The organism is Curtobacterium sp. TC1 (assembly GCF_019844075.1).
Classification (GTDB): domain Bacteria; phylum Actinomycetota; class Actinomycetes; order Actinomycetales; family Microbacteriaceae; genus Curtobacterium.
The window spans coordinates 1-224,553 of sequence record NZ_CP081964.1 but is presented as its reverse complement, the minus strand read 5'-3'; the positions used below and the strand labels follow the sequence as shown (position 1 = coordinate 224,553).

The window sequence follows — 224,553 nt, the reverse complement described above, 5'->3', positions numbered from 1 at the left end:
GGGTCGTTGCTCGCCAGCGGGACAGAACCGATCATCGGCGAGTACCTCACGCTGTGGGTATCCCTCGTCCTCGTCGCCCTTGGCGCAGTCGTGTCCCTCATCGGACTCAAAGGCGCGAAAGGCGGGAACCGGCTTGCCCGCCCCGAAGTCACCACCGGCAAGAGCATCGTCAACTCGGTGGCGATCGCCTTCACCCGACCCCGCGTCGGCCTTGGCTGCCTCGTCCGCATCGTGAACACCGCACCGCAGTTCGGCTTGTTCGTCTTCTTCCCGACGATCTTCGCCAAGGACCTCGGATTCGGCACCGCCGGATGGCTGCAACTGGTGTTCATCCTCGGCGCATCGAACATCTTCGCGAACCTGTTCTTCGGCGTCCTGTCCGACCGACTCGGCTGGCACCGCACCCTCCGGTGGTTCGGATGCATCGGATCCGCGATTGCAGTCCTGGCGTTCTATTTCATCCCCCAGGCGACCGACCAGTACTGGGTGTCCGCCCTGTGCGCTGCGTTCTTCGGCGTGACCCTCGCCGGCTTCACCCCGATCTCGGTGCTCATGTCCCTAATGGCCCCCGGCCAGAAGGGGAACTCCATCGCCGTACTCAACCTCGGCGCCGGAGCAGCGACCTTCGTCGGCCCGCTGATCGTCGCGATCTTCCTCGCCCCGCTCGGCGCTGGCGGCGTGACGATCATCTTCGCGGCACTGTACGTCCTCGCTGGCATCTCCGTCCGGTGGCTGCGTGTGCCGGAGGAGTCCGCGAAGGTCGTTGCCGCCGGCGGCACGCTCCAGGACCTCACCGAGCACCCGGAGGCCGTTTCGGATACCGCTACCGCCGGCACCCCGGAGCAGCTGAAGTAGAAGATTCTCGAACGCCCCGCTCGGCGTCCGAGAACGACGAGGGTGAACGCAGCAGCGTTCACCCTCGTTCTACTTCCAGTGCAGCAATCTAGGCAGCAGGCCGACAGTGAGAAGTCCAACGCCGCCATGCCGTCGACCGACTCTTTCCCACACACTGACGGCGCGCGTGCTCGGACCGCACGGCATCATGGTCGCCTGTCGGCGACAACCGGTCCTGGGCGGCGCGGTTGATCCGCAGCCGACACCCACCTCGTACCCTTGAGCTATGGCACGGACCGCGCGCTCAACACCCGCTGAACTCGCCCCCGCGCCTTGGCCAGATCGGCACTCCACCGACCCATCCGCCGAGGTAGCGCGACAGTTCGTGCTCAACCTCCACGACGCGATGGAGGGCCGTTCCTTGCGTTCGGTCGCCGAAGACGCTGGAATCCACCACGTCACGCTGCTCAAGATTCTTCATGGCCGCGCCTGGCCCGACCTCGCAACGATCTCCCGGCTCGAAATCGGACTGAACGCCGACCTGTATCCGACTCGCGCCCCGTTGCGGAAGCCGGGCGGTTCACGGTCGAAGCCCTCGAGGGCAGCGGAATAGCAGACGAAGCGCGGAGAACTGAGCCGGCTGGGAGCGCGGGAGACACGGTCACGACGTCTCGAAGACGCGCGAATGTCCGATCTGCACCGTTCACCCCGCGTCCAACGATGAGCAGGTCCAACAACACCATCGCTACGCGAACGACCGAAGAGCCGGTGGGAGCAGTCGTCTCAACCTGACGCTCGCCTGTCGTGAGGTCCACGGTGGCACCGACGACCTCGTTTCCCCGGACGACGGATACCTCGGCCCGGGTTCCGAGGTCGGCGACGTCGGTCTGATAACCCGGCGGGACGATCATCCCGCGCACCCATCGCAAGTCGATGGACGATCCGCCGATGCGGACGATTCGGATAGCCGCCGGACCAAGCTCGCTCATGCTGATTACAGTAACCACGAGCGACGACGAGCGGAAGTTGAGGACCCGAGCGTGCCCGACCACTACGACTACACGCCGGTGATGCCGCCGGAACTCTGGGCGCGGATCGGCGACTTCGTGCGCGACGTGGTTCGAACGGCGTCGCCGCACACGGCCTACACCGAGAAGCAGCTGTACCCCGTCACTGCGAAGCTCGCCCGATGGGCGGTTGAGCAGGTCGGTTACCCCCTGAAGTCGAGCGTGCTGTTTCAATCGTCAGCCATCGACCGGTTTTCCGCGGAGGCGCTCTTGACCTACACAAACTCAGGTCGGGCGACGATGCGGTCGAAGCTCCGAAGCTCCGAAGCATGGCGCCCTCGCTCTTGGCTGACAAGCAGCGGGCGCCCGACTTCGTCATGCCGATCCAACCGACTTCACCGCTCCGCCCGTATTCCGACCGCGAGCTCGGGGCGCTCCTCACCTGGGCGGGCGCGCAGCTATCGCCCGAGCGACGAACGTCCGCGCGGGGCTTGCTCTCACTGGGGATCGGAGCCGGGCTGACGGGTCGTGAGATTTGCGACGTCGTTGCGGGTGACGTAACGATCAGCGGCGACGCTGTTTCCGTTCGCGTGCGGCGCGGTATCGCGCGAGTCGTGATCGTCGACGAGGCTTGGGAGGACGGGGTGCGGGATCGTTTCGACTTCATCGACGGTGACGGCTGGATGTTCCGTGCGGGCCAGGTGGGTGGGAATCCCAACCTCATCTCCGACTTCGTCACACGTAGCAGCCAACGCGTACACATGCAGGCCCGCCGGATGCGTTCGACCTGGCTTGTCAACCACTTGGCGAAGGGAACGCCGCTCGACGTCCTCCTGGAGGCGGCGGGCTTGCAGTCGGGCGAAGCGCTCGACAGGCTGATTCCGTTCGTTCCCATACGAGATGTCGACGATCGACGGCGCTGGCTGCGTGGTGCTTGACGGGACGACCAGACAGTAGTCCCGTCAAGCGTCCTGCACTACTGCGCGTCGGCAGCTTTCCTGCCGCGGGCCCGTCCGAGGGGCTTCGACGCGGCGGCTGCCTTTTCGGCCTCCTGCTTCTTCACTTCCGCGGTGATGGCGCGTTGCTCCTTGAGCGTCAGGCCCTTCCGGCGACGGGGCGCCTTGTAGAAGCGGCGGTAGTTCGAGTCACCGTTGACGTCGCGGGCCCGTGGGGCTTCGGGCTTCTCGATGCCGGCGGCGCGGTCGGCGAGGAACTTGTTCAGTCGCGAGAAGTTCGCAACGGTGAGCACCATCGTGAAGATGAAGCTCTGTGCGGCGAGCCCGCGCATTTGCCTGCGGTCCGGGTCGCCGAGTCCGTGCACGTCCTTGAGGTACACGTTGAAGCTCTCCTGTGACCGACGGTCGTGGCTGTACGTCTTCAGCCACTCGGGGGTCGCGAACGGGAACACCTGGCGCGTGTCCAGCGCGTCGTCCCACTCGAGCCGGAACGTGTCGTCAAGGCAGATGGTGTCCTTGATGACCGGCAGGAGGTCCGGGTCGATGTGAGGACGCTTCAGCGCGACCGATGGGTTGCGGCTCGCTTTGGCGTGCATGTGGACGAGGTCACAGGTCACCATCGGGCTCTCGCGACGAGCCGGGCAGAACATGTAGACACCGCCGTTCGCGTCCGGAGTGCCCTTGGGTCGGGCGCGGTACTTCTGCCGCTCGAGAATCTTCGTGAAGTACTCCTTCGGAGTGATTTTGTGTGTTCGCGCGTCCTCGCTGAGCGTTCGGAGGTCGAGGGGCGTTGCGGGGCAGAGCACGTCGCCTTCAACTTGGAGGCCCCCAGCTACCGTCTCCTTTCTCTCGGTGAGCTGCCACTTCGCGTAGTCGATGACGAGACCGACTCCACGTTGCGCGAGGGGCTTGTGGAACTCGTCCAGAGAGATACCCGCGCTGTAGCCGCGGTCCACCGTGAGTCGCTTGACCGGCCGTCCCTTCTCGAGAACCCAGTCGACACCTGCAATGGTGTGCTCGGCGATGCTTCGTCCAAACTTGTGGAGGCTCGCTGCGACGACCATCTGCGGGTGTGCGTAGGGGTCGTCGGGTTCCGTCATCATCATCATGATGTTCGCCGCGTACGCGTGGTCGAACTCGCTCGGGCGTCCGTTGTAGTCCTTGTCCTGCTTGCCCTTGTCGCGGGGGTAGGGAGTCGCATCAATCTCGAGCACCTTCTTGGGAGCCTCGACCCATTCGGCGTTGCCGTCCTCGTCGAAGACCTCAATCTCATCCGGGACTTCGGGGCTGCCGTCGAGTTCGTGGTCGCGCTTCCACGGCATCCGCTGGCTCGGAGCGGGAATCGCGCTCTGGTCGGCTGACAACGCACCCTTCCATGCCGACGCGTAGGGCTCTGGGATGGCTTGGATGCTCACGTCGAGCATCGTGTTGGTGAACTCCCGCGCCCTCGGTTCTTTGAGTGCCCGCATAGCGGGGTCTCTGTCGGCGATTACCTGCTCGCGTTCCTGACGCGTGTGCAGGAAACGCTTGGCCGGCCATGCGTCGAACGTGTCGATGATGGCGTGGAGCGCACGCTCAAGCCGCATGTACCAGTTCCAGTAGTCGTTCTGCGGGTCTCCCGTCTCCTTCACACCATCGACGCCGAGAAAGACGCGCGCCTCCTTCGTCATCCGGTGCTGGAGCGCCACGGCGAACTCGTGGATGTTGAGCTTGGTTCTGTCGTCTGCGAGGACGAGCGCAAGGATGATGCACTTCCTCGTGTCCAGGACAGGCGGGCGGCCTCCGGGGCGCTTACCTGCGCTGTCTTCGCGCTTGTACCGCTCGACGAGCGGGACGATGTCGCTGGCATCAACGCGAGCACCCCAGAGTTCGAAGACCTTGGCCTCCAGCGGCGTGATCTTGTTCCCTGCAGCAGCCACTTCGTCGACGTCGAGCAGTGCGCTCTCCCGAGCGGCCTCGTAGATGGCGAGCGCCGCTTCGTCGAACACCCCGTCGAGGATGTCGTCTCGGAGGTTCACGTCGCGGCGGTTCACTTTGCACCCTCGATGGTTCGCGGGTCACGGAGGATGGTCGCGAGCTCAGCGTGGTCTGGGACGGTGAAGTACGCCTCGTACTGGTCGAGCGACGACAGATGCTTGAAGCCCGCGGCGTAGACCAATTCGCCGGCGGTGAGCACCGAGCACACCTCGGCCAGCCACGTCGCGCGGAGGCGTGACGCGTCCGGAAGTCGGCCGCCTTCCGGGTTGTGGAACTTCCGCAGCTTCTCCTCCCGGCTCGCCTGATTGGTCAACCACGGGAAGATGGCGTACTCGTCCGCCTCCGCGTCCCTGAGAGCGCGGGCGAGGTACGGCTCGAACTCTCGACGGACTACCACGGTGCGGTCCGGCTCGCCGGCGACGCGAACGAAGTAGCCGTCCTCGCTGCTGTTGATGTCAGTCGTGCGGAGGTAGATGACCTCCTTTCGACGCAGACCGGCCCCTCCGCTCAGGCCCATCAGTGCGAGACCAGCGCGTCGCCAGTCCTCGGAACGCGAGTTCTGGACGTAGGTGGACATCTCACGCAGCTCGAGCGGGCTGAGCGGCGTGACGGCGAGGGACCGTTCCGCACCGAACACCCGACCCGCCCGTTCGCCTCCGTGTGCCTCGCGAATCTGAAGGAGGCGGCTCTCGAACGTCCCCCGCTGGACCGCCGTCGTCTGCATGCTGGCGAATCGGCGGATGACCGACGGCTGAAGCAGGCTGTGTTGGGTCAGCGGGAGTCCCAGTTCTCGGACGCCGAACAGACCGAGTGCAGCGAGTGGTCGCATGTACTCGCGGACGTACTTCGTGTTCGAGAAGTCGGCGTCAAGCACGCAGGCGATGACGAAGTCACGGACGATGGCCCAGTCGGCTTCGGGCATCCGAGGCTTGTAGCTCATGATGACATCTCGCACATCCGATGCGTGTCGCTGCTGATTGTTATCAGCAAATTGTGCTACGCGAAGGTCGTTAGAGGAAGGGGTGGCGCGTTGGGGTCTTGTATGATGGGTCATGCCGGAGCTATGCCGGCACCCTGGGGCCAGCGGTGGCATGCGCCGCGCCCGCCGTCGATCGGCGCAGACATGCGGATCGATGTACTTTTATGAGCCTTCATCCGCTCTAGTCGGTTGCTCACCATCAACAGGGGTTCTACGGCAGAGTCGAGACGCCCTTGAGTCGGCGGTGTATGTGAGGATGAGTCGTGCCCGAAGTACACGTGTCAGCCGGTCAGCCGCTCCTTGAGTCCTACACACGGACGCCGGCCACCGGAATCTGCGAGCTCGTCTGGAACGCGTTCGACGAAGACGCTCACAACGTCTACGTCACAGTGACTCGGAGCGAGCTCGGCGCAGTCGAGACAGTCTCCGTCGCCGACGATGGACGGGGCATGACTGTCGAGCGCGCCGAGCTCGCGTTCTCGCGAGTCGGTGACAGCTGGAAACGAATGCCCGGCACAACTTCAGGGGCCGGCCGCTACGTTCACGGACGGCTCGGTCGGGGGCGCTACTCCGCTTTCGCGCTCGGCGATTCCGTCGAGTGGGAATCGACGAGCGAGGCGCTCGAGGGCGGTCTCGCCGGCATCCGCATCGTCGGATCCCGAAGCGCGCTCGACAAGTTCAACATCGAGCCGAGCGATCCGGACGCAGCCACGGGCACAACCGTGAGGATCGTCGGCATCGGAAAGACGGCTGCGCATGATTTCGAGGCACCGGATGGGCTTCGAGGGCGTCTCCTGACGGAGTTCGCTCTCCACCTCGCGCGACACGACGACTTTCACATCCACTTCCTCGGCGAAGAGATCCGCCCAGGTGAGGTCATCGAGAACCGTCGGGAGTTCTCGCTCCCGCCTCAAGACGGAGTCGCGGGCGAGGCGAAGCTCACCATCATTGATTGGAAGCTGACCGGAGTCGAGCGACGTCTGTACCTGTGCTCCGAGGACGGCGCCATCATCGACGAGATGGCGCCCGGCATCCGAGCCGTCGGTGCGGAGTTCACTGCGTACATCAGCTGGCAGGGATTCCGTGACGCATCAGGTGTGATGATCGAACTCGATGGCGAGTCGCCCGCCGCGAAGGTCATCGAAGCGACCAAGGATGCGCTCCGGGATCATCTCGCGAATGCGGGCCGCCGCCGCGAAGCCGAGACGATCCAGCGTTGGAAGTCGGAAGGCGTCTACCCGTACAAGGCAGCGCCGCGAAACGACCAGGAACGAGCGACGCAGGACACATTCAAGGTAGTGGCCATGGCGGCAGCGCGAACCGTGGACGAAGCCAAGGCCACGAAGTCGAAGGCGCTCGCGTTGAGCCTTCTCCGAGAGACCTTCGAAACGGACCCAGAGGCGTTGCTCCCCATCCTTCGCAATTTCTCGCAGCTCCCGCAAGCGAGAATCGACGAGCTGAAGGAGGTCTTGGAGCACACGACGCTGTCGCAGCTGATCTCACTCGGGCGCGAAGTCGGAAACAGGGTCGAGTTCCTCTCCGGACTCAACGCCGTGCTCTTTGAGCGCGCCATCAAGAAGCGGATGCTCGAGCGGCGGCAACTACACCGCATCCTCGCGCACGAGACATGGCTCTTCGGCGAGGAATGGGGCATCACCGGCGATGACGAACGACTCATCGAGGTGTTGAAGAAGCACCTCAAGCTCCTCGGACTCGACGTCGAACTCGCCGGCAGCGCCCCGCTGCTCCGAGAAGACGGCTCGGACGCAATCCCAGACCTCGTACTCGGACGACGCCTCGAAACCCGCGAGAACGAGTTCGCTCACCTCGTCATCGAACTGAAGCGTCCGAGCCACAAGCTGACAGATGAAGACGTCAGCCAGATCAGGAGCTACGCGAGCGCGATCACGAACGACGAACGTTTCGACCAGCCGAACTCCCACTGGGACTTCTGGCTGATCGGCAACGACGTCACCGACTCGGTCGAAGATCAGCGGACGCAGACAACGCTCCCACATGGCGTCGTGCAGAGCAGCAAAAAGTACCGCATCGTCGTCCGGACGTGGGCGGAAGTCATCGGCGATGCGGAGCACCGACTGAAGTTCGTTCAGGCGTCGCTGAAGTACGAGTCCAACCGAGACCAGGGCCTCGTGTCGATGCGCGACAAGTACAGCGAGTACCTGCCGCAGGAGGCGCTCGACGCGGCGGCCGAAGCAGGCGACGCCGGATCGGCTGCGTAGCCACGCGAGAGTACGAAGAAGGCCCCCGGACGGATCCGGGGGCCTTCTTGCTAGGGCTTAACGAGTTTCGTAAACAGTTTCACGGAGTTTCGTTAGGAGCCCTCGTGGCGGTACCGGTGGGATTTGAACCCACGGTGGAGTTGCCCCCACACATGTTTTCGAGACATGATCCTTCGGCCGCTCGGACACGGTACCGGGAAAGATCTTACACGATCCGGGAGGCCCGTCACGCCACCCGACGTCGGCCTGCCCTCCACAGGCGGTCACCCCCAGGGCTCTTCCCCCACCCACAGGCCGCCCACGTCATCGACTCGGCCTGCGGGCGTACCGTCCACGGCATGAAGACCCGCACGCTCATCGCACTCCTGACGTCCGTCCTCGGTGGGGCCGGTGTCCTCGGCGCTGCTGCCGTCGGGGCCCGGGCCGGCGTCAAGGGCCAACGGGCGGCTGCGCAACGGGTGGTCGACATGCTGCCGATCCACGCGGACTGGTGGCACGAGCGACAGCAGCACGACGGACGGCTGCTCTACGTGGCGATCGGCGACTCGGCGGCGCAGGGCGTCGGTGCGACGGTCCCGTCCCGCGGGTACGTGGGTCTGCTGGCGCGTCGGATCCGGCACCGCTCGCACGAGTCGGTGCGGGTCGTGAACCTCAGCGTCTCGGGTTCGACGACGTGGGGTGCCAAGCGCGACCAGTTGCCGAAGCTCCGGCAGTACACGCCCGACATCTGCACGGTGTCGATCGGGGCGAACGACATCGCGGACTTCGACCCGGACAAGTTCGAGCGGAACATCCGGGCGATCTACGGCGCGGTGCCGTCGCACGCCGTGGTCGCCGAGCTGCCGTGTATGTTCGTGGCGGACCGTGAGCGCAAGGTGGCGGTGGCGAACGAGATCGTGCACCGTGTGGCCGCGGAGTTCGGGCTGACCGTGGCGCCGCTGCACACCATCACGAAGCGGGTCGGTGTCCGCCGCACGTTCTTCAACAGCTACGGCGACCTGTTCCACCCGAACGACCGGGGGTACGAGGTCTGGGCGAGCGCATTCGAGCCCGCGGTCGACGCCCGGGTCGACACGGTCGCGGCGATCCGGCACTACCTGTCGGCGCGGGAAGCGGAGACCCTCGGGCGAGAGGCCGGCGCCGTCGCGAACGCCCGAGCCGAGCAGGACACCGACGGCGCCGAGGCGCTCGACCACGCCAACCGGCCGAGTCCGGTCGAGCGGATCCGCAACCGGATGACGGGGTCGATGGCCCTGCCCGACGAGCCGGCGCACCGCGCCGACGATGTCGGCGGCACGGCCTAGCCTCGACGACATGGCACGCCCGCAGTCCCTCTACCGATGCACCGAGTGCGGCTGGACCAGTGTCAAGTGGGTCGGTCGCTGTGGCGAGTGCCAGACCTGGGGCACGGTCGAGGACTCCTCGGCGGTCTCGGCGAGCACCAGGGGCACGGCGGCCGTCGCCGTCACCGGGGCTCGAGCGGCGCGCCCCATCACCGAGGCCCGCGGCACGACGGTGCAGCGGTGGCAGACCGGCATCGGCGAGTTCGACCGGGTGCTCGGCGGCGGGGTGGTGCCCGGTGCCGCGGTCCTGCTGTCCGGCGAGCCGGGCGTCGGCAAGTCCACGCTCCTGCTCGAGGTCGCTTCACGGGCTGCCGCTTCCGGCAAGCGTGTTCTCTACGTCAGTGCGGAAGAGTCCGTCGACCAGGTCAGGCTGCGTGCCGAGCGTACCGGCGCGATGCACGACGACCTCTACTTGGCGAGCGAGGTCGACCTCGGCGTCATCATCGGCCAGATCGACCAGGTCAAACCGGATCTGCTCATCGCCGACTCCGTGCAGACCATCTCGTCCAGCTCGATCGACGGCATCGCAGGTGGGACGTCGCAGGTGCGCGAGGTCGCCTCGACCCTGATCCGGATCGCGAAGGACCGCGCCCTCCCGGTCCTGATCGTCGGCCACGTCACGAAGGACGGCACCATCGCCGGGCCGCGTCTCCTCGAGCACCTGGTCGACGTCGTCTGCCACTTCGAGGGCGACCGGCAGACCGCGCTCCGGTTCGTCCGGGCGTTGAAGAACCGGTTCGGTCCCACGGACGAAGTCGGGTGCTTCGACATGGGCGGGGACGGCATCCACGAGGTCCCAGACCCGAGCGGCCTCTTCATGTCGAAGAACGCGACTCCGGTCTCCGGCACGTGCGTGACCGTCGCGCTCGAGGGGCGCCGGGCGCTCCCGGTCGAGGTCCAGGCGCTCATCGTCCCGAGCTCGGCTCCGCAGCCCCGCCGGGTCGTGAACGGCGTCGATGCGTCACGCGTGGCGATGCTGCTCGCGGTGCTCGAACGCCGAGCCGGTCTCAAGCTCTCCGATGCCGACGTCTACGTCTCGACGGTGGGTGGCATGAAGCTGACAGAGCCCGGCGCCGACCTGGCGATCGCCCTGGCCCTGGCGAGCGCGGCACGAGACCGCCCTTACCCGCACACGCTCGCGGCCGTGGGCGAGATCAGTCTGGCGGGCGAGATCCGTCCGGCCACGGGGACCAAGCAACGGGTGAACGAAGCGAGCCGACTCGGCTTCACCACCGTTCTCGGCGCCGACTCCGGGCATCTGCGCGAAGCACTGCGTGTGGCGTTCTCCATGACGCAGTCCACCCGCGAGCGCGAGCTCGACCGCGCGTTCTGATCGACTAAGCGCGCAATGCGGCCAGCAGGTCCTCCGGGGTCGCCTGCATGGTGTTCGGCCCGGCGATGTCGAAGAACACGCCCTCGAGCATGTCGAGGTGGGCGGCCAGGAACTCCTCGAGCCGAGGCCCGTCGTAGACCATGACCTGTCGGATCTTCTCGTCCGGCACCATCGCCGTGTAGGCGTCAGCCGACGAGAACAGCAGCAGGATGCGCTTCTCGGAGCCTTCGCGCCCGAACACCCGCACCTGCATGTCCTTCTTGCCGGTCACGAGCCGGGGGACGATCACGATGTCGTTGCGCAGCGCGAACGCCACCGCAGCGACGTCCTGCTTCGCGAGGGCCTCCTCGAGCTGTTCGCTCCGGAAGCGCTGTTCCTTGTCTGCCATCTGATCAATTCCACCAGATTTTCGTCGTTCAGTGACGCACGGGTAGCCAGTCGGCCCTGAGCACGCTAGCCTGATGGAACCGCTTCGGCGGCGCTCAACGTTCGAGCGAGGTGGTTTGCCCCTCAACTCGGACTACCAGGGTCACTGGCCATCAGGCCTGACCCCGAACCCGTCCCGCCGGCACCTGCCCGCGTGGCGCATCACCCCCGTCGACGTACGTCGGGGCTCCGCAGGTGCGATCGCACCATGGCGGAACGCAAGAAAGCTAAGGAAACGCCATCATGGCATCTACCGGTACCGTCAAGTGGTTCAACAACGAAAAGGGCTTCGGCTTCATCGCCCCGGACGACGGAAGCGCTGACGTCTTCGCGCACTTCTCCGCGATCGCCGGCAACGGCTACAAGTCGCTGGAGGAGAACCAGAAGGTGGAGTTCGACATCACCGAGGGCCGCAAGGGCCCGCAGGCGGAGAACATCACCGTCCTCGGCTGATCACATCAGCTTCGAACGGCCCCGTCGTCCTCTGGACGGCGGGGCCGTTTGCTGTCCCCGGGGTCGCCGAGCGCTCTTCACCGTCGCACAACCAAAGGCACCTCGAACCACCACAACGCGCGGCGCGGTCACACTTTGGTTGTGCGAACGGCCACGGAGCCGCGCGCCCCGGGACCGCCAGCCCACGCGGCGCCAGAGCTACTGCAGGATGAACTGCACCGAGGCCCTCGACTTCAGGTTCCCGACCGCGACCTGCAGGTGGTAGCTCGCCCCGTCGCCCGAGACCGCCGGACGGGACGCGTCGCACGTCGTGGTGGACGACCGGGTGCGGTCCCACGCGATCGCGGGCGTGGTCAGGGTCTGGCCGGCCTTGATCGTGACGTCCTGGTTCGTGCCGCCGGTCTGGCAGTCCTTCGACGACCAGTACTGCTCCTCGCCCGAGCTGATCGTCAGTACCTGCTGCGCTGACCCGAGGTCGAGGTGGCACGAGTTCGTGCCGGTGTTCTTGATCGACATGGCGATCTTCGGGTCCTCGGTAGGGCCGTACGCCTCCTTGTCGAGCACCGGCGTGAGGACGACCTGGTCCTTGCTGCACGTCGACCCGTCGGCAGCGCCGGAACCAGACGCCGCCGCAGATGCTGACGCCGAGCGGGACGGGGCAGCGGACGACGCACCACCGGCCGAGGCGGACGGCGAGGACGTGGGCGCTGCCGTCGGGGTCGACGCGCTCCCCCGTCCGACGACGATGAGCACGACCACCACGACGATGATCACGAGCGCTCCGAGCACGGCTGCACGACGGCGCCAGTACACGACCGGCTTCTCGGGCCCGACGGGGTGACGCAACGACGACATGCGCACAGGGTAGACAACCCCGGATGCCGGGTGCGGGACCCCCGCCGGGTGCCGCGCGAAAGCGTCAGAGGATCTTCAGCATGCGGGTGTTGCCGAGGGTGTTCGGCTTGACCCGGGCGAGGTCGAGGAACTCCGCGACCCCTTCGTCCGACGACCGCACCAGCTCGGCGTAGACCGCGGGTTCGACGACCTGCTCACCGATCTCGAGGTACCCGTGCTTCGCGAAGAAGTCGACCTCGAACGTCAGGCAGAAGATCCGTGCGACGCCGAGTTCCCGGGCGTCGTGCTCGAGCGCTTCGAGCATCCGGTGTCCGACGCGCTTGTGGATCCAGTCGGCGTCGAGGGCGAGCGTGCGCACCTCGGCGATGTCGTCCCAGAAGACGGCGAGGGCGCCGCAGCCGATCGGTATCCCGTCTGGCCCTTCGGCGATCCGGAACTGCTGGATCGAGCCGTAGAGCGCGACGTTCTCCTTGCCGAGCAGGATGCGTCGGTCGACGTAGGGGGCGATGAGCCGCTGGATGTGCGGGACGTCGGAGGCGAGCGCCGGTCGCACGAGGATCCCGTGCTCGTCACGGACGTCGAACGCGTGCTTCCCGTGCTCTGTCATCCCCACAACCATAGCCGCGCCGGGTCGAGCGGCAGCGGACCTTCCCGGGGGACACCCCGCTGGACGGTGCACAGGCGCAGCCGCCTACCGTCCACACCATGCCTCAGATCATCGAAACCGTCGACGTCAACGTCCCCGTCTCCGCAGCGTACGGTCAGTGGACCCGCTTCGAGGAGTTCCCGCACTTCCTCGACGAGGTCGAGAAGATCGTCCAGGTCGACGACAAGACCACCGATTGGACCGTGAAGGTCGCCGGCCAGGAGCGCGAGTTCCGTGCCGTCATCACCGAGCAGCACCCCGACGAGCGGGTGGCCTGGACCGTCAAGGACGGCGAGACCGACCACGCCGGTGTCGTCACCTTCCACAAGCTGTCCGACAACGAGACGCGCGTCACTGCGCAGATCGACTGGGAGCCGTCCGGCTTCCTCGAGAAGCTCGGCGCTGCGGTCGGCGTCGGTGGTCACGCCATCAAGAAGGACCTGCAGAACTACAAGGAGCGCGTCGAGTCCGCTCCGACCGACACGGGCTGGCGCGGCGACGTGCAGGCGTGATCACGGCCTGAGACGTCCGCGCGGACGAGACGGGAGGCCCGGTGCCAGCTGGCACCGGGCCTCCCGTTTCGTCCGTGCACCGGTTTCGTTCGGCATCCCCCCACGACATGCCGACCTGCCGGTCCGGCGCGAGCCTGGCAGAGTGGTCACACTGGCCGTCGCGCTGGTCCAGTTTTATCATGTCTGAGACAGATGTACAGGGCGGGGAGACATGATCGAGTACAACGACGACGATGCACACCGGCGAGAACTCTCCCGGAAGCTGCAGTTGCTGATGGACGTCGTCGAGGCGAATGCCGGGCAGCGACCGTCCTACAAGGAGATCGCAGCTGAGATCGAGGCACAGGGTGCGTCGATGAGCCGGCCGCGGTGGGGCTACATGCTCGGGGGCAACGGCCCGGCCGTCCGCGACCAGCGTCTGCTCGCAGCACTCGCCGGCTACTTCGGTGTCCCGGCGGAGTACCTGACCGACGCGGCGGGCAACACCGACGTGCCCGAGCGGGTGCAGGCGCAGCTCGAACTCGTCCTCGAGCTGCGCAAGCGCGAGGTCGTCGCCTTCGCGACCCGACGCCTCGGCGAGTTCGCCTCCGCCGACGAGATCCGGGACTTCACCGAGCACCTCCGGCGGCTCGACGAGTCGGGATCCGCGCCGTGACCGGCGTGCGCGAGCGGTTCGGCGCGCGGCGTCGGCAAGCCGTCGCCCGGCGGAGCGTGCGGCGACTCGGGCTCCCACGGCGGCTGACGCTGCCCGCCCTCCTCGCCCGCGCCGAGTCGACCCTCGGCAAGCCGATCCGGCTGCGGACGGCCGACCTGCCCGGTGACCTCTCCGCACGGTTCATCCAGCGCGCCGACCACGCACTCCTCGAGACCCGTCCAGACCTGTCCGAGCGTTCCCGCGTGGCGTGCGTGCTCCACGAACTCGCCCACGTGTTCCTCGCGGACCCCGGCTGCGACCACCAGGCCTACACCGGGCTGCTCACCGGCCGGACGGCGTTCACGCGGTCGCTGGACACCCCGCACGAGCAGGCGGTCGAACTCGTCGCCGACGAGCTCGCGCTCCGGATCGGTCTGCTCGACCCGGACGACCGCGAGCCCGGGATCTTCCGGTGACGCTGCACGTCTGGGGATCGATCCCGGTGTGGGTCATCCTGACGGTGCTCGTCGTCCGGCTGCTGCTGGTGCGGACCCAGTCGGCGAGCGTCACCTGGCTCATGGCCTGCTGCGGCTTCGTCGCCGTCGGCCTGACGATCAACCAACCGGACGTCACCACGTTCCTCGCGGGCGTCACGCACGTGCCCAACATCGCAGACCTGGTCGGACGGTGCCTCATGGTGTGCGGCATGTTCGCGCTCGCGCAGTCGGTGGAGGCCGCCGCGCGTTCCGCGAAGCTGCTGCGCGTGAGCCGGATCGTCGTCTGCGTGGTCGTGCTCCTCACGCTCGTCGTGCTCTTCACGCTGGTCGACGCACCGACGCCGACGGCACAGTTCATGACCGTCTACGGCAACCAGCTGCCGACCGCGCTGTACTCCGCGGTCGAGATGACGTACATCGCGGTCGTCATCGCCCGCTCCGCCGCCGCCGTCCTGCGCGGGTTCCGGAGCGGCGACGGCCTCGGCCGGATGTACTGGCTGTTCGTCGTCGGGGCCGTCGGGCTGGTCCTGCTCGCCGTCATCGCGATCGCGCTCGACGCCGTCCACGTCGCCGGTGTCGACGGAGCGGTCCGGGTGCTGTCCACCGTGTACGCCCCGGTGTTCCTGCTGTCCATGGTGCTGCTCGCCGTCGGCGCCGCCGGGGGCGTGCTTCCGGACGCGGCACGGGAGTTCCGCGACTGGCGGGACACCCGGCACCGGTTCCGCAGCCTGGAGCCGGAGCTCCGGCGGCTCGAGGCGGCCTCGGGCAACACCGGGCTCTACTTCACGATCGCCTGGCAGCGTCGCCAGTGGCGCAGTCGGTTGCACCGACTGGCCGTCGAGATCGAGGACCGCGCACGCGAGGCCGGGCAGGACGTCCCGGCTGCGGCGACCCTCACCACCGCACGACTCAGGGAGCTCTCATGACAGCCGGACGCACGACCGCACTCGGAACCGCACTCGGAACGGCAGTCGGCGCCGTTGGGACGCTCGGATTGGGCGCCTTCGTCGCCCGACGACTGCTCTTCCCCGCCCCCTACACGGCGACCGCCACCGTGCGGAGCAGCACCGGGACCGAGGTCGAACTCGTCGCCACACGCGACACCCGCCTGCCGGGGACGTACGACCTGCAGCGCGACGACGCCCGCGTCCCGGTCGGCGCGATCGTCGCCGCGAGCACGGAGACCGGGCCCAGCGGCGACACCATCCGCCGCCGCGTCACCGGAACCGTGGCGACCGGTGACTGGGCCTGGGACGCCCTGCGGTACGACGGGCCGGCCGACGTGCCCGGCGCCGAGCCCGAGGCCGCCACGACCCACGTCGTCCACGTGCACGGCCAGTCCCTCGGGCCGCGGCAGGTCCTCCGCGGCGTCGGTGTCTGGCGCGGCCTCGGCGCGACGTCCGAGGTCCTCGACACCACGGACCTGCCGCTCCGGTCGCTCGACCCGGGGGCAGCAGACCGCATCGTCGCCGCGGTCCGCGCCGCCCGTGCCCGCGGCGCCCGCCGGGTGGTGCTGCAGGGGTGGTCCGCCGGCGCCCTCGCCTGCTCGGTCGCGGCCGGCCGGGTCGACGTCGATGGGATCGTGGCGGTCTCGCCGCTGCTCGACGTCGCGTCAGCACTCCGCGGAGCGGTCCGTGGGGCACGCCTGCCCGCCTTCGTCGGCACCGTCGCTGCGCGCATCGCGACGACCCCGGTGCTGTCCCGCCTGGCGGGAGCATCGGCACCGGTCACGACCACGGCATGGCAGGACGCGACGACGCCGACGCTCGTGGTCCACTCCGAGGCCGATGCGCTGGTCGCAGCGGACGACGTGGCCGCGATCACCGCTCGCCCGCACGCCACCGCCGTCGCCTTCCGCACGGCACCGCACACGCTCGAGTGGAACGAGGACCCGGAGCGCTGGGAGGACGCGGTCCGCCGCTTCGTCGGGTCCTTGCCCGCCATCGCCTAGCGGACGTGCAACGGCCCCGGTCTGCGAACAGACCGGGGCCGGCAGCGACTCGATCCGTTGGGGGGAACCGATCGAGTGCGACGCGCGAGGAGTTGGGGGGAACGTCTCGCGCGCTGGTTCCACCGTACCCCCGGACGGGGGTCCGTGGACGCGGGACGCGCGCATCGGCGATCCGGGATCTGGACCGACACAATGACAGACGGGAGGCCCGGTGCCAGCTGGCACCGGGCCTCCCGTCGTGCAGACCGTCAGGTCCTAGGACTCGATCTCGCCCTGGGGTGCGTCCGCTGCGGTCTCGACCGCGGCTGCGCCGGCGAGGACCTCTTCGCGGCCCGGCTGACGCCCGGTCTCGAAGTGGAACGCACCGTCGACGAAGTCGACCTTCACGTGGTCACCGGCGTTGAGCTCACCCTGCAGGATGTGCTCGGACAGCTGGTCCTCGACCTCGTGCTGCATCGCGCGACGCAGCGGGCGAGCTCCGAGGGACGGGTCGAACCCGACCTTGATGAGCTGCTCCTTGGCGGGGAGCGTGAGCTCCACCGTCATGTCGCGGTCGAGCAGACGGTCGGCCAGGCGCTTCACGAACAGGTCCACGATCTGCAGCAGTTCGGACTGCGACAGCTGCGGGAACACGATCGTGTCGTCGACACGGTTCAGGAACTCGGGCTTGAAGTGCTTCTTGAGCTCCTCGTTGACCTTGCCGCGCATGCGGTCGTAGCCCACGGCCGAGTCACCCTCGACCTGGAAGCCCACCGGGCCACCGGCGATGCCCTGCGAACCGAGGTTCGTGGTCATGATGATGACGGTGTTCTTGAAGTCGACCACGCGGCCCTGACCGTCGGTGAGACGGCCTTCCTCGAGCACCTGCAGCAGCGAGTTGAAGATGTCCGGGTGGGCCTTCTCGATCTCGTCGAACAGGACCACGGAGAACGGCTTGCGGCGCACCTTCTCGGTGAGCTGGCCGCCCTCCTCGAACCCGACGAACCCGGGAGGGGCACCGAACAGACGCGAGACGGTGTGCTTCTCACCGAACTCCGACATGTCGAGGGAGATCAGTGCGCCCTCGTCGTCGAACAGGAACTCGGCGAGCGCCTTGGCGAGCTCGGTCTTGCCGACACCCGTGGGCCCGGCGAAGATGAACGAGCCCGACGGGCGGTTCGGGTCCTTGAGGCCGGCGCGGGTGCGGCGGATCGTCTTGGACAGGGCCGAGATGGCCTCTTCCTGACCGATGACCCGCTGGTGCAGCGCCTTCTCCATGAAGACGAGACGCGAGGTCTCCTCTTCGGTGAGCTTGAACACCGGGATGCCCGTGGCCTGCGCCAAGACCTCGGCGATGATGCCCTCGTCGACGGTGCCGGACGCGGCGACGTCACCGGCACGCCACTGCTTCTCGAGGCGGAGACGCTCACCCAGGAGCTTCTTCTCCTCGTCACGCAGCGAGGCGGCCTTCTCGAAGTCCTGCTCCTCGATGGCGGCTTCCTTCTGCCCGCGGACCGTCGAGATCTTCTCGTCGAACTCGCGGAGCTCCGGCGGCGCCGACAGGATAGACAGCCGCAGGCGTGCGCCGGCCTCGTCGATCAGGTCGATGGCCTTGTCCGGCAGGAAGCGGTCCTGCACGTAGCGGTCCGCCAGGTTGGCGGCCGAGACGATCGCACCGTCGGTGATGGACACCTTGTGGAACGCCTCGTACTTGTCGCGCAGGCCCTTGAGGATGTTGATCGTGTGCGGCAGCGACGGCTCGTTGACCTGCACCGACTGGAAGCGACGCTCGAGTGCGGCGTCCTTCTCGAAGTGCTTGCGGTACTCGTCGAGCGTGGTGGCACCGATCGTCTGGAGCTCACCGCGGGCAAGGAGGGGCTTGAGGATCGAGGCGGCGTCGATCGCGCCCTCGGCAGCACCGGCACCGACGAGCGTGTGGATCTCGTCGATGAAGACGATGATGTCGCCGCGGGTGCGGATCTCCTTCGTGACCTTCTTGAGGCGCTCCTCGAAGTCACCGCGGTAGCGGGACCCGGCGATGAGCGACCCGAGGTCGAGCGAGTAGAGCTGCTTGTCCTTGAGCGTCTCGGGCACGTCGCCCTTGACGATCGCCTGGGCGAGGCCCTCGACGACGGCGGTCTTGCCGACGCCGGGCTCACCGATCAGGACGGGGTTGTTCTTCGAGCGTCGGGAGAGGATCTGCATGACCCGCTCCATCTCCTTCTCGCGCCCGATGACCGGGTCGAGCTTGCCGTCACGAGCGGCCTGGGTGAGGTTGCGACCGAACTGGTCGAGGACCTGCGAACCCTGCTGCTGGCCGTTCTGCTGCTGCTCGCCGCCGACGGCGACCGCTTCCTTGCCCTGGTAGCCGGACAGGAGCTGGATGACCTGCTGGCGGACCCGGTTCAGGTCCGCGCCGAGCTTCACGAGGACCTGGGCTGCGACGCCCTCGCCCTCGCGGATCAGGCCGAGCAGGATGTGCTCGGTGCCGATGTAGTTGTGGCCGAGCTGCAGCGCCTCGCGCAGGGACAGCTCGAGCACCTTCTTGGCACGCGGCGTGAACGGGATGTGCCCGGTCGGCTGCTGCTGGCCCTGGCCGATGATGTCCTGGACCTGCTCGCGGACGGCGTCGAGCGAGATGCCGAGCGACTCCAGCGCCTTGGCAGCAACGCCCTCGCCCTCGTGGATCAGGCCGAGGAGGATGTGCTCGGTGCCGATGTAGTTGTGGTTGAGCATCTTCGCTTCTTCTTGAGCGAGGACGACAACCCGACGGGCTCGGTCGGTGAATCTCTCGAACATGTGCTCTCCCTTGGCCCTTTCTGACGGAGCCGACAGCTGGTCCGGTCTCGTCTGAGTCCGGTCACGTACTCCGAGAGTAACCAGCGCTCCCCGTGGGGGCTGCCCCTGTTCGCCGTGGGCGTGACCTCACTGCGCGATGTGCGCAGTGAGCGAACTCAGGCGCGACGCGCTGCTCGACGCAGGGCACGCCGGAAGCGGCGCGGCTCGACGCCCAGGGCGCCGAGGACGTCGTGCGCCGACCCCATGAAGGGGTCGTCGACCCCGTCGAGGACGGCGAGCAGGACGTGCACCGGGCGGACGCGCTCGGCGGGGCCGGCGAGGACGGCGGCCCGGGCGAGGACCCGTGCCGCCGCCGGCGTGCAGGCGACCCGGTCGTGCTCGTCGGGGCACGACGCCCGCGCACCGACGAAGACGCTGATCTCGGCGCGGACCGCCTCGGGGCTCACTCCGTGTGCGTCGAGGGCCGGACGGAAGCGGGGCATCCCACTGCAGAGCGTGACGGCGGCGAGCAGGAGGTGCTCCGCGTCGACGGAGCCGAAGCCCGTCTCGTGGGACTCGAGGTCGGCGAGCAGCACGATCTCGCGGCCCTGGCGGACAGTGGGCAAGGCGACGGACAGCTGAGCGATCTGCATGTATTCAGAATATCGCATGCAATGACAATTGGACACCCCTCGGTTCAGCACAGCTCGGTACCATCCGGTCATGGATCAGCCCGTCGTCGGCCTCGTCGTCCACCCGACCAAGAACGTGCAGGAGTCCGTCACGACCCTGCAGCGCTGGAACGCGTCCGGGCTCGGCGAACTCGTCGCCCGCCGCGCCGACGCACAACGGATCGGTGGGGGCATCACCGCGGTGGAGGACGACGACTTCACCGAACGGGTCGACCTCGTCGTCGCCCTCGGCGGTGACGGCACCATGCTCGGCGCGATGCGACTCGTGGCGAAGCGTCCGGTGCCGGTGCTCGGCGTGAACTACGGCAACGTCGGGTTCCTGGTGGAGATCGAGCCGCCGGAGCTCGAAGCCGCGCTCGACCGACTGTCCGCCGGCGAGTACCAGCTCGAGCCGCACCATGCGCTCGAGGCCCGCCTGTCCTGGAGCGGCGCGCGCACCGACTACCTGGCCTTCAACGACCTCACCATCGTGCGGCGCCCCGGCTCCGGCCAGGTGTCGGCCGACCTCAGCGTCGGCGGCCTCGGCTACGGGTACTACCGCGCCGACGCCATCGTCGCCGCGACCCCGGCGGGCTCCACCGCGTACAACTACGCCGCCGGTGGCCCGGTGCTCTCCCCCGCGCTGTCCGGGTCCGTCGTGACGCCCGTCGCACCGATGGCGGGGATCGACCGCGCCGTGGTGCTCGCCGCCCGCGAGCGCTACCGGTTCGACATCGCCGAGGGCACCAGGAGCGCTGCACTCGAGGTCGACGGGCTCGTCGTCGGCGAGGTCGCCACCGGGGCGCAGATCGACGTCCGGCTCCGCAAGGACGCCGGCAGCGTCGTCCGGCTCGACGCCGAGCGGCACGGACGCACCGGCCGGGTGAAGCTCAGCCTGCTCGACCTGCCGGTGCGGCCCGACCAGCTCATCGAACTGATCCCCAGCGACCTGCGGCAGAAGCTCGGTCGCGAACTCGACCAGTAGCGGTCCCGGCGCCGTTCCGCCCCCGGAACGGCGAATGGCCCGCTCGAGCAGTGCTCGAGCGGGCCTTCCCATCACCCCACCGGATCGCCTTCCCACAGAACGACCCGGGTTCCCCTGCCGACGCGGACGCCGGCCGAAGCCTGCTGACCTCAGTCGGTCAGGTACAGCTGCATGTCCTGCGAGACCGCCTTGGCGAACAGGCGCAGCTTCGCGCGCGACTCCACCCGGCTGACGGCCTGACGGGTCGTGTGCACGATCTTCGAGATCTCGTCGAGCGTCATCGGCTTGTCGTCGTCGAGGCCGTAGCGCATGCGGATCACGTTGGCCTCTTCGCTCGGCAGCTCGGCGACGATCGAACGGATGTCGCGGTGCAGGAGCGTGGTCTCGGTGAGCTCGTTCGGGGACGCAGCGTCCTCGTCCTCGATGAAGTCGCCGAGCTCGCTGTCGTCCGAGTCTCCGACGACCGTGTGGATCGACACCGGCTCGTGCGAGCGGCCCTTGAGGTCGACGAGTTCCTCGACGGTCATGCTCAGCTCGGCGGCGACCTCGTCGGGCATCGGCGCACGGCCGAGGTCCACCGTCAGGTCGCGCTCGGTGCGGGAGATCTTGTTGATCAGCTCCACGGTGTGCACCGGGATGCGGATCGTGCGGGCCTTGTCGGCGAGACCACGCGAGATCGCCTGGCGGATCCACCAGGTGGCGTAGGTCGAGAACTTGTAGCCCTGCGTGAAGTCGAACTTCTCGACCGCGCGGACGAGACCGAGGTTGCCCTCCTGGATGACGTCCATGAACGGCAGGCCACGCTGCGAGTAGCGCTTCGCGATGCTCACGACCAGGCGGAGGTTCGAGGTGATCATGCGCTCCTTGGCACGCTCACCGTCGCGGACGAGCCAGCGCAGTTCGCGCTGCAGGGTCTTCGCGAGGCCCTTCTCGGTCGCGAGCTTCCCCTCGGCGAAGAGGCCGACCTCGATGCGGCGGGCGATCTGCGCTTCTTCCTCGGCGGTGAGGAGCGAGAGACGGCCGATGTGGCGCAGGTAGTCGCCGACCTGGTCGACCGAAGCACCGCGGACGCCGGCGAGCTGCTCGTCGGCCTCGACCTCGGTGTCGAGGGAGGTGGTCGTGGACTCGGCGCCCTGGGTCTTGGATGCCGCTGCCTTCTTCGTGGTGGCGCGGCGGGTGGTGCTCGGTGCAGCCGTTGCGATCGTCATGGTGTTGCTCCCTGCGTTCGGCGGTGATGGCTTCGTGCGGTGGTGCTGGGGGTGGTGCTTCTGGGTGCTGCTTGGGGTGTTCACGAGTAAAGCGGTCCGGAGGTGTACCCCACAAACCGATCGGAATGATTCTCAGGCTTCTCCGTGATTCGCGGTCGAAACCGTCCCCCGTGGGGTACAGCACTTCCGTCAGTGTGGTCCCCCGAACTGCGCCAGATCAAGGGTGTGACGTGATGTTTCCGGCGTTGCAGGCGTGTTTCTCACGCGTTTCCGAACCTGTACCCCGCCGTACCGCGCCTTCCGGACATGCAAAAGGGGTACGTCCGCCCGGATCAGTGCGATCCGGTGGTCGTACCCCGAAAACCGAAGGGGTGGGGGTCACCAGGAGGGTTCGAGCCACCCGTCCCGGCGCTTGGACGCCTCGAGGTCGGCGTCTCGGTCGAACTCGTCGTACTCGCTCTCGATGTCGCCGACGAGACTGCGACCCGCGAAGGGGTGTGTGGTTGCCATGCGGACGATGCTCACCCCGGCGCGCGACGGCGAGGTGAACGGGGCGTGACTGATCGAGGGCGCACAGGAGTCCAGGCTGGTGACCGCGGTGGGGTCAGCAGCCTGCGGGGTGCGGCGGTGTGGCGGCGCGGCTACTCGGCGGATGCCGGTGCCGGCGCGGGGACGCCGTGCTCGCGCTCGAAACGGGCGCGCTCCTCGGCCTCGACCTTGGCGTACGCGGCACGCTCGGTGCGGTCGGCCCGCATGATGGCGCGCATCACGAACCAGAAGATGAGGCCGACGACGATGGTCGGCGTCAGGGCGAAGATGATCCCGGTCACGACTCCATGCGGCACCGGAGCATCGTACCCCGCCCCGGCGCCGACGAACTGTGTGCGGGCTACTTCACCAACGGGAACAGGATCGTCTCGCGGATGCCGAGGCCGGTGATCGCCATCAGCAGGCGGTCGACACCCATGCCCATGCCACCGGACGGCGGCATCGCGTGCTCGAGGGCACGCAGGAACTCCTCGTCGACGCGCATCGCCTCGGGGTCGCCGCCGGCCGCGAGCTTCGCCTGCTCGACGAAGCGCTCCCGCTGGACGACGGGGTCGACGAGCTCGGAGTAGGCGGTCGCGAGCTCGAAGCCGCGCACGTACAGGTCCCACTTCTCGACGATGCCGGGACGGGTGCGGTGCTCGCGGGTGAGCGGCGAGGTGTCGACCGGGAAGTTCATCACGAACGTCGGGCGGTCGAGCGAGTCGATGACGAAGTGCTCCCAGAGCTCCTCGACGTACTTGCCGTGCGTGGCGTGCGCGACCTCGACACCCTCGGCCGCCGCGAGCTCCTGCAGTTCGGACAGCGGGGTCTCGGGGGTGATCTCGCGTCCGGCGGCCTCGGACAGCGAGCCGTACATGTCGATGCGCGGCCACTCGCCGCCGAGGTCGTAGGTGCTGCCGTCGGGCAGGGTGACCTCGAGCGAGCCGCCGGTGACCGCCCGAGCAGCGCTCTGCACGAGCTCCTGGGTCAGGTCGGCCATCTGCTCGTAGTTGCCGTAGGCCTGGTACGCCTCGACCATGGCGAACTCGGGCGAGTGCGACGAGTCGGCGCCCTCGTTGCGGAAGTTCCGGTTGATCTCGAACACCCGGTCGATGCCGCCGACGACGGCACGCTTCAGGAAGAGCTCCGGCGCGATGCGCAGGAAGAGCTCGGTGTCGAACGCGTTCGAGTGCGTCACGAACGGTCGGGCCGAGGCACCGCCGTGCTGGGTCTGCAGCATCGGCGTCTCGACCTCGAGGTACTCGTGCGAGGTGAACGTCTGGCGGAGCGACGACATCACGGCGGCGCGGGCGCGGACGGTGGCGCGCGCTTCGTCGCGGACGATGAGGTCCAGGTAGCGCTGACGGACCCGCGTCTCCTCGTTGAGTTCGTTGTGCAGGTTCGGCAGCGGCAGGATCGCCTTCGCCGCGATCGCCCACTCGTCGACCATGATCGACAGCTCACCGCGGCGCGAGGAGATCACGCGGCCGTGCACGAACACGTGGTCGCCGAGGTCGACGAACTCCTTCCAGCGCGCCAGGGACTCGTCACCGACCTCGGCCAGGGACACCATCGCCTGGATGCGGGACCCGTCACCGGACTGCAGCGACGCGAAGCAGAGCTTGCCGGTGTTGCGCGAGAACACGATGCGGCCGGCGATGCCGACGACGTCCTGGGTCTCCTCACCCGTCTCGAGGTGGGCGTACTGCTCGCGGACCGCCGGGATCGTCGTCGTGATCGGGAGCTCGGCGGGGTACGCCTCGATGCCGGACTCGAGCAGCTTCGCGCGCTTGTCGAGCCGGACCTGTCGCTGCTCGCTGGTCTCCTGCTCGGCCAGTGCGGCGGCGTCGGCGATCGCGGTGTCGGTGGTGGCGGTCTCGTCGGTCATGCGGGTGCGGCTCCGATGGTCGTGGGGGTCGGGGGAAATGCTACCCGCGCCGCGCTCCCGCCCCGGACTCGCTACAGCGTCGACTGCCCGTCGGCCGCCGTCAGCGCGTTGTCCACGGCGGAGCGGACGAGCGCACCGAGCACCCGGCCGGGGTGGTCCACGCCGATGCCGGACAGCGTTCCCGCCGACTGGTCCACGATCGCGGTCGAGAAGCTCACGGCGGCGCGGACGGCGTCGGCGTACGCGGGTCGGTCCCCCTCGGCGACGACGAACGGCTCGGCGCCCATCTCGACCACCAGGGCCTGCGCGATGGGCAGCACCGGCGAAGGTGCGGTCACCGCGCAGTAGGCGTCACGCAGCCGCGACAGGTCGACACTCGTGCCGGTGAACGCCATCGCCGGGTGGATGGCGAGCGGGATCGCACCCGCCGCCATCGCGGGGGCGAGGATGCCGACACCGTGGTCCGGGCTGGTGTGCACGACGAGCTGGCCGGGCTGCCAGATGCCGGCGTCCGCCAGGCCCTGCACCAGCGAGGCCAGCTGGTCGTCCGGCACGGCGAGGAGCACGAGTTCGCTCCGCTCGACCAGGTCCGGCGTCGCGAGCACGGGAGCGCCGGGCAGCATGGCCTCGGCACGGTCGCGCCCCTCGGCGGACACCGCGGTGACGCCGACGACCGCGTGCTCCGCGTTCGCCAGTGCGGCACCGAGCACGGGTCCGACCCGTCCGGCACCGACGACGCCGACGCCGAGGCGCCCGGCCCTCATCGGACTGCTCCGGTGGGCGGGACGTCGCTCCACCCCGGGCCGGGAGGCACGGTGCCGGGCCGGTGGTCGGCGTCGGGCCCGGCAGGGGCACTGGTCTCAGGCCACGGCACGTCCGCAGCGTGCGTGACGGACGCGGGACGGGCCTCCCGTTCGCGCCACCGGTGGGACGTGTCGACCGCAGCCGCCTCGACGGCGCGGTGGGTGGTCTCCGACCACAGGCGCTGCGCGTCCCGCGCGTCGAGCGCACCGACGCGGGCCGAGACCGGCCCGGCGACGGTGTGCACGTGGACGGCGGCGAGCCGCAGGGCACGTTCGAGCGGACCCTGTTCGACCTTGACGCTCTGCACCCGGGGCAGCGGCACGATGACGAGCGACCGCCAGACGGCCCCGAGCCGCAGCAGCACGGCGCCCTGCACGAACCGGTACCCGTTGCGTCGGAACGCGAAGGGTCGGAGCCACGCGCCGCGGCGCGGGGAGTGCACGAAGCCGCCCTGGTCCCCACTCGTGGTCAGGCTGTCGTCGACGACGCTGACGGCCTCGGCGGAGCCTTCGCGCAGCGCCTCCTGCGAGGCTTCGGGGCCGGCGACGACCGTGCCGACCAGGCCGGGCAGGATGATGTCGAGGACCTCGCGGACGTCGGCCGCGGTGCCCACGGGCAGCACGATCGCGGACGCCTGCTGGTTGCTCGACGCACCGTTGCCGGCGTTCGTCGCCCGGTTGATCCGGACGTCCCACCAGCCGAACGGGCGCCAGAGCAGCGGCTGCGCGACACTGACGGCGTGGATGCGGCCGGGGGGCAGCGTCTCGTTCGAGGTCGAGACGAGCCCGAACCCGATCCGGATGCCGTCGCGGGTCTCGGCGATCGTGTACTGCAACGACCTCGAGAACTTGCGGACGTAGTAGCTCCCCGCACCGATCACCGCGGGGAACAGCCCGAACAGGATCCCGTACTCGCCGGTGAGCGCGACGCTGACGATCATCGCCGCCACGGCCAGCAGGATGAAGACGGTGGTGCCGGAGAGCAGCATCGACGCGATCAGTCGTCCGGGCTTGACCTTGACGATCCGGGTCGCGTGCACGGCGGCGGGGTCGAGTTCCGGCGAGAACATCTCGTCGACGCGGTCCTGCAGCACGCCGTTCGACGCACGCGCCGGACCGCTGCCGCGGTCGTCGTCCTTCGCGCCGGACGCGAGCACGAGGATGCGCGACCGCAGGTCGTCGGCGGCCCGCACCCCCAGGTACGCGAGCTGCACGTTGGCGTCGTTGCCGGCCTGCGCGATCTCGAGCTTCGCGGTGCCGAACACCCGCGGGATGAGCGGCCGCGAGATGTTGATGCCCTGGATCCGGTCGAGTCGGGCCTTGCGGTGGTTCCGGAACAGCACGCCGGAACGGACCTCGACGATCTCGCCGGTCACCCGGAACTCGTGCATCCGCCAGGACAGGTAGAACAGCCCGATCAGCACGAGCAGGAACACCGCGACGCCGAGCAGCACCCAGCCGACGACGCCGTGCTCGTACACGTAGCGGACCGGGTCGCCGTCCGGCTGCTCGCCGCCGGGGATGAAGAACTCGACGAGCTGGTCACGCAGGCTGTTCAGCACGTAGCCGAGGATGACGATCAGGAAGATCCCGCCCTTCAGCAGCGGGGTCAGCGGGTGCAGGCGGTGCCACTCGCCGTCGGTCAGGGGCGCTGCTGCAGCGGCGTTCCCGCGTGTGGGCGGGGCGGGCGGCGGCGGGGCGGGTCGGAAGGTCACCGCGACCCCCTACAGCCCGGCGCGGCGGGACTCGGCGAGTTCGACGAGCCGGTCGCGCAGCTCGTCGGCGTCGGTGGCCGGGATGCCGGGGATGCGGACGTTCGTGGCGGCCGCGGCGGTGACGAACTTCAGCTCGCTCATGCCGAGTGCACGGTCGAGCGGACCCCTGGCCACGTCGACGAGCTGCATCCGGCCGTACGGCACGGCCGTGAACCGCTGCCACATCAGGCCGCGGCGGACCACCAGGTCGTCGTCGCGCAGGGCGTAGCCGATCGCGCGGACACGGCGGGGCGTGAGGGCCGCGGTGACCAGCGTGGTGACGAGCACCACGATGCCGATGAGCAACCAGACCGTGCCGGCGCCCGAGCCGAAGCCGTCGTTCACGATCCCGATCAGGACCAGGCCGGCGGTCACCACGAGCCCGATCACCAGCGTCGTGACGAGTTCGGTCCACACGAGCTTGGCGGACACCCTGGTCCAGTCGATGCCGGTCAGGCCGAGCCCCGGCTCGTCGAGTCGTTCACGCGCCATCGCGGGCCTCCAGGGGGTGTGCTCGGGTCAGTTCGCCGTCGTGCCGGTGCGGGGGTCGCCCGGCTCGTCGTCGTCACCAGGGGGTGCGATGCACATGCGCTCTGCCACGAGTGCGCAGACCGTCAGCACGACCCCGCCCCCGACGGCGACCACGTTCGGCAGGGTCGAGCCTAGCGAAGGCGTCACCGAGCGGGTCAGGAGGTACACGACCAGCCCGATCGCGAAGCCACCGAACAGGGCGCCGCAGATGCTCGAGGCCTTCGCGAGGACCACGACGCGGGTGGCGTAGAGCGGATCGACCGGGCGCTGCCGCCCGGCGCCGTCGCGGGCGTGCCGGCGGACGGGACGCGCCATGAGCACGACGGCGACCCCGATGAACGCGAGCGTGATGCCGAGCGGCACGGCGAGCAGCAGCGTCGGCGACTGGCGCGACGCCAGCACCGCGTCGAACGCGAAGCCCGCCACCGCGGTGACGACGGCGATGCTGAACAGGGTGGAGAGACGGGTCGGCTTCACGCGCTGGTCACGTTCCCTTCCGTGGAGGTCGCGGGGACCGCGGTCGTCCAGGAGGCCCGGCGCACGTCCGCGAACAGGCGCGGCTCGTCGACGCGCTCGGTGTCGTCCCCCACGGCGGCGAGCAGGTCGGCCACCGGGCCGACGCCGGGCAGGACGGCCGCGGGGTCGGCGTCGAGCCACGGTGCGAGCACGAAGGCCCGCTCGGCGGCGCGGGGGTGCGGCACGGTGAGCGTGGCGGTGTCGATGCGCAGGTCGTCGACGGCGACGACGTCGAGGTCGAGGGTCCGGTCGCCCCAGCGGACGTCGCGGGTGCGGCCGTGCTCGTCCTCGATGCCGTGCAGGGCGTCGAGGAACGCCTGCGGCTCGAGGTCGGTGTCGACGACCACGACGGCGTTGCGGTACCGCGGCTTGGTGTCGTCGCGGCCGTCCAGCGTGACGGCGACCGACTCGACCTCGTGGCTCGAGGCCACCGGGTGCACGCCGGGCAGCGCGGCGACCGCCCGGGCAGCGGCGCGGAGGGTGCTCCCCCGGTCGCCGAGGTTGGCGCCGAGCGCGACGACGACGCGGCTCACGCTGCTCCCTCGTCCGGCACGGTCGCCCCACGGGCACGCCGGATGGTGATCGAGACGTCGGTGAACGGCACGGTGATGGGTGCCTGCGGCTTGTGCACCGTGACCTCGGTCGCCAGGGCCGCGCGGTGGGTGAGCACGGCGGCCGCGATGCGTTCGGCGAGGGTCTCGATGAGGTCGACCGGGTCGCGCTCGATCTCGGCGACGACCTGCTCGGCGAGCACGCCGTAGTGCACGGTGGCGTCGAGGTCGTCGCTGCCCGAAGCGGCGCGGGCGTCGAGTTCCACGGCGACGTCGACGACGAAGTCCTGACCGTCGGCGCGTTCGTGGTCGAAGACCCCGTGGTGGCCGCGCGCGCGGACCCCGACGAGGCGGATGGTGTCGTTCACGAGCGAGCTGCCCTCCAGGCGTCCCAGACGTCGAGCACGGCACGGGTCGGTGCCGGGTCGTGCACGCGCACCCCCCACGCGCCGCGTTCGGCGGCGAGCAGGCTGATGGCGGCGGTGGCGAGGTCGCGGTCCTTCGGCGGGGCGCCCTCGGGGCTCCCGACGCCGTCCAGGAACCGCTTGCGTGATGCGGCGACGAGCACGGGCAGGCCGATCGAGGCGAACCGTTCGTACCCGGCCAGGATCTCCCAGTTCTGCACGCCCTGCTTGGCGAAGCCGAGGCCCGGGTCGATGACGACCTGTTCCTGTCGTACGCCGAGGACGATGAGCTCGGCGACCCGCATCTCGACCTCGCGCCGGACCTCGTCGACGGCGTGCACGTACTCGGCGTTCCGGTACATCCGGTCGCTGTGACCACGCCAGTGCATGACCACGAACCCGGCCCCGGTCGACGCGACCACACGGGCCATGTCCGGGTCGGCCAGGCCGCCGGACACGTCGTTGACGATCGCGGCGCCGAGTTCGACGGCCCGTTCGGCGGTCGAGGCGTTCATCGTGTCGACGCTCACGGGGATGCCCTCGGCGACGAGCTGCTGCACGACCGGCAGGACGCGCTCCTGCTCGACCGGCACCGGCACGCGCTCGGAGCCGGGCCGCGTGGACTCCCCGCCGACGTCGATGATGTCGGCACCCGCGGCGACGAGGTCACGCGCGTGCTGCACAGCGGCGTCGTAGGCCTGGTGCAGCCCGCCGTCGCTGAACGAGTCCGGCGTCACGTTGAGGATGCCCAACACCCGCGTGCGGTCCGGTGTCGGACCGCCGCGGGTGTCGAGCCGACGAGCACGTCTCGTCGGCAGGTCGGTCATGCCGGCCCCCTACGCCGGGGCGATACCCGGGTTGCCGAAGGGGCGACGACGGGGCTTCGAGGTCGACTCGCTGTCCGACTGGTCCGCTGCGGTGGCGGCGGCCTGCCCGGGCACGTCGATCGCGGGCAGGTTGCTCACCGGACGCTTGTCGCTGGAGAGCCACTGCGGGCGTTCCGGCAGCTTGCGGACGTCCTTGAAGATCTCCACGAGCTCCGGGGCGTCGAGCGTCTCCTTCTCGAGGAGCTCGCCAGCCAGGCGGTCGAGGATGTCGCGGTTGTCGTTGAGCACCTGGTAGGCCTCGTTGTGCGCGGCCTCGAGCAGCGCACGGGTCTCGGCGTCGACGGTCTGGGCGATGTTCTCCGAGTAGTCGCGACCGGTCCCGCCGCTCATGTCGCGGCCGACGAACGGCTCGCTCGACCCGGACCCGAGCTTGACGGACCCGACGGCCTGGCTCATGCCGTACTCGGTGACCATCTTGCGCGCGGTGCCGGTGGCCTTCTCGATGTCGTTCGAGGCGCCGGTGGTGGGGTCGTGGAACACGATCTCCTCGGCGACGCGACCACCCATGGCGTAGGTGAGCTGGTCGAGCAGCTCGTTGCGGGTGACCGAGTACTTGTCCTCGAGCGGGAGCACCATCGTGTAGCCGAGGGCACGGCCGCGCGGCAGGATCGTGATCTTCGTGACCGGGTCGGTGTGCCGCATCGCCGCAGCCGCCAGGGCGTGGCCGCCCTCGTGGTACGCGGTGATCAGGCGCTCCTGGTCGGACATGATCCGGGTCCGGCGCTGCGGGCCCGCCATCACGCGGTCGACGGCCTCGTCCAGCGCGCGGTTGTCGATGAGCTGCGCGTTCGAGCGGGCGGTCAGCAGAGCGGCCTCGTTCAGGACGTTCGCCAGGTCGGCACCGGTGAAGCCCGGCGTCTTGCGGGCGAGCAGCTCGAGGTCGACGCTCGCGGCGAGCGGCTTGCCCTTTGCGTGCACCTCGAGGATCTGCTGGCGGCCGGCCATGCCCGGGGCGTCGACACCGATCTGACGGTCGAAGCGGCCCGGACGCAGGAGCGCGGGGTCGAGCACGTCGGGACGGTTCGTCGCGGCGATGAGGATGACGTTCGTCTTGCCGTCGAAGCCGTCCATCTCGACGAGCAGCTGGTTGAGCGTCTGCTCGCGCTCGTCGTTGCCGCCGCCGATGCCGGCACCGCGGTGACGACCGACGGCGTCGATCTCGTCGATGAAGACGATGGCCGGCGAGTTCGCCTTGGCCTGCTCGAAGAGGTCACGGACACGGCTCGCACCGACACCGACGAACATCTCGACGAAGTCCGAACCGGAGATCGAGTAGAACGGCACGCCCGCCTCGCCGGCGACGGCGCGGGCGAGCAGGGTCTTGCCGGTCCCGGGAGGGCCGTACAGCAGCACGCCCTTCGGGATCTTGGCGCCGACGGCCTGGAACTTCGCCGGCTCCTTCAGGAACTCCTTGATCTCGTGGAGTTCCTCGATCGCCTCGTCGGAGCCCGCGACGTCGGCGAACGACACCTGCGGGTTCTCCTTGTTGTTGATCTTGGCCTTCGACTTGCCGAACTGCATGACCTTCGAGCCGCCGCCCTGGGCGCTCGAGAGCAGGAACCAGAACAGGGCACCGATGATCAGGAAGGGGAGCAGGACACCGAGGAGCGACAAGAACCAGTTGCCCTGTTGCACGCGGTCGTCGTAGCCCTTCGGCAGGTTGGCGTCGTTGACGGCCTGGATGACCTCTTCACCGCGGGGCGTGGAGTAGTAGAACTGCTCCTGCTTGTCGCCGTCACGGAGCGTCAGGTCGACCCGCTGCTCGGTGGAGTTGACGATCGCGGACGAGACCTTGCTGTCGGCGAGCTGCTCGAGGCCCTTCTGGGTGCTGACCTCGGTCGTGCTGCCCTGGCTGATGACGCTCCAGCCGATGAAGATGCCCGCCAGCGCGATCAGCACGTAGAGGTACGGGCCGCGGAAGATGCGCTTGAAGTTCATGTGATCCGGGCGCGAGTGCCCGACACCTTTCTCTGCCGAAGTTGCGTGCAGGTCAGCATACGGCCGCGATTCTGTGGCGAGAATGGGTGTCCTCTGCGGGCGAACTCGACCCGAGGGACGTGCCCCCTGGACGGGTTACGAGTACACGTGGGGCGCCAGGACGCCCACGCCGCGCAGGTTGCGGTAGCGCTCGTCGTAGTCCAGGCCGTAGCCGACCACGAACGCGTCCGGGATGTCGAAGCCCACGTACTTCACGTCGACCTCGACCTTGGCGGCCTCGGGCTTGCGCAGCAGGGCGACGATCTCGACGCTCGCGGCACCGCGGGACTGCAGGTTCTGCTTGAGCCACGACAGCGTCAGACCGGAGTCGATGATGTCCTCGACGATGAGGACGTCGCGGCCGTGCAGGTCGGTGTCGAGGTCCTTGAGGATCCGCACCACACCGGACGACTTCGTGCCGGAGCCGTACGACGACACCGCCATCCAGTCCATGCGCGCCTGCATCTTCAGGTGGCGCGAGAAGTCCGCCATCACCATGACGGCACCCTTCAGGACACCGACGAGCAGGGGGTCGCGACCCGCGTAGTCGGCGTCGACGACCGCCGCGAGTTCGGCGAGCTTGTCGTCGATCTGCTCGGGGGTGAAGAGGACTTCGGACAGGTCTGCCTGGACGTCGGAGAGTTCCACCGGTCCAGCCTAACCGGCACTGAACGACAGGCGGTCACCGGATCGCGACGCCCGGACGCCCGGCAGGTCGATCGGTCCCTGCCCGCTCCAGGCGGTGACGAGCCGGCAGACCTCGAGCGTCTGCACCCGCGACAGCGTCACCCCGAACTCGCTCTCGACCGCCAGGCGCACGAGCCGCTGCCGGAGCGCGGGCGGGTTCGCCGCGAGTGCCCGCACCGACAGCGAGATGCCGGCCTCGGTGTGCTCGGCGATGTCCTCCGCGATCTCCTCGGCGAAGTGGTCGAGTGCCGCCGAGTCCTCTCGGAGCTGGTCGGCCGTCCGCGCCAGCGCTTCGGGTACCCCGGCACCGAGTTCGCGCTCGAGCACCGGCATGAGCGCGTTCCGCACGCGCACCCGGGCGAAGGCGCCGTCGTCGTTCTGCGGGTCGTGCCACGGCGCCAGTCCGGCTGCGGCACAGGCCTGCCGCGTCGTGTGCCGGCGCACCGCGAGCAGCGGGCGGCCGTACGCCGGCCCCGGCTCCCGCCGCGCGAGCGGCAGCATGCCCGACAGGCTGTCCGGCCCGCTGCCGCGCAGCAGGCCCAGGAGCACCGTCTCCGCCTGGTCGTCCAGGGTGTGTCCCAGCAGCACGAGACGCGACCCGGTGACGGACGCGACGTCCGCGATCGACGCGTGACGGGCCTCCCGGGCGGCGCCCTCCGGACCACCGTCGGAGCCGACCGTGACCCTGCGGACCGTCACCGGGTCGAGTCCCAACTCGGATGCCTGCCGGGAGGCACGGCTCGCAACCGCCTCGGAGCCCGCCTGGAGCGCGTGGTCGACGACGACTGCCCCGGCTCGGAGCCCCTGCTTGCCCGCCTCGAATGCGGTGGCCGCGGCGAGCGCGAGCGAGTCCGGTCCGCCGCTCAGCGCGACCAGGACGAGGTCGCCCGCGGCGACGACGCCGTCGTCGAGCGCGGTGGCGAGCAGGTCGCGGACCGCCAGGCGGGTCTCGGCGACGGCAGGGTCCAGCCGGGGACGCGGAGAGTTCACCCGGTAACGTTAGCCGCGCTCTCGGGACCACCGACAGCCCCACCGACACACCAGGAGTGCAGACATGGCCGCGTACGACGTCGTCGTCGAGATCCCCAAGGGCAGCCGCAACAAGTACGAGGTGGACCACGAGACCGGTCGCGTCTACCTCGACCGCGTGCTGTTCACGTCGTTCGTCTACCCGACCGACTACGGCTTCTTCGAGAAGACCCTGGCCGACGACGGCGACCCCGTGGACGCGCTGCTGCTCCTCGAGTTCCCGACGTTCCCCGGCGTGGGCGTCAAGGTGCGCCCGGTCGGCGTCTTCAAGATGAGCGACGAGGCCGGCAAGGATGAGAAGGTCCTCGTGGTCCCCGCGAAGGACCCGCGCTGGACGCACATCCAGGACATCTCGGACGTCGACGAGCAGACGAAGGCCGAGATCGCGCACTTCTTCGAGCGGTACAAGGACCTCGAGCCGAACAAGTGGGTCAAGGCCGAGGGCTGGGGCGACGCCGCCGAGGCCGAGGCCATCGTGCAGGCCGGCCAGGCCGCCTACGTGCCCGCTGGTCACTGACGCTCCGCACGCGAACGGCGCCCGCTCTCCATCGGGAGGGCGGGCGCCGTTCTGTGTCGGGGGTTGCTTTGTCGGGCGGAGTCGGGGGGCGTACCTGGTGGGATCGGGCGTACCTGGTGCTCTGATCCGGGCAGGTACGCCCGATCTCACTTGCTACCGCAGCCGTTCTGGGAACGACCGGGCGCGGGCTACAGGGAGCCGCTCGGGCGGGCGACGTAGGGCAGGAGCTGGCTCGGCGTCCAGACCGCCCGCTCGACCACGCCGACACCCGGTCGGGCCGCTTCGACCATCATCCCGTTGCCGGTGTAGATCGAGTCGTGGTAACCGCCTGACGCGGTTCCGTTCGACGAGTAAAAGAGGATGTCGCCGGGCTGGCGCTGCGAGAGCGGCACGAGACGGCCGATCGATCCGAAGTAGTTGTACTGCCAGACGACGTTGTGTCCGCCGGTCGCGATGCCCTGCGAGCTGTACGCCATCATGACGAGGCCGGAGCAATCCCAGGTGTTCGGGCCGGCGCCGCCGAGGACGTAGGGCTTGCCAAGCTGCCCGCGGGCGTAGGAGATCGCACCGGCGGCCTTCGAGGGGCTGCTCGGGGCCGGCGCCGGGGTGGTGGGCGCGGGGGTGCTCGGCTTCGAGGGGGTGGGCGTGCTCGGCTTGGCGGGCGCGGGCGCCGGTGCCGGTGCCGGTGCGGCCGGCGTGCTCGGCTTCGACGGGGTGCTCGGACGCGACGGGGTGGTCGTGCCGCCGCCGGTGCTCGGGCTCGTACCGGAGCCGGTGCTCGGGCTCGTACCGCCGGTGCTGCCGCCGCCGGTGTTGTTGGTGGTGGTGCTGCCGCTGCTGTTGTTGGTGCTGCTGCCGTTGCTGCCGCTCGTCTGGGCCGCCAGGGCGGTCTCCGCCGCCTTGGCCTGCTGCGCACTCCAGTAGGCGCTCTCCGTCGCGACACTCGTGCCCTTGAGGTACGCGAGCTGGCGGAGGACCTCGTCCTGCTGATCCTGCTGCTTCTGCACCCGGGCCTGGGCGTCGGCCGAGACGTCGTTGGCGGTGGCGAAGGCGGTCTTCGTCGCCTCGGTCGCCTTGCTCAGCGCCGTCGTGGCGACGGCCTGCTGGTCGGCGAGCGAGTCCACCGTCTTCTGGTCGGAGCGGGCCTGCGCCAGGATCGTCGCCGATCGCTCGGACAGATGCGACATCGTGCCGACGCGGTAGAGCAGGTCCCCGGAGTCGGACGCGTCCGTGAGCATCGTCGTCGACAGGTCGCCGCCGCCCGTGCGGGACAGCTCGACCACGAGCGCGGCCACCTGGCCAGCGGAGTCGTCCGCCTTGCCCTTCGCGCGCTTCGACTGGGCGGACAGGTCGGCGAGGGTGTCCTTCGCCTCCTGCTGCTGCGATGCCGCGAGGGCGTACGCCTGCCCGGCCTGCTGCTCGACGATGCCGGCGCGGTCCGCGGCGTCCTGCAGTGCGGTCAGCCGGTCGCTCAGCTCGTCCACCGTCTGCTGCGCGTCGGCGGCATCCGACTTCGCGGCCTTGACGTCGTCCCAGGACGGCGCCGACGGCGCGGCCTGGGCGGGTCCCGCGACGACGACCGACAGCCCGATGCCGAGCACGGCGACGGTGGCGATCCCGCAGGAGAACGAGCGAGCGGACAGGATCATGGCGGGGTCAACGCATCCCGGCTGCGCTGATGCTCATACCGAGATCCCCCGCGCTGCCATGAAGGGGACCGGGTCGACGGCAGCACCGTTGACCCGGGTCTCGAAGTGGAGGTGGCACCCGGTCGACCAGCCGGTCGAACCGATCTTGGCGATCTGCTGCCCGGCGGAGACGTGCTGGCCGTTCGCGACCATGATCCCGCCGTCGACGATGTGCCCGTAGGCCGTCGAGATGCCGCCGCCGTTGTCCAGGATGACCTCGTTGCCGTACCCGCCGCCGTTGCCCGCGAAGGTCACGGTGCCGTCGTGGGCGGCGTAGATCGGGGCGTAGCAGGCGGGAGCGAGGTCGACCCCGGCGTGCAGTGCCGTGTAGTGCGTGTACGGGTCGACGCGGATGCCGTAGCCGCTCGTCTGGAAGCCGCCGGCCGGCCGGACCCACCCGGCCGAGTTGGCCGTCCCGCCGCCGGTGCCGCCCTGACTCGTCGCCGCGGCCTTCGCTGCCGCCTTGGCCGCAGCCGCGGCGATGCGCGCCTGTCGTGCCTTCTCGGCGGCGACGCCCTTGCGGTAGTCGGCCTCGACCCCGCGCTGCTTGGTGGTGAGGGCGGTCAGCTGGGCCTCGAGCCGCGACTCGTTGTCGTTCTGGGCGTCGACGGCGGTCTGCGCCGCGTCGGCAGCACCCTGGGCCTGCTGCATCTTCGACTGGGCTGCGTCGGCGAGGTCACCCAGGGCCGCCTTGGCCTTGTCCGCCTTGTCGGCCTGCGCCTGGGCGGTGCCGCGGTCCTGCGACGCCTGCGAGTAGATGCCGTCGGCCTGCTCGCTGAGCTTCGACATGGCGCCGAGCTCGTAGAGCAGGTCAGCGGAGTCCGAGGGGTGCGTGAGGATGTCGGTCGTCACGTCGTTGGCGCTGGCCCGACCGAGCTGCGCGGCGAGCTGGCCGGCCTGCTCCTCGGACTGGGCGGCGGTCTGTTCGGCGTCGTCCGCCTGGGACTGGAGCGTCTTCTGCTCGAGCGTCGCCTCGTCGTACTTGTTCTGCGCGGCCTGGTAGGCCTCGCCGGCGGCCTGCGCGGCCTTCTGCTTGGCAGCGGCCTCGGTCTTCAGCGACGAGATGAGCGACTTGATCTCGGTGACCTTCGCCTGCTGGGCACTCGTCGAGGACTTGGCCTTCTGCACCTCGGACCAGCTCGGGTAGCTCGCGGCGCTGGCCGAAGTCGCCGGGGCGAGGACCGCGAGGGTGCTGCTCGCGAGCGCGACGGCGACCGCGGCGGCGACGAGGCGGCTGCGGTTGCGGAGGGAGAGCGAAGGTGAGGTCGACATGTATCTCGATTTCGTAACAGCGCGGCAAGGCTCACGCACGTAACACTGTTAACAGACGCAACAGTAACAACAGGTGTCGCAGCCCCGCAGCCCCTCGGACGAGGGGCGCGGAGCCGACGACGATGCTCGCACCGCAACCTCGACACCCAGTGCCGGACGGGCGCGACACGCCGGGGATTCCGCGGGAACGGGGCCCGATTTGCGAACCCCCCGGGGCATCCGTATGCTTGTCCATCGGTAGCGCGAAGCACCACTTGCGGCCCTATCGTTTAGTGGCCTAGGACACCGCCCTTTCACGGCGGCAGCACGGGTTCGAATCCCGTTGGGGTCACTCTCCGAGTGAGCGAGCAAGTAGTACCGAGCAACACCACAGCAATTCAACATGGCCCTGTAGCGCAGCTGGTTAGCGTGCCGCCCTGTCACGGCGGAGGTCGCGGGTTCAAGTCCCGTCAGGGTCGCCACGGCTGGATAGCTCAGTTGGTAGAGCGTTCGACTGAAAATCGAAAGGTCCACGGATCGATGCCGTGTCCAGCCACCGGTGAAGGCCCCCTGCTTCGGCAGGGGGCCTTTTCCGTTGGCTGAGCGGCTTGGCCCGGGGCGGCGCTAGGCCTCGCGGGTCTTCGGGCTGCTGTCGTTCGTCTTCGCCGGGTCGCGTTCGACCACGGAACCGAGGGCATCGTCGATCCGACTGAGCAGCTCCGTCGGGATCGTGACGCCAGCGGCACCCGCGTTGTCGTGCACCTGCTCCGGACGCGACGCCCCGATGATCGCACTCGCGACGTTCTCGTTCTGCAGCACCCAGGCGACGGCGAGCTGCGCCATCGACAGGTCGAGCTCCTTCGCGATCGGCTCGAGCTCCTGCACGGAGGACAGCACCTCGTCGCGCATGAACCGCTTGATCATGTCCGCGCCGCCCTTGTCGTCGGTGGCACGCGAGCCCTCGGGCAGCGGCTGACCCGGCTTGTACTTGCCGGTCAGCACGCCCTGCGCGATCGGGGACCAGACGATCTGCGAGATGCCGAGCTCCTTCGAGGTCGGCACCACCTCTTCCTCGATGACGCGCCACAGCGCCGAGTACTGCGGCTGGTTCGAGATGAGCTGGAAGCCGAGGTCCTTCGCCAGCGCGGCGCCGGCACGGAGCTGCTCAGCGGTCCACTCGCTGACGCCGACGTACAGGACCTTGCCCTGGCGCACGATGTCGGCGAACGCCTGCATGGTCTCTTCGAGCGGGGTCTCGTGGTCGAAGCGGTGCGCCTGGTACAGGTCGACGTAGTCGGTCTGCAGGCGGCCGAGCGAGCCGTCGATCGACTCGAGGATGTGCTTGCGGGACAGCCCGGTGTCGTTGTGCCCCTTCGGCCCGGTCGGCCCGAACACCTTCGTGGCGATCTCGAGCGACTGGCGCCGCTCCCCCTTGAGGGCTTCGCCGAGGACGGTCTCGGCGCCGGTGTTGGCGTAGACGTCGGCGGTGTCGAACGTCGAGATGCCGACCTCGAGGGCGGCCTTGACGCAGGCGATCGCCGCGTCGTTCTCGACCTGGGATGCGTGGGTGAGCCAGTTGCCGTAGGTGATCTCGGAGACCTTGAGGCCCGAGTTGCCGAGGTAGCGGTACTCCATGTGCGTGTCACTCCTGTCGTGGCCGCGTCGGTGCGGCTCCGTCGGCGACGGTAGTCCTCGGGACCTCCGCGCGAGCCGGTGACTGTACGCTGATGTTTCAGGAGCGACAGGCGAAGACGAAACCCCGGCGATGTGGCTTGGGCCAGGGATCGTTCCGGGGTCTTCGTGGACAACGGTAGCAGACAGGGGTGTGATGCAGGAAGACGAGCTCGAGCGCTTGATCACGGCCGATCGGCTCCGTTCGTACGCCGAGCGGACGGGGTCCTCGACCGGCGCGTTGCGCCTGTACGAGTGGAACATGCGAGCCGCGGCGTCGATCATGGAACTCACCGGCGTCGTCGAGGTAGTCGCGCGCAACGCACTCGACCGAGAACTCTGCGTCTGGGCGGCGGGTCGCACCGCGGACGTCTCGACGAAGTCCACGGCCGGGTCATCGCCGAGCTCACCTTCGGGTTCTGGCGGTATCTCGTCGAATCGCGGTACCACACCTCGCTCTGGGTGCCGGATCTGCACAGGGCCTTCCCGCACGGGCCGGACAACCTCCGCGTGCGGCGGAGCGAGGTGACGCGGCGACTGCAGCAACTGCACTTCGTGCGGAACCGGGCGGCGCACCACGAACCCATCCACGCACGTGACCTGCAGCGGGACCACGACTACGCGCTCGAGCTGCTCGGCTGGATCAGCCCGCACGCGGCGGTGTGGGCGGCGGAGACCACCTCGCTCCGAGCCGTGCTCCGCGCCCGTCCCGACGGGTAGGTGCAGGATCGGTAGGAGTGCGACACGGAGAGGTGCCGCCGGAAGCGAGGGAGCATCCATGACCGGAGCGAGCGTGTTGTTCATCGGCGGGAGCGGCGTGATCAGCGCCTCCTGCGTGCGGGAGGCGACCGAACAGGGCCACGACGTCACGGTCCTGAACCGTGGGACCACCGGGGGCAGGCCGATCCCGGAGGGTGTGACGCGCCTCCAGGCCGATGTGTCGGACCGCAGCGCCCTGGCGGACGCACTCGGCGACCGCCACTTCGACGTCGTCGTGAACTGGATCGCCTTCACGCCGGACCAGGTGCAGGCCGACATCGACTTCTTCGCCGGACGGACGCGGCAGTACGTGTTCATCAGCTCGGCCTCCGCGTACCAGACCCCGGCGACGCACCTGCCGATCACGGAGTCGACGCCGCTGAAGAACCCGTACTGGCAGTACTCGCGGGACAAGATCGCGTGCGAGGAACTCCTGATGGAGGCGTACCGGGAGCAGGACTTCCCGGTGACGATCGTGCGGCCGTCGCACACCTACGACGAGACGAAGCTGCCACTGACCGGTGGGTGGACCGCCGTGGCGCGGATGCGCGCCGGCAAGCCGATCATCATCACCGGGGACGGCACCTCGCTGTGGACGCTGACGCACAGCCGTGACTTCGCGGTCGGGTTCACCGGGCTCCTCGACCGTGCCGAGGCGATCGGTGAGGCGTTCACGATCACGAGTGACGAGGCACCGACGTGGAACGCCATCGCGCACGAGATCGCGGCAGCGGCGGGCGTCGACGACCTGCGGATCGTGCACGTGCCGGCGGACGCGATCAACGCGGTGGACCCGGAGTGGGGTGCGGCGCTGCTCGGCGACAAGGCGAACAGCTCGGTGTTCGACAACAGCAAGATCCGGTCGCTCGTGCCGTGGTACCGGCCGCGCACGCCCTACCGGCAGGGGGTCCGCGAGGTCATCTCCTGGTACGAGGCGCACCCCGAGGAGCAGGTGATCGACGAGCGCCTCGACGCCCTGATGGACGAGCTGGCGACGCGCTGGGCGGTGTGAGCCGCACTCGGTGAGCAGGAATGGTCGGGTGCCGTGTGGCGACCCGACCATTGCTGCTCACGAAGCGAGCGCGTGGAGCGAACCCGTCAGGCGCGCGCGGCCAGGACGTCCGCCAGCGTCCCGATCGCAGTGCGCAACTCGTCGTCGGTCACCACCAGCGGCGGGGCGAAGCGGATCGTCGACCCGTGCGTGTCCTTCACGAGCACCCCGCGGTCGGCGAGGTCCTTCGAGATCTCCTTGCCGGTGCCGAGCGCGGGGTCGATGTCGATCCCCGCCCACAGTCCGGCGACACGGCGCGACACGACGCCGTGCCCGACGAGCTCGTCGAGCAGTCCGCGCAACAGCGGTTCGCCGTCGAGGGCGCGCTGCTGGAACGTGCCCTCGCCGAGCATCGCGACCACCTCGGCCCCGACGGCCGCAGCGAGCGGGTTGCCGCCGAAGGTCGAACCGTGCTCACCGGGGCGCAGGACGCCCAGGACATCCCGCGAGCCCACCACCGCGGAGACCGGGACGATGCCGCCACCGAGGGCCTTGCCGAGCGTGATGAGGTCGGGGCGGACCCCGACGCGCTGCACGGCGAGAGTGTGACCGGTGCGGCCGAGCCCGGACTGGATCTCGTCGGCGACGAACAGCGCACCGAACTCGTCGCAGACCGCGCGGACGTCAGGCAGGTACGACTCCGGCGGGATGACCACGCCGCCCTCGCCCTGGATCGGTTCGAGCAGCACGGCGACGACGGTCTCGTCCATCGCCGCGCGCAGGGCATCGGCATCGCCGTACGGCACGGCGCGGAAGCCGGGCGTGAACGGCCCGAAGTCGTCGTGGGCGGAGGGGTCGTCCGAGAACGAGATGATCGTCGTGGTGCGACCGTGGAAGTTGCCGGACGCCACGATGATGGTCGCGCGGTCCGCGGGGACGCCCTTCACCCGGTAACCCCAGGCGCGGGACACCTTGATCGCGGACTCGACGGCCTCGGCACCGGTGTTCATCGGCAGGACCATCTCGGTCTCCGTCAACGCCGCCAGTGCGGTCGCGAACGGCCCGAGCTGGTCGTTGACGAACGCGCGACTGGTGAGCGTGACCCGGTCGAGCTGCGCCCGTGCGGCGTCGAGCAGCCGGGGGTTGCCGTGGCCGAAGTTCACCGCGGAGTACGCGGCGAGGCCGTCCAGGTACTGCTTGCCGTCGACGTCGGTGACGGTCGCTCCGGAGCCCGACGCGATGACGACGGGCAGCGGGCTGTAGTTGTGCGCGAGGGCGCGGTCCTCGACGGCGAGCGCCGCCGCGGTGTTGACCCCGAGCGACGCTGCCGCCGACATCAGCTGACCCCGAGCGAGCGAGCGACCGAGTTGCCGGTGCCGACCGGGTGCAGGTCGAGCGTGCAGCACTTCACGCCACCGCCGCCGAGCAGGAGCTCGGACAGGTCGACGCCGATCGGGTTGTAGCCCTTCTCCTTCAGCTGCTCGGCGAACCGAACAGCCCGGGCGGCGATCACGACGTTGTACCCGTCGGAGTAGGAGTTCAGGCCGAGGATCGCGGCGTCCTCCTCCGTGGCGATGATCGCGTCCGGGAAGCGCTCGCGCAGGATCGCCAGCGACGGCTCGTCGAAGGCGCTCTCGAGGTACGCGATGTTGCTGGTGCCGTCAGCGGCGGGCTCGGGGTCGAGCACGGCGATGGCGGTGTCGAGGTGGTAGAAGCTCGGGTTGATGAGCTTGAGGGTGACGACCTCGCGGCCGTAGATCGTCGCGAGCTCGTCGTGCGAGGTGCTGTCCGACCGGAAGCCCGTGCCGGCGTAGATCGTGTTGCCGATGAGCAGGAAGTCGCCCTCGCCCTCGTTGGTCTGCTCCGGCTCGGCGACGGTCAGGCCGGCCTGGCGGAACCAGTCCATGTACGCCGGCCCCTCGGGCTGGCGCTCGGGGTACTGGAACTTCGCGCCGTAGGCGATGCCGTCGAGGACGAACCCGCCGTTGGCCGCGTACACCATGTCGGGCAGGCCGTCGATCGGGTCGATGTACGAGATGTCGAAGCCGAGCTGCTCGTACACGTCGACGAGCGTCTGCCACTGGGCGACGGCCTTCGACGTGTCGGTCGGCTCCTCCGGGTGCATCCACGGGTTGATCCGGTAGCTCACCGTGTAGAAGTCCGGCTTGCACATCAGGATCGTCCGCTTGGTGGCGGTGCGGGCCGGTGCGTGGGTGGTCGAGGGTGCGGTGTTCGACATCAGTCCTCCTGAGAAGGGACCGGGGCCCGAGCCTGCCAGGAACCGAAACGGAACGAAGGAGAGGTGCTCCGGCGAGATGCAGGCTCACTCGCCGTAGCGGACCAGGTCGACGCCAGTCGAAAGTCTGGCATGAACCGTCCGAAGAGTGCAGTCCCCCATGCGTCGGATCGTGGCACCCGTTCGGGTGACGCACGTTTCGTGCGTCCGAACCGCCGACCTCGCAAGAAGTCCGCGTACGATGGGTGCAATGGATTCGCTCGACCACCGCATCCTGGATCAACTCCGGGACAACGCCCGCGCCGGCTACGGCGACATCGGGTCGGTGGTCGGACTCTCGGCATCGGCCGTCAAGCGCCGTGTCGACCGGCTCGTCGGCGACGGTGTCATCCAGGGCTTCACGATCAAGGTGGACCCCGCCGTCGAGGACCGCGGGACCGAGGCCTGGGTCGAGCTGTACTGCCGCGGCACCGTCTCCCCCGACGAACTCCGGGCACTGCTCGACACCGTGCCCGAGGTCATCGACGCCGGCACGGTCACGGGGAGCGCCGACGCCGTCGTGCACATGCGCTCGAAGGACCTGTCGGCGCTGGAAGAAGCGCTCGACAAGGTCCGCCTCGCACCGCAGGTGGACCACACGCGGTCCGCGATCGTGCTCTCCAAGCTGGTCAGTCGCGACACCGCGTAACGTCCCGTACATGGGACGGAAGACGGCCAGGAGGCCCGGATCGCCGCCCACGGGGTCGCGCCCGGCCCGACAGCTGGTCACCGCTGCGAGCGTCGCCTACGTCGCGAACTGCCTCTGGGGCACCGCGGTCGCCGTCCGGCTGATCCGGACGAAGAAGCTCCGCGTCGTGCACCACGGCCTGTTCGTCGTGACCGCGACACTCACCGGGGCCGCCGCGACGACCCCGGTGTGGACCCGTGACCGTTCGGCGCTGTTCCTGTTGCCCGCACTCGTCCCCCTCGCACTCGCGCCACGCACGAACCCGCGCTCCGGAGCACACTGGAAGACCGCGGTGGCCGCCGCGCCGTCCTACCTGGGGGCGCTGCTGGTGCGGCGTCGACCGTGACGACGAGACACGAGGGGAAGCAGTGGAGCTCTTCGAGGCCATCCGACGCCGCCGGACCACGAACGGTGCGTTCCTGCCCGATCCGGTGTCCGAGGAACACCAACGGCTCCTCATGGAGCTCGCCGGCCGGGCCCCGTCGCAGCTGAACAGCCAACCGTGGCGCTTCGTCCTGGTCGAGGAGCGCGACACGATCGACCGCATCGCCGCGATCAGCGGCAGCTCGATGACCCGCACCATGGCCGAGGGGACGTTCTTCGAGCGGTACAAGCCGTACTTCCGGTTCTCGCAGGCCGAGATGGACGAGCGGCGCGACGGCATGCTGTTCGACAAGCTGCCCGGGCCGCTCCGGCCGTTCACGAAGCAGGTGTTCACGAAGCGCGGGCAGCTGCTCATGAACACGCTCCGGGTACCGCAGAGCCTGGGTGAGGAGAACCGGAAGCTCGTCGCCGGGTCGCCGCTGCTGCTCGGCGTGATGCTCGACCGCCACGAGTACCGGGAGCAGGAGCTGTCCGGCTTCTACTCGGTGTTCAGCATGGGTGCCGCGATGGAGAACATCTGGCTCGCGACGACCGAGCTCGGCCTGGGGATCCAGTTCGTGTCCTTCCCGATGGAGACCCCGGGCGCCTGGGCGGAGATCGAGGGGTTGCTCCGGGTGCCCGAGTCGCTCGAGCTGATGGCCGTCTACCGGATCGGGTACCTGCCACCCGAACGACGACGACCCGCGATCGACTGGACGTCGAGCGAGCGGAAGCGGCCCTCGCAGTACGTGTTCCGCGACACCTGCGACACCCCGCAGCAGGGGTGGGACGACGCACCCGTCGCAGGCCACATCGAACCGGAGGCGACCAGCTCGTGACCGACACCCGACCCACCCAGAGCACCCCGGGCTTCCCGGCAACCGCCCCCGGCCTGCCGGGCCGTCCCTGGATCTCGCAGGACTGGCTCGACGTCGTCTTCGTGCACTGGCGCGTCGACGTGTCGGCGGTGGCCCCGCTGCTGCCGGCCGGCACGCAACCCGACACGATGGCGCTCGACGGGACCGACGACGGGGTGACCACCTGGGTGGGCCTCATCGCGTTCCGGTTCGAGGACACCCGGTTCCCGCCCCTCGGGGCGCTCGGGCGGACCGGCTCCATCGGCGACTTCGTCGAGGTGAACGTCCGCGTCTACACGGTCGACGAGCAGGGCCAGCACGGCGTCGTGTTCCTGTCGCTCGACGCCGGCAAGCTGCTGCCGACGCTCGGCGCACGCGTGGCCACCGGGCTGCCCTACTGGTGGGCGGACGCCGAGTCGCGGAGCGGCGACGGCCGTGTCGGGTACGCGATGCGGCGGCACGGGACCCACCTGCGGTCCCTGGTCGACGTGCGGGTCGGCGACGAGCTCGCCGAGCCGAGTGCGCTCGAGACGTTCCTGACCGCGCGGTGGGGCATGCACGTGCACCGGACCGGGCGGACACGCTTCTGGCCGAACGAGCACGACGCGTGGCCGTTGCACCGGGCCTCGGTGGTGTCGCTGCGGGACGACCTGGTCGGCGCCGCGGGACTGCCGTTCGGGCTGACCGAGCTGGAGCCGGATTCGGTGCTGTACTCGCCGGGCGTCACGACGCGGTTCGGGCGGGGGCGCTGAGGCCCGGCTGCTGCTGCCGCTTCGGGGGACACCGGCTGAGTGGTGCACGGCCGACCGCAGGTACAAGGGAGCCATGACTCGAGTGGCAGTGGTGACCGGTGGATCCGCAGGACTGGGACGGGCGACCGTCCGGGAACTCGCCGCCCGGGGGTGGGACGTGGCCGTCCTCGCCCGCGGGCAGGAGGGCGTCGACGCCGCGGTCGCCGAGGTCGAGGCCGCCGGACGCCGTGGACTGGCGCTGGTCGCCGACGTGTCCGACCGCGAGGCCGTCGAGGCCGCGGCCGACCGCGTCGAGCAGGAACTCGGGCCGATCGACCTGTGGGTGAACGGCGTGATGGTCGGGGTGTTCGGGAAGTTCCTCGACACGGCACCCGAGGACTTCGAACGGGCGCTCAACGTCACCTACCTCGGCTTCGTCAACGGCACCCGGGCCGCGCTCTCGCGGATGGTGCCCCGCGGCCAGGGGCACGTCGTCCAGGTCGGTTCGGCGCTCGGTTTCCGCGGCATCCCGCTGCAGGCCGCGTACTGCGGTGCGAAGCACGCGATCGTCGGGTTCACCGAGTCCGTCGTCTCCGAGCTGCTCGAACAGGGCAGCAAGGTGAAGGTCTCGCGGGTGGACATGCCCGCGCTGAACACGATCCAGTTCGGGTGGGTGAAGTCGAAGCTGCCGCACCACCCGCAGCCGGTCGCCCCGATCTACCAGCCCGAGGTCGGCGCCCGCGCGATCGCTGCCGTGGCCGAGCGCCCTCGCCGTCGCACCTGGGTCGGTGAGTCGACGGTCTACACGATCCTCGGCAACCGGATCAGCGGACGCTTCGCCGACTGGTACGCCGCCAAGACGCTCGTCTCCGGGCAGCAGGCGCCGGACAAGGACGGCCTCGAGTTGCAGGACAACCTGTACGAGCCGGTGCCGGGCGACCACGGCGCGCACGGGGTGTTCGACGAGTCGGCCCACGCCTGGTCGCCGCAGACCTGGTGGGTGGAACATCGGCGGATGGGCAACGGGATCATCGGGGCGGCGATCGGTGCAGTCGGAGCCGTCGCACTCGTGGCAGGACGACGACGATGACGCGCCGTGCACGAGCGGGGGCGTCGGCGGTCGAGCTGGGCCGAGCGGTCCTCGGGGTCTGGCATCTGAGCCGCTCGTTCCGGGGACGTGACCAGGGCGTGCTGCACGGCGTGCTCGGCGTCCGGCAGCTCGCGCAGGCCGCACTCGTGGCACGCGCCGACACCGGGAACGCACACACCCTCAGCGCCCTCGTCGACGCGGCGCACGGCGCGACGATGGTCCCGCTCGCCCTCGACCCGCAGCGCCGCCGGTTCGCCCTGCAGCAGGTGTGGATCGCCGCGGCACTCACCGCCGCCGAGGTGGCCGTCGTCGGACGTGGCGGTCGCCGCTGAGGCCTGTCAGAGGTGCTCGGTAGCGTCCGGGACATGAGCACCACCTACTCCGTCGCGTCCTCGCTGGACGGCTTCGTGGCCGCGCCCGACGACGACCTCGACTGGCTGCTGCAGTTCGGCTTCGAGCCGTTCCAGGAGCACCACGACCGGTTCTTCGCGGGCATCGGCGCGATCGTCATGGGCTCGACCACGTACGAGTGGTTGCTCGAGCACGACGACACGTGGGCGTACCCGGACCTGGCGACGTGGGTGTTCACCACGCGCGACCAGCCGGTGCCGGACGGCGCCGAGGTGCACTTCGTCTCGGGCGAGGTCGCGGACCACCAGGCCGACCTCGAACGGGCAGCCGGCGAGCGCGACGTCTGGGTCGTCGGCGGTGGACTGCTCGCCGCTCAGTACCAGCAGGCCGGGCTGCTCGACGAGCTCCGCGTCACCGTGATGCCGGTGGCGCTCGGCGCCGGGGCCCCACTCCTGCCGGTCGCCGCACCGACCCCGGTGTTCGAACTGGTCGGGACGACGCCCTTCACCGGCGGTGCCGTGGAACTGCACTACCGGTCCGCAGCCACCACGGCGTAGCGTCCGCGGCATGAGCGACAACGAGCAGACCGAGCCCGTCATGGACGGCGCAACCGAGGCCACGAACCACGAGAAGCTGCACGGCCTGATCGAGCAGGTCGACCACGATCACCACGGCGAGGGTGCCGGAGCGATGGCCGACCACCTGCGCGACCGGATGGACGAGACCGGCGTCGAGGACGAAGAGGGCGGCGACGTCGAGGACTGACCCGAGCCGGGGACGTCAGACGCGCAGGTCGGCGAAGTCCGCGTCGACGTCCCCGAACCGGTGGGCGGTGATCGAGACCGACTGCTCACGGATGAACGGGAGCATCTCGATCAACCCGGCCTCGACCACCGGAGCGTCGTGGATCGCGACGTCGATGCTCGCCCCGAGGGCTTCCTCGAGTGCCAGGGCGTCGCCGCCGATCAGCCGGATGCGTGCCCCGGGACCACCGAACGCCGTGTGCACGGGTCGGTCCTGGCCCTGCGCGAGCATGTCCCCGAGCGCGTCGACGGGCTCGTCGTCCTCGCCGCTCGTCCAGTTCGCCTGGAACACGGCACCGGACGATGCCCGGGCGTGGAAGTCCTGGTCGGACTCGACCAGGTGGTCAACGACGTCCAGCGGTGACCGGCTCGAGGCGAAGAGCTGGGTGAGCGGGCCGGGCAACGGACGGGCGGTGCTGAGCAGGACGTGGGCGCGGGCGGCCGTGGCGGCGACGAGCGCTCGCACCAGGTCACCCGCCGAGGCGTCCTCCGCCTGCCGCACGATGACGGACTGCGGGCGGTGGCGCAGCACGTTGCGCTGCACCACGAGCCCCGACAGGTCGTGCGACCCGCCGTAGAGCTCTTCGCGCGCCCGGACGTCGCTCAGCGCACCGGCGCGCACCTGGTCGAACTCCTCGAACGACAGTCCACTGCGCGCGGCCTCGATGACCGCGGTCACGCGTGGTGGCAGCCCGTGCAGCTGGATGCTCTTGTGCACGGTGCGCGGGACCGGCTCCCACCGCCCGAGCGTCGCGACGTACATCGGACCGCCCGCCTTCGTGCCGGTGCCCACCGACGACCGCTTCCAGCCGCCGAACGGCTGCCGGCCGACGACCGCGCCGGTGATGCCGCGGTTCACGAACAGGTTGCCGGCGCGCACGCTGGCGAGCCAGTCCGCGACCTCGTCGGCGTCGAGCGAGTGGATGCCCGCCGTCAGGCCGTAGTCGGTGCCGTTCTGGATCGCGATGGCCTGCTCGAGCGTCTCGGCGCGCATGATGCCGAGCACCGGACCGAAGTACTCGGTCTGGTGGAAGTCACTGCCCGGGCGGACGCCGTCGCGGATACCGGGTGACCAGAGCCGCCCGGAGTCGTCGAGGGCCGTCGGCTGCACGAGCCAGGACTCCCCCGGCCCGAGCTCGGTCAGGCCCTGCCGCAGCTTGCCCTCGGGCTCCGCGATGACCGGGCCGACCTGGGCGGTGGGGTCGTCCGGCCAGGCGACCCGGAGGGTGCGCGTGGCGTCGACGAGCTGCCGACGGAAGCGCTCGCTCTCGCCGACCGTGCCGACCAGGACCACCAGGGACGCCGCCGAGCACTTCTGACCGGCGTGCCCGAAGGCGGACTGCACGATGTCCTGCACCGCGAGGTCGATGTCGGCGCTCGGCGTGACGACGATCGCGTTCTTGCCGCTCGTTTCGGCGCTGAGCGGCAGTCCGGCGCGCCACCAACGGAACGACCGCGCGGTGTCGGCCGAACCGGTCAGGATGATGCGGTCCACGGCGGGGTGCCCGACGAGGTCTCGACCGAGTTCGTCCTCGGCCAGGTCGACGAGCTGCAGCAAGGAGTGCGGCACACCGGCGTCCCAGAGCACGTCGGCCAGCAGCGCACCGCTCCGCTTCGCCTCGGGTGCCGGCTTGAGGACGACACCGCTGCCCGCGGCGAGCGCCGCCAGCACCCCGCCGGCGGGGATCGCGACAGGGAAGTTCCACGGCGGCACGACGACGGTCAGGCGCGGCGGGACGTAGCGGGCGCCCTCGATGTCGCCGAGGCGGCGGGCGCGCTCGGCGTAGTAGTGGGCGGCATCCACGGCCTCGGTGACCTCGGTGTCGGCCTCGGAGAACGTCTTGCCGGTCTCCGCCGCCATCACCTCGATGAGGTCGGCGCGGCGGGTCTCGAGCTCGTGTCCGATCAGGTCGAGGAGCTCGGCGCGGTCGGAGGGGTCCTGCCGACCCCAGTTCACGCCGGCCTGGGCGGTGCGGGCCATGATCCGTTCGAGCTTGGAGCGGTCGGCGACCTTGGCCCCGCGGATCGTCTGCGCGCCGAGCTGCGAGCGTGGCACTCGGCGCAGGACGTCGAGCGCCCACGCGCGGTTGGCGGAGACGGAGGGATCGGTGTCCGGGGCGTTCCGGAACGCGTCGCGCAGCACGGGTTCGCCGAGCGCCCGGTGGCGGTCCTGGGTGCGGTGCGTCGCTGGTACCGACTCGTCGAGGGCCGCGACCGAGGCCAGGTACCGGCCGTGTTCTCGGTCGAACACGCTGGCGTCGTGGTCGATGTCGGACGCTGCGGCGATGAAGTTCTCGGGGCTCGCGCTCTCCTGCAGCCGTCGGGCCAGGTACGCGATGGCGGAGTCGAACTCGTCCGGGTGCACGACGGGTGTGTAGAGCAGGATCTGGCCGACGTCGGCGCGGACGGCGTCGGCGTGCGTGGACGCCATGCCGAGCAGCATCTCGACGTCGATCGCGTCGGTCACCCCGCGGCGCTGGGCGAGCACCCACGCGGTCGCCAGGTCGAACAGGTTGTGCCCGGCGACACCGATCCGGACGGCGTCGGTGCGCTCCGGGGTCAGCGCGGCGTCGAGCATGCGCAGGTAGGCGCTGTCGGTCTCGCGCTTGCTGCCCCAGGTGGCGAGCGGCCAGTCGTGCACGATCGCGTCGACGTGCTCCATCGCCAGGTTCGCGCCCTTGACGAGCCGCACCTTGATCGGAGCGCCGCCCCGGGCCCGGCGCTCCTGCGCCCAGGTCGTCAGGGACTCGAGCGCTCCCGCGGCGTCGGGCAGGTAGGCCTGCAGCACGATGCCGGCCTGCAGGCCTGCGAACTCGTCGCGGTCGAGCAGGGTCCGGAACACCGCGAGGGTGACGTCGAGGTCGCGGTACTCCTCCATGTCCAGGTTGATGAACTTCGCCTGGCCGCCGGACGCCAGCGGGGCTGCCGCCGACCGGTACAGCGGTACGAGTCGGTCGACGACCCGCTCGACCGTCTGGTCGAACGCCCACATCGACATCTGGGGCACGACCGAGCTGACCTTGATCGACACGTAGTCGACGTCGTCGCGGGCGAGCAGGTCCATCGTCCCCTGCAGCCGGCGGTCGCTCTCGGCGCTGCCGAGCACGGCTTCGCCGAGCAGGTTCACGTTGAGCCGGGTGCCCGGGCCCCCGACCTTCGCGAGCGCCGGACCGAGCTTCGCCGTGCTCGCGTCGATGACCAGGTGACCCGTCATCCGGCGCAGGATCCGGCGAGCGGTCGGGATGACGGCCCACGGCGCCATCGTCGCGAACCCACCGCCGAGCGTCACCGCGCCGCGCAGGTACCAGGCGAGGAAGTCGGGGACGTCGCGGCTGACCTGCTCGAGGTTGCGGGCGGCGACCCGGGGGTCCTCGGGGCGGATGACCTTGTCGACGAAGCTGCGCGTGAAGTCGAGGCCACGCTCGTCCCGCAGGGCTTCGGCGAGGCGAGCGGCACCGGCGTCCGGCTTCGCCCCGGCGGACGCCGCCAGCCACCGGCGGACCAGCGCCACGGCATCGTCGGTGCAGTCCTGGAGGCGGGCGCTCGGCATGTTCCGATCGTATGCCGCACCTCCGACCTCACCTTGGAGCGCGCCGCACGTCGGCCAGGAGTCATCCGGACGGATGAAGTACGCGGCGTCGGGGTCGGTCGGCCCCGACGGTGGATACGCTGAAGGAATGTCGACACAGGGCAAGGACGGCCACGACTGGGCGACGTGGGACGCCTACCACGACGTCTGGCGACGCCTCGACCGAGCGCTCGACCAGGCCGTCCAGGCGGGTGCCGGCATCTCCATCCCCGAGTTCGAGATCCTGATCGGCCTGCACCGGGAGCCGGACCACCGGCTGCGCGTCCGCGACATCGCCGCCGGCATCGGCTGGGAGAAGTCGCGCGTCAGCCACCAGGTCACGCGCATGGTCTCCCGCGGCCTGGTCAGCCGCGCCGACTGCCCGACCGACGGCCGCGGCAGCTGGGTGGAGATGACCCTCGACGGCCGTCGCGCGGTCCTCGCGGGCATCCGTGCGCACACCGGTGCGTTGGAAGACCTGTTCTGGAGGCCCGTGGGGACCGACGCGGACACACTCCGGTCCGTCAGTGCGCGCGTCCAGGACGCGATCGGCCCCGACGTGTCGGACGACGCCGTCTCCGGCTGACTGCCCGCGCGCGTCCGATGAGGACTCCCCCGGGCGCTTCCGCCGAGGTTCCACGACTCGCCGCCCGTGGAGCGCCGAGGTTCCACGAACAGCCGTGAGTCGCGCCCAGATGCCGAGATTTCGGAACCTCGGGGCGGAGGGCGGAGGGCTCGGTCAGAGGTCGACGACGGCGAGGGCGCCCTGTTCGCCGCGGAGCCGCACCTGCACGCTCGCGATGTCGTCGCGCGGGATGTCCGTCGACGCCGACAATCCCTTCGCGTCCTCGCCGGCGGCCGTCCACGAGCCGACGATCTGCGTGGAGCCGTCGGACCGCACCACGACCAGGTCGTACATGACCGAGCCGTCCGCCGCCCATTCCTTGCCGCCGTACGAGCAGCCCCAGTCGAAGCGGGTGCCCCACTGTTCGCCGCTGACGGCCAGGTCGACGTCGAGTCCCCGGGCGCCGGTCATGTCGTACCGGTCCGCGGTCGCCGATGCCGAGACGTCCCGTCCGGCCTGCACCGTGCCGCGGTCCCCCGCGGTGCCGACGGCGAGCCCGCCGAGCACGGCGGCGACCACCGCGAGCCCCGCGGTGGCGGCGACCCAGACCCGGCGACGGCGGCGGCGGTGTCGAACGCGGTGCGCGACGGAGGCGAGGGTGCTCTCGGAACCGGTGTCGGGCCTCCCGTCCGGTTCCGCGATCTCGATCGCCTGGTCGGCCGGCAGCTTGGCGAGCAGACCGGGCAGGCCGACCAGCTCGGCGACGGCGGCCGTGCAGCGGTCGCACGTCTCCAGGTGCTGCTCGTACTCGAGCCGCTCGTCCGGGGACAGAGACCCGAGCACGTACGCCGCATCCCATTCTGCGTAGCGGTCGTCGCTCATCGGGTCACTCCTCGTTCCTGCAGTGCGAGCCGCAGGGCTCGCAGCCCGTAGTGCAACCGCGACTTCGCGGTGCCCTCGGGGATGTCGTGTCGTCGTGCGATCTCCGGCACCGTGTGGCCGAGCCAGTAGGCGTCCACCACCACGCGACGGTGGTCCGGCGAGAGCGACGCGAGCGCGTCGGCCACGACGATGCGGTCGAGGACGGCGTCGGTGCGGTCCGACTCCGCGCGGTCGACCGGGTGTTCCGTGCCGAACTCCCGGCGGTTCCGGGCGGACCGGGCGTCGTCGACGACCAGGTTGCGCGCCACGGTGAACAGCCAGGCGCGTGCACTGTCCGGCGCACGTTCCAGCACCGCCGGGCGCTGCCAGGCGCGGACCATGGTCTCCTGCACGACGTCCTCGACCGCCGAGCCGTCCCGCGTCAGGTGCCGGACGTACCGGGTGAGCGCGTCGCCGTGCTCGCGGTACAGCGTCGCGAGCAGCTCGTCGGCGGAACGACTCGTCACGGTCACTTCTGCAGGTCGAGGGAGAACTCGACGGAGCCCTTCCCGTCCACGGTGACGAAGCCGAGCGAGGGGGCCTCCACGCCGTAGTCGGCGAACGTGATCGGCACCGAACCGGCGACCTGCACGGTTCCGCCCTCGCCGACGGCGACCTGCGCGTCGGCGGTGACGGCCTTCGTGACACCGTGCAGGTCCATCGTGCCGGTCAGGGTGACGTCCTGCTTGCTCCCGTCGAGCGCCTTCGAGACGTCGACGGGCTTCGTGAGGGTGAAGGTCGCCGTCGGGAACTCGTCCGTCTCGAGCGCGGTGTCCCGGAAGTAGGCGTCGCGTGCGGATTCGGGGGTGGTGATCTTCGCGACCTGGACCGTGACGGTCGCCTTCGCGAGGGAGCCGCCGTCGACCTCGGCGGTGCCCTCGACGTCCTTCGTGCGTCCGACCACGTTCACATCATTCCCCTGCAGGACCTCGTGCACCCGGTAGCCGGCGTAGGAACCGCTCTGGCTGGTCCAGGTGCCGTCGGCGTCCGCTGCGTCCAGGCTGGCGGACGACGTCGCCTGCAACGAGGGGGCTGCGGCGGCCTGCCCGTTGACGGTGTTCGCGTAGATGGACGGGCCGGCGATGACGGCGGCGGCCGCGATGACCACGACGCCGGTGGAGATGCCGATGATGACCTTGGTGCGTGTGCGGAGTCCCGTACCCGGTCAACGAGGTGGCGGGGCGGATCGTTCAAACGGGTTGCAGTCCGAGGTGCGGGCGCGGTCCTGCTCTGGACGATGACCGTTCTCATCGAGACGAGACGCTCCAGGACTGCACGAGGACGCTCAGCATCCCGACGAAGGGGATGGCGCCCACGGCTACCGACAGGGCAGCGAAGCAGATCGCCGGCGTCCTGGCCTCGAGTCCGCGGAGCCGCACCGCCGCGACGAGCGCGCCGACCGCGAACGGGAACGTCACGAGGACGGCGTACAGCGGCCACGACAACGGCGCCCACGACTCCGCGCTCTCCCCCACGGCTCCGACGGAGACGATCGAGCCGGCGACGACGAGCACGATCTCGACGACCGGGGGCAGGGCGATCGCCACGTCACGCACCACCCGTCGCCGCTGCCGCCCCATGCGCCGACCCTAGCGATCCGTGATGTGCATGCCTCCCCGCCTTCCACCAACCGGCCGTGCCAAGGTCGACGGGTGCACAACAACGACACCGTCGTGATCGCCGGCTGCGGCGACCTCGGAACCGAGGCCGGCCTGCGGTTCGCCGAACAGGGACACCACGTGGTCGGCCTCCGCCGCCGCGCCGGACTGGTCCCGGCGCCGATCACCGGCCGGAGCGTCGACCTGCGGCACGAGGCCCCCGAGATCCCCGCCGACACGAGCGTCGTCGTCGTGGCCTTCGCCGCCGGCAGCCGCGACGTCGACGAGTACCGCGCCACCTACGTCGACGGCCTGCGGAACGTGCTCGACGGCATCGACGCCTCGGATGCCGACCCGCGACTGCTCGTGGTGTCGTCGACCGCGGTGTACGACGTCGACGACGGCAGCGTGGTCACCGAGGACACCCCGGCGCACGGTGGGACCCCGACCGCTCAGGTGCTGGTCGAGGCCGAGGCGCTGCTGCGCGAACGCGCTCCCGACGCCGTGCTCGTCCGCCTGTCCGGGGTCTACGGGCCGGGCCGCGAGCGTCTGATCGACCAGGTCCGCTCCGGTTCCGCCCGCCTGGCTCCCGGTGCCTCACCGCACACGAACCGGATCCACCGCGACGACGCCGCCGCCGCGCTCGTGCACCTGGCGACCGTGCCGGACCCGGCGCCGACCTACCTGGGCACCGACGACGAACCGAGCCGGCTGGACGACGTGCTGCGGTTCCTGGCCGACGAACTCGGCGTTCCCGATCCCGTCACCGGCGACGGCGGTGCCCGGCAGTCCGGTGGTGACAAGCGCTTGTCGAACGCGTTGCTGCGGTCCACCGGCTGGACTCCGCAGTACCCGACCTTCCGCGAGGGCTACCGCGCCGTGCTGGCCGGCGAGGGCACCCGCCACCCCTGACGCCCCCGCACTCAGTGGCCGCGGTGGTCCTGGATCGTGAGCCGCGGCCCGAACGCCGGCTTCCGGAACCCCGAGCCGCCGATCAGCCGGACGACCCGCTCCCGGTGCCCCCGCCACGGCTCGAGCAGCTCGAGCATCCCGTCGTCGTCGACCGGTCCCCCGGTCAGCGCCCACCCGACCAGCGCGGGGACGTGGAAGTCCCCGACGCTCGGCGAGTCCGGGTCGCCGTGGGAGCGCTGCGCGGTCTCGGCAGCCGTCCACTTCCCGATGCCCGGGATCGACTGCAGCCGTGCGGACACGACCGATCCGCCGCGGCCGAGCGTCAGCGTCCGCTCGAGCGCAGGGGCCACACGCACCGCGCGCATCACCGTCGCCGAGCGTCCGGGCTCGATGCCGGCCTTGTGCCACTCCCAGCTCGGGATCCGCGCCCACTCGTCGGCGGTCGGCGGCACGACGAGACCGTCGGGTGCCGGCCCGGGTGCCGCGGTGCCGTACCGGCGGAGCAGGTACCGCCACGCTCCCCACGCCTGCCTCGAGGTCACCTTCTGCTCCATGATCGCCGGCACGAGCATCGCGACGACGGTGTTCGTGCGGAGCAGGCGGAGCCCGGGCTGCCGTTGCCGGGCGGCAGCGAGGAAGGCGTGCCCGGAGACGTCGAACCCGTCCCAGTCGTCGCCGCGACCGAGCAGCTCCGGCGCGTGCTCGACCGCCCACGAAGCACCGTCGCCCCACGCCGAGACCGCGATGGTGCCGCCGGCCGGCCGGATCGCCACGGCAGCCGGGCCGGTGGGCGTCCGCAACGCGAGCCACACGACCGACCCGACCACCTTGTAGGCGGGGTCGCCGGAGCCGCGCTGCAGGGGCCGCAGGGTCGACGTGACGTCCACCGGGCCTCCCGGTCGGTACACGGTGTCGACGCGAGACGCATCGCCGGACGCACCGGGCGCACCAGACGCGTCGCCGGACGCACCGGCGGACGCATCGCCGGACGCATCGCCGGACGCGTCGCCGGACGACGAGGCGGAGGCGAGCAGGGTCACACCGGGATGGTAATGCGCAACCACCGTCAGTCATGATGGTCGCAGTCCCCCACGACCCCCACCCGCACCACCCGACGACGGAGATCCCATGCGCATCGGCATCCTCACCTCCGGAGGCGACTGCCCCGGTCTGAACGCGGTCATCCGCGCGATCGTCCTCAAGGGCATCGCGATCCACGGCCACGAGTTCGTCGGGTTCCGGGACGGCTGGCGCGGCGTCGTCGACGGCGACATCGTCCCGCTCGGCCGTAAGGACATCCAGGGCATCGCCAAGCAGGGCGGCACGATCCTCGGCACCAGCCGCACGAACCCCTTCGAAGGACCGAACGGTGGGGTCGAGAACATCGAGCGCATGCTCGAGCGCCACGGCATCGACGCCATCGTCGCGATCGGCGGCGAGGGCACGCTCGCCGCGGCGAAGCGCCTCACCGACGCGGGCCTGAAGATCGTCGGCGTGCCGAAGACGGTCGACAACGACCTGGGCGCCACCGACTACACCTTCGGGTTCGACACCGCCGTCGCGATCGCGACCGAGGCGATGGACCGCCTGCGCACCACGGGCGAGTCGCACTCCCGCTGCATGGTCGCCGAGGTCATGGGCCGGCACGTCGGCTGGATCGCCCTGCACTCCGGCATGGCCGCGGGCGCGCACGCGATCCTCATCCCGGAGCAGAAGACGAGCATGGAGCAGATCGCGAAGTGGGTGCGCGCCGCCTACGACCGCGGGCGTGCACCGCTCGTCGTGGTGGCCGAGGGCTTCGTCCCCGACCACGAGGACAACGCGCACACCGAGCGCGGGCTCGACGCCTTCGGCCGTCCGCGGCTCGGTGGCATCGGCGAGCGCCTCGCGCCGCTCATCGAGGAGATGACGGGCATCGAGACGCGCGCCACGACGCTCGGGCACATCCAGCGCGGCGGCACGCCGACCGCGTACGACCGGGTGCTGTCGACACGGCTCGGCCTGGCGGCCATCGACTCGGTGGTCGAGGAGCGTTGGGGCCGGATGGTCGCCCTCAAGGGCACGGACATCGTGCACGTCTCGTTCGACGAGGCGCTCGGCGAGCTCAAGACCGTGCCGCAGGCCCGGTTCGACGAGGCCGCCATCATGTTCGGGTAGCGCGGGGGCGTTTCGGGCGTACCTGGTCGTTCCGGGCGTACCTGGTCGTTTCTTTCGACTCGGTACGCCCGGTTCCGCCAGGGATCGCTCGCGTTCTGGGAAAGAACGGACCGCTGGCCGGGAGGCCCGGGGTAGCGTCCGGCGCATGACCCGCGCCGTAGTCGTGTCCAGTTCCGCCCCGCCCACCGTCGCCGACGTCGACCTGCCCGATCCGACCGAGGGCGAAGCCCTCATCGACGTCACGTACTCGAGCGTCAACTACAAGGACGGCCTCGCGCTCGCCCGGAACCCGGGTGTCGCCCGGGTCGACCCGCTCGTGCCCGGCATCGACGTCGTCGGGACCGTGTCCGCCCTCGGTCCGGGGGTACACGACGTGGCGATCGGCGACCGCATCGTGCTGAACGGCGCCGGGCTCGGCGAGACCCGACACGGTGGCTGGGCCCAGCACGCGGTGGTGCCGTCCGGTTCCCTCGTGGTGCTGCCGGAGACGATCGAGGACTCGTTCGCGGCGGCGATCGGCACGGCCGGGTTCACGGCGATGCTCAGCGTCCTCGCGCTCGAACGGTTCGTCGCGCCCGATGCCGGGCCGGTGCTCGTGACCGGTGCGTCCGGCGGGGTGGGGACGGTGGCGATCGCCCTGCTCGCCGCCCGGGGTCACCGGGTGACCGCGTCGACCGGTCGGAGCGCGAACGAGGCCTCGCTCCGACGACTCGGCGCGACGGAGGTCGTGGACAGGAGTGCGCTGTCCGAGCCCGGCAAGCCGATGCAGCGTGCGACGTGGGCCGGTGCCGTGGACAGCGTCGGCGGGGCCACCCTGGCGAACGTGCTGGCCGGCACCCGGTGGGGCGGTGCCGTCACGGCGTGCGGGCTCGCCCAGGACTCCGCGCTGCCCACGACGGTGCTGCCGTTCATCCTGCGGTCGGTGTCGCTGCTCGGCATCAACTCGGTGGACGCCCCACTGGAGCTCCGGCGTCGGGCGTGGGAGCGCTTGGCGACCGACCTCGACCCCGCGCTGCTGGCGGGTGTCACCCGGACCGTCACCCCGGAGCAGGCGATCGCGGTCGGCGCGGACGTGGTCGCCGGGCGCGTGCACGGTCGGACGGTCGTCGACCTGCGGCGCTGAAATACTCCTGTACCACAATTTTACAAGCGCTTGCAAATTGACACGTTAGGATTCCAGTACCGAGTCCGATGCACGAGGAGATGACATGCCGGTCCCGAAGTCCACGGTCGAGAACTCACCCCGCAAGCTGCTCCGCGACGTCGTGTACGAGAAGATGCTGGCAGCCCTCCGCGACGGCACACTCCAGCACGGCGAACGCCTGAACGACGACGAGCTGGTCCAGTGGCTCGGAGTCAGTCGCACCCCCATCCGCGAGGCGATCGCGAAGCTCGTCGACATCGGCCTCGTCGAGATGGAGGCGAACCGGTACACCCGCGTCGCCACCCCCACGTTCGACGACTGGGTGACCGCGACCCGTGCCACGGCCGGGTTCTTCGAGCTCAGCCTGCGCTGGGGCGTCCCCGAGTACGACGACGCGGACGTCGCGGCGATGCAGAAGCTGCTCGACCGTGCCGACGGACTCCGCAAGGTCCGCGACCTCGGGTTCAGCGGTGCCGTGACCGACATCATCGAGTTCGCCATCGCCCACTCCGGCAACCCCCTCGTGCAGGTCGCCGCCGAAGGTGCGCTCGAGCGCGTCCGCTTCACGCTCAACCCCACCCCGGCGTTCGAGCAGTACGGTTCCGAGGCGTTCTTCTCGATCCTCGGCGAGGCGCTCGACGAGCGCGACGGCGAGACGGCCGCCGAGGCCGGGCGTGCGCTGACGCGGAACTTCGAGCAGCACATCGAGTCCGTCCGCTCCGCACGCAGCTGACGGGCCAGGATGGACGGGTGACCGACGTCCTGATCAACGCCACCGGTGTCCGCGTGACCCGGTCCGGGCGCGACCTGCTGCACGACGTCGACCTCACGGTCCGGCGCGGTGAGCACTGGGCGCTCCTCGGGCCGAACGGCGCCGGCAAGTCCACGCTGCTCGCGGTCCTCGGCGCGACGGGCCACCCCACCGCCGGCACGGTCGAGGTGCTCGGCCGACGCCTGGGACGGGTCGACGTCCGTGAGCTCCGCGAGCACATCGGGCACGTCGATCCCCGGCACCGGATGCTCTCGCCGCTCACCGTGCTCGAGACCGTGCTGACCGGGCTGACCGGCACGACCGACCTCATGATGCGGTGGGAGCCCACGGCGGCCCAGGTCGAGGCGGCCGAGCAGCACGTCGCCGACGTCGGGCTCAGCGCACGGCGGGACGCCCGGTGGCCCGTGCTGTCCCAAGGCGAGCGGGGCCGCACCCTCATCGCGCGCGCACTGATGTCGGAGCCGCAGTTGCTGCTGCTCGACGAGCCGGCGACCGGCCTCGACGTCGCAGCGCGCGAGCACCTGCTCGAGACCGTCGACGCGCTGCGGCACCGGCACCCCGAGCTCGGCAGCGTCATGGTCACGCACCACCTCGAGGACCTGCCGGCGTCGACCTCGCACGCGATGCTGCTCCGCGACGGCGCCGTGGTGGCACAGGGCACGGCGGACGAGGTCATCACGTCGTCGGCGGTGTCGCACGCGTTCGACTTCCCGCTCGCGATCCTGCGCTCCGAGGGGCGCTGGGCAGCACGGCGTTCCGCCTGACGGCGCGGCACCGGCGCGGGGAACGGACCGCCGCGCTGCGCCGCTCCTGCCCGTGCTTGAATGGTCGCTCAGGTGTCCGCGGCCCGTGTCGGGGAGGGACCCGATGCCGGACGACGGTGTCAGGCCGCGCACTGCAACGAGGGGGAACACCATGACGACCACACCGCCGCCCTACCCGGGGTCCGAACCGCAGCCGAACGCCGGCCAGCAGCAGCCCGTCCAGCAACCCTGGGCGCAGCAGCAGCCCGGCCAGCAGCCGTACGCGCAGCCCGCTCCCGCCGGCGCTCCGTACGCGCCGCCGCCCAAGCAGTCCCGCGGCAAGCGCGTCCTCATCTCACTGCTCGGCGTCGTCGTCGCCGTGGTCGTCGCGATCCTGGTCCGCCAGGCGCTGACCGCCGCGTTCAGTGACTCGACGGAGGAGAAGGTCTCGAAGGCCGTCGTGCAGATCCGCGAGCAGAGCGACCTGCCGAAGCAGGTCGACTCCGTGACGACGTGGACCGGTGTCGAGGCCGAGGGCAACGCCATCCACTACGACTACACGGTGTCGTCCAGCGTCGACCCGGCCTCGATCACCGAGAGCGCCATCCGCGATTCGGTCGGCCCGACACTCTGCTCGAACAGCGACACCAAGGAACTCCTCGACGAGGACGTCGACATGCGGTACACCTACGCGTTCGACGGCTCCTCGAAGACACTCGACACGACGTTCACCAAGTCCGACTGCTCCTGAGTCGTCGAGGGTGGGGGCGGTGCTGTCCCCTGTCCCGCCCTCGACGGTCCGGTCGGTACGCGGTTGTGCGTGGTGCGGTGTGCACCGTACCTGGTGCGCCGTACTGGGCTGCGATGTGCACGGCTCTCGCCATGGCGCTGCCCACTGCGCCGACAGGGACCGGGTTGCCCGCCGGTCATCGGGTCCGTACCCGCCCCGGTCCGTCTACCGACGCACCGCCCGCTGCTCAGTCGACCAGGGTGACCTCCCAGTTGGTGCGCTGGACGACGGCGTCGAGCTCGCGGATCTCCTTCGCCAGTGCGTCGGCCCGCGACCGGAGCTCGGCGGTCGGCAGCGCGGCGAACGTCCGCAGTTCGCTGCGGAGCTGACGGTAGCCGCCGGTGGCACCGGCCGTGGCGTCCGCCGCCCCGGTGACGAGCGCGTGCCGCAGCCGCAGGGCATCGCGGCGGGCGAGCAGCGCGGTCACGGTCTGCCCGGACGCGACGGTGGTGCTGGCGTTCGTCGCGTTGATGCGGGCGAGCAGGACCTCGAGCGCGTCGATCGACCGCTCCGCCTCGGCGAGGAGCTCGCGGGCGTCCTCGTCGGGTTCCTCGCCCTCTTGGTAGCGGGCGTTCGCGGCGATGCGGCCGCGCAGCTGTTCGATGCGCTTCTGCAGGTCGGCGCGCTCGATGAGGGCCTCGGCGAGTTGCATGTGTCCAGTCAACCAGCCGCCGCGGCCTTCGCCGCTGCGGGCAGGGCGTCGAGGATCCGCCCGACCGCTCGTTCGTCGTGGGCGGCCGTGACGAACCACGCCTCGAACACGCTCGGCGGCAGGGTCACCCCGGCGTCGAGCATCGCGTGGAAGAACGGCGCGTACCGGAACACGTCCTGCGCCCGCACGTCGTCGTAGTTCCGCGGCGCAGTGTCGGTGAAGGCGAACGAGAACAGGTTGCCGGCGCGCTGCACGGTGTGGGCGACGCCCTCCGCCGACAGGGCGTCCGACGTCGCCGCGGAGATGACCGATGCCGTGTGGTTCAGCGACTCGTACACGGACGGTGTCGCGGCGCGGAGCGTGGCGATGCCGGCGGCGACCGCGAGCGGGTTGCCGGACAGGGTGCCCGCTTGGTACACGGGGCCGAGCGGGGCGAGGAAGTCCATCACCTCGCGGCGACCACCGAGCGCGGCCAGGGGCATGCCACCGCCGATGACCTTGCCGAACGTGATCAGGTCGGGCTTCCACCCGGCGCCGTCGGGGACGACCTTCGACGCCTCGAGGCCCCACCATCCGGCGGACCCGACGCGGAACCCGGTCAGGACCTCGTCGACGATGAGCAGCGCCCCGTGCGACTGCGTGATCTGCGCGAGCGCCCGGTTGAAGCCGCGTTCGGGGGCGAGCACGCCCATGTTCGCCGCGGCCGACTCGACGATCACGGCGGCGATGCGCTCGGAGTGCTCGTCGAAGGCACGGCGGACCGCGTCGAGGTCGTTGTAGGGCAGCACGAGCGTCTGCGCGGCGGTCTCGGCCGTGATGCCCGCGCTGCCCGGCATCGCCAGGGTGGCGACGCCCGAGCCGGCCTCGGCCAGCAGGGAGTCGGAGTGCCCGTGGTAGTGCCCGGCGAACTTCACGAGCAGGTCGCGGCCGGTGTAGCCACGGGCCAACCGGATCGCCGTCATCGTGGCCTCGGTGCCGGTGGACACCATGCGGAGCTTCTCGATGGGGCCGTCGCCGTCGACCGACACCCGCTGCTTCACGAGCTCGGCCAGCTCGGTCTCGCCCGGGGTCGAGGCGCCGAACGACAGCCCGCGTGCGGCGGCCTGCTGTACGGCCTCGACGGTGCCCGGGTGCGCGTGGCCCAGGATCGCCGGCCCCCACGACGCGACGAGGTCGACGTACTCGCGACCCTCGGCGTCGGTGACGTAGGCGCCCTTCGCCGACACCAGGAAGCGCGGGGTGCCACCGACCGAACCGTAAGCACGGACGGGCGAGTTCACGCCGCCGGGGATCGCGTTCTTCGCGCGGCCGAACAGCTGGTCGTTCGTGGTCATTCGGGGGCCTTCCCGGTCGAGGCGATGCCGGCGACTGCGGCGGTGGTACCCGAGGTCCGGAGGCCGGCCTCCTGGTTGAGCTTCCGTGCGATGTCGACGGCGAAGTAGGTCAGGATCGCGTCGGCGCCGGCCCGCTTGATGCCGACCAGCGACTCCATCGCTGCGGCGTCGCGGTCGATCCAGCCGTTCTGCGCGGCTGCGGTGATCATCGCGTACTCGCCGGAGATCTGGTAGGCCCACACCGGTACGGGCGAGGTGGCGGCCGTCTCGGCGAGCACGTCGAGGTAGCTCATCGCGGGCTTCACCATCACGACGTCGGCGCCCTCGTCGACGTCGAGCGCGACCTCGCGCAGGCCCTGACGACCGTTGGCGGCGTCGATCTGGTACGTCCGTCGGTCGCCGACGAGCGACGACGACACGGCCTCGCGGAAGGGGCCGTAGAAGGCGGAGGCGTACTTGGCCGCGTACGCCAGCAGTGCCGTGCCGGTGTGGCCGGCGACGTCGAGCGCGTCGCGGGCGGCGGCGATCTGGCCGTCCATCATCCCGCTCAGGCACACCAGTTCGGCACCGGCCTCGGCCTGCGCGACCGCCATGTCGCGGTAGCGCAGCAGGGTCGCGTCGTTGTCGACGGAGCCGTCCGCCGCCAGGACACCGCAGTGCCCGTGGTCGGTGAACTCGTCGAGGCACAGGTCGGACTGGACGACCAGGTCGTCACCGACCTCTTCCTTCGCCACGCGGATGGCGACGTTGAGGATGCCGTCGGGGTCCGTCGCGCCGGACCCGGTCGCGTCCTTCGTGGTGGGCACACCGAACAGGTTCACGCCGCCGATGCCCTGGCCCGCGGCCTCGACGAGTGCTCGCCGGAACGAGTCGAGCGAGTGCTGCTGGACGCCCGGCATGCTCGAGATGTCGACGGCGTCGGTCGCGCCCTCGCGGATGAACATCGGCAGCACGAGCTCGGCTGGGTGCAGCCGGGTCTCGGCGACGAGCCGTCGCATCGCGGGGGTGGCGCGGAGTCGACGGGGGCGGACCTGTGGGAAACGGCCGGTCACGGGTGGCCTTCCTGTTCGGGGACGGTGGGGTTCAGGGCTTCGACGACGGCGTCGAGCAGTGCTTCTGCGGACCGGGTGGGTCCGACGACGTGGACCGGCAGTCCGGCCGCGCGCGCGTCGGCGGCGGTTCCGGGGCCGATGCAGGCCACGAGGGTGCGGGGGTCGAGCGGGGTCACCCGGCGGGCGATCTCGCGGGCGACGCTGCCGCTCGTCACGAGCACCGCGTCGGGCACCGCGTCGAGGGTGATCGGCTCGTCGCCGGTCCCCACGGTACGGTACGCGACCACGTCGTCCACGTCGATGCCGCGGGCCCGCAGCCCGTCGACGAGCGTGGGCGCAGCGATCTCGGAGCGGGGGAAGAGCACGGTGCCGTCGGTGTCCGGCAGGGCCGCGACGAGCCCGGCGGCCGAGGCCTCGTCCGGCACGAGGTCGACGACCCAGCCCGCAGCACGCGCGGCACGGGCGGTCGGCCCCCCGACCGTCGCTACCCGCACCCCGGACGGGAGGCCCGCCACGCGTTCCGCGAGCACCGTCACGGCCGTCGCACTGGTCACCACGACCCACGTGTACCCGGCGAGCGCGGTCTGGTCACCGTCCGCGGGTGCACGCTCGCCGTCCAGGTGCGAAGACTCGCCGTCGGTGCGCCGTCGAGGTTCCGAACCGCCTCGGTTGTGCCCCTCCGGATGCCGAGATTTCGGAACCTCGGGCGAGCGGGCGGCGGGGAGATGGGCGGGGCGGGCGGCCAAGCGGGCGACCGCACGGTCGAGCGGGCCGCCGTCGAGCGGTGGCTCGGTCGTGATGAGGGGGACGACCCGCGGATCGAGCCCGCGCTGCCGGGCCGACGCCGCGACACGCTCGCCCCACGCGCCACCCCGGGGGATGACGACGACGGGAGCGGGCGTGTCCGTGGCGGGCTCTACTTCACCGAGTCGGCGAGGTCCGCCAGGTCACCGGCACCGTTCTCGAGCAGCTCGGCGGCAACGCGGCCACCGACCTCGAGCGCTTCGGCCAGACGGTCCTGCGCGGATCCCTCGAGCACGGCCGCGTGCGACGCCGTGCGGTACTCGCTGCCGTCGGGGCTGTAGACGGTGGCGGAGACGAGGAGGAGCTCGGCGTCGACGACCGCGGTCGCACCGATCGGGGCGGAGCAGCCGGCCTCGAGCTTCGCCAGGACCTCGCGCTCGGCCGTCACCGTCAGGCGGGTCGGGGCGTGCTCGATCTTCCGGAGCGCGGCGAGCAGGTTCGTGTCGGCTTCGTCGGCACGGGTCTCGATCGCCAGCGCGCCCTGACCCGGAGCACTCGGCCAGAAGCCGAGGTCGAGCAGTTCGGTGGCGGCCGACAGCCGGTCGATGCGACCGAGCCCGGCGGCGGCGAGCACGACGGCGTCGAGGTCGTCGTCCACGCGACCCAGGCGCGTGTCGATGTTGCCGCGGATGTCGATGACGTCCAGGTCGGGGCGCTTGGCCTTGAGCTGTGCGACACGACGCGGGGAGCCCGTGCCGACCTTCGCCCCCTCGGGCAGGCTCTCGACCGTGGCACCGTTGCGGGCGACGAGGACGTCACGGGCGTCCGCGCGCTTCGGCACGGCGGCGATCGTCAGGCCCGGGTACGGCGCCGTCGGCAGGTCCTTGAGCGAGTGCACGAGGACGTCGACCTCGCCGGCGACCAGGGCCTCGCGCAGGGCGCTGGCGAAGACGCCGGTGCCACCGAGCGACGCCAGGGAGGCACGGTTCGTGTCGCCCTCGCTCGTGACGGTGACGAGCTCGACCGGGCGGCCGGCCGCCGCTGCCAGGCGGTCGGCGACGTCCTGCGACTGCGCGACCGCGAGCCGACTGGCGCGCGTGCCGAGCCGGATCGGGGTCGGTCCGTCGGTCACGGCGCGACGCCGGCGGCGGCGGGCTTGAAGCCGGCGCGGACGTTCTCGCAGCAGCCCGGGCGGCAGACGTCGTACCAGGGGCCGATGTCGGTCAGGTGCGGACGCTCGCTGGTCGGGGTGCCGTTGACGCGCTCGAGGACCAGGTCGACCAGGCCGGACACGTAGGCCGGGTCGATGCCGGGGGTCTGCGTGCGGAGCGACCAGAAGCCGAGTTCCCCGGCGGTCTCGGTGGCTTCCTCGTCGAGGTCCCACATGACCTCCATGTGGTCGCTGACGAAGCCGAGCGGGACGATCAGCACGGCCCGCGTCGAGCCGCCCTTGAGGTCCTCGTTCATGTAGTCGTTGATGTCGGGCTCGAGCCACGGCTGCGTCGGGGGGCCGGAGCGCGACTGGTAGACGAGCTTCCACGCCGGCTTCGACGTGCCCTGCAGGTGCGCGTGCTCGGGCTGCTCGAGCAGCTCCGCCCATGCCTGGTCGAGGACGACCTGCGCCACGGCGAGGTGCTGCGCCTCGTAGGCACCGTGCTCGTCGAAGCCGCGGTAGTCCGGGCCGGACTTCGCGGCGTCGGTCGACGGGATCGAGTGGGTCGAGAACAGCACGTGCAGCTCGGTGGCGACGTCGAGCCCGTCGTTCTCGGCGATGGCACGGGCCATGCCGTCACGGACACCGTCGACGAAGGGCCGGACGAAGCCGGGGTGGTCGAAGAACTGCCGGATCTTGTCGATCTCGATGGTGCCGAGCAGCCCGGTCTCGTCCAGGACGCGCGCGTAGTCCTCGCGGTACTGGCGGCAGCTGGAGAACGACGAGTAGGCGCTCGTCGCGATGGCGATGAGCTTGTTGTAGCCCTTGTCGGATGCCTCGGTGAAGGCGCCTTCCAGGTAGGGCTCCCAGTTGCGGTTGCCCCAGAGCACGGGCATGTCGATGCCGCGCGACGCCAGCTCGGCCTCGAGCGCGGCCTTCAGCGCGCGGTTCTGCGCGTTGATCGGGCTCACGCCGCCGAAGTGCCGGTAGTGGTGGGCGACCTCCTCGAGCCGCTCGTCCGGGATGCCCCGGCCGCGGGTGACGTTGCGCAGGAACGGGATGACGTCGTCCTGGCCCTCGGGCCCACCGAAGCCGGCGAGCAGGATCGCGTCGTAGGCGGTCGGGACCTCGACGTGTTCCGGTCCGGACGCCGCCGCGGGGGTGGCGGCGAGGACGGGCTGGCCGTTCGTGATCATGCTGGTGTCGGTCATGACAGCACCTCCGGGAGTTCGGCGGTCGTCACGCGACGACCCGTGAAGAAGGGGACCTCTTCGCGCACGTGCAGGCGCGCCTCGGTGGCCCGCAGGTCGCGCATCAGGTCGACGAGGTCGACGAGCTCGGGGCTCTCGAGCGGCAGGATCCACTCGTAGTCGCTCAGGGCGAAGGTCGCGATGGTGTTCGTGAGGACGCGGCGGTACTTCGCACCGGCGATCCCGTGGTCGCGGAGCATCTTCGAGCGCTCGTCCTCGGGCAGCAGGTACCACTCGAAGGAGCGGACGAACGGGTACACCGTGATCCACGCCTCGGGGTCCTTGCCGCGCAGGAAGGCGGGGGTGTGCCGCTTGTTGAACTCGGCTTCGCGGTGCATCGCCATGACGTGCCAGACCGGCTCGGCGTCCTGGAAGAGCCCGGTGCGACGGATCTCGCGCAGCACCGCCTGGACGGCCTGCGCGTCGTCGCCGTGCAGCCAGATCATGACGTCGGCGTCGGCGCGGAACCCGGAGACGTCGTAGAAGCCCCGGGTCGTCACGCCACGCTCGGCGGCGGACGCGATCACGGCGTCCAGCTCGGCCACGGCGTCCTCACCGACTCGGTGCACGGGTCCGAGCGGACGGCGGAAGACGGCCCACAGCGCGTAGGCCGTCATCAGGTTGGGATCGATCCCGGTGGCGGGGTCGGTCTCGTGCGGGGAATGCGCGGGCGCGGTGTTCGTGGGCGCGTCGGAACTCATGGATCCTTGTCCTATCGGTTGCCAGGGTCGTGGCCGCCCCGCACCCGGTGGACCGCGCTCGGGCGGTCTACCGCCGTCGGAGCACCATCACGACGATACCCCCGACCACCGCTACTCCGGCTGCGAGCCCGGCCAGGTACGGGACCGGCTTCTCGTCGATCCCGCGCTTGAGCTTCGACGCCGCGATGCCGATCTGCTTCGGGACGTTGAGCTTGTCCTCGATCGCGTCGAGGGTGTCGAACAGCTGGGCGCGGGTCGCGGCGACGCGGTCTGCGAGATCGTCGTGCGGATCGGTCACGGTTCCTCCGTCGGTGGTGCGGCTGTCGGGGCTCAGAACCGGCCGCCGACGTCCGGCTTGCGGCTGCCGTACTGGCTGGGCGGGGTGGGCTTCTTGCCCATCCCCTTCACCGCGTTGATGTCGTTCTTGACGCTGTCGATCGTGCGCTTCGGCGTGATCGGCAGGCCCTTCTTGAGGCGCTTCCACCCGATCCACCCGAGGATGGCGGCGATGATCAGCATCACCACGGCGATCACGATCGCTGCGAGCCAGGCCGGCATCACGGTCGCCAGGCCCATCACGGCGGCGGTCAGGAAGACGCCGATCGCGTAGAGCACGATGACGAGCGCACCGACGAGCAGCCCCGCGGCCAGTCCGAAGATCTTGGCCTTGGTGAGCATCTCGGCCTTGAGCAGGTCGATCTCGCCCTTGACCAGGCCCTTGACGAGCTTCGGGACGTCGCCCACCAGACCGAACAGCGAACGCGACTTGCGGTCGCGGGTGTCGGTCATGAGGTGGTGGTGTCCTTCTTCTGGCCGACCTTGCGGACGGCCTTCTTCGTCGTCTCACCGATGAACTCGGCGACGTCCGGGGTCTTGTCGGCGATGAAGTCCTCAGCCACGTGCACGCCCTTCTGGACGCCGTTGCTGTTCCAGACCTTGCCGCTGACGGTCTTGATCTGCTCGTACCGCGCCCGTCCGGCTCGCGATCCCAGGACGTACCCGAGTGCGGCGCCGGCGACGAACAGGAGCTTTCCGCGCATGTGCGATTCCTCCGTTGGTTCAGTGTGCGGTGGTCATGCGCCGGACGGAATACGTCCGACGGTCTCACCAACAGTAGCCCCCGGGCGGTCTGGGGTCCGCTCAGGAACCCAGGATCTGTCCAGCGGCGGTCCGCGCGGCCCCGATGATGCCGGCCAGCCCCCGTCCGGTGGCCACCTCGCCGACGCCGACGACACCCGCCGCGAGACCGGCGGCGGTCAGGTCCGGACCGTGCCAGCGGACGCGTGCGGCGCCCGCGACGTGCGTCGCCGTCAGGGGGACGCCGAGCAGCGTGGCCGCGTCGTGCAGCGCCCGGGTCCCGACCGGTCCGTCCGGGTCGACCGGGAGGCTCGTGGCCGCGTCGTCGGGGCCCGTCGCGCCGTGCACGCTGGTCGCGTCGGCCGGCGTCGCGTAACTGAGGCGCAGCACGTGGCGCCCGGCGGCCGCCTCGGCGAGCCAGGGCCACTTCACCGTCGCGTGCGTCAGGGCCTTCGCCGCCACAGCGCGGGCATCGGGGTGCACGAGCATGCCGGTCCCGCGTGGAGCCGCGTCGAGCTCGGGTTGGTCGACGACGAGCGTGACGAGCTCGATGCCGGTGCGGTCCGGTGCCGCGGTGCGCTCGGGGTCGGGCACCGACGACAGGGTGTGCTGCGCGGGCAGGCGCTCGACCGTGCCGTCGGCGGAGACGACCTCGACCGCGTGTGCCTCGATCCGCGTCGCCCGGGTGTGCAGCCGGACGTCGACGCCGTAGGTCTCCGTGTCGGCGACGAGTTCGTCCACGAGCCGGACGATCCCGCCGCGGATCCCCTGCACCGGGGTGCCGGCGGCAGCGCGGGCCCGGAGCGCCAGGACCGCGCGGGCGAGTGAGCCCTCGCGGAGCAGCGCCGCGCGGAGACCGGGAGCCACCCGCTCCGGGTCGAGCTGGTCGGGGTGGGTGGAGTGCACTCCGCCGGCGATCGGGACGACCAGGTCGTCGAGGACCCGCTCCCCCATGCGCCGCCGGACGAGCTCGCCCAGGGACTCCGCCTTGGCGCCGACCGGTCCGGGCAGCAGCGAGTCCATCTGCGCGCGGAGCCCGCCCTTCTGCCCGACGACGGCGAGGACGTCGGCGGCCATCGGGGTGCTCGGGATGCCGAGGAGCCCGGTCGCGGGGATGGGCGACGTCCGACCGTCGCGGGTCATCAGCCAGGCGCCGCGCGGGTCCGGGGCGACGACGTCGTTGCCGAGGCCGAGCTCGATCGCCAGGCGGCCGACGGCATCGGTGCGGGTCGCGAACGAGTCCGCCGCCATGTCGAGGTCGAGCCCGCCCACCGTGTGCCGGCGGATCATGCCGCCCAGCACCCCGGACGACTCGATGAGGACGACGTCGGCGCCGCCCTTCGCCAGGTCGCGGGCGGTGACGAGTCCGGCGATCCCGCCGCCGACCACGACGACGTCGGTCACGCTGCGGCTCCGGCTGTCCCGTCGGTGCCGTCGCCCAGGGAGTGCACGAGCTCGACGACACGTGTCAGCACCGTCGGGTCGGTCTCCGGCGGCACCCCGTGGCCGAGGTTCACGACGTGGGCGCGGGCGGCGCCACCGCGGCGGACGACCTCGCGCACGTGGGCCTCGAGGACCTCCCACGGGGCCGAGAGCATCGCCGGGTCGATGTTGCCCTGCACGCTCACGCCGGTACCGACCCGGCGCACGGCCTCGTCGAGCGGGAGCCGCCAGTCGACCCCGACCGCGTCGACGCCGACCGTGTCGGTGCCCAGCGTGGTCATGTCGGCCAGGACCTCGCCGCTGCCGACGCCGAAGTGGATGCGCGGCACACCCAGGTCGGTCACGTGGGAGAGGGCCTGCGCCGAGTGCGGTGCGACGGACCGGACGTAGTCGGCGCGCGACAGGGAGCCGACCCACGAGTCGAAGAGCTGCGCCGCCGAGGCCCCGGCGAGCACCTGGGCCCGCAGGAACGCACCCGACACCTCCGCCGCCCAGGCCAGCAGCCGCGACCAGGTCTCCGGCTCGGCGTGCATGAGGGTGCGGGCGCGGATGTGGTCCTTGGAGGGACCGCCCTCGACCAGGTACGCGGCGAGCGTGAAGGGCGCACCGGCGAACCCGATCAGCGGGGTGTCCCCGAGCTGCTCGACGGTGCGGGCGACCGCCTGCCGGATGGGTTCGAGGGCGGCCGGGTCGAGCGGCTCCAGCGCGTCGACGTCGGCCGCGGTGCGGATCGGGGACCCGAGCACGGGGCCGCGTCCGGGGACGATCTCGACGTCCACGCCCGCGAGCTTGATCGGGACGACGATGTCGCTGAAGAAGATGCCGGCGTCGACTCCGTGCCGGCGGACGGGCTGCAGCGTGATCTCCGACGCCATCTCGGGGTCGAGGCACGCGTCGAGCATGGCCGTGCCCACCCGGAGCTCGCGGTACTCGGGCAACGACCGGCCGGCCTGCCGCATGAACCACACCGGCAGGGTCTCCGGACGGTCACCCCGCAGGGCCCGCACCAGGCGGGAACCACTCGTCCGCCCTGATGCCAGGGGGTGGGAGTCGGGGAGGGATGTGGTCGTCGCGTCGGTCACCGGATGATTGTCCCATCGAGCGCGTTACCATTGGCTACGTGCTCATCTGTCTCACGGCGTCGCATCGCAACGCCAGCTTCGACCTCTTGGAGCGACTGAGCATCGCCGCCCCGGCCGCAGCAGGCCACCTCGTGACGGATTCCGACGTCCTGGACGGTGCGGTGGTGCTGGCCACGTGCAACCGTTTCGAGGCGTACCTCGACATCGCCGGCGACGACCGCGACTCCGCCGTCGCCGCCACCGTGCAGGCCGTGGCGGCCGCGAGCGACCTGGACGCCACCGAACTGCGCGATTCGGTCAGTGTGCTCGGCGGCAAGGACGTCGTGCAGCACCTGTTCGCCGTGTCGAGCGGGCTCGAGTCCGTCGTCGTCGGCGAGACCGAGATCTCCGGCCAGGTCCGCCGCTCGCTCGAGGACGCCCGGAGCAACGGCACCACCACCTCGGACCTCGAGCGGCTGTTCCAGGAAGCCGCCCACACCTCGCGCGGCGTGAAGACCCGCACCCGGATCGGTGCCGCCGGTCGGTCGCTCGTCCGGCTCGGCCTGCAGCTCGCCTCGTCGCGCGTCACCGACTGGGCGCACACCCGGGTGCTGCTCATCGGCACCGGCAGCTACGCGGCCACCACCATCGCGGCCCTGCGCGACCGCGGCGCCGTGCACATCCAGGTGTTCTCGCCCTCGGGCCGCGCCGCCTGGTTCGCCGCGAAGCACGACCTCGTCGCCGCCCGTGACCTGCGACACGCGATCGGTACCAGCGACGTCGTCATCACCTGCACGTCGAGCGAGGTGCCGGTCGTCGCACCGGCTGACCTCGACGACGGCATCCGCCGCATCGTCATCGACCTCGGACTCCCCCGCAACGTCGACCCGGCCGCCGCCGGTGTGGACGGCGTCGAGCTGCTCGACCTCGAGACCATCAGCCTGCACGCCCCGATCTCCGAGCTGAACGCCGAGTCCGAGGCCCGCGCGATGGTCGACGACGCCGTGTCCCGCTTCCGGGCGCAGGCGCTCGAGCAGTCGACCACCCCGGCCCTCGTCGCCTTCCGCAAGCACGTGTTCGACATCCTCGACGACGAGATCGACCGCGCCAAGCGCCGCGGCGACGCCGACGGCGAGTCCGCCGAGCACACCGAGCGGGCGCTCCGGCACCTGGTCGGCGTCCTGCTGCACCGCCCCTCCGTCCGGGCCCGTGAGCTCGGCCGCGCCGGTCGTGGCGAGGAGTTCGTGGGGGCCATCGACGCCCTGTTCGGCGTGCGGCCCGAGCCCGAGGCGGAGCTGCCGGCGCCCGTCGTCCCGCTCGCCGACCGCACCGCCCTGGACCCGACCGTCTCGGAGCGCGACGACCGGGCGGACGCGAGCTGAGCCTCCAGACAGGCTCGCAACCACCCACGCTGCGTGTCAGTGCGCTCCTGCTGATCCGTGATCGACGGGTGCTGATGGTGCGCGCGCGAGCGCGCGACGTGCTCTACCTGCCCGGCGGCAAGGCCGAGCCGCACGAGACCGACGTCGACGCCGTCATCCGTGAAGCCCACGAGGAGACCGGGTTGCGGGTCGCCGCCGAGGACGTCGACCCGTTCGGCGTCGTCCTCGAACCCGCACACGGGCAGGCGCCCGGCACCATGGTCGCGATGACCCTGTTCCTGGTCCGACCGGGAGGCCCGTTGGACTCCGCCACGCCCGTCGCCTCGGCAGAGGTCGACGAGGTCGAGTGGGTCACCTCGGCGGACGCCGGTCGCTGCCCGCCGGCGGGCGTGGAGACGCTCCGCCGCCTGGTGGCGGCGGAGCGCATCGACTAGTCGTCAGGCCTGGTCCGTGTCGACGTAGTGGCCGGTCTCGCCGTCCTGCGTCGGTTCGGCCTCGCCGGGGATGTCCGACTCGACGTACTCACCGTCCGGGCCACTCGAATCCGGACGGGCCTCGCCCGGGATGTCGCTCGCGACGAACTCGCCGACCGGCTCCGTCGTCGTGACGTGCTCCTCGCCGGGGATGTCGCTGTCCGTGAAGGCTCCTGCGCGGGTCTCGACCCCGTCCGCGCGACCCTCGTCGCCACGTGCCTGTTCGTGCTTGCCCGTCATGTCCGACCTCCGCTGCTCGGGTTCCTGCCTCCGGAGTGTGCTCGCGGTCCCTGGATGCTGACCGAACCTGGACCTCCCGGTGGTGGTTGCCTGTGCACCATGCAACGCAGCAGCCGATCGAAGTTCCTGCTCGCCGTCACCGGGCTCGTCGCAGTCGGGGCGCTGGCGGGTTGTGCCTCCGGCGGGGAACCCTCCGCCACCGAGACGGTCACGGCGCTCGCGCCGTCGCCGTCGGCTTCCTCGTCCTCGTCGTCGTCCTCCGCGACACCGTCGTCCGGCGCCTCGGCGTCAGCCGGTACCGGGTCGGACGGCTCCGGGTCTGGCTCTGGCTCTGCGGCCAGCAGCAGGTGCGCCGCGTCGTCGCTCGCCGCCAGCATCGAGCCGGGCAGCGGAGGAGCAGCCGGCAGCGTCATCGTGCACCTCGCACTGCGGAACACCGGTTCGACGGCCTGCACGCTGCAGGGCTGGCCGGGCGTCTCGTTCGTCGGCGGCGGCAACGGCACCCAGATCGGAGCCGCGGCGACGCAGGAGAAGAGCTCACCGCACCCGACCGTGACCCTGGCCGCCGGGCAGACCGCCGTGGCGCCGCTCAAGATCGTCCAGGCCGGGAACTACTCGAAGGCGGACTGCTCGCCGAAGACCCCGGACGGGTTCCGCGTGTACCCGCCTGGGTCGAAGCAGTCGCTGTTCGTGAAGAGCGCCGACTACCAGGCGTGCGCGTCCGCCGATGCGTCGCTGCTGTCCGTGCAGGCGCTCGTGCCGGAGGGGCAGGCGACGTCGTAGCGGACGCGGCGGCGGGGCGCCGCGGCGGGACCGCGGCGGGCCGCGCAGCGGGGTGGGCGCGAACAACCAAAGTGTCTTCGAACCGCGTGATCGCACGGTTCCGGGCGGCTTTGGTTGTGCGGCCGCGTCTCGCGCCCTGACTCGGGCACGATGGAGCCGTGACGTTCACGATCAGGGACGAACGGCCCGGTACGGACGAGCTCGTGGCGCTGTACGACGCCGTCGGGTGGACGGCCTACACGCGCGATCCGGCAGCCCTCGCCGCCGCGGTCGCGGGGTCGCACGCCGTGGTGACCGCCCGTGACGACGACGGGCAGCTGCTCGGTCTGCTGCGGACGATCTCGGACGGCCAGACCATCGTGTACCTCCAGGACGTGCTCGTCGTGCCGTCGGCGCATCGTTCCGGCGTCGGCGGCGCACTGCTCGACGCGGTCCGGCGTCGGTACTCCCACGTCCGGCAGACCGTCCTGCTGACCGACGCCGAACCGGGCCAGCGTGCGTTCTACGAGTCGCGCGGGTTCGTCGAGGTGCACGACGTCGAGCCGCAGCCGCTGCGGTCGTTCGTCCTGCTCCGCTGAGCGGAACGCCACCGGACCGACGCTGGACCGCGCCCGCCGGGGTCAGCGGCGGGCGGGGGCGTGCACGGCCTCGAGCACCTCGGTACCCATGGTGCGCAGTGCCTCGATGACCGCGAGACGCCGCTGCAACGAGGCGTCGTCGAACGTCACCGTCACGGCGTAGCTGACCGACGAGCCCGGACCGCGGAGGATCCCGGCCTCGGCGCGGACGCCCGTGCTCGATCCGGTGACCGCGACGACCTGCAACCCGTGGTCGAGCGCCCGGTGCGCGAGGGGGTCGAGGCCGAACGAGCCGGCGACCAGGTTCAGGTCGCTCGCCAGTGACAGCCACCCGAGCACCCGGTTCGAGACCGCTTCGTCCACGACTTCACCGAGCGCCAGCCCGCGCATCACCCACGCGAGCTCGCCCGTCGGGGCGACGGAGGCGTCCGGGGCGTCGTCGGGGCCACGACGGTCGCGCACCCGGTCGATCAGCGCGGTCCGCTCGATGCCGAGCGACTCCGCACGCTCTCGGACGGCGTCGATGCCGACCGTCGACAGCAGCGCGTTCATCGCCCACGTGTCGCCGGTGGCGCCGACCAGGGTCGCCAGGTCGGGCACCTGCATCGTCGGCTCCTGCAGGAACTGCCACAGGCCGGCGCCGGTCGCGGTGTCCCGCGCCATGCGCTGCAGACGGTCGCCGTGCAGACGGCCGTCCTCGAGCTGCGCCGCGACCTCGATCAGCAGCAGCACGCGCCCGAGGCTCGCGACGGGCTGCACCAGGGTGTCGTCGACCGCGAGCAGGGCCTTGCCCGACGACGTGTCGATCACCGAGGCACTGACCCCGGCGCCGTCGAGGGCGAGGGCACCGAGGGCCTCGACCGTGGCGCTGAAGCGGTCGTCCGTCCGACCGCTGTGCCGACCGCGGGCCCGATCGCCACCACCTGAGCGGTCCCCCGGCCGCCGACGGCGTGACGACCGAGCCGCGTCCGGCTCCACCATCACCAGATCGCGACGCGCTCGGCGGGGTCGAGGTACATCGCGTCCTGCTCGGTCACGCCGAACGTGTCGTACCAGACGTCGATGTTGCGGACGACCTGGTTGCAGCGGAACTCGTTCGGCGAGTGCGGGTCGATCGACAGCAGGCGCGCGGCTTCCTCCGGACGGATCGCCATCTGCCACGCCTGCGCCCAGCTCAGGAAGAACCGCTCGGCACCGGTCAGGCCGTCGACGACCGGGGGCTCCTGGCCGTCGAGCGACAGGAGGTACGCCTTCCACGCGATCGACAGGCCACCGAGGTCGCCGATGTTCTCACCGATCGTCAGGGCGCCGTTGACGTGCCCGTCCGGGACCTCGGTCGGGACGAGTGCGTCGTACTGCGCGATGAGGGCCTTCGTGCGCTCCTCGAACGCCGTGCGGTCGGCCTCGGTCCACCAGTTCTCGAGCTTGCCGTCGCCGTCGTACTGCGAGCCCTGGTCGTCGAAGCCGTGGCCGATCTCGTGACCGATCACGGCCCCGATCGCGCCGTAGTTGGCGGCGGCGTCGCGGTCGGCGTCGAAGAACGGGAACTGCAGGATCGCCGCGGGGAACACGATCTCGTTGAAGCCCGGGTTGTAGTACGCGTTGATCGTCTGCGGCGTCATGAACCACTCGTCGCGGTCGATCGGCTTGCCGATCTTGCCGAGCTCGCGGTCGACCTGGAACGACGCGACGGCGCGGACGTTCGCGACGAGGTCGTCCGACACGACCGGCAGCGCCGAGTAGTCACGCCACTTGACCGGGTACCCGATCTTCGGCGTGAACTTGTCGAGCTTGTCGAGGGCACGTGCACGGGTCTCGTCGGTCATCCAGTCCAGCGCCGTGATGCTCTGCCGGTACGCCTCGACCAGGTTGGCGACGAGGTCGTCCATCTTCGCCTTCGAGGACTCGTCGAAGTGCTCCTGCACGTAGATCCGCCCGACGGCCTCACCCATCGCGCCCTCGACCAGGGAGACGCCACGCTTCCAACGCTCGCGCTGCTTCGGCGCACCGGTGAGTGCGGTGCCGTAGAACGAGAAGTTCGTGGCCGAGAACGCGCTCGTCAGGTACGCGGCCGAGCCACGGATGACCTGCCAGCGCAGCCAGTCCTTCCAGACCTCGAGCGGCTGGTCGCGCAGGAGCTCGGCCAGGCCCGTGATGAACGACGGTTCGCGCACCACGACGGTCTCGAACGCACCGGCCGGCGCGTCGATGGCCTGCCACCACGTCTGCAGGTCGATGCCCTCGGCGAGCGCCGCGACCTCGGCCCAGGGCAGCTTGTTGTAGGTCTTCTGGCTGTCGCGCGTGGTGACGTTGTCCCAGTGCTTCGACGCCAGGGCGGTCTCGAGCGCGATGACGTGCTCGGTGCGGTCGCCGCCGTCCTCGAACCCGGCGAGCGGGAACATCGCCGCGACGAACTCGCGGTACTTCGTCCGGATGTCGGCGAAGCGCTCTTCGCGGTAGTAGGACTCGTCGGGCAGGCCGAGACCGGACTGCTCGAGGAACACGACGTAGGACTCGGGGTCGCCCGGGTCGTTGTCGACGAAGAGCTGCAGGAAGCTCGGCAGGCCGAGACGCTCGAAGCGTCCGACGGTGGCGATGAGCTCGGGCACGGACTCGATGGCCGTGATCTCGGCGAGCAGCGGCTCGATCGGCGCCGTGGCGAGCTCCTCGAGTCGGGCTTCGTCGGTGAAGGAGGAGAAGAGGTCACCGACCTTGCGTTCCTCGGTACCGGGTGCGGCCTGCTGCGAGCGCTCGATGATCTCGCGGACGGCGAGTTCGGCGGCCTCGGCCAGCACCGTGAAGGAGCCGTAGCGGGCCTTGTCGTCGGGGATCGGCGTCTCGGCGATCCAGGTGCCGTTCACGTGGCGGTACAGGTCGTCCTGGGGGCGCACCGCGGGGTCGAGTTCGTCAGTGTGGATGCCGGAGGCACGTGCGACGTCGGTCATGCGGTCCACGATAGCCACCGACCCCATGGGGCAGGTCGATCCGGGTCGCCTGCTGTGGACGGCTGCCGGTACGGTCATCGCATGGGACTTCCGTGGAAGCTGCACGGCGACGGCAAGACCGTCTCCGCGACGACGATCGTGGCACCGGACGAGCGACTCACCTGGGGCCGGACGATCGGTCTCGGCGTGCAGCACGTCGTCGCGATGTTCGGTGCCACCTTCCTGGTGCCGCTGCTGACGGGCTTCCCGCCGTCGACGACCCTGCTGTTCAGCGGCATCGGCACGATCCTGTTCCTGCTCATCACGGGCAACCGCCTGCCGAGCTACCTCGGGTCGTCGTTCGCGTTCATCGCGCCGATCGGCGCCGCGACGAAGATCGGCGGCATCCCCCTCGCGCTCTCCGGCATCATCGTCGTCGGTGCGCTGCTCGCGATCGTCGGGCTCGTCGTGCACCTGGCCGGCGCCGGCTGGATCGACCGGCTGATGCCCCCGGTGGTGTCCGGTGCGATCGTGGCCCTGATCGGGTTCAACCTGGCGCCCGCGGCGAAGGACAACTTCACGGCGGCCCCGGTCGTCGCGGTCATCACCCTCGCCGCGATCATCCTGGTCACCGTCCTGTTCAAGGGGCTGATCGGCCGGCTGTCGATCGTCATCGGCGTGCTCGTCGGCTACGTGGCAGCACTCATCGGCGGCCAGGTCGACTACTCGAAGGTCGGCGACGCCGCCTGGATCGGCCTGCCGACGTTCACCGCTCCCGCGTTCGACCCGTCGCAGCTCGCGATCTACCTGGCGTTCGTGCCGGTCGTCCTGGCGCTCGTCGCCGAGAACGTCGGGCACGTGAAGGGCGTCGGGCAGCTCACCGGCCGTGACCTCACGCCGCTCACCGGGCGCGCGCTCTTCGCCGACGGCGTCTCCACCGTGCTGGCCGGAGTCGGCGGCGGCTCGGCCACCACCACCTACGGCGAGAACATCGGCGTCATGGCCGCGACCCGCGTCTTCTCCACCGCCGCGTACTGGGTCGCCGCGATCGCCGCCGTCCTGCTCGGCCTCTCCCCGAAGATCGGCGCCGTCATCTCCTCGGTGCCGGCCGGCGTGCTCGGCGGCGCCACCACCGCGCTCTACGGCCTGATAGGCGTCATCGGCATCCGCATCTGGGTCGAGAACCGTGTCGACTTCTCGAAGCCGAAGAACCAGCTGACCGCCGGCATCGCCCTGATCATCGGCATCGCGGACTTCACGTTCGCGTTCGGGCAGGCGAGCTTCGGCGGCATCATCCTCGGCACGATCGCCGCGATCGTCGTCTACCACCTGATGGACCTGATCGGACGGGCGCGCGGCACCGACGCGCCCCCGACCGAGGTCGCCGACCCCGCGCACGCCGCCACCGGCGCCGTCCCCGCGAAGCCGCGCGCCGACTGATGCGAGCGGTCGGCCGAAGCGCGCGTCCGGCGTGACGACGTGGGACCAGCGGGCTGCGCATCCGCCCGCGCGGGCTCGCGTCGAGCCGTGACCCACTTCGTCCGCTTCCAGAGCGCGGTGCCCAACCGACGCGGCCGCTTCCCCGGGATCTTCGCCCTCGCCAACGGCCTGCGGGACGCCGGTCGGCTGACCGACACCGACCGGCGCTGGCTGGCCGCCGCGAACGAGCGAGCCGAGGGCATGTACGTCGATCCCTCGACCGTCGAGCCGGGGTGCTTCGACGAGGTGCGCAACCCGGGAGCGCGGTCCTGGTTCCGGACGGACGCGACCGACCTGCTCACGATGAGCGCCGAGTACCTGGATCTGCTCGATCGGTACGGCGTCGGGTGGGTGGAGCTCCGGACAGACCGTCCGGGGAGGACCACCTACGAGGACGACGTGCAGATCGTGGCCGTGCCACTCGCCTACCCGGCAGACTGGCCCTTCGCACCCGCCGTCTCGACGGGCGTGGCGGCGCCGCGCTGCTGACGGACCCTGCTGGCTCCGCTACCCGGGACGTCGGTGGGACTTCGAGATCGCGTAGTGCCGCAGGCGGACGGTCCCGCGTCGCTCGGTCGAGACGAGGGTCGCGTCGTAGTGCTCCACCGTCGCGATCGAGCCGACGTTGTCGTCGCGGCACACGGCGAGGACCGGATCGATGCCGATCCGCGACGCATGCGCGAGCACCTGTCCCAGCGCCCACGTCGCCACACCGCGGCCACGGTCCGACGGACGGATCCCGTAGCCGACGTGGCCCATCCGCGGCACGCTCGGGTCCCCCGGCGAGCGCAGCGCGATGCCGCCGAGCACCCGACCGTCCTCGACGATCCACCAGTGCGCGCCGGGGCGGGTGTGCAGCCGATCGACCCAGGTGCGGAAGCCGTCCTCGTCGTCGACGTCGTCGTGGGGTGTGATGCCGAACCCGTCCTCGTGCAGGCCCGGGCCCCACTCACGATGCGCGTCGGACCACGCTCGGAAGGACGTCGCCTGTGGTCTCACCAGCTCGAGCATGTCCCAGTATCTCCAGGAAGCGTCGCGATGGGCGATGTGCTGAGATTGCACGATGAGCACGCACCTCGAGCGCACCCGAGACTTCCACTCGATGCACGTCCTCGGTGCACCGGTCGTCCTGCCGAACGTGTGGGATGTCGCGTCCGCACGCATCGTCCTCTCGGCCGGAGCGCGTGCGATCGCGACGACGAGCGCCGGCGTCGCCTGGTCACGCGGTCACCGGGACGGCAACGATCTGACCCGGGACGGCGCGCTGGACGCCGTGCGGCCGATCGCAGCGGCAGTCGACGTCCCGTTCACCGCCGACATCGAGCGCGGGTACGGCGAGACACCGGGCGACGTCGCCTCGACCGTGTCCGCGTTCCTCGAGCTCGGGGTCTCCGGCGTGAACATGGAGGACTCCCTCCGGCCGGTGGCGGAACAGGAGGACCGCATCCGCGCAGCCCGCCAGGCTGCGGATGACGCCGGCATCCCACTCTTCGTCAACGCTCGGATCGACACCCACCTGCTGGGCGCGCCCGGGAGCGACGTCTGGGTGGAGGAGACGCTCACCCGTGCGAACGCCTACGCCAGGGCCGGCGCCAGTGGCGTCTTCGTGCTCGGAGCGCTGTCGGCCGCCACGATCTCGATGCTCGTGGACGCGATCGAGCTGCCCCTCAACGTCGCGTTCGGGCCCGGGACCCTGTCGGTCGGTGACCTCGCACGAGCGGGGGCGAGCCGGATCAGCGCTGGATCGGCCATCGCCGAAGCCGCGTACAGCGTCGCCAGCGATTGGGCTGCACAGATGTTCGGCACGCCGGGTGCTGTGGTCTCGGCACCACCGACGCTCGGCTGGGCCGCGATCAACGAGGTCGTCCGCGACTGAACCCCGGAACCGTGCCGAGCGTGTGAAACTCGCGGGTTCCGTCTGCCGGGTCCTCCCCGAGGAGGAGGTTCGCCGACCCCACATCTCGTGTCCGGGGAGGACGCGGCGGTGTGGTCACGCTCCCTACCGTTGTCTCGTCGGGATGCGCCCGACGTGGTGGAGGGTGATGATGACGATGACGAACACGCCGGCAACTGTGGATCGCCGTGGGGTGGTGTGGTTCACGTTGGCTGGAGCGCTGACGATCGCAGTGGTCGTGTGGCCGGCAGCGATCGCCGGTTGGTCCTCGGGGACGCACCTGTCCGTCGCGGCGCTTCCCGGAGCCGTGGCCTCTGGGTTCGCGCAGTGGGTGGGGTCCGGGCGGACGTCGAGTTCGCCGCTGGCCGCCGCGGTGTCGTTCTGGACCGTGTTCCACGTCGTGAAGGCGATCGTCGCGGTCGCCCTGCTGGTCGTCTTGGTCCCGGTCGGGCAACGTGTCTGGACCGCGTTCGCACGGGCACGATCGCGGGGGCGTCGCGTCGGGCTGTTCCTGGTCGGCATCCTGGGTGCTCCGATCACCCCAGCCGTGCTGCTGGTCGTGATGGCGAACGTGCAGGGTGCGGTGGCTCCGCTGTCATCGGTGCTGAACTTCCTCCCGATGGACGGCACCTCGGTGCTCCAGGTCCGCGGTGAGCTCGCGTCCGGGACGATGACCCCGCCGTTGGCCGCGCTCATCGATGACTTCCGCCGCTACCACGCAGCACTCGTCGTGACCACGGTCGCTGCGCTCATCGTGGTCGTCGCCGGGACAGCGGCGATCTGGGTGCAGCGGGCCCGGACCCCGAAGGCCGATCGGCGTCTCCGCCGGGTGCTCGCCGGCGGCGGGATCCTGCTCCCCGGGATGCTGTTGTTCCTCGGGATCGTGCTCCTGGCGAACCTGTCGACCGTCGCGGACACGGCACCCGCCCTGGCCGCGTTCTTCGACGGCAGCGGGATGTGAGGGTCCTGGGTCACGACAGCACGGTGCGGCAGTGGTGGCGGGCGCACCCGATCGTGGCGGATGCCGTCATGGCCGGTGCTCTCGCCGTCGCGGTGACACCGCAGCTGGTCTTCCACGCCCGGGCCGGTGACCCGCTGCTCGTGGCGTACGTCACGCTGTCGCTGGCGATGATCGCGCCGCTGACTGTGCGTCGACGATGGCCCGTTGCCGTCTTCTTCGGCATCAGCGTCGTCGCTGCCGTGCAGTGGTCGATCGGGGTGCAGCTCGCTGCGGACGTGAGCGTGCTGGTGGCGCTGGCGACGGTCGCCGCCCACCGCCCGGTGCGGGACACCGCGGTCGCGGTCGGGATCGCCGAGGTGGGTGCGGTGGCAGCGTCCGTCACGTGGCCGCACGGGCTCCACGTCACGGAGATGCTGACCGTCCTCACCGTGTTCGTCCTCGCGGCGACCGCGTGCGGTGCCTCGGTCCGCAACCACCGCCGCGTGGTCGCGGTCCTGCAGGAGCAGAGCGCTCGGGCACGGCGTGAACGTGAGCAGCAGACGTTGCTCGCGGTCGCCGACGAGCGCACCCGGATCGCACGGGACATGCACGACGTCATCGCCCATGGCCTCGCCGTGATCGTCACCCTCGCGGCGGCCAGCACGGGCAGGGCGGCTCGGCAACCGGAGCGCGTGGACGAGGCCGTCGGGTTGATCGAACGCACCGCCCGCACGGCCCTTGCCGACACCCGTCACGCGGTCGGGACGATCCGAGCGAGCGATGGACTGCTGCCCACGCCGAGCATCGACGGGGTACCGGCGCTGCTCGACCTCGTCACCGCAGCCGGCCTGCGTGCCACACTGCAGACCGACGGCGCCGTCGACCGAGTTCCGGCAGCGATCGGGGTCGCCGTGTACCGGGTGACCCAGGAGGCCATCACGAACACCCTCAAGCACGCGAGCGCGACCACGTTCACCGTGAACATCACGGCCTCGCGACACGAGCTCGTCCTCAGCATCGAGGACGACGGCACCGGAGGCGCGCACGAGACCCGAGCCGGAGGCTCCGGGCTGGTCGGGATGGAAGAACGCGTCACCCAGCTCGGCGGCATCCTCGAGGCGGGACCCGATGGCACCCGTGGATGGCGGATCGCTGCTTCGATCCCCCTCGCCATCCGGCCCGGACGAGCACGAGCATGACCATCCGCGTGCTCCTCGTCGACGACCAGGCCCTCATCCGGATGGGATTCCGGCTCATCCTCGACGACACAGAGGACATCACGGTCGTCGGCGAGGCCCCGGACGGTCGGAGCGCCATCCGTCAGGCGAACGCACTTCGCCCGGACGTGGTCCTCCTCGACATCCGGATGCCCGGCATGGACGGTCTCGAAGCCACCGGACGACTCCTCGCCGACGACCCCGACGCGAAGATCCTGATCCTGACCACCTTCGACCTCGACGAGTACGCCTACCGGGCGCTCCGTGCCGGTGCCAGCGGATTCCTGTTGAAGGACGCGCCGGTCGCCGAGCTCCTCGCGGGCGTCCGCGCCGTCGCTGCCGGCCATGCCGTGACCGCGCCCCGCATCACGCGGCTCCTGCTCGACCGCTTCGCATCGCAACTCCCCACCGGGCCGCTGCAGGCACCGGACGGGCGCGCACTCCCGAACCTCACCCAGCGGGAGAACGAGGTGCTCCTCCTCGTCGCGAAGGGCCAGTCGAACGCCGAGATCGCCGCAGCGCTCGGCATCGGCGAAGTCACCGTCAAGACCCACGTCGCCGGAGTCCTCACCAAGCTCGGCCTCCGCAACCGCATCGCCGCAGCGATCTACGCCCACGAAAACCACCTCACCTGACCGACAGCGAGGCGGGCACGGTCTGACACACTCAGTCGGGTGATCGCGCTCGTCTCTGCCCCGACGAACCTCGGCCTGCGGCCACCAGAGCCAGGCGCGGTTCCCGGCACGGCGAAAGCACCCGAGGCGCTCCGCGAAGCCGGCCTCCACCGCCGGTTCGCGGAGCAGGGAGCTGCTGATGCCGGCGTGGTCGTTCCCGGCCGTTACGTCGACGATGACGCAACCCGTGCGCCCGGTGTCGTTCGCAACGAACGCGCCGTGATCGACCACGCGCGGCGGCTCGCCGACCGCATCGACACGGTGCTCGCTTCCGGAGCCGCACCGTTGGTCATCGGCGGAGACTGCAGCGTGCTGCTCGGCGCTGGCCTCGCGATGAAACGACGGGACGGCGTCGGATTGGTGCACGTCGACGGCCACACCGACTTCCGGAACCCGGGCAACAGCGACGCGTGCGCGAGCGTGGCCGGGGAGGACCTCGCCGCCGCCGTCGGGCACCACTGGCCGGCGCTGTCCGACATCGACGGTGCCGGCCCGTACTTCGATGCTGCACGAACTGCTCACGTCGGCTGTCGCGACGACGACGCCGAGCTCGCGGAGGTCCGCTCTGTGCTCGGCGCAGTCGTCCCGACCTCGGAGTGGCGCGCCCGTGGCACTGCCACAGTCGTCAAGGCCCTGCGGACGACGGCGGGTGCGGCGGGCTACTGGTTGCAGGTCGACGTCGACGTGCTCGACGCAGTGGTGATGCCCGCCGTCGACAGTCCCGACCCGGGCGGCTGCACGCCACACGAGCTGATCGAGCTGCTCCGCGCGCTCGCTCCCCGTGCCGTCGGCGCATCGATCACCGTCTACGATCCGGATCTCGACCCGGACGGCACACATGCCCGACTCCTGACAGAGGTCCTCACGGCCAGCCTCGGCGGCCTCGGCCGTGAGCTGCAGGAGCCGCGACCTGGAGCGGATCGGTGATCAGAACGCCTCTGCTCAGCCGAGGCCGAGGCAGAACGCCATGACGGCTTGCTGTACCGGGAGGAGTCCGGCCTTGAAGTCGTGTCCGACGAATGCGGCGTGTTCGACCGCGTCGACACTGACCTCACGGCCGCGCACGAACGGCGGGCACGGGTTGAAGCGGACTCCCGGCGGCGCGAGGTCGAGGAGCGCCGCCGTGATCCGATACTGCTCGAGCGCGTCAGCATGCGCACCGGGACCGTCGGTGAGGACCACGTCCGCAGACCGAACAGCTGCCTCGAGGTCGTCGGTCCACGCAGCCCCCGGGGTTGCGAGTTCGGCCGGGCAGCACTGGATGAGGTCGAGGTGCAAGACGCGAGCGGCTTCCTGCCACGCTCTGGCGATGTTGCCGTCAGCGCCCACGAAGAGGAAGCGCATCGCGGTGATGTCGCCCCGCTGCTGCAAGGCGTGAAGGTCGGACAGCACCTCGCACGGATGGTTGTCGTCCGTCATCGCGTTCACGACCGGCAACGCGTGAGCCGCAGTCAAGGCCTGGACCACGGCGAGGTCGTGGTGGCGCACCACGACGATGTCGACCCAGTTCTCGAGGTAGCGAGCGACATCTGACAGCGCCTCCGGCTTGTCGAGTGTCGTGTCCGGGAACACGATCGGTTCGAGCCCCATGAGCGATGCGCCCCGCTCGAACGTGGCCCTGGTGCGCAGACTCGTCGACGGGAAGAACATGACCGCCGCGCCCTCCGTCACGGGCCCCCGGCCCGCACGGAATGCGTCAGCCAGGTCGAAGACCGCGTCGACGTCAGATGCAGACCAGTCATCGAGCTTGACGAGAGAACGCATCCGAGCAGCGTAGGGACCTGTGCACCGAGCCATCCAGCAGGACCGGCCAAGTCGACGATGGCGACCATCACCGGGTGTGCGAACGACGCCCGTGCCGCATCCCCGCCAGAATGGCCCGGTGCCCCGAACGACGACAGCCGCAGTCACTGCCGAACGGCGCGCGGTCGATCGCGACATCGTGCGCCTGGCGGTGCCGGCGCTCGGCGCGCTCGTGGTCGAGCCGCTCTTCCTGCTGACCGACACCGCGCTCGTCGGACACCTCGGCGCGACGCCCCTCGCGGCCGTCGGGCTCGCGAGTGCCGTGCTGTCGACCGTGACCGGGCTGCTGGTGTTCCTGGCGTACTCGACGACGCCGGCCGTGGCGCGCGCGCTCGGCGGTGGCGACCGTCGCGGAGCCGTGCACGCGGGCATCGACGGGATGTGGCTCGCGCTCGTCCTGGGGGTGGTGCTGGCGCTGGTCGGGTGGCCGCTCGCCGGTCCGCTCGTCGACCTGTTCGGTGCGTCGCACGAGGTCTCGGCGGCAGCGACCGCGTACCTGACGGTCTCGCTGATCGGACTGCCCGGGATCCTGGTCGTCACCGCCTCGACCGGGCTGCTCCGTGGGCTGCAGGACACGAAGACCCCGCTCGTCGTCGCGACCGTCGGGTTCGTCGCGAACGGGCTGCTCAACGCCCTGCTGATCTACGGGGCGGGTTGGGGCGTCGAGGGGTCCGCCGCCGGTACGGTCATCGTGCAGTGGGCGATGGCCATCGTCTACGTGCGCATCGCGGTGCGGGCCGCTCGGTCGTCGGGCGCGCCGCTGCGACCCGGCGCCTCGGGCGTCGCTCGGGCGCTGCGCTCGGGCGCCTGGCTGTTCCTGCGGACCGCGTCGCTGCGGATCGCGATGCTCGCGACCGTCGGGGCTGCTGCCGGGTTGGGGACCACCGGGCTGGCGACGACGCAGGTCGGGCTGACCGTGTTCTCGACGCTGGCGTTCGCGCTCGACGCCCTGGCGATCGCCGGGCAGGCGCTCGTCGGGCACGGACTCGGCGGGCGTGACCCGGAGCGGGTGCGCCTGGTGACGCGGCGGCTCGTGCTGCTCGGGATCGCCGGTGGTGTGCTGCTCGGGGTGCTGACCCTGGCCGTGAGCGGAGTGCTCGGGCCGGTGTTCTCGGACTCGCAGGCGGTGCGGGACGCCCTGCCCGTCGTGCTGGTGCTCATCGCGGTCGGGATGCCCGTCGCCGGGTACGTCTTCGTACTCGACGGGGTACTGATCGGGGCCGGCGATGCGCGGTACCTGGCGATCGCGGGCGGCGTGAACTTGATCGTGTACCTGCCGCTGCTGTGGTGGGCCGGTGGGACGCTCGCGGGGTTGTGGGCGGCGTTCGCCCTCGGGTACATCGGGGTCCGGGCGGTGACGCTCGGGGTGCGAGCGCACCGGCGCGGCTGGGTGGAACAGGCGCTGGCGCGGTGAGCAGGTCTGGTTCTCCTGGTGGGCCCTCTGCGCCGGTGGCTCCGTCGTCGTCTGTGGCGTCGTCGGCCGTGCTCGCCACGGTCGGCATCGGGGTGCAGGGTGTCGCGAAGCTGCTCGTGACCGTCGTCGTCGGTCGGGTGTTCGGTACCGAGACCCTCGGGCAGACCACCGCCCTGCTGTCCCTGTCGGTGTTCGTCGCGCTGCTCTGGCCGAACGCCGCGGGCAACACTGCGTCGCGGTTCCTCGCGATCGCGTTGCGGGGTCGGCGGTCGGACGCCGCGGTGAACCGGCTGCTCGGGGTCTCGATGTTGGTGTCGAGCGTGGTGCTCGCCGCGGTCACCGTGCCGATCGCGCTGGCCTGGGGCAACGGCCCCGGGATGGTGCTCGGCGGTGCCGCGGTCGTCGTCGGCTACGGCCTCTACTGCTACACCCGCGGTGCGCAGCTCGGCTACGACCGGGCACCACGGGTCGCGCTGTGGGACTCCGTGACGAGCGTGCTGGCGCTCGGGTTGCTCGTGGTGGCGTGCGTCGCCCGCCTCGAGCCCGTCGTGCTGCTGCCGCTGGCGATCGGGTACACGGTGTTCGCGATCGCGTGCTGGCCGCGGGGGAACGCGCTCTCCGGCGAGTCGGAACCGACGGCCGGGGTGCTCGGCTTCGCGGCCTGGAACGTGCTGGCGGTGGTGACCTCGAACGGGTTGCTGCAGTTGACGATGATCTCGGCGCAGGTGACGTCGTCGGCGCACGACGCCGGTGTCTACGCGGCTGCCTTCACCCTGGCGACGCCGGCGTCGATGCTCGGGCAAGCGTTGGGGCAGGTGCTCGTGCCGGCGTTCGCGCACCGGACGGACGGCGGCTCGCTGCGGTCTCGCGGGGCGCTGCTGCTCGTCGTCGGGTTCGCGGCTGCTTCGGCCGTCGTGTTCGGGCTGGTGGCGCTGCTCGCCGGGTGGTTCCTGCCGATCGTCTACCCCACCGAGGGCACAGCTGCCGTCGCCGACCTGCGGTACCTGATGGTCGCGGTGTGGGTGTTCACCGTCGGGCTCGTGCCAGCGGCGTTGTTGCTCGCCGCTGGACGCTCACGTCAGGTCGCGCTGGCGTCGGTCGCCGGGTTCGTCGTCGGGGCGGTGCTCATGGCGGTGCTCGGGCCCGTTGCAGGAGTCGCTGGTGGGACGACGGGGTTCCTGGTGGGGAGTGCGGTGAACCTGGTCGCGGTGGTGGGGCTCGGGGCGTGGCGGCGCTGACGACCCTGCCAGTCCCGGAGAGATCGACCTCACTCGACGGGGTGGTCGGCCTCGTGCTGGAAGATGCCGCGCAGTTCGGTCATGGTGATGGGGTCTCCGGGCAGCGGTCGGCGGACCCCATCAGCGCGCAGTCCGTCGAGCACGATACCGATCTGCCGGCCGATGATGCGACCAGCGTCGTCCGGGGGGAGGTTCGAGTAGCTGCCGATGCGGAAGGCGGCGAACGTCACGTCGTTCGCGGTGACGTCGGTCCGGAGTGATCCCTCAACCTGCGCCGCTCGGATCACGGTGTCGAGCTTGTCGTTCCACGTCGAGGTGAACTGGTCGTCGTCGTCCAACGCGACCATCTTCCGGTTCAGACGCGGGATGGCCGGGTGCTCCTGGAGGACGTCGATGATGCCCGTGATCAGGGCGACCACGGCATCCCATGCAGTCGACTGTGCGGCGACCACGTCTTCGACTCGCGTGAACTCGACGAGGAGTCGAGTGTGGAGCGCCCGGATGACGTCGTCGACGCTCGCGTACCGGCGGTAGAGCGTGGCGATGCCCACGCCGGCAAGCCGCGCCAGCTGCACCATCGACGGGTCGGCGTCCTTCACCGCGTAGTGGGCCTCCGCCGCCGAGAGGATCGCCTCACGGCTGCGCCGCACCTCGACACGTTCCGCCCGCACGCGGTGGTTGTCCGACATGCGAGCAACCTACCGGTTCTTATCCGGAGAGGGCTCTCCGGATAGTAGTGTCGTCACCGAGGGTGCCTGCTTCCAGACCCGAACTCGAAGCAGGCGCCCTCACGCACGACGACACGACCGCGTCGACGCGTCAACGTGGGTCCCCGAGACCGTCGAGGTGGAGTTCGACGAGCGCCATGACCCGCTCGGGGGTGCGTGCCGCCGGTTCCCAGGTGTGCTCGACTGCGAGTCCGTCGACCAGGGCGTGGAGCCGATCGGTCTCGTCGGACGAGTCGCGTCCGGGGCCGAGTCCACCGGCCTCCGCCAGGACGTCGATGGCCCGTGCGCAGACCCGGCCGACGCCGGCGTTCAGGCGGCGCGCACTGCGGGCAAGGTGCTCGTCGGTTCGCGAGAGCACCCCGAGCTGCACCTGGGCGAGGATCTCCGTCGTGCGTTCGGCGTCCAGTGGGAGCACCTGCGCCAGGATGTCCAGGGAGCGTGCTCGGCCGGTCGAGTGCAACGCCGACAGTCGCGCAGTGACCCGTTCCTCGATGATCGTCAGGCAGTGCTCGCGGAGGGCGTCCTGCGTCGGGAACAGCCGCCGGAGCGAGGCTGCGGCAATCCCGGCCTCGTCGGCCACGTTGCGCACCGACAGTGCAGCCAGTCCGTCGCGCTCGAGGATGCGCAGGCAGGCCGCGGTGACGAGCGCGCCTCGCTCCTCGAGGTCGACACGGCGTGGCACGCACTCAGCCTACGGCCGGTCCCGCGGGCGCTGCAGACGGCTTGCGCGGCCAGAGCGTGTAGCTGATCGCCCAGAGCACCTCGACGCCGAGGACCAGACCGAGCAGTGCGAACGTGCCCTGCAGTTCGGCGGTGCGCTCGGGGTCGGCGACGAGGGCGATGAGGCCACCGAGTATCCCCGCGGCGATCAGGACGGCGAGCCCGGTCCGCGCGACGTCACCCCAGCACCGGACGGTGTAGCGCAGTCCGGACAGTCGTTCCGGGACCGGACCGCCCGCGAACCGATGGATGAACCGGACGTCCGCCCAGGCGATCATCCGGTGTCCGTACGCGACCGAGACTCCGATGTAGATCGCCGCGAGCCCGTGGTGCCACGACGCCGTCCCGCCGCCCAGCAGATCGATCGTGACGAGTACGAGCAGGACCGCGTCGACGACCGGCGCGGCGACGAGCATCGCGGTGCCCAGTCGCGGGCGGCGGAAGACGTACCGCGCGGTCAGGCCGCCCAGGATCGCGATCCAGAAAGCGATCTCGCAGACGACGATGGCGATGAGGGTCACAGGGAATCCGTCCGTTCGAGTACGGGTGTACTCAATCAGGATGTCAGACGCACGGGCCGAGCGCATCGACCCCGCGCGTGCGCCTCAGTGCTTCTTCTTGGCTTGGTGCCGTGCGACGCGGTTGCGGTTCCCGCAGCCCGCGGCGGTGCACCAGACCCGGTTGTGTCGCGGGGAGGTGTCCAGGTACACCCAGCCACAGGCGTCGTCGCCGCACTGCCGCGCGGAGCCGAGGTCCGACGTCAGGAGGTCGTGCGCGGCGAAGGCGATGGCCGCGCGCGGCCCCGAGAGATCGGAAGGGACGCGCCAGGACCACGTCGGCGCGCCTGCGTCCCGGTGCAGGGTCGATCGACCGAGTGCCGCGACGTGCTCGCGTGCGATCAGGTCCACCGCGGGCGTCGACGACTCGAAGACCGCCTCGTAGATCGCTTCGCGGAGCGCGATGACCGCCTGGAGTTCAGCCTCGGCCGAACCCGGCACCTGATGTGCAGCACGGTCGAGGCCCTCTGGGTCACGTCCCAGGACGCCCAGCTGCACACACCACGCCACGACGTCCTCGAACGAGGCGAGCGTGTCGATCGCACGGTCCTCGTCCAGACGCCAGTGCACGGTGTCGACGAGGTCGAACGCCGGGTGCCCACCCACCTCGGGGTACGACGGTCGAACGGCCGGCTTCGTCATCACGTCATCCTAATGCGCGATGGCCTCTTGCACCATTAGCGATGTCCTGCCAGGGTCTAATGCATGAAACGACCTGCGCCCATTAGTCATGCGTCAGAGCGGACCGGGCCGGACTTCGCGAAGTTCTGGGTCGCCCAGGCAGCGTCGTCGATCGGTGGTCAGATCAGCGAACTCGCGGTGCCCTTGCTCGCCGTCCTGGTGCTGCACGCGTCGGCGGGCGAGGTCGGGCTGCTCGGCGCAGCTCGGTGGGTACCGTTCCTGCTGCTCGCACTGCCGCTCGGGGTCCTGGTCGACAGGCGGCGACGACGCCCGCTGCTCGTCACGTCCGACATCGCCCGAGCGACCCTGACGATCGTCGTGGTGGCACTGGCGTTCTCCGGCCTGCTCACGTTGCCGACCCTCGTGGTCCTGGTGGGGGCGCTCGGGGCGTTCACCGTCCTGTTCGAGGTCAGCTACCAGTCGTTCTTGCCGACGGTCGCGGGCCGCGAGCACCTCGAGCGCGCGAACGGTCGGTTGCAGGCGACGGCGTCTGCGGCGGAGATCGGAGGCCCCGGCCTTGCCGGCTTGCTCATCCAGGCACTGTCCGCCCCGTGGGCACTGCTCACCCATGCCGCGACCTACGTCGTCTCGGCCGTGGCGCTCCTCGGCATCTCGACCCCGGAACGGCACCCCGTCCCCACGGGCAGGAGCGCTCTGCGCGACCTGGCGGACGGGCTGCGGTTCGTGCAGCGCGACCGCTACCTCGTGTCCCTGGTCGGCTTCGCCGGCATCTACAACCTCTTCGCCCAGTGGGTCATGGTGCTCTTCACCGTCCACGCCGTTCGTGAACTCGACCTCACCGCTGGGCAACTCGGGCTCGTGTTCAGTCTCGGCGCCATCGGGGCGGTCCTCGGCGCGGCTGCCGCGCCGGTGAGCGTCAGACGTCTCGGTGCCGGGTTCGTCATGGTCGGGTGCGCCGCGGCCGAGTGCCTCGCCCTCGCCGCCCTCCCCGTCGTCGATGCGTCGTGGACGGCGCCCGTGGTCGTCACGGTCCTCGTCGTCGTCTTCGCGATCAACGGAGCCGGGACGTCACTGTCGAGCGTCGTCGCGTTGACACTCCGCCAGCTCCGGACCCCCGACGACCTGCTCGGCCGGGTCAACGCCACGATGCGGTGGCTCTCCTACGGCGTCATCGCCATCGGCGCCGCTGTCGGGGGCATCGTCGGCGAGTCCCTCGGCACTCGCACGGGTATCGCCCTGGGGTGCGCCGGCACGCTCCTCACCGTCGTCTGGGTGGCCGCGTCACCCCTCCGGAAGGTGGGCGACCCACGCCTCCTCGCCACCCACGCGGGCCCCGATCGCGCCTCGTGATCCGAGAGAGGGGACCGCCCCTCGAGGCGTCCGCCTGCTCGGGTCAGGACAGTGCGTTCATCTTGGCTGCTGCTGTCGTCGTGCTGTTCACGGAGCCAGTCGAGCCTGCACCGCCGCCCCGGTCCGGCGGATCCCGGACGGCGTGGGATCAGCGCGAACGGGGCGGCGGCCCTGTCGTGTCACCCACGCGCAGCTCCGAGCGGAACGACGCCGGCTGCGGCTCCGCCCCCTCCAGCATGGCCAGGGCAGCACGGGCTGCCGCTTGCCCCTTCTGCACGAACGGCTGCACGAGCGTCGTCAGGTGTCGGATCGGGGTGCGGTGGAGCAGGCTGTCGTCCACCGTGATGCCGTCGAACCCGACGACACTGACGTCCTCGGGCACCCGAAGTCCGGCGTCGAGAGCGGCCGAGATCACCCCGACGGCGATCAGGTCGCTCTGCGCGATCACCGCGGTCGGTCGGGGGCCGTCCGCGGCGAACAGCTCGACACCAGCCAGGCGTCCTTCTTCCACCGAGCTGCCAGCAGTCTCGATCGCCACGGCAGAGGGGTAGACCTCGCGCACACCGCCGAGCCGTTCGAGCGTCGTGAACGCGATCCCCGAAGCGAAGCGGTCGTCGTCGATGCGCCCCCGGCGACGAGCAGCGTCGAGCGGCAGCGTCACGACGGTGACCGCGGTGTGCCCGAGGTCCTGCAGGTACGCAGCAGCACGGCGTGAGGCATCCCGGTTGTCGAGCTGGACCGGCACGGCACCCTCGATCTCGTCCGCCTCGATCGCGACGACGGGGATCTGCCGACGCCGCAGCACCGCGACGGCCGGGTCGATCCGGACGTTGCACCCGACGAGCACGACGGCGTCCATCGGGGCGTCGACGAGTGGCCCGGCGCCCTGTTCGTCATCGAGCGGACTCCGGACCAGCAAGAGCGAAGCTCCCGCAGCACCCGCGACCTCGGCGATGCCGTCGAGCGTCAGGACGTTGACCGGGTCGCGGAAGGCATCACTCAGGCGCTCGTCCATCACGACGCCGATGACGCCGGAACGCCCTCGACGGAGCGAACGCGCACGGGGATCGGGACCGCCGTACCCGAGCTCTGCGGCGGCGGCGAGCACGCGGGCCTTGGCGTCCTCGGACACCGGGCCGCTGCCGCTGAACGCGAGCGAGGCCGTCGACGGTGCGACACCGGCGGCGCGGGCGACCGCTGCCAGCGTCGGGCGCGACGGACGGGCGACGCCGCCGCGGGAAGGCGACGCGCCGGGTGCTGTTGCCGGTTCGTCCATCGCCGGTTAGCGTAGCCGGAACAGGCGGTCGAATCGATTCGATCGACGCAACGCACGCACCAGAACACGCAACGAAGCACGATGGGACCACCATGACGACGCCGTCCACCCGCACCGTTCCGACCACCAGGGCCTGGATCATCGCGGTGTTCGTCGTGTTCACCCTGTCCGGGCTCGACATCGCGACCTGGCTCGGCCGGATCCCGAGCGTCCGCGACTCCCTCGGGGCGAGCACCTTCGAGATGGGCCTGCTCGTGCTCGGCATGGCCGTCGGCTCGATCGCCGGCCTGACCTTCGCCGGCCACATCGTCGCGAAGCTCGGAGCTCGCCGTGGTGTGCAGGTGGCCGCCGCCTGCCTGGCACTCGGCATGGTCTTCGCCGGCATCGCGGTCACGCTCGAGTGGGGCTTCGCCGCCATCTGGATCGCCCTGATCGCCTTCGGGTTCGGCAACGGCCTGTGCGACGTGTCGATGAACGTCTCCGGAGCCGCCGCCGAGAAGGCCGGCGGGCGCACGATCATGCCGCTGTTCCACGCCGCGTTCAGCCTCGGCACGCTCGCCGGTGCGGGCCTCGGAGCCCTGGCCGAGAAGCTCGACATCCCGGTCTCCATGCACTTCATCGTCCTGGTCGTCATCACGAGTGCCGCCATGCTCGTCGCCGTCACGAAGTTCCAGGACGAGCACCGGTTCGCGGAGCAGGTCTCCACCGACACCAGCCCGGTCGCGACGCCGCTCACCCGCTGGCAGGTCTGGGCGCAGCCCTCCACGATCCTCATCGGTGTGATCGTGCTCGGCATGGCGTTGGCCGAGGGCTCTGCGAACGACTGGCTGCCGCTCGCGATGATCGACGGCCACGGGCTCGACAACGCCGCCGGTGCCGGAGTGCTCACGGTGTTCCTCGCCGCGATGACCGTCGGCCGCGTGGCCGGCAGCCCCCTGATCGACAGGTTCGGTCGCGTCCCGATCCTGCGGATCAGCGCTGCCGTCGCGGTCGTCGGCCTCGGCATGCTCATCTTCATCGACAACGTGCCGCTCGCGATCGTCGGTGTCGTGCTCTGGGGCCTCGGTGCCAGCCTCGGCTTCCCGATGGGCATGTCGGCCGCGGCCGACGACCCCCGCACCGCTGCCGCCAAGGTCAGTGCCGTCGCCACCATCGGGTACGTGGCGTTCCTGGCCGGGCCCCCGCTCATCGGGTTCCTCGGTGAGCAGATCGGACTGCTCGGTGCGCTCCTGGTCGTCTTCGTGTTCATCATCGCGGCGGGACTCGCGTCGGGTGCTGCCCGTGAGACCGGCGCCGCCGCCCGGCCGACCCGCGGGCGTGGCGACCGACACGGCGGGGACGAGCCGCGCCTCCCGGCCGACAGCGCCGACAACGCCGACAACGCGACGAGCGCTGCCAACGCAACCAGCACGGCCGACGCGACGAGCGCGCCGTCCGGGCCGGGACGCGACGCCCGTTAGGCTTCCCGGGTGCGTCTCGTCATCGCCCGCTGCTCCGTCGACTACGCCGGCCGGCTCTCAGCCCACCTGCCGCTCGCGACCCGTCTGCTCATGCTCAAGGCGGACGGATCGCTGCTCGTGCACTCCGACGGCGGCAGCTACAAGCCGCTGAACTGGATGAGCCCGCCGTGCTCGATCGAGATCACCGAGCCGGACGACGAGCAGTCGGTCGCCGGCATCACGCAGGTGTGGACGGTGACGCAGAAGAAGACGCAGGACAAGCTCATCGTCTCCCTGTACGAGGTCGTCTCCGACGAGACCCACGACCTGGGCGTCGACCCGGGCCTGGTGAAGGACGGGGTCGAGGCGCACCTGCAGCAGCTCCTCGCGGAGCAGATCGAACTGCTCGGCGATGGTCACACGCTGGTCCGCCGCGAGTACATGACCGCCATCGGGCCGGTCGACATCCTCGCTCGTGACGACGCCGGGGCGAGCGTCGCGGTCGAGATGAAGCGCAACGCCAACATCGACGCCGTCGAGCAGCTCACGCGCTACCTCGAGCTGATGAACCGCGACCCGCACCTGCGTCCGGTGCAGGGCGTGCTCGCGGCGCAGACGGTGGCGCCGCAGGCGCGCACCCTCGCCGAGGACCGCGGCATCCGCGTCCTCGTGCTCGACTACGACGCGATGCGCGGCATCGAGGGCGGGCACGCCCGCCTGTTCTGAGCCACGTCGGACCGTCCGGTCTGGAGGCGCGGCGCACCCCCGCCCCGCCGCCGACGGATCCCGGATGGTCGCCGCCACGGCCCGGCTAGGGTGGACAGGACATGACCAGCCCGTTCTCCGCCATCCTGTTCGACCTCGACGGCACCATCAGCGACTCCGCGCCGGGCATCCTCGAGAGCCTGACGCACACCTTCCGCACCGTCGGCGTCGCGGTGCCCGACCACGACACCCTGATGTCGTTCGTCGGCCCGCCGATCATGGACACGTTCCGGGTCGCGATGGGCATGGACGAGGCGCAGGCCGAGCACACGCTCGCCGTCTACCGCGAGCACTACTTCTCGCACGGCGCCCTCGACTCGACGATGTTCCCCGGCATCGACGTCGTGCTGCGCACCCTGCACGACGCCGGACTGCCGATCTCGACCGCGACGAGCAAGCCGGAGACACCGGCGACCTACATCCTCGAGCACTACGGGCTCACCGGGGACATCGACATCATCACGGGCGCGAGCGACGACGAGGTCCGGTCGAGCAAGGCCGACGTGGTCGAGGAAGCGCTGCGCCGCCTGCACGCCCGCGGGTTCGACACCAGCCGTCCCGTCCTGATCGGCGACCGGGTGCACGACGTCGAGGGTGCCACGGTGCACGGCGTCCCGGTGGTCTTCGCCGAGTGGGGGTACGGCTCCCCCGCCGAGGCCGAGGGCACCATCGCGAGCGCGGCCACCCCGCTCGACCTGCTCCCGATCCTGCTGCCGTGACGGGCGCGACCGACGGCACCGGCCGGACCGCCGCGGCCAGGCAGGGGCTGCGCGCTGCCGCGTGGGTGCTGCCCGCCGCCATCGTCCTCATCGCCCTGAACTTCCGCGGCCCGATCGTCGCGACGGCCCCGGTCATCGGCGACGTCCGTGTCGACCTGGGCCTGACCGCCACGATCGCCGGACTGCTGACGACGATCCCGGTGCTCTGCTTCGCGCTGGCGACGCCGTTCGCCAGCTGGGTCATCGCGAAGGCCGACCCCGAGCGTGCGGTGTCCCTGTCGCTCGTCATCGTCCTCGCCGGCACCGTGGTCCGGTCGATGCCGTCGTCCGCCGCGCTGCTCGTCGGCACCGCGGTGATCGGCATCGGCATCACGATCGGCAACGTGGTGATCCCGGTCGTCATCCGGCGCGACACCTCCCCGGAACGCGTCGGCCTGGTCACCGGCGTCTACACGTCGGCGCTCAACGTCGGGTCGATGATCACCTCGCTGGCGACCGCTCCCCTGGCGGCGCTGTGGGGCTGGCCGGTCGCGATCGCGGTGTGGGCCGTCTTCGCGGTCATCGCCGGGGTCGCCTGGACCTCCGCGGTGGGTGCGCGGGCCGCGTGGCGCCGCCCGGTGCGGTCCGGTGACGACGAACCCCTGCCGATCACCGGCCCGATCGACCAGGTGCTCGACACCGGGGCGATCCGGACGATCCGCGCCGAGCGGGCTGCTGCCGCGGCCGCAGCGGCGACCGCCGCCGAGCCGGTGCGCCCCGCGCGACGGCTGATCACGTGGGGTCTCACGCTGGCGTTCGGCGGGCAGGCGTTCTCGTACTACGCCCTGACCGCCTGGATCCCGACGCTGCTGCACGACGAGATCGGGTTCTCGAAGGCGTCTTCCGGAGCGAGCTCGTCGGTGTTCCAGATCCTGGCCGTCGTCGGGGCGCTCGGCGTCCCGCTGCTCGCGACCCGGTGGCGTCCGGCGGCGATCATCGCCCTGGTCGGCACCCTGTGGCTGGCGATGCCGCTCGGGCTGCTGTTCGCCCCGCAGCTCTGGCTGCTGTGGTCGGTGCTCGGCGGCGCGGCACAGGGCGGTGGCATCACCGTGATCTTCATCGTGATCGTGCGGATCGTCTCGAGTGACGCCGATGCCCGTCGGATGTCCGCGTTCGTGCAGGGCGGCGGGTACCTGCTCGGCTCGGCCGGGCCGCTCGTCGCCGGGGCGCTGCACGGGGCGACCGGGGACTGGACGGCACCGCTGCTCGTCGTGCTCGTGTCGGTCCTGACGCTCGGGGTCGTCGGCACGATCGCCGCGCGTCGCGTTTCCTGACTGGCTCGCTGCGCTTCGTCCTGCCCGTGCCCGTCAGCCGGCGAGCACCTCACGCAGGGACATCGGCGCCCGGCCCGTGATCCGCTCGACGTCGCCGGACACGTGTGCGAGCGCCCCCTCGGCGATCGCCGTGTAGGTGCTCACCCACGCGTCGGCCTGCCACGGCTCCGGGTTCCACTGCGCCCGCGACGCGTACGCCTCGTCGAGGGTCTCCGGGTGGTAGGTCACCGTGCGGCCGCGCACCTCGGACACCACGGCAGCCGCCTCGGCCAGCGTGATCGCTGCCGGCCCGGTCAGCTCGTACGTGCGGTCCAGGTGCGCTCCCGGGTCCCGCAGCACGGTGGTCGCGACCCGTGCGACGTCCGCACGGGCGACCGCCGCCATGGCACCGTCGCCTGCCGGCCCGCGGATCACCCCGTCCTCGCCGACCAGGTCCTCGACGAAGTCCAGGTAGAAGCTGTCCCGCAGGAACGTGTGTGTCATGCCGGTCGAGCGGATCGCCTGCTCGGTCGCCCAGTGGTCGCGCCCGAGCGTGAAGGTCGCGTCCTCGGCCGCGCCGAGGAACGAGGTGTAGACGACGTGCCGGACGCCGGCCGCGGCAGCCGCCGCGACGAAGGTGCGGTGCTGGTCGAGCCGGTCCTCGGCCTCGGCCCCCGAGACCATCAGGAGCACGTCGACCCCCTCGAGCGCCGCCCGGCTGGCCTCGGCGTCGGCGAACGTCGCGACCGCGACCTCGGTGCCGGGCAGCTCCGGGGCGCGCGACGCGTCACGCACGATCATCCGGAACGGCACACCGTCCGCGGCGAGCGCGCGTGCGACGGCGCCCCCGATGTTGCCGGTCGCTCCGGTGATGGCGATGGTCATGGTCGCTCCTTCGATCGGTGTCGCGTCGGTCTGCTGGTCACGTCCGCACCGTCCTGGAGGCACGGATCACCGTGGGTGCGACCCTCGCCGCGTTCACGCCGTCGACCTCCACCGCCCAGGCGCGCGCGGCCTCGTGGTCGCGTCCGTGGCGCATGTGGCGACCGACCAGGCGGTCGACCCGCACCCCGTCGTCGACGGCACAGAACCAGGTCTCGGTGAACAGGTCGCCGAGCGATGCCCACGGTTCGGTGTCGTCGAGCAGGTAGTTCCCCTCGGAGACCACGAGCCGGGCGGTCGGCGGGACGGCGATGCTGCCCGCGACGGGCTCGTCGATGCGGCGGTCGAAGTCGGGCGCCCACACGGTGGTGTCGGCGGAGACGAGTCGTCCGACCAGGGCGACGTAGCCGTCGGCGTCGAACGTGTCGACGGCGCCCTTGCGGTCATGTCGGCCGAGGGCGTCGAGCGCTGCGTTCGACAGGTGGAAGCCGTCCATCGGCACCTGGACCGCCGTGCCGGCCCCGAGTCGCTCGTCGACTGCGGTGACCACGCGTCGGGCCAGGGTCGACTTGCCCGCGCCGGGAGCTCCCGCGATGCCGAGCACCGCCCGCGGTCCCGCCGCGGCCAGCTCGACCGCACGCTCGACGGCTTCGTCGACGCTGCTGTCCCCGTGGCTCACGGCCCCATCCTGGCAGAGCGCGCCGACACCGGACCGCGGTGGTTCACTGGCCGCATGGTCGATGCGACGAAGGCGTTCAGCGGGTTCTCGGTGCGCGATGTCCCCGAGGCGAAGGCGTTCTACCAGGACGTCCTGGGGGTCGAGGTCACCGAGGACCACGGCATGCTCTTCCTGCAGCTCGGCGACGGCCACGGCGTCCTCGTCTACCCGAAGGGCCCCGCACACGAACCGGCAGCCTTCACGGTGCTGAACTTCCCGGTGCCGGACGTCGACGCCGCGGTGGACGAGCTCGTCGCGAAGGGCGTCACGTTCCTGCACTACGAGGGCATGACCGACGAGAAGGGCGTGAACCGCCGGGGCGGACCGCTCATCGCCTGGTTCACGGACCCGTCGGGCAACGTCCTCAGCGTCGTCGCCGAGTGACGGACCACGTCATCAGGTGAGCGCGCCCGCCCACGCCAGCGCGACGGGCACGAGCAGCCCGTGCCGGTGGTGCGGGAGCTCGGCGATGGGCAGCCACCGCGACTCGTCCGTCGATCCGTCGACCTCGTCGCGCAGCGCACCGCCGACGACCGTCGCGCGGAAGACGACCTGCACGGCCTTCATCGGGCGCCCGTTGGCGTGGATCCGACGCTCGGCGGGGACGACGTGGTGCCGGACACCCAGCAGGGCGCCGACCTGGGACTCGTACCCGGTCTCCTCGCGGACCTCGCGCACGACGGCCTGCTCGACGGTCTCGTCGAACTCGACGCCACCGCCAGGGAGCGTCCACGTGCCGGCCTCGGGGAAGCGCAGCTTCGCCAGGAGCACACGGTCACCATCCGTGATCACGCCGTACGCGGCGAGCCGGGTGTCGTAGTCGGTGTACTCCATGGGCCGACCATGCCAGGTGGGCGAGCCGACGCACGCAAGCCGCGCCGTGCCTCCCGTCCGTGCCCCGGACCGCGTCGTCAGGCGTCGACGCGCGTTGCCGTCCAACCGACGCGCATCCGGGCGACGGCGCGGTCGAAGCCGCTCAGCGGCTCGGCGTCGTCGCGGACCATCGCCTGCAGCTGCAGCCCCTCGTACAGCGCCAGGAGCTGCTCGGCGGCGTGCCGGGGCGAGGCGCCACGCGGTTCGCGCGCAGCGACGACATCACGGACCAGAGCGAGGGTGAGGTCCTCGAACGCGCGGGTGTACTGGGTGCGGAACCACCCGGCGGCGGGGTGATCGGGGTTCGACGCGGCGCTGAGCACGGCGATCCGGAGCCGGACGAGGGCGGGGTCCGTGATGCCGGCCTCGAGCCGGGCCCGGAGGTACGCGACGGCACCCTCCCGTTCGGCGATCGGCCACAGCACGAGTCGGCTGCCGTTGTTCCACCGGTCGATGACCGCGACGACGAGCAGTTCCCACATCGGGAACGCGTGGCTGACCGCGGCGACCGGGACACCGGTGTGCTCGGCGACCTCGTCCGGACCGACCCGGTGGAAATCCGTCGCGCGGTACGCCTCGATCGCACCGGACACGATGCGTGCACGGAGCTCGGCGTCGGGCGTGGACATGGAGACGATTGTCCGGTCCCGGCGGCGACCACGCGACCGCCAGTTCAGGGGGCGCGAGCCCGGGACAGCGCCGGTCGGACGTCAGTCCCGGTCGGACGTCAGTCCCGGTCGAACGTCAGCGTCTCGTCGTCCGGAGCCCGCACGACGCCGGTCCGGGCGAACTCCGCCCAGATCGCGCGGAAGGCCCGGCCGCGCCGCTCGACCTCGGGCCAGTCGCGCTCGGGCACGAAGCGGGTGCCGGCCCAGGCCTCGCGGCCACCGAGCAGCAGCGGCAGGTCGCTCATGTGCACGGCACCGGTCGGCGCGGTCGTCACGCCGCGCACGAGTCGGTAGGACGTCGCCCGCCCACCGGCTCGACGGTGCCGCGCGGTGAAGCGCCGGACGTCGCGGCCGTAGATGACGTCGGAGAGCGGACGGACCACCCACCAACGGAGCGCCGGGCGCAGGATCCGGGACCGCGCGACCCGCGACAGACCGGGGATCAGCGGCACGTACATGCCGGTCTCGTCCGTCGCCGAACCGACCAGGACGTCGACGTCGGGTGCGACTCGACTCCAGGCCGCGTCGAGGTCGCGTTCGGCGGGCAACGGGGCGAAGCCGTACTGGGTGCCGAACGGCATCCCGCCCGCCAGGCCGTACGGCGCTGCGGCCCGGGTGCCGAGGGCCTGCCGTTCGAGCAGGTCGTCGAGCGGGGTGTCGGCGTGCACCGTGCCGACCGCCCGGACCATCGCGCGGTTCATCCGGGATCGGCGACGGGACAACCCGAGCGGTGCGCTCTGGATGATCGCACGGCGGAACAGGCCGGTAGCCCCCTCGCTGATCATCAGGTGAGCAGCTGCGTCACCGCCGGCGGACTGCCCGAACACGGTCACCAGGTCGGGGTCGCCACCGAACGCGGCGATGTTCGCCCGCACCCAGCGGAGCGACTCGATCAGGTCGAGCAGGCCGAGGTTCGCCGGGATCGCGTCCCCGTCGCCCAGGAACCCGAGCACCCCGAGCCGGAAGGTCACCGACACGACGATCACCCGCTGCTCGGTCACGAGGTCGCGGGCGTCGTAGATCGGCAGGTCACCGCCGCCGATGACGTACGAGCCGCCGTGGATCCAGACCATGACAGGCAGGTGCTCGTCCGGTGCCACGTCGGCGGGCAGCGTGACGGACAGGCGCTGGCAGTGCTCGTCGACGGTGATGTCCTCGACCTCGCCCAGCAGCTGGTCGACGAACTGCGCGTGCGGCTGCGGCGCCACGGGCGACGGCGTGGAGGCGTGCAGCTCGCTGGCGAAGGGCGGCATCGGCTCCGGCGGCGCGAACCGGTCGGCCCGCGCGTACGGGATCCCGAGCACGCGGATCACGTCGCCGTCGACGGTGCCGATGATGCGCCCGGCCGGGGTGTCGAAGGGGGCTGGGGTCGCGTCGAGCATGGCGTCCACGCTACCGAGGGTCGCTGACCCGATCGCGGGGTCGGTTCCGCGACCGGACCCGACGAACCCGGCGTAGCGGACGCGGCCACGACGTGCGATCCCGTCGGGATCCTGCGCGATGGCCGAGCCCGTGACGTCCACGACGACGTCACGGGCTCGGTCGTTCCACCCGGGGGCCGTGTCACCGGCCGCCGCAAAACTACACACCGGGTGGTTTTTGGGGTAGCGTCATCATCGATCTCGCCGCGGAGCATCGCTCCTCGACGGACTGCGACACCTGGTTGTCGCGACACCCAGACAGGACCGAAGGAGCCTCTGCAATGCCCACCACTTCCGTGCAGCTGTACTCGCTGCGAGACGCCATCGCCGAAGACCTCGACAAGGCCATCGCCCGCGTCGCCGAGATCGGGTACGAGAACGTCGAGCCCTACGCGTTCGTCGAGCGTGCCGCTGACCTCGAGCGCGCCTTCGCCGCGACCGGCCTCAAGGCGCCGTCCGGCCACGTCGCCGTGATCGACGCCGAGGACACCGCCCCGATCTGGGACGCCGCGGAGCGCCTCGGCATCCAGACGGTCATCGACCCGTTCATCCCGACCGACCGCTGGCAGACCGCCGACGACGTCGCGAAGATCGCCGAGCGCGTCAACGTCCTGACCGCCGAGGCAGCCTCGCGCGGCCTGCAGTTCGGGTACCACAACCACCAGTGGGAGTTCACGAACAAGGTCGACGGCCGCACGGTCTACGACCACTTCGTGTCGCAGATCAGCCCGGAGACGGTGCTCGAGCTCGACACCTTCTGGGCCACCGTCGGCGGCGCCGACGCCCCCGCCGTGCTGAAGGCGCTCGGCGACCGCGTCGTCGCCATCCACGTCAAGGACGGCAAGGTCGACGGTGACATCCTCACCGCGCTGCCCTCGTCCGAGAGCGCGCTCGTCGTGCCCGAGGCGCTCCAGCGCGCGTTCGAGAACCAGACCCCCGCCGGTCAGGGCGATGTGAACGTGACGGGCATCCTCGCCGCGGCACCGCAGGCCATCCGCGTCGTCGAGTTCGACGCCTACTCGGGCGACGTCTTCGAGGGCATCACCGAGTCGCTCGCATGGCTGAAGGACAACGACAAGTGAGCCGTGTCGGTCTCGGCATCATCGGTGCCGGCAACATCTCCACGCAGTACCTGGAGAACCTGACCAAGTTCGCCGACGTCGAGGTCCGCTTCGTCGCCGACGTGCTGCTCGACCGCGCAGCCGCCCAGGCCGCGGAGTACGGCGTCGCAGCGTCCGGCACGGTCGAGGAGCTCCTCGCCCGTGACGACGTCAGCATCGTGATCAACCTGACGATCCCGGCGGCGCACGCCGAGGTCGACCAGCAGATCATCGACGCCGGCAAGCACGTGTGGAGCGAGAAGCCGATCGCGACCGACCACGCGTCGGCCGCAGCGGTCCTCGAGTCCGCGAAGGCCAAGGGCCTGCGCGTCGCGACGGCACCGGACACCGTGCTCGGTGCGGGCATCCAGACGGCCCTGCGTGCCATCGCCCGTGGCGACATCGGCGAGCCGCTCTCCGCCACCACGCTGTTCCACGTCCCCGGCCCGGAGGCGTGGCACCCGAACCCGGACTTCCTGTTCGCCCAGGGTGCCGGTCCGCTGTTCGACATGGGTCCGTACTACGTGACCACGCTCGTGCACGCGTTCGGCACCGCGTCGCGCGTGCAGGCAGTGTCCTCGAAGTCGCTCGACCGTCGTACGATCGCGTCCGGACCCCGTGCCGGCGAGACGTTCCCGGTCGAGGTCCCCACGCACCACGCCGCGCTGATCGAGTTCGCCGGTGGACAGTCCGCCCAGTCGACGTTCTCGTTCCAGCACGCGCTGCCCCGCATGGGCTTCGTCGAGATCAACGGCACGCTCGGCACGATCTCGCTGCCGGACCCGAACACGTTCGAGGGTCCGTCCCAGCTGTGGCGCTACGGGCAGGACGAGCCCGAGACGCTCGAGGCGGTCGGCTCCACGTGGGGTCGCGGCACCGGCGTCGTCGAGCTCGCCCGGGCCATCGCCGAGGACCGTCCCGAGCGTGCCTCGGGTGCGGTCGCGCTGCACGTCCTCGACGTGCTGCTCGGCATCCGGGACGCCGCCGCGTCGGGGTCGGCCGTCGACATCACGTCGACCGTGGACGCCATCCCGCCGCTGCCCGAGGACTTCGACCCCGCGGCCGCGGTCCTGACGGCGTAGGCGCGCACCACGCGCACCACTTGGTGAGCAGAAATGGTCAGGTACCCGTACGGGACCCGACCATTTCTGCTCACGAAGCGCGCTCACGAAGCGCGCGCACGAAGCACCGGCCTCACTCCGGCGGCGCGGGCACGATCTGCTCGAGCAACCGCAGCACCTTCTCACCGTCGACGGCCTCGGGGTCGAGCAGCCACTGCACCTGCAGCCCGTCGGACGCCGCGATGCTCAAGCTCGCGAGGTCGACCGGGTCCAGGTCGGCGCGGATCCGCCCCGCCACCTGGTCCGCCTCGATCAGCGCGGCCAGGTCAGCCCGGAGCCGCGTGAACCGTTCCCGCATGAAGTCACGGGTCGCGGGGTGCCCCTCCTGCACGGCGTCGGCCGCGAGCGTCGTGTACAGCTGCACGAGCCCCGGCACCGCGCGGTTGCGCGAGGCACTGTCGCGCATGTCCCCGATCGCCGACTTCAACCGGTCGGGCGCACCCTGCTCGCGCACCTCGTGCTCGCGGTAGACGGCGAGCAGCAGTTCGTCGCGGCTCGGGAAGTAGTGGCGCAGCGCGGCGTGGGTGATCCCGAGGGCCTCGGCCACGGACCGCAGTGACGATGCGTCGACGCCCTGTTCGGCGACCATCCGGATCATCTCGTCGAGGATCTGGGTCCGGCGCTCGGCACCCTTGCGGTACCCGCCGCGTCGCGGCGGGGCCGCGTCGTCGTCGGCGGGGTGCGTCATGCACCCAACTTACCGCTGGAAGGTTTTAGCGCCACCCCCGGACTGGAGGCCCGTGGCCAGGCCGCACCGCGTCAGCCCCGGTCGTCGACCGTGTACTCGTCCACCGGCACGGGCAGCCCCTCGGCGAGGGCGTCGCTGATCTTCGTCAGCGACTCCGCGAGGACGGCGTTGTCCGCGTCGGACAGGTTGTCGAGGACCTCGACCACGGCTTCGTGGAAGCGGGCGTACGAGGCGTCGATCTTCTCGGCGGCGAGGTCGGTGGGCTCGAGGACCTGCGCTCGTCGATCGGTCGGGTGGGCGGTGCGGACGAGGAGTCCCTTGTCGACGAGCGAGTCGACGAGTTTCGTGACCGAGGCGTTCGACACCGTCAGCATGACGGCGAGGTCCTTCGGCCCCATGGTCCGGCCGTCCCGGTGCGCCTGCAGCATGTACCGGATCGCCAGTGACTCGTTCTTGCTCAGGCCGCTCTCGATGCGCGCCGACTCGACCTGCTGCTCCTCGGCGTGCTGGAGGCGCAGCAGTGCGTCGACGGCGGTCTTCGCGGCCTCGGACCGGGGCTCGCGGGCGTAGAGGTGGACGTGTTCTCGACGGACGACGGTCAACGGCATGCGATCATGCGCTCCTTGCTACGCGGCGGGGACGGTGAAGAAGTCGGCGTACGCCGGCTCGGCGCGCGCGGCGAGCAGCGACGGGTCCTCGATGCGGCGCTCGACGTAGGCGTCGATGACGGCGGGGTCGGTCAGACCGATGCGGGTGTGGCTGCCGCCGATCCGTGCCGCCCGAGGCATCCCGGAGTACGTGCTGTGCATGTCTGATCCCGCCCTTCTGCGGCCGTTCGTCCCCTGCGGACGTGAGAACTGTTTCACAACGTGAACGTTCTCCGCAACGAACGATTCGGGGAATGTACGTTTCGCGCGCCGAACCGTTCACGTCGCGAGCGAAGCCAGCAGTCGACAGCCGACAGCCGACAGCCGACAGCGTCAGACCATCGCCGTGGCCATGACCGCGACCGCGATCCCCATGGCGAGCGTCTCGACGACGGGGAGAGCCCGAGCGCGACGCCGGATGCCGTCCCGCACCATGTGGGCGGTGAGCAGCAGGTAGCCGGTGGTCAGGCCGCCGAGGACGACCTGCCACGTCACGGCGACGGCGCCACCGTGTCCGTGCATGCCGACACCCGTCATGCCGGGCATGCCGGGGTCGTGCGCCATGCCGACCCCCAGCGCGCCCATCACCAGCAGCCCGAGCGCGGCGTGCAACCGCCCGAACCGACCGTGCGCCGTCGCGACGCGGACCACCGGAGCCGACCCGGGCCTCCCGTCCGAACCGGACGCACCCGACGCACCGGACGCGCTCTGCACGCGGTGCACCATGGCGACCACCACGGCGAGCAGCGCGAGCACCACGAACCAGAGCACGCCGGGCAGGACTCGGGGCGCGAAGGCCCCGTCCACCATCGCGGCCACCATCACGACCGCTGCCACCACGTCGACCGCACGGCCGGGGCGCCACGCCCCGACCGTGCAGCAGGCTCCGGCGGACGCCGGCACGATCGCGGCGAGCCCGAGCAGGTCGGTCACGTCAGTGTCCGTGCCCGTGGTCGTGCGCGACGGCGTCGTGCGCTGCCTCGACGCCACCGGACGCGTGGTGCGAACAGTGCGACGCCGCGGTGGCCCCGATGGCCGCCGGCACGTTGAGGGCCGGGTTCCGCGGGAAGAAGCCGTACGGCTTGAGCGTGAACTTGGCGTAGTCGACCGGCATGACGGGCCAGTCCTCGGGTCGCGGGAAGTGCGTCGGGCCGAAGGTGTGCCAGAGCACGATGTCCTCGCCGTCGAGCGATCGGTCCCCCTCGACGTACCGGGCCACGCCGTCGCCGCCGGGGTTCTGGTGCACGAAGTCACCGGCCGCGAAGCGCTCCGCCGGGTCGTACTGCGTGACGTACAGGTGCTTGCGGGCGAACTCGGCACGGGCCGCGACCGAGGACGAGTCGTCGGCGAGCAGCACCGGGGCGTCCTGCGGGTACAGCACGTAGCCGGTGGGGCGGTCGAGGTGGTTGCGCTCCTCGGTGTTCGAGACGAACCACGTGCGGGCCTTGGAGGCATCGGCGAGACGGCCGGACGTCGACTCCGATGCGATGCGGGTCACCGACTTCGTGAACGCGTTGCCGTGCTCGTTGCCCGGTCCGACCGGCACCCGGACCGCGTCGACCTCGTCCACGGCGTTCGACAGTCCGTCGACCATCATGTCGAGTCGCGCCGAGAACAGGTGCTGGTGGTACGGGGCACCGAGGCCGGGGGCGACCTCGGAGGCGTACGGGTAGTCGTCGCCGTCGGCGGAGCGCCCCGGGTACGAGCTCGTGAACAGCACGCCGGTGAGCTTCGCCTCGCACTCGATCGTGCCGTCCAGGTACAGGTACCAGTAGAAGCCGTAGTCGTAGTTGCCGACGGTGGTGAAGAACGAGATCACCAGGCGACGGGATCGACGGACCTCCTGCGAACCGGTGTAGATGTCGCCGTGCTTCCAGAGCGTGCCGAAGTCCTCCTCGTGCATGCAGATGCCGTTGCGGATGGTCTGCGGGTTGCCGAGCTCGTCGGCCAGGACGGCGTCGAAGTACTGGATCTCACCGACGCAGTCGCAGCCGAGCTCCAGCGAGTTCGTGAACCGACCGAACAGGTACTCGCCGGTGTCGAAGTAGTTCTGCCAGAACCGCACCGGAGACGGGTCGCCGTACGGCACGAGCATCTCGTCGATCGACGCCCGGTACACGATCGGGCGCAGCCGCTCGCCGTCCTGCCACGACAGCTGGCGGAGCACCAGTCCCTCGCGGGCGTCGAAGCCGACCTGGAACCGCCAGTTCGCCCACTCGACGAACTCGCCGTCGACGCGGAACGACGGCCCCTCGGGCTGGGTGATGACGATCGGCTTGAGGTCGAGCGGTTCGCCCTGCACCGCGGGGTCGTCGAAGTTGCCCGAGGTCGTCGGTACGGGCATCTCCGCCACGTCCACGATCCGCGTGACGGCCCGGTTCGCGGCGTCGACGTACGCCGACAGACCGTCGACGGGGTGCGCCCACACGTGGTCGGCCGGGTGGTCCTGCTGGAACGCGAGCACGCGCAGGATGCGCCACCCCTGCTCCTCCGGGTAGTCGTAGTAGCCAGCCGAGAGCGGCACGCACTTGACCTCGTCGACGGACAGGCCGCGCTTCGCCAGGGCGGCGACCCAGCGCTCGTCCGCGCCGGCGATCTCGCCGACGGCGTCGAACTCCTCGATCAGGACGGGCAACTGACCGCGGGATCCGTCGAGCACGTCGGTCCGCAGCACCGTGCCGGTGGTGATCGACACGACGCGGTCCGTGGATCGGCCGGTCGCCATGTCGAGCAGCATCACGCGTGCCGTCCGGTCCGGCAGGGGGCCGTCGCCGGCCTGCCACGCCAGGACCTCCTGCTTGTGCGGTTCCTCGAGGCCGACGTACGCGAAGCGGGTGGTGTCGGTCCAGTCCGGCTGCGCCGTGACGAGGTCGCGGACGGCGGTGAACTCCTCGGGGGTCAGGCTGCCGAGCGGGTGCGTGGTGGTGGCTGCGTCGGTGGTCGCGGTGGTCGGGTCGGTGATCGTCATGTGCGTGGTGCTCCTTGCGCGTTGCGTCGTGCGTGGGGTCTGGTCGGTTCGGCCGGGAGGCGCGCGGTGCGCCCGGCGGGTCAGCTCTCGGTGGCGAGACGGTCGAGCATCTGCTCGTAGCGGCTCCGGCTGCGGCGTCGCAGCACGACCGCCTGCACCACGCCGATGACGGGGACGACCACGACCAGGCCGGTGAGCACGATGCTCACGACGCCGAAGACGCTCGCGCCCGATGCATCGACGTCACCCACCAGGGTCGGGAAGTTCACCCAGATCAGGACGGCGGCGGCGACGAGGCCGAGGAACCCGAGGACCGGTGCGACCACGGTGTTCCACACCCGCCGGTCGCCCGGGTTGCGGCGGAAGTACACGATCACGGCGAGGCTCGTCGCGGCCATCAGGATCGCGACGCCGAGGGTGGCGACGCCGGCGAACCAGCTGAACACCTGCAGCACCGGGTCGAGGCCGAGCACCGCGAACAGGACCATGAGGACGGCGGCGGTGACGGTCTGCACCAGGCTCGAGGTGTGCGGGGACGCGTGCTTCCGGTGCACGTCGCCGAGCCGGCCGGGCAGCAGCGACGCGTTCGCCATCGAGTGCTGGTAGCGGGTGATGACGTTGTGGAACGACAGGACGCAGGCGAACATGCTCGTCAGCAGGAGCACGTTGAGCACGGCCTCCCCCGCGCTGCCGATGTACTGCGCCGCGGTGGTGAGGATGAGCGAGCCCGGGTCCTTCGCGACCTCGGCGAGGATGCCGTCCGGGCCCCAGGCCATCACGAGCCCCCACGACGCGAGCGTGTAGAAGACGCCGATGCCGATCACGGCCGTGTACGTCGCACGCGGGATGGTCCGCTCCGGGTCCTTCGCCTCGTCGCGGAAGATCGCGGTGGCCTCGAACCCGATGAACGCCGCGATGGCGAACATCAGCCCGACGCCCGGCGAGCCGGACATGATCTGCGTCGGCTCGAACGGTGCGAGGGACAGGCCGTCGGCCCCGCCGCGGAACACGATCGCCGCGACCAGGACGAGCACGATGCCGACCTCGCCGACGAGCATCACGCCGAGCACCTTGCTCGACAGGTCGATGTGCCGGTAGCCGAGCATCCCGACCAGGGCCACGACGACCAGGGACCAGACGTACCAGGGGATGTCCGGTCCGCCCAGGCCCGTGACGGTGACGCCGAGCAGGTACCCGATGTAGCCGTGCACGCTGACCTGGATGGTCGTGTACGTCAGCAGCGCCAGGGCCGCGGCGCCCGCTCCGGCCGGACGACCGAGCCCGTGCCCCACGAAGGTGAAGAACGCGCCGGGCCGCGGCACGTGCCGGGTCATCGCGGCCAGACCCACCGAGAAGAGCAGCAGCACGACGGCCGACGCGGCGTAGAGCGACGGGAACCCGACGCCGTTGCCGAGCAGCATGCCGAGCGGGGCGGCGCCGCCGACGACGGTGAGCGGGGCGGCGGCCGCGACGACCATGAACACGATCGCGGTGACGCCGAGCGAGCCGCGCATGGTCCGCTGCGGCGCGGGTGCGGCTCCGAGTGACGCGGGGTCCTTCGTGATGCTGGACATCGTGGCCTTCCGGTTCGGGTGGGTGGGACGCAGGTGGTGGTGCTGGGTGAGACCACGGTCCCGTGCCGCCGTTGCGGTGCCGTTCCACCGGCGTGAAGCCCTGTCGCCGCCGAATGGGACGTGCTCGCCGGGGACGTCTCATTTGCACGAGACACCGCCGAAACACCACGGAGACACGGGCGCAACGGCACAGCCCTACGGTTGCCGCATGACCGCGCTCGACCGAGCCATCGCCGACCCGCCACGGGTGCCCGGCATCGGCACGCGCTCCCCCGTCGACGGGTTGTCCCGGCGGAGCATCGGCCCGGTCGACGTCCTCGCGCAGTCGGTGTCCGCCGTGGCACCGTCCGCCGCCGCGACCACCATCCCGGTCCTCGTCGCGACGGTCGCGGGGCAGGGTGCCACGTGGTCGCTCCTGGCCGCGATGGCGCTGTCGTTCCTGGTCGGGCGCACGGTGAACCAGTTCGTCCGACGCGTCGCCGGCACCGGCTCGCTCTACACCTACGTCTCGCTCGGGCTCGGCCCGGTCGCCGGGGTCGTCGCGGGCGCCGCCCTGCTGCTCGGCTACGGCTTCATCGCGATGTTCTCGCTCACCGGCAGCGGGTACTACCTCGACTACCTGCTGTCCCGCTTCGTCCCGGCCGCCGGCGACGACGCCCTGGTCACGATCGTCGTCGTGCTGGTGATGGGCGCCGCCGTCTTCGCGGTGATCGCGCTCGGGGTCCGGTTGTCGACCCGGCTGACGCTGCTCGTCGAGTCGCTGTCGGTGGCGGTCATCGTGGTCCTGATCGTCGCGCTCGTCGCGCGCCTGCACCCGGTCGACGCCTCCGCCGTCGCCCTCGGGCCGACGCAGCCCGCGTCGTTCGCGGTCGGTACCGCCCTCGCCGTGACCGCGTTCGTCGGGTTCGAGAGCGCGTCCGTGCTCGGCGTGGAGGCCCGGCGCCCGTTCCAGGCGATCCCCCGCGCGATCTCGTGGACCGTCCTGGTCGCCGGGGCGCTCTACGTCGTCAGCGCTGCGGCCCAGCAGATGGGGTTCGCGGCCATGGGAGCCGACCTCGCGTCGAGCGCCTCGCCCGTCAACGAACTGGCGAACGCCTTCGGCATGCAGTGGATCGGGTGGGCGCTCGACATCGGGATCGCGGCGTCGTTCGCGGCGTGCGCGATCGCCTCGACGACGGCGCTCGTGCGGGTCCTGTTCGCGATGGGCCGCGAGGGTGTGCTCCCCCGCGTGCTCGGCCGGGCGTCCCCGCGCTTCCGGACGCCGTTCTTCGCCGGCGCGGTCGCCTGCGGCGTGCTCACGGTCCTGCCGGTCCTGGGGCTGGCGAGTGGCATCCCGACCTGGACCCTGATGGAGGCCGAGCTCGTCGTCGCCGCCCTCGGGTACATCGCCGCCTACGCCCTGACGTGCTTCGCGGCACCGGTGTTCCTGCGGCGCATCGGCGAGTTGACGGCGGGGGTCGCGGTCGTCGCCGTCACGACCGGGGTCCTGCTCACCGCCGTCCTGCTCACCTACCTCGGAGTCGAGGCAGCGTCGCCCCGCTGGCCGGCCGTCGCCATCGCCGTCGGGTCGGTCGCCGCGGTGGTGGTCGCGTTCCTGGTGGCCACACGTCGACGACCCTGGCGACGGGGTCGGAGCCGCGCCGTGTACGACGTGCCGGTCGAGGCGGACCTGCTGGGGGCCTCCCGTCCGTCCGCCGGAACCGACCACCAGGCGGGGGTGCGGTGAGCGAACCCGGACTCCGCGCACGGCAGCCGAAGGCGATCCAGAACGCCCTCGCGGTGCTGGAGGCCGCCGCGCACGCGGGACCGGGCGTCACCGCCCAGCAGATCTCGGAGGCCCTCGGGATGCCGCGGGCCACCACCTACCGGCTCATCACGCTGCTCGTCGAGGACGAGTACCTCGTCCGACTCCCCGACCTGCGCGGCTTCGCCCTCGGCCACAAGGTCGCCGACCTGGCCGGGGTGTCGGCGGCTCCGGCACTCGCACCGCTCCCCCGTGCCGTGCGGTCGGTGCTCGCCGACGTCCGATCCGCCGTCCGGGCCGGCGTGCACCTGGCGCGCTACGACGTCGCCGGCGTGCGCGACATCGACGTGGACCCGGACTTCCCCCTGCTCGACGAGGCCGCACTGCGGGCGACACCCGGGTCGAGCGCGATGGGGCGGCTGCACGCCGAGGGCGGCCTCGGCCCGGTGCACCAGGTCGGCGCGTTCACGGCGGGGTTCGGGTGCCTGGCGCTCCCCGTCCGCGGGGAACGCGGAGAACTCGTGGCCGGGCTGACCCTGTCGGCGCCGGCGGCCCGGGTGTCGTCGCCGGGCGACGCGCTCGTGCACCTGCGCCGGGCGGTGACGCGGCTCGAACCGCTGCTCGGGTGACCGGCTCGCGGACAGCGGCGCGGGCCCGGCATAGCGTGGGCGCGTGGACCTCGAACTCAAGAACCGTGTCGCACTCGTCGTCGGAGGCAAGGGGTACATCGGTGCCGCAGTCGCCGACCGCCTCCGGGCCGAGGGAGCGACCGTCGTCGTCGCGTCCCGCAGCGCGGAGGACTCCGACGGCAGCGTGTCGATCGACACCGCCTCGCAGGACTCGGTGGACGCGGGCATCGCCGCCGTCCTCGAGCGGCACGGGCGCATCGACGTGCTCGTCGTGACCGCAGCACCGAGTGCGAGCACCCTCGACCCGGCCCGGAAGTCCGACCCCGCGCAGGTCCTCGACGCGATCGACGGCAAGGCCCTCGGGTTCCTCCGGGTCGCGAACGCCGTGCTCCCCGCGCAGCGCGAGGCCGGGTTCGGCCGCGTGGTCGTCGTGAGCGGGCAGAACGCCTACTTCTCCGGCAACATCACGGCGTCGCTCCGGAACACGGCGGTGAGCGTCATCGCGAAGAACCTGGCCGACGACGTGGCGGGGACCGGGGTCACGGTGAACGTCGTCAACCCCGGCACGGTGACGGACACCCCGTCCGCCGAGGTCCGCCAAGGAGGCCCCGGCGACTCGACCCCGCAGCAGATCGCCGACCTCATCGCCTTCCTGTCGTCGCCGCTGATCGCGGTGTCCGGCGAGTCCGTCTCGATCGCGCACCGCCAGCGGGGGTCCGTCGTCGTCTGATCCCGGATCGGGGTCGCTGTGCCGTGCTGGCGCATCGTCGGCCTCGGCCGGGTCGCGTTACAGTTGCCCCGGCTGACGAGGGATCGGCCGCAGCGCGTGGCGTGCAGAGGGGAAGAACGGATGGGGATCGGTCGACGAACCCGCGGCGGAGCGAGCGCGACGTCCGTGACGACGGCCGCCGTGGTGGCGATCGCGACGACGACGACCTTCATGGTCCTCATGGATTGGCTGCCGACGCCGCTGAACCGCAACATCGACCACTCCGCGCCGCACGACAGGCTTCCGTCGACCGTGATCCACGGTGCAGCCGGCATCGTCATGGCCTCCTGCGTGGCGCGTCGCTCGAGATGGCCGAAACTCGCCGCAGCCGTGTGGTTTTCCTCGGTCACCGTCGCCGCACTGAACAACTGGTGGGTGCCCTACTTCTCCGGTGCTGCCTCGGGCGAGGTGACGCCCGAGACCTACGAAGCCGAGTACTCGGGGAACCTGCGCCTCCTGCCGCCCGTCTCGGACCATCCTGTCGTCCCCGACGTCCAGCACACACTGATCCACCTCGGGCTGCTCACGAGTGCCGTCCTGTCGTGGATCGCATTCCTCACCACGCCGAGGCGTCCACGCTGACGTGATCGTGCTCGTTGCCCGCGACGTCGGCTGCGAATGCCGCGATCGCTTCTGCAACGGTGCCCGGCACCTGCCAAGCGGTGAAGTGCGCACCGTGATCGAGGTCGCGCCAGCTGCGGATGTCTCGGTACGTCCGCGCAACGTACGACCGCGGCAGGCCGCGCTCTCCGGTCTGGACCGCCACGGCGACCGGGACGTCGATGGCCGGCAACTCCGGCTGTTGCGGGAAGTCGAGGTACGGACGGAACGACGCTCCGACGCTCCTCGTGAACCAGTACAACGAGACCGTGCGGAGGAATTCGTCGTCGGTCCACCACGTCCCTGCACCGGACCAGGCCAGCAGCTTCTCGATGATCCAGGCCGCGAGACCGAGCGGCGAGTCGTTCAACGCGGCGGCGAGGATCTCGGGGCGCGTGGCCTGGACGCGGGCGTACCCCAGGCCGCGCGCCCACGCTGCATCGTGCCGCCGGAGCCAGGAAGACTCTGCATCGGTCAGGTCCTGCGCTCGGGACGGCGGCGGGAACGCGGCGTGCGTCGCGAACAAACCGATGGTCGATTCCGGGAACAGCGCAGCCAACCAGTCGCTCGTGGTCGAACCGACGTCTTCACCGTAGGTGACGTACCGAGGGTGGCCGAGCACGTCCGTCATGAGCCCGTGGAACAGCTGAGCGACGACCGGCCCGGTGAACGGCCGATCGGCGAGCGGCGTCGACGGCCCGAATCCGGGCAGCGACGGCACCACGACGTCGAAGCCCATGGTGCGCCCGTTCCCGAGGTCGACGGTGCGGCTGGCGAGGTCATGAGCAAGGGGCAGCATCTCCACGAAGGAGTACGGCCAGCCGTGGACGGCGATGACGGGTGTCCGCACCGTCGCCGAACCGCTGGCGCGCAGGTAGGCGAAGTGCAGCCGTTGCCCGTCGACGTCGACCTCGTACTGGTCGACCGCCGCGAGTTCGGCTTCGATCCGTCGCCAATCGAACCCGTTCCTCCAGTGATCGCGGAGTCCCCCGAGCCGATCCAGCGACAGTGCACTCTCAGACGCGGCCCCGCCGACCGGGTCGGGCATGCGGGCGTCTCGGAGGCGCCGGTGGAGATCGTCGAGGTCGTCAGCGGACACCTGCAGGCGGAACGGGCGCATGCGCCGAACGCTACGGCCATGCACCGACACCGATCGCGTGGAGGTCCCGGCGGAGCTTCACCCGCAGGGACGAAGCGCTTCGCCCCTGCGCCCGATGCCCCCGGGGACTCCTGACCGCGAGTCTGGTGACATGGAGTCCTCGACGAAACACACCATCGCCACGCTGCTGCTCTGTGCCGCGATCGTCGCCACCACCGTCATCGCCCTCGCCGCCATGACCCCGGGCGCGTGACGTCGGCGCACGCCGCCCGACGCGGGCGGCATGCGATGATCGAGCCGTGACGGACCGGCGCACGTTCATCCGGCCGCTCGCCACCCGTTCGATCGTCGTCGACGTGGCGTGGGCGGTCCTGGCGGCGTTCGTCTTCCTGCTGCCGATCGAGGTCGAGCTCGAGCACGCGAGCTTCTTCGCGGTGGTCGCCGCCGCCGGCGCGATCGCCCTGCGTCGGGTCTCCCCGTCGGCGGCGATGCTGATGGTGGTCGTCCTCGGGATCATCCAGGTGGGCGGCGGCGAGCGCCCGTCACTCGTCGACCTCGCCATCTTCGTCGTCATCGGCACCGCGGCCGTGGTCGGCACCCGGACCGAGGTCATCCTCTCCGGAGTGCTCGCGCTCGTCGCGGGCATCGGCGCGACGTTCTACCTCGCCGTCACCGGCTTCCGGTACCTGGTGCTGCTCAACGGCCCCCGCGACCAGGCGTTCCTCGCGATGGCCGCACCGGTCGCCGCGCTCCTCGGGGTGTGGGCGGGCGGGGTCGCCGTCCGGGCCTTCCGGTCGCGCGACCGCGAATCCGTCCGCCGCGCCGATGCCGAGGCTGCCGCGTCGCGCGCCGAGGCCGTCGCCACCGAGGCCGAGGCCACCGCCACCCGCGCCATCGACGTCGCGGAGTCCGAGCGCATCCGCGCGGACATCGCCCGCGACGTGCACGACGTCGTCGGCCACTCGCTCGCGGTGATCATCGCCCAGGCCGACTCGGTGCCGTTCCTGGCCGACGAGACCCGCATCCGCGAGGTCAGTGCCACCATCGCCAGCACCGCCCGCAGCTCGCTGGTCGAGGTCCGGCAGGTCCTCGGGCACATCGACGGCTCCGGGGAGACGACCGACCCCGGCTCGCTCGAGGAGATCGTGCAGGGCATCCGCGAGGCCGGTGTCGACGTCGACCGCACGGTGCGTGGCGTCCCGGTCCCGCTCCGGCCGGACACCGGCACGGCGGCCCGACGCGTGCTGCAGGAGATGCTGACCAACGCACTCCGGCACGGCGCACCGGGGCTGCCCGTCGTGGTCCGAGAGACCTGGCGGAGCGCCGACGTCGTGCTCGAGGTCGAGAACGTCGTGGGTGACGGCACCACCGGTGGCTCCGGCCGGGGGATCGACGGCATGCACACCCGCCTCACCGCACTCGGCGGGTCGTTCGACGCCGCCGCGCTGGACGACGTGTTCGCCGCACGCGCCCGCATCCCGTTCGACGTCCAAGGGGGACCCGTCCGATGACCGAACCGATCAGGATCCTGCTCACCGACGACCAGGCGCTGTTCCGCGCCGGTCTGCGCGTGGTGCTCGACGCCCAGGACGACATGCACGTGGTGGGCGAGGCCTCCGACGGCGCCGAGGCCCTCGACCGCATCCGGGAGCTCCGACCCGACGTGATGCTGCTCGACATGCGGATGGCCGGCATGGACGGCGTCGAGACCGTTCGTCAGCTGTTCTCCGGCGCCGTCGAGGGGCCGCTCCCCCGCGTCGTGGTGCTCACCACGTTCGGCCTCGACCCCGCCGCCGCGACCGCGATCCGGCTCGGCGCGAGCGGCTTCCTGCTCAAGGACGCCACTCCGACGTTCCTGTTCGCTGCGGTCCGGGCGGTGCACGAGGGCAGCTCCGTCATCGCGCCGAACGACCTCGCGCAGTTGTTCGGGGCCGACGTCGCCAGGGCACCGGCTCCGCAGCCGTCCGAGTTCCAGGCGCTGACCGAGCGGGAGCGGGTGGTGTTCGGCTGGGCGTCGCGCGGGCTCTCGAACGCCGAGATCGCGACGAAGGAGTACGTCACCGAGTCGACCGTGAAGACCCAGATCTCGAGCATCCTCGGCAAGCTCTCGCTGCGGGACCGCGTGCAGCTCGTGGTCTACGCGCACGACCACGGGCTGGCGGGCACCCGTGACGGGTCCTAGCCCGCTGCGACCTCGTCGAGGATCGCCTCGACCGCAGCCGGGTCGTGCGCGAACCGACCGAGGAACAGGCCGCTGATCCGTCCGGCACCCCGGGTGAGCAGACCGGGCCCGGCGCTGCCCCCGTACAGGACGGTGCTCCCGCGCAGCTCGGGCCGCGTGGCGAGGTGCTGCTCGATCCCCGCGAGCACCGCGACGATGTGGTCGTCCGGCGCCGGCGCGGGAGCGCCGATGGCCCACACCGGTTCGTAGGCGACGGTCAGCGCCCCGGCGAGTCCGTCAGCGATGGCAGTCGAGACACCGCGGTCGAGCTGCGCGGTCACCTCCGCCACGGCTTCCGCTGCACCCGATCGGGAGGACGGGGTCGTCTCCCCGACGCAGAGGAGCGGACGCAGGTGGTTGCGGAAGGCCGCGTGCACCTTCGCGGTGACGGTCGCGTCGTCCTCGTGGAACAGGGAGCGTCGCTCCGCGTGCCCGATCTCGACCAGGTCGACCCCGATCTCCCGCAGTTCGGTGCCGGAGACCTCGCCGGTGAACGCTCCCTCGTCGGCCCACGACAGGTCCTGCGCGGCGAGGAGCACTCCCGACCCGGAGAGCACATCGCGCACGGGTACGAGCGCCGGGAACGTCGGCGCCACGAACAGCGTCGCCGCTCCCGACCGCGTCGCGGGGTGCCGCCGGGCGATCTCGGCGACGGCTCCGGCCCACTCCAGGGTCCGGGCGTGCGAGAAGTACGTCTTCAGCGACACCCCGATGGTGATCACGGTGCGACGGTCTCCACGATCAGGGCGAACGACACCGCGCCGGGATCCGGGGTGCCGACGGCCTGCTCGGCGTGGGTGCGGGCCCTGCCCATCTTCGGCACGAGCGAGGCGGTGGCGTCGGCGGCCTCGCGGGCGGCGCTGACGGCGTCCGTCCAGGCCTCTCCGAGCGACGCTCCCGCGTCGATCCGGGTGCGCAGCACCTCGTCGAACGGTACGAGCGCGTCCACCATGGTCTTGTCGCCGACGGTCGCGCCGAACGCGAGGACGGCCTCGGTGGCGGCGTGCACCGCGCTCTGGACCGAGGCGGCTGACGGGCGCTCGTCGTCCCCGAGGACGCGACCCAGTGCCTCCAGGGCGGCCCCCCAGATCGCACCGGACGTTCCACCCGCCTTGTCGGACCAGGCGTCTGCGGCGATCCGCAGGACGGTACCGACACCGGCGCCGCCGGTTACTGCGTCCGCAGCCGCAGCCGCTGCGGCGTGCGACCCCCGCTGCATGCCGATACCGTGGTCGCCGTCGCCCGCGACGGCGTCGATGCGTCCGAGTTCGTCGGCGTGCTCGTCGAGGAGCGCGCGGACGGCGGCGAAGCCGGCTGCGACCTGCTCGCCCACCGCTCGCGAGTCGTCGCTCGCTGCGCCGATGGCGACCGCCTCGGCGTCCGCTTCGACGGTGGAGGGGTCGACGCGTTCCTGCGGGACGGCGCCACCCTTGCGGTAGGCGGGGGTGTCCGCGGGTGCTGCCCACAGTTCCTCGAGCTCGTCGTCGAGCCAGAACAGGGTGAGCGAGACGCCGGCCATGTCGAAGCTCGTGACGAGTTCGCCGACCTCGGGCTCCACGATGACGACCCCGGCGTCGGCCAACCGCTGCTGCACCGAGCGGTAGACGACGAAGAGCTCCTCGTACTTGACGCTGCCCAGCCCGTTCAGGATCGGGACGACGCGCTGGCCCTTGAGTGTCACGCCGTCGGGCAGTTCTCCGAGCAGACGGGACACCAGCAGCTCGGCCAGGCCGTCCGCGGTGGGCACGTCCGTCTCGTCGATCCCCCGTTCGCCGTGGATGCCCATGCCGATGGCCATCCGGCCCTCGGGCACCGTGAACAGGGGTTCGTCGGCACCGGGCAGAAAGCACCCGGAGAACGCGACGCCGAACGACCGCGTGCGCTCGTTGGCGCGCTCGGCGACGGCCGTGACCTCGTCGAGGCTGCGGCCCTGCTCGGCGGCGGCACCGGCGACCTTGAAGACGCAGAGGTCACCCGCGATGCCGCGGCGTTCCTGCGCGCGGTCCGCGGGCGCACTCACCACGTCGTCGGTGACGCGGACGGTGCGGACCGGGATGCCGTCGGCCTCGAGCGCTCGGGCCGCGGCGTCGAAGTTCAGGACGTCACCGGCGTAGTTGCCGTAGCTCAGCAGCACCCCGCCGCCGTGCTCGGCGGCCCTGGCGACACCGGCCACCTGCTGGGCGCTGGGACTGGCGAACAGGTTGCCCATCGCGGCACCGGCTGCCAGGCCCGGCCCGACGAGTCCGCCGAACGCGGGGTAGTGGCCCGAGCCGCCACCGATCACGACCCCGACGGTGCCGTCGGGGCTGGTGGTGGCGCGGGCGACGCCGCCGTGCACCTTCCGTACCCACCGCTCGTTCGCGGCGACGAAGCCGTCGGTCGCCTCGTCGGCGAAGTCCGCCGGGTCGTTGAACAGTCTGGTCACGCGTTCGTCTCCTTCGACGTCGTGGTGCGGACATGCGAGGTGTCGAGGAGGTCATCCGCCTTCGACCCCCGGAAGAACTTCGTGCAGAAGATCATCACCGCCGCGACGAACGCCAGGACCCCGAGCGAGACGATCCCGAACGCACCGCTGTCGGTCGGCACCACCTCGTTGATCGCCGTGCGCATGATCGGGGCGACGAACCCGCCCAGGTTGCCGAGCGAGTTGATCAGGCCGATGCCCGCCGCGGCCGCCGCCCCGGTGAGGAACGCGGTCGGGTACGCCCAGGTGATCGGACCGACGGCCAGGAAGCTCGCGACCGCCAGCGTGATGAACACGATGCCCAAGATCGGTTGCCCGTTCGCACCGGCCCAGGCCGAGCCGAGGATCGAGAGGCCGGTCGTGACGTAGAACATGGTCCCCCAGCGTCGGCGGCGACCGACGGAGTCCGCCTTCGACCCGACCAGGTAGCAGGCGACGAGGCCGACGAGCCACGGGATCGCGGTCACGAGCCCGACCTGCCACCCGACGTCCTGCCCGAGCAGCGAGGACACCTGCTGCGGCAGGTAGAACGTCGTGCCGTACACGGCGACCTGCAGGCAGAAGTAGATGATCGTGAAGTACCAGACCCGGCCGCTCGCCATGGCCTTCCAGATGCCCGTCGGACCGTCCGCGCTTCGGGCGGTGTCCTCGCGTTCCATGGCGGCGGTGAGCGACGCCTTCTCGCCCGGTTCGAGCCACTTCGCCTGCTGCGGACTGTTCGTCAGGAACACCAGGGCCGCGATGCCGGCGAGCACCGCGAGGATCCCCTCGCCGAAGAACATGACCTGCCAGCCGTGGAACGGGGTCGCCTGGTCACCGAAGCTCAGCAGTCCGCCGGACAACGGGGCGCCGATCATCTGCGAGAACGGCTGCGCCAGGTAGAAGATCGCGAACATGCGCACGCGCACCTTGTTCGGGAACCACTCGGACAGGTACATGATCACGCCCGGGAACAGCCCCGCCTCGGTCACACCGAGGATGAACCGCAGGACGATGAACATCGTGTCGTTCGTCGTGAAGGCGAACAGCGCGGCGACGATGCCCCACGTGACCGCGATGCGGGCGAGCCAGAACCGGGCGCCGAACCGCTTGAGCAGCAGGTTCGACGGGATCTCGAAGATCGCGTAGCCGATGAAGAAGATGCCGGCGCCGAGGGCGAACGCCGCGTCGGAGATGCCGCGGTCGACGCTCAGGGCCTCTTCGGCGAACCCGACGTTCGTGCGGTCGAGGAACGCGACGAAGTACAGGATGACGAGCATCGGCATGAGGTGCTTGGTCGCCTTGCCGATGGCGGACTTGAGGCCGGGGTCGTTGGTCGACCCGAGCGCGGGGGCAGGGGGAAGTGACACGGGTTCGCTCCTTTGCGAGCACGGTGCGGTCGTTCGTGGCGTCCGGCGGTCGGTTCGGTCGTCCGGACGGGAGGCACGGATCGCGTCGCGCGGTCGGCGCGCGTTCCGTGGGCGGCTGGCCCTAGTGCATGTACAGGCCGCCGTCGACGTTGAGCGTCTGGCCCGTGACGAAGCCGGCGTCCTCGCTGATCAGGTAGGCGATCGCCGCGGCGATGTCCCGCGGCGTGCCGATGCGCGGCAGCACGCCATCGGCGGCCATCTCGGTCTTGCGCTCCTCGGTCAGGGTGCCGCCCATGATGTCGGTGTCGATCGGACCGGGGGCGATGGCGTTGACCGTGACGCCGCGCGGGCCGAGTTCGCGCGCCAGGCCACGGGTCAGGCCGATCACGCCGGCCTTCGCCACCGTGTACGGGGTCTTGCTGAAGGTGCCGCCGCCGCGCTGGGCGGAGACCGACGACAGGTTCACGATGCGCCCGTGGCCGGACCGCACCATCGACTCCGCCGCCCGGAGGCTGGCGAAGTGCACACCGTCGAGGTTGATCGACAGCACGCGGTGCCACTCCCCCTCGGGCAGGTCGAGGTAGGCGTGCGCGGACGAGACGCCGGCCAGGTTGACGAGGGCGACGATGGGTTCGAGTTCGGCCTCGATCGTGTCGAACGCTGCCCGGACCGCGGTCTCGTCGGCGACGTTCGCGCCGACGCCGACCGCGCGGACGCCGTGCTGCTCGCGGATCTCGGTGGCGACCTGTTCGCTCGCGGTCTGGTCGAGGTCGATGATGCCGATGTCCCAGCCGGCCTCGGCCAGGTGGTGGGCGGTGGCGCGACCGATGCCGCGCGGTGATGCCGCTCCGGTGAGGACCACAGTTCGCTGTTCGTTGCGCATCGTCGTGCCGCTCAGTGGATCGGGGCCGGGCCGAGGTCGTCGAGCAGCTTCTGCATCGCGACGTACGCCTTGTTGCGGTAGGCGACGAGCTCCGGCGTGCGGTCGGCGGGGACCTCGAGGTACCCGGCGCCGGACTTCGTACCGAGTTCGCCCGCATCGACGTGCTGCTGCAGCGACGGCGGGGTGGCGAAGCGCTCGGGCCAACGGGTCTGCAGCGACTCGAAGCAGAACGCGTAGACGTCGAGACCGGCCATGTCGGCGATCGCGAACGGGCCGAAGAACGGCAGGCGGAACCCGAACGTGGTCCGCACGATGGTGTCGATGTCGTCGGGGGTGGCGATGCCCTCGTCGGCGATCTTCGTGGCCTCCTCGAACAGCGCGTACTGCAGGCGGTTCAGGACGAACCCGGTCGAGTCCTTCACTCGCGCCGACTGCTTGCCGGTCGCGGCGACGACGGTCTCGCCGACCTCGATCGCGTGCTCGTTCGTGGTCGGGTGCGGGATGAGCTCGACGCCGGGGATGAACGGTGCCGGGTTCGAGAAGTGCACGCCGAGGAACCGCTCCGGGCCCACGACGGCCTCGGCCAGCGACTCGATCAGGATCGTCGAGGTGTTCGAGCCGATGATCGCGTCGGGGCGGGCGGCTTCGCTGATGCGACGGAGCGTCGCGTGCTTGATCTCGATCTTCTCGGGGACGGCCTCCTCGATGAAGTCGGCCTCGGCGACCGCTTCCTCGATGGAGGCGGCTGCGCTGAGGTGGGCGTCGACGCGCGCCACGGCGTCCGCGGGGAACAGGCCGTCCGCGACGAACTGCTCGGTCTCTGCGATGAGCCGGGCTCGGTTGGACGCGGCGATCTCGGCCGAGACGTCGGCGATCCGGACGGTGTGGCCGGCGAGGGCGAGGACCTGGGCGATCCCGCCGCCCATGTAGCCGGACCCGACGACGGCGATGTCGAGGGTGCTCATCGGATTGCTCCTTCGGTGCTGGTTGCTGCAGTCGGGGTCGCCGTCGCCGTCGCCGTCGCCGTCGCGTCGAGCTTCGTCGTCGCGAGGACGGATCGGATGTACTGCTGGTTGGTGGCGCAGACGCCGAGGCTGTCCCCGCCGTACTGCTCGGTCATGACGATCCCGCGGAACCCGTCGGCGACGGCGTCGCGCAGGACCTGGCGGTAGTTGATGAGGCCCGTCTCCATGGTGCTCGGCGCGCTCGTCGCCCAGCTGCCGTCGCCGGCCTCGTCACGCGTGTAGTTCTTCACGTGCAGGTAGTTCGTGTACGGCATGGTCTTCGCGAAGAGCTCCCGCCAGTCCTCGACCGGACGGTGCAGCCGGATGAGGTTCGCGACGTCCGCGTTCAAGCCGACGTTGTCGAGCCCGATGTCCTCGACCAGTCGCACGGCGCTGTCGGCGGTGCCGAGGTACGTGTCCTCGTACAACTCGAGCGCCATCGGCAGTCCGACGCTCGCAGCGTGCTCACCGAGCTCCCGCAGGCGCTTGACCGCCGCGTTCCAGACCTCGGGGTCGTCCGGGTCCTTCGGGCCCTGCGCGGTCCAGAACCACAGCGCGCGCTTCTGGGCCTCGGTGAACGGCTGGTGCAGGCCCGTCGAGAACACCTGCATGCCCCACTCGGCCGCCGCGTCGATGGTGCGGTGGGCGTAGGCGAGGTTGTCCTCCTCGTGCCCGGGCTGGATGACGCTCTTGCGCTGCAGGTGCACCGAGGGGATCCCGATACCGTGCGCCTTCGCGACGGCGAACAGTTCGTCGCGGCGCGAGGCTTCGAGGTCAGCGGGCCGGATGTGGCTGTCGGCGAGTTCGGCCAGCGAGAAGCCGACGGCCTCGATCTGCGCGAACACGTCGTCCCAGACCTCGGCCGGGGCATCGTGGAACGCAGTGCCGTCACGCGTGACCTGGGCAAAGCCGTGCAGACAGGCGGCGATCGGCCAGGTGTCCGACGTCCAGGTGGTGGGGTCCCAATCCTGGTCGACCCAATCCTGCGGTGTGCTCACGGAATGCTCCTTCGCATGTCGGGGTTCGGCAGTGAACCTCTTTCCTATAGGAAAGATACTCGCACCTCGACAGAGCGCAACCCCTGCAGGATCAGCTCGTGTGCGAAGCGTCCTCGCGCGACCGGAGCCGGACGGCGTCGATGTGGTGCCGCATCGCCGCCACTGCTTCGGTCGGCCCGACCGCGAGGGCATCGACCACCGCTCGGTGCTCGTGCACGGCGCGGTCGGTGTCGTCCCCGCCACCCTCGACGATCTGCCGCATACGGTGCACCCGCGTCGTGATGATCTCGGACATCTCCTCGAGGAACGGGTTCCGCGTGGCATCGAAGATCAGCTGGTGGAACTGCCAGTCGCTGCGGAAGAAGCGGGCCATGAGTTCCTCGGAGGCCTCAGCCACACCGACCGCCGCGACCTCGTCGGCCACCGCAGCCTGCTCGTCGAGCGCCGTGCTGAGCCGCTCCCGCAGGGCGTCGACGTCACCGCGCGCAGCGAGCTCGACGGCGCCGCTCTCCACGATGAGCCGGGCGTCGAACAGTGCCTCGAGCTGGTCGCCGGCCAGCGGCGGGGAGACCCGGTAGCCCTTGTTGGCCTCGCGGGTGATGAGCCCGGTGCGTTCGAGCTGCACGAGGGCTTCGCGCACCGGGGTCGGGGAGACGCCGAGGGTTCGGGCGAGCCCGTCGATCGACAGCCGCATGCCGGGTTCGACGTCGTGGCCCATCAGGACCTCGAGCACCCGGTCGTACACGCGGTCACGCAGGCCGAGCTGCGCGATGCGTTCCGTCCCGAAGCCGGGCATGGTCGTGGACATGGGTCGATCCTAGAGAATTCACGACTCGGGCTCGGTGGAAAGGCTCCGAGCCAGGCTACACCGCGGCCGTCACCTTCTTCGATGTCGGGGCGGCATCGCGCTCATGTCGCCGCCGGGCTTGCTCGATGACCTCTCCCCGCGCGCCGATATGGCGGATTTATGTCAATCAGCCGAGTTGACCGGTTCACACGCCAATGATGGGGGCCTAAGCCGATTGAGGCGATGGGATTCGAAGCTGTGACATGGAACCGTATTGGCTGAGGAGGCTGGCGTATTCGGCCTCATCGTGGAACGAGACAATGCCGCGCCCGTGGTCCTTGGCGGCTTCGATGACGAATCGCACGGCGCTCTCGACGACGCGCAGGTCGGTGGCTCCGGTGGCCGATCCGGCGACGGCGGTCTCGGTCGTGATTGCGACGCCGACGACGGGAGCGTCGGTGGCGGTCGCAGGCTGCAGGATCGAGTTCACGTGGAAGACGCCGTTGCCGTAGGGGGTGATGTCCTGCGTCGTGATCGGCAGGACGGCCGGTGCCACCCCGGTGGTCCGGGCGGCCACGTCGAGCAGGCTCTCCGACACGCGGAGGATCCAGCCGTCCTTGACCGTGGGGGTGATCGCGAAGCCGCGGTGGTTCAGGACCCGGTTGCCCTTCGTGGTGTCGACCGACAGGATCGCGTCCATCTCCGGTCGCACCTCGAGGTCGTTCGCGATGGCCATGTCGACGGCCGAGTCCATGAAGGGGACCGGGTCGTGGGGCTGAGTCGGGGCATCGGGGTCGACGTGGGTCGCGACGATGACGTCGCCGTCCAGGACGTCACCACGACGGGCCATGTCGAGCAGCTTCGCGGCCGCGGCGATGACCGTCAGGGCACCGTCGCCGTCCGACACGAAGCCGATCTGCTCGGGACGGGCGCCGAGACCGCCCAGTCGGCCGAGCAGCCCCAGCGTCGGGGCGTCGCCGCCGACGGTCTTGCCACGTCGGCCCGGGATCGTGATGCGGACGAAGTCGGTGGCGCCCTTCGCGCCCGTCACGGTCTCGACCTCGGCGGTCGGGCCGCCGTCGGCGGTGTACGCGGCGAGGAACGCGGCGACCGCGGCGCCGGACGTGTTCGGGTCGTCGAGCAGGTCGTACGCGGCGAGGGTGTGGGTCCAGGACATGGTGCTCCTTGCGTGGTTCGTGTGGGGGTGGTCGTTCGTTCAGCTGATGGCGTCTTGGGCGGCTGCGCCGGCGGCCAGCACCGCGTCGACGACCGGGACGTCGATCTCGGTGGCCAGTCGGTCGGCGAGTCCGATGGTCGTCATGCCGGTGCACGCGAGCAGGATGACGTCGGCACCGCGGGCGACGAGCTCGCGCGCTCCGGCGACGGCCGCAGCGGTGCCCGCCGGAGTGAGTAGATCGCGTGACTCGGTGACGCCCTCGGGCACGAGCGCCGCGACGTACGCGTCGCCGAGCACGTCGGTCACGGACGCGGGCGTCCGGACGGTCAGGTCGAGGACCCCGACGCGTGCCCCGAGTGCCAGCGCGCGCTCCGCTGCGGCCGAGCCGGCCCCGATGACGGGCCGGTCGGTCCGTGCCCGCGCGGCCGCCAGGCCAGGGTCGGCTGCGCACGAGACGATCACCGCGTCGACGTGCGGGGCGAGCTCCGCCACCAGGTCCGCGACCTTCGGCGCTGCCCGGTCGAACGATGCGTCGTCGTGGACCCCGTGGGGCTGGTCCGGGATGCACCGTGTGACCACGTCGAGGCCGTGGGCCGCGGCGACGACGCGGCCATGGGCCTCCAGGAGGTCCACGTCGTCCGTCGTGAGCACGCGGACCAGACCGACCGTGCCCGTCACCGGGCGACCGCCGTGGCGGTCCGCAGCCCGTCGAGGACCTCCGCAGCCATGCGGGCCGCGACCGAACGCGCCAGGACGACCGGGAGGCCCGTGGCGGCTGCGACCACCTGCCGCATGTGCTCGGTGTAGCCGATGCAGTCGAGCGCGATGAGCTCCGCCCCGCTGTCCAGCAAGGTGCGCGCCGCATCTGTCAGGGTCGCGTCCGTCCCGGTGTACGGAGAGCTCGGCGCGGTCAGGACATGCTGCCCGGCAAGGCGTCGGGCGAACTTCGCGACGGTGAAGTCCTGCTGCGCCGGGAGTGGACAGACCACGCCGACCCGAGCACCGCCGGCACCACCGACCGCGGTCGCGAGCGCTGCCGTCCCGAGGGAGATGAGCGCATCCGGAACGAACAACGGCTTCGTGTGCGGGAGCGCATCGAACGGGCCGGTGCACGCGAGGAACACGGCGTCGACCTCGGTCTCGAGCGCTGTGAGGACGCCGGGCAGGCGTTCCTGGACCTGGCGTTCGCCGATCTCAATGGATCCACCGTCCGCCAGTCTCGTCGTGAGTACGTGGTCGTCGTCGGCTGGGCCCATCGTGGCGAGTGCTTCGGCGCTCATGCCGTCGAGGACGCCGCGTTCGACGAGTTCCACGCCGGGGAGCCAGCGCGACAGCTCGGGGGTGAGGTCGGTGCGGGGGGCCTGGCCGATGGTGACGACGCCGAGGCGGGTCACAGGATCTTCCCGAGGGAGAAGACGGAGTCGCCGGCGATGAGTCCGGCGCCAGTCAGGGAAACCTCACGCTCGCCCTTCTCACCACGGGCCTTCTTCCAGATGCCACGGAGCACCAGGGCGCCGAGGACCATCCAGCCAGCGTTGGCGGTGCTGATGAGGAGGCCGGTGGCCAGCAGGACGCCCATCTGGCGCTTCGGACCGCCGAGGATCTGCACGACGGCGCCGGGGATCGCCCAGAGGAGCAGGTTGCCGATCGCGTGGCCGTCCCCGAGACCGGCGCGGATGGTGTCGGCGTAGACGATGGCGGTCGGAGGGATGGCTCCGTCGGCGAAGAGCCCTCGCCAGAGCAACGCCACCATGCCGATCGAGACGGCGAATCCGATCATGCTCGCGATCATCTGCTGGCGGCGGCCGTCCATCTCGTAGGCGGTGTACGGACGACGGTCGCGACGGAGGATCCATCCGGCCTTGAAGTCGTAGCCCATGTCGGCGAACGCGGGGCCGGTGGCGGCGCAGTAGCCGACGACCAGCGCGAGCGGGACGGCGGGGATCTGCAGGAGGAGCCCGACGACCAAGAAGATGAGCGTCACGGCGAAGGCCGGGAACCACCCTGCGTGCATGGCGGCCAGGCCGACGATGAGTTCGTGCACCAGTGCGGCGACACCGGCGAACAGCACCCAGGCGATCACCGCAGCGACGGGCATGTCTGCCCAGACGCCGCCCAGCGTGGCGAGGATGAGCGCGCCGATGACGTACGCGACGTAGCCCGAGCCGAGCACGCGTCGGAGCTGCCGGGGCTGGACTGTCGGAGCCAGCGAGGGGTCGGCGGCGACGACATCGCGCGCTGCCTCGGCCTCTGCTCGCTCGCGCTTGCTGACCCGGCCGGCCAGGATCATGCCGACTTGCACGAGGGCGACGACGCCGGCGCCGATCATCACGCCGTGCGGGATGTACAGCTCGGCGAGGTTCACGTCCAGCAGCACCGGGACGTACTGGTTCACGAGCAGGCCGACGCCGAACATCGTGAGTGCCCAGACGTTCCCGATCATCGCGATGCCGGCGGCGGACATCGGCAGTCCGAGGAAGGACGCCCCGATACCGACCGCGGTCCCGCCGACGAGCCAGAGGGCCTGCTTGCCGCCACGGTCGCCCGCCTTGATCGTCTCGGCTGCGGCGACCCCGGGAGGCCACGCGGCGTCGGCCGGCAAGAACTTCGAGCCGAACGCCTTGTACAGGACCAACGCGTCGATGACGAGTCCGAGCGACGCGCCGAGCAGCATCGGCCAGACCAGGTCGGCGCGGCCGAACGCGAACGGCACGGCGATGGGCGTGATGAGCGAGTTCGCCGCGGCGAAGGTGGATCCGGAGATCGCGCTCTGGGCGAGGTTCTGCCGGTTCACGTCGCGCATCTTCCGGAGCCCGAAGAACCCGATGCGTCCGATGAGCATCGCGATCACGGCACCGATGACGCTGGTGTTCGGCGAGACGCCGAGGGTCGTGATCATGTGGATGCCGATCAACGCACCGAGGATGCTCACCAAGATCGTGATGACGAGCATCAGCGGTTGCAGGGCGCTCGGGTGGCGCTCCGACCGCGCTGCGGTCGGAGGTGTGACGGTCTGCTGGGCCATGGCAGGTACTGTGCCGTCTCGATCGAGGAGAGCGGAAGCGAATCCCACTATCTGGGAGTTACAGTCACATTTCGGGCGAAACCTCCCTAGGCTGCCGGTGTGCCGACTCCCTCTCCGACACCGCTGCAGACCGTCGATCGAGCGCTCGAGGTCTTGCTGTCCTTCGACGAGTACCGCAAGGAGTGGGGCGTGCTGGAGCTCGCCGAGGAGTTCGGACTGACCCGATCGACGGCCCAGCGCCTGCTCGCCGCTCTCGCCGCCCGCGGGTTCCTGCACGCCGATCCGCACACCCGGCGCTACAGCCTCGGCCCGGCTATCTGGAAGACCGCGGCGATGTGGGAACGCGGTGGTGGACTCGCAGCCCTGAGCGAGCCGTTCCTCGCGGACCTCGCCCGCGAGACCGACCGGACGGCGCTGTTCTGCACGCCCGACGGCGCCTACGTTCGGTGCATCACCGCAGTGGACGGTGTCGACGGCCCCCGGCGGGCGCACCCGTACATCGGCGATGTCTTCCCCGCGCACGCAGGGGCCACCTCGCGCGCGTACTTCGCGTTCCTGTTGCCGACCGAACGCTCCGCCCTGCTGCACGGGCGCCCCTCGGCGAGGTACTCGGAGCTGACCGAAGTCGACGAGGACGCACTCCGTCAGCTCTTCGACGGCACGGTGCTGGGCGGGTACGCCGCCTCCGAGGGCGAGTTCGACGCCACGTCGCGCGCGATCGCCGTGCCGGTCTTCGCCGGTCGTCGACCGGTCGGCTCGCTGTCCCTGCTCGAGGACAAGACAACCGAGCACGAGGATCCACTGATCGACGCGCTCCCCGCGCTCCGCAGCACGGCCGACGCTCTGAGCGACATCCTCTCGAACCGGCCGCCTGCCGCTCCCCGACGGGACTGGCGGCGCGGCCGCGGCACCACAACGACGAACGGACCCCGATGACCCAGGCCCTCCTCTTCTCCAACTCGACCAACCACGGCGGCGCGTACCTCGGGCACGCCCTGGACGTCCTCGCCGACCACTACGCAGGCGTCGCAGAGGTCCTCTTCGCGCCGTGGGCCCTCGCCGATCACGACCAATACGTGGAGCGGGTCGCGTCGGCGTTCCGAACGATCGGCATCAGCGTTCGCGGACTCCACACCGTCGAAGACCCCGCTGCGGCCGTGAGGGATGCGGAGGCCCTCTACGTCGGCGGCGGCAACACCTTTCGACTGACCGCCGCGCTGCACCGTCACGGCCTCATCAACGCCATCCGCACAGCAGTGGCCAGCGGCGGACTCCGCTACGGCGGAGCAAGTGCTGGCACAGTCGTCGCGGCCCCGACAATGCGCACCACGAACGACATGCCGATCGCTGAACCCACGTCATTCACGACGCTCGGCCTTGTGCCTTTCCAGATCAACCCGCACTACCTCGACGCCGACCCGACCTCGACCCACGCTGGCGAAACCCGCGAGCAACGACTCGCCGAGTTCCTCGAACAGAACGACGCCGCCGTCCTCGGCCTCCGAGAAGGCACCTGGCTCCAACTCAAATCAGAGAGCGACGGAAGGAACTCCGCAACCATCGGCGGGCACCCGACCTCGCACAGCGCAGCAGGCCCAGCCGTGCTACTCCAACGCGGACAACCCATACGCGAAGTCGCCGGCGACGTCTCCGAACTACTCCACCTCGCCCCACGATATGACGCGGCCCCCTAGCGCCCGCGCTAGGGACAGCTACGGCGAGAGTTGGAGCCCCGTCGACCCGATCAGGTGTGCCACCGATAGCGGTCTCTTATGTCAGGTCGCGACCCACACCGACAGCTTCAAGAACAGCGGTTCCGTCGCGATGTATCCGGAAAGAAGGAGCGCACTTCTCAACGCGGCTTCCACTGCCCCGAGGTTCGCAAGACCCGCTTTGTTCTTCAACTTGCCACCGTACGCCCCTAGCAGCAGTTCACCGATATCGTGGCCGTAAGCAAATAGCCTTGAGTCCGCATCCTCGGGTCGAGGATATGCAGACATCACCGCTTGAATCTCCGGCGGGACGACCTTGGAGCTGTCAAATTGGCGCAGCGATCCGCCACCCTTGAATGCGGCACCATAATTTGGGCGCTGAAGATTTGGATGCATGCTTCGAATCGCAAAGAGCTCTCGTAACGGGTCCGTGAGACTGTCAACGAGCTCCGCCCCGGAGGGCAACTGCTCATTGAAACTCAGCAGATTAGCCAAATCAAGAGTTTCAGCATGCAGAGCATAGCTCTCGATCGCAGGATAATCCGTCCAAAGAAGCGTATCGTATGAGTGCGCGGCCACCGAACTACCCGTGTCGCGGTCCGCAACGCAACGAATGTCAATACCCTGTTCGTGAGCGTGTAGCGCGACGATCAGAACACGGCCACGCGCACCATCCGACAGTCCATGACTTGCTAATTCGAAGGCGTCAACCTCGAGGTTTTCTACCGGGGTAACCGCCACGGGATGAGAATCGGCTGCCGCTCGCAGCCACGCACGCAAGAACCGCTCGTCAGTACGCCCTTCAACGACAAGATGCTTTTGGTTGGTCAGTGAGACCTCGAGAAACAATTCATCCAAAGACAGCCGGGGCGGGGCGGTTCGCGTCATTCCGACTCGCCAGGTTGAATGATTTCCTCACGAGGTACAGCGTTCATGACCTGTAGCGAGTGGGAAGCGATCAGGAATTGAACGCTGGCTGCCTCCGTGCACTGCAGTAATTCGTCAATGAGGTTACGCTGCCACTCGATCCCCAGGGACAGCTCTGGCTCGTCGATGATCACCAGGGGACGGTCAGCGGTGGCTAGAATTGCGTGCGACATGAGGTAGAGAAGATGTCGCTCACCGCTTGAAAGCGCGTCCGGCTGCAGGGTTGCCCCGTCGCGCCCGACCAGGGAGATACCCGTAGCTGCGGAGAAGACGAGTTCCTTCCGGTCAAGAAATCTATTGACGCCGGACACGAAGGTATCGATGAGTTGAAGCGCAGGTGCGAGAGAATCGATTTGCGCTTGAACGCTATCGAGGAAGGGCTTGAGGATCCGGTGCAGCGTTGGCAGTTGGCGATGATTCTGTCGAGCAGCGTCAAGTTGCGCCTGAATCTCGTGAAGCTGTCGCGTTGAAAGAAGCCCATACCGTTCGTGGGCGCTTCCCGCTCGCAGAAGTGTTGCAATCTGCGTCTCAAGAGCGTTTCTAGCTGCACCTGAAGTCAAAGTTTGCGTGCCCGCTAGGGTCGTCCTTGTGATCTGAGCGTACACGCCGATGTTAGCTCGCTCCCGCGCCAACCCAGCAAACGCGGACTGCGAGAGCATGCGTTCGACGCGCTCTAGGAGGCGTGAAACGCTTCCAGCATTCCTCCGTCGGGCGTCGATACGAGTGCCTTCGCGAAGTTCTTCTCCGCCGATCGGCGCTAACCGGTCATCCCCGATCAGCACGGCACCGTTGGTCATTGAGGTGGTCAGTTCTACAAAGCGACCGAAGTCTTGTCTGTCACTCCAGACTCGCCGATAGAGACGTCCGGCGAAGTCGGAAGGGTCTACTTCGAGGGAAATGTCTTCTGCATCTGCGGTACGAGATGCTCCAATCGTAAACCCGCCATCAAAGGCGCTGGCTCTCTGCAGCCAAATCGCCCCTCCTGACTTGAACGTGATATGCAAGTTTCGAATTGGGATCTCAATGAGTGCTTGGAGCGATTCGATCGAGGGAGTGAGCAAAAAGTTCACTGCCTTGATGAAGTTGGTCTTACCGCGACCGTTTGGCGCGTAGACAATGCGAATACGCTCGGCAGCCTCTCTGAAGGAAAGCTGATAATCGAACTCGTCCAGGACGCCCAGCGCGTCGATAGTCAGGACGTCGTCTCCGATTGCCAAGGAGTACCTCCGGGAGGGCGCATCAGCGCGATTCAGGTCCAGTCGTGCCTTCAGTGGCACGCAACTCAATGAGCGTAGTTCATCTCGAACGTCATTGACTCGTCATAGGTGTGGTATTTAGGTATGCCTCAGCACCACAGCGCTGATCAACGAGATTCGCGTGGCGCTGGGGCCGAGCTCGCGGTTTCCGCTACAGATCTGAGCATGGGTCTGGACCCATCCGCATCAGTCGAGCTGCGCGGCGGCCTTCCGGTACGCGGCTTCGACGATTTGCTGCACCTCGGCGTCCTTTGGCACATCGAACGAGTACGCGGCACCAACGAGCACCATGACGCCGAACCCGTCGCCAGCGATCATGCAGGTCGTTCCCGCGACCGTTGTGGCTCCGCGCGCTTCAAATCCGCCGCAGTACGTGGCGGAGCCCCAGGAGCCGAGGTCCTTCACCGTGGTGACGATGGTTTCCTCAGCACCGTCAATGGTGAAGGTGCTTCCCTCGGTCGGGCACCCTCGCACAGCATTCGTGATCGCTTGTACATGCTCGGCGGCGGCTGGGTCGGCGAACGTACCGACGTTGAGGTACGCACCGGTGGACTCTCGGGTCCAGTCCCGACCGCTCTGTGCAGTGTTCTCGAGATCCTCGCCGAGTTCATCGGAGAAGTCGGCGCCACATGCACCGGGCCCCTCCGCATCGGTCGACGTCGCACCGTCACTGGCGGAGGCACTGCTGGGTTTTTCGGCCCAGCCGCCAACCGGTAATTCCGTTGTGGTCAGCACCGCCCCAGACAGCACGTCCTCCGTCAGACCGGCAGGTGCGGACCGTGTTGCAGTCGCGGTCTTCGTTCCCTCGCCCCGGTCAGTGTCGGCGTTGCCGCTCGAGGCGCATCCGGTGAGTGCGCATCCCACCGTGATGGTGATGGCGGCTCCGATGGCCCACGTTCGCTGCTTGATATCCCCCATGGGCCCATCCTGCCATCCCGACGGAAACCGGGACAGGCTGCACAGCCCGAGCAATTCGCATGTGCGAAGCGGCTACCGCATCCGTCAACCCGGCCGATAGGCCGGTGCGGGGGTTGGAAATGCTGATCGTGTTCGCGGTGCTGGTGGCCATTGCGGTTGTGGGTGGCGCAGTTCTTCGCGCGCGCTACCGCCATACGCGTCGGGAGCCGGCACGCTCGTGCCTTGCTCCGAACCGGTCTCGTGGCCGGAACGTGTACTGCCAGAACCCGACGCCACGTGGCGGGTACTGCAGCATCCACCATGACCAGCACAGCCGTGACAACGGCATGGTCATCTCCGCAAGTCTCTTCGCTGCGATTATCGTCGCCGTCAGCATCTGGCTCCAAGCCCAGCAGTAGGCACCTCCCGAGCGGCGCCAACGTGGTGCCGCTCGCATCGTCACCCCATCGGAAGGCGCACCCATGGCACTCGATGTGATTCCGTGGCTGTCACTCGCTACCGCCGCAATGTCAGCCGTGGCGGCGATCGCGAGCGTGTCGATCGCGTCGGGGAGCCGCTACACCGGCAGCGTCATGGCCAGCTTCAACACGCTCTCCACTGATGCTGCTCGCGCCGACCGCGCCACGATCGTGGACGCAACCGCCGCAAGACGGCTCAGCCGGCGCAACCGCCGGGCCGTGACCGCGGCATACGCCCGCCAGGTCGAACGCCTTGCGCGACTCACCGTCGTGGTGGAGGGCGTCAAGGGCAACGGATGGGTAACCGCTCACGCCCCAGTGCTGTACATCGAGGTGTCGAAAGTCGTCCGCGAGTTGAACGCTGTCCAGGACCGCCACAAGGTGAAGGCCCCGCAAGCCGACGTCCGCCGCGCGAACGAGCTCCTCAAGTCGCTCCCGCCCGTGAAGAACTCCTGGAGCCGCACGGTTGCGAAAGCACCAAAGGGCCGAGTTCACGCATAACCGGGCGCCGCCTGAACCGGAGGCACGGACGTCGTCAAAGCAAAGAGGCCTTACCGCTCAGCTGCTGCTGTCACAGTACGACCACTCGTCCCGGTCGAGCACCACGGTGCGGCCGTCGACGCGGACGTAGAGGCCCTTCGGTGACCAGCCGGTCGGGATGCCGGCGATGGTTTCGGACTCCCACCCCTCGCGGCCACGCCACCACCGAACGAACTCCGCCGGCTGTCGCATCGCGAATCCCTTCGCACACTCGTTGATCACCGCTCCTCCCCCATGACGCGCTCCGTAGCGGCCTGGTGGCGGTACAGCGTCGCGCGTGACCATCCGACGAGGTTCGCAGCGTCCGCCGCGGTATGGCCGGCAGCGCGAGCCTCGTTCACGATCGCGAGCTTCCGGCCAATCACCGCCGGATCCGACGGCGGCCGGCCAAACCGAGTCCCGGACTCCCGCGCTGCAGCGATGCCGGCGGTGACGCGCTCGACGATGAGCTCGCGTTCGTACTCCGCCAACGTCGCCATCAGGTTCAACATCAGCCGCCCCGTCGACGTCGCCGGATCAATCCCGTCCGACACACTCCGGACACCGATCCCCCGCTCCCCCAACATCGCCACCGTGCTCAACACATCAACGAGCGACCGGCCGAGCCGGTCCACTCGCCACACCACCACCGTGTCCCCGCTGGTCGCGTGCTCGAGCAGACGGCCCATCCCGGGACGAGCCGCGGCCTCCTTCCGGCCCGAAGTGACGTCGGCGAAGATGTCCCGCTCCTGCACCCCCGCCGCCACCAATGCATCAACCTGCAGTTGCGCATCCTGTGCACCAGTACTGATACGCGTATACCCGAGAAGCCTCACCAGCCAAGTGTCTCAGAAAACCCTACAACCACCCACCGAAGCACCATTACCGTCGAGACGACTTCCCGAGACACCCGGGACTCGCGGAAACACTAGGCCCGCTCGAGCCGCGAACCGTCTCACGGCGGCGTCTCGAAAAACTATAGTTTCCCGGGACGGATAAGGTGTTGCGTTTGTCGCACCTTCACGGGGCCATGTTGCGGGGCAGGCATACGGAACACCCAGGTGAGACAGCAGTAGCATCGCAGCAGATCCAAGCGGCAGTTGCCGTATAGCGGTGGACGACGGCATCTTGCAACAACGCACCGCCGACTACGCCGCACTTGCCAGGACGAAGCTGCAACGCGCGCTCGACAGCCGGGTGATCATCGAACAGGCGAAGGGGGTACCTCCGCGCACACGCACCGGGACGACATGGACACCGCGTTCGGGCTCCTGTGAGCCGCCGTGCGCGATCCTTGACCGTGGCATCGGGCGCCGCGGCTTACTGTCGCCCACCATCAGGAGCCGTCATCCGGACGGTTGCTCCACACCACCGGGGAGCCGTCCATGAAGTACATCAACTACGCGGGTGCGCTCCGAGTGATTACCGGGGACGCGATCGCCGCGGCGGTCATCCGCTACGCTGCCGCACTGCACCAGAGCCGGTTAAGCGATGTCGTCACGGTGCCCACCGCTGACCAGTACGGTGCAGCGGCAAGTGTCGACGTGCTGCTCGCGCCGGCGATTGCAGTGGCGATCGAACCGGCACCGGACGATGAACTCGAACCGGAAGATGCCGCGCTGCTGCTCGAGCTGCAGCGTCGCACTCTCGCAGTGCTGTCGTTCGATGCACGCGAATTCCCCGCCGCCTCGGACCATTGACCCAGCTCAGCGCCGGAAGCAGTCTTCGGTGATCGCAGAAGAACGGGCCGGGAGAGCGCCGCTCGATCCCGGCCCGTCCGGGCAGCGGTGGTGAGGCGCTGACCTCCCGGGGTTAGCGGACCGCTTCTGCGGACCGTTCGCGGAGGAGGAACACATGGGACTCTACGACAAGATCAAGAACGCCGGGCAGGACCTCGCCGGAAAGGCGAAGGAGACCGTCGGTGAGCACAAGGGTGACGACAGCCTCCAGGCCGACGGCCAGAAGGACCAGGCCTCAGCGTCGGCGAAGAAGGCTGGCGAAGACGTCAAGGACGCCTTCAAGTAAGCAGCGTCGAACAGGCTGATGGCCCGCCACAGGTGGCGGGCCATCAGCATGCGAAAGCACGATCACCTCTCAGCGGACCGGTCGGTGAACGTCGGCGTGCGCTGCCCGGCGCCTGCTACGGGAGAGGGTGATGCGAGGAAATTCCCCGAACCGGTCGTTGTAGGCCTCGGAGAACCGGCCGCCGTGCCGGAACCCCCACTCGCGTGCGACCCCACTCACGGTGACTCCGTCAGCCGGGTCAAGCAGCGCCTCCCGAACCCGCTCCAAGCGTTGCGCCCGCAGAAACGCGGTCGGCGTCTGGTTCAACTCTCGCCGAAACACTTCCTGCAGCGTCCGCACGCTGATCCCCACCGCTGCAGCGATGTCACCGGTCGTGATGTCCTCACGCAGCCGTGTACGGATCCACGCTTCCGCTGCCGCGACATGCGCCGACAACCCCGCCTCGGTTTCCACGACGTGCAGCGCCTGCAGAAGCGCATCCGCGGCCGTGTTCGCGATGTCAATGCGGGCAAGCGCATCAGTGTCCGCAGACGCAATCTCCGCGCCGAGCTCGGGAACAAGCGACATCAGGGAGAGCCGATCGGTGTCCGTTGCCGGTTGCGAGAACACCGCGCCGATACCGATGACGACACCGCGCTGCGCAGCGCGATTTCGGACGAAGTTGCTGGAGATCTGCAGCAACGTGAACCGGGTAGCGGACACGTCGTAGGCGTACCGGTGCCCACCGCTCAGCAAAACCGGTGCGTTTGGGAGGCCGATGACCGTTGCCCCGTCCTCGGGGGTGAACGCCGCTTCGCCGTCACCGACGATGACGAGCAGATGGTGCGTGTGCTGCTCGAGCGTGCCACGGCGGCGGCCTTCACACAGCACCCTGGTGATCGAGACAGTGTCATCGCCGGCGCGCCGCAACTCGACACGGTTCGTGACGTCACCGCCTGGGGATCGCCCGAAGAGTTCGGCCAGGCGGCTCTCAAAATCACCAAGATTGCCCGACATCGCGTCCCGTCGGAAGTCGTGCATCATGCTCTTCAGTCTGCCCGCGGGAACGACGAGCCGTCTAAAGGGCACCGGGCGGCGTCGTAGCGTGAAGGCGTCTGGGACTGCTCGCAGCGCTCAACGCTGCGGGTCTGGCGTAGGCCGATGCAGAAAGGGCAGGCTGCGAGGCATCGCTGGCGGCACGCAGTTCGTCATCTCGTGCCCTCCTCGTGCACACTTCGACCGGTGCCCGGTGCCCGGTGCCCGCATGCCCGGGCGGGGCGGATGCGGTGGCTTGCTGCGTGGGACAGAGTGGGCTCATGGACGCAGCAGACCCCATGATGGGCACGGGACGGATCGGGGTTGTCGGTGTCGGGCGGATGGGCGCGCCGATCGCTCGGGCGTTGCAGCGATCGTTCGCGATCGCGGTCCACGACACCGATCCCGGTCGGATGCGTGCCATCGAGGGCGACGGGATCGAGCGGTGTGACTCGGTTGAGGACCTCGCGGGGTCGTGCGGAGTCCTCGTCACGGTACTCCCGGGCCCTCGGGATCTCGATGTCGTCGCCCGTTCAGCCCTGCCGTTGCTTCAGGCGGGCTCGCTGTGGATCGATTGCACCTCCGGGTCGCCGGCGACGACGATGTCGCTCGCGCAGGACGCGGCCGTTTGGGGCGTGCAGGTGGTGAGCGCGCCGATGGGTGGTTCACCTGCAGAAGCAGCAGCCACGGAGCTGGGGTTCTTCGTCAGCGGTGCCGACATGGCGGTCGAGCGTGCGATCCCGATCCTTGAGCACCTCGCGGCGGTCGACCGGATTCGCCGTGTCGGTGACCGCGTCGAGGACGGCCAGATCGTGAAGCTCCTCGCCAACGCGCTGTGGTTCGCGAACGCCGCCGCCGCGTCCGAGGCGATGCTGATCGGCGCCAAGCTGGGCATCCCGACCGAGCACCTGCACCGGTTGCTCCGCGTCAGCGCCGGGTCGAGCCGATTCCTCGAACACGACGCCGACCGACTCTTGGACGGGGACTACCTCACCACCTTCGGCATCGACCGTGTTGTCGAAGAGCTGGACACCGTCGCATCCCTGCGAGCAGACAGCGGCGTCGACAGCCCGGTGCTCGATGCCTCGGCCGCGCTTCACCGAGCAGCCCTGGATCGGTACGGCGACGCACTCGGCGAGCTCCTCGCAGTACGACTGCTCGAAGAGCGCGCACACCAACAGCTCCGCCGGTAGCTCGAAACCCTCCTCTTGCGCAAGGGGCGAGGGGCGCTGACGCTGGCACCGATTACTGACTCGTCGCAGGGGACGCATGACGCTGGACTCTGGGATTGAGCCGGAGAGGTGTGGCCTCGCTTCCCGCCCGCCAGGGTCGCAGTGGTGAGCTGGCCTTCGTCGGGCCCCGTCGCGACCCGAACGGTCCAGCACCCGACCGCACCGTTCTCGCATCAGATGGGTACGAGCACAGGAGCAGCGCACAAGTCAGCGCCAGCGCAGTGGAGTACAGGGCTCCAGGACGAAGTGTTGATGCGCCCTCCCTCTTGCGGTCCTATGCGTGTTCGGTGATGGCGGGCAAAACGGTTTCGCGCGCGACGACCGCGCGGGCAAGTTCACCATCGCGGGATGGGGCACGCTCCTCAGCGTCGCCAGCGTTGCGATAGGACTCCTCGGAGTGCTGTCCGTGTGCAGATGCGCGGGAGGACGCTGCCCAACGGATCCGTGTACGACCCCCTCGCCCCGATGGAGCGCATGATCTTCGGCATGCTGTCGGTGTTCACTGAGTTCGACGCGAACCTCGTCAGTGCCCACACCACGGAGGGCATGGCCACCGCCCGAACGAAGAACCGGCTCAAGGCCGGAAGCCCAAGCTCTCCGACAAGCGCGAAGCGCTCCTGGTGTCGATGCACCGATCCGGCGACTACACGACCGGCGAGCTCGCAGAACTGTTCGACGTCGCCCGCGCCACCGTGTACCGAGCGCTCGCTCGAGGCGAAGCAGCGGATCTGACCCTCGCGCTCCCCCGCGCTGACAGCTGAAACGGCTGCCGAGGACCAAGTGGCCAACTGAACGGCGCTGGTCGCGCCAGATCAACCATCGTCGATGGTGCCTTCTTCCGCGACGATGGTTGCGGACCGGAGCGCCGACTCAACCGATGGGAGACCTTCGAGTGTCACGCAGCATCACTGCCGCGGAGCGCTCCACACAGCGTAGAACCGACCTGGTGCCGGCGGAACCTGCTGACCGGCTCCCCGGAAGAGGTTCGGGATGTCGGCCACGCACCACACGCCACCGACATCCCGCACACGCCACATCCTGACCCGAACAGGAGACGCACCATCAACGATGCGACCACGCGCATGTGCTGACAAGTCAGCACTCCAGAGGACGTCGAGGCCAGCCGAGGGGTGTGTCTGGCTGCCACCCGAAGACAGCCAGACATCCCCCGCTCGATCCTGTCGAGGCATCCCCGCCGGCCGCGGCTTCCCTGTCCACGTCCGTGAGACCGACTCAAACACTCGCCGGGTGGACCGGTGAGTCCCACAAGGGAGGGATGGCCCGCCCGCCCCGTACTGGCGGGGATGCACGGCCGCTGGCATGTCCGGCAGCCGCAACTCCAGGGCACTCGCTGGAGCCGTCAGGCCGGCAACTGGGCGCGTGCAGCGTGTGCGGTCTCGGACGGTGTCTCACCGTACTGGCCCCGGTAGTAGGCGGAGAACCGGCCGAAGTGCGCAATCCCACTCGCCGCCGCGGCCGTTCCGACCGGCTGATACGGGTTCGCGAGGATCATCTGTCGTGCCCGATGCAACCGCAGCACCCGGACTACGAGGGAGGGCGGCATCCCCAGATCCCGCTGGAACGCTTCCTGCAGGCCCCGTTTGCTGTAGCCGCTCGCCGCCGCGATCTCCGGCGCCGTCAGCCGCCCCCGATACCGCGACCCGATACATTCCAACGCTCGAGCCACCGCCGGCTTCTGCGCGCCAACATCGATCCCCACCGCTGCAAGCTCGTCCGACGACGTCGACATGAACCGACCGTAGACCCAGCCCACCAACCACGGTCACGGATCGAGAAAGCCTCCCCCGAGGACGGCCGCCGCAGCCGGCACGGTTTGCTCGAGGCGGTAGAACGCGCCGACCTCGGTTTCACCGCCAACATCGGTGAGGAAAAACGCTCCGTTCTCGAGAATCACCCGGCCGACGATCCGGTCCGTCAGGCTCTCGATGATGTCCCACTCCGTCTCCGACCGTCCCCGCAACCGCAACGCGTTCACACCAACACCCCATCCCTGCCCAGCCGCGCTCTCGGGAACCGGGACAGCATGATGCTCACACACCGTCAACGCCCACCCCGACGGCCCCACCGCGTGCGGACGAAACGAAACCGCAACCACTCCCGGGGGCCGGCAATCATGCCAAGCACACCGCACCTCCCAGCGCACTCCCGTCACCACCGACCCACCCCCACTCCCCCGCAAAGGCATCGCACAACCGCGACGACCGCGACGACCGCGACGGGGACCATAACGCGCCGCGGGCACTCGGAGCGAACCCGGCAGCACCACACCGACCTAACCGGATACGCCACCACCACTCATTCCCACCCTCGAGCAACACCGCCCGAAAGCCGATCGGGCTCGCCCCGTATGTTGGGCGTCGGTTGAGCCACCATGCGCAACCTCGGGTGGATCGTGTCGCGGGAGGTGAGGTGCGAGGTAGCGTGCGTATTGAGTCGTTTGCCCGGACCTAGCACTGCGCTCTGAGCAGGGGAGGTTCGTGATGGCTGTGTCACCGTCCGGTTGGAGCGCGACCTGCGGCTGCGGGTTCGGGCGATGAGCGACGAGGGGTTCATCGACGCGGTCGCTGCGCTGTACGGCGCCGGCGATCAGGATGACCTGTGCGCACCGTTCCTGTCGGCGTTGCCGGTGACCGGCGTTGCTATCTCGACGCTTGGTGAGCCCTTCGGGCCTGAGACCGTGTGTGCGAGCGACTCGACGGCAGTCCGGTTGGATGAGATCCAGTTCGACCTGGGGGAAGGTCCGTCCTGGGACGCGATGCGGTCTCGGCTGCCGGTGCTCGAGCCGGATCTGCAGGCATCGACGTCTGAGCAGTGGCCGGTCACGTTGATGGCGCTCCAGGTCATTCACCTCGGCGCGGTGTTCGCGTTCCCGATGCATGTCGGCACGCTCAACATCGGCACTGTTGACCTGTACAACCGAGCCGCTACTGCCCTTGCCGGAGACGTCGTCGCAGATGCGGCCGCGCTCACTGAAGCCGTCAGCCGGCAGGTGCTGCATCGTGCTCTCGCCCGCCGCGAAGACACCGGTGCCGGCGCCCACGATGTCAGCCGTTACTCCCGGCGCGAGATCTACCAGGCCTCGGGCATGGTCGCCGCGCAGACCGGCGCGGACGTGAACGACGCCCTGCTGCTCCTCCGCGCGTCCGCGTACACCGCCGGCCGCACCGTCCGTGACCTCGCAAACGACGTGATCCACCGCACGGTCGACTTCACCGACCGCGACGGCTCCGGCTTCTGAGGAAGGAAGCAGCCATGGTCAGAACCCGAGAACAGCAACTCGTCGAAACGTTCGTCACCCCGACACACTCGTCGCCGACTACGACATCGTCGAACTGTTGCAGTCCCTCGTCGACAACGCAGCCGAGCTGTTCGACGCGACTGCGGCCGGGATCTTGCTCGTCAACCAGTCGCAGGACCTGGAAGTGGTGGTCTCCACCAGTGAGCGCAGCGCGCTCGTCGGGTTGCTGCAGCTCGAAGCCGGGGAGGGGCCGTGTGTGGAGGCGTTCACGACGGGGTCACCGGTGTCCGTGCAGGACGCCGACGAGATGCGTCGACGGTGGCCACAGTTCGCGGCAGCGTCGCAGGAAGCCGGCTACACCTCCGTGCACTCCATCCCGCTGCGGCTGCGCGACACCGTCCTCGGATCGATGAACCTGTTCCGCGAGACACCCGGCGCACTCAACGAAGACGACGCGATCGCGGCACGGGCACTCACCGACGTCGCAACGATCAGCATCCTGCAACAACGCACCACCGAACACGCGAACCTCGTCGAGACGCAGCTCCAGCACGCACTCAACAGCCGCGTCGCGATCGAGCAAGCCAAAGGATTCCTCGCTCACACCCACCAGGTCGACATGGACACCGCGTTCACCCTGCTGCGCTCCTACGCCCGCACACACCAAGCCCGAATCGCCGACACCGCCCGCGACGTCATCGCCCGCACCATCACCATCCCCACCCCGGACACCGCCGCGTCCGCGGGACCCCTCGGCAGCGGGAAGCACCGACCCTGACCCCGTACCCGCAAGGAACTCCACCAGCCGGGGCTAACGCGTCTTCCGTTGGACACGGCTGAGTAGCATGGCCATCATGGGACGTATGTGGACACGGCGGCCGCATCGACTCGTGCTTCCCGCCGCTGCCGCCTGCCTGCTGCTCGGCATCGGATTACTCCTGAGCCCCTGGGATGGCCTGGTCACCATCGCCGCCTGGATCCTCATCCTCGTCGCCTGCATCGGCGGGACCCTGACCCTGTTCCTCATGCGAACACCCAGCAGCTGAACAACCAGGATCCACTGCGACATCGTCGGGTAGTTCCCGGTATGACGGGTGCATGAGCCACTACGAGATGGATGACACAGTCGAACCGGCCCGGATCGTGGCGATCCGCCGGCTGCGGAAACTGCAACGCCAGGGACACTCCACTCCCGACACGGCTGCGCCGCTTCTGAACGACCTGTTCGAACACACCACCCGCACCACCTGACCCACGCAGATCACCGGCCCGCAGTAATAGCGTCCTGCTGATGCGCAAGGATTGGTGGATGCGTTGGAGCACAGGATACGAACCGGACGAGGACGGCACCATCGAGCACGCAGCCGTCGAAGCACCATCGGCAGCAGCCGCCGTACACCGGCTACGGGACATCGTCGGAGCTGACACCGACGTCATCTACGTCGTCCCGGACACCACAACCCCGACACCAGTCGAGGACACCTACGCCGACTTTCTCACCGACGATGAGCACCCGCGTCCCTAACCGTCACGGTTCGGTTCGACACGTGGCAGCCGGTGAGCGCGGAACCCCATCACCTGTCAGGGAGACCGCATCCCGGCCCGGGCACTGACCGGAGCCGCCTACCCCGGGCGGCCTTTTCTTCCGAGGAGTCAATCGTGAAGTACATCAACTACGGCGGCTCCATCCGGGTGATGACCGCTGACACGATCGCTGACAAGGTGATCCGCTACGCCGCCGCACTCAACCGAGCCCGGCTCAGTGACATCGTCTCGGTGCCCACCGCAGACCTGTTCGGCACCACCGCCACAGTGCAGCTACTCCTTGCCCCAGCGATCGCTATCGCGCTCGAGCCCGCTCCGGACGACGAACTCGAACCCAACGACACCGCGCTCCTGAGCGAACTGGACCGCCGAACCGCAGCAGTCCTCTCCCCCGACACCGACACCAACACCCACGACTTCGGGCGATAGCCCGTGTCGCGCAGCCCAGCTCGTCGAGCCAATGCTCCGACTAACACCCCACGGCATAGCGCACGGCAGCGTCCCAGCGCCGGTCTGACGCAAGCCCGAATTCGATACGTACGCATCGTTCATGGCGGGAAAAGTACACTCTGCGGATAGTTTCTTGCGTGAACCATCTGGAGTGTGGGACGGTCGACGCATCCCCGGGGAACCGGGCCACCACACCAGATGGAAAGGAGCGGGCGATGCCACTCACCCCTAACCCGAGCACCACGAGGCTGTTCAGCCAGTTCACCGAAGTCCGCGAAGCAGCACACGCACGTGCCCTCATGATCGCAGGGACTGTCACCGGCACTGCCGCCCTGGCAGCAACCGGTGCTGCGGCCATCGCGTTCACACGGTGACTCCCAGCTCTCACGACGACCCGTTCGATGCGATCGAAACAGCATTGCCGGCGACGGAGCCGATCGATATGCGTCCGATCCTGGAACAGACAGGCCAGCACTGATGATCACCACCTACCAGCCGCCCTATTCCCCCGACGCCGTGACCACGCACCTCCCCATCGGGCTGACCGACTCCGCCGTGATCGCCTCCTACGTGATCCGCCGGATCGACGACCCCACCCTGCTCGCGAGCCCGGCCGGGCCCCGATACGCGGACTTCTTCACAGAACCCGCGCAGTAATCTGGACCCCGCCCGCACGTTTCGAGAGAGCACCTGACCCGATGCCGTTGACTGTTGTCCGTCACGAAGCCACGCACCTCTACGCTCGGGAACCCCGCACTCGGGAAGCGAAAGACGCGGTCAACGCGCTCCTGCGCCTTCACCGCGCCGAGGAACAGGAAGTTGAGCACGCTCGACGGGCCAGCGGGTTGACGAAGAACGAGTTCGCCGCGATCCGGTACCTCGTGCAAGCAGAACGCGACGGCCGGCAGATCAGCCCGAAAGACCTCGCAGTCATGCTGAACGTCTCGAACGCGTCCGTGACCAAGATTGTCGACAACCTCGTCCGGAAAGGTGAGCTCCGCCGCGAGCCCCACCCCACCGACCGCCGAGCCATGCTCCTCCACCCCATCGACGGCAGCGCGGCGAAGATCGACCAGGCCTACACCCGGTTCCACCAAGTCCTCGTCGAAGCCCTCGACCAGCTTCCCCCGGCAGACAACGCGCTCCTCGCCCGCCACCTCAACACCATCGCCACCACCCTCACCAGCGACAACGAACCCGCCGTCGGCGGCCAGGCATAACCACAGCGCCCCCACCGGACGATGTCCAGGACCCCATGAAAATCGACAGCGCTGTGACATCGGTGCCCGGTGAGCACGACCCGCTCCAGCAGCGAGAGCAGCTGACGGGGAACCCTTCGAAGGACCGCGCACTCCGGGAAAACTCAGCACTTGTGCGCACTCTTGGACTCAGCCAGCACGCTCTCCAGCGACTCCACGGCACCCGCCTCTAACCCGCCACGGACACGACTCCCCCGCAACGCAGTGCCCGCTACGAGCGGTATCGGGGCGTCATCAGCTCGGGAACAGGAAGGGTGGGGCCGCCGCATCAACCACCCTGGTTACCCTGATCGGATGGGAGCGGCAGCCCCCAGGCGCACATGGTGAGGCACGCCCGGACGCGCGGCCCGATAGGCCAGCAGCGCCACCAGTCAAGGTAGTCCCGCACTGTCGCCTACGCCGCGCCGCGGGCACTCCGCTCGCCATCACGTGTCGTCCAACAGTTCGACGCCATGCCGCAACAATGACCCACGAACTGGTCAACCGGTGCACAGTAGACGTCGTGGCGAGCCTGTTCGGGTCGGGACCGCCACCGAGGTGTCGGCACCGGTCCCCCCAACGGTGCCGGCACCTCTCCCACCGCAGACACACGGTACAAACCTAGAACCACCACACGCGCTCGTGAGGAGTTTCGATCCCGTGGGCTGCACGAGAACCAGGCCCGCGTGAGACAGAGCTTCCTTCCTCGAGTGCCTGATCGTTCACGACCACCAACGGTCCCGCCCCGCAACGTGCGGACCTGGGACGTGCGGGGCACCAACCCGACAACGACTCGGCTTCGAATGCTCCACGCAAGACGGGTCAGGGCGGCCCGTCCCGCTGCTCTTCGGGTGAGCGCGGGCCGGGCCGCTTCCCGGCCCACCGCAACATCATCGAGCGCTATTGCCTGACAACACGACCAGACAGGAACCGAGCAGCTTACCCATCGCCGTGGTGCTGCGAGGACGTCTGCCACTGGTTCGGGGCTGGGACAGACGCCCTCGCGCTACGACGCCGTCAGGTTCAACGCGATGGTCTTGACGAGGCCAGCCCGGTAACAGGGGGTCGGGCTCCCGCGGCTAGGGTCCGCAGGGCAACAAAACCGACCATACGTCAACAGCACACCCCAACCTCTCAGGAAATCCGGGAACACCGCGACGCACCGCCCTGATCCCGCGAAGAGACCCGATGCGGCACCCTTCGAGGCCGCGAGTGAAGCCGCCTGATGAGGGATGCCGGCGCATCCGCGTACGTTGCCAGCCATGACCGAGAACCCCCCAACACCGGATGGCTCGACGAACGTTTCCGATGCCGACCGGGACCGCACCGCCGATCTGCCCGACGGCTCCCCTACCGGAAACGCCACAGAAGATCCCAACCAGGACAGCGACACCAACTCGGGCGGAGAACCCACCTCCCCGGAACAGGACGCATCATGATCGACCCCGCACACCCCGATCACGACAAGCCTGCCGACGACGTCGCCAACCCGAAGGACGTCGACCCAATCGACGGCACCGACGAAAACGACCGCCCGGTCGACAATCCCTCCGGCTGACCTACCGTCCCTACGCCCCGCGGCCACGCGAGATCAACCGGTACCCGCTGTATCGCGCCATGCCGAGACGCATCACGGAGCAATCGGGTAACCGGTGCGCTGTGGAGTTGGCGGGCCCGTTCGGGTCAGCACCGCCACGAGGTGCTGACGTGCGTTCCCTGCCTCGCGCCTCCCGCATCGTGGCGCGGCTCGAGGCGGACGCGCTCATCACGAGATCCACCTGCAAGACCGATGGCCGAGCTGTCATCGTCACTTTGACACCTAAGGGCGAAGACGTCTTGAAGGCAGCCACGCCTCGTCACGACCGGCTCGTTCGAGAATTCCTCGTCGACGCCCTTTCCGCGGAGCAGCTGGCACAGCTGCGCAACATCGCCTCGACCCTCGAAGTCCACCTCCACCCCGACATGGCGTCACCCGTAGATCGCCAACACGTTGTGACCGCCACCTGAGCGACCGTGCCTCGGGGCCCTGAGCGCGGAGAACAACCGTGCCGGGGGGGGTGTCATGGGTGCACGGTCGCAGACGTATACGCCAGAAGCGAGATGTCCCGGCTTTTTCGCATGTTCATCAGTGCTAGTCGGGCGACGTTGCCGCCGCTCGCGTCGTGTGAGACTCGGCGATGAGGCCACCTTGCGAGCCGCACCCGCCGCTGAGCGATCACAAAACGCCACCAACAAGCGATAAAGCCCACACTCAGGGGGGAGCGGTCGTGGCCGGCGATCGTCCGGTGGACGACCGGCTTACGAGACAGACGTTGCGTCAGCTCGCGGCGTCCTCCGCGGTCCCGTTCAGCAGGTTCGCGAGTCCCTCGGGTGCGCGGGCGCCGAAGATGAGGTCGATGGTCTCGTGTGCGGCGATGGCTTCTTCCTCGGCGCGGGCGAACATGACCTCCTCGTAGGCGGTGAGCGCGGCGTCGATGTCGTCCGGGTGGGCAACGATCGCCTCGGCGAGCTCGGCGCCGTCGAGCATCGCGGTGTTCGCGCCTTCGCCACCGGGGAGTGTGACGTGCGCTGCATCGCCGATGAGGGTCACGCCTGGGGTGTGCGGCCACCGGTGGTCGTCGGGGAGCTTGTAGATGCTCCGCAGCACGGGAGGCGTATCGGCATCTGCAATCAGCGCGACGAGCTCGGGCGCCCAGCCGTCGAACTCCGCGGCGATGCGCGCCTTGGTGCTTGCCGCGTCGGAGAAGTCGATGTCGTCGAACCAGCTGAGGGGTCTGCTCAAGATCACGTAAGTGTGGATGATCTCTCCCGCCTCGCGATGCGTAAGGAATCCTTTGCCTGGGATGAGGGCGTACATGGCGCCGTCGCCAGCAACCAGAGACGTCGTGCTGTGCCGTTCGTCGACGTCGTGGAGGAACGTGTCGATGTAGCTCATGCCCGCGTACACCGGCTTCTCGACGGAGACCAACGCTCGCACCTTCGACCACGTCCCCTCGGCGCCGACGAGCACGTCGCTGTGGGCGGTGGAGCCGTCCGTGAAGGTCAGCTCGTGGCGGCCGTCGCCGAGAGGGGCGACATCGCGGAGCTTCTTGCCCCACTGCACCGTGCCATCCGGGAGGGACTCGAGGAGGATCCGGCGGATGTCGCCCCGTCGCGCCTCGGGACTTGCCATCGACCCGTCGTCGGGCAGGTCGGCCAAAAGCGTGGCGTTCCGATCGAGGACGCGTTGTCCTGCGCCGCCGACATGGATGATCGACCGGTATTCGTTCATCAAGCCGGCCTCCTGGAGGGCGAGCTGCCCGTTGTGCTCGTGCAGGTCCAGCTGGCCGCCCTGGGAGCGGGCGCCGGCGTCGGCGTCTGCCTCGAACACAGTGACGTCGATGCCGTGCAGGTGCAGGACCCGGGCAAGGGTGAGGCCGCCGAGCCCGGCGCCGACGATGCTGACTGAAGGAGTCATGGTGTGCCTTTCTTCGAAGTTGGACCGTTGGTCCAACCGAAGTGTGGACCGACGGTCCACTTGTGTCAAGATGGGCACATGACGAACCCGGCGCCCCGCATCCACAAGCGCGTCGACGCCCTCTCCCGCGAGCAGATCGTGCAGGCGACGATCCGGCTGCTCGACTCATCCGGTGAGAGCGCGCTGACCGTCCGGGCGCTCACCGAGCATCTCTCGACCGGCCGTGGTGCGATCTACCACTACGTCACGGGCAAGGAGGAGCTCCTCGAGGCCGCAACGGACGGCATCATCAGCGCGGCGCTCGAGAGCCCCGCGAACGTTCTAGGCCCTCGCGAATCGCTCCGGCACCTCGCCCTAGCCGTGTTTGATGCCCTCACTGAGCACCACTGGGTAGGGAAGCAACTGGCGCGGGAGCCACGACAGCCTGCCGTCCTCCGCATTTGGAAGGGCATCGGAGCCGGCCTCGGGCGCTTGGGAGTGTCCGGCAGCGCCAGCGCTGATGCGGGAGCGGCGCTCATGAACTACCTGCTCGGAGCGGCGGCGCAGAACGCAGCCGCCTCTCACCACTTGCTCTCCGACAGCGACAGGCAAGCATACCTGGAGGCATTCGCGGCCGAGCTGACCCGCAGCGACTCTGATGCCGTCTCTGAGCAGACTGCCGCGGCCCTCGTGGAGCATGACGACCGTGAGCAGTTCATCAACGGCCTGAACATCTTCCTCGCCGGCATCGAGACCGGCGGGGATACCAGCGTGCGCCTGTCCCACAACCCACTGCGATAGAGGTTCAGCGCGGAACGCAAGCGCGTCGGGCAGGGCTCAGCGTCCGATGAAAGATCGGCTACCGGGACGTGAACAAACCGGAGGGCTTCGGCGAGACCTTGACCCTCCGAGACTGACCCCCTGGCCGGCCGAGTCATCATCCGCAGCACCGACCCCGGCACAGCCCCGCAATCACCAGGCGCCGAAACGTGAACCACAACGCCGCGGTGCCGGCAGCGGCAGATGCGATCGGGATTCTGCCGAGCAGCTGCAGGATCGTGAGCCGTCCCATCGAGCGTTCACACCCGAGTGCGTACCACCGAGATCACTCGCCGAGCAGGTCATCTAACACAGCCGCTGCTTCAGGGACAAAACTGTTGCAGGTTTCGCGGAACGATTTAGTCTTCGAGGGCGTCGATCAGTGGTTGGAGGATTGCGTGCATCTGAGCGCCAGCAGCCTCACCATCCCCCGCCACGATGGCGTGCACTAAATCCCGGTGTTCACGAGAGAACTGGTCCTCATCACCAGACACGTCGGCATCGAGTGCATCCGCGAACACCGCGACCAGGCCCTCGTAAACCTCTGCGAGGAGCGTGTTCGACGATGCGATAATGATCGCGACGTGGAGTGCAGTGTCTGCGGCAAGACGGTCTGCCCGATCACCTGTGCACCATGCCGTCCGGCGCGCTTCGAGCAGCGCCAGCAGGCCTTCGGCTTGCGCGTCCGACCGGCGCCGAGCCGCCAACCGTGCGGCAACCGTGTCGAGCGCAAGTCGAAGTTCGAGGGTGTCACGCCGCGGATTCGCGGCGGCACGACGACTCAACGCACCCCCGAGGTCCGATCGCGCAGTGACGAACGTGCCCCGACCCTGCTCACGGCGCAGCATCCCCGCCTGAACGAGTGAACTGACGGCTTCACGAACCGTGTTGCGTCCAGCACCGCTCCAAGCAACGAGCTCGGATTCGACCGGGATGCGCAACCCAACAGGCCAGCGCCCCGACGTGATCTCATCTCGGATGGCGTCGACCACACGGTCACCGAGCGCTCCGCGGGACTCATGCACAGACACGCCTCCAACTTAGACAATGAAATTCATGGGATGATCCCATCTATGCCTCCTTTTGCCCTGCCCGCCCCGAGGAGGGCTAGCGGCCTCATCCTCCTCCTTGCGGTGTGTCTCACGGCCTTGAACTTGCGCACCGCCGTGACCGGGTTTTCAGCAGTCGTCGACATCGTGCAGGAGTCCCTGCTATTCGGGCCGACGGTCACGGGGCTGCTCGGGACGCTGATCACCGGGTGCTTCGCGGCGTGCGCGTTCGTCGCGCCGGTACTCGCGCGACGCTTCGGGCTCGAGCATGCAGTCCTGGGTGCCGTGGCGATCACGACTGTCGGCCTCGCGCTCCGCGCGGCGGCCGAGTCGGCTGGAATGCTGATTGCGGCGACGGTCGTCGGCTTCGCCGGAGTCGGCGCGGCCAACGTTCTGCTGATCCCGATCGTCAAGGAGCACTTCCCCGACCGGGTGAAGGCGGTCAGCACGCTGTACATGCTCTTGCTACAGGTGGGGCAATTCGTGGCGCCGGTGGTGGGCGTCAAACTGGCAACCGCTGCCGGTTGGCGTGTCTCGCTCGGGCTGTGGCCGGCGCTCACCGGGATCGCGACGCTGCTCTGGTTGGTCGTCGTGCTCAGGACGAGCCGACGGGCCGGCCTGGCCGAAGCCGAAGCTGAATCCCCACGCGTTGCACCACCGGTTCGGCGTGTCACCGGCCAGCGTCCGTCGACCGCGACTCTCGGACTCGTCGGCCTGATGGCCATGACGGCGTTGCATACCTACGCGCTCATCACGTGGATACCGTCGATGTTCGCCGACGCCGGGCTCAGCGCCGTGACGAGCGCGACGCTGCTATCGCTGTTCTCCGCGATGGGTCTGCTCGCCGCATTGGTCATACCAGGACTTGCAGGACACATGCGGAACCCGTTTCCGATCGTCGTCATCTGCGTCGCCCTCCTCCTCGCTGGGTACCTCGGGATGCTGAGCGCTCCAGCCAGCGGCGCAGCTCTGTGGGCAGTGCTTCTCGGCCTCGGGGTCAGCACGTTCCCGCTGACACTCACCCTGATCGGCCTGCGGAGCAGTACCGCGGCCGAGTCCGCGTCGCTCTCCGGCATCGTGCAAGGTGTCGGCTACGGCATCGGCTGTATCGGGCCACTTGCACTCGGAGCGCTTAACACTGCGACCGGATCATGGGATTCGTCCTACGCAGTGCTGATCGCTTCGCTCGCGGTCACACTGATCGCCGGCTGGAACGCTTGCCGTCCCGTAACCAGCCTCGGCAACCGCGAATAATCTCCTTGATCGTCACAGCCGAATCTTTCGTCTGGTCCGGGAGCGCTCAGACGCTGACGTTGAGGCGTGAGTTGTAGTCGCGGCAACAGTCGTGGGCCCAATCGGCAGTGACCCATCCAAAGGTTGCGGCGTAGTCGCGGGCGCGCTGGTAGGTGTCGGCGGAAGGGCCTGAGACGGCGATCATGTGCTCGCAGTCCGCAGTGTCGCAGGTGAGCACCGCGGCGGGGTGGGCGGTCACCGTTCCCGCCCGTCGTCGCCACGGGTGCGGTCACGCTCGCGCGCCTGGCGGTCGCGCTCGGCGGCCTTGCGCTGCTCGTCGGCGGGATCGCGGTCGCGGGCGGTGGCAGTGACGCCGACCTGGCGGAGCCGTTCGGCTCGGCGCTGGGCCTCTTGACGGTTCTGCTCGCGGAGAGTCTCGGCAACGCTGCGGGGCCGGGCCGGGGTCGGGCTGACCTGCTCGCGGGTCCGTCGCGCTGCGGCGGTCACTTCGGCGGCCGCGCGCTCGCGCACCGCCTGCTCGGCCGGCGGCTGCGTCGTGAGAGCCGACTTGTGCATGGCCGTCACTCGCGCATACAGCTCCACACCGATGGTCTGCTCCCGGTACTGCTTCGGCACGGCCACGCCAGCGTCCTCGATCCCGTAGCGGGTGCGGAACGTGTCCACCTCGGCAGCGAGCAGCGTCCACGCCTCACGGCGCTCAGCGGCCGCCGGGACGTCGCCAAGCTGCTCGGCCCACGCAGGTTGTTCCGCGGCGATCGTCGCGCCCCGCTCCTCGAGGCGGACGGCGATGTACTCGTACCGCTCCTGGAGGTGGTCCCGCCAGGCCGGGTCGGTGTGCGGGGAGTCGAGCGCGCCGCGGTCGGCGATCGAGCGGGGCACCCGGTGGTCGGGCTCGTCCGCGCCGAACGACTCCGTGTACTCGGCCACGTCGGCCTTCACGCGGGCGGCAAGCACCGCGGGCTCGTTCGCTGCACCGCCGAGGGTGTCCTTCGTCCACGCCTGGTACAGCGCGTCCGCGGGGTCGTAGCCGGCACGCTCGGCACTGGCGAGGGACGCCAGCCTGCTGCACGTGGTCGCGGGCTCGATTATCCGCGCACAGATCGAACTCCTCCCCCGGATCACCGGGGCGATCCAGGGGATCTGGGGTCCCCTCGTGCAACAGCACCTCGACGCTGTCGCCGGCATGGTCCAGGCCATCGAAGCAGTAGACAAAGAGCGAGCAATCGCCGCGCGGACGACGCCAGGGTTCGACGCGCTGTTCCACCACATCCACGTACTGCCCGCCTCATAGCAGGCTTCAATGTCGAACTCCTCACTGGAGGATGCGCACGCCGCTCCTGATGGCTACCGGCGGCAAGCTACCCTCTGGATACTCGGGCACTTGACACCGAAGCCTCGCAATCTGCTATCTGACATACGAAGCCATACCTCGTCCTCATTGACGGGCGACAAAATCCGTTCAGGACCACACTGCGACCCGCGGGTTCTGCTTCCAGTACTCCGCGCCCAGCGCGCGGAGTCGCGTGATCCGTTCCCGGATGCGAGCATCAAGGTCCTCAAACTCGTCGAGCACGTCCATTGCGGCATACGTGCGATCTCGCTTCCGGTCAGTGACAGCCTCGACTACGCGGGCCTCCTCGAGAACCTGCACGCCGCGGTACACGCTTCGCTCCGGAATGTCCTGCACCTCGTCGACGAGCTGCTCGACGGTGAAGACCGGCATGGTGAGCAGGACCGGCAGGATGCGGTCGGCAGCGCTGCCTGCGCGCGGGCTGGCTTGCTCTCGCCAGGCATCCTCGTACTGTGCGAATGCGCGCGCGGTACCGCGGGCCTCGCGGGCCGCCGTCTCGACGCAGAGCGCCAGGTCGGTGACGATCGGCTCCACGTTCCCGGCGCGGTAGGCGGTGAGGAGCGAGAAGTAGTGCGTCGTGTCGGCGGCGAGGGCGCTGGCGACCGGGAGCACGGTGTGCGGCGTCACACCCCGCCGACGCAGGATGGCGCCGATGAGCGCCCGGCCGATGCGGCCGTTGCCGTCGGTGAACGGGTGGATGCTCTCGAAGTGGGCATGCGCGATCGCGGCCTGGGTGACGGGTTCGACGTCGTCGCGGTTGGCGAACACGATCAGATCCTCGAGCAGCGCCGGCACCTCTTCCGGCGGCGGCGGGACGTAGAGCGCGCCGCGGGGCGAGTACTGGGAGCCGCCGATCCAGTTCTGCACGTCGCGGACGCGGCCAGCGTAGGGACGCTCGGCCACGTCCGGGTCATCCTGCATGAGCGCCTGGTGCGCAGCGAGGATCTCGTCGAGCGCGATCACCAGGCTCGATGCGTCGATGAGCTTCGTGATCGCAGCTCCTGCGGCGACCATCGACATCGCGGACGTGTTCTCCTTCAGCCCGCCAATGGCGCGAGCGAACGCTATCGGGGACGCCTCGACGTGCTCGATGCGGCTGGACGCGACGGACTCCATGCGGATGAGGAACCCTGCGAGGGGACTGAGCACGCCGTCTGCCACCCGCTCGAGGTCCGCGGCCTCGTAGCGAGCCCGGGCGAGGTCGCGCTCAGCGATGGCCGGAACGTCGGCGTCTGCGATCATCGGCGGGATGGACACCGTGACCGCTGCGAGGGTCCGGTCCTCCCGAGTGCCGCGACGGCTCGTGCTCGTCCAGGGGACGACGCGCCTGCTGTGCGCCAGCCAGTTCGTCATCGCGGCTCCTTTCTGGCGATAGCTACGTCGATAATGTCAGTTATTTAGAATAAGTGACAGCGACGCCAGAGATGCTGCCACGGAGGTTCCGCGGGCTTGGCGCGCTGGTTAGGCAGATGAGAAGCGCCGCGCGACCGCCGCCGCGACGCCCACCACGTCCACCGGCCCATCGACAGCGGCGAGCTGCTTCGCGAGCTTCTTCGGCCAGCAGACGTCGATGCCGCGGGTGGTGAACGAGCCGCCGAAGAGCGGCCAGTCCGCGTCAACGAAGCAGAACGCACCGCGCACGGGTACCGGGCCCACGACCTCCTGGACGAGCGCCACCTGACGGAGTGCACCGTCGACGAGCTTCATTCGGTCGCCGCCCACGATGAGCCTCTCCGTGCGGGCTCGGAACAGGCCGCCCTCGACCTGGAGCCGCGGCCGCTTGTCGCGGTATCGCTTGGCGTCGACGGCCCAGACGCCGACGCGGGTGATCACGATGTGGTCGATGTTCGCTCGGGAGCCGAGGATACGGCGGTCGTGGAGCACGGCGAGGTGCTCGGCGGCAACGGCGTCGAGAACCCGGCTGACGACAGCTTCACCAGCGGCTCCGGACTTCCACGCGACAGTGCTCTGTCGCTCACTCGAGAGCGCCACGGCGATCGTGCCGATGCGCCCCTCACTCCACGTCTGTCGGATCTTTACCGCGTCGCGGGCCCGCCTGGGTCCAGTGGGCCTGACAACCGAAGCGCCCCGTGATGCTGGTTCGAGCTAGCGATCGCTATCGGGCGCTATCCCATGCTTGCTGGTGCTGGCAAAGGGTTCGAGTGCAGCATCGAGGGCTCGGGCATCTTGCCAGAGGGCCGTGATGCGAGCGAGTACGTGATCGGCAGCGCTGTCAGCAGCGCCGAGCGCGGCGTATGTCTCCGGCAGCGTGAGTTCGTCGAAGCGGGACCCTGCGCGCACTACCGGCCCGACAGCCTCCCGCTCCGTCCCGTGCGCAGCGGCGACGCGTCTGACGGGGACGATGCCCGTGATCGACCGACCGGACAAGGTCACCCCGGTCTGGGCCCACCCGTGAACGTCTAACGGCAACAGCAGCTGCTCCGCTCGCCGCCACTCCCCCGGTACCGGCTGCTCGCAGTCATGCACGTCGAGGTTGCCTCTCGTGGGATCGAGCAAACGAACGACGTCGCCGCGGAAGCCGGTCCACACCGGACCCACGATCCGCAACCACCGGGTCACCGCGCACGCAGCACACGCAGCCGGATCATCCGCGGAAGGGACCACCTTTCCGCGGATCCGCACGATGCTCGTCACCGCGACCTCGCCCGCCGTGACGGTTTGCGCCTCTCGGCGGGTGAGGTGCAGCACGCCAAGGAGGACGATGAGGAAGGCGTCACGGCGGCCGCGGAGACCAAGCGGATAGCGGTACTTCGGAATCGCCGCGAGCACCTCGCCGACATCCACACTGTGCGGGGCCGACTGGTGCGGCCACACGCGCCCCTGCAACGCCGGAAGCGGATCCGGATAGCCGGCGGCGAGGTGGTGCGCGCGAATGCTGGAGCGCCGGAGTCGCTGCGTCGACGCCGCGCCGGGGAACGCGGCGAGGAACTGCTCGATCGTTGCCGGCGCCGCCGGCAACGACGCCTGGCTGGTCGCAGCGCACCATGCCACGAACCGGTTCCAGTGCGCCCCAAACGACCCCTGCTCGCTGCGAAGTTTGGGGGAATCTTGGGGGGTCATAGCCGCATCCGGGTGACGGCGTTGCGGACCAGGGGCGTGTACTCGCGGTCGTAGATCTGCAGGGTGGCGGCGTTGGTGTGGTGGGTCTGGTTCATGATCTCCACATCCGTCGCGCCCGCGTTCCGCGCCTCGGTGACGAACCCGGCACGGAGCGAGTGCCCGGACCACCCCTCCTCCCCCAACCCCGCCGCTCGCGCACGGCGCGCGACGGCCTTCCCGACCGTTGTCGGGCTGATGCCGGTGTCCCGGAACAGCCCCCACTTCGACACTGCGCGGAAGAACGGCATCGACGGCGGCAACCGATCGGGTCCGAGCCCATCTGCACAGACATGGACGGACAAGCCCGCGCCAGCGAGTGCCGCGAACAGGCCGGCTTCTCCTCGGGTGTCCTGTGCGGCCATCAGCCGATAGAGCCGGACGAAGGCGCACGGCGCGCAGGTGACCGGGTTCGCGCCCTGCTTGAGCGCCTTCACCCGCCCAACCCCGTCCTGATCGGTCTTCGACCGCCGCACGCGCGCGTAGACACCCTCGCCATCGACGATGCGGAGATCGGCGACGGTGAGTGCGGTGAGCTCGGACTCGCGGAACGCACCGACGAACCCGAACAGCAGCAACGCGTGATCCCGGGTCGCCAATGCCCCGGCCTGGAGGTCGGTGACGTCAATCGTCAGCAGCGTCGTCTGCAGGGCCTGCAACGTCATCGGCTTCGCGCGCCGGACCGGCACTGACCGGGTCCGGCGGATTCCTTTCAGTACGTCGCGGACGATCGGGGTGGAGCCGGGCGGGGTGTGGCCGCGACGGGTGTGTTCCCAGTCGATCGCGGCGACGTAGCGACTGATCGTCGCCGGCGCATACCGCTGCCCACCATCAGGCAGGACCGCGTTGGCCTTGTCCGCGAGGAACGCCGCAACCTCCGCAGGGTCGACCGGTGCCGTGGTGATCTGCTCGAGCTCGGATGGTTTGGAGATCTCGTGGTCAAGGAACCCGGCACGCCAGCGGGCGAACTGTAGGAGGTCCGACCGGTACGCGCGGATCGTGTTCGGCGACAGGGATGCCTCCGCGAACAGTCGCGGGGAGGCATCCGCCGGCACCGTCACGGCAGCGGCGGCCGGGCTCCCCTCCCCCACCACCGCGCGGAGCCGCGCGAATGCCGTCCGGGACCGCTCCGCGGCCGCACGCTGCTCCGCTGACGCAGCCCGACCGCGCGCACCACGCTGCGGGGGCACCGGCGCGGGATCCTCGACTGCGACGTCCTGGTTCACCTGGCCTCTTCTCCTGGCGCCGCCGGCCCTGTGCACACGTCCCGCCTCAGTTCCGATAATAGTTCTTCTCGGAACATCTCGGCGCGTGTGGAAGCGGCGAAAACCACCCTGTCTCTGCGCCAATGTTGCTTCTCAGCGCACAAAATTCGGCGGCATCCCTCTAAGAGGGATGCCGCCGACTCGCGGGAATCGGAACAGATCTAGCCGTGCTTGAAGATCCTGTCCTTGCGCCGGGTTGCGTCGCCGTTTCGATTCAAGATGATCAGCGCTTCCGGTCTCTCAGCCGTAACCACGCGCCAGCGGCCAGAAGGATTACGCCGAACCCAATAAAGATGAGGGGCAAGGTTGGTCCGCTCGGGAGTGCTACAAGCAAGACGCCGAACACAGCGATGAAGACTATGCCGCCGATCATGAGGATCATGGGCCGGTGTCCGTGCCGCTCGGGACTGTCGTTCAAGCGCATGCGAATGCTCCTCCAACGCCGATACCCAAGCCGACCCCGAGACCAACTAATCCACCGATGTCAGAGATTGTGCCCGCCGCGGCGACTGTGGCTGCGCCCGCCGCAGCCACACTGAAGGGTGCAGCAACCAAGGCACCAATGGCGAGCGCGACGCCTGCAAACACCAATCCGCACTTCACGCCCTCTGAAAGACGCCCCGTCGGATCGGACCCGTTGATCGGGTCGCAGCCAACGAACGCATAGCGGTTCGCGTCATTAGGACTGAGCGGCGCATCGAGGGTGTCACGCTCGATCCATTGGCCGGTCGTTGCGGACTGCCACCGATACCCGAACTTCGTCAGCCCGCTGTCGCTGTTGCTGGAGCGGAGGCCGGTCTTGTAGCCGTAGGGGTTCTGCTGCCACTGCGTGCCGGTGTTGCCCTTGGTGACGGTTTCGGCGCCGTAGGCGTCGTAGGAGATCTGGTAGGCGATCCTGCCGGTGTCCGCGATCGACATCGTCGGGTTTCCGATCCCGTCGAGCACGTAGAGGCTGGTCACGCCGTCGCTGGTACGGAGATCCAGCGGCTGCCCGGTGACCGGGTCGGATACAACTGATGCGGTGCCGGTGCCGATCTGCTCGCGGGTAGCAACCACGGGGACGCCGTTGGAGTCGGTGGTGCCATACGTGTAACCGTATTCCGCTCCGCCATCGGTGGACTGCCAGAGCAGCTTGTTCATATCCGCGCCGGCGTACTCGTAGCTGGTCTTCACACCAGCCTTCGTGGACGAGGTCAGCTGCTGCGCCCCGTTGTACGTATACGTCTCCCCCGGCGCCTTGGTGAGGTTCCCGGTCCCGTCGTACGTGTACCCGTCCGTGGTGATCTGCGAGACGGCGTTGTATGCCAGCTTCTGGTCACTGATCGTCGCCTTGGTGACAGCGTTGGTGGCCTTGGCTTCGGTGCGGTTGCCGGCGTCGTCGTAGGTGAACGCCCAGTTCGTCGGGTTCGTGCCGCCGGACTGCGTGATCCCGGTGAGGTGCTTGGTCGGGGTCTTCCCGTCCGTGTCGGTGTACCCGTACGTGGTGGCCTGCTTGCTGATGTTGTCGTACGACCACTGCAGCTTCGTGCGGTCGTTGCCCTCCGTGGCGGTGCAGGTCGGGGCGGTGGTGGTGGCCATGTAGCAGTAGTCGGTGTCGACGACGAGCTGCGGATCCTCGTTCGCAGCCCACGCCTGCACCTTGGTGACCTTGCCGGACTTGTCGTAGCTCAGCTTCTGGTGCGCGCTCCACGTGGACGGTGCAACACCGGGGATTGCCGATGCGTTGGCACCGAGCCACGTGTCGGTACGGCGGCCCTGCTTGTCGGTGAGGTAGATCTGCTTCGCCGTGCCCGCGCTCGTCGGATACGTCGTCGCGGTGAGCACCTCCGACGCGTCGTACGTGTGGGTGACGGTGCCGGTGGAGTCGGTGACCTGCGTCGTGTTCCCGGCGAGGTCGTACCCGTAGGACACGGTTCCACCGCCGGCAGTGTTTACCGTCGCGACCAGTCGGTTGCGCTGGTCGTAGCTGTTGGTGATCGTGCCGGTCGCGGAGGTCTGGCTGGTCTGGTTGCCGTTGCCGTCGTAGACGTTGGTGACCGTCGCCGTCCCGTCGCTGAACGCAGTGGACGTGTTCCGGTCATCAGCGTCGTACCCGTACGTAGTCGTGTTCCCACGCCCGTCGGTCTCGGTCGCGACCCGGCCGAAGGCGTCGTACGTGTAGTTCTTCACACCGAGAGTGGTGCCGGTCGGCGGAGTGATCTTTGACAGCTGCTTGTTGCCGTCGTAGGTGTACGTGGTCGAGTTCGACCCGTTCCCCGGCGCCGTGGCGCTCTTCACCGTGCCGTCGGAGTTGTACGCCACCTTCGCCTGGACCGTGGTGTCCGACCCGGACTGCGACGAGGTCTGGTTGCCGACACCGTCGTAACTAATAGTCGTGCTGTTACCCGAGCTGTCGGTGACCTTCGACGGCAGGTACGCCGTCGCCGAGCCCGAGCCGTACTCGGCGGAGCTCGAGGAGCCGGAGCCAGTGGTGGACTTCGTCAGCGACTGGCTGGTGTTCTTGCCGTACTCGTTCGACGTCGTCCCAGTCCCACTGTCACCCGATGCGCCGGTCGTGGACTTCAACACCCCGTTGTTCGCGGGGTTGTACGTCTTCGAGCGTTCACGGTTCGCCGGGTCAACGGTCTTGGTCACCAGGTCGTTGCCGTCGAGGGTGTACGTCGTGTGCGCCGCGGCGGCGACCGTCGCCGACTGGTCCGACCGCGGGTCAGCGACCACGGTGGACGTGTCCGAGGCATACGAGAACCGCGTCACAGCAGTACCGGCGGAACCGGCCGTGGTGTTGCGCTGTTCCACCTTCGTGACTCGGTCGGATGAGTCGTAGGTGAAGGCCGTCACGCCGCCGGTGGGTGCGGTGATCGAGGTGAGATCGCCGTTCGTGTACGCGAAGGTGGTCTTCTTGCCGGTCGCGTCCGTGTAGGTGGTGACGTCACCCGCGGAGCTCTTCGCGAAGGACACGCTCCGCGAGCTCGAGCCGGACGTCTGGGAGAACGTCTGCGTGCTGTTCGCGTACGACGACTTCACCGTCTTCGCACCCGTCGCCCCGGCGGTCGAGACGATCGTGGTCAGCGCGTACCCGTCGGAGGTGTTGAAGCTGGTCTGGTTGCTGTTCCGGTCCACGATCGACGTCGGCTGGCCGGCGAGGTTGAAGTGCGTGGTCGAGTTCGACGTCCACCCCTTCAGCGTGTACTCGTGCGTCGTACTGTTGTCGACGCGGGTCAGGGTCTGCTGCAGACCGGCCGGGCTGATGAACGCGCCCTGCGCCCCGGACGGACGGAACTGCCACGCCGTACCGACAGCGTCGGTGTAGATGACACCCTGCGCGTTCGCGGTGAGATCACCCGCGCCGGCGAGGGCGTACTGCCACCGGTTCGCGTCCATCGTATTCGCATCACCAACGGTGGTGCTGCGCGAGTTGTACGCGGCACCGATCGTGGTGTTCTGCGTCACACCCGGCAGGCTCATCGCCGACGTAGTGACCAGCAGGTTCCCGGTCCCGACATCGACGGACGCGTTGGTCTGGTCCGTGATCGGGAACGGCAACGTCGTCGCCGACGTCCGCTGACCGGTCCGGTTCGTGTTGCCAGGGCCACCAGGGAGCGAGTTGTACGCACCCTGCAGGTCGACGAGGTAGTTCATCGCCGCGGTACCCATGTTCTTGATGCGGATCTTCCCGTTCGCACCGACCGGCGCGACCACGGTGTTCGTCATCTTCGACGTCCGGTCGGAGCTGATCGCAGACGACTCCGGCTCCGCCGCACCATCGGCCCACATCTTCGCGTACGAGTCAGCACCACTGTCGTTCACCGCGGTGAACGTCACCGCGGCAGCCGACAAGCCGCCCTCGACCGTCGGAGCACCCTGGACACCGCCGACCTGCACCGTGAACGATGCACCCGAAGCGATGCTCCCACCGTTGCGGGTGTCGATGAGTCGACCGTTCAGCGGGGTGAAGCCGCCACCCGGGTTCGACTGCAGGAAGTAGCCCTGGATGTCGACGACGAGGTCGATCTTCCCCCCGCCCTCAGCGGTGTCGATGCTGAACTTCCCATCGGCGTTCAACGCGACCTGCGCGTTCATCGCGGTCGACTGGCCCTCGACGGAGTTGTAGTTCAGGACACCCGTGCTGCGGGTCTCACCGGTCGGGGTGGGACGGACGTAACCGGCCTTGGCTTCGCGGTTGATCACGATGATGTTCACCGCGACCGCCGCAGCGCCAGCCGGAATGCCGTTCGAGCCGGTTGCCTGGATGGTGCGCTGCGAACCTGCTGGGATCTGCCCCTGCGCGGCACCGATGCCGCCACGGGAATCGAGCACTCGGGACGGCGACATCGCCACGAACCCACCGGCAGACACGCCGTTCTTCGTCGACGTGTAGTAGCCGGTGATGTCGATGACGACCTTCGACTGCGCCGTCTCGGTCCGCACCTGGATCGTACCGTCATCCGCGACCGCGAGCAGTCCCGTGTTCGACGTGTTCCCGCCGACACCAGAGTTGTAGATCATCATCAGCGTCGTCGTGTCGTCATCGTCGGCGCGCATCTGCAACTGACCCGACCCGGACGGATCGGCGATGGTGACCATCATCGTCACCGCGCCGATCCCCGACGACGGCAGTCCGGCTACTCCGGCGACCTTCACCGTGCGGAACACGCCCTTCTCGGTCGCACCGCCCAACACGCGGGCGTTGGAGGGCATCGGCACGTACTGCCCGCCCGTACCGGTCACCACAGCCTGCGCCGGTGCCGGCTGCGAAACCACCACCAACAACGAACCCAGCAAGGCGACCAACGTCACCACTGCCAGCATCACTCCACGAACACGACCGGACAACGACGCAGCGAACACGCGAAAAGAACCCCTCAGCACGTCGCACCAGCGCACAGCCCCCATGGCTGCACTGTGCAACTCCACAGAACGTTACGGAGCATCGCTCACCACCGCACCCCCACATGTGGGGGTCGAAACGTCGAGCGTCGCACCGATAGGGCCGGAGCCTTCCCGTGCCTGCATGGACGAAGGGACCACTCAGTACAACGCCGCGATCCCGCGCACATCCCCCAGTCCGAGCGTCCGCTGCGCCGTGTCGCACACCGTGGACGACGGCTTCATCACGAGCCCGGACTTCTGCGCCGTGTGCCCGAGCCCGTACGAGTGCCCCCACTCGTGCGTCGCGATGCCGCGCAGGTCGAAACGGTTGCCCGAGCAGGTGCTGGTCGATCCCCACCGGTGGCTCGTCGAGTAGCGCTGGTCGGTCTCGAAGGCGACCCCGTCCGTGAAGGACCAGATGCACGTCAGCGCCAGGGTCTTCGACGGCAGCTTGCCCCACCCGATGACGCTCGCCCGGTTCGAGGTCCCGCAGCCACCATCCGCGGTGACCGCAGGCTTCTGCGTCGCGGTGCCGAGGTACTCCTGCGCCGCCGTCGACTGGACCGTCTGACCGCACGCCGAGATCGTGCCGGTCCAGGCCTCGGCACCGCGCTGGATCGCTGCGGCCTTCGACACCTTCGCCCCGGTCGGGTTGTACCGCCACCGGATCGGCGACTCCCAGTGCGCGCCGGTCAGCACGTACGCCCTGCTCCCGCAGCTCGCGGACGTCGTGGCGCCGCCGTGCGAGGCAGTCCCGCGGATCGTCGGCCCGAGGGTTCGCCGTTGCTGGGCTGCGCGTTCCTGCCGGACGGCGACGGGCGATCCGGCCCACACTTCGTCGACCTGCACGGCGACGCCCGCGGCACCACGGTTCGCGATCACCACGTCACCGGGGTCGGTGTCCCCTTCGGCGACCGGTGCAGCGGTGAGCGTGACACCGGCTGCGGGCACCGCGAAGGTCCGGCCGTCCTCGAGCGCCACCACGCCGGAGTCGACGTGACACCCGGACGCGAGGTCGTGGACCGAGATGCTGTCGCCTCGGCAGCTCGCAACATCCGCGATCCCTGGTGCGGCGATGACCGCCGTCAGGACGAACCCGAGTGCGACCGCGGCTGCGGCCTTCGATGACGTGCGCACTGCGCCCTCCTTGATCACACCGCACCCGAACCACGGTGGCGGACGGCTGCATCAGTGTTCGAGGGAGCGGAAGGTCCGACAAGCCCCCAGAACGGCCGCGGTGCGCAGAGCGGACCGGGTAGCGTGCCGCCATGCAGTGGGGCGACACCGGACTCGACGACCACCAGATCGCGTTCGTGCTCCAGACGCTCCCCGGCGCGGTCTTGGTGGCGGATGACTCGTGGGGGCTCCTCGACACGAGGGTCCTGCACGTCCGCGCTGGCGTCGACAGCTTCACCGTGAAGGCCTCCGGCCCGACCAACACGCACTTCCCCCGCGAGCTCGACGCGCACCGCACCGCCACCGCCGCACTCCGAGCCAACGGCGACACCGGTGCCCTCGTCGCCGCGAACGAGGAGCACCGCGTCCTCGTGCTCGAACGCGTCCCCGGGCACCTCGCCCTCGGGACCCCGGACGAGCACGATCCCGACGTCCACCGCCGGGCCGGAGCACTGCTCCGACGGCTGCACGACCAGGACGCCCGCCACGACCCGACGTTCCTGCCGCACGAGCAGGCGAAGGCCCTCCGCGCGCTCGATGCCCCGCACCGGATCTCGCCCGACGTCGTCGCCCGGATCCGCGCGGCGCTCGAGATGCTCCCCACCGACCACCCGGACGAGCTCCTAGTGCCGACCCACGGCGACTTCCACCCACGCAACTGGATCGTGGACGACGGCAGGCTCCGCGTCATCGACTTCGGCCGCTTCGGCTGGCGCCCCGCCTCCTTCGACCTCACCCGACTCGCAGTGCTCCACTGGCAGCACGATCCGACCCTCGAAGCGGCGTTCTTCGACGGCTACGGCGACGATCCGCGCGAGTCGGACGCCTGGCGCTGGCTGCAACTCCGCGAAGCAGTGGGTACCGCGACCTGGGCCTACGCGGTCGGCGACGAGGGCTTCGAGGCCCAGGGCCACGACATGCTCCGCCGCGCCCTCGCCGCGTTCTGACCCGTCAGACCGGAACCCAGCTCACGGCACCCGCACGAACCGTGGCGCCCCGCGATCCCGCAGCCGGAACCCGAGGTGCTGGTACAGACCGATCGCCCCGGTGTTCCCGGCAGCCGCGTGCATCAGCGGCGCCTCCCCACGCTCGCGGATCCCGTGCGCGACGGCGAGCACCAGCCGCCGCCCGAACCCCTGCCCCCGGTACCCCTCGTCCGTGCACACCGCGCTGATCTCGGTCCACCCCGGCGGGTGCAGGCGCTCCCCCGCCATCGCGACGAGCCGACCGTCGCGCCGGATGCCGAGGTACGTGCCGAGCTCGATCGTCCGCGGCAGGAACGGCCCCGGCTTCGTCCGCTCCACCAGGGCGGTCATCTCCGGCACGTCGTCCGGCGTCAGCACGACGGCCTCGGGGTCCGGCGCACCCTCGATCGCCTCACCGGTGAGCTGCACGCCCCCGGCGCCCTCGACCAGCTCCCACCCCGACGGCAGGACGGCAGCCGCACCGACGCCGAGCATCCCGCCCGACCCGAGCAGCGCCCGGACGTCCTCCCAGTCCTGCGGCGTGGGCCGCGCAGGGATCCCCGTCCACACCGACACGTCGGTCTGGTAGCGGACCACGTCGCCGCGCCGCTCGGCGAACCGCGCGTGGTGGCTGTTCAGCGCGGCCATGGCGGGCGCGTCGAGCACGCGCGTCGGGGTGCCGTCGTCGGCGATGGTCAGGTCGAGCGTCCGGAGCGCTTCGCCGCGGGCATCACCACCACGGAACCCGAGGTCCTCGATCCGCCGACGATCGCCGTCGGCCCACCCGGCGGTGTCAGCGACGACACCGGAGGCGTACTGGTTCGTGGCACGGTGGACGACCTGCTCGACCTCCGCTGCCGAGGCCACGAGGACCTCTCCGGGCCGGATGAGCGCAGTCGTCGTCATCCCACCATTCTCTGCCCGCGGCGAGCGCCGCCGGCGCATCGTTGCACCCCGTGACGCCCCCTCCGAGAACCCGCGACCGGCGCCTCACGCCAAACGCGCCGCCACGAACTCCACCATCCGCCGCACCAGCAGCGCCCGCGACGACGCCCGCCGGTACTCGTGCCCCTCACCCTCGAGCTCCAGGTACTCGACGTCGTGCGACCGCTCCCGCAGCGCCGCGACGACCTGGTGCGCCTCACCGATGGGCACGTTCGTGTCGAGCTCGCCGTGCACGACGAGCAGCGGCGCCGTGACGTCGTCGATGGCACGCATCGGCGACAGGGCCGCGAGCAGCGCTTCGTCGTCGACGGGGTGTCCGTACTTCGTCGCGGCCGCCGAGGCGATCCACGGTTCGGTGTCCCGGTAGAACGTCGCGAAGTCGCTCATCCCGCACACCGCGACCCCGGCCGCGAACACGTCGGGCGTGAACGCCAACGACGCGAGGGTCGCGTACCCGCCGTACGAGCGCCCCTCGACGGCGACGCGGGAGCGATCGGCGTACCCGTTGGTCACCAGGAACCGCGCGCAGTCGACGACGTCGGCGAGCGCGTTCCACCGCAACGCCAGGTCGTCGGCGTGCACGAACTCGTGCCCGTAGCCGGACGAACCGCGGATGTTCGGGGCGAACACGGTCACCCCGGCGGCGGCGAGCGCCTGGTGCTGTGGCGAGAACGTGGGTCGTTCCTGCGACTCCGGTCCGCCGTGCAGGTGGACGAGCGCTGCGCGCGGGCCGGGAGGAACGTCCTGCGTCGCGCCGTCGACGTCCGCCGACGACGCGGCCGGCTCCACCGCCCGGTACAGCCAGCCGGTCAGCTCCAGTCCGTCACGGGCGGCGAACCGCTCGAGGGTCGGCTCGACCAGCGGCACGTCGGGCAGTGCGGGAACGTCGGTGACCCGGTTCCAGGTGAGTGCGTTCGTGTCGAGCCGCCAGAGGCCCCGCGGTCGGGTGGGCCCTTCGACGGCGAGCAGCACGCTCCGTCCGTCACGGCTGAGCACCGGGTCGGTGACCACGTACCCGGGCAGGTCGGGCACCGGGGTGCGCGAGGCGTCGTGGGTGTTGATGAGGTCGAGTTCGCTGCGCCCGTCGACGTTCCAGACGAGCAGCAGCGTGCGGCCGGCGTCGTCGGCGTCGAGGTACTCGAGCTCGGCGTCGGGCCGTTCGGCGATCTGGCGGGGTGTGCCGCGCCACCCGTGCGGTCCGACCGGCTGGGCGACGAGTCCGCGGCGGGGCAGGCCGGCCTCGGTGGCGACGTAGGCGACGAGCGGGCTGGTCTCGCTCGCGGGCGAGGGCCGCAGGAACGCGATGTCAGCGGACCCGTCGGGGTCGTCGGCGAACAGGGCGTGGCTCTCGTCGGTCAGTCGGTCGACCACGACGACGAACTCCTGGCCGCGCTGCCCGTCGCTCAGCACGACGAGGCGTTCCTCCACCGACAGGTCGAGGATGTGGATGAGTTCGCCGACGGCCAGGTCGTCGCGGTCGCCGGAGACCGGGTCGACCAGGTACGAGCGGGCCGGCTGGTCGGCTTCGGTCGAGGGCAGGGTGATGACGACCCGGTGCCCGCTGCGGCTCCACGGCCCGAGTTCGGCGTGCTGGTACCGCGAGCCGGCGATCTGCGCGGCGTCGCTGCCGTCCGGCCGCACCACCCAGACCTGCTGCTTCACGCCGCCGTCGGTCGCGATGGCCACGGCGAGCCACTCCCCGTCGGACGACCACGACACCCGGATCACCGGGTCGTCGGACAGCGCGATCCGCACCGGTTCGGGCAGCTCTCCGTCGACGACGACGTCCTGCACGAACACCTCGGGGGTGCCGTGCCGGTCGGACACGAACGCCACGCGCCGGGCGTTCCGGGTCATGGTGGGGCCCCACGACCCCCAGGCGGCGGCGAGCCGCTCCCCCAGGTCGGCCGCGGCCCTGGTCGTGACCGAGGGACGGACGTCGGCCGACGACGCGACGCTCGCCGCGCCTCCAGTCCGGAGCGAACCCATGGTCACCGCACCCCCTGCTGCTGCAGCCACATCTCGATCAGGCCGAGCTGCCAGAGCGCGTTCGCGCCGATCTCGGTCCGCGTGCTGTTCGGGTCCTGGAGCATCCGCTCGACCGTACCCGGGTCGAACAGGCCACGTTCCCGCGCCTCGGGTGCGTGCAGTGCCGCGCGCACCCGCTCCAGGTAGGGGCCCTCGAGCTGGCGGATCGCGGGCACCGGGAACGACCCCTTGCTGCGGTCGATGACGCTGTCGGGGACGATGCCGCGTGACGCCCGCTTCATGACGCCCTTGCCGCCGTCCGACAGCTTGAGTGCGGGTGGGATCGCACCGGCGAGCTCGACGAACTCGTGGTCCAGGAACGGCACGCGGGCCTCGAGTCCCCACGCCATCGTCATGTTGTCGACGCGCTTCACCGGGTCGTCGACGAGCATGATCGTGGTGTCGCTGCGGAGCGCGGCGTCGACGCTCGTCTCCGCTCCGGAACGCGCGAACTCGCGGTCGACGAACGCCGACGGGGTGTCGTCGTCGCTCTTCCACCGCTCCCCGAGCAGCCCCTGCAGTGCCGGCCAGCGGCGGTCCATGAACACGGAACGGTAGGCCTCGGCCGCCTGGTCGCGGGGGACGTCGGCGAGCGGCGGGTACCAGTCGTAACCGGCGAGCACCTCGTCGGCACCCTGGCCGGACTGCACGACCTTGACGTGCTGCGAGACCTCCTGAGACAGCAGGTAGAACGCGACGCAGTCGTGGCTGACCATCGGCTCGCTCATCGCGGCGACCGCACCGTCGATGCCGTCGAGCAGGCGCGTCGAGGGGATGTGGATGCGGTGGTGGTCGGTGCCGAAGTGCTCCGCGACCTGGTCCGAGTACTCGAACTCGTCGCCGGACTCACCGCCGGCCGCCTCGAAGCCGATGCTGAACGTGGCGAGGTCCTGCTGCCCGGCCTCGGCGAGCAGTCCGACGACCAGGGACGAGTCGATACCGCCGGACAGCAGGACGCCCACGGGGACGTCGGCCACCATGCGCCGCTCGACCGCGGTGCGGAGCGAGCCGATGAACGCCTGCTCCCAGTCCCGGTCGGTCCAGTCGGCCTTGGCGGGGTCGCGTTCGAACCGCGGCTCCCAGTAGACGGTGTCGCGGGCGGTGCCGTCGCGCTCGATCACCCGGACGGTGGCGGGCGGGAGCTTGCCGACGCCGGAGAGGATCGTGCGGGGCGCGGGGACGATCGAGTGGAAGCTCATGTACGAGGCGAAGGCGACGGGGTCGATGGACGTGTCGACGTCCGTCCCGCCGTCTCCCGCAAGGATCGCGGGCAGGGAGCTCGCGAACCGCAGCCCGCCCCGCACCGGCGCGACGTAGAGCGGCTTGATGCCGAGCCGGTCCCGCGCGAGCACGAGTCGGCCGCTGGCGTGCTCCCAGATCGCGATGGCGAACATGCCGATCAGGTGCTCGACGAAGGCCGTGCCCCACTCGGCGTACGCCAGGGCGATGACCTCGGTGTCCGACGTCGAGAAGAACTCGTGGCCCTTGCCGCGCAACTCGTCACGCAGCTGCTCGTAGTTGTAGACCATGCCGTTGTACGCGATCGTCAGTCCGGCGCGGGGCAGCACCATCGGCTGCGCACCGGCGGTGGACAGGTCGACGATGGACAGCCGCCGGTGGCCCAGCGCGACCGGCCCGCGGGCCCAGAGCCCGTCACCGTCGGGGCCGCGGTGCACCATGCACCCGGTCATCCGGGCAACCGCCCCGACGTCCGGCGCTCGGCCGTCGAACCGGATCTCACCCGCGAGTCCACACATCAGCGCTCCCCTGTCGTCCCGATGATCCACGTGTCCTTCGCGCCGCCGCCCTGCGACGAGTTGACGACCATGCTGCCCTCGGGTGCGACGCGGGTCAGGGCCACGTCGGCCAGGTGCACGTCGTCGGGTCCGGTCCCCGTCGCGTAGACGAAGGCCCGCAGGTCCACGTGCCGCGGGTCGAGACCGGCCGGTCCGATCGTCGGGTGCGAGGACAGCTGCACGACCTCCTGCCCCACCCACCCGGCGGGGTCCGCGGCGATCTCGCGCCGTCGCTCGGCCACCTCGGGGGCGCTCGCGCTCGGTCCGATCAAGACCCCGCGCCCGCCCTCGCCGTCGACCGGCTTCGTGACGAGTTCCCCGACGCGGTCCAGGACCGACAGCCGTTCCACCTCGATGCTCGTGCGGTACGTCGGCACCGATGCCAGCAGGGGTTTCTCGTCCAGGTAGTACCAGATCAGGTCCGGCACGGTGACGTACATCGCCTTGTCGTCGACCAGCGCGTTGCCCGGCGCGTTCGCCAGGTAGACGCGGCCTGCCTCCGCCGCGTCGAGGATCCGCGCACCGAGGTCGGGAGCGTGCTCCGCCGTCAGCGCACTGACGTCGCGGTCGATCCGCAGGTACAGCCCGTCGAGCACGTCGCCCGTCGTCGCGTCGACAACACGTCCGTCACGGACGTCCAGGTCCGATCCGGACAGGAGGCGCAACCCTGCCCCGTCGGCCAGCCTGCGGTGTTCGAACCACGCGCCGGCGCCGGGGCCGTCGCTGACCAGTGCGATCACGGGGTCGGTCGCGCCCGTCACCGCGGTGGTGTTCGCACAGAGGGTCCGGCGCAGCCGGTCGATCACGCCGTGCGGGTCGCGCAGGTGCGCCGGCCGCGGGGCGTCCGGCACGACGTCGTCCATCAGCTCGCGCAGGGCGATGCCGTACGCGACGCCCGAGGGCGAGCGGACGTTGTCCTCGAGCACCCGCCAGCCGCCGAACTCGTTCCGCACCAGGTCGAACCCGAGCACCGGCGCACGGACGGCGGTCGCCGGCAGCCGGGTGGCGTCCGGATCCCAGCCCTTCGCGCCGACGAAGTGGTCCGCGTCCAGCACGCCGTCGGCCACGATCCGCCGCTCGCCGTACGCGTCACGCAGGAACAGTTCGATCGCGCGGGCACGCTGCCCCAGGCCACGCTCGAGCTGCGACCACTCGTACGCGCTGATCGTCCGGGGTACCAGGTCGCAGCCGAACGCCTGCGCGTCGCCGTCCACCACGAAGCCGACGTGGTGCTCGCGGGTCCAGACGTCGCGGGCAGTGCAGCGGTCGATCGCGGTCTCGGCGTCCCAGCCGTCGAAGAAGGCCGCCAGGTCGCGGAACGCCGGACGGGGGCGTGCCCCGGGGCCGACCGCTTCGTCACCGGCACGGACGCGGTATCCGGGGATCGGGACCACCGGGTCCTCGTCGCGTCCGGACGGGAGCCCCGCGGTGTCCTCCACCACCAGGGCGACGACGTCGTCCAGCTCCCCGCGCTCGGCGTAGGCGGTGCGCTGCCGGTCGGTGGAGTTGCCGCGGGCCAGGGTCGCGTCGAGGAGCTCCGTCACCGTGCCCCAGTCGCCGAGCTCCTCGAGCTCCGGGCGCAGGCGGGACACGAGCTGGCGCACCGCGACCTCGGCGGGCAGGCGTTCGGGGTGCTGTCCGAGGCCGACGAGTTCCCCGCTCAACCCGGAGCGGGCGGCCTGCCACATCGCCGCACGGTGCAGGGGTTCACTCCGCGGGTGCCACTCGGCGCCGGACACGACCGACTTCTCGGCCTTGCGCACGGCGGCGCGGAAGAGTCCGGCGATGAGCACGGCGTCGTCCACCACCGGGGTCGCGTCGCAGACCCGCAGCTCGAGCGTCGGGGCGTGCGACGACGGCCGCACGTCGAAGTAGGCCATCTTCTTGTCGGCGATCACGCCCGAGGCGATCAGGTCGTCGAGTACCCGGTCGTACTCGGCGGCGTCTTCCACCGGACCGAAGCTGCCAGCCGACGGCCATCGCTGCCAGATGATGCTCCGGAACGAGGCGTAGCCGGTGTCCTGCCCGTTCCAGAACGGACTCGACGCGCTCAGGGCGAGCAGTGACGGGAGCACCGGCGCCACCCGCTGGGCGATGAGCACCGCCAGGTCGCGGTCACTGACCCCGACGTGCACCTGCAGGCCGCAGATGAGCTGTTCGTCGACGAGCATCCGGTACTGCTCCTGCATCCGGCCGTACCGACCGCCGGCGCTCAGCTCGAAGTCGGCGTACTCCGACCTCGGCGCGGTGCCGACGGCGGCGATCGTGACCCCGGCCGGGGCGATCGCGGCACTGAGCTCACTGCGCAGGTCGACGATCACCCGCCGCAGGTCGTCGAGGGTCCGCACCACCGGGGTGTTCGTCTCGATCGTCGTGCGCTGTAGCTCGGCGCCGAAGCGGTCGGTGGGCAGTTTGGGCAGAAGGCGCGGGGCCTTCGCGGAAAGTCGGCCGGACTCGAGGTCGATGAGGTGCAGCTCTTCCTCGGCGCCGAGCGTCAGCTCTGCACTCATGGCTGGAACCTACGCGTGTGCCCTGTGGTGCGCACCGCGGCACACCGCCCGACTCGTGCCCGTAACACGGTCGTCGACCGGTCGTCACGAGCACTGAACTCACGTCCGCACCGTGCGCACCTCTTCACCCCGTGCGAGGTTGCACGCTCCGTGCGCCGCTACAAGCGCGCACCACGCGTGCAACCCCGCACCAGCCCGCGCAACGCGCACCGTGCGACCCGCGCCAACCACGCACCAGCCCGCGAAAGCCGCACCGTGCGCACCTCTTCGCCCCGTGCGAGGTTCCACGCTCCGTGCGCCGCTACAAGCGCGCACCCTGCGGTCAACCTCGCACCAGCCCGCGCACCTCGCACCGTGCGACCCGCGCCAACCGCGCACCGGCCCGCGAAAGCCGCACCGTGCGGGCCGGCGCCTACCCCCGCGTCCGCGCCAACCGCCGGTTGAGTGCCCCGTTCAGCAGCGCGACGAGCAGCCCCACCGCGAACACGAGCGTCCCGAAGCACAGCACCTGCGGCGGCATCCCGGCCTTCGCGGCGCCGTACACGAACAGGGGGAAGGTGACGGCGGGCCCGGCGACGAACGAGGTGATCACGTAGTCGTCGATCGACATCGCGAGCGCCAGCAACCCGGCGGCGAGCATGCCCGGCGCCAGCAGCGGCAAGGTGACGAGCCGGAAGGCCTGGAACGGCGTCGCCCCGAGGTCGCTCGCTGCCTCTTCGAGCACCCGCGACGTGCCGGAGATCCGGGCCCGGAGCACCACCACGACGTACGCGACGTCGAACGCCACGTGCGTGATGAGCACGGTCAGGAACCCGGTGCCGAGTCCCACCGACAAGAAGAAGGAGAGCGATGCCGAGCCGACCACGATGGACGGCGCCGCGATGTCCGCGAAGACGACGGCGTTCACGGCACCACGGCCGGGGAACCGGTACCGCTCGAGGGCCAGGGCCAGCGGCAGCCCGATCGCGACCGAGATGATCGCGGCCAGGAACGCGACGACGACCGAGGTGACGAACGCGGCGCCGAGGCCGGACACGTTGACCAGGTTCGCGTACCAGTAGGTCGTGAAGCCGTTCCACGCGAACGACAGCCGGTTCGTCGGGGCGTCGTTGAACGAGTACACGATCATGTAGACGATCGGCACGAGGGTGATCGCGATGGTGACCCAGTACACGATCGCGAGCCAGGGACCGCGGCGGTTCACGCCGTGGCGGCTCGGACCGCGGGCGATCCCACCGGTGGCCGGGGCGGCGGACGGACGGGTCGGTGCGACGGCGGTCATACGAGGTCCTCGAGGTCGTCGGTGCCGGAGACGCGGGCGTAGATGAACAGGATGATGCCGAGCACGACCATGAGCACGGTCGACAATGCCGCGGCGACGTTGTACTGCTGGTTGCCGGAGTAGGCGTCCTGGATCGCCTGGCCGATCGTGTACGTGTTCGTGCCGCCCAGCAGGGCAGAGTTCACCGGGTCCCCGACGCTGTCGATGAAGACGAGCAGGACCCCGGCGAAGATGCCCGAGCGGGACAGCGGCAAGGTGGTGTGCCAGAACGCCCGGAACTTGCCGGCGTACAGGTCGTTCGCGGCCTCGCCGAGTCGTGGGTCGATGCGCTCGAGGGCGGCGTAGATCGGCAGCACCATGAAGGCCAGGTCGTTGTAGGAGTCTCCGAAGATCACCGCGCCGCCCGTGCCGAGGATGTGGAAGTCCTTGCCGGCCAGGCCGATCGCCTGCAGGAACGTGACGACCGGCCCCTGCGACGCGAGCACGAACGCCCACATGTCGGTGCGGATGATGAAGGACACCAGGAAGCTCACGAACACGAGCATGAGCAACGGGTTCTTCCACCGCGGGGACACCCGGAACGCGATGAAGTACGCCACCGGGTACCCCACGATGATGGTCACGACCGTGGCGGCGGCGCCGTACCAGAGGGATCGGAGCAGGAACGTCAGGTACGGCACCTGCGGGTCGACGAACAGGGACCCGTAGATCCCCCAGTTCCACGTGAAGGTGTAGCCGTCGTCCGGGTTGCCCGACATGAGCGAGACGATGAGCCCCGAGACGAGCGGGATGACGAAGAACACGCAGAGGTACGCGGTGCCCACGAGCGCGAGCAGGAACGGTGTGCTGCGACGCCGCCCCCGACGGACGGGCGCCGGACCGGCGCCCGGTGTCGGCGCGGCACCCGGGCCGGCGACCCCGACCGCCGTCACGACTGCACCACCGCGTTGAAGATGCCGTTCCACTCCGAGTACTCGTCGTAGTTCTCGAACACCCGGAACTCGTGCGACCGGTCCAGCACGTCGGAGTCCGGGAACACCAGCGGGCTGTCCGCCACCGTCGCGTCGTCGAGCTCGTCGCGGACGTAGGCCTCGGCGCCGGGGACCGGGCAGACGTAGTTGACCCAGTCCTCGACGATGCCGGCGATCTTCGGCGTGTAGTAGAAGTCGATCCACTCGAGGGCGGCCACCGGGTTCGCCGCCTGCTGGGGGATCATGAGGTTGTCGTGCCACATCATCTGGCCCTCCTCCGGCGTGACGAACTTCAGGTCCTCGAACCCGGACTGCTGCGCCTGGAAGACGTCACCGGACCAGGCCTGCGTGATCCAGGTGTCGCCGTTCTCGAGCTTGTTGATGTAGCTCTGGTCGTAGAAGCCGGTCACGCTCGGGCGCAGTTTCCGCAACCAGGCCTGCGCTTTCCGCCAGTCCGCCGGGGTCGACGTCTCCGGGGCGATGCCGTTCGCGAGCAGTCCGAGGGAACCGAGCTCGGTGTTGTCGCTCATCAGTCCGACACGGCCCGCGAACGCCGGGTCGAGCAGGTCCTGGAACGACGTGATCTCGCGGTCGATGTACTTCGGGTTGTAGGCGATCCCGGTGAACCCCGTCTGCCAGACGACGGAGTGCTTGTTGCCGGGGTCGTACGTCGGGTCCTTCACCGAGTCGCCCGCGTTCGCCGCGAAGTTCGGCAGGCGCGAGTGGTCGAGCTCGCACACGAACCCGTTCTTGATCATCTGGGTCAGCTCGAAGCCGTTGGTCATCACGATGAGGTCGTAGCCGGTGGCACCCTGCGCCCGCAGGATCGGCGACACGGTCGCGTAGAACGTCGCGTTGTCCTGGATCACCGCCTGGTAGTCGACGCTGATGCCGGTGGCCTGCTGGAACAGCGCGAGCGACTCGGACTTGCCGTGGTCGGAGTCGATGTAGAGCGGCCAGTTCGCGAAGTTCAGCTGCTTCGTCGCCTCGGCGTCCTTCCAGAACGCGGTCCAGTCGACGGCGTTCTCGGCGCCGGAGGCGGCTGAGCCCTTGATGCTGCACCCGGTGAGCAGTGCCGCGAGCGCGGCGGCTCCTCCGCCGGCCAGCAGACCGCGTCGGCTGACGCGCGCGGACGTCAGTCCGCGCAGCAGGTCCGGGCCGGGTCCCCCGCCGGTCACGCGAGCGATCCTGCCGTGGCGGGTGCGGACTGGAGGCCCGTGGCGGCGTGGGTGGTGACGGCCTGGTCGGACGCGGGGTGCGCCTCCAGGCCGAACCCGTGGTCGACGCCCCACGTGAGCCAGACCTCGGTGCCGGTCGCGATCCGCGGCCCGCCCTTCGAGTTCTGCGCGAAGACGGAGACGCGGCCGGCGCCGGGGACGTCCACCAGGTACTGCGTGCTGACGCCGGAGAACGAGACGTCGACCACGCGGCCGGGGCCGAGGATGTTCCGGCCGGCTTCGGGCGTGGGCTCCGAGGTGCGGATCTTGAGCTTCTCCGGACGGATGCCGACGACGACGCTGCCGGAGGTGGCGACGGCGCGGTCGGCGGGGACGGCGATGGTGCCGGCCGGGGTCGCGACCACGAGCAGCGGGCCGTCGGTGCCGCGGACCTCGCCCTCGAGCAGGTTCGACTGGCCGAGGAAGTTCGCGACGAACGCGGTGCGGGGCAGCTCGTACAGGTCCTGCGGGCTGCCCATCTGCTCGATCCGGCCGCCGTTCATCACGGCGACCGTGTCGGCCATCGTCATCGCCTCTTCCTGGTCGTGGGTGACGTGCAGGAAGGTGAGCCCGACCTCGGCCTGGATCGTCTTGAGCTCGAGCTGCATCTGGTGCCGGAGCTTCAGGTCCAGCGCGCCGAGCGGCTCGTCGAGCAGCAGGAGCGCCGGCCGGTTCACGATCGCGCGGGCCAGGGCGACGCGCTGCTGCATGCCGCCGGACAGGGAGGCGGGGCGCTTGTCGGCCGAGGCGTCGAGCTCGACCAGGTGCAGGGCCTCGCGCGCCTTCGTCATCGGGTCCGGGATCCGTCGCCGCTTCAGGCCGAACGCGACGTTGTCGAGCACGCTCATGTGCGGGAACAGCGCGTAGTTCTGGAACACCGTGTTGACCGGCCGCTGGTACGGCTTCGTGTCGGTGACGTCCTCGCCGCCGATCGTGATGGTGCCGCTCGTGGGCTCCTCGAGCCCGGCGACCAGTCGCAGTGTCGTGGTCTTGCCGCATCCCGAGGGGCCGAGCAGGGCGAAGAACGAGCCGGCCGGCACTGTCAGGTCGAGCGCGTCGACGGCGGTGTGCCCGGGGAACGACTTGGTGATCTGCTCGAGCCGGAGATCGGCTCCGGATTCGGCGAACGTGCCGGTCATTGCCATGGTGCCTCCTGCTGCTTCGGAAGGATCGGGGTCAGCCGATGTAGGACATGACGTGCTTGATGCGGGTGTAGTCGTCGAACCCGTACTGGGACAGGTCCTTGCCGTAGCCGGAGTGCTTGAAGCCGCCGTGCGGCATCTCGGCGACGATCGGGATGTGGGTGTTGATCCACACGCACCCGGAGTCCAGGTCGCGGGCGAAGCGCATCGCCCGCGAGTGGTCGGTCGTCCACACCGAGCTCGCGAGCCCGTACTCGACGTCGTTCGCCCACGTGAGCGCCTGCTGTTCGGTCGAGAACCGCTGCACGGTCTGGACCGGGCCGAACACCTCCTGCTGCACGATGCGGTCGTCCTGGCGCAGGCCGGACACGATCGTGGCCTGGTGGAAGTAGCCGACGTCGCCCTGCCGCCCGCCGCCGAGCTCGATCGTGGCGTGGTCGGGGAGCGTGTCGAGGAAGGACCGGACCTGGGCGAGCTGGTTCGCGTTGTTCACCGGACCGAAGTACGGGGTGGCGGTGTCGGTGCCGGTGGTCGCGGTCTCACGTGCCGAGGCGGCGAGCGCCGCCACGAACTCGTCGTGGATGCCGTCCTGCACGAGCAACCGGGTGGCCGCGGTGCAGTCCTGCCCGGCGTTGAAGAACCCGGCGGCGACGATGCCGGCGACGGCGGCGGGGATGTCGGCGTCGTCGAACACGATCACGGGGGCCTTGCCGCCGAGCTCGAGGTGGGTGCGCTTGAGGTCGCCGGCGGCGGCACGGGCGACCTCCGTGCCGGCACGGACGGAGCCGGTGATGGACACGAGCTGCGGGGTGGGGTGGTCGATCATCGCGGCGCCGGTGGTGCGGTCCCCGACGACGACGTTGAGCACGCCCGGCGGCAGGAACTCGGCGGCCACCTCGGCGAGCAGCAGGGTGGAGAGCGGAGTGGTGTCGCTCGGCTTGAGCACGGTGGTGTTCCCCGCGGCGAGCGCCGGGGCGAACTTCCACACCGCCATGTTCAGCGGGTAGTTCCACGGGGTGACCTGGGCCACGACACCGATGGGCTCGCGCCGGACGAACGAGGTGTGGTCGGTCATGTACTCGCCGGCGCTGCGCCCCTCGAGGTTGCGGGCGGCTCCGGCGAAGAAGCGGATCTGGTCGACGGACAGCAGGATCTCGTCCTCGACCAGGGAGGCTCGGGGCTTGCCGGTGTCGAGTGACTCGAGGTCCGCGAACTCCTCCGCCCGCTGCTCCACGGCGTCCGCGATCCGGAACAGTGCGAGCTGCCGTTCGCCGGGGGTCGTGCGCCGCCAGGTCGCGAACGCGGTGCTCGCGCTCGTGAACGCGGCGTCGACGTCGGCAGCGGTGGACACGGGCGACGTGCCGTAGACCTGCTCGGTGGTGGGGTCGACCAGGTCGAACCGGGTGTCCGCGCTCGACTCGACAGGAGCGCCACCGACGAAGTTGCGCACCTCGTGCGTCGTGGTCACCGGTTCCGTCGTGTCCAACATGGCGGTGATCCTGACACGGATCCCGGCGGTGCGGAAGACGGATTCGGAGGTTGTGGAGAACCGTAACAACGGAAATCGTCGCGAAACACGGTGTTCACAACGGAATCCCTTGCGTCGTCCGGACCTCGCTGCCATGCTGTCCGGCATGGCGGCAGCACCACGACGTCCGGGACCGATCGACGACACCTCGAAGCGGATCATCGAACAACTCCAGGCGGACGGCCGCCGTCCGTACGGCGAGATCGGCAAGGCCGTCGGTCTCAGCGAGGCGGCGGTCCGGCAGCGCGTCCAGAAGCTCACCGAGACCGGCGTCATGCAGATCGTCGCGGTCACCGACCCGATGCAACTGGGCTTCCACCGCCAGGCGATGATCGGCATCCGGGTCAGCGGCGACACCCGAACAGTCGCCGATGCCCTCGAACAGCTGCCGGCGGTCGACTACCTCGTCATGACCGCCGGCAGCTTCGACCTGATGGTCGAGGTCGTCTGCGAGGACGACGACGACCTGATCGAACTGCTCAACGGCACGATCCGGGCCATCCCGGGCGTCGCCGGCACCGAGACCTTCGTCTACCTGCAACTCCGCAAACAGCTCTACGACTGGGGAACGCGATGACCATCTCCGAAACGACCAGCGGCCAGGCCACCGGCCAGTCCAACCGCCTCGGGTCCTACGACCCGTTCGCCCCGGTCGACGACGCCGACCTGCAGCGGAAGTCCCGGGACCACCTGTGGATGCACTTCGCCCGGCACGGTGCGAACCAGGCCGGTGCCGACGTGCCGATCATGGTCCGGGGCGAGGGCCACCACGTCTACGACAGCCACGGCAAGGGCTACATCGACGGACTCTCCGGCCTGTTCGTCGTCGCCGCCGGACACGGACGGAAGCGCCTGGCCGAGATGGCCGCGAAGCAGGCGGAGACGCTGAGCTTCTTCCCGATCTGGTCCTACGCGCACCCGGCGGCCATCGAGCTCGCCGACCGGCTGGCCGAGCACGCCCCCGGCGACCTCAACAAGGTCTTCTACTCGACGGGCGGCGGCGAGGCGGTGGAGACCGCCTTCAAGCTCGCGAAGTACTACTGGAAACTCCAGGGCAAGCCGATGAAGCACAAGGTGATCTCCCGAGCAGTCGCCTACCACGGCACTCCGCAGGGTGCCCTGGCGATCACCGGCATCCCGGCGATGAAGGAGATGTTCGAGCCCCTGACACCCGGTGGCTTCCGGGTGCCGAACACGAACTACTACCGCGCCGAGGAGATGGGCTTCCCGGGTGGCACCGAGGAGCAGTTCGGCTTCTGGGCGGCCGAGCGCATCCGCGAGATGATCGAGTTCGAGGGCCCCGACACCGTCGCGGCGGTGTTCCTCGAGCCGGTGCAGAACTCCGGCGGCTGCTTCACCCCGCCGCCCGGCTACTTCCAGCGGGTGCGCGAGATCTGCGACGAGTACGACGTGCTGCTCGTCTCGGACGAGGTCATCTGCGCCTTCGGCCGGATCGGCACCATGTTCGCCTGCGACACCTACGACTTCGTGCCGGACATGATCACGTGCGCGAAGGCGATGACCTCGGGGTACTCCCCCATCGGCGCGACGATCATCAGCGACAAGCTCTTCGAGCCGTTCTCCAAGGGCGACACGACCTTCTACCACGGCTACACGTTCGGCGGGCACCCGGTGTCCGCCGCCGTCGCGATGGAGAACCTCGACATCTTCGAGGAAGAGGGCCTGCTCGCGAACGTGCGGCAGAACGCCCCGCTGTTCAAGGCCGAACTCGACACCCTGAAGGACCTGCCGATCGTCGGGGACGTCCGCGGCGACGGCTACTTCTACGGCATCGAGCTCGTCAAGGACAAGGCCACCAAGACGACCTTCGACGACGACGAGTCCGAGCGGCTGCTGCGCGGCTTCCTGTCGAAGGCGCTGTTCGACGCCGGGCTGTACTGCCGGGCCGACGACCGCGGCGACCCCGTCGTGCAGCTCGCTCCGCCGCTGACCATCGGGCAGCCGGAGTTCCGCGAGATCACGTCGATCCTGCGGAGCGTCCTGTCCGAGGCCTCGTCGAAGATCTGACCGTGAGCGGCTACCGGGGCGTCTCGTTCTGGCTCGACCAGCTCGCGTCCACCGGACACGACGACCTGGCGCTCCGGCCGCCGCTCGACGGCGACACGACCGCGGACGTCGCGATCGTCGGCGGTGGACTGACGGGTCTCTGGACCGCCTGGTACCTGCACCAGGCCGACCCGGGCCTCCAGATCGTCGTCCTGGAACGCGAGATCGCCGGGTTCGGCGCCTCCGGACGCAACGGCGGCTGGTGCTCGGCGCTGTTCCCGCGGTCCGCCGATTCCGTCGCCCGTGAGCACGGCCGCGACGCGGCACTCGCGCTGCGCGCAGCGATGCGCGACACCGTCGACGAGGTCGGCCGTGCAGCGTCCGAAGCCGGGGTCGACTGCGACTACGTGAAGGGCGGCACCGTCCTGTACGCACGCTCCGCCGTGCAGGAGCGCGCGGCGCACGACGAGGTCGCCGCGTCGGCCGAGTGGGGCGACGACATGACGTGGCGCGCGGCCCGACCCGGCGACGCCGCCGGATCGGCGGGGGTCGCGTGGACCCCGGACTGCGCGCGGGTGCAGCCCGCCGCGCTGGTGCGTGGCCTGGCGGCCGCCCTGGAGGCCCGGGGCGTCCGGATCGCGGAGCACACGCCCGCCTCGTCCTGGGATCGCGGGCGTGTGGTCACGTCGCGTGGCACCGTGACGGCCGGCGCCGTGGTGATCGCGGTCGAGGGGTACGGCGCGCAGCTGGAGCAGACGAAGCGGCGGATCCTGCCGCTGTACTCGCTCATGATCGCGACGGCACCGCTGCCCGCGGCGGTGTGGGACCGCATCGGACTCGAGCACGGGCAGACGTTCTCCGACTACCGCCACCTGCTCGTGTACGGGCAGCGCACGGCGGACGACCGACTGGCGTTCGGCGGGCGCGGAGCCCGCTACCACTGGGGGTCGGCGATCACCCCCGGCTACGACCGGGTCCCGCGCGTGTTCGAGCACCTGCGGCGGTCCCTGGTGGAGCTGTTCCCCGCCGTCGCCGACGCACCGATCACCCACACGTGGGGCGGCCCGCTCGGGGTGCCGCGCGACTGGTGCGCGTCCGTGACCTGGGACGGGCACGTCGGCACCGCTGGCGGCTACGTCGGCGACGGACTCTCCACGACGAACCTGGCCGGGCGAACGCTCGCCGACCTCGTGCGGGGTGTGTCCTCGCCGCTGACCGCGCTGCCGTGGGTGAACCACCGGTCGCCGGACTGGGAGCCGGAGCCCCTGCGGTTCCTCGGGGCGAACGCCGGGCTCGTCGCGACGGACCTGGCCGACCGCGAAGAGGCCCTGACGGGGCGTCCGAGCCTGGCCGCCCGTCTGATGGCACCGCTGACCGGGGGCCACTGATGGACGCCGACGTGGTGGTCGTGGGGGCCGGCGTCTCCGGGCTCGCCGCTGCCCGGGCACTCGCGCTCGACGGCCAGCGGGTGGTCGTGCTCGAGGCCCGCGACCGGATCGGCGGCCGCACCTGGACCGACGACGAGATCGGCGTGCCCGTCGACCTCGGCGCCTCGTGGATCCACGGCGTCGACGGCAACCCGCTCTGGGCCCTGGCGCCCCGGTTCGGCATCGAGACCGTCGAGTTCACCGTCGGGAGCTTCCAGTTCGACGGCCGGCCGATCGCGTGGCACGGCCCGTCCGGGGCGCCGCTGTCCGAGGCCTCGGCCTCGGCGTTCGTTGCGGACCTGCACACCGTCGACGCCGCCCTGGACGCCGTCGTCGCACACGCACCGCCGCCCTCGACCTACGCGGCCGCCGTCGACACCGTGCTGCGGTCCCTGCAGTGGCAGGGCGACCGAGCCGCGCGGGTCCGCGAGTACACGGCGCACCGCTCCGAGGACCTCTGCGGCGCACCCGTGACCGTCCTCGACGCCCGCGGCCTCGAAGAGGAACACGTCCCCGGCGACGAGGTGGTGTTCCCCGGTGGCTACGCCCAGTACGCAGCCGCCCTGGCCGAGGGGCTCGACGTCCGGCTGTCCGCGGTGGTGCGATCGGTGACGCAGTCCACGACGGGCGTCGTGGTCGGGCTGGCGGACGGTTCGACGGTCACGGCGGACGACGTCGTCGTGACCGTGCCGCTCGGAGTGCTGCAGGCCGGTGACGTGACCTTCGACCCGCCGCTGTCCGAGACGGTCACCGGTGCGATGGGCCGGCTCGGGACGGGGGTCTACGACAAGGTGTTCCTGCGGTTCCCGGAACGGTTCTGGGGTGATTCGTGGGTGGTCCGCCAGCAGGGACCTGCCGGTGTCGACTGGCACTCCTGGTACGACATGTCCCGCGTGACCGGAGCGCCCGTGCTGGCCGCCCTGGTCGGCGGGACCGGGGCCCGGCGCCTCGAGACCCTGCCCGACGCGATGATCGTGGACGAGGGCATCGGCGGCCTGCGGCGGATGTTCGGCCCCTCGGTCCCCGAACCCGAGGCGTTCCGGATCACCCGGTGGGCCGACGACCCGTTCGCCCGCGGCTCCTACTCGTACCTGCACGTCGGGGCGTCGCCGGATGACCACGACCGGCTCGGTGCGCCGTCCGGCCGGGTGCAGCTCGCCGGCGAGGCCACGTGGGGCGACGACCCGGCGACCGTGCACGGCGCGCTGCTGTCCGGACTGCGGGCGGCCGGGCGCTTGCTCGGCACCGAGGTCGAGCCGCTCTCGCTCGCGACGCCCGTCCCCCGCTGAACCGTCCCGCCCCCCCGGGGTTCCAAAATCTCGGAACCCCGACGCGTTGAGCGGACCGCTGTGGAACCTCGACGGACGTGAGCGGTGTGTTGTGGAACCTCGGGCGCCCCGAACCGACGCGCCGCCACGGGTCAACTCCGCGCCTGGCCCATGCGCGACACTCACACCGTGACCCCGACCAGGACCCGACACCGCCACGAGCACCGCGCACCGGTGGCGATCGCCATCCTGGCGAACCTCGGGCTCAGCCTGTTCCTGCCGAGCGAGGTGCTGTTCATCCCGTCGTGGGTGGTCCCGGTGCTCGGCGTCCTGCTGCTGTCCCCGCTCGTCGTCTTCAACCCGCGACGACTGACCCGCGAGACGACCTGGTCGCGGTGGGTGTCCATCTCGTTGGCGATCCTGCTCACCGTCGCGAACCAGCTGACCGTGATCCGGACGATCGAGCTGCTCCTCGGTGGCCACGCCGACGGCGGTACCGTCCTGCTCACCGCCCTTCAGGTGTGGTTGAGCACCATCATCGCGTTCGGGCTCGTGTACTGGGAGCTCGACCGGGGCGGGCCGGTGGCTCGTCGTCGTCCCGAGCTGTGGGCGACTGCCGAGGCCGACTTCCAGTTCCCGCAGGAGACCGACCCGAGGACCGCCGCGTGGCGTCCGGTCTACCTCGACTACCTCTACGTCGCGATGACGAACATGGTGGCGTTCAGCCCCACCGACACCATGCCGATGACCGTCCGCGCGAAGATGATCATGGCCTACCAGGCACTCGGCGGGTTCATCCTGCTGGCCCTGGTCATCTCGCGCGCGGTCAACATCATCAGCTGAGGTCGCTCAGGAGCCGTGCGCCTCCTCCGACACCGGCTGCCACTCGCGCCAGGTCGCCAACCGCGACTCGTAGTCACGCTCCGCGATGCCGAGCGGCGCCTTGCCGAAGAAGACGCGCAGGGGTGGCTGCTCGGCGTCGACGACCTTCAGGATCGCCGACCGGGTCGCCTCGGGCTTGCCCGGGTCGGCGGCGGACGGGCGCTTGGACGCGGCCTCGCGCACGTCGGCGTAGGCGGCGATCTCCTCGCTGTGCTTCGAGGACGGACCGGACCAGTCCGTCGAGAACCCGCCGGGCTCGACGAGGGTGACGTGGATGCCGAAGCCCGCGACCTCCTGGGACAGCGACTGCGAGATCCCCTCGAGCGCCCACTTCGACGCGTGGTAGGCCCCGACCGTCGGGAACGCGCTGATCCCGCCGATGCTCGACACCTGGATGACGTGCCCGGACCCCTGCTCGCGCATGATCGGCAGCGCCGCCTGGGTGACCCAGAGCGCACCGAACAGGTTCGTCTCGAGCTGCGCGCGCACTTCGTCCTCGGTGAGCTCCTCGACCATGCCGAAGTGGCCGTAGCCGGCGTTGTTGACGACGACGTCGAGCGAACCGAAGTGCTCCGCCGCACGCTGCACGGCCGCGAAGTCCGCGGCACGGTCGGTCACGTCGAGCTGCAGTGCGAGGAACGTGTCCGGGTACTGGTCGACGAGGTCGTGCACGTCGTCGGGGTTGCGCGCGGTCCCGGCGACGGAGTCCCCGCGCTCGAGTGCCGCTTCCGCCCACTCGCGGCCGAAGCCCTTCGACGCTCCGGTGATGAACCAGGTCTTGCTCATGCTGTCTCCTCCTGAGATCTGACGCGATCAGGCAACGCTCCCCGCTTCCGGGGCACCTGGAGGTCCGGGTGACGGACGCGGCAAGCGGACACCAGCGCACCGAGGCTCAGGGCCGCGGCGCCGCGAACTCCAGGTTGACGTCGTCGGGGTCCTGCACGGACAGGATCACCAGCCCGAACGGCGGCAGGTCGGTGACGTCGCCGTGTTCGATGCCGGCCGCGTCCAGCCGCTCGACGGCGGCGTGCAGGTCGTCGACGGACCCGACGCGGAACGACACGTGGTCGAGACCGACTCGGTTGGGATCGAACCGGTCCTCGGCGGGGGCGACCGGTCGCAGGCCGAGTGTCTGCCCACCGAACGTGAACGAGCACCCGCCGTAGGTCCGCCACGGGTCGTCGTGGATCGTCGGGTCGTCGATCTGGTCGCTGAAGTCACTGCCGGGCGGCATGCCGAACAGCTGCTCGTAGAAGGCCTTGCTGCGGTGGATGTCGGTGACCGTGAGGCGCACGTGCGCGAAGCCGAGCGGCGTGACGATGGGTTCGCTCATCACCCCACCCAACTCGTGAACGATCATTGCCATCGCAAGGTTGATTCCCACAACGCCGCCGGACTCCTAGCGTTGCGAGATGCATGCTGATGACGAGCCCCGGATCTGCCACCGGACGAACAGAAAACCCCCCGCTGAGCGGGGGGTTTTCGAGGTAAGCACGTCAGTCCAAGCCTGACGCTCGTGAACACAACGCTATGACCTCAGCGCAGCTCAGTCAACCGGACGCCCTCGAGCGTCTCGTCAGCCCCGCGCGGCTCGCAACCTACATCGACGCCGCGGACGGCGACCGGTGCCGTGCCGTCGCCCTGTACCTTTGGGCCGCGCAGTTGGCCGGTGCACTGCACGGACAGATCGCCTTCGTCGAGATAGCTGTGCGGAACGCGATCGACATCGAACTGTCCGCCTGGAGCGTCAAGAGTGGAGGCGTTCCTGAGTGGTCCTCGGCCGGCGTCACTGTCGACCCTCTGTATTCGCTGCTCCGGCGGCAGCTCGTGGACGCTCGCAACCGAGCCGCTCAGGAGATGGCGGAACGACCATCGAGCCACCCGAGATGCGGTACGCCACCCAGCCACGACGACGTCGTGGCGCAACTGATGTTCGGATCGTGGGTGAAGCTCGTCCGCCCGGTCTCCCGATCGGAGTCACCGGTGCGCCAGCAACAACTCTGGCGGTCGGCGATCAGCACAGCCTTCCCCGGAGCGGACGCCGACGACGCCAGCCGGGAACGAATCGGCAGCCAACTCGAGATGCTGCGTCGGCTGAGAAACCGCGTCGCGCACCACGACAACCTCCTCCAGGTCGATGTCCGACATCGCTTCAACGGCATGCTCTCGCTGCTCGCCAAACTCGATCCCACCTTCCCGGCGCTTGCAGCGGCAAGGAGCTCGCTCCGGCAGCTGACCAAGGACGACCCGCGACGGGACTGGTGAAAGCGAACCTTGCGCTCGTTGACCATGCGATCAACAATGGCGGGATGGACGTCGTCATCGCTCCCCCGCAACCGTCTCCGCTGCACCAGGACACCGGCAGGCCACGCCGCACGACCCGCGTCGCCCTCGTGCAGACGCACTGGCTCGAGGACCCCGCTGCCCACCGCGCACAGCTCGCCGACGGCATCGCCTCCGCTGCCGCCACCGGTGCGACCGCCGTGTTCCTCCCCGAGCTCACCCTGCGCCGCTACCCCGGCGACACCCCGGCGACCGGCACCCCGAAGGACCTCGCCGAATCGCTCGAGGACGGCCCGACGGTGGCCTTCGCCCGCGCACAGGCGATCGAGCACGAGGTGTTCGTCCACGCCTCCCTGTACGAGCGGCCTGCCGACGACGACCAGCCCGACGACCCCCGTGGCTACAACACCGCCGTCCTCGTCGCCCCCGACGGCACCCTGGTCGGCCGGACCCGAAAGACCCACATCCCGATCAGCGCCGGCTACCACGAGGACACCTACTTCCGCCCGGGGACGGACGACGATGCCTTCCCGGTGTACGAGCCCGCCGGACTCGGCGCGCGTCTCGGCCTGCCGACCTGCTGGGACGAGTGGTTCCCCGAGGTCGCGCGGTCGTACGGTCTCGCCGGCAGCGAGGTCCTGGTGTACCCGACGGCGATCGGCTCCGAGCCGACGTTCCCGGACTTCGACACCGCCCCGATCTGGCGGCAGGTCATCGTCGCGAACGGCATCACCGCCGGCCAGTTCATGGTCGTCCCGAACCGGTGGGGCGACGAGGGCGACATCACCTTCTACGGGTCGTCGTTCATCTCGGACCCGTTCGGCCGCGTGCTCGCCGAGGCACCGCGTGACGCCGACGCGGTGCTCGTGGCGGACCTCGACCTCGAGGCCCGGACGGAGTGGCTCCGGCTGTTCCCCTTCTACGTGACCCGTCGACCGGACCTCTACGCGGGGCTCGTCGCCCCGGTCGACGAGGACCGCCACGCGTTCGGCGCACGCGACGCGATCGACGCGGCCATCGGGGTGGGGGCGACCGACGTCGGACCGGAGGCACGCGCATGACGTGGGTGATGCCTCCCGAGACGGCTCCACAGGAACGCACCTGGATGGCGTTCCCACGCCCCGGCCTGACGCTCGGTGACGACGCGGCGAGCGCCGAAGCGGCGCGGCGGACGTGGGCGACCACCGCCAACACGATCAGCGAGCACCAGCCCGTCACGATCGTCGTGGACCCGGTGGCGCGCAGCGACGCCCGCCGGCTGCTGTCGGAGCAGGTCGACGTGCTCGAAGCGCCGCTGGACGACTTCTGGATGCGCGACATCGGGCCGACGTTCGTCGTCGACGACGTGACCGGCGAGCTCGGCGCCGTCGACTGGGTCTTCAACGGCTGGGGCGCGAACCCGTGGTCGACGTGGACCCGTGACGCCGAGGTCGCTGCCACGGTCGCAGTCGCCGCCGGTGCCGAGCGGATCCCGTCGCTGCTCGTGAACGAGGGCGGGGCGATCCACGTCGACGGCACGGGCACCGTCCTGGTGACGGAGACCGTGCAGCTCGATCCGCGACGGAACCCGTACGCCGACCGTGAGCGCGTCGAACTCGAGCTCGCCCGGACGATCGGCGCGACGGACGTGGTCTGGCTGCCCCGCGGCCTGGCACGTGACTACGACGGGTTCGGCACCCGGGGCCACGTCGACATGGTCGCGACGTTCGCGGGCGCCCCGAGTGACACCAGCGGCACCAGGGCCACCAGCGGCACCACCGCCACCACGATGTCCCGCACCCTCCTGCTGCACGCGCAGCCCGACGCCGGCCACCCGGACCACCTGGTGATGCCGCAGATCCGTCGGGCACTCGAACAGGCCACGGACGCGACGATCGTCGAACTACCGGCCCCGTCGACCCTGACCGACGACGACGGCCCCGTCGACTGGAACTACGTCAACCACGTGGTGGTGAACGGCGCCGTGGTCGCCTGCGCCTTCGGAGACCCCGTTGCCGACGACCGCGCCCGCGGCATCCTCGCCGACGTGTACCCGGGCCGTCAGGTGCGTTCGATCGACGCCCGTGAGGTCTTCGCGCGCGGCGGCGGGCTGCACTGCATCACGCAGCAACAGCCGGCGGTCTGAGCCATCGCCGCGGTGTACAGCGACTCCCCGATGCCTGTACACCGCGGCCGGTCCGCACGGCGCCGGAGCGTCGGTATGGTGCTCCGAACCGGCCCGGGCGACGCTGCCCGGCCCCGAAGAGCAGGGAAGTCACATGGCATCACCGACCGCGGTCCCCGCACCGACGGCCTCGGCACCACCTGCGCGCGGCGGCTCCCTGAAGCGGAGCCTCGGGCTCTGGGCGATCGTCGGCCTGGGCCTCGGCTACATGACCCCAACGGTGGTGTTCGACACCTTCGGCATCGTCTCCGGGCAGACCGACGGGGCGGTGCCGAGCGCGTACCTGATCGCGCTGGTCATCATGGCGCTGACGGCGATCAGCTACGGCAAGATGGTCCGCGTCTACCCGGCCGCAGGCTCCGCGTACACCTACGTGCGGGAGTCGATGCACCCGAACCTCGGCTTCATGGTCGGGTGGGCGTCCCTGCTCGACTACCTGCTGCTGCCGATGGTGAACGCCCTCATCATCCGGCTCTACCTGGAGCAGGTGTTCCCGGCGCTGCCCCCGTGGGTGACGGTCGTCGTCTACACGGTGTTCGTGACGACGGTGATCTGCCTGTCGATGCGTGGCACGTCGAACCTCAACATGGTGCTGCTCGTCGGCGCGATCCTGGCGATGATCGCGTTCGTGGTCTTCACCGTGATCGAGCTCACGCACGGCGCGGGTGCCGGCACGATCGTCAGCGCCGAACCGTTCGTGCACGACGGTGTGACGATGTCGGCGCTGCTCACCGGCGCGACGGTGGTCTGCTTCTCGTTCATCGGCTTCGACGCGGTGACGATGTACACCGAAGAGGCCAAGTCGATCCGGATCATGCCGAAGGCGATCATGCTGACGGTGCTGCTCGGCGGCGCGATCTTCCTGGTTTCCGCGTACTTCGCGCAGCTGCGGTTCCCGACGAACGCCCCGTTCGGCGAGTTCACCGACGACCCGCTGCCGCAGATCGGCCTGCTCGTGGGCGGTCCGGTGTTCCAGGCGGTGCTCGTCTCGGCCGGGTTCGTCGCCGCGCTGGCGTCGGGGCTCGCGTCGCACGCGAGCGTCGCCCGCATGCTCATGGTGATGGGTCGGAACAACGTCCTGCCGAAGCGCGTCTTCGGCTACGTGCACCCCCGGACGCACACCCCGGTATTCAACGTGGTCTTCGTCGGCGCGGTCACCCTGCTCGCGATGAGCTTCTCGCTCGACACGGTCGCCGCCTACATCAACTTCGGTGCCCTCGTCGCGTTCACGTTCGTCAACGCCACGGTCATCGTGCACTTCGCCGTGCGGCAGGGTCGTCGTCACACGGCGGGCGACCGCTGGAAGTACATCGTGCTGCCGGGCCTCGCGATGGTCCTGACGGGGGTGCTCTGGTCGCAGCTCCACGCCGACGCACTGATCGCAGGAGGAGTGTGGGCGGCGATCGGCTTCGCCTACCTGCTCGTCATCACGAAGGGCTTCCGGGTCGCACCGAAGGGCTTCGACGAGAACCAGCCGGTCACCGGCGTGAACAAGCAGCTGACCGACCAGGCCTGACCCACCACGAGAGGACGCCATGTACGCCGTCACCGACCCCACCACGGGCACGACCCTCGAGACGTTCCCGACCATCACCGACGACGAGCTCCGGGCGGCGATCGCTGTCGCGGACCGCGCCCACCGCGAGCGCAGCAGCACCGTCGCCGACCGCGCCGCCCTGCTCCACCGCGTCGCCGACCTGTACCGCGAGCGGCGCGCCGATCTCGCGGCGACGATCGTGCGCGAGATGGCGAAGCCGATCGACCAGGCCGAGGGCGAGGTCGACTTCTGCGCTGACATCTACGACTACTACGCCGACCACGCCGAGGAGTTCCTCGCCGACCAGCCGATCACCCTGGCGGACGGTTCCGAGGGCAGCGCCTTCATCCGGAAGTCCTCGATCGGCGTGCTGCTCGGCATCATGCCGTGGAACTTCCCCGCCTACCAGATCGCCCGGTTCGCCGGTCCGAACCTGCTCATCGGCAACACGGTGCTGCTCAAGCACGCGCCCCAGTGCCCCGAGTCGGCGCTGGCGATCGAGCGCGTCTTCCACGACGCCGGGTTCCCCGAGGGCGCGTACACGAACGTCTTCGCGACGAACGACCAGGCCGCCGACGTCATCGCCGACCCACGCGTGCAGGGCGTCTCGCTGACCGGTTCCGCCCGCGCCGGTGCCGCTGTCGCCGAGATCGCGGGCCGGAACCTCACGAAGGTCGTGCTCGAACTCGGTGGATCGGACCCCTTCATCGTGCTGTCCACCGACGACCTCGACGCCGTGGTCGAGTCGGCCGTCACCACCCGCCTCGAGGGCAACGGGCAGGTCTGCAACGCCCCGAAGCGCTTCCTGGTGGTGGACGACCTGTACGACGACTTCCTGGCGAAGTTCACCGCCGCGATGTCTGCGGTCGCGCCGACGGATCCGAGCACGCCCGGTGCCGAGCTCGGCCCGCTGTCCTCGCCGGCCGCCGCCGACCGGCTGCAGGAGCAGCTCGCCGCGGCCGTCGAGCAGGGTGCCACGGTCGTCACGGGGGGCGACCGCCAGGGCAACGCTTTCGTGCCGACGATCCTGACCGACGTCACGCCGGACAACGACGCCTACCGCGAGGAGTTCTTCGGCCCCGTCGCCGCCGTGTACCGCGTCGCCGACGAGGACGCCGCCGTGGCACTCGCCAACGACACCCCGTACGGGCTCGGCTCGTACCTGTTCACCACGGACGCCGACCAGGCACTCCGCGTCGCGGACCGGCTCGAGGCCGGCATGGTCTACGTCAACATCGTCGGCGCGGACAGCCCGGAACTGCCGTTCGGCGGCGTCAAGGCGAGCGGGTTCGGCCGCGAGCTCGGCCCCCTGGGGGCCGACGAGTTCGTCAACAAGAAGCTGATCCGCATCGGCTGACGGACGCTCTGGACCCGGCTCCACGACGGACGGGAGGAACGGTGCCAGCTGGCACCGTGCCTCCCGTCCGCTCGTCGGTCGCCGCTACTGCTGCGGGTCGGCGGGCTCGCCGCCGGAGTCCGTGTCGCTGTCCTGCGCGGGGTCCTTCGTCGCGTCGCCCGTGGGCGACCCGTCCGGCAGGTCCTCGGTGTACTGCTCTTCGGCCTCGCTGGGGTCGCTGGATCCGTTCGCCGTCGTGTCGCTCATGGTCCGGACGCTACGCGCGGCCGTCGCTGCGCCCGTTCAGACGGACGAGCCAGCAGCGCCCGCGCCGGCGCTGACCGGGGTCACGGCGAGGATCTCGTCGGCGACCTCGCGCCCGATCCGCACCGCACCGTCGACGTGCTGGTACCCCTGCCCGGCCAGGTCGCTCGACGCGAACCGGATCGGACCGACGGCAGCACGCTGGTCGGCGCCGTAGCGGACGAGCCCACCCAGGTCGAAGCTCGCCGCGTAGGCGCCACGGGTCCACTCCTCGGTGCCCCAGTCGCTCTCGTAGTACACGACCGGACGCAGGGCCTCGTCGCCGTAGTAGTGCGCGAGCGAGCCGAGCACCCGGGCCTTCCGTTCCTCGGCCGACAGCGTGAACAGGTCGTCGGCGTGCTGGTCGGAGACGAACCCGACCAGCGTGCCCTGCTCGGAGCCGTGCTCGGTGTTGTCGTACGCCTCGTGCACGACCTCGTAGGGGCTGAACGCGGTGCCGGAGAGCCCGGCGCCGCGCCAGAACGGCCGGTCGTAGACGGCGTGCACCTTGATGACGAAGCCCATCGACAGGTGCTGGTGCAGCTGCTGCTGGCGACGGGGCAGCGGCGGCTCGTACGAGATCCGCGAGTACAGGGGCGGCGGCACGGCGACGAGCGCCTGCCGGGCGTGCACCTCGAGGCCGCCGTCGGCGAGCGCGACGACCCCCTCGTCGGTCCAGCGCAGGGTGCGCACCGGCGCGTTCAGGTGCACGGCGTCACCGAGGCGCTCGGCGAGCCGCTCGGACACCTGCTGCATCCCGCCGACGACCCGCTTGTCCAGGATGAAGTCGGCGTCGACCAGGTTCGCGAAGCTGCCGGCGGAGGCGGCCATCAGCAGGGCCTGCAGTGCCGAGAACGCGTGCGCGGGCTTCGTGAGCATGGCGCCCGCGATGAACAGCTCGACGTTGTCGGTGGCGACGCGGTCCGGGCTGAGCGTGTGCAGCCAGGCGCGGAACGAGGTCTCGTCCAGTGCCGCGGCGTCCGGGGTCTCCCAGGGTCGTGCGGGATCGACCGTCGCGACGTACTCGTCGACGACCGTGACGAGCCGCTCGATCTCGTTCGCCGTCGCTTCGGGCAGCGGGAAGATGTCGCCGGTGTACTCGGTGCGGGTGCCCGCGGCGTCGACGTAGACGCTGGAGCCCTCGCGGTACCGGTCGTAGGTGTCGAGCCCGAGTTCGTCGAGGGTCTCGAGCAGCGCGGTCTGGTCGGGCGAGACCCACTGGCCGCCGATCTCGAGCGTGACGCCGTCGATGTCGTTCGTCCAGGTGCGTCCGCCCACGCGGTCGCGTGCCTCGAGCACCGTGACGGTGATCCCCGCCGCGCGCAGGCGGTTCGCGGCGGTCAGGCCGGTGACACCGGCTCCGATGACGACGACGTCGCTCTCGATCATCGTGCTGCTCCTTCGGTGGTGGTGCTCCGGAACGGGTCCGGGGTCAGCGTGTACATGGTCTCGAGGTACTCGGCGATGCCCTCGCCGCCGCCCTCGCGACCGAGCCCGGACTGCTTCACACCGCCGAACGGGGCGGACGCGTTCGAGACGACACCGGTGTTGAGTCCGAGCATCCCGGTCTCGAGGCGCTCCACGAGGCGCTGGCCGCGAGCCGGGTCCTCGGTGAACGCGTAGCCGACCAGACCGTACTCGGTGTCGTTGGCGGCGGCCACGGCCTCGTCCTCAGTGCGGAAGGTCCGGATCGCCAGGACGGGCCCGAAGATCTCGTCGCGGAGCAGGTCGCTGCCGGGCTGCACGTCGGTCAGGACCGTGGGCGCGTAGAAGGTGCCGGGGCCGTCGACCGGGTGACCGCCGGTGCGGAGCGTCGCCCCGCGGTCGAGCGCGTCGGTGACCAGGCGGTGCGCCTTGTCGACGGCGCGGTCGTCGATGAGCGGTCCGATGGCGACGCCGTCCTCGGTGCCGCGTCCGACCCGCATGGCCTCGACGCGTGCGGTGACCCGGCGGGCGAACTCGTCGACGACGTCCTCGTGCACCAGGAACCGGTTCGCGGCGGTGCAGGCCTGCCCGGTGTTGCGGAACTTCGCGGCGAGCGCGCCCTCCACGGCCAGGTCGAGGTCGGCGTCGGCGAACACCAGGAACGGGGCGTTGCCGCCGAGCTCCATGCTCGTCCGGAGCACGTTCTGCGCCGCCTGGGCGAGCAGCGTGCGTCCGACCGGCGTCGAGCCGGTGAAGGACAGCTTCCGGAGCCTGGGGTCGGCGATCACCGGCCCGGAGACGTCGGCGGCGCGGGTGGTCGGCACCACGTTGACCACGCCGGCGGGCAGTCCGGCCTCGCGCAGCAGGTCGACGAAGAGCAGGGTCGTCAGCGGCGTCAGTTCGGCCGGCTTCACGACGACCGTGCAGCCGGCGGCGAGCGCCGGTGCGATCTTCCGCGTGGCCATCGCCAGCGGGAAGTTCCACGGCGTGATCAGGAACGCGGGACCGACGGGCTTGTGCGAGACGGTGGCGCGGCCGGTGCCCTCCGGGTTGACGCCGTACGAGCCGCCGATCCGGACGGCCTCCTCCGAGAACCAGCGCAGGAACTCGCCGCCGTAGGCGACCTCGCCGCGGGCCTCGGCGAGCGGCTTGCCCATCTCGAGCGTCATGAGCAGCGCGAAGTCCTCCCGTCGTTCCTGGAGCAGGTCGAACGCGCGCCGCAACAGTTCGGCGCGCTGTCGCGGTGGCGTGGTCGCCCAGCCCGTCTTGGCTGCTTCCGCGGCGTCGAGGGCTCGGACACCGTCTCCGGGGGTTGCGTCGGCGATGTCGAGCAGCGTCTCGCCGGTGGCGGGGTCGACGACGGCGAAGGTCCGGCCGTCGGCCGCCGGCTGCCAGACGCCGTCGACCAGGAGGCCCGTGGGGACGCGCGCGAGCAGCTCGCGTTCGGCGTCGGTGCGGTCGGCCGCGGGGGCGGTGGTGGTGACGGTGGTCATGCTGTTGCGAGTCCTTCCAGGACGACGTCGAGTCCCTCGTGGAGCAGGGCGTCGTCGATCGACAGTGGGGGCAGGAACCGGACGACGTTGCCGTACGTGCCGGCGGTCAGCGCGATGACACCGTGCTCGAACGCGTGCCGCACCACCTTCCCGGTCAGTGCGGCGTCCGGTTCGCCGGTCGCGGGGTCCACGAGTTCCATCGCGACCATCGCGCCACGTCCGCGGACGTCTCCGATCCGCGGGTCGGTCGTCTGCGCCGTCCGGAGCCGTCCGAGCAGCACGTCCCCGATCTCGCGGGCGCGGTCGATCAGCCCGTCGTGCTCGAACGCGTCGATCGCGGCGAGCGCGGCGGCGCACGCGATCGGGTTGCCGCCGTAGGTGCCGCCGAGCCCGCCGACGTGGGCGGAGTCCATGATCTCGGCACGACCGGTCACGGCGGACAGGGGCAGACCGCCGGCCATGCCCTTCGCGGTGGTGACGACGTCCGGCACGATCCCCTCGTGCTCGCTGGCGAACATCGCCCCGGTGCGCGCGAAGCCGGTCTGCACCTCGTCGGCGATGAGGACGACGCCGTTGGCCGTGGCCCACTCCGACAGGGCGGTGAGGAAGCCCGGTGCGGGGACGACGAAGCCGCCCTCACCCTGGATCGGCTCGATGAGCACCGCAGCGGTGTTCGCCGCGCCGACCTGCTTCTCGATCTGGCTGATCGCGCGCTTCGCCGCCTCGGGCCCGGAGAGTCCGTCGTGGAAGGGGTAGGACATCGGCACCCGGTAGACCTCGGGCGCGAACGGTCCGAAGCCGTCCTTGTACGGCTGGTTCTTCGCGGTGAGCGCCATCGTCAGGTTCGTCCGACCGTGGTACGCGTGGTCGAACACCACGACGGCCTGTCGACCGGTGTGCTTGCGCGCGATCTTCACGGCGTTCTCGACGGCTTCGGCGCCGGAGTTGAACAGGGCCGTCCGCTTCTCGTGGTCACCGGGGGTCAGGCGGTTGAGGGCCTCGGCGACGGCGACGTAGCCGTCGTAGGCGGCGATCGTGAAGCACGTGTGGGTGAAGGCAGCGACCTGCTCGGTGACCGCGGCGACGACACCGGGGTGCGCGTTGCCGACGCTCGTCACGGCGATGCCCGAGCCCAGGTCGACGAACGAGTTGTCGTCGGCGTCCACCACGACCCCACCACCGGCAGCGACGACGGCGATCGGCACGGCGACGCCGACCCCGGCCGCGACGGCACCGGCCTTCCGCGCCATGAGCTCGCGTGACCGCGGGCCGGGGACGGCCGTGACGAGCCGTCGCTCCTGGGGCAGCGAGGGGCCGCCGGTGGGCGTACTGATCGAGGGTGCTGCGGTGGAGGACATGCGGCGATCGTAGGAGCCTGCGGCGGTCCGGACGGCTGTCCATCGTGTACACCGGCACCCGCTTCGATCGCCCCGGTGGATAAGGTGCTCGCATGCCCGCGACGCTGCGTTCCCTGTTGCACCGAGCCGACCTCCGCCTCCGCCTGCTCACCGATGCCGACTCGGGCGCACTCGACGCCCCGCTGTCGTGGCTGCACAGTTCCGACCTCGAGGACCCGACGCGGTTCCTGGCCGACGGGCAGGGACTGCTGACGACCGGCACCCAGTTCGGCACCGAGGCCGAGGTCCCGGAGGACGTCGCGGGCCCCTACGTCCGCCGGCTCGTCGAGCGTGGCGTCGTCGCACTCGGCTTCGGCACCGAGGTCGTCCGCGCCGGCACCCCGGACGCCCTCGTCGCAGCCTGCGAACAGGACGGACTCCCCTTGTTCGAGGTGCCCTACGAGACCTCCTTCATCGCGGTGGCGCAGGCGAACGCCGAAGCCGTCGCCCGTGACGCGAACGCCCGGAACGCCTGGGCCCTCGCCGCGCAGCGGGCGATCTCGCTCGCGGCGATGCGCCCGGACGGACTCGGCGCGACGATCGCCGAGCTCTCCGGGCAGCTCGACGGCTGGGTCGGACTCTTCGACGTCTCGGGGCGCCTGGACCGTGGGCACCCGGCGGACGGCGTGCCCGACCAGGACCTCGAGCTGCTCCGGACCGAGGCACTACGCCTGTTGCGTGCGGGACAGCGGGCGAGCCTGCCGGTGACGACCGAGCACCACACCGGGTTCACGCTGCAGACCCTCGGCAGCGGTGGCCACCTGAGCGGCGTGCTCGCGATCGCCAACGGAGGAGCACTCGACCGCGCCGGACGCGAGGTGGTGACCTCCGTGATCGCCCTCGCCGGCCTCGCACTGCAGCAGAACCGCGAGCTGGCCAGGGCACGCGGGCTCCTGCGCACCGGGCTCCTCACCATGCTCTCGGTCGGCGATCCGGAGGTCGTCCAGTCGACGTCGCGCGAGGTGTGGGGGCCGCTGCCCGCCGAACCGGTCCGGATCGCGGCCGTCGACGTCGCGGACCAGGACCTCGACACCGTCGTCGACCTGCTCGAACTGTGGGTGCAGGACCGGCCCGGACAGCTCTTCTTCGCCGTCGACGACGCACTCTTCCTGTGCGTGAGCGCCGACGACACCGCGATCGTCGAGGAGCTCGTCGGGCGCTTCGACCTGCGCGCCGGTCTGTCGGACGGTGCCGCGTACCGCTCGTTCGGCCGCGCCCGCACCGAGGCCGTGCAGGCCCTCGACCGCCGCCGCGAAGGACGCCCGGGCACCACCGAGTTCGGCGACCTCGCCCGGGAGGGCGTCCTCGCACACCTGGCCCACGTGGACGTGGACGCGGGAGCCGTCGCCCGCGCGTTCCTCGCTCCCCTGCTCGAACACGACCGGTCGGCGGGCACCGAGCTCACCCGCACCGTCCGCGCCTGGCTCGAGCAGAACTGCGAGTACGACCGGGCCGCCCAGGTGCTCGGCATCCACCGCCACACCGCACGCTCCCGGGTCGAGCACGCCGGCCGGCTCCTGGACCGCGACCTCTCCGTCTTCGCGACCCGAGCCGACCTGTGGGCGGCGTTCGTCGTCGAGGGCGCGTGACGCCCGGATACGGTGGGACGATGCCGTCGACACCGGCCCGCCGGCGCCTCAGCCCGGCCGAACGCGAGGCCCAGATCACGGCCGCCGCGGTCGACCTGGCGCGCGCCGAGGGCCTCGCGGCGGTCACCCTCCGCGGGGTCGCCGCGGTGATCGGGGTCGCGCCCTCGCTCGTCGCCCACTACCGCCCGAGCATGGAGAACCTGGTCGGCGAGACCTTCCGCACCGTCGCGGACGCCGAGGTCGCCGAGGTCCGCGCGATCGTCACCGACGTCCCCGACCCCGTCTCCGGCCTCCGCACCCTGCTCGGCTGCATCGCCGACCCCGCACGCGACGACGTCGCCGCCCTCTGGGCCGACGCGTGGAGCATCGGCCGCACGAACGCGGCACTGGCGACCGCGGCACGCGACGTCATGGACGACTGGCAGCTCCTGGCGACCACGGTCGTCGTCGACGGTGTGCACGCCGGCGCGATGCGCACCGACGACCCGGACGGCGTCGGACGCCTGCTCTTCGCGCTCGTCGACGCCACCAACGGGTACGCGCTCGTCGACTACCTCGACCGCCCGACCCGCGAGGGCCTGGTCCGCACGACGATCGCCCGCGCCGTCGGCCTGGACGCGTCAGCGCTGGCCGGGTGACACCCGCCGCAGTGCCACCCACTGCAGCAGCATGATCGTCTTGCCGTCGGCGATCCGGCCGTCCTCGACCATCGCGAGCGCCTCGTCGAGCGGCAACTCGAGCACCTCGATGTCCTCACCCTCGTCCTCGACCCCACCGCCGGCCTCGACCCGGTCCGCCGGCGTGTAGGCACCGACGTAGAAGTGGACGCGCTCGGTCACCGAACCGGGGCTCATGAACACGTCCCCCAGGTGCTCGAGCGCGCCGAGCCGGATGCCGAGCTCCTCGGCGGCCTCACGTCGGACGGCGGTCTCGGGTCGTCCTCGTCGAGCAGCCCCGCCGCTGCCTCGATCAGCATGCCGTCCGGGTGGCCGTTCACGTACGCCGGCCACCGGAACTGCCGGGTGAGCAGGACCGTACGGCGCTCGGCGTCGTACGGCAGCACCGTGGCACCGTTCCCGCGGTCGTAGGTCTCACGCTGCTGCCGGTCCCACCGGCCGTCCCGGCGCCGGACGTCGAGCGTCGTGCGACGGAGCACGTGCCAACCGTCCGACACGACCTCGACGTCCCGCACGACGACGTCGGGGTTGCGGTCGAGGTCACGGCCGACGGCGTCGAGTCCGGTCCGCCCCCGGGCATCGGGGACGTCGACACCGGGGCGGGGGGCTGCTGCACGATCATCGGTCACCCGGTCACGCTAGCGGCGGGGCCGTCCGCAGGACCTGCACGCCCGGTACCGTGCAGCCATGACCAGCACCCTGTTCACCCGCCGCCCGGACCGACCGCAGGTGGTCACCGTGTCGTTCGTGCTCTGGCTCGTCTGGGTCGCCGTCTGCCTGGTGGCGACCGTCCTGCAGTTCGTCGCGGGGACGGCGACGACCGGCCTCGGCACGGTCCTGACGGTGCTCGTCGCGGTCGTCGTCTGGGGGCTCGTCGGCTGGGCCGTCGTCCGCATGGCCGGCGGGTCGCGGGTGGCACGCATCGTGCTGGTCGTCGTCGCAGCGGCCCGCGCTGCCCTCAGCCTCACGAGCGGCGAACTCGGACTCCTGACGATCGCACTGTCGGTCGTCGCCGCGGTCCTCTTCTTCCTGCCCAGCGCGCGCCCGTTCTTCGCACCGAGCGGTGCGGGAAGAACCGGCCACGGGTTCTCCGGAACCGGCGTGTCGGGGCCGAGCCGTGCCTCCAGGCCGGATCCCGACCATGCGACGGGCACCGATCGGACCTGATCCGCACCCCGCCGACCGTTCCGGGCGGCACACCCCGAGAACGAGGAAAGGCCCCGGATTCCTCCGGGGCCTTCCTCGTTTCGCCTGGTGCGCGAGGGGGGACTTGAACCCCCACGCCGTTTCCAGCACACGGACCTGAACCGTGCGCGTCTACCAATTCCGCCACTCGCGCCAGCCCCAAAACACTACCACGCACAGACTGCCCCCTGCGCCAACCACTACCATGCAGTGGTTGGCGACCGACGATTCTGGAGACACATGGGCCTGCTGGACAACTTCGAGCGAGGGCTGGAGCGCGCCGTGAACGGCGCGTTCGCGAAGACCTTCCGCTCCGGTGTGCAGCCGGTCGAGATCTCGAGTGCCCTGCGCCGCGAGCTCGACACGAAGGCCGCCGTGGTGTCCCGCGAGCGGATCCTGGTGCCGAACGAGTTCACCGTGCGTCTGGCGCCACCGGACTTCACGCGCATGAACGACGTCGGTCGTCCACTGATCGACGAACTCACGCAGATGGCCCACCAGCACGCCGTCGCACAGAACTACTCGTTCTCCGGACCGGTCACCATCCGACTGCAACAGGACGGCACGCTCTCCACGGGCATCCTGCAGATCGACTCCACCACGGTGCAGCGCGACGTCGCCTGGATCGCCGTGCTCGACATCGGTTCGCAGCGCCACCGCCTGCAGCGCGGACGCACCGTGATCGGCCGCGGCAGCGACGCGGACATCACGATCGCGGACACCGGGACGAGCCGGAAGCACGTCGAGGTCCTCTGGGACGGGAAGCACGCCCAGGCCACCGATCTGGGCTCGACGAACGGCTCGAAGCTGAACGGTCAGCACTTCCAACAGGCGATCGTGGAGCCGGACTCCACCATCGAGATCGGTCGTACCCGTATGGTGTTCCGGGTGATCCCGGAGAACGACGGAGGTGCTCGATGACCACAGGCCTGACCCTGCTCGTCCTGCGCTTCGCGTTCCTCGCGGTGCTCTGGCTGTTCGTCTTCGTGATCGTCTTCGCCCTCCGCAGTGATCTCTTCGGCCAGCGCGTGCGCACGATCCCCATGGATTCCAAGTCGGCACCCTCCGGCCCGACGACCCCGACGATCCCCGCAGCGGCGGCGCCGGCAGCGGCCTCGGGCGGCGCGTTCACCGACCTGATCGGGCAACCGACCGCCGCGACCCAGTCCCCCTCGCCGGCCGCGGTGCGTCTCGTGATCACCGAGGGCGCGCGCGAGGGCATGGAGATGCCCCTCGGCGGCGGACCGATCACGATCGGTCGCTCCAGCGAGTCCAACGTCGTGATCCGCGACGACTACACCTCGACCAACCACGCCCGGCTCGACCTGCGCGCCGACGGCTGGCTCCTCACCGACCTCGAGTCCACGAACGGCACCTTCGTCAACGGTCAGAAGGTGAGCGCTCCCCTGATCGTCGCGGAGCGCACGCCGATCACGATCGGGACGACGACGTTCGAGCTGCGGCGGTAACCCGGCATGACCGCTCGCACGCTGAGCGCCGCTGTGTCCCACGTGGGCCGCATCCGCGCGAACAACCAAGACTCCGGCTACGCCGGGGCGCACCTGTTCGCGGTCGCGGACGGCATGGGCGGGCACGCCGGCGGCGACGTCGCCTCGGCGATCGCGATCCGGCGCATCCGCGAGGTCGACCGCGAGTTCCCGTCGGCGCACGACGCCGAGTTCGCGTTGCAGTCGGCGTTGATCGCGGCGAACCAGCTCATCACCGAGACGGTGTTCGAGCACCAGGAGCTCACCGGCATGGGCACCACGGTGTCCGCGATGATCCGGGTCGGCGAGCAGATCGCGATCGCGCACATCGGCGACTCGCGCATCTACCGGCACCGCGACGGTGAGCTGCAGCAGATCACGTCGGACCACACCTTCGTGCAGCGCCTGGTCGACAGCGGCCGGATCACCCCGGAAGAAGCAGCGGTCCACCCCCGCCGCTCGGTGCTCATGCGCGTGCTCGGCGACGTCGACGCCGCACCGGAGGTCGACACCGCGATCATGGACATCCAGCCGGGCGACCGCTGGCTGCTGTGCTCCGACGGCCTGTCGTCGTACCTGGCCGAGGAACGCATCCGCCACGCCCTGGCGTCGAACATGGACGCCAACCAGGTCACCCAGCGCCTCGTCAAGGAGACGCTCGACCACGGCGCCCCCGACAACGTCACCGTCGTGGTCATGGACGTCACCGCGGACGATGTCGACGACGATGACGACGCGGCCACCACCGTCGGCTCCGCGGCCGCTCCCCTGACCTTCGAGGCATCGACCGGCCGCAAGCCGATCCGCCTCCCCACGATCCTGCTGCACCCGCTCAAGGTCACCACCGCGCCCGAGGACTCGCACTTCGAGCCCGAGTCCGACCAGTTCTTCGCGGAGCTCATCGCCGAGGACCGCCGACGCCGCATCCGACGCCGGGTGTCGTGGACCGTCGCGCTCGTGGTCGCCGTCGCCGTGCTCGTCGGCGCGGTGTTCATCGGCTGGCGGATCACGCAGGACCACTACTACGTCGGCACCGACCGGGGCACCGTCGCGATCTACAAGGGCGTCCAGCAGTCGATCGGCCCACTGGCGCTGTCGGACGTCTACGAGGACACCGACATCACCGTGTCGATGCTGCCGGACTACACCCGCGAGAACGTCCGCTCGACGATCAACGCGCAGTCGCTCGGCGACGCGCGCGACATCGTCGACCGCCTCCGCAAGGCCGCCGAGACCGGGCAGGACCAAGCCGGCACCGGCGGCGACGGCGGATCCACCTCCTCGCCCTCGCCGTCCCCGACCCGGTCGTCGACGCCCTCGCCGACCCGGGGCTCGCGATGAGCAACGCCACCGCCCAGTCGTTCACCCAGGCGATCACGATCAAGCTCCGTGAACCCGCACGCGCTCGGAACCTCGAGCTCGTGCTCCTCGTCATCGCCTGCGGCATCTGCGCCGGCGCGATGGTCCTCGTGCAGCTCGGCACGAAGGGTCGGCTCTTCGACACCTCGGTGCTGTGGGTCGGCGGGGGCATCCTCGGCCTCGGGCTCGTGATGCACGTGGTGCTGCGGGTCGTCGCGAAGAACGCCGACCCGTTCATCCTGCCGATCGCGCTGGTGCTGAACGGCATCGGCATCGCCGAGATCTACCGCATCGACGTCCACAACGGCCTGTCCGGCTGGGACGCCATCGGCGTGAAGCAGATCGTCTGGACGATGCTCGCGATGGTCCTGGCGATCATCACGCTCGTCGCCGTCCGCAACCACCGGTTCCTGCAGCGCTACCGGTACATCTTCATGGCCCTGACGATCGTCCTGCTGCTCCTGCCGATGCTGCCCGGCATCGGCACGAACATCGGTGGCGCGCGGGTCTGGATCAAGATCGGCCCGTTCTCGTTCCAGCCCGGCGAGCTCGCGAAGATCACGATGGCGCTGTTCTTCGCCGGGTACCTCGTCACCGCACGTGACTCGCTGTCGATCGTCGGCAAGAAGTTCCTCGGCATGACGTTCCCGCGGGCCCGCGACCTCGGACCGATCCTGGTGATGTGGGGCGCCGCGATGGCGGTCCTCGTCTTCCAGCGCGACCTCGGCACAGCGCTGCTGTACTTCGGCCTGTTCCTCGTGATGATCTACGTCGCGACCGCCCGCATCAGCTGGGTCATCATCGGCCTCGCGCTGTTCGTCGGCGGTGCCCTGGTCGCGCAGAGCGCCCTCGAGTACGTGCACGGTCGGTTCGAGCAGTGGCTCGACCCCTTCAACCAAGAGGTCTTCAGCCGCGACACCCAGGCGAGCTACCAGCTCGTGCAGGGCCTGTTCGGCTTCGCGAACGGCGGGATCACGGGCACCGGCCTCGGGCAGGGTCGCCCGTACATCACGCCGGTCGCCAACGCCGACTACATCATCGCCTCGCTCGGCGAGGAACTCGGGCTGATCGGTGTCTTCGCGATCCTCGCGCTCTTCATCGTCCTGGCGTCGCGGGGCCTGCGCGTGGCGTTCATGGCCCAGGACGACTTCGGCAAGCTGCTCGGTGTGGGCTTCGGCTTCATCATCGCGCTGCAGGTCTTCGTCGTCGTCGGCGGCATCACCCGGATCATCCCGGTGACGGGCCTGACCACGCCCTTCATGGCAGCGGGTGGTTCCTCGCTCATCGCCAACTGGATCATCGCCGCGATGCTGCTGCGACTCACCGATTCCATCCCAGCCGAACAACGCGTCCAGCAGGGTGCGATCCCCGCCGCGAGCGGGCGGTCTGCGCGCGCGACCAGGAAGGAGCGTCGTCGATGAACCGACAGCTCCGCGGTGTCTCGACCGTCATCGTGCTCATGTTCGTCGCACTCTTCGTGTCGACGACCTCGATCCAGTTCTTCTCGGCGGACACGCTCCGCGCCGACTCCCGCAACTCACGAACCATCTTGGACAGTTACTCGACCAAGCGCGGTGCGATCCTCGTCGACGGCAGCCCGATCGCCGAGTCGACCCCCGTGGACGACCAGTACGAGTACCAGCGCAAGTACACGAACGGCGACCTGTACTCGGCCGTCACCGGGTACTTCACCATCGGTCAGGGCAACACCGGCATCGAGAGCGCGGAGAACACCGTGCTGTCCGGCAACTCGGACGCGTCGTTCTTCCAGAACCTCAACTCGATCCTCACCGGCCAGGACGTCCAGGGCGACAACGTCAACCTGACGATCGACCCCGCCGTCCAGCAGGCCGCGTACGACGCCCTCGGCTCGAACAGCGGCGCCGTGGTCGCGATCCAGCCGAAGACCGGCAAGATCCTCGCCATGGTGTCGAAGCCGAGCTACGACCCGAACACGCTCACCTCACACGACACCGCGAAGGTCAAGGAGCAGTACGACGCCCTGCTCGGCGCCTCGTCGTCCCCGCTGCAGAACCGTGCGATCGGCGGCGACCTGTACACGCCGGGATCGGTGTTCAAGCTCGTCGTCGCGTCGGCTGCCCTCGAGGGCGGCAAGTACAACCTCGACTCGACGTTCCCGAACCCGTCGCGCCTGCAGCTCCCCGGCACGAGCTCGTACATCAACAACGCCGAGGGCGGCACGTGCGGCGGCGGCGACAAGGTCAAGCTCCGCACGGCCATCCAGTACTCGTGCAACATCCCGTTCGCCGAGCTCGGACAGAAGCTCGGGTACGACGCGATCAAGAGCATGGCCGACAAGTACGGCTTCGGTGACGCCATCGAGGTCCCGATGTCCGCGACCGCCAGCCAGTACCCCGAGGTCGACTCCACCGCGCAGCTCATGCTGAGCGCGTTCGGACAGGCGAGCGTCCGGGTGTCCCCGCTGCAGATGGCCATGGTGTCGGCCGGCATCGCGAACGGCGGCAAGGTCATGCAGCCCTCGCTCGTCGACTCGATCACCACGAGCGACCTGAAGACGGTCGAGTCCTTCTCCCCGAGGCAGTACAGTGATCCGCTGTCCTCCTCCGAGTCCGCTGACCTCACCGAAGCCATGCAGAGCGTCGTGAACGCCGGGACCGGAACGAATGCCAAGATCGACGGTGTCGACGTCGCAGGGAAGACGGGCACGGCCGAGGGCGGAACAGGCGATCCCTACACCCTCTGGTTCACCGGGTTCGCGCCCGCGAATGACCCGGAGGTCGCCGTGGCGGTCGTCGTCGGAGACGGCGGCGGGCTCGGTCAGTCGGGAGTCGGCAACACAGTCGCGGCCCCGGTCGCGAAGAAAGTCATGGAGGCGGTGCTGAACAAATGAGACCCACCAGCGGACTCACCTTCGGTGGGCGGTACCAGCTCTCGTCCCGGGTCGCCATCGGCGGCATGGGAGAGGTGTGGCAGGCCACCGACCTCGTCATCGGCCGAACCGTCGCACTCAAGATCCTCAAGGACGAGTACCTCGGCGACCCCGGGTTCCTCGAGCGTTTCCGCGCCGAGGCCCGCCACGCTGCGCTCGTCAACCACGAGGGCATCGCCAACGTCTTCGACTACGGCGAAGAGGACGGCAGCGCCTACCTCGTGATGGAGCTCGTCCCCGGCGAAGCGCTCTCGACCATGATCGAGCGCGAGCACACGCTGCCGGTCGACAAGGTCCTGGACATCGTCGCGCAGACCGCGAACGCCCTGCAGGCCGCCCACGCGGTCGGTCTCGTGCACCGCGACATCAAGCCCGGAAACCTGCTCATCACGCCGGACGGCCGCGTCAAGATCACCGACTTCGGCATCGCACGCATCGCCGACCAGGTCCCGCTCACCGCGACCGGCCAGGTCATGGGCACCGTGCAGTACCTCTCTCCGGAGCAGGCGAGCGGGCACCCGGCGTCGCCGTCGACCGACATCTACTCGCTCGGCATCGTCGCGTACGAGGCCCTCGCGGGTCGTCGACCCTTCACGGGTGAGTCGCAGGTCGCGATCGCGATGGCGCACATCAACGAGCAGCCGCCGGCGCTGCCCGGGGACATCCCCGAGCCCGTCGCCGCCCTCGTGATCTCGTGCATCGCGAAGAAGCCCGCCGATCGTCCCGCCACCGCCGCCAACCTGGCGCGCGCCGCACAGGCGCTCCGCCGTGGTGACGTCGCGGCGGCCACCGTCGCCGTCCCCGCCATCGCGCAGGGCGGCACCGTGGCGTTCAACCCGCCGCAGGGTCAGGGCAACGACGCTGCCACGGCGCTGCTCGGCACCCAGTCCGGTGCGGCCGCCGGCGGTGCCGGTGGACCCGTCGGACCGCGGTCCCCGGCGACCGACGAGCCCGAGGAACCGAAGAAGAAGCGCGCCTGGATCTGGTGGGTCGTCGGCATCGTCGTCGTGCTCGCGATCGCCGGTGTCGTCGGAACGTTCGCGCTGAACGGTGCTGCAGACCCGGACCCGACCCCGTCGAAGTCCGCCTCGAAGACCCCGCGTCCGACCACGACACCGTCCGAGACCCCGTCCCAGACGCCGGTCGACACCCGCGTGACCGTGTCGGCGGCCGACTACACGGGCCAGAACGCCGAGCAGGTCGCGAACCAGCTCCGTGGTCAGGGTCTGGTCGCCGAGGTCGTCGCCGGGTCGAACGCGACGTCCTCCGACCAGGTCGGCACCGTCGAGTCGCTCAGCCCCGAGGGCAGCCTCGAGCAGGGCACGACGGTGACGATCAAGGCGTTCGGCGACGTGCTGACCGCCGAGGCCCCCGAGCGTGCGACCGGTGGCTCCGTGAGCGACTCCGGCCGCGTCACGTTCAGCTGGCCGTCCTACGACAAGTGCCCCGCCGGGTACTCCGACGTGAGCTACACGTACACGATCGACAACGGCACGGTCCCGTCGAACGGCAGCAGCTCGGGCTCGACCTCCGGCACGGCGGTCACCGTCGCGGCTGCGCAGTCCGGCACGGTGACCCTGTCCTACAAGGTGACCTGCAAGTCGCCGCAGTCCGGCACGGCGGTCGTCTCCGACTCGTCGCCCGGGGCGCAGGTCACCTGGACCGAGCCCACCGAGGAGCCCACGACGGACCCGAACGACGGCATCGACCCCACCGACGCCCCGATGGACGGCAACTGAACGACCCCCGGACGGGGACTGTCGACACCGTTCGGTAACGGTTCGGTCGACCCCTCCCGGACCAGCGTCTCACCAGGTTCGGCTGCCGTACACTAGCCCGGACGGACAGACGGAGGAGTACGTGCCAGAAGGTGTGACCGCGGGGATCACCCTCCTCGCCAACCGTTACGAGATCGGTGACGTCATCGGTCGAGGCGGCATGGCAACCGTGCACCTCGGCAACGACACCCGTCTCGGTCGCAAGGTCGCGGTGAAGCTCTTGAAGCCGAGCCTGGCCAACGACCCGGCGTTCCGCACCCGGTTCCGGCAGGAAGCCCAGGCCGCCGCACGCATGGCGCACCCGACGGTCGTCCGCGTGTACGACGCGGGCGAGGAGACCGTGACCGAGGCCTCGGGCGCCGAGGTGCAGGTCCCCTTCATCGTGATGGAGTACGTCGAGGGCCGCCCGCTCTCCGACATCATCGCCGAGGGCGCCGTCGCTCCGGCCGAGGCCGTCCGCATCACCGAGGGCATCCTCACCGCGCTCGAGTACTCGCACCGCGCCGGCGTCGTGCACCGGGACATCAAGCCCGCCAACGTCATGGTCACGCACAGCGGCCAGGTCAAGGTCATGGACTTCGGCATCGCCCGCGCCATCACCGACACCTCGGCCACCGTCGCGCAGACCACGTCGATCCTCGGCACCGCGTCGTACTTCTCGCCGGAGCAGGCCCGCGGCGAGACCGTCGACGCCCGCACGGACATCTACTCCACCGGTGTCGTGCTGTTCGAGCTCCTCACCGGCCGTGCGCCCTTCCTCGGGGACACCCCGGTGGCGGTGGCCTACCAGCACGTCAGCGAGCAGCCCGTCGCACCGTCCTCGATCACGCCAGCGGTCTCGCCGGCGCTCGACGCCGTGACCCTGCACGCTCTGGTGAAGGACCGCACGCGCCGCTTCCAGAACGCAGCAGAGTTCCGCTCGGACCTGCAGCAGGCTGCTGCGGGCCGGGTGCCGGCGTCCACCAAGAAGATCCAGCAGAACGCGGCGAACGACGCCTCGACGGTGCTGTTCGGGGTCGACCCGCGCACCACGTCGAACCCGGCCGCGGCGTTCCGCGAGCTCGACGACGACACGGCTGAGCACCGCCCGCAGCGCACGCAGAACCGTCCGCCGGTGGCGTGGATCTGGGTCGGGATCCTGCTGACGGTCGCGGTCATCGTCGGTGTGGTGTTCTTCGTCGCGAACCTGCAGCCGGGCAAGCCGCCGGTGTCGTCGTCCGTGAGCGTCCCGAACGTCACCGGGTCGACCTTCAGTGCCGCGTCCACCGCCCTCGAGAAGAAGGACCTCACGGCCGTCAAGGTCGAGGAGAACTCCGACTCGGTCGACAAGGGCATGGTCATCCGCACCGACCCCGGTTCCGGCATCAACGTGGGCCGCAAGTCCAGTGTCAACGTCGTCGTGTCCCTCGGCCCCGAGCGGGTCCCGGTACCCGAACTGAACGGGCAGTCTCAGGCAGCGGCGCAGCAGGCGCTGGACGATGCCGGGTTCCGTGTCGGCGCGATCAGTTCCGACTACTCGTCCGACGTGCCGGAGGGCACCGTGATGAGTTCCGACCCCGAGTCCGGCTCGCTCCACACCAAGGGCATCGTGATCAACCTCACGGTCTCCAACGGCAAGGTCCAGCTGCCGAACGTCACGAACCAGCAGTTCTCCGAGGCCAAGGCGTCGCTCGAGCAGCTCGGCCTCACCGTGACGCCGTCACCGTCGTACTCGTGCACGGGCGGCCTCGTCACGCAGCAGGACACCCCCCAGGGCGACATCGCCCAGGGCAGTGCCGTCACGCTGACGTACTGCGCGGCGAGCCAGCCGACCCGCGCCCCGTCGACCGACAACGGGGACGACAAGGGCGACAACGGCGGGGACAACGGCGGGGACAACGGCGGGGACAACGGCGACGGTCGCTGACCGTTCCGATCACTGACGGCGTCTCCGCGGCTCTCGAGTCGACCGCACGCATGCGCGTGCAGCGTGACGGGCCGGTAACGGGCCTCCTGTCGGCACGCTGACGGCCAGGAGGCCCGGCGCACCCCCGCCACGCGACCGCAGCTCGTCAGGTCGTCGCGTCCACTGCTGCGGCCGCCACCGTCAAGCACGACGCCGTCGTGCGTGCACTGGCAGCTCAGGCGCGGTGCGTCGCGATGAGCGGGCCGAGGCCGTCGGCGCGCTCGGCGGCACCGGACAGGCCGGTGGTCTCGAGCCAGTTGCCGACCATGCGGTAGCCGCCTTCGGTCAGGACCGACTCGGGGTGGAACTGCACGCCGTAGAGCGGGTGGTCACGGTGCTGGACGCCCATGATGACGCCGCCGCCGGTCCGGGCCGTGACGGTCAGTTCGTCGGGGACCGTCCCGTCGACGATGGCGAGGGAGTGGTACCGCGTCGCCGTGAACGGGTGCGGGACCCCGGCGAAGAGCGCACTGTCGTCGTGGTCGACCTGCGACGTCTTGCCGTGCATGAGTTCGTCCGCGTGCGTGACCGTGGCCCCGAGGGCCTCCGCGATCGCCTGGTGGCCGAGGCAGACCCCGAGCAGTGGGGTTCCGGAGGCCATCGCTGCGTGCACCGTCGGGATCGAGACGCCGGCGTCGGCCGGGGTGCCCGGGCCGGGCGACAGCAGGACGCCGTCGTACTCCGCGATGCGGTCTGCGATCTCCGACTCGGGGAAGGCGTCGTTGCGGACCACGTCCGTCTCGGCCCCGAGCTGTTGGACGTACCCGTTCAGCGTGTAGACGAAGCTGTCGTAGTTGTCGACGACGAGGATCCTGGTCATGGCGGTTCACCGTACTCGTGGGGGATGTGTGCAGCGGTCTGCGGGCCGATCCACACACGTGGTCACGGTAGGATACCGGCCATGGCCAGTGACAAGGACCGCACCAAGCCCGCCCGGAGGACCCGAGCCGACTCGGTCGACACCGCGGGGGACAGCCCCAATCCGGTGTGGTTCAAGCCGGTCATGTTCGGTTTCATGATCATCGGCCTGGTCTGGGTGATCGTCTTCTACATCTCGAACGCGACCCTGCCGGTCCCGAGCCTCGGCTCGTGGAACATCCTGATCGGCTTCGGCATCATGTTCATCGGCTTCCTCATGACCACCCGCTGGCGCTGACACCAGCCGCGAGACTTCCCGACGCCCGTCGCACCACCAGGTGCGGCGGGCGTCGTCGTTCTCCACAGGAGTTCCTGGCCTCAGCGCCCGGATCATCGAGGATCTGGGCGGTTGTCCACACTTCTCCACACTCTCCACATGGTCATCCACACCCCGACCCCGGAGTTATCCACAGCTGAGTCCACAGTGGGGATAATCACACGCGTGTAACTCACCGGTTTCTCCACACCTGTGGATAACTCTGCGGGCGCCTTGTGGACGGCGGCCTGGAGGCCCGTGGCGGCCTGGCACCGTGCCTCCCGTCCGCCGTTCGGTCGCGGAAGCGACACATGGACGGGTGGCTGCGCCGTCCCGTCCGGGAACGACGAACGCCCCGCCGCGGAAGCGACGGGGCGTTCGGTCGGACGTGTGTCCGGGTCGGGTCAGCCGATGGTGACCGCGTACCCGACTGCGGTGAGCACGATGCCGACCACCGCGGTGGCCGCGAGCAGGCCGATCTGGAGCGGCCGCTGCCGGACGTTCCGGGTCTTGGCGAACACGAAGCCCACCAGGAACCCGCCGATGATCCCACCGACGTGGGCCTGCCACGAGATGTTGATCCCCGGGAGGAACCCGACGACCAGGTTGAGCCCCATGATCACGAGGAGCTGCACGGCGTTCTGCCCGAGACTCCGCTGCAGCACGAAGAACGCCGCGAAGAGACCGAAGATCGCGCCGGACGCCCCCACGACGGTCGTGCCAGGAGCAAGGAACGTCACGAGCATCGACCCGAAGATCCCGGTGATGAAGTACAGCGCGACGAAGCGCCACGTACCGAGCATGTTCTCGAGCATCCGGCCGAAGATCCACAGCGCCCACATGTTGAACAGGATGTGGAAGATGCCCGAGTGCACGAACAGGGAGGTGACGACTCGCCACGGCTGCGTGGGCAAGAGGAACGAGTTGTAGGCCAGCAGGCTGGTGAAGAACCGGCCGCTCACCTGGTCGAGCAGCCAGATGGCGGCGGTGACCGCCACGATGACGACCGTCGCCTTCTGGTCGAGCATCGCGAAGCGCCGTCGCGCGACCGTGAACCCGCTCGGGGCTCCGGACGCGCGACGGTTCGCTGCGAACTGTGCGCGCTGTTCCCGCACGCATTCCGGGCAGTGCACCCCGACTGCCGCCGGCGTCTGGCACTCCGGGCAGATCGTCCGCCCACAGCGCTGGCAGAGGACGAAACTCTGCCGGTCCGGATGCCGGTAGCAGGTGTTGTTCGGGTTGTACGCCTGGTCGGTCACGTGAGGATCAGACGCCTTCGACGTCGATGCTCTGGATGACCACGTCCTCGACGGGCTTGTCGCGACCGTCGGTCGGGACACCCTCGATGGCGTCGACCACGGCACGGGACTCGTCGTCGGCGACCTCACCGAAGATGGTGTGCTTGCCCTGCAGCCAGGGCGTCGCCACCGTGGTGATGAAGAACTGCGAGCCGTTGGTGCCGCGGCCACCCTGGATGCCGGCGTTCGCCATGGCGAAGATGTAGGGGTTCTGGAACGTGAGCTCGGGGGAGATCTCGTCGTCGAAGCGGTACCCGGGGCCACCGATGCCCTGGCCGAGCGGGTCGCCGCCCTGGATCATGAAGTCCTTGATGATGCGGTGGAAGATGACGCCGTCGTAGAGCTTGTCGGTGGAGACCTTGCCCGTGCCCGGGTGGGTCCACTCCTGCTGGCCCGTTGCGAGGTCGACGAAGTTCTTGACGGTCTTCGGAGCGTGGTTGCCGAACAGGTTGACGCGGATGTCGCCCTTGTTGGTGTGGATCGTTGCGACAGCGGTGTGCAGAGACATGTTCCGATTCTCGCATGTACCGGCTGCGTACGGACCGGACCCACAGGTGAGGCTCCGTGACCTGTCAGGGACTCTGGTGGCAGGATGGGGTCACGCCGATCCGATGGAGGTACCAGATGACGACGATCGAGATCCCGCGCAAGCGTCGGAAGCAGATCAAGAAGCTCAAGGGCCAGACCGCCTCGCTCCTCGGAGAGCAGCGCAAGGTCCTCGAGCACGCGAACGCGATCCTGGCGGAAGCCCGGTCGAACGCAGCCGACGCAGCCCGCAAGGACATCGCCCCTCGTGTGCAGAACGCGATCGACAACGGGATCCGTCCCGCGGTCGCGACCGGGGTACACGCTGCGACGTCCGCAGCACAGAGTGCTTCGCACAAGTTCCAGTCCGAGGTCATCCCCGGACTGGTGTCGACCGCTGGCTCCGTGCTGAGCGTCACCGACCTCGCGAAGGACCCCCGGGTCAAGAAGATCGTGAAGAACGCCCAGAAGAAGGGCAAGAAGGCCAAGAAGGCTGCTGTGAAGTACGTTCCGTCGCAGCAGAAGAAGGGCATCGGCTTCGGCGGTGTCGCACTCATCATCGTCGGCGTCGTCGCCGTTGCTGGTGCTGCGTACGCCGCGTACCAGACGCTCCGTGCCGACGACGACCTCTGGGTCGCCGACGACGCTGACACGGCGGAGAAGCCCGCCGCCTGACCTCCACGGTTCGTACGAAGGGCCCCGGCACCCCGCCGGGGCCCTTCGTCGTTCCCGGGCCCGGTGCTGCGAGGACACGCCCGTCCGACGGCGCCGAGGTTCCACGACATGCCGTCCGCTACCCGCCGAGGTTCCACAGGTGGCCCGCGGCGAGCTCGAGATGCCGAGATCTCGGAACCTCGACGCAGCGGCACACGCCCGAACCGAGCACGCACGACGAACGCGCCACCGAGGCGACGGCGCGCATGGGCACAGAACGAAGCCCCTGTGCAGACGACGAAGGCGTCAACCAGGGGCTTTCACGAGTGGAGCCTGGGAGAATCGAACTCCCGACATCCTGCTTGCAAAGCAGGCGCTCTACCAACTGAGCTAAGGCCCCGGGTGTCACCGAGGTGCTCGGCGACGGGATGGAATTGTCGTGTGTTCCGGAGAACTGGTGGGGCTACAAGGACTTGAACCTTGGACCTCTTCGTTATCAGCGAAGCGCTCTAACCGCCTGAGCTATAGCCCCTCAGACCGGATGAAAGCCTACCGTACGGATCTCGCAGAACGAAATCGAGCGGTCGGCCCACCCGGCCCGGGTGTGTCAGTTGTTCGTGAAGCCGACGAGCAAGCCGCCGGTGATGCGGACACTGAGGTTGTAGAGGACACTCACGATGGCGCCGAGCACGGTGCCGACGACCACGTTGAGGATGCCCACGACGATGGAGAACCCGAGCACCTGACCCAGTGAGAACTGGTCCATGATCGAGTAACTGTTCTGCCCGGTGACGTCCTTCAACAGGGCGTCGACCTGCGTGAACACGCCCGTCTGGTTGAGGATGACCCACACCAGCGCCGTGGCGACCACGATCACGATGCTGCCGGCCAGGGCGATGAGGAAGCTGAGCTTCACCATCGACCAGAAGTCGACGTAGACCAGCCGCAACCGCACCTGGCGGGTGCCGACGGGTCGCTTCGCCTTCTTCTGGAGCTTCTCGGCGACACTACTCATTGCTTGACTGGTCCTCTCCGGCCTCGTCTTCGACGGGCGCGGTGTCGATGGGATCAGTGGAGTCCGGGGCCGCTTCGGCAGGGCTGACCGTCTCCACCGGGCCCGCGGGCTCGATCTCGGCGTCGTCCTGGTCGTCCAGGTTCCGCTCTGTGTTCCGGGCCACGGCGATGATCTTGTCGTTCTCCGCGAACCTCGCGAAGACGACACCCATCGTGTCACGGCCCTTGGCGGGCACCTCGGCCACGGCAGACCTTACCACCTTGCCCGATTGCAGCACGACGAGCACCTCGTCGTCCTCACCGACGATGAGAGCACCCACAAGGTCGCCCCGGTCCATGGCCAACTTGGCCACCTTGATCCCGAGCCCGCCACGACCCTGGATGCGGTACTGGTCGACGGAGGTGCGCTTGGCGTAGCCGCCCTCGGTCATCACCCAGACGAAACCGTCGTCCGAGACCACCCGTGCTGCGAGCAGCGAGTCGCCCTCGCGGAAGGACATGCCCTTCACGCCGGAGGTCGATCGGCCCATCGGCCGCAGGGTGTCGTTCGTCGCGGTGAACCGGAGCGACATGCCCTGACGTGAGACGAGCAGCAGGTCGTCGTGCTCGTCGACGAGCAGTGCCTGCCGGAGCTTGTCGCCGTCACGCAGGTTGATCGCGATGATGCCGCCGGTGCGGTTCGTGTCGTACTCGGTGAGCGCGGTCTTCTTCACCAGGCCGTGCTCGGTCGCGAGCACGAGGTACTGGGCGACCTCGTAGTCACGGATGTCGAGCACCTGCTGGATCTGCTCGTCCGGCTGCATGGCGAGCAGGTTCGCGACGTGCTGGCCCTTGGCGTCGCGGCCGGCTTCCTGCAGCTCGTACGCCTTGGCGCGGTAGACCCGGCCCTGGTCGGTCAGGAACAGCAACCAGTGGTGCGTCGTCGTGACGAAGAAGTGCTCGACGATGTCGTCGGCGCGGAGCTGGGCGCCCCGCACGCCACGGCCACCGCGGTGCTGCGAGCGGTACTGGTCGCTGCGCGTGCGCTTGACGTACCCGCCGCGGGTGATGGTGACGACCATCTCCTCTTCGGGGATGAGGTCTTCCATCGACATGTCGCCGTCGTAGCCGAGCATGATCTCGGTGCGGCGGTCGTCGCCGAAGCGGTCGACGATCTCCTCGAGCTCGTCGCGGATGATCGTGCGCTGCCGGGTCTCCGACCCCAGGATGTCCTGGAAGTCGGCGATCTTGCGCTCGAGTTCCTCGGCCTCGTCGTGGATCTTCTGGCGCTCGAGGGCAGCCAGGCGACGGAGCTGGAGTTCGAGGATCGCGCGCGCCTGGATCTCGTCGACGGACAGCAGGTCCATCAGGCCGGTGCGGGCCTCTTCGACGTCGGGCGACCGGCGGATGAGCGCGATGACCTCGTCGAGGGCATCGAGTGCTGCGAGGTAGCCACGCAGGATGTGCGCGCGCTTCTCGGCTTCGCGGAGGCGGAACTGGGTGCGGCGGACGATGACGTCCACCTGGTGCGCGACCCACGCCGAGATGAACCCGTCGAGCGGCAGGGTGCGGGGCACCCCGTCGACGATCGCGAGCATGTTCGCGCCGAAGTTCTCCTGCAGCTGCGTGTGCTTGTACAGGTTGTTCAGCACGACCTTGGCCACGGCGTCGCGCTTGAGCACGATGACGAGGCGCTGGCCGGTACGACCCGAGGTCTCGTCGCGGATGTCCGCGACGCCGGCGAGCTTGCCGTCCTTGACCAGGTCGGCGATCTTGATCGCGAGGTTGTCCGGGTTGACCTGGTACGGCAGCTCGGTGACGACGAGGCAGGTGCGGCCCTGGATCTCCTCGACGTTGACGACGGCGCGCATCGTGATCGAACCACGGCCGGTGCGGTAGGCGTCCTGGATGCCCTTGGTGCCGAGCACCTGCGCACCGGTCGGGAAGTCCGGTCCCTTGATCCGCTGCATGAGCGCGGCGAGGAGTTCCTCACGCGTGGCCTCGGGGTTGTCGAGCGCCCACTTCGCGCCCTCGGCGACCTCGCGCAGGTTGTGCGGCGGGATGTTCGTCGCCATGCCGACCGCGATGCCGACGGAGCCGTTGACCAGCAGGTTCGGGAACCGAGCCGGCAGGATCGCGGGCTCCTGTGTCCGACCGTCGTAGTTGTCCTGGAAGTCGACGGTGTCCTCGTCGATGTCCCGGACCATCTCCATGGCGAGCGGTGCCATCTTGGTCTCGGTGTACCGCGGAGCAGCGGCGCCGTCGTTGCCCGGCGAGCCGAAGTTGCCCTGGCCGAGCGCGAGCGGGTACCGCAGCGACCACGGCTGCACCAGGCGGACGAGCGCGTCGTAGATCGCCGAGTCGCCGTGCGGGTGGAACTGCCCCATGACGTCACCGACGACGCGGGAGCACTTCGAGAACGCACGGTCCGGGCGGTACCCGCCGTCGAACATCGCGTAGATCACGCGGCGGTGCACCGGCTTCAGGCCGTCGCGGACCTCGGGCAGTGCACGTCCGACGATGACGGACATCGCGTAGTCGAGGTAGGAACGCTGCATCTCGAGCTGCAGGTCGACCTGTGAGATGCGGTCACCGGAGACGACGATGTCCCCGCTGTCGCCGTGGACGATCTCGGGCTGCTCGTCGGGGGCGTTCTCGTTGTCGTCAGCCATTGGCTTGCGTTACCTTTCTGACGGCCGGGAGGCCGTGGTGACGTTCGTCGCGGTGGACGCGACCACAGGTGGTCCGGACCAGAGCACGCGGCTGGCACCGCGCCTCCAGGCCGGGTCGAGATGTCGAGACTGTTCAGATGTCCAAGAAGCGGACGTCCTTGGCGTTCTGCTGGATGAACTGGCGACGTGCGTCGACGTCTTCACCCATCAGCGTCGAGAACGTGCTGTCCACCGCGGCGGCGTCCTCGAGCGTGACCTGCAGGAGCGTGCGGGTGTCCGGGTTCATCGTGGTGTCCCAGAGCTCCTTGTAGTCCATCTCGCCGAGGCCCTTGTAGCGCTGGATGCCGTTGTCCTTCGGGATCCGCTTGCCGGCGGCGATGCCCGACTGCATCAGGGCGTCGCGCTCCCGGTCGCTGAACACGTACTCGTGCGCCGCGTTCGACCACTTCAGGCGGTACAGCGGCGGCTGCGCGAGGTACACGTAGCCGCGCTCGATGAGCGGACGCATGTAGCGGAACAGCAGGGTGAGCAGCAGCGTGGTGATGTGCTGGCCGTCGACATCGGCATCGGCCATCAGCACGATCTTGTGGTACCGGGCCTTGTCCGGGTCGAAGTCCTCACCGATGCCGGCGCCGAACGCCGTGATCATCGACTGGATCTCCTGGTTCGCGAGCGCACGGTCGAGCCGCGCCTTCTCGACGTTCAGGATCTTGCCGCGCAGGGGCAGGATCGCCTGGGTCATCGGGTTGCGGCCCTGCACGGCGGAACCGCCGGCGGAGTCACCCTCGACCATGAAGATCTCCGACAGGGTCGGGTCCTTCGACTGGCAGTCCTTCAGCTTGCCGGGCATGCCGCCCGACTCGAGCAGGCCCTTGCGACGCGTGGTCTCACGGGCCTTGCGGGCCGCGAGCCGTGCCTGGGACGCCTGGATCGCCTTGCGGACGACGTCGCGGGCCTGCGTCGGGTTGCTCTCGAACCAGTGCGTGAGTTCGGTGCCGACGACGCGCTGGACGAACGACTTCGCCTCGGTGTTGCCGAGCTTGGTCTTCGTCTGGCCCTCGAACTGCGGCTCGCCGAGCTTCACGGAGATGACCGCCGTCAGTCCTTCACGGATGTCGTCACCCGTGAGGTTGTCGTCCTTCTCCTTGATGATCTTCGTCTCGCGCGCGTAGCGGTTGACGAGCGTCGTGAGCGCAGCACGGAAGCCTTCTTCGTGCGTGCCGCCCTCGTGCGTGTTGATCGTGTTCGCGAAGGTGTGGACGCTCTCCTGGTACGAGGTGTTCCACTGCATCGCGACCTCGAGCGCGATCTTGCGCTCGGTGTCCTCGGACTCGAAGCCGATGACGTCCGGGTGGACGAGGTCGGCCTTCTTCTGCGCGTTGATGTACTCGACGTAGTCGGCGAGACCGCGCTCGTACATGAAGGAGTCGTTGCGAGCCTCTTCCCCTTCTTCCGGGGTGCGCTCGTCGCGCAGGTTGATCCGCAGGCCCTTGTTGAGGAAGGCCATCTGCTGGAAGCGCGTGCGCAGGGTCTCGTAGTCGAAGACGACGGTCTCGAAGATCTCGGCGTTCGGCCAGAAGGTGATCGTGGTGCCGTGCTCGTCGGACGGCTCGTCCTTGGTCAGCGGTGCGACCGGGACGCCGTCGGTGTAGCTCTGGCGCCAGACGTGGCCCTGCTGGCGGACCTCGACGTCGAGCTCGGAGCTCAGCGCGTTCACGACGGACGAACCGACACCGTGCAGACCACCGGAGACCGCGTACGCGCCGCCGCCGAACTTGCCGCCGGCGTGCAGGACGGTCAGGACGACCTGGACGGTCGAGACGCCCTCGGCCGCGTGGATGCCGACCGGGATGCCACGGCCGTTGTCGACCACGCGGACGCCACCGTCTTCACGGATGGTGACGTCGATGGTGTCGCAGTACCCGGCGAGGGCCTCGTCGACGGAGTTGTCGACGATCTCCTGGACCAGGTGGTGCAGACCGCGGGGCCCCGTCGAACCGATGTACATACCGGGACGCTTGCGGACCGCCTCGAGCCCCTCGAGCACCTGAATCTGGTCTGCTCCGTAGGACGGTTCGCTCTGCGGGGTCTCCGCGTCGAGCGGGTTCTGCGGGTCGTCTTCAGATTCTGATGCCATGTCGAGCGTGCTCCTGCCTGCGCGCGGAACGCCCGCGCACTGCACCTCCCAGTCTACCGCAGAGGCCCCTCTTTCGAGGGCTCATCCGGCCCGCAGACGGGCTTTTTTGGCACCGTAGGATGATTTCGTCGGCTCAACCGTAGGTGTCGCGAGGACCGCGCCCCTGGACCGTCCTGGGGCCGCGTTTCCAGGTGGGGACGTCCGGCCCCGAAACCCGGATCGACTCGACCCCGGCTTCCGGGTGCCGCTCGGCGATCGTCGTCGTGACGCTCGCACGCATGAGCCGGAGCTGTGTCGCCCAGGCCGTCGAGTCGCACCGGATGACCAGCGCACCATCGTCGATGGTCACCGGGGTGGAGTGCTTCGCGAGTTCCTCGCCGACGACGCTGGGCCAGTCGACGAAGAGCTCCGAGCGGGCCAGGGGTTCGGTCCACCCGAGTTCGTTGGCCAGGGATCCGACGACGTCGCCGAGTCCCCGGGGTTCACGGCCACGGCCGTAGGGGACGGTGTCGGCGTCGAACTCGCGGGAGCGACGGCGGCGGGCGTCCACCCCGCGCTTCGACGGGTCGCCGAAGACGGCGCGGAGGTGGCGGTAGACGCGGGACGGTTCCGTCGGCTTCCAGGGGCGGGGCATCAGGAGTCGGCTTCCGGCGGCGTCGGCGTCGCGTCGGTCGCTTCCGTCGCGTCGGTCGCGTCGGCCGCGTCGGCCGCGTCGGTCGCGTTGGTCGCGTTGGTCGCGTTGGTCGCGTCCGTCTCCGGACTGGAGGCGCGGCTCGCGCCCGCCTCGTCGGTCACGATCGTGCCCGCCTCGATCCGCACCGTGTGCGCCGCCAGCTGCGCGGGGACGTCGCCGAACACCGCCGCCGTGATGAGGACCTGCTCGTAGTCCGCCACCGCGTTGCCCAGCCGTTCGCGTCGGGATTCGTCGAGTTCGGCGAACACGTCGTCGAGGATGATGATCGGGTCACCGAGGTTCGACTCCGCCCGCAGGATCGACGCGCTCGCCAGCTGGATCGCGAGCGCGAACGACCAGGATTCACCATGACTGGCGTATCCACGGGCAGGTAACCCGTTCAGCTGGAACAACACGTCGTCGCGGTGCGGGCCGACGAGGGTGAGTCCGCGGTCGAGTTCGTCCCGGCGGCGTCGCTCGAGTGCCGCCGCGAACGCCTCGGCCGCCGCCGCGACCGTGACCGGCTCGTCCGGTGTCCCGAGCACGGGGTCCGTCGCAGCCGCGGCCTCCGGGTCACCGCCGCGGATGGAGCGCACCCCGGCGATGGAGGCGTCGTGGTGCTCACCGGCGACCGTCGCGTAGGCCTCGGCGACGAACGGTGCGAGCCGCCGGGTCAGGTGGTCGCGCGCGGCGACGATCTCGGCACCGAGTCCGACGAGTCGGTCGTCCCAGACGTCCAGCGTCGACAGGGCGTTCGCCTTCGCTCCCGTGGCCCGGGCCGACTTGAGCAGGGTGTTCCGCTGTCGGAGCGTCCGGTCGTAGTCGGCCAGGACCCCTTGCATCCGCGGTGCGATCTGGCCGAGCAGCTCGTCGAGCATGCGTCGGCGGCCGGCCGGCTCGCCGCGGACCAAGGCGAGGTCCTCGGGCGCGAAAAGCACGGAGGTGCAGTAGCGCGGGAGTTCACGGGGCTTGATCGCCGACCGGTTCACCTGCGCACGGTTCGCACCCGTGCGGTTGATCTGCACCTCGGCGAGGATGCTGCGGTCCTCGTGCGCGAGTCGTGCCCGGACGATCGCGGCGTCACAGCCCTGCCGCACGAGTGCGGCATCGGTGGGGACGCGGTGGGACCCGAGCGTGGACAGGTACCCGATCGCCTCGACCAGGTTGGTCTTGCCCTGCCCGTTCCGTCCGACGAACAGGTTCGGCCCGCGTGCGAGGTCGACGTCCGCCTCCCGGTAGTTCCGGAAGTCGGTGAGTTGGAGATGGTCGACGTGCACGCGGGCCGAGTCCGGGTTTCCCCGGGTGGTCCTAGGACTTCTTGACGGCGTGACCGCCGAACTGGTTGCGGAGCGCCGCGACGGCCTTCATCGTCGGGGACGCGCTGCCCTGACGCGAGACGAAGCGCGCGAAGATCGACGCCGACAGTGCCGGCATCGGCACGGCGAGCTCGATGCCCTCTTCCAGCGTCCAGCGACCCTCGCCCGAGTCCTCGACGTAGCCCTCGAGCTCGTCGAGCTTCGGGTCTTCGTTGAGGGCCAGGACCATGAGGTCGAGCAGCCAGGAACGGACGACCGTTCCGCGCTGCCACCCGGCGAACACCGCGGGGACGTCCGTGATCAGGTCCTTGGCCTCGAGGAGCTCGTAGCCCTCGCCGTACGCCTGCATGATCGCGTACTCGATGCCGTTGTGGACCATCTTGGCGTAGTGACCGGCGCCGATCGGGCCGGCGTGCGAGAAGCCCTCTTCGCGCGGGCCCTCGGGGCGCAGTGCGTCGAAGACCGGCATCGCGAACTCGACGTCCTTGACGTCACCGCCGACCATGAGGCCGTAGCCGTTGTCCTTGCCCCACACGCCGCCGGAGACACCGACGTCCATGTACCGGATGCCGCGCGCACCGAGCTGCTCGGCGTGCGTGGTGTCGTCGAGCCACTTCGAGTTGCCGCCGTCGATGACGAGGTCGCCCTCGTTCAGGACGCCGGCGAGTTCGGTGATGACGTCGTCGGTGATCTTGCCGTGCGGCACCATCACCCAGACGAGTCGCTGACCCTCGGGCAGGGCGCTCGCCAGGTCTGCGAGGCTCGCGACGTCGGAGACGGCGGGGTTGGCGTCGTAACCGGTGACCTCGATCCCTGCGTTGCGGAGACGGGCACGCATGTTGTTGCCCATGCGACCAAGGCCGACAAGACCGATGTGCATGATTTCCTCTTCTGTTTCGTCGTCGCGCTGAGGCCGAAGGTGGTGGGTCAGCGCAGTGTTCCTGTTGCGCCTATCGCAGCAGCAGGTTGGGCTGCAGCAGGTACCGGTATCCATCGGTCGCGGCAGCCTCTTGCGAAGTCTGGCCGGTGATCAGCACCGGGCCCGGCTTGTTGGGGTTCTCCGTCTTGGTGAAGGAGATGCGGACGAACTCGGAGTGCACCGCGTTCAGTCCGTCCAGGAGGAAGGCGGGCTTCAGCGAGACCACCGTTTCCTCTCCGGTCAGCAACGCACTGATCGACTCTGACGCCTGCGCTTGTTCGGATCCGATCGCCTCGAGCGTGAGCCCGTCGACCGTGAAGGAGAACCGGAGCGCTGCTTCGCGCTCCAGGACGAGTGAGACCCGTCGGACGGCTTCGACCAGCTCGGCGGTGTTGATGACCGCGTGGTCGTTGACGTTCTCGGGGAAGAGCCGACGGACCGGCGGGTAGTTGCCCTTGATGAGCAGGGACGTGACGGTCTTGTCGTCGGCGTGGAACGCGATGAGCTCACGGTCCGAGTTGCCGCTGATCGACACCGAGACGGTTGACGCCGACCCGAAGGTCCGGCCGACCTCCTGCAGGGTGCGGGCCGGGACGAGCGCGTGCAGCGGGTCCGATCCGACGCGGCCGGAGTCCCACGCGATGGTCCGGACGGCAACGCGGTAGCGGTCGGTGGCGATGAGCGACAGGTCGTTGTCGCCGACCTCGAGCTGGACACCGGTGATGACGGGGGTGACGTCGTCGCGGCTCGCGGCGACGGCCACCTGCGACACGGCTTCGGAGAACGCGTCGCCGGGGATCACCCCGGTCTGCGGACCGATCTCGGGCAGCGTCGGGTACTCCTCGACCGGCATGGACAGCAGCGTGAAGTGCGCCGATCCGCAGGAGACCGAGATCTTCGAGTCCTCGGTCGTGAAGGTGACCGGGGCGTTCGGCAGTCGGCTCGCGATGTCGTTCAGGAGCCGGCCGGAGACCAGGACCGTGCCCGGGTCGTCGATCTGCGCGGAGATCGACGTCTGCGCCGAGACCTCGTAGTCGAACGACGAGAGCGTCAGACGATCGCCGTCGGCGTGGATCAGGACACCCGACAGGATCGGGAGGGTCGTGCGCTGTGGGAGGAGTTTCACCGCGAAGGAGACGGCTTCGGAGAAGACGTCCCGGTTGACCTCGAACTTCACAGCTGGAACCCCTGTCGATCGGCTTGGACTGTCCGGCCGCCCCATTCTGGCACAGGCGGACGTGGGCCGGATTTCTTGTCATCCAGCCGTCCACAAGGTTGTCCCGCGGAGATGGATCGTTAACCAGGAGTAATGGTGTTAACGCCTGTGCACACTGTGGATAACCCTGTGCATGCCGCTCGGCCGTAGGGAACTACACCGTTGTGACTTGTGGGTGGTCTGTGGGGGGCATCGGGATGAATGAATCTCATCTATCCACTTCCATCCCCAGTTTCCACAGGATGCCCCCTCGCTGTGAACAACCGGGCGGCGTGTCCTCCACAGTTATCCACAGGCTATCCACACTGTGAGAACTCCGGCCCATGGAACCGTCTCAGATGGTGGATGCGCCCGGAGACGGGCCGATCTCAGCGGTAGCGACGGTCCTGCTTGATGCGGCTCGTGAGCTCGGTGACCTGGTTGTAGATCGACCGGCGCTCCTTCATGAGCTCCGTGATCTTCTTGTTCGCGTACATGACCGTGGTGTGGTCGCGGTTGCCGAACAGCTGCCCGATCTTCGGCAGGGACAGGCTCGTGAGCTCGCGGCACAGGTACATCGCGATCTGCCGAGCGGTGGCGATCGCCTGGGACCGGGACGAGCCGTACAGGTCGTCGACGGAGAGCTTGAAGTACTCCGCGGTGTGGTTGATGATGTCCGTCGGCGCGACGACGTTGTCCTCGTCGAGGGTGATCAGGTCCTTGAGGACGGTCTGCACCAGGGCCATGTCGACGGCCGTCCGGTTCAGGCTCGCGAACGCCGTGACGCGGATGAGCGTCCCCTCGAGCTCGCGGATGTTGCTCGACACCTTCGACGCCATGAACTCGAGGATGTCGTCGGGTACCTGCAGGTGGTCGGACTGCGCCTTCTTGCGGAGGATCGCGATGCGCGTCTCGAGCTCGGGCGCCTGCACGTCGGTGATCAGGCCCCACTCGAAGCGGGAGCGCATGCGGTCCTCGAACCCGGTCAGGTGCTTCGGTGCCACGTCGGACGTGATGACGACCTGCTTGTTGTGGTCGTGCAGCGTGTTGAACGTGTGGAAGAAGGCCTCCTGCGTGGAGTCCTTCCCCTGCAGGAACTGGATGTCGTCGATGAGCAGGATGTCGATGTCGCGGTAGCGCTGCTGGAACTGGTTCGAGCGGTTGTTCGCGATCGAGTTGATGAAGTCGTTGGTGAACTCCTCGCTCGACACGTACCGGACGCGGATCCCCGGGTAGAGGCTCTCGGCGTAGTGCCCGATGGCGTGGAGCAGGTGGGTCTTGCCCAGCCCGGAGTCGCCGTAGATGAAGAGGGGGTTGTAGGCCTTCGCCGGTGCCTCGGCGACCGCGACCGCTGCGGCGTGCGCGAAGCGGTTCGACGAGCCGATGACGAAGTTGTCGAAGTTGTACTTCGGGTTGAGCCGCGACTCGGGCCGTCCGCTCGTGCCCGGGGAGTCGATCTGGCTCGGGACGAAGGGTGCCTCGATGTACTGGCGGGGTGCGGCGCTCTGCTCCACCGCTTCCTGCACGGGCTCGGCGTACTCCGGCACGTTCGGGTCGACGCGCGGTTCGGACGCCATGTCCGGGTTCACGGTGATGGCGAAGTTCGCGACCGTGTCGTCCCCGATGCGTGCGACGGCCTCGGTGATCGGGATGCGGATCCGCTGCTCGAGCATGCCGCGGGTCAGGTCGTTGGGGACCTCGAGGTACAGGGTGCCGGCGAGGACGCCCTTCGGTTCGACCAGGTTGAGGAACCCGTGGAGCTGCGGCGTGATGCGGGGGTCCTCGGCGAGGATTCCGAGTACGGATGACCAGAGGTCCTCGACGGGGTCGGCCGGCATCGTCAT

General features: G+C 69.8%; 223 protein-coding genes, 7 tRNA genes and 2 pseudogenes (1 of these 232 only partly in view). 106 read left to right on the top strand and 126 right to left on the bottom strand.

All coding sequences use genetic code 11. The features are described from left to right. From KZI27_RS02230 to KZI27_RS02220, 3 genes are all read left to right on the top strand, one after another. Nucleotides 1-855: the 3' portion of an MFS transporter gene (locus tag KZI27_RS02230; RefSeq protein WP_222659136.1), read on the top strand. It extends 507 nt beyond the left edge of the window; only the last 855 of its 1,362 coding nucleotides appear in the window; its start codon lies off the left edge, out of view; it ends in the stop codon at nt 853-855. 265 nt (nt 856-1,120) lie between these two features. Continuing rightward, a complete protein-coding gene (locus KZI27_RS02225) occupies nt 1,121-1,447 on the top strand; it encodes a helix-turn-helix domain-containing protein (RefSeq protein WP_222659135.1) in 327 nt (108 codons plus the stop codon). 723 nt (nt 1,448-2,170) lie between these two features. Continuing rightward, nucleotides 2,171-2,779, top strand: a complete 609-nt coding sequence (locus KZI27_RS02220; protein WP_222659134.1) for a hypothetical protein — start codon at nt 2,171-2,173, stop codon at nt 2,777-2,779. 38 nt (nt 2,780-2,817) lie between these two features. Here KZI27_RS02220 and KZI27_RS02215 read toward each other — a convergent pair whose 3' ends face one another. Continuing rightward, nucleotides 2,818-4,830, bottom strand: coding sequence for a hypothetical protein (locus tag KZI27_RS02215; protein ID WP_222659133.1), 2,013 nt, complete (start codon nt 4,828-4,830; stop codon nt 2,818-2,820). Further along, a complete protein-coding gene (locus KZI27_RS02210) occupies nt 4,827-5,696 on the bottom strand; it encodes a hypothetical protein (protein WP_222659132.1) in 870 nt (289 codons plus the stop codon). The genes KZI27_RS02215 and KZI27_RS02210 overlap by 4 nt, the downstream gene beginning before the upstream one ends. A 320-nt stretch (nt 5,697-6,016) precedes the next feature. On the opposite strand from KZI27_RS02210, the gene KZI27_RS02205 reads away from it, so the two are divergent. Next, nucleotides 6,017-7,993: an ATP-binding protein gene (locus KZI27_RS02205; RefSeq protein WP_222659131.1), complete on the top strand. Its 1,977-nt coding sequence runs from the start codon at nt 6,017-6,019 to the stop codon at nt 7,991-7,993. A 105-nt stretch (nt 7,994-8,098) separates the two neighbouring features. On the opposite strand, the gene KZI27_RS02200 is transcribed toward KZI27_RS02205, so the two are convergent. After that, a tRNA-Ser gene (locus tag KZI27_RS02200) sits at nt 8,099-8,188 on the bottom strand. Nucleotides 8,189-8,331: 143 nt separating this feature from the next. On the opposite strand from KZI27_RS02200, the gene KZI27_RS02195 reads away from it, so the two are divergent. Beyond that, nucleotides 8,332-9,297, top strand: coding sequence for an SGNH/GDSL hydrolase family protein (locus tag KZI27_RS02195; RefSeq protein ID WP_222659130.1), 966 nt, complete (start codon nt 8,332-8,334; stop codon nt 9,295-9,297). Between the two features lie 10 nt (nt 9,298-9,307). Continuing rightward, nucleotides 9,308-10,669 (top strand): DNA repair protein RadA, encoded by a 1,362-nt coding sequence (gene radA / locus KZI27_RS02190; protein ID WP_261784020.1) that lies wholly within the window; start codon nt 9,308-9,310, stop codon nt 10,667-10,669. A 4-nt stretch (nt 10,670-10,673) separates the two neighbouring features. Here radA and KZI27_RS02185 read toward each other — a convergent pair whose 3' ends face one another. Beyond that, the gene (locus tag KZI27_RS02185) at nt 10,674-11,057 is read right to left on the bottom strand and encodes an SseB family protein (protein WP_111086950.1); all 384 of its coding nucleotides are present in this window, start codon (nt 11,055-11,057) and stop codon (nt 10,674-10,676) included. 281 nt (nt 11,058-11,338) lie between these two features. Between KZI27_RS02185 and KZI27_RS02180 the strand changes: the two genes are divergently transcribed. Continuing rightward, nucleotides 11,339-11,548: a cold-shock protein gene (locus KZI27_RS02180; protein WP_017887662.1), complete on the top strand. Its 210-nt coding sequence runs from the start codon at nt 11,339-11,341 to the stop codon at nt 11,546-11,548. 198 nt (nt 11,549-11,746) lie between these two features. On the opposite strand, the gene KZI27_RS02175 is transcribed toward KZI27_RS02180, so the two are convergent. Next, entirely contained in the window at nt 11,747-12,403 is a 657-nt protein-coding gene (locus KZI27_RS02175) for a hypothetical protein (RefSeq protein WP_222659128.1), read from the bottom strand. A 64-nt stretch (nt 12,404-12,467) separates the two neighbouring features. Then, nucleotides 12,468-13,010 (bottom strand): amino-acid N-acetyltransferase, encoded by a 543-nt coding sequence (locus KZI27_RS02170; protein ID WP_222659127.1) that lies wholly within the window; start codon nt 13,008-13,010, stop codon nt 12,468-12,470. A 98-nt stretch (nt 13,011-13,108) separates the two neighbouring features. Between KZI27_RS02170 and KZI27_RS02165 the strand changes: the two genes are divergently transcribed. From KZI27_RS02165 to KZI27_RS02145, 5 genes are all read left to right on the top strand, one after another. Next, on the top strand, nt 13,109-13,561 hold the full coding sequence (locus tag KZI27_RS02165; protein ID WP_123311007.1) for an SRPBCC family protein: 453 nt from the start codon (nt 13,109-13,111) through the stop codon (nt 13,559-13,561). A gap of 211 nt (nt 13,562-13,772) precedes the next feature. After that, nucleotides 13,773-14,216: a hypothetical protein gene (locus KZI27_RS02160; protein ID WP_123311009.1), complete on the top strand. Its 444-nt coding sequence runs from the start codon at nt 13,773-13,775 to the stop codon at nt 14,214-14,216. Then, entirely contained in the window at nt 14,213-14,671 is a 459-nt protein-coding gene (locus tag KZI27_RS02155; RefSeq protein ID WP_123311011.1) for a hypothetical protein, read from the top strand. Before KZI27_RS02160 ends, KZI27_RS02155 begins: the two co-directional genes overlap by 4 nt. Then, nucleotides 14,668-15,618 (top strand): hypothetical protein, encoded by a 951-nt coding sequence (locus KZI27_RS02150; RefSeq protein ID WP_222659126.1) that lies wholly within the window; start codon nt 14,668-14,670, stop codon nt 15,616-15,618. The genes KZI27_RS02155 and KZI27_RS02150 overlap by 4 nt, the downstream gene beginning before the upstream one ends. Next, nucleotides 15,615-16,643 carry a hypothetical protein gene (locus KZI27_RS02145; protein WP_222659125.1) on the top strand — a complete coding sequence of 343 codons (1,029 nt, stop codon included), beginning with the start codon at nt 15,615-15,617 and terminating at the stop codon, nt 16,641-16,643. Before KZI27_RS02150 ends, KZI27_RS02145 begins: the two co-directional genes overlap by 4 nt. 255 nt (nt 16,644-16,898) lie before the next feature. Here KZI27_RS02145 and KZI27_RS02140 read toward each other — a convergent pair whose 3' ends face one another. Then, nucleotides 16,899-19,421 (bottom strand): ATP-dependent Clp protease ATP-binding subunit, encoded by a 2,523-nt coding sequence (locus KZI27_RS02140; RefSeq protein WP_123311017.1) that lies wholly within the window; start codon nt 19,419-19,421, stop codon nt 16,899-16,901. 155 nt (nt 19,422-19,576) lie between these two features. Further along, on the bottom strand, nt 19,577-20,053 hold the full coding sequence (locus tag KZI27_RS02135) for a hypothetical protein (RefSeq protein WP_222659124.1): 477 nt from the start codon (nt 20,051-20,053) through the stop codon (nt 19,577-19,579). Nucleotides 20,054-20,123: 70 nt separating this feature from the next. Between KZI27_RS02135 and KZI27_RS02130 the strand changes: the two genes are divergently transcribed. Next, nucleotides 20,124-21,056: an NAD(+)/NADH kinase gene (locus KZI27_RS02130; RefSeq protein ID WP_123311021.1), complete on the top strand. Its 933-nt coding sequence runs from the start codon at nt 20,124-20,126 to the stop codon at nt 21,054-21,056. A 149-nt stretch (nt 21,057-21,205) separates the two neighbouring features. Here KZI27_RS02130 and KZI27_RS02125 read toward each other — a convergent pair whose 3' ends face one another. The 14 genes from KZI27_RS02125 to tilS form a co-directional block, all read right to left on the bottom strand. Next, complete coding sequence (locus tag KZI27_RS02125) at nt 21,206-22,264, bottom strand: sigma-70 family RNA polymerase sigma factor (RefSeq protein WP_222659123.1); 1,059 nt, start codon at nt 22,262-22,264, stop codon at nt 21,206-21,208. A gap of 378 nt (nt 22,265-22,642) precedes the next feature. After that, the gene (locus KZI27_RS20165) at nt 22,643-22,774 is read right to left on the bottom strand and encodes a hypothetical protein (RefSeq protein WP_261784019.1); all 132 of its coding nucleotides are present in this window, start codon (nt 22,772-22,774) and stop codon (nt 22,643-22,645) included. A 131-nt stretch (nt 22,775-22,905) separates the two neighbouring features. Continuing rightward, nucleotides 22,906-23,109 (bottom strand): hypothetical protein, encoded by a 204-nt coding sequence (locus KZI27_RS02120; RefSeq protein WP_111086942.1) that lies wholly within the window; start codon nt 23,107-23,109, stop codon nt 22,906-22,908. 44 nt (nt 23,110-23,153) lie between these two features. Next, on the bottom strand, nt 23,154-24,680 hold the full coding sequence (gene lysS, locus KZI27_RS02115; RefSeq protein ID WP_222659122.1) for a lysine--tRNA ligase: 1,527 nt from the start codon (nt 24,678-24,680) through the stop codon (nt 23,154-23,156). Nucleotides 24,681-24,751: 71 nt separating this feature from the next. Further along, a complete protein-coding gene (locus tag KZI27_RS02110; RefSeq protein ID WP_222659121.1) occupies nt 24,752-25,444 on the bottom strand; it encodes a Rossmann-like and DUF2520 domain-containing protein in 693 nt (230 codons plus the stop codon). Next, nucleotides 25,441-27,198: a PH domain-containing protein gene (locus KZI27_RS02105; RefSeq protein WP_222659120.1), complete on the bottom strand. Its 1,758-nt coding sequence runs from the start codon at nt 27,196-27,198 to the stop codon at nt 25,441-25,443. The genes KZI27_RS02110 and KZI27_RS02105 overlap by 4 nt, the downstream gene beginning before the upstream one ends. Nucleotides 27,199-27,207: 9 nt before the next feature. Continuing rightward, nucleotides 27,208-27,729: a PH domain-containing protein gene (locus KZI27_RS02100; RefSeq protein WP_222659119.1), complete on the bottom strand. Its 522-nt coding sequence runs from the start codon at nt 27,727-27,729 to the stop codon at nt 27,208-27,210. 27 nt (nt 27,730-27,756) lie between these two features. After that, nucleotides 27,757-28,245, bottom strand: a complete 489-nt coding sequence (locus KZI27_RS02095; protein WP_222659118.1) for a DUF3180 domain-containing protein — start codon at nt 28,243-28,245, stop codon at nt 27,757-27,759. Continuing rightward, a complete protein-coding gene (folK, locus tag KZI27_RS02090) occupies nt 28,242-28,817 on the bottom strand; it encodes a 2-amino-4-hydroxy-6-hydroxymethyldihydropteridine diphosphokinase (protein WP_222659117.1) in 576 nt (191 codons plus the stop codon). The genes KZI27_RS02095 and folK overlap by 4 nt, the downstream gene beginning before the upstream one ends. Next, nucleotides 28,814-29,203 (bottom strand): dihydroneopterin aldolase, encoded by a 390-nt coding sequence (gene folB, locus KZI27_RS02085; protein WP_222659116.1) that lies wholly within the window; start codon nt 29,201-29,203, stop codon nt 28,814-28,816. Before folB ends, folK begins: the two co-directional genes overlap by 4 nt. Then, entirely contained in the window at nt 29,200-30,066 is an 867-nt protein-coding gene (folP, locus tag KZI27_RS02080; RefSeq protein WP_222659115.1) for a dihydropteroate synthase, read from the bottom strand. The genes folB and folP overlap by 4 nt, the downstream gene beginning before the upstream one ends. Before the next feature lie 9 nt (nt 30,067-30,075). Beyond that, entirely contained in the window at nt 30,076-32,064 is a 1,989-nt protein-coding gene (gene ftsH / locus KZI27_RS02075; RefSeq protein WP_222659114.1) for an ATP-dependent zinc metalloprotease FtsH, read from the bottom strand. A gap of 135 nt (nt 32,065-32,199) precedes the next feature. Next, the gene (gene hpt / locus KZI27_RS02070) at nt 32,200-32,751 is read right to left on the bottom strand and encodes a hypoxanthine phosphoribosyltransferase (RefSeq protein ID WP_205463567.1); all 552 of its coding nucleotides are present in this window, start codon (nt 32,749-32,751) and stop codon (nt 32,200-32,202) included. A 9-nt stretch (nt 32,752-32,760) separates the two neighbouring features. Then, nucleotides 32,761-33,780 (bottom strand): tRNA lysidine(34) synthetase TilS, encoded by a 1,020-nt coding sequence (gene tilS, locus KZI27_RS02065; protein ID WP_222659113.1) that lies wholly within the window; start codon nt 33,778-33,780, stop codon nt 32,761-32,763. A 64-nt stretch (nt 33,781-33,844) separates the two neighbouring features. On the opposite strand from tilS, the gene KZI27_RS02060 reads away from it, so the two are divergent. Beyond that, nucleotides 33,845-34,336, top strand: a complete 492-nt coding sequence (locus tag KZI27_RS02060) for an inorganic diphosphatase (protein WP_111086931.1) — start codon at nt 33,845-33,847, stop codon at nt 34,334-34,336. 188 nt (nt 34,337-34,524) lie between these two features. Here KZI27_RS02060 and KZI27_RS02055 read toward each other — a convergent pair whose 3' ends face one another. Together KZI27_RS02055 and KZI27_RS02050 are read right to left on the bottom strand one after the other, a co-directional pair. After that, the gene (locus tag KZI27_RS02055) at nt 34,525-35,985 is read right to left on the bottom strand and encodes an NlpC/P60 family protein (RefSeq protein ID WP_222659112.1); all 1,461 of its coding nucleotides are present in this window, start codon (nt 35,983-35,985) and stop codon (nt 34,525-34,527) included. A 33-nt stretch (nt 35,986-36,018) separates the two neighbouring features. Further along, a complete protein-coding gene (locus KZI27_RS02050; RefSeq protein ID WP_222659111.1) occupies nt 36,019-37,296 on the bottom strand; it encodes a M23 family metallopeptidase in 1,278 nt (425 codons plus the stop codon). 258 nt (nt 37,297-37,554) lie between these two features. Between KZI27_RS02050 and KZI27_RS02045 the strand changes: the two genes are divergently transcribed. The 3 genes from KZI27_RS02045 to KZI27_RS02035 all read left to right on the top strand — a co-directional run bounded on the left by KZI27_RS02045 (nt 37,555) and on the right by KZI27_RS02035 (nt 37,831). After that, nucleotides 37,555-37,627, top strand: a tRNA-Glu gene (locus KZI27_RS02045). Between the two features lie 53 nt (nt 37,628-37,680). Next, nucleotides 37,681-37,757: transfer RNA gene (locus tag KZI27_RS02040), tRNA-Asp, on the top strand. Nucleotide 37,758: 1 nt separating this feature from the next. Beyond that, nucleotides 37,759-37,831 (top strand) — tRNA-Phe (locus KZI27_RS02035). Nucleotides 37,832-37,899: 68 nt separating this feature from the next. Here KZI27_RS02035 and KZI27_RS02030 read toward each other — a convergent pair. Then, nucleotides 37,900-38,910, bottom strand: coding sequence for an aldo/keto reductase family protein (locus KZI27_RS02030; RefSeq protein ID WP_222659110.1), 1,011 nt, complete (start codon nt 38,908-38,910; stop codon nt 37,900-37,902). Between the two features lie 498 nt (nt 38,911-39,408). Here KZI27_RS02030 and KZI27_RS02025 point away from each other — a divergent pair, with 498 nt between their 5' ends. Continuing rightward, nucleotides 39,409-39,666: a hypothetical protein gene (locus KZI27_RS02025; protein WP_222659109.1), complete on the top strand. Its 258-nt coding sequence runs from the start codon at nt 39,409-39,411 to the stop codon at nt 39,664-39,666. A gap of 58 nt (nt 39,667-39,724) precedes the next feature. Beyond that, a complete protein-coding gene (locus KZI27_RS02020) occupies nt 39,725-40,717 on the top strand; it encodes an SDR family oxidoreductase (RefSeq protein WP_222659108.1) in 993 nt (330 codons plus the stop codon). 86 nt (nt 40,718-40,803) lie between these two features. Here KZI27_RS02020 and rocD read toward each other — a convergent pair whose 3' ends face one another. Both rocD and ddaH read right to left on the bottom strand, forming a co-directional pair. Continuing rightward, nucleotides 40,804-42,033: an ornithine--oxo-acid transaminase gene (gene rocD / locus KZI27_RS02015; RefSeq protein ID WP_222659107.1), complete on the bottom strand. Its 1,230-nt coding sequence runs from the start codon at nt 42,031-42,033 to the stop codon at nt 40,804-40,806. After that, the gene (gene ddaH, locus KZI27_RS02010) at nt 42,033-42,935 is read right to left on the bottom strand and encodes a dimethylargininase (protein WP_222659106.1); all 903 of its coding nucleotides are present in this window, start codon (nt 42,933-42,935) and stop codon (nt 42,033-42,035) included. The genes rocD and ddaH overlap by 1 nt, the downstream gene beginning before the upstream one ends. Before the next feature lie 247 nt (nt 42,936-43,182). Between ddaH and KZI27_RS02005 the strand changes: the two genes are divergently transcribed. From KZI27_RS02005 to KZI27_RS01970, 8 genes are all read left to right on the top strand, one after another. Beyond that, complete coding sequence (locus KZI27_RS02005) at nt 43,183-43,620, top strand: Lrp/AsnC family transcriptional regulator (RefSeq protein ID WP_111083794.1); 438 nt, start codon at nt 43,183-43,185, stop codon at nt 43,618-43,620. A gap of 10 nt (nt 43,621-43,630) precedes the next feature. Further along, nucleotides 43,631-44,005: a hypothetical protein gene (locus KZI27_RS02000; RefSeq protein WP_222659105.1), complete on the top strand. Its 375-nt coding sequence runs from the start codon at nt 43,631-43,633 to the stop codon at nt 44,003-44,005. 22 nt (nt 44,006-44,027) lie between these two features. Next, entirely contained in the window at nt 44,028-44,861 is an 834-nt protein-coding gene (locus tag KZI27_RS01995) for a nitroreductase family protein (protein ID WP_222659104.1), read from the top strand. Beyond that, on the top strand, nt 44,858-45,631 hold the full coding sequence (locus KZI27_RS01990) for a YqjF family protein (protein WP_222659103.1): 774 nt from the start codon (nt 44,858-44,860) through the stop codon (nt 45,629-45,631). The genes KZI27_RS01995 and KZI27_RS01990 overlap by 4 nt, the downstream gene beginning before the upstream one ends. 73 nt (nt 45,632-45,704) lie before the next feature. Continuing rightward, entirely contained in the window at nt 45,705-46,700 is a 996-nt protein-coding gene (locus tag KZI27_RS01985) for an SDR family oxidoreductase (RefSeq protein WP_222659102.1), read from the top strand. Then, nucleotides 46,697-47,032 carry a hypothetical protein gene (locus KZI27_RS01980; protein WP_222659101.1) on the top strand — a complete coding sequence of 112 codons (336 nt, stop codon included), beginning with the start codon at nt 46,697-46,699 and terminating at the stop codon, nt 47,030-47,032. The genes KZI27_RS01985 and KZI27_RS01980 overlap by 4 nt, the downstream gene beginning before the upstream one ends. A gap of 33 nt (nt 47,033-47,065) precedes the next feature. After that, nucleotides 47,066-47,608, top strand: a complete 543-nt coding sequence (locus KZI27_RS01975; RefSeq protein WP_222659100.1) for a dihydrofolate reductase family protein — start codon at nt 47,066-47,068, stop codon at nt 47,606-47,608. A gap of 10 nt (nt 47,609-47,618) precedes the next feature. Continuing rightward, the gene (locus KZI27_RS01970; protein WP_222659099.1) at nt 47,619-47,816 is read left to right on the top strand and encodes a hypothetical protein; all 198 of its coding nucleotides are present in this window, start codon (nt 47,619-47,621) and stop codon (nt 47,814-47,816) included. A gap of 15 nt (nt 47,817-47,831) precedes the next feature. On the opposite strand, the gene KZI27_RS01965 is transcribed toward KZI27_RS01970, so the two are convergent. Beyond that, nucleotides 47,832-51,404 (bottom strand): proline dehydrogenase family protein, encoded by a 3,573-nt coding sequence (locus tag KZI27_RS01965; protein ID WP_222659098.1) that lies wholly within the window; start codon nt 51,402-51,404, stop codon nt 47,832-47,834. 127 nt (nt 51,405-51,531) lie between these two features. Between KZI27_RS01965 and KZI27_RS01960 the strand changes: the two genes are divergently transcribed. Beyond that, nucleotides 51,532-52,008 (top strand): MarR family winged helix-turn-helix transcriptional regulator, encoded by a 477-nt coding sequence (locus KZI27_RS01960; protein WP_222659097.1) that lies wholly within the window; start codon nt 51,532-51,534, stop codon nt 52,006-52,008. A 153-nt stretch (nt 52,009-52,161) separates the two neighbouring features. Here KZI27_RS01960 and KZI27_RS01955 read toward each other — a convergent pair whose 3' ends face one another. The 4 genes from KZI27_RS01955 to KZI27_RS01940 all read right to left on the bottom strand — a co-directional run bounded on the left by KZI27_RS01955 (nt 52,162) and on the right by KZI27_RS01940 (nt 54,488). After that, nucleotides 52,162-52,869 (bottom strand): zf-HC2 domain-containing protein, encoded by a 708-nt coding sequence (locus KZI27_RS01955; protein WP_222659096.1) that lies wholly within the window; start codon nt 52,867-52,869, stop codon nt 52,162-52,164. Further along, on the bottom strand, nt 52,866-53,381 hold the full coding sequence (locus KZI27_RS01950; RefSeq protein WP_205463553.1) for a sigma-70 family RNA polymerase sigma factor: 516 nt from the start codon (nt 53,379-53,381) through the stop codon (nt 52,866-52,868). Before KZI27_RS01950 ends, KZI27_RS01955 begins: the two co-directional genes overlap by 4 nt. Next, nucleotides 53,378-54,016: a YceI family protein gene (locus KZI27_RS01945; protein WP_261784017.1), complete on the bottom strand. Its 639-nt coding sequence runs from the start codon at nt 54,014-54,016 to the stop codon at nt 53,378-53,380. Before KZI27_RS01945 ends, KZI27_RS01950 begins: the two co-directional genes overlap by 4 nt. Before the next feature lie 139 nt (nt 54,017-54,155). Continuing rightward, nucleotides 54,156-54,488: a hypothetical protein gene (locus KZI27_RS01940; RefSeq protein WP_222659095.1), complete on the bottom strand. Its 333-nt coding sequence runs from the start codon at nt 54,486-54,488 to the stop codon at nt 54,156-54,158. Between the two features lie 72 nt (nt 54,489-54,560). Between KZI27_RS01940 and KZI27_RS01935 the strand changes: the two genes are divergently transcribed. Further along, nucleotides 54,561-55,418, top strand: a complete 858-nt coding sequence (locus KZI27_RS01935) for an NAD-dependent epimerase/dehydratase family protein (protein ID WP_222659094.1) — start codon at nt 54,561-54,563, stop codon at nt 55,416-55,418. Between the two features lie 11 nt (nt 55,419-55,429). Here the strand turns inward: KZI27_RS01935 and KZI27_RS01930 are convergent, their stop codons facing one another. Continuing rightward, nucleotides 55,430-56,458: a DNA-3-methyladenine glycosylase family protein gene (locus KZI27_RS01930; RefSeq protein ID WP_261784016.1), complete on the bottom strand. Its 1,029-nt coding sequence runs from the start codon at nt 56,456-56,458 to the stop codon at nt 55,430-55,432. 88 nt (nt 56,459-56,546) lie between these two features. Between KZI27_RS01930 and KZI27_RS01925 the strand changes: the two genes are divergently transcribed. The 5 genes from KZI27_RS01925 (at nt 56,547) to KZI27_RS01905 (ending at nt 60,985) form a co-directional block, all read left to right on the top strand. Further along, a complete protein-coding gene (locus KZI27_RS01925) occupies nt 56,547-57,575 on the top strand; it encodes a 6-phosphofructokinase (RefSeq protein WP_123311084.1) in 1,029 nt (342 codons plus the stop codon). Nucleotides 57,576-57,720: 145 nt separating this feature from the next. Then, complete coding sequence (locus tag KZI27_RS01920; RefSeq protein WP_222659093.1) at nt 57,721-58,698, top strand: MDR family oxidoreductase; 978 nt, start codon at nt 57,721-57,723, stop codon at nt 58,696-58,698. 85 nt (nt 58,699-58,783) lie between these two features. Then, nucleotides 58,784-59,452, top strand: a complete 669-nt coding sequence (locus tag KZI27_RS01915) for a GntR family transcriptional regulator (RefSeq protein WP_111083777.1) — start codon at nt 58,784-58,786, stop codon at nt 59,450-59,452. A gap of 17 nt (nt 59,453-59,469) precedes the next feature. Continuing rightward, nucleotides 59,470-60,255 (top strand): ABC transporter ATP-binding protein, encoded by a 786-nt coding sequence (locus KZI27_RS01910; RefSeq protein WP_222659092.1) that lies wholly within the window; start codon nt 59,470-59,472, stop codon nt 60,253-60,255. Between the two features lie 151 nt (nt 60,256-60,406). Further along, a complete protein-coding gene (locus KZI27_RS01905; RefSeq protein WP_222659091.1) occupies nt 60,407-60,985 on the top strand; it encodes a hypothetical protein in 579 nt (192 codons plus the stop codon). A 226-nt stretch (nt 60,986-61,211) separates the two neighbouring features. On the opposite strand, the gene KZI27_RS01900 is transcribed toward KZI27_RS01905, so the two are convergent. The 12 genes from KZI27_RS01900 to hemE form a co-directional block, all read right to left on the bottom strand. Further along, entirely contained in the window at nt 61,212-61,676 is a 465-nt protein-coding gene (locus KZI27_RS01900) for a DIP1984 family protein (RefSeq protein WP_123311092.1), read from the bottom strand. An 8-nt stretch (nt 61,677-61,684) separates the two neighbouring features. Then, on the bottom strand, nt 61,685-63,010 hold the full coding sequence (gene hemL, locus KZI27_RS01895; RefSeq protein ID WP_222659090.1) for a glutamate-1-semialdehyde 2,1-aminomutase: 1,326 nt from the start codon (nt 63,008-63,010) through the stop codon (nt 61,685-61,687). Beyond that, complete coding sequence (gene hemB, locus KZI27_RS01890) at nt 63,007-64,062, bottom strand: porphobilinogen synthase (RefSeq protein WP_261784015.1); 1,056 nt, start codon at nt 64,060-64,062, stop codon at nt 63,007-63,009. Before hemB ends, hemL begins: the two co-directional genes overlap by 4 nt. Beyond that, entirely contained in the window at nt 64,059-64,808 is a 750-nt protein-coding gene (locus tag KZI27_RS01885) for a uroporphyrinogen-III synthase (protein WP_261784014.1), read from the bottom strand. Before KZI27_RS01885 ends, hemB begins: the two co-directional genes overlap by 4 nt. A 170-nt stretch (nt 64,809-64,978) precedes the next feature. Then, nucleotides 64,979-65,938, bottom strand: a complete 960-nt coding sequence (gene hemC / locus KZI27_RS01880) for a hydroxymethylbilane synthase (protein ID WP_222659088.1) — start codon at nt 65,936-65,938, stop codon at nt 64,979-64,981. Next, complete coding sequence (locus tag KZI27_RS01875) at nt 65,935-67,170, bottom strand: ferrochelatase (RefSeq protein WP_222659087.1); 1,236 nt, start codon at nt 67,168-67,170, stop codon at nt 65,935-65,937. The genes hemC and KZI27_RS01875 overlap by 4 nt, the downstream gene beginning before the upstream one ends. Beyond that, entirely contained in the window at nt 67,167-67,910 is a 744-nt protein-coding gene (gene hemQ / locus KZI27_RS01870; RefSeq protein ID WP_222659086.1) for a hydrogen peroxide-dependent heme synthase, read from the bottom strand. Before hemQ ends, KZI27_RS01875 begins: the two co-directional genes overlap by 4 nt. Nucleotides 67,911-67,977: 67 nt before the next feature. Beyond that, nucleotides 67,978-68,208: a hypothetical protein gene (locus KZI27_RS01865; protein ID WP_222659085.1), complete on the bottom strand. Its 231-nt coding sequence runs from the start codon at nt 68,206-68,208 to the stop codon at nt 67,978-67,980. 32 nt (nt 68,209-68,240) lie between these two features. Further along, nucleotides 68,241-68,699: a phage holin family protein gene (locus KZI27_RS01860; protein WP_123311102.1), complete on the bottom strand. Its 459-nt coding sequence runs from the start codon at nt 68,697-68,699 to the stop codon at nt 68,241-68,243. Further along, the gene (locus KZI27_RS01855) at nt 68,696-68,950 is read right to left on the bottom strand and encodes a hypothetical protein (protein ID WP_017887727.1); all 255 of its coding nucleotides are present in this window, start codon (nt 68,948-68,950) and stop codon (nt 68,696-68,698) included. The genes KZI27_RS01860 and KZI27_RS01855 overlap by 4 nt, the downstream gene beginning before the upstream one ends. Before the next feature lie 100 nt (nt 68,951-69,050). After that, a complete protein-coding gene (locus KZI27_RS01850; RefSeq protein WP_222659084.1) occupies nt 69,051-70,391 on the bottom strand; it encodes a protoporphyrinogen/coproporphyrinogen oxidase in 1,341 nt (446 codons plus the stop codon). Then, nucleotides 70,388-71,512: a uroporphyrinogen decarboxylase gene (hemE, locus tag KZI27_RS01845; RefSeq protein WP_222659083.1), complete on the bottom strand. Its 1,125-nt coding sequence runs from the start codon at nt 71,510-71,512 to the stop codon at nt 70,388-70,390. Before hemE ends, KZI27_RS01850 begins: the two co-directional genes overlap by 4 nt. Before the next feature lie 38 nt (nt 71,513-71,550). Between hemE and KZI27_RS01840 the strand changes: the two genes are divergently transcribed. Further along, nucleotides 71,551-72,873, top strand: coding sequence for a glutamyl-tRNA reductase (locus KZI27_RS01840; RefSeq protein WP_222659082.1), 1,323 nt, complete (start codon nt 71,551-71,553; stop codon nt 72,871-72,873). After that, nucleotides 72,870-73,307: an NUDIX hydrolase gene (locus KZI27_RS01835; RefSeq protein WP_261784256.1), complete on the top strand. Its 438-nt coding sequence runs from the start codon at nt 72,870-72,872 to the stop codon at nt 73,305-73,307. The genes KZI27_RS01840 and KZI27_RS01835 overlap by 4 nt, the downstream gene beginning before the upstream one ends. A gap of 3 nt (nt 73,308-73,310) precedes the next feature. On the opposite strand, the gene KZI27_RS01830 is transcribed toward KZI27_RS01835, so the two are convergent. After that, a complete protein-coding gene (locus KZI27_RS01830; protein ID WP_222659080.1) occupies nt 73,311-73,586 on the bottom strand; it encodes a hypothetical protein in 276 nt (91 codons plus the stop codon). Between the two features lie 99 nt (nt 73,587-73,685). Between KZI27_RS01830 and KZI27_RS01825 the strand changes: the two genes are divergently transcribed. Both KZI27_RS01825 and KZI27_RS01820 read left to right on the top strand, forming a co-directional pair. Continuing rightward, nucleotides 73,686-74,369 carry a DUF4232 domain-containing protein gene (locus tag KZI27_RS01825; RefSeq protein ID WP_222659079.1) on the top strand — a complete coding sequence of 228 codons (684 nt, stop codon included), beginning with the start codon at nt 73,686-73,688 and terminating at the stop codon, nt 74,367-74,369. Nucleotides 74,370-74,527: 158 nt separating this feature from the next. Beyond that, on the top strand, nt 74,528-74,947 hold the full coding sequence (locus tag KZI27_RS01820; RefSeq protein ID WP_222659078.1) for a GNAT family N-acetyltransferase: 420 nt from the start codon (nt 74,528-74,530) through the stop codon (nt 74,945-74,947). Nucleotides 74,948-74,989: 42 nt separating this feature from the next. Here KZI27_RS01820 and KZI27_RS01815 read toward each other — a convergent pair whose 3' ends face one another. Both KZI27_RS01815 and KZI27_RS01810 read right to left on the bottom strand, forming a co-directional pair. Beyond that, a complete protein-coding gene (locus tag KZI27_RS01815) occupies nt 74,990-75,928 on the bottom strand; it encodes a serine hydrolase (protein ID WP_222659077.1) in 939 nt (312 codons plus the stop codon). After that, nucleotides 75,928-77,892, bottom strand: coding sequence for a M13 family metallopeptidase (locus KZI27_RS01810; RefSeq protein ID WP_222659076.1), 1,965 nt, complete (start codon nt 77,890-77,892; stop codon nt 75,928-75,930). Before KZI27_RS01810 ends, KZI27_RS01815 begins: the two co-directional genes overlap by 1 nt. Nucleotides 77,893-77,973: 81 nt before the next feature. Between KZI27_RS01810 and KZI27_RS01805 the strand changes: the two genes are divergently transcribed. Beyond that, nucleotides 77,974-79,311 carry a uracil-xanthine permease family protein gene (locus tag KZI27_RS01805; protein ID WP_222659075.1) on the top strand — a complete coding sequence of 446 codons (1,338 nt, stop codon included), beginning with the start codon at nt 77,974-77,976 and terminating at the stop codon, nt 79,309-79,311. 87 nt (nt 79,312-79,398) lie between these two features. Beyond that, entirely contained in the window at nt 79,399-79,839 is a 441-nt protein-coding gene (locus tag KZI27_RS01800) for a hypothetical protein (protein ID WP_222659074.1), read from the top strand. Nucleotides 79,840-79,857: 18 nt separating this feature from the next. Here the strand turns inward: KZI27_RS01800 and KZI27_RS01795 are convergent, their stop codons facing one another. Then, complete coding sequence (locus tag KZI27_RS01795) at nt 79,858-80,361, bottom strand: GNAT family N-acetyltransferase (protein ID WP_222659073.1); 504 nt, start codon at nt 80,359-80,361, stop codon at nt 79,858-79,860. 52 nt (nt 80,362-80,413) lie between these two features. Between KZI27_RS01795 and KZI27_RS01790 the strand changes: the two genes are divergently transcribed. The 5 genes from KZI27_RS01790 to KZI27_RS01770 all read left to right on the top strand — a co-directional run bounded on the left by KZI27_RS01790 (nt 80,414) and on the right by KZI27_RS01770 (nt 85,002). Continuing rightward, nucleotides 80,414-81,226, top strand: a complete 813-nt coding sequence (locus KZI27_RS01790) for an isocitrate lyase/phosphoenolpyruvate mutase family protein (RefSeq protein WP_222659072.1) — start codon at nt 80,414-80,416, stop codon at nt 81,224-81,226. Nucleotides 81,227-81,401: 175 nt separating this feature from the next. Next, nucleotides 81,402-82,205: a hypothetical protein gene (locus KZI27_RS01785; RefSeq protein ID WP_222659071.1), complete on the top strand. Its 804-nt coding sequence runs from the start codon at nt 81,402-81,404 to the stop codon at nt 82,203-82,205. 68 nt (nt 82,206-82,273) lie between these two features. After that, nucleotides 82,274-83,383, top strand: coding sequence for a sensor histidine kinase (locus KZI27_RS01780; protein ID WP_222659070.1), 1,110 nt, complete (start codon nt 82,274-82,276; stop codon nt 83,381-83,383). Continuing rightward, a complete protein-coding gene (locus KZI27_RS01775) occupies nt 83,380-84,036 on the top strand; it encodes a response regulator (RefSeq protein ID WP_222659069.1) in 657 nt (218 codons plus the stop codon). Before KZI27_RS01780 ends, KZI27_RS01775 begins: the two co-directional genes overlap by 4 nt. A gap of 39 nt (nt 84,037-84,075) precedes the next feature. Continuing rightward, nucleotides 84,076-85,002 (top strand): arginase family protein, encoded by a 927-nt coding sequence (locus tag KZI27_RS01770; RefSeq protein ID WP_222659068.1) that lies wholly within the window; start codon nt 84,076-84,078, stop codon nt 85,000-85,002. A 15-nt stretch (nt 85,003-85,017) separates the two neighbouring features. On the opposite strand, the gene KZI27_RS01765 is transcribed toward KZI27_RS01770, so the two are convergent. Further along, complete coding sequence (locus KZI27_RS01765; protein WP_222659067.1) at nt 85,018-85,839, bottom strand: ornithine carbamoyltransferase; 822 nt, start codon at nt 85,837-85,839, stop codon at nt 85,018-85,020. 118 nt (nt 85,840-85,957) lie between these two features. Here KZI27_RS01765 and KZI27_RS01760 point away from each other — a divergent pair, with 118 nt between their 5' ends. Together KZI27_RS01760 and KZI27_RS01755 are read left to right on the top strand one after the other, a co-directional pair. Next, on the top strand, nt 85,958-87,292 hold the full coding sequence (locus tag KZI27_RS01760; RefSeq protein ID WP_222659066.1) for an MATE family efflux transporter: 1,335 nt from the start codon (nt 85,958-85,960) through the stop codon (nt 87,290-87,292). A gap of 68 nt (nt 87,293-87,360) precedes the next feature. Next, entirely contained in the window at nt 87,361-88,530 is a 1,170-nt protein-coding gene (locus KZI27_RS01755) for a lipopolysaccharide biosynthesis protein (protein WP_222659065.1), read from the top strand. Between the two features lie 29 nt (nt 88,531-88,559). Here the strand turns inward: KZI27_RS01755 and KZI27_RS01750 are convergent, their stop codons facing one another. The 4 genes from KZI27_RS01750 to KZI27_RS01735 form a co-directional block, all read right to left on the bottom strand. Beyond that, nucleotides 88,560-89,219: a TetR/AcrR family transcriptional regulator gene (locus tag KZI27_RS01750; RefSeq protein WP_222659064.1), complete on the bottom strand. Its 660-nt coding sequence runs from the start codon at nt 89,217-89,219 to the stop codon at nt 88,560-88,562. 130 nt (nt 89,220-89,349) lie between these two features. Then, nucleotides 89,350-89,940 carry a TetR/AcrR family transcriptional regulator gene (locus KZI27_RS01745; RefSeq protein WP_222659063.1) on the bottom strand — a complete coding sequence of 197 codons (591 nt, stop codon included), beginning with the start codon at nt 89,938-89,940 and terminating at the stop codon, nt 89,350-89,352. 4 nt (nt 89,941-89,944) lie between these two features. Continuing rightward, entirely contained in the window at nt 89,945-90,499 is a 555-nt protein-coding gene (locus KZI27_RS01740; RefSeq protein ID WP_222659062.1) for a hypothetical protein, read from the bottom strand. Nucleotides 90,500-90,583: 84 nt separating this feature from the next. Then, complete coding sequence (locus tag KZI27_RS01735) at nt 90,584-91,177, bottom strand: CGNR zinc finger domain-containing protein (RefSeq protein WP_222659061.1); 594 nt, start codon at nt 91,175-91,177, stop codon at nt 90,584-90,586. Between the two features lie 63 nt (nt 91,178-91,240). Between KZI27_RS01735 and KZI27_RS01730 the strand changes: the two genes are divergently transcribed. After that, nucleotides 91,241-92,527, top strand: a complete 1,287-nt coding sequence (locus tag KZI27_RS01730; RefSeq protein WP_222659060.1) for an MFS transporter — start codon at nt 91,241-91,243, stop codon at nt 92,525-92,527. Nucleotides 92,528-92,675: 148 nt separating this feature from the next. Here KZI27_RS01730 and KZI27_RS01725 read toward each other — a convergent pair whose 3' ends face one another. Next, a complete protein-coding gene (locus KZI27_RS01725) occupies nt 92,676-93,803 on the bottom strand; it encodes a LacI family DNA-binding transcriptional regulator (RefSeq protein ID WP_222659059.1) in 1,128 nt (375 codons plus the stop codon). A 92-nt stretch (nt 93,804-93,895) separates the two neighbouring features. On the opposite strand from KZI27_RS01725, the gene KZI27_RS01720 reads away from it, so the two are divergent. The 4 genes from KZI27_RS01720 to KZI27_RS01705 all read left to right on the top strand — a co-directional run bounded on the left by KZI27_RS01720 (nt 93,896) and on the right by KZI27_RS01705 (nt 98,039). Beyond that, nucleotides 93,896-95,263 carry an MFS transporter gene (locus KZI27_RS01720; RefSeq protein WP_261784013.1) on the top strand — a complete coding sequence of 456 codons (1,368 nt, stop codon included), beginning with the start codon at nt 93,896-93,898 and terminating at the stop codon, nt 95,261-95,263. Nucleotides 95,264-95,272: 9 nt separating this feature from the next. Continuing rightward, nucleotides 95,273-95,968, top strand: coding sequence for an endonuclease NucS (gene nucS, locus KZI27_RS01715; RefSeq protein WP_222659058.1), 696 nt, complete (start codon nt 95,273-95,275; stop codon nt 95,966-95,968). 101 nt (nt 95,969-96,069) lie between these two features. After that, on the top strand, nt 96,070-96,726 hold the full coding sequence (locus KZI27_RS01710) for an HAD hydrolase-like protein (RefSeq protein WP_222659057.1): 657 nt from the start codon (nt 96,070-96,072) through the stop codon (nt 96,724-96,726). Beyond that, nucleotides 96,723-98,039: a CynX/NimT family MFS transporter gene (locus tag KZI27_RS01705; RefSeq protein ID WP_261784012.1), complete on the top strand. Its 1,317-nt coding sequence runs from the start codon at nt 96,723-96,725 to the stop codon at nt 98,037-98,039. The genes KZI27_RS01710 and KZI27_RS01705 overlap by 4 nt, the downstream gene beginning before the upstream one ends. A 33-nt stretch (nt 98,040-98,072) precedes the next feature. On the opposite strand, the gene KZI27_RS01700 is transcribed toward KZI27_RS01705, so the two are convergent. Both KZI27_RS01700 and KZI27_RS01695 read right to left on the bottom strand, forming a co-directional pair. Further along, nucleotides 98,073-98,903 carry an SDR family oxidoreductase gene (locus tag KZI27_RS01700; RefSeq protein ID WP_222659056.1) on the bottom strand — a complete coding sequence of 277 codons (831 nt, stop codon included), beginning with the start codon at nt 98,901-98,903 and terminating at the stop codon, nt 98,073-98,075. Between the two features lie 37 nt (nt 98,904-98,940). Next, entirely contained in the window at nt 98,941-99,579 is a 639-nt protein-coding gene (locus KZI27_RS01695; RefSeq protein ID WP_222659055.1) for a nucleoside/nucleotide kinase family protein, read from the bottom strand. A gap of 54 nt (nt 99,580-99,633) precedes the next feature. Between KZI27_RS01695 and KZI27_RS01690 the strand changes: the two genes are divergently transcribed. Then, the gene (locus tag KZI27_RS01690) at nt 99,634-100,002 is read left to right on the top strand and encodes a VOC family protein (protein ID WP_222659054.1); all 369 of its coding nucleotides are present in this window, start codon (nt 99,634-99,636) and stop codon (nt 100,000-100,002) included. A 12-nt stretch (nt 100,003-100,014) separates the two neighbouring features. Here the strand turns inward: KZI27_RS01690 and KZI27_RS01685 are convergent, their stop codons facing one another. The 3 genes from KZI27_RS01685 to KZI27_RS01675 all read right to left on the bottom strand — a co-directional run bounded on the left by KZI27_RS01685 (nt 100,015) and on the right by KZI27_RS01675 (nt 102,541). After that, nucleotides 100,015-100,452, bottom strand: a complete 438-nt coding sequence (locus KZI27_RS01685; protein ID WP_222659053.1) for an NUDIX hydrolase — start codon at nt 100,450-100,452, stop codon at nt 100,015-100,017. 77 nt (nt 100,453-100,529) lie between these two features. Beyond that, nucleotides 100,530-101,120, bottom strand: coding sequence for a TetR/AcrR family transcriptional regulator (locus tag KZI27_RS01680; RefSeq protein ID WP_222659052.1), 591 nt, complete (start codon nt 101,118-101,120; stop codon nt 100,530-100,532). A 98-nt stretch (nt 101,121-101,218) separates the two neighbouring features. After that, nucleotides 101,219-102,541, bottom strand: coding sequence for a carboxylesterase family protein (locus KZI27_RS01675; protein WP_261784011.1), 1,323 nt, complete (start codon nt 102,539-102,541; stop codon nt 101,219-101,221). Nucleotides 102,542-102,861: 320 nt separating this feature from the next. Between KZI27_RS01675 and KZI27_RS01670 the strand changes: the two genes are divergently transcribed. Beyond that, nucleotides 102,862-103,662, top strand: coding sequence for a sugar phosphate isomerase/epimerase family protein (locus tag KZI27_RS01670; RefSeq protein WP_222659050.1), 801 nt, complete (start codon nt 102,862-102,864; stop codon nt 103,660-103,662). Then, on the top strand, nt 103,638-104,762 hold the full coding sequence (locus tag KZI27_RS01665; protein ID WP_222659049.1) for a Gfo/Idh/MocA family protein: 1,125 nt from the start codon (nt 103,638-103,640) through the stop codon (nt 104,760-104,762). Before KZI27_RS01670 ends, KZI27_RS01665 begins: the two co-directional genes overlap by 25 nt. Before the next feature lie 112 nt (nt 104,763-104,874). Here the strand turns inward: KZI27_RS01665 and KZI27_RS01660 are convergent, their stop codons facing one another. From KZI27_RS01660 to KZI27_RS01635, 6 genes are all read right to left on the bottom strand, one after another. Then, on the bottom strand, nt 104,875-105,489 hold the full coding sequence (locus KZI27_RS01660) for a TetR/AcrR family transcriptional regulator (RefSeq protein ID WP_222659048.1): 615 nt from the start codon (nt 105,487-105,489) through the stop codon (nt 104,875-104,877). Nucleotides 105,490-105,560: 71 nt separating this feature from the next. Further along, nucleotides 105,561-106,097, bottom strand: a complete 537-nt coding sequence (locus KZI27_RS01655) for a MarR family winged helix-turn-helix transcriptional regulator (RefSeq protein ID WP_123311164.1) — start codon at nt 106,095-106,097, stop codon at nt 105,561-105,563. Between the two features lie 18 nt (nt 106,098-106,115). Further along, complete coding sequence (locus KZI27_RS01650) at nt 106,116-106,298, bottom strand: hypothetical protein (protein ID WP_222659047.1); 183 nt, start codon at nt 106,296-106,298, stop codon at nt 106,116-106,118. 171 nt (nt 106,299-106,469) lie between these two features. After that, nucleotides 106,470-107,069, bottom strand: a complete 600-nt coding sequence (locus KZI27_RS01645; RefSeq protein WP_222659046.1) for a hypothetical protein — start codon at nt 107,067-107,069, stop codon at nt 106,470-106,472. A gap of 1 nt (nt 107,070) precedes the next feature. Next, nucleotides 107,071-109,104: a primary-amine oxidase gene (locus KZI27_RS01640; RefSeq protein WP_222659045.1), complete on the bottom strand. Its 2,034-nt coding sequence runs from the start codon at nt 109,102-109,104 to the stop codon at nt 107,071-107,073. 80 nt (nt 109,105-109,184) lie between these two features. Beyond that, on the bottom strand, nt 109,185-110,678 hold the full coding sequence (locus KZI27_RS01635; protein WP_222659044.1) for an APC family permease: 1,494 nt from the start codon (nt 110,676-110,678) through the stop codon (nt 109,185-109,187). Between the two features lie 208 nt (nt 110,679-110,886). Between KZI27_RS01635 and KZI27_RS01630 the strand changes: the two genes are divergently transcribed. The 4 genes from KZI27_RS01630 (at nt 110,887) to KZI27_RS01615 (ending at nt 114,402) form a co-directional block, all read left to right on the top strand. Next, nucleotides 110,887-112,404, top strand: a complete 1,518-nt coding sequence (locus tag KZI27_RS01630) for an APC family permease (RefSeq protein WP_222659043.1) — start codon at nt 110,887-110,889, stop codon at nt 112,402-112,404. Then, nucleotides 112,401-113,051, top strand: coding sequence for a helix-turn-helix domain-containing protein (locus KZI27_RS01625; RefSeq protein WP_260232959.1), 651 nt, complete (start codon nt 112,401-112,403; stop codon nt 113,049-113,051). Before KZI27_RS01630 ends, KZI27_RS01625 begins: the two co-directional genes overlap by 4 nt. 43 nt (nt 113,052-113,094) lie before the next feature. Further along, complete coding sequence (locus tag KZI27_RS01620; RefSeq protein WP_222659042.1) at nt 113,095-113,781, top strand: SDR family NAD(P)-dependent oxidoreductase; 687 nt, start codon at nt 113,095-113,097, stop codon at nt 113,779-113,781. 165 nt (nt 113,782-113,946) lie between these two features. Next, the gene (locus KZI27_RS01615; protein ID WP_222659041.1) at nt 113,947-114,402 is read left to right on the top strand and encodes a hypothetical protein; all 456 of its coding nucleotides are present in this window, start codon (nt 113,947-113,949) and stop codon (nt 114,400-114,402) included. Here the strand turns inward: KZI27_RS01615 and KZI27_RS01610 are convergent. Beyond that, nucleotides 114,377-115,540, bottom strand: coding sequence for an epoxide hydrolase family protein (locus tag KZI27_RS01610; RefSeq protein ID WP_222659040.1), 1,164 nt, complete (start codon nt 115,538-115,540; stop codon nt 114,377-114,379). The two genes, KZI27_RS01615 and KZI27_RS01610, sit on opposite strands and share 26 nt — an antisense overlap. A 278-nt stretch (nt 115,541-115,818) precedes the next feature. Here KZI27_RS01610 and KZI27_RS01605 point away from each other — a divergent pair, with 278 nt between their 5' ends. Together KZI27_RS01605 and KZI27_RS01600 are read left to right on the top strand one after the other, a co-directional pair. Further along, nucleotides 115,819-117,030 (top strand): sensor histidine kinase, encoded by a 1,212-nt coding sequence (locus KZI27_RS01605; protein ID WP_222659039.1) that lies wholly within the window; start codon nt 115,819-115,821, stop codon nt 117,028-117,030. Continuing rightward, nucleotides 117,027-117,701 carry a response regulator gene (locus KZI27_RS01600; RefSeq protein WP_123292887.1) on the top strand — a complete coding sequence of 225 codons (675 nt, stop codon included), beginning with the start codon at nt 117,027-117,029 and terminating at the stop codon, nt 117,699-117,701. The genes KZI27_RS01605 and KZI27_RS01600 overlap by 4 nt, the downstream gene beginning before the upstream one ends. Here KZI27_RS01600 and KZI27_RS01595 read toward each other — a convergent pair. The 11 genes from KZI27_RS01595 to KZI27_RS01545 form a co-directional block, all read right to left on the bottom strand. After that, nucleotides 117,698-118,462, bottom strand: coding sequence for a triose-phosphate isomerase family protein (locus tag KZI27_RS01595; RefSeq protein ID WP_222659038.1), 765 nt, complete (start codon nt 118,460-118,462; stop codon nt 117,698-117,700). The two genes, KZI27_RS01600 and KZI27_RS01595, sit on opposite strands and share 4 nt — an antisense overlap. Continuing rightward, on the bottom strand, nt 118,459-120,165 hold the full coding sequence (locus tag KZI27_RS01590; protein ID WP_222659037.1) for a dihydroxyacetone kinase family protein: 1,707 nt from the start codon (nt 120,163-120,165) through the stop codon (nt 118,459-118,461). The genes KZI27_RS01595 and KZI27_RS01590 overlap by 4 nt, the downstream gene beginning before the upstream one ends. Then, the gene (locus KZI27_RS01585) at nt 120,162-121,553 is read right to left on the bottom strand and encodes an MFS transporter (RefSeq protein WP_222659036.1); all 1,392 of its coding nucleotides are present in this window, start codon (nt 121,551-121,553) and stop codon (nt 120,162-120,164) included. Before KZI27_RS01585 ends, KZI27_RS01590 begins: the two co-directional genes overlap by 4 nt. 121 nt (nt 121,554-121,674) lie before the next feature. Beyond that, nucleotides 121,675-122,436 carry an SDR family NAD(P)-dependent oxidoreductase gene (locus tag KZI27_RS01580; RefSeq protein ID WP_222659035.1) on the bottom strand — a complete coding sequence of 254 codons (762 nt, stop codon included), beginning with the start codon at nt 122,434-122,436 and terminating at the stop codon, nt 121,675-121,677. A gap of 11 nt (nt 122,437-122,447) precedes the next feature. Beyond that, nucleotides 122,448-123,401: a 3-hydroxyacyl-CoA dehydrogenase family protein gene (locus KZI27_RS01575; protein WP_222659034.1), complete on the bottom strand. Its 954-nt coding sequence runs from the start codon at nt 123,399-123,401 to the stop codon at nt 122,448-122,450. Continuing rightward, nucleotides 123,398-124,438, bottom strand: coding sequence for a sugar phosphate isomerase/epimerase family protein (locus KZI27_RS01570; protein ID WP_222659033.1), 1,041 nt, complete (start codon nt 124,436-124,438; stop codon nt 123,398-123,400). The genes KZI27_RS01575 and KZI27_RS01570 overlap by 4 nt, the downstream gene beginning before the upstream one ends. Before the next feature lie 91 nt (nt 124,439-124,529). Next, nucleotides 124,530-125,246 carry a GntR family transcriptional regulator gene (locus tag KZI27_RS01565; RefSeq protein WP_222659032.1) on the bottom strand — a complete coding sequence of 239 codons (717 nt, stop codon included), beginning with the start codon at nt 125,244-125,246 and terminating at the stop codon, nt 124,530-124,532. 205 nt (nt 125,247-125,451) lie between these two features. Continuing rightward, nucleotides 125,452-126,402, bottom strand: a complete 951-nt coding sequence (locus KZI27_RS01560) for a DUF1177 domain-containing protein (protein ID WP_222659031.1) — start codon at nt 126,400-126,402, stop codon at nt 125,452-125,454. 39 nt (nt 126,403-126,441) lie between these two features. Beyond that, nucleotides 126,442-127,080, bottom strand: a complete 639-nt coding sequence (locus tag KZI27_RS01555) for an aspartate/glutamate racemase family protein (RefSeq protein ID WP_222659030.1) — start codon at nt 127,078-127,080, stop codon at nt 126,442-126,444. Continuing rightward, complete coding sequence (locus tag KZI27_RS01550) at nt 127,077-127,796, bottom strand: AroM family protein (protein ID WP_222659029.1); 720 nt, start codon at nt 127,794-127,796, stop codon at nt 127,077-127,079. Before KZI27_RS01550 ends, KZI27_RS01555 begins: the two co-directional genes overlap by 4 nt. Then, on the bottom strand, nt 127,793-129,427 hold the full coding sequence (locus tag KZI27_RS01545) for an OPT/YSL family transporter (RefSeq protein ID WP_222659028.1): 1,635 nt from the start codon (nt 129,425-129,427) through the stop codon (nt 127,793-127,795). The genes KZI27_RS01550 and KZI27_RS01545 overlap by 4 nt, the downstream gene beginning before the upstream one ends. 99 nt (nt 129,428-129,526) lie before the next feature. Here KZI27_RS01545 and KZI27_RS01540 point away from each other — a divergent pair, with 99 nt between their 5' ends. Together KZI27_RS01540 and pepE are read left to right on the top strand one after the other, a co-directional pair. After that, nucleotides 129,527-130,363, top strand: a complete 837-nt coding sequence (locus KZI27_RS01540) for an IclR family transcriptional regulator (protein ID WP_222659027.1) — start codon at nt 129,527-129,529, stop codon at nt 130,361-130,363. Continuing rightward, the gene (pepE, locus tag KZI27_RS01535; protein ID WP_222659026.1) at nt 130,360-131,121 is read left to right on the top strand and encodes a dipeptidase PepE; all 762 of its coding nucleotides are present in this window, start codon (nt 130,360-130,362) and stop codon (nt 131,119-131,121) included. Before KZI27_RS01540 ends, pepE begins: the two co-directional genes overlap by 4 nt. A gap of 81 nt (nt 131,122-131,202) precedes the next feature. Here the strand turns inward: pepE and KZI27_RS01530 are convergent, their stop codons facing one another. From KZI27_RS01530 to KZI27_RS01520, 3 genes are all read right to left on the bottom strand, one after another. Further along, entirely contained in the window at nt 131,203-132,027 is an 825-nt protein-coding gene (locus tag KZI27_RS01530) for a hypothetical protein (RefSeq protein ID WP_222659025.1), read from the bottom strand. Continuing rightward, a complete protein-coding gene (locus KZI27_RS01525; protein ID WP_222659024.1) occupies nt 132,024-133,283 on the bottom strand; it encodes an AAA family ATPase in 1,260 nt (419 codons plus the stop codon). The genes KZI27_RS01530 and KZI27_RS01525 overlap by 4 nt, the downstream gene beginning before the upstream one ends. A gap of 225 nt (nt 133,284-133,508) precedes the next feature. Continuing rightward, nucleotides 133,509-134,240: a hypothetical protein gene (locus KZI27_RS01520; protein WP_222659023.1), complete on the bottom strand. Its 732-nt coding sequence runs from the start codon at nt 134,238-134,240 to the stop codon at nt 133,509-133,511. A gap of 461 nt (nt 134,241-134,701) precedes the next feature. Here KZI27_RS01520 and KZI27_RS01515 point away from each other — a divergent pair, with 461 nt between their 5' ends. Next, nucleotides 134,702-135,199 (top strand): hypothetical protein, encoded by a 498-nt coding sequence (locus KZI27_RS01515; RefSeq protein WP_222659022.1) that lies wholly within the window; start codon nt 134,702-134,704, stop codon nt 135,197-135,199. A 57-nt stretch (nt 135,200-135,256) separates the two neighbouring features. Here the strand turns inward: KZI27_RS01515 and KZI27_RS01510 are convergent, their stop codons facing one another. Both KZI27_RS01510 and KZI27_RS01505 read right to left on the bottom strand, forming a co-directional pair. Next, the gene (locus KZI27_RS01510; RefSeq protein ID WP_222659021.1) at nt 135,257-135,460 is read right to left on the bottom strand and encodes a hypothetical protein; all 204 of its coding nucleotides are present in this window, start codon (nt 135,458-135,460) and stop codon (nt 135,257-135,259) included. Then, nucleotides 135,457-136,053 (bottom strand): recombinase family protein, encoded by a 597-nt coding sequence (locus KZI27_RS01505; RefSeq protein WP_131845020.1) that lies wholly within the window; start codon nt 136,051-136,053, stop codon nt 135,457-135,459. The genes KZI27_RS01510 and KZI27_RS01505 overlap by 4 nt, the downstream gene beginning before the upstream one ends. Nucleotides 136,054-136,602: 549 nt before the next feature. Here KZI27_RS01505 and KZI27_RS01500 point away from each other — a divergent pair. Continuing rightward, on the top strand, nt 136,603-136,917 hold the full coding sequence (locus KZI27_RS01500) for a hypothetical protein (RefSeq protein ID WP_222659020.1): 315 nt from the start codon (nt 136,603-136,605) through the stop codon (nt 136,915-136,917). A 154-nt stretch (nt 136,918-137,071) separates the two neighbouring features. Further along, nucleotides 137,072-137,242, top strand: coding sequence for a CsbD family protein (locus tag KZI27_RS01495; RefSeq protein ID WP_222659019.1), 171 nt, complete (start codon nt 137,072-137,074; stop codon nt 137,240-137,242). A 69-nt stretch (nt 137,243-137,311) separates the two neighbouring features. Here the strand turns inward: KZI27_RS01495 and KZI27_RS01490 are convergent, their stop codons facing one another. After that, a complete protein-coding gene (locus KZI27_RS01490) occupies nt 137,312-138,265 on the bottom strand; it encodes an AraC family transcriptional regulator (protein ID WP_222659018.1) in 954 nt (317 codons plus the stop codon). A gap of 272 nt (nt 138,266-138,537) precedes the next feature. Here KZI27_RS01490 and KZI27_RS01485 point away from each other — a divergent pair, with 272 nt between their 5' ends. Beyond that, on the top strand, nt 138,538-139,449 hold the full coding sequence (locus tag KZI27_RS01485) for an NAD(P)-dependent oxidoreductase (protein ID WP_222659017.1): 912 nt from the start codon (nt 138,538-138,540) through the stop codon (nt 139,447-139,449). Nucleotides 139,450-140,078: 629 nt separating this feature from the next. After that, a pseudogene (locus KZI27_RS20160) lies at nt 140,079-140,249 on the top strand (helix-turn-helix domain-containing protein); the annotation flags it as partial. 599 nt (nt 140,250-140,848) lie between these two features. Here the strand turns inward: KZI27_RS20160 and KZI27_RS01475 are convergent. Continuing rightward, nucleotides 140,849-141,238, bottom strand: a complete 390-nt coding sequence (locus KZI27_RS01475) for a helix-turn-helix domain-containing protein (protein ID WP_222659015.1) — start codon at nt 141,236-141,238, stop codon at nt 140,849-140,851. A 33-nt stretch (nt 141,239-141,271) separates the two neighbouring features. Then, nucleotides 141,272-141,484 carry a hypothetical protein gene (locus tag KZI27_RS01470; protein WP_222659014.1) on the bottom strand — a complete coding sequence of 71 codons (213 nt, stop codon included), beginning with the start codon at nt 141,482-141,484 and terminating at the stop codon, nt 141,272-141,274. 558 nt (nt 141,485-142,042) lie between these two features. On the opposite strand from KZI27_RS01470, the gene KZI27_RS01465 reads away from it, so the two are divergent. The 12 genes from KZI27_RS01465 (at nt 142,043) to KZI27_RS01415 (ending at nt 147,987) form a co-directional block, all read left to right on the top strand. Beyond that, nucleotides 142,043-142,747: an ANTAR domain-containing protein gene (locus tag KZI27_RS01465; protein WP_222658358.1), complete on the top strand. Its 705-nt coding sequence runs from the start codon at nt 142,043-142,045 to the stop codon at nt 142,745-142,747. A gap of 97 nt (nt 142,748-142,844) precedes the next feature. Beyond that, the gene (locus tag KZI27_RS01460; RefSeq protein ID WP_261784008.1) at nt 142,845-143,525 is read left to right on the top strand and encodes a GAF and ANTAR domain-containing protein; all 681 of its coding nucleotides are present in this window, start codon (nt 142,845-142,847) and stop codon (nt 143,523-143,525) included. A 76-nt stretch (nt 143,526-143,601) separates the two neighbouring features. Further along, on the top strand, nt 143,602-143,793 hold the full coding sequence (locus KZI27_RS01455) for a hypothetical protein (protein ID WP_181437489.1): 192 nt from the start codon (nt 143,602-143,604) through the stop codon (nt 143,791-143,793). 52 nt (nt 143,794-143,845) lie between these two features. Next, the gene (locus tag KZI27_RS01450; RefSeq protein WP_181437490.1) at nt 143,846-143,998 is read left to right on the top strand and encodes a hypothetical protein; all 153 of its coding nucleotides are present in this window, start codon (nt 143,846-143,848) and stop codon (nt 143,996-143,998) included. Nucleotides 143,999-144,038: 40 nt separating this feature from the next. Continuing rightward, nucleotides 144,039-144,272, top strand: coding sequence for a hypothetical protein (locus KZI27_RS01445; RefSeq protein ID WP_222659013.1), 234 nt, complete (start codon nt 144,039-144,041; stop codon nt 144,270-144,272). A 134-nt stretch (nt 144,273-144,406) separates the two neighbouring features. Then, entirely contained in the window at nt 144,407-144,721 is a 315-nt protein-coding gene (locus KZI27_RS01440; protein ID WP_111085059.1) for a hypothetical protein, read from the top strand. A 236-nt stretch (nt 144,722-144,957) separates the two neighbouring features. Beyond that, a complete protein-coding gene (locus tag KZI27_RS01435; RefSeq protein ID WP_181437491.1) occupies nt 144,958-145,116 on the top strand; it encodes a hypothetical protein in 159 nt (52 codons plus the stop codon). 103 nt (nt 145,117-145,219) lie between these two features. After that, nucleotides 145,220-145,399: a hypothetical protein gene (locus tag KZI27_RS01430; RefSeq protein ID WP_181437492.1), complete on the top strand. Its 180-nt coding sequence runs from the start codon at nt 145,220-145,222 to the stop codon at nt 145,397-145,399. 188 nt (nt 145,400-145,587) lie between these two features. Further along, complete coding sequence (locus KZI27_RS01425; protein WP_181437493.1) at nt 145,588-145,962, top strand: MarR family transcriptional regulator; 375 nt, start codon at nt 145,588-145,590, stop codon at nt 145,960-145,962. Nucleotides 145,963-147,242: 1,280 nt separating this feature from the next. Further along, a complete protein-coding gene (locus tag KZI27_RS01420) occupies nt 147,243-147,419 on the top strand; it encodes a hypothetical protein (RefSeq protein ID WP_222657453.1) in 177 nt (58 codons plus the stop codon). Further along, nucleotides 147,416-147,538, top strand: a complete 123-nt coding sequence (locus tag KZI27_RS20155) for a hypothetical protein (RefSeq protein WP_261783840.1) — start codon at nt 147,416-147,418, stop codon at nt 147,536-147,538. Before KZI27_RS01420 ends, KZI27_RS20155 begins: the two co-directional genes overlap by 4 nt. A gap of 149 nt (nt 147,539-147,687) precedes the next feature. Then, on the top strand, nt 147,688-147,987 hold the full coding sequence (locus KZI27_RS01415; RefSeq protein WP_222659012.1) for a MarR family winged helix-turn-helix transcriptional regulator: 300 nt from the start codon (nt 147,688-147,690) through the stop codon (nt 147,985-147,987). 310 nt (nt 147,988-148,297) lie between these two features. Here KZI27_RS01415 and KZI27_RS01410 read toward each other — a convergent pair whose 3' ends face one another. Beyond that, nucleotides 148,298-149,437 carry an FAD-dependent oxidoreductase gene (locus tag KZI27_RS01410; RefSeq protein ID WP_111085062.1) on the bottom strand — a complete coding sequence of 380 codons (1,140 nt, stop codon included), beginning with the start codon at nt 149,435-149,437 and terminating at the stop codon, nt 148,298-148,300. Between the two features lie 78 nt (nt 149,438-149,515). Here KZI27_RS01410 and KZI27_RS01405 point away from each other — a divergent pair, with 78 nt between their 5' ends. Beyond that, on the top strand, nt 149,516-150,217 hold the full coding sequence (locus tag KZI27_RS01405; RefSeq protein ID WP_222657513.1) for a TetR/AcrR family transcriptional regulator: 702 nt from the start codon (nt 149,516-149,518) through the stop codon (nt 150,215-150,217). A gap of 377 nt (nt 150,218-150,594) precedes the next feature. Here KZI27_RS01405 and KZI27_RS01400 read toward each other — a convergent pair whose 3' ends face one another. Continuing rightward, a complete protein-coding gene (locus tag KZI27_RS01400) occupies nt 150,595-151,227 on the bottom strand; it encodes a FadR/GntR family transcriptional regulator (protein ID WP_222659011.1) in 633 nt (210 codons plus the stop codon). Nucleotides 151,228-151,383: 156 nt separating this feature from the next. Here KZI27_RS01400 and KZI27_RS01395 point away from each other — a divergent pair, with 156 nt between their 5' ends. Continuing rightward, entirely contained in the window at nt 151,384-152,538 is a 1,155-nt protein-coding gene (locus KZI27_RS01395) for an MFS transporter (protein ID WP_222657512.1), read from the top strand. A gap of 46 nt (nt 152,539-152,584) precedes the next feature. Here the strand turns inward: KZI27_RS01395 and KZI27_RS01390 are convergent, their stop codons facing one another. After that, nucleotides 152,585-152,776 carry a hypothetical protein gene (locus tag KZI27_RS01390; RefSeq protein ID WP_222657511.1) on the bottom strand — a complete coding sequence of 64 codons (192 nt, stop codon included), beginning with the start codon at nt 152,774-152,776 and terminating at the stop codon, nt 152,585-152,587. Beyond that, on the bottom strand, nt 152,773-153,492 hold the full coding sequence (locus tag KZI27_RS01385) for a hypothetical protein (protein ID WP_222659010.1): 720 nt from the start codon (nt 153,490-153,492) through the stop codon (nt 152,773-152,775). Before KZI27_RS01385 ends, KZI27_RS01390 begins: the two co-directional genes overlap by 4 nt. Nucleotides 153,493-153,607: 115 nt before the next feature. On the opposite strand from KZI27_RS01385, the gene KZI27_RS01380 reads away from it, so the two are divergent. Then, a complete protein-coding gene (locus KZI27_RS01380) occupies nt 153,608-153,829 on the top strand; it encodes a hypothetical protein (protein WP_222657509.1) in 222 nt (73 codons plus the stop codon). Nucleotides 153,830-153,997: 168 nt separating this feature from the next. Here KZI27_RS01380 and KZI27_RS01375 read toward each other — a convergent pair whose 3' ends face one another. The 6 genes from KZI27_RS01375 to KZI27_RS01350 all read right to left on the bottom strand — a co-directional run bounded on the left by KZI27_RS01375 (nt 153,998) and on the right by KZI27_RS01350 (nt 164,277). Further along, entirely contained in the window at nt 153,998-155,242 is a 1,245-nt protein-coding gene (locus KZI27_RS01375) for a Fic family protein (protein ID WP_222659009.1), read from the bottom strand. 108 nt (nt 155,243-155,350) lie between these two features. Next, on the bottom strand, nt 155,351-155,881 hold the full coding sequence (locus tag KZI27_RS01370; protein WP_222659008.1) for a nuclease-related domain-containing protein: 531 nt from the start codon (nt 155,879-155,881) through the stop codon (nt 155,351-155,353). A 114-nt stretch (nt 155,882-155,995) separates the two neighbouring features. Continuing rightward, nucleotides 155,996-156,970, bottom strand: coding sequence for a hypothetical protein (locus KZI27_RS01365; RefSeq protein WP_222659007.1), 975 nt, complete (start codon nt 156,968-156,970; stop codon nt 155,996-155,998). After that, nucleotides 156,967-158,268 carry a tyrosine-type recombinase/integrase gene (locus KZI27_RS01360; RefSeq protein WP_222659006.1) on the bottom strand — a complete coding sequence of 434 codons (1,302 nt, stop codon included), beginning with the start codon at nt 158,266-158,268 and terminating at the stop codon, nt 156,967-156,969. The genes KZI27_RS01365 and KZI27_RS01360 overlap by 4 nt, the downstream gene beginning before the upstream one ends. A gap of 417 nt (nt 158,269-158,685) precedes the next feature. Next, nucleotides 158,686-163,164: an RHS repeat domain-containing protein gene (locus KZI27_RS01355; protein ID WP_222659005.1), complete on the bottom strand. Its 4,479-nt coding sequence runs from the start codon at nt 163,162-163,164 to the stop codon at nt 158,686-158,688. Between the two features lie 135 nt (nt 163,165-163,299). Beyond that, on the bottom strand, nt 163,300-164,277 hold the full coding sequence (locus KZI27_RS01350) for a matrixin family metalloprotease (protein ID WP_222659004.1): 978 nt from the start codon (nt 164,275-164,277) through the stop codon (nt 163,300-163,302). A gap of 131 nt (nt 164,278-164,408) precedes the next feature. On the opposite strand from KZI27_RS01350, the gene KZI27_RS01345 reads away from it, so the two are divergent. Beyond that, nucleotides 164,409-165,263 carry a phosphotransferase enzyme family protein gene (locus KZI27_RS01345; protein WP_222659003.1) on the top strand — a complete coding sequence of 285 codons (855 nt, stop codon included), beginning with the start codon at nt 164,409-164,411 and terminating at the stop codon, nt 165,261-165,263. A 21-nt stretch (nt 165,264-165,284) separates the two neighbouring features. Here the strand turns inward: KZI27_RS01345 and KZI27_RS01340 are convergent, their stop codons facing one another. The 9 genes from KZI27_RS01340 to KZI27_RS01300 form a co-directional block, all read right to left on the bottom strand. Continuing rightward, nucleotides 165,285-166,187 (bottom strand): GNAT family N-acetyltransferase, encoded by a 903-nt coding sequence (locus KZI27_RS01340; protein ID WP_222659002.1) that lies wholly within the window; start codon nt 166,185-166,187, stop codon nt 165,285-165,287. 84 nt (nt 166,188-166,271) lie between these two features. Further along, on the bottom strand, nt 166,272-168,215 hold the full coding sequence (locus tag KZI27_RS01335; protein WP_261784255.1) for a S9 family peptidase: 1,944 nt from the start codon (nt 168,213-168,215) through the stop codon (nt 166,272-166,274). Nucleotides 168,216-168,217: 2 nt separating this feature from the next. Continuing rightward, complete coding sequence (locus KZI27_RS01330) at nt 168,218-170,011, bottom strand: N-acetylglutaminylglutamine amidotransferase (RefSeq protein ID WP_222659000.1); 1,794 nt, start codon at nt 170,009-170,011, stop codon at nt 168,218-168,220. Then, nucleotides 170,011-172,560 carry a carboxylate--amine ligase/circularly permuted type 2 ATP-grasp protein gene (locus KZI27_RS01325; RefSeq protein ID WP_222658999.1) on the bottom strand — a complete coding sequence of 850 codons (2,550 nt, stop codon included), beginning with the start codon at nt 172,558-172,560 and terminating at the stop codon, nt 170,011-170,013. The genes KZI27_RS01330 and KZI27_RS01325 overlap by 1 nt, the downstream gene beginning before the upstream one ends. A gap of 412 nt (nt 172,561-172,972) precedes the next feature. Next, nucleotides 172,973-173,842: an ABC transporter permease gene (locus KZI27_RS01320; RefSeq protein ID WP_111083719.1), complete on the bottom strand. Its 870-nt coding sequence runs from the start codon at nt 173,840-173,842 to the stop codon at nt 172,973-172,975. Continuing rightward, on the bottom strand, nt 173,839-174,774 hold the full coding sequence (locus KZI27_RS01315) for an ABC transporter permease (protein ID WP_222658998.1): 936 nt from the start codon (nt 174,772-174,774) through the stop codon (nt 173,839-173,841). Before KZI27_RS01315 ends, KZI27_RS01320 begins: the two co-directional genes overlap by 4 nt. After that, nucleotides 174,771-175,991, bottom strand: a complete 1,221-nt coding sequence (locus tag KZI27_RS01310) for a PotD/PotF family extracellular solute-binding protein (RefSeq protein WP_222658997.1) — start codon at nt 175,989-175,991, stop codon at nt 174,771-174,773. The genes KZI27_RS01315 and KZI27_RS01310 overlap by 4 nt, the downstream gene beginning before the upstream one ends. Continuing rightward, the gene (locus tag KZI27_RS01305) at nt 175,988-177,175 is read right to left on the bottom strand and encodes an ABC transporter ATP-binding protein (protein ID WP_222658996.1); all 1,188 of its coding nucleotides are present in this window, start codon (nt 177,173-177,175) and stop codon (nt 175,988-175,990) included. Before KZI27_RS01305 ends, KZI27_RS01310 begins: the two co-directional genes overlap by 4 nt. A 31-nt stretch (nt 177,176-177,206) precedes the next feature. Beyond that, nucleotides 177,207-178,661: an aminobutyraldehyde dehydrogenase gene (locus tag KZI27_RS01300; RefSeq protein ID WP_222658995.1), complete on the bottom strand. Its 1,455-nt coding sequence runs from the start codon at nt 178,659-178,661 to the stop codon at nt 177,207-177,209. Between the two features lie 133 nt (nt 178,662-178,794). Between KZI27_RS01300 and KZI27_RS01295 the strand changes: the two genes are divergently transcribed. The 5 genes from KZI27_RS01295 (at nt 178,795) to KZI27_RS01275 (ending at nt 184,245) form a co-directional block, all read left to right on the top strand. Next, nucleotides 178,795-179,277: an Lrp/AsnC family transcriptional regulator gene (locus KZI27_RS01295; RefSeq protein WP_035809531.1), complete on the top strand. Its 483-nt coding sequence runs from the start codon at nt 178,795-178,797 to the stop codon at nt 179,275-179,277. A 119-nt stretch (nt 179,278-179,396) separates the two neighbouring features. Further along, a complete protein-coding gene (locus KZI27_RS01290) occupies nt 179,397-180,728 on the top strand; it encodes an aspartate aminotransferase family protein (RefSeq protein ID WP_260232996.1) in 1,332 nt (443 codons plus the stop codon). A 2-nt stretch (nt 180,729-180,730) separates the two neighbouring features. Next, nucleotides 180,731-182,095, top strand: a complete 1,365-nt coding sequence (locus tag KZI27_RS01285) for an NAD(P)/FAD-dependent oxidoreductase (protein WP_261784007.1) — start codon at nt 180,731-180,733, stop codon at nt 182,093-182,095. Next, nucleotides 182,095-183,423: a flavin monoamine oxidase family protein gene (locus tag KZI27_RS01280; RefSeq protein ID WP_222658993.1), complete on the top strand. Its 1,329-nt coding sequence runs from the start codon at nt 182,095-182,097 to the stop codon at nt 183,421-183,423. Before KZI27_RS01285 ends, KZI27_RS01280 begins: the two co-directional genes overlap by 1 nt. A 168-nt stretch (nt 183,424-183,591) precedes the next feature. Next, nucleotides 183,592-184,245 carry a hypothetical protein gene (locus tag KZI27_RS01275; protein ID WP_261784006.1) on the top strand — a complete coding sequence of 218 codons (654 nt, stop codon included), beginning with the start codon at nt 183,592-183,594 and terminating at the stop codon, nt 184,243-184,245. Nucleotides 184,246-184,251: 6 nt separating this feature from the next. On the opposite strand, the gene KZI27_RS01270 is transcribed toward KZI27_RS01275, so the two are convergent. Both KZI27_RS01270 and KZI27_RS01265 read right to left on the bottom strand, forming a co-directional pair. Beyond that, entirely contained in the window at nt 184,252-185,070 is an 819-nt protein-coding gene (locus KZI27_RS01270; RefSeq protein WP_222658992.1) for an SDR family oxidoreductase, read from the bottom strand. Nucleotides 185,071-185,176: 106 nt separating this feature from the next. After that, the gene (locus tag KZI27_RS01265; protein ID WP_222658991.1) at nt 185,177-185,617 is read right to left on the bottom strand and encodes a VOC family protein; all 441 of its coding nucleotides are present in this window, start codon (nt 185,615-185,617) and stop codon (nt 185,177-185,179) included. Between the two features lie 197 nt (nt 185,618-185,814). On the opposite strand from KZI27_RS01265, the gene KZI27_RS01260 reads away from it, so the two are divergent. From KZI27_RS01260 to KZI27_RS01240, 5 genes are all read left to right on the top strand, one after another. Then, nucleotides 185,815-186,549, top strand: coding sequence for an Abi family protein (locus KZI27_RS01260; RefSeq protein WP_222658990.1), 735 nt, complete (start codon nt 185,815-185,817; stop codon nt 186,547-186,549). 44 nt (nt 186,550-186,593) lie between these two features. Further along, nucleotides 186,594-187,628, top strand: coding sequence for a nitrilase-related carbon-nitrogen hydrolase (locus KZI27_RS01255; RefSeq protein WP_222658989.1), 1,035 nt, complete (start codon nt 186,594-186,596; stop codon nt 187,626-187,628). Continuing rightward, complete coding sequence (locus KZI27_RS01250; protein WP_222658988.1) at nt 187,625-188,692, top strand: agmatine/peptidylarginine deiminase; 1,068 nt, start codon at nt 187,625-187,627, stop codon at nt 188,690-188,692. Before KZI27_RS01255 ends, KZI27_RS01250 begins: the two co-directional genes overlap by 4 nt. Before the next feature lie 133 nt (nt 188,693-188,825). Beyond that, nucleotides 188,826-190,247: an APC family permease gene (locus KZI27_RS01245; RefSeq protein ID WP_123311242.1), complete on the top strand. Its 1,422-nt coding sequence runs from the start codon at nt 188,826-188,828 to the stop codon at nt 190,245-190,247. 19 nt (nt 190,248-190,266) lie between these two features. Next, nucleotides 190,267-191,625 carry an NAD-dependent succinate-semialdehyde dehydrogenase gene (locus KZI27_RS01240; protein ID WP_222658987.1) on the top strand — a complete coding sequence of 453 codons (1,359 nt, stop codon included), beginning with the start codon at nt 190,267-190,269 and terminating at the stop codon, nt 191,623-191,625. An 84-nt stretch (nt 191,626-191,709) separates the two neighbouring features. On the opposite strand, the gene KZI27_RS01235 is transcribed toward KZI27_RS01240, so the two are convergent. Genes KZI27_RS01235 through gabT form a run of 4 tightly spaced genes read right to left on the bottom strand, consistent with a single transcriptional unit; the run spans nt 191,710 to nt 196,183 of the window. After that, a complete protein-coding gene (locus tag KZI27_RS01235; RefSeq protein ID WP_185094120.1) occupies nt 191,710-191,871 on the bottom strand; it encodes a hypothetical protein in 162 nt (53 codons plus the stop codon). Nucleotides 191,872-191,907: 36 nt separating this feature from the next. Further along, a complete protein-coding gene (locus KZI27_RS01230) occupies nt 191,908-193,296 on the bottom strand; it encodes a flavin monoamine oxidase family protein (protein WP_222658986.1) in 1,389 nt (462 codons plus the stop codon). Beyond that, the gene (locus KZI27_RS01225; protein WP_222658985.1) at nt 193,293-194,825 is read right to left on the bottom strand and encodes an NAD-dependent succinate-semialdehyde dehydrogenase; all 1,533 of its coding nucleotides are present in this window, start codon (nt 194,823-194,825) and stop codon (nt 193,293-193,295) included. The genes KZI27_RS01230 and KZI27_RS01225 overlap by 4 nt, the downstream gene beginning before the upstream one ends. Beyond that, nucleotides 194,822-196,183 (bottom strand): 4-aminobutyrate--2-oxoglutarate transaminase, encoded by a 1,362-nt coding sequence (gabT, locus tag KZI27_RS01220; protein WP_222658984.1) that lies wholly within the window; start codon nt 196,181-196,183, stop codon nt 194,822-194,824. Before gabT ends, KZI27_RS01225 begins: the two co-directional genes overlap by 4 nt. A 92-nt stretch (nt 196,184-196,275) precedes the next feature. Between gabT and KZI27_RS01215 the strand changes: the two genes are divergently transcribed. Further along, nucleotides 196,276-197,811, top strand: a complete 1,536-nt coding sequence (locus KZI27_RS01215) for a PucR family transcriptional regulator (protein WP_222658983.1) — start codon at nt 196,276-196,278, stop codon at nt 197,809-197,811. Nucleotides 197,812-197,831: 20 nt separating this feature from the next. Further along, nucleotides 197,832-198,449 (top strand): TetR/AcrR family transcriptional regulator, encoded by a 618-nt coding sequence (locus KZI27_RS01210; RefSeq protein ID WP_222658982.1) that lies wholly within the window; start codon nt 197,832-197,834, stop codon nt 198,447-198,449. Here the strand turns inward: KZI27_RS01210 and KZI27_RS01205 are convergent. Next, nucleotides 198,432-199,117 (bottom strand): annotated as a pseudogene (locus KZI27_RS01205) (NUDIX domain-containing protein). The gene KZI27_RS01210 and the pseudogene KZI27_RS01205 sit on opposite strands and share 18 nt — an antisense overlap. 58 nt (nt 199,118-199,175) lie before the next feature. Between KZI27_RS01205 and KZI27_RS01200 the strand changes: the two are divergent. Continuing rightward, entirely contained in the window at nt 199,176-199,655 is a 480-nt protein-coding gene (locus KZI27_RS01200) for a hypothetical protein (protein ID WP_222658981.1), read from the top strand. A gap of 85 nt (nt 199,656-199,740) precedes the next feature. On the opposite strand, the gene KZI27_RS01195 is transcribed toward KZI27_RS01200, so the two are convergent. Continuing rightward, nucleotides 199,741-199,827, bottom strand: a tRNA-Leu gene (locus KZI27_RS01195). An 86-nt stretch (nt 199,828-199,913) separates the two neighbouring features. On the opposite strand from KZI27_RS01195, the gene KZI27_RS01190 reads away from it, so the two are divergent. The 7 genes from KZI27_RS01190 to pknB all read left to right on the top strand — a co-directional run bounded on the left by KZI27_RS01190 (nt 199,914) and on the right by pknB (nt 209,114). Beyond that, the gene (locus KZI27_RS01190) at nt 199,914-200,594 is read left to right on the top strand and encodes an FhaA domain-containing protein (RefSeq protein ID WP_123292929.1); all 681 of its coding nucleotides are present in this window, start codon (nt 199,914-199,916) and stop codon (nt 200,592-200,594) included. Beyond that, entirely contained in the window at nt 200,591-201,142 is a 552-nt protein-coding gene (locus KZI27_RS01185; protein ID WP_222658980.1) for an FHA domain-containing protein, read from the top strand. Before KZI27_RS01190 ends, KZI27_RS01185 begins: the two co-directional genes overlap by 4 nt. A 6-nt stretch (nt 201,143-201,148) precedes the next feature. Continuing rightward, nucleotides 201,149-202,501, top strand: coding sequence for a Stp1/IreP family PP2C-type Ser/Thr phosphatase (locus KZI27_RS01180; RefSeq protein ID WP_222658979.1), 1,353 nt, complete (start codon nt 201,149-201,151; stop codon nt 202,499-202,501). Continuing rightward, nucleotides 202,498-203,940, top strand: coding sequence for an FtsW/RodA/SpoVE family cell cycle protein (locus tag KZI27_RS01175; protein WP_222658978.1), 1,443 nt, complete (start codon nt 202,498-202,500; stop codon nt 203,938-203,940). Before KZI27_RS01180 ends, KZI27_RS01175 begins: the two co-directional genes overlap by 4 nt. Beyond that, nucleotides 203,937-205,391, top strand: coding sequence for a peptidoglycan D,D-transpeptidase FtsI family protein (locus KZI27_RS01170; RefSeq protein WP_222658977.1), 1,455 nt, complete (start codon nt 203,937-203,939; stop codon nt 205,389-205,391). Before KZI27_RS01175 ends, KZI27_RS01170 begins: the two co-directional genes overlap by 4 nt. Beyond that, nucleotides 205,388-207,169 carry a serine/threonine-protein kinase gene (locus KZI27_RS01165; protein WP_222658976.1) on the top strand — a complete coding sequence of 594 codons (1,782 nt, stop codon included), beginning with the start codon at nt 205,388-205,390 and terminating at the stop codon, nt 207,167-207,169. The genes KZI27_RS01170 and KZI27_RS01165 overlap by 4 nt, the downstream gene beginning before the upstream one ends. A gap of 121 nt (nt 207,170-207,290) precedes the next feature. Then, nucleotides 207,291-209,114 carry a Stk1 family PASTA domain-containing Ser/Thr kinase gene (pknB, locus tag KZI27_RS01160; protein ID WP_261784005.1) on the top strand — a complete coding sequence of 608 codons (1,824 nt, stop codon included), beginning with the start codon at nt 207,291-207,293 and terminating at the stop codon, nt 209,112-209,114. A 214-nt stretch (nt 209,115-209,328) separates the two neighbouring features. On the opposite strand, the gene KZI27_RS01155 is transcribed toward pknB, so the two are convergent. Continuing rightward, a complete protein-coding gene (locus KZI27_RS01155; RefSeq protein ID WP_123311272.1) occupies nt 209,329-209,973 on the bottom strand; it encodes an anthranilate synthase component II in 645 nt (214 codons plus the stop codon). 81 nt (nt 209,974-210,054) lie between these two features. Here KZI27_RS01155 and KZI27_RS01150 point away from each other — a divergent pair, with 81 nt between their 5' ends. Then, on the top strand, nt 210,055-210,309 hold the full coding sequence (locus KZI27_RS01150; protein WP_123311274.1) for a cell division protein CrgA: 255 nt from the start codon (nt 210,055-210,057) through the stop codon (nt 210,307-210,309). Nucleotides 210,310-210,731: 422 nt separating this feature from the next. On the opposite strand, the gene KZI27_RS01145 is transcribed toward KZI27_RS01150, so the two are convergent. Both KZI27_RS01145 and KZI27_RS01140 read right to left on the bottom strand, forming a co-directional pair. Further along, the gene (locus KZI27_RS01145; protein WP_261784004.1) at nt 210,732-211,355 is read right to left on the bottom strand and encodes a rhomboid family intramembrane serine protease; all 624 of its coding nucleotides are present in this window, start codon (nt 211,353-211,355) and stop codon (nt 210,732-210,734) included. A 238-nt stretch (nt 211,356-211,593) separates the two neighbouring features. Next, nucleotides 211,594-212,133: a peptidylprolyl isomerase gene (locus KZI27_RS01140; RefSeq protein ID WP_027466924.1), complete on the bottom strand. Its 540-nt coding sequence runs from the start codon at nt 212,131-212,133 to the stop codon at nt 211,594-211,596. Nucleotides 212,134-212,249: 116 nt separating this feature from the next. Here KZI27_RS01140 and KZI27_RS01135 point away from each other — a divergent pair, with 116 nt between their 5' ends. Then, nucleotides 212,250-212,825: a hypothetical protein gene (locus KZI27_RS01135; protein ID WP_123311278.1), complete on the top strand. Its 576-nt coding sequence runs from the start codon at nt 212,250-212,252 to the stop codon at nt 212,823-212,825. A gap of 306 nt (nt 212,826-213,131) precedes the next feature. On the opposite strand, the gene KZI27_RS01130 is transcribed toward KZI27_RS01135, so the two are convergent. The 10 genes from KZI27_RS01130 to dnaA form a co-directional block, all read right to left on the bottom strand. Next, nucleotides 213,132-213,204, bottom strand: a tRNA-Ala gene (locus KZI27_RS01130). A gap of 55 nt (nt 213,205-213,259) precedes the next feature. Next, nucleotides 213,260-213,336, bottom strand: a tRNA-Ile gene (locus KZI27_RS01125). 75 nt (nt 213,337-213,411) lie between these two features. Then, entirely contained in the window at nt 213,412-213,819 is a 408-nt protein-coding gene (locus tag KZI27_RS01120) for a DUF3566 domain-containing protein (RefSeq protein WP_027466922.1), read from the bottom strand. Beyond that, the gene (gyrA, locus tag KZI27_RS01115; RefSeq protein ID WP_222658974.1) at nt 213,812-216,469 is read right to left on the bottom strand and encodes a DNA gyrase subunit A; all 2,658 of its coding nucleotides are present in this window, start codon (nt 216,467-216,469) and stop codon (nt 213,812-213,814) included. The genes KZI27_RS01120 and gyrA overlap by 8 nt, the downstream gene beginning before the upstream one ends. A 133-nt stretch (nt 216,470-216,602) precedes the next feature. Next, nucleotides 216,603-218,606: a DNA topoisomerase (ATP-hydrolyzing) subunit B gene (gyrB, locus tag KZI27_RS01110; RefSeq protein ID WP_222658973.1), complete on the bottom strand. Its 2,004-nt coding sequence runs from the start codon at nt 218,604-218,606 to the stop codon at nt 216,603-216,605. Nucleotides 218,607-218,739: 133 nt separating this feature from the next. Continuing rightward, nucleotides 218,740-219,240, bottom strand: a complete 501-nt coding sequence (locus tag KZI27_RS01105) for a DUF721 domain-containing protein (protein WP_123311284.1) — start codon at nt 219,238-219,240, stop codon at nt 218,740-218,742. Continuing rightward, the gene (gene recF / locus KZI27_RS01100; protein WP_222658972.1) at nt 219,240-220,556 is read right to left on the bottom strand and encodes a DNA replication/repair protein RecF; all 1,317 of its coding nucleotides are present in this window, start codon (nt 220,554-220,556) and stop codon (nt 219,240-219,242) included. The genes KZI27_RS01105 and recF overlap by 1 nt, the downstream gene beginning before the upstream one ends. Nucleotides 220,557-220,587: 31 nt before the next feature. After that, nucleotides 220,588-221,475, bottom strand: coding sequence for a phosphogluconate dehydrogenase (NAD(+)-dependent, decarboxylating) (gnd, locus tag KZI27_RS01095; protein WP_222658971.1), 888 nt, complete (start codon nt 221,473-221,475; stop codon nt 220,588-220,590). 70 nt (nt 221,476-221,545) lie between these two features. After that, complete coding sequence (gene dnaN, locus KZI27_RS01090; protein WP_111083683.1) at nt 221,546-222,691, bottom strand: DNA polymerase III subunit beta; 1,146 nt, start codon at nt 222,689-222,691, stop codon at nt 221,546-221,548. 407 nt (nt 222,692-223,098) lie between these two features. Beyond that, nucleotides 223,099-224,553, bottom strand: a complete 1,455-nt coding sequence (dnaA, locus tag KZI27_RS01085) for a chromosomal replication initiator protein DnaA (RefSeq protein WP_123311288.1) — start codon at nt 224,551-224,553, stop codon at nt 223,099-223,101.

What these genes read in the sequence shown, in the direction of transcription:
- KZI27_RS01985 (WP_222659102.1), top strand. Translation starts at nt 45,705, where the DNA reads ATGACTCGAGTGGCAGTGGTGACCGGTGGATCCGCAGGACTGGGACGG.
- KZI27_RS01135 (WP_123311278.1), top strand. Translation starts at nt 212,250, where the DNA reads ATGACGACGATCGAGATCCCGCGCAAGCGTCGGAAGCAGATCAAGAAG.
- KZI27_RS01610 (WP_222659040.1), bottom strand. Translation starts at nt 115,540, where the DNA reads ATGCGCCCGTTCCGCCTGCAGGTGTCCGCTGACGACCTCGACGATCTC.
- KZI27_RS01795 (WP_222659073.1), bottom strand. Translation starts at nt 80,361, where the DNA reads ATGCTCGAGCTGGTGAGACCACAGGCGACGTCCTTCCGAGCGTGGTCC.
- KZI27_RS01230 (WP_222658986.1), bottom strand. Translation starts at nt 193,296, where the DNA reads ATGATCGAGAGCGACGTCGTCGTCATCGGAGCCGGTGTCACCGGCCTG.
- KZI27_RS01660 (WP_222659048.1), bottom strand. Translation starts at nt 105,489, where the DNA reads ATGACGCACCCCGCCGACGACGACGCGGCCCCGCCGCGACGCGGCGGG.
- KZI27_RS01300 (WP_222658995.1), bottom strand. Translation starts at nt 178,661, where the DNA reads ATGTTGGACACGACGGAACCGGTGACCACGACGCACGAGGTGCGCAAC.
- KZI27_RS01650 (WP_222659047.1), bottom strand. Translation starts at nt 106,298, where the DNA reads ATGCACAGCACGTACTCCGGGATGCCTCGGGCGGCACGGATCGGCGGC.
- KZI27_RS01575 (WP_222659034.1), bottom strand. Translation starts at nt 123,401, where the DNA reads ATGAGCACCCTCGACATCGCCGTCGTCGGGTCCGGCTACATGGGCGGC.
- KZI27_RS01355 (WP_222659005.1), bottom strand. Translation starts at nt 163,164, where the DNA reads ATGGGGGCTGTGCGCTGGTGCGACGTGCTGAGGGGTTCTTTTCGCGTG.
- KZI27_RS01790 (WP_222659072.1), top strand. Translation starts at nt 80,414, where the DNA reads ATGAGCACGCACCTCGAGCGCACCCGAGACTTCCACTCGATGCACGTC.
- KZI27_RS02140 (WP_123311017.1), bottom strand. Translation starts at nt 19,421, where the DNA reads ATGTTCGAGAGATTCACCGACCGAGCCCGTCGGGTTGTCGTCCTCGCT.
- KZI27_RS01165 (WP_222658976.1), top strand. Translation starts at nt 205,388, where the DNA reads ATGAGACCCACCAGCGGACTCACCTTCGGTGGGCGGTACCAGCTCTCG.
- KZI27_RS01680 (WP_222659052.1), bottom strand. Translation starts at nt 101,120, where the DNA reads ATGTCCACGCCCGACGCCGAGCTCCGTGCACGCATCGTGTCCGGTGCG.
- gyrB (WP_222658973.1), bottom strand. Translation starts at nt 218,606, where the DNA reads ATGGCATCAGAATCTGAAGACGACCCGCAGAACCCGCTCGACGCGGAG.
- hemL (WP_222659090.1), bottom strand. Translation starts at nt 63,010, where the DNA reads ATGACCACGAACGACCAGCTGTTCGGCCGCGCGAAGAACGCGATCCCC.
- KZI27_RS01140 (WP_027466924.1), bottom strand. Translation starts at nt 212,133, where the DNA reads ATGTCTCTGCACACCGCTGTCGCAACGATCCACACCAACAAGGGCGAC.
- KZI27_RS01105 (WP_123311284.1), bottom strand. Translation starts at nt 219,240, where the DNA reads ATGCCCCGCCCCTGGAAGCCGACGGAACCGTCCCGCGTCTACCGCCAC.
- dnaA (WP_123311288.1), bottom strand. Translation starts at nt 224,553, where the DNA reads ATGACGATGCCGGCCGACCCCGTCGAGGACCTCTGGTCATCCGTACTC.
- pepE (WP_222659026.1), top strand. Translation starts at nt 130,360, where the DNA reads ATGACCCAGGCCCTCCTCTTCTCCAACTCGACCAACCACGGCGGCGCG.
- KZI27_RS01210 (WP_222658982.1), top strand. Translation starts at nt 197,832, where the DNA reads ATGCCGTCGACACCGGCCCGCCGGCGCCTCAGCCCGGCCGAACGCGAG.
- KZI27_RS01345 (WP_222659003.1), top strand. Translation starts at nt 164,409, where the DNA reads ATGCAGTGGGGCGACACCGGACTCGACGACCACCAGATCGCGTTCGTG.
- KZI27_RS01975 (WP_222659100.1), top strand. Translation starts at nt 47,066, where the DNA reads ATGAGCACCACCTACTCCGTCGCGTCCTCGCTGGACGGCTTCGTGGCC.
- KZI27_RS01670 (WP_222659050.1), top strand. Translation starts at nt 102,862, where the DNA reads ATGCCCACCACTTCCGTGCAGCTGTACTCGCTGCGAGACGCCATCGCC.
- rocD (WP_222659107.1), bottom strand. Translation starts at nt 42,033, where the DNA reads ATGTCGGCGGCAGCGTCGCTCGGGGTCAACACCGCGGCGGCGCTCGCC.
- KZI27_RS01270 (WP_222658992.1), bottom strand. Translation starts at nt 185,070, where the DNA reads ATGAGCAAGACCTGGTTCATCACCGGAGCGTCGAAGGGCTTCGGCCGC.
- KZI27_RS02005 (WP_111083794.1), top strand. Translation starts at nt 43,183, where the DNA reads ATGGATTCGCTCGACCACCGCATCCTGGATCAACTCCGGGACAACGCC.
- KZI27_RS01185 (WP_222658980.1), top strand. Translation starts at nt 200,591, where the DNA reads ATGACCACAGGCCTGACCCTGCTCGTCCTGCGCTTCGCGTTCCTCGCG.
- KZI27_RS01175 (WP_222658978.1), top strand. Translation starts at nt 202,498, where the DNA reads ATGAGCAACGCCACCGCCCAGTCGTTCACCCAGGCGATCACGATCAAG.
- KZI27_RS01810 (WP_222659076.1), bottom strand. Translation starts at nt 77,892, where the DNA reads ATGACCGACGTCGCACGTGCCTCCGGCATCCACACTGACGAACTCGAC.
- KZI27_RS01925 (WP_123311084.1), top strand. Translation starts at nt 56,547, where the DNA reads ATGCGCATCGGCATCCTCACCTCCGGAGGCGACTGCCCCGGTCTGAAC.
- KZI27_RS01640 (WP_222659045.1), bottom strand. Translation starts at nt 109,104, where the DNA reads ATGACGATCACCGACCCGACCACCGCGACCACCGACGCAGCCACCACC.
- KZI27_RS01780 (WP_222659070.1), top strand. Translation starts at nt 82,274, where the DNA reads ATGGCCGGTGCTCTCGCCGTCGCGGTGACACCGCAGCTGGTCTTCCAC.
- KZI27_RS01430 (WP_181437492.1), top strand. Translation starts at nt 145,220, where the DNA reads ATGATCACCACCTACCAGCCGCCCTATTCCCCCGACGCCGTGACCACG.
- KZI27_RS01450 (WP_181437490.1), top strand. Translation starts at nt 143,846, where the DNA reads ATGAGCCACTACGAGATGGATGACACAGTCGAACCGGCCCGGATCGTG.
- ftsH (WP_222659114.1), bottom strand. Translation starts at nt 32,064, where the DNA reads ATGAACTTCAAGCGCATCTTCCGCGGCCCGTACCTCTACGTGCTGATC.
- KZI27_RS01635 (WP_222659044.1), bottom strand. Translation starts at nt 110,678, where the DNA reads ATGTCCAGCATCACGAAGGACCCCGCGTCACTCGGAGCCGCACCCGCG.
- KZI27_RS02110 (WP_222659121.1), bottom strand. Translation starts at nt 25,444, where the DNA reads ATGAGGGCCGGGCGCCTCGGCGTCGGCGTCGTCGGTGCCGGACGGGTC.
- KZI27_RS01750 (WP_222659064.1), bottom strand. Translation starts at nt 89,219, where the DNA reads ATGTCGGACAACCACCGCGTGCGGGCGGAACGTGTCGAGGTGCGGCGC.
- KZI27_RS01200 (WP_222658981.1), top strand. Translation starts at nt 199,176, where the DNA reads ATGACCAGCACCCTGTTCACCCGCCGCCCGGACCGACCGCAGGTGGTC.
- KZI27_RS01485 (WP_222659017.1), top strand. Translation starts at nt 138,538, where the DNA reads ATGGACGCAGCAGACCCCATGATGGGCACGGGACGGATCGGGGTTGTC.
- KZI27_RS01565 (WP_222659032.1), bottom strand. Translation starts at nt 125,246, where the DNA reads ATGTCCACGACCATGCCCGGCTTCGGGACGGAACGCATCGCGCAGCTC.
- KZI27_RS01120 (WP_027466922.1), bottom strand. Translation starts at nt 213,819, where the DNA reads ATGAGTAGTGTCGCCGAGAAGCTCCAGAAGAAGGCGAAGCGACCCGTC.
- gyrA (WP_222658974.1), bottom strand. Translation starts at nt 216,469, where the DNA reads ATGGCTGACGACAACGAGAACGCCCCCGACGAGCAGCCCGAGATCGTC.
- KZI27_RS01900 (WP_123311092.1), bottom strand. Translation starts at nt 61,676, where the DNA reads ATGCAACTCGCCGAGGCCCTCATCGAGCGCGCCGACCTGCAGAAGCGC.
- KZI27_RS01655 (WP_123311164.1), bottom strand. Translation starts at nt 106,097, where the DNA reads ATGCCGTTGACCGTCGTCCGTCGAGAACACGTCCACCTCTACGCCCGC.
- KZI27_RS01970 (WP_222659099.1), top strand. Translation starts at nt 47,619, where the DNA reads ATGAGCGACAACGAGCAGACCGAGCCCGTCATGGACGGCGCAACCGAG.
- KZI27_RS01775 (WP_222659069.1), top strand. Translation starts at nt 83,380, where the DNA reads ATGACCATCCGCGTGCTCCTCGTCGACGACCAGGCCCTCATCCGGATG.
- KZI27_RS01245 (WP_123311242.1), top strand. Translation starts at nt 188,826, where the DNA reads ATGGCATCACCGACCGCGGTCCCCGCACCGACGGCCTCGGCACCACCT.
- KZI27_RS01495 (WP_222659019.1), top strand. Translation starts at nt 137,072, where the DNA reads ATGGGACTCTACGACAAGATCAAGAACGCCGGGCAGGACCTCGCCGGA.
- KZI27_RS01785 (WP_222659071.1), top strand. Translation starts at nt 81,402, where the DNA reads ATGACGAACACGCCGGCAACTGTGGATCGCCGTGGGGTGGTGTGGTTC.
- KZI27_RS01260 (WP_222658990.1), top strand. Translation starts at nt 185,815, where the DNA reads ATGACCTCAGCGCAGCTCAGTCAACCGGACGCCCTCGAGCGTCTCGTC.
- KZI27_RS01435 (WP_181437491.1), top strand. Translation starts at nt 144,958, where the DNA reads ATGCCACTCACCCCTAACCCGAGCACCACGAGGCTGTTCAGCCAGTTC.
- KZI27_RS02030 (WP_222659110.1), bottom strand. Translation starts at nt 38,910, where the DNA reads ATGGAGTACCGCTACCTCGGCAACTCGGGCCTCAAGGTCTCCGAGATC.
- KZI27_RS20165 (WP_261784019.1), bottom strand. Translation starts at nt 22,774, where the DNA reads ATGGCAACCACACACCCCTTCGCGGGTCGCAGTCTCGTCGGCGACATC.
- KZI27_RS01490 (WP_222659018.1), bottom strand. Translation starts at nt 138,265, where the DNA reads ATGATGCACGACTTCCGACGGGACGCGATGTCGGGCAATCTTGGTGAT.
- KZI27_RS01475 (WP_222659015.1), bottom strand. Translation starts at nt 141,238, where the DNA reads ATGTCGACGTCGTCGGACGAGCTTGCAGCGGTGGGGATCGATGTTGGC.
- KZI27_RS01305 (WP_222658996.1), bottom strand. Translation starts at nt 177,175, where the DNA reads ATGGCAATGACCGGCACGTTCGCCGAATCCGGAGCCGATCTCCGGCTC.
- KZI27_RS01980 (WP_222659101.1), top strand. Translation starts at nt 46,697, where the DNA reads ATGACGCGCCGTGCACGAGCGGGGGCGTCGGCGGTCGAGCTGGGCCGA.
- KZI27_RS01170 (WP_222658977.1), top strand. Translation starts at nt 203,937, where the DNA reads ATGAACCGACAGCTCCGCGGTGTCTCGACCGTCATCGTGCTCATGTTC.
- KZI27_RS01600 (WP_123292887.1), top strand. Translation starts at nt 117,027, where the DNA reads ATGACCGAACCGATCAGGATCCTGCTCACCGACGACCAGGCGCTGTTC.
- KZI27_RS02170 (WP_222659127.1), bottom strand. Translation starts at nt 13,010, where the DNA reads ATGACAGAGCACGGGAAGCACGCGTTCGACGTCCGTGACGAGCACGGG.
- KZI27_RS01735 (WP_222659061.1), bottom strand. Translation starts at nt 91,177, where the DNA reads ATGACGAAGCCGGCCGTTCGACCGTCGTACCCCGAGGTGGGTGGGCAC.
- radA (WP_261784020.1), top strand. Translation starts at nt 9,308, where the DNA reads ATGGCACGCCCGCAGTCCCTCTACCGATGCACCGAGTGCGGCTGGACC.
- KZI27_RS02195 (WP_222659130.1), top strand. Translation starts at nt 8,332, where the DNA reads ATGAAGACCCGCACGCTCATCGCACTCCTGACGTCCGTCCTCGGTGGG.
- KZI27_RS01765 (WP_222659067.1), bottom strand. Translation starts at nt 85,839, where the DNA reads ATGCGTTCTCTCGTCAAGCTCGATGACTGGTCTGCATCTGACGTCGAC.
- KZI27_RS01515 (WP_222659022.1), top strand. Translation starts at nt 134,702, where the DNA reads ATGGCACTCGATGTGATTCCGTGGCTGTCACTCGCTACCGCCGCAATG.
- KZI27_RS01250 (WP_222658988.1), top strand. Translation starts at nt 187,625, where the DNA reads ATGACGTGGGTGATGCCTCCCGAGACGGCTCCACAGGAACGCACCTGG.
- KZI27_RS01560 (WP_222659031.1), bottom strand. Translation starts at nt 126,402, where the DNA reads ATGTCCTGGACCCACACCCTCGCCGCGTACGACCTGCTCGACGACCCG.
- KZI27_RS02130 (WP_123311021.1), top strand. Translation starts at nt 20,124, where the DNA reads ATGGATCAGCCCGTCGTCGGCCTCGTCGTCCACCCGACCAAGAACGTG.
- KZI27_RS01240 (WP_222658987.1), top strand. Translation starts at nt 190,267, where the DNA reads ATGTACGCCGTCACCGACCCCACCACGGGCACGACCCTCGAGACGTTC.
- ddaH (WP_222659106.1), bottom strand. Translation starts at nt 42,935, where the DNA reads ATGTCGAACACCGCACCCTCGACCACCCACGCACCGGCCCGCACCGCC.
- KZI27_RS01520 (WP_222659023.1), bottom strand. Translation starts at nt 134,240, where the DNA reads ATGGGGGATATCAAGCAGCGAACGTGGGCCATCGGAGCCGCCATCACC.
- KZI27_RS02220 (WP_222659134.1), top strand. Translation starts at nt 2,171, where the DNA reads ATGGCGCCCTCGCTCTTGGCTGACAAGCAGCGGGCGCCCGACTTCGTC.
- KZI27_RS02180 (WP_017887662.1), top strand. Translation starts at nt 11,339, where the DNA reads ATGGCATCTACCGGTACCGTCAAGTGGTTCAACAACGAAAAGGGCTTC.
- KZI27_RS02185 (WP_111086950.1), bottom strand. Translation starts at nt 11,057, where the DNA reads ATGGCAGACAAGGAACAGCGCTTCCGGAGCGAACAGCTCGAGGAGGCC.
- KZI27_RS01860 (WP_123311102.1), bottom strand. Translation starts at nt 68,699, where the DNA reads ATGACCGACACCCGCGACCGCAAGTCGCGTTCGCTGTTCGGTCTGGTG.
- KZI27_RS01340 (WP_222659002.1), bottom strand. Translation starts at nt 166,187, where the DNA reads ATGACGACGACTGCGCTCATCCGGCCCGGAGAGGTCCTCGTGGCCTCG.
- KZI27_RS01875 (WP_222659087.1), bottom strand. Translation starts at nt 67,170, where the DNA reads ATGACCGACACCAGCATGATCACGAACGGCCAGCCCGTCCTCGCCGCC.
- KZI27_RS01630 (WP_222659043.1), top strand. Translation starts at nt 110,887, where the DNA reads ATGACCGCGCTCGACCGAGCCATCGCCGACCCGCCACGGGTGCCCGGC.
- KZI27_RS01700 (WP_222659056.1), bottom strand. Translation starts at nt 98,903, where the DNA reads ATGACCATCGCCATCACCGGAGCGACCGGCAACATCGGGGGCGCCGTC.
- KZI27_RS01905 (WP_222659091.1), top strand. Translation starts at nt 60,407, where the DNA reads ATGACGACCACACCGCCGCCCTACCCGGGGTCCGAACCGCAGCCGAAC.
- KZI27_RS02125 (WP_222659123.1), bottom strand. Translation starts at nt 22,264, where the DNA reads ATGACGATCGCAACGGCTGCACCGAGCACCACCCGCCGCGCCACCACG.
- KZI27_RS01690 (WP_222659054.1), top strand. Translation starts at nt 99,634, where the DNA reads ATGGTCGATGCGACGAAGGCGTTCAGCGGGTTCTCGGTGCGCGATGTC.
- gabT (WP_222658984.1), bottom strand. Translation starts at nt 196,183, where the DNA reads ATGTCCTCCACCGCAGCACCCTCGATCAGTACGCCCACCGGCGGCCCC.
- folP (WP_222659115.1), bottom strand. Translation starts at nt 30,066, where the DNA reads ATGACCGACCTGCCGACGAGACGTGCTCGTCGGCTCGACACCCGCGGC.
- KZI27_RS01235 (WP_185094120.1), bottom strand. Translation starts at nt 191,871, where the DNA reads ATGAGCGACACGACGGCGAACGGATCCAGCGACCCCAGCGAGGCCGAA.
- KZI27_RS01335 (WP_261784255.1), bottom strand. Translation starts at nt 168,215, where the DNA reads ATGGGTTCGCTCCGGACTGGAGGCGCGGCGAGCGTCGCGTCGTCGGCC.
- KZI27_RS01940 (WP_222659095.1), bottom strand. Translation starts at nt 54,488, where the DNA reads ATGGGGCGGCAGCGGCGACGGGTGGTGCGTGACGTGGCGATCGCCCTG.
- KZI27_RS01255 (WP_222658989.1), top strand. Translation starts at nt 186,594, where the DNA reads ATGGACGTCGTCATCGCTCCCCCGCAACCGTCTCCGCTGCACCAGGAC.
- KZI27_RS01155 (WP_123311272.1), bottom strand. Translation starts at nt 209,973, where the DNA reads ATGACCAGGATCCTCGTCGTCGACAACTACGACAGCTTCGTCTACACG.
- KZI27_RS01915 (WP_111083777.1), top strand. Translation starts at nt 58,784, where the DNA reads ATGCCGGTCCCGAAGTCCACGGTCGAGAACTCACCCCGCAAGCTGCTC.
- KZI27_RS01815 (WP_222659077.1), bottom strand. Translation starts at nt 75,928, where the DNA reads ATGGTGGAGCCGGACGCGGCTCGGTCGTCACGCCGTCGGCGGCCGGGG.
- KZI27_RS01330 (WP_222659000.1), bottom strand. Translation starts at nt 170,011, where the DNA reads ATGTGTGGACTCGCGGGTGAGATCCGGTTCGACGGCCGAGCGCCGGAC.
- KZI27_RS01225 (WP_222658985.1), bottom strand. Translation starts at nt 194,825, where the DNA reads ATGACCACCGTCACCACCACCGCCCCCGCGGCCGACCGCACCGACGCC.
- KZI27_RS20155 (WP_261783840.1), top strand. Translation starts at nt 147,416, where the DNA reads ATGATCGACCCCGCACACCCCGATCACGACAAGCCTGCCGACGACGTC.
- KZI27_RS02020 (WP_222659108.1), top strand. Translation starts at nt 39,725, where the DNA reads ATGACCGGAGCGAGCGTGTTGTTCATCGGCGGGAGCGGCGTGATCAGC.
- KZI27_RS01500 (WP_222659020.1), top strand. Translation starts at nt 136,603, where the DNA reads ATGAAGTACATCAACTACGCGGGTGCGCTCCGAGTGATTACCGGGGAC.
- KZI27_RS01150 (WP_123311274.1), top strand. Translation starts at nt 210,055, where the DNA reads ATGGCCAGTGACAAGGACCGCACCAAGCCCGCCCGGAGGACCCGAGCC.
- KZI27_RS01265 (WP_222658991.1), bottom strand. Translation starts at nt 185,617, where the DNA reads ATGAGCGAACCCATCGTCACGCCGCTCGGCTTCGCGCACGTGCGCCTC.
- KZI27_RS01145 (WP_261784004.1), bottom strand. Translation starts at nt 211,355, where the DNA reads ATGCTCGACCAGAAGGCGACGGTCGTCATCGTGGCGGTCACCGCCGCC.
- KZI27_RS01290 (WP_260232996.1), top strand. Translation starts at nt 179,397, where the DNA reads ATGCACTTCGCCCGGCACGGTGCGAACCAGGCCGGTGCCGACGTGCCG.
- KZI27_RS01405 (WP_222657513.1), top strand. Translation starts at nt 149,516, where the DNA reads ATGACGAACCCGGCGCCCCGCATCCACAAGCGCGTCGACGCCCTCTCC.
- lysS (WP_222659122.1), bottom strand. Translation starts at nt 24,680, where the DNA reads ATGACCGACGAGACCGCCACCACCGACACCGCGATCGCCGACGCCGCC.
- KZI27_RS01365 (WP_222659007.1), bottom strand. Translation starts at nt 156,970, where the DNA reads ATGACCCCCCAAGATTCCCCCAAACTTCGCAGCGAGCAGGGGTCGTTT.
- KZI27_RS01720 (WP_261784013.1), top strand. Translation starts at nt 93,896, where the DNA reads ATGACGACGCCGTCCACCCGCACCGTTCCGACCACCAGGGCCTGGATC.
- KZI27_RS01530 (WP_222659025.1), bottom strand. Translation starts at nt 132,027, where the DNA reads ATGACGCGAACCGCCCCGCCCCGGCTGTCTTTGGATGAATTGTTTCTC.
- KZI27_RS02160 (WP_123311009.1), top strand. Translation starts at nt 13,773, where the DNA reads ATGATCGAGTACAACGACGACGATGCACACCGGCGAGAACTCTCCCGG.
- KZI27_RS01545 (WP_222659028.1), bottom strand. Translation starts at nt 129,427, where the DNA reads ATGGCCCAGCAGACCGTCACACCTCCGACCGCAGCGCGGTCGGAGCGC.
- KZI27_RS01180 (WP_222658979.1), top strand. Translation starts at nt 201,149, where the DNA reads ATGACCGCTCGCACGCTGAGCGCCGCTGTGTCCCACGTGGGCCGCATC.
- KZI27_RS02225 (WP_222659135.1), top strand. Translation starts at nt 1,121, where the DNA reads ATGGCACGGACCGCGCGCTCAACACCCGCTGAACTCGCCCCCGCGCCT.
- KZI27_RS01685 (WP_222659053.1), bottom strand. Translation starts at nt 100,452, where the DNA reads ATGGAGTACACCGACTACGACACCCGGCTCGCCGCGTACGGCGTGATC.
- KZI27_RS01710 (WP_222659057.1), top strand. Translation starts at nt 96,070, where the DNA reads ATGACCAGCCCGTTCTCCGCCATCCTGTTCGACCTCGACGGCACCATC.
- KZI27_RS02000 (WP_222659105.1), top strand. Translation starts at nt 43,631, where the DNA reads ATGGGACGGAAGACGGCCAGGAGGCCCGGATCGCCGCCCACGGGGTCG.
- KZI27_RS01410 (WP_111085062.1), bottom strand. Translation starts at nt 149,437, where the DNA reads ATGACTCCTTCAGTCAGCATCGTCGGCGCCGGGCTCGGCGGCCTCACC.
- KZI27_RS01855 (WP_017887727.1), bottom strand. Translation starts at nt 68,950, where the DNA reads ATGCGCGGAAAGCTCCTGTTCGTCGCCGGCGCCGCACTCGGGTACGTC.
- KZI27_RS01825 (WP_222659079.1), top strand. Translation starts at nt 73,686, where the DNA reads ATGCAACGCAGCAGCCGATCGAAGTTCCTGCTCGCCGTCACCGGGCTC.
- KZI27_RS01730 (WP_222659060.1), top strand. Translation starts at nt 91,241, where the DNA reads ATGAAACGACCTGCGCCCATTAGTCATGCGTCAGAGCGGACCGGGCCG.
- KZI27_RS02060 (WP_111086931.1), top strand. Translation starts at nt 33,845, where the DNA reads ATGGCCGCGTACGACGTCGTCGTCGAGATCCCCAAGGGCAGCCGCAAC.
- KZI27_RS02135 (WP_222659124.1), bottom strand. Translation starts at nt 20,053, where the DNA reads ATGCAGATCGCTCAGCTGTCCGTCGCCTTGCCCACTGTCCGCCAGGGC.
- KZI27_RS01320 (WP_111083719.1), bottom strand. Translation starts at nt 173,842, where the DNA reads ATGACCGCCGTCGCACCGACCCGTCCGTCCGCCGCCCCGGCCACCGGT.
- KZI27_RS01965 (WP_222659098.1), bottom strand. Translation starts at nt 51,404, where the DNA reads ATGCCGAGCGCCCGCCTCCAGGACTGCACCGACGATGCCGTGGCGCTG.
- KZI27_RS01420 (WP_222657453.1), top strand. Translation starts at nt 147,243, where the DNA reads ATGACCGAGAACCCCCCAACACCGGATGGCTCGACGAACGTTTCCGAT.
- KZI27_RS02210 (WP_222659132.1), bottom strand. Translation starts at nt 5,696, where the DNA reads ATGCCCGAAGCCGACTGGGCCATCGTCCGTGACTTCGTCATCGCCTGC.
- KZI27_RS01955 (WP_222659096.1), bottom strand. Translation starts at nt 52,869, where the DNA reads ATGAGCGACGACCGCTACGCAGAATGGGATGCGGCGTACGTGCTCGGG.
- KZI27_RS01920 (WP_222659093.1), top strand. Translation starts at nt 57,721, where the DNA reads ATGACCCGCGCCGTAGTCGTGTCCAGTTCCGCCCCGCCCACCGTCGCC.
- KZI27_RS01725 (WP_222659059.1), bottom strand. Translation starts at nt 93,803, where the DNA reads ATGGACGAACCGGCAACAGCACCCGGCGCGTCGCCTTCCCGCGGCGGC.
- gnd (WP_222658971.1), bottom strand. Translation starts at nt 221,475, where the DNA reads ATGCACATCGGTCTTGTCGGCCTTGGTCGCATGGGCAACAACATGCGT.
- KZI27_RS01675 (WP_261784011.1), bottom strand. Translation starts at nt 102,541, where the DNA reads ATGCTCGACGCGACCCCAGCCCCCTTCGACACCCCGGCCGGGCGCATC.
- KZI27_RS01280 (WP_222658993.1), top strand. Translation starts at nt 182,095, where the DNA reads ATGGACGCCGACGTGGTGGTCGTGGGGGCCGGCGTCTCCGGGCTCGCC.
- KZI27_RS01445 (WP_222659013.1), top strand. Translation starts at nt 144,039, where the DNA reads ATGCGCAAGGATTGGTGGATGCGTTGGAGCACAGGATACGAACCGGAC.
- KZI27_RS01465 (WP_222658358.1), top strand. Translation starts at nt 142,043, where the DNA reads ATGAGCGACGAGGGGTTCATCGACGCGGTCGCTGCGCTGTACGGCGCC.
- KZI27_RS02050 (WP_222659111.1), bottom strand. Translation starts at nt 37,296, where the DNA reads ATGTCGACCTCACCTTCGCTCTCCCTCCGCAACCGCAGCCGCCTCGTC.
- KZI27_RS01960 (WP_222659097.1), top strand. Translation starts at nt 51,532, where the DNA reads ATGTCGACACAGGGCAAGGACGGCCACGACTGGGCGACGTGGGACGCC.
- KZI27_RS02145 (WP_222659125.1), top strand. Translation starts at nt 15,615, where the DNA reads ATGACAGCCGGACGCACGACCGCACTCGGAACCGCACTCGGAACGGCA.
- KZI27_RS02100 (WP_222659119.1), bottom strand. Translation starts at nt 27,729, where the DNA reads ATGGCGCGTGAACGACTCGACGAGCCGGGGCTCGGCCTGACCGGCATC.
- KZI27_RS01215 (WP_222658983.1), top strand. Translation starts at nt 196,276, where the DNA reads ATGCCCGCGACGCTGCGTTCCCTGTTGCACCGAGCCGACCTCCGCCTC.
- KZI27_RS01325 (WP_222658999.1), bottom strand. Translation starts at nt 172,560, where the DNA reads ATGAGTGCAGAGCTGACGCTCGGCGCCGAGGAAGAGCTGCACCTCATC.
- KZI27_RS01805 (WP_222659075.1), top strand. Translation starts at nt 77,974, where the DNA reads ATGGGACTTCCGTGGAAGCTGCACGGCGACGGCAAGACCGTCTCCGCG.
- KZI27_RS01375 (WP_222659009.1), bottom strand. Translation starts at nt 155,242, where the DNA reads ATGACGAACTGGCTGGCGCACAGCAGGCGCGTCGTCCCCTGGACGAGC.
- KZI27_RS01665 (WP_222659049.1), top strand. Translation starts at nt 103,638, where the DNA reads ATGGCTGAAGGACAACGACAAGTGAGCCGTGTCGGTCTCGGCATCATC.
- KZI27_RS01295 (WP_035809531.1), top strand. Translation starts at nt 178,795, where the DNA reads ATGCTGTCCGGCATGGCGGCAGCACCACGACGTCCGGGACCGATCGAC.
- KZI27_RS01455 (WP_181437489.1), top strand. Translation starts at nt 143,602, where the DNA reads ATGGGACGTATGTGGACACGGCGGCCGCATCGACTCGTGCTTCCCGCC.
- KZI27_RS02175 (WP_222659128.1), bottom strand. Translation starts at nt 12,403, where the DNA reads ATGTCGTCGTTGCGTCACCCCGTCGGGCCCGAGAAGCCGGTCGTGTAC.
- KZI27_RS01830 (WP_222659080.1), bottom strand. Translation starts at nt 73,586, where the DNA reads ATGACGGGCAAGCACGAACAGGCACGTGGCGACGAGGGTCGCGCGGAC.
- KZI27_RS02055 (WP_222659112.1), bottom strand. Translation starts at nt 35,985, where the DNA reads ATGATCCTGTCCGCTCGCTCGTTCTCCTGCGGGATCGCCACCGTCGCC.
- hemQ (WP_222659086.1), bottom strand. Translation starts at nt 67,910, where the DNA reads ATGAGTTCCGACGCGCCCACGAACACCGCGCCCGCGCATTCCCCGCAC.
- KZI27_RS02165 (WP_123311007.1), top strand. Translation starts at nt 13,109, where the DNA reads ATGCCTCAGATCATCGAAACCGTCGACGTCAACGTCCCCGTCTCCGCA.
- KZI27_RS01580 (WP_222659035.1), bottom strand. Translation starts at nt 122,436, where the DNA reads ATGCGCAACGAACAGCGAACTGTGGTCCTCACCGGAGCGGCATCACCG.
- KZI27_RS01190 (WP_123292929.1), top strand. Translation starts at nt 199,914, where the DNA reads ATGGGCCTGCTGGACAACTTCGAGCGAGGGCTGGAGCGCGCCGTGAAC.